Genomic DNA, 227,467 nt, shown 5'->3' on the forward strand with positions numbered 1-227,467 from the left:
CGATCGTGGGCGGCCCCCAGAAGGAGCTGGACTACGAGGAGAACGGCGAGAAGACCACCAGCTACCGGGGCAAGAGCGGCGTCAGCCTGGAGAACGCCTTCAACCGCGCCGCGTACGCGGTGGCCTTCAGCGAGCCGCAGATCCTCTACTCCGGAGCCATCGGCGACGGGTCGCGGATCCTGTACAACCGCACGCCCAAGCAGCGCGTCGAGGCCGTCGCCCCCTGGCTGACGATCGACGGGGACGCCTACCCGGCCGTCGTCGACGGACGGATCCAGTGGATCGTCGACGCGTACACGACCAGCAACGGCTACCCGTACGCCTCGCGGACCACGCTCGGCGACACCACGGCCGACTCGCTGACCGTCGGCAACCAGCAGCGCGCGGTCGTCGCCCAGCAGAACCAGGTCAACTACATCCGCAACTCGGTGAAGGCCACCGTCGACGCGTACGACGGCACGGTCAACCTCTACCAGTGGGACACCGAGGACCCGGTCCTCAAGACCTGGATGAAGGCCTTCCCCGGCACGGTCAAGGCCAAGTCGGACATCAAGGCGGACCTCCTGGAGCACCTGCGCTACCCGCAGGACATGTTCAAGGTCCAGCGCGAGCTGCTGACCCGCTACCACGTCACCGACCCGGCCCAGTTCTACAGCGGCTCGGACGCCTGGCAGGTGCCGGACGACCCGACCAACAAGGACAACGTGGCCGTGCCGCCGTACTACCTGAGCATGAAGATGCCCGGGGACACGGAGCAGCGCTTCTCGCTGACCACGACGTTCACCCCCAACGGGCGGCCCAACCTGGGCGGCTTCATGGCGGTCGACGCCGACGCCACCAGCAAGGAGTACGGCCGGCTGAGACTGCTCAGGGTCACCGAGGACGTGCCCGGACCGGCGCAGGTGCAGAGCAAGCTCAACGGTCTGCCCGACGTCGCCACCTTCGTCCGCGACATGAAGGGCGCCGACTCGGACATCCAGTACGGCAACCTGCTCACGGTGCCGCTCGACGGCGGCTTCCTGTACGTCGAGCCGGTCTACGCCCAGGGACGGAACGCGCTCTACCCGCTCCTGAAGAAGGTCGCGGTGTCGTACGTGGACGCCGACCAGCCGGACGGCGACACCACCAAGGACACCACGGTGTTCGAGAACAACCTCACGGACGCCCTCAACGCGGTCTTCGGGGTGGAGGGCGCGACCCCGCCGACGACCCCGCCGGGCACCGACCAGCCGCCGACCACCCCGCAGCCGCCGGCCTCGGCGGACGCGGCGCTGAAGCAGGCGATCTCCGACGCCCAGAAGGCCTACGACGCGGGCGAGGCCGCCCTCGCCAAGGGCGACTGGGCGGCCTACGGCAAGGCCCAGGAGGACCTCCAGACCGCCCTGGAGAAGGCCGCCGAGGCGGGCGCCAGGATCCAGCCCCAGGGAGGATCGGGCAGCTGACCTGCGAGCTTCACCCCGCGTCGTGATAGTGTGACATCACCGACGCGGGGTGGAGCAGCTCGGTAGCTCGCTGGGCTCATAACCCAGAGGTCGCAGGTTCAAATCCTGTCCCCGCTACTGACACGAGGGCTCGGATCCATAAGGATCCGGGCCCTCGTCGCGTGTCGGGGTGACGAGGGGGCTCGAAGAGCGGTACGGAAGGGGCGAGTTGAGGCGTCTCGTGTTTGACTTGTCTCTCTGTGGGCATGTCGACAAAACGCTGAGGTGACCTCAAGGGCTGCGGTATACCGGGTGTGCGCGGGTTGCGGGTGGTGCGACGATGGTATTTATGGGGGACAGGGCAACTCTGTTGGAGACAGGGCGGTTTGTGCAGCGGCACGCCAGAAATGCCGCGGACGAGATCATCGAGGCAGTGCCGGCCGTCGATGCGGTCGTCGACACCGCCCCCAGGACCGGTGCCCTCCCGGACGCCGGAGCCGAGACCGAGGCCGAGACCGAGGCCGAGAGCGAAGGCAGGCACCGGAAGGCCGCCGAGCGCGGTGACACCGACGCGATGAGCGCCCTCGGAGCCCTGCTGCTGCGCCGCGGCGACCTCGACGGCGCCGAGCCCTTCCTGCGCGGCGCCACCGCCGAGGGCGACCGCGCCGCCGCCAACAACCTCGGCGTCCTGCTCCACCAGCGCGGCTACCCGGACGAGGCGGCCGGCTGGTGGCGGGTCGCCGCCGTCGCCGGCTCCGCACCCGCCGCGCACGCGCTGGGCCGCCACCACCGCGAGCGCGGCGACGAGCCCGCCGCCGAGTACTGGCTCCGCCAGGCCGCCGAGCAGGGCCACGCCCTGGGCGCCTACGCCCTCGCCGACCTCCTGGAGCACCGCAGCGACGTCGGCGCCGAGCGCTGGCTGCGCGCCGCCGCCGAACAGGGCCACCGCGAGGCCGCCTACCGGCTCGCCCTCGCCCTGGAGCGGCGCGCCACCGACACCCTCCGCGGCCCGCACGCCTACGGCCCCGCGGCCGCCGCGGGCCGCGCCGGCCACGCCTACGACACGGCCGGCCGCCTCCGCGCGGCCGACCCCCTGCGGGGCACCGACGCTCCGCCCGTCCTAGCTCCCGCGCGCCCCGAGACCGCCGCGCCCCGAGCCGGGCAGGCCGCCGGCACCGGACTGCTCGGCGAGGCCGAGCAGTGGTTCCGGCAGGCGGCCGCCCGCGGACACCGGCGGGCCGCCCTGCACCTCGGGGCCATCCTGGAGCAGCGCGGCGAGCTGAAGGAGGCCGGGCGCTGGTACCTCAGCTCCGCCAAGGAGGGCGAGGCCAAGGCCGCCTGCGCCCTCGGCTTCCTGCTGCGCGACGCGGGCGACGAGGAGAGCGCCGCCGTCTGGTGGCTGCGCGCCGCCCAGGACGGCGACGGCAACGCCGCCAACGCCCTGGGCGCCCTGCACGCGGCCCGCGGCGAGCAGCAGACCGCCGAGCGCTGGTACCGCGCCGCCATGGACGCCGGGGACGTCAACGGCGCCTACAACCTCGGCCTGCTCTGCGCCGCCCAGGACCGCCTCCCGCAGGCCGAGCAGTGGTACCGCCGGGCCGCCTACGCGGGCCACCGCGAGGCCGCCAACGCGCTCGCCGTGCTGCTCCTCCAGGCCGGCGACGCGGGCGGCGCCGAGCCGTGGTTCTCCAAGGCCGCCGAGGCGGGGTCGGTCGACGCCGCCTTCAACCTCGGCATCCTGCACGCCGGCCGGGACGAGGACCGCGCCGCCCTCGCCTGGTACGAGCGGGCGGCCGCCGCCGGACACACCGAGGCCGCCCTCCAGGTCGGCATCGCCGCCCTGCGGGACGGCGACGAGCAGACCGCCGAGCGGCACCTGCGCTGCGCCGCGGGCGGCGGCAGCGCCGAGGCCGCCTTCCGGCTGGCGACGGTCCTGGACGCCCGCCGGCCCGACCCCGGTCCGGTGGTCCTCGGCGCGCCCGTGGACCAGAAGACCGAGTGCGAGGAGTGGTACGAGCGGGCCGCCCAGCAGGGCCACCGGCGCGCCCAGGTGCGGGTCGGCATGCTCGCCGCCGGGCGCGGCGACCTCGCCGAGGCCGACCGCTGGTACCGGGAGGCCGCCGAGGCCGGCAGCCGCAACGGCGCCTTCAACCTCGGGCTGCTCCTGGCCCGCGAGGGCAGCGAGCGCGAGGCGGCCCTCTGGTGGACCCGGGCCGCCCGGGCCGGGCACGGCCGCGCGGCGCTCCGGCTCGCCCTGCTCGCCGCCCGCCGCGGCGAGCTGTCCGAGGGCCGCAAGTGGTGTGCCCGCGCGGTGGAGCTCGGCCCGGCCGAGGTGGCCGAGCGGGCGGCGCGGCTCAGCGAGGCGCTCCACCAGGAGCTCACGGCGTAATGCGATTTGCTCCTGTCACGGACGTCCCGTAAGGTTGTGTTCACCGACGCGGGGTGGAGCAGCTCGGTAGCTCGCTGGGCTCATAACCCAGAGGTCGCAGGTTCAAATCCTGTCCCCGCTACTCAGTAGCACGAAGGCCCGGACCATCTGGTCCGGGCCTTCGGCGTTCCCCGGGCGGAGGGGCGGCCGCACGGGGGCGGCGCCCGGGAACGCGAGAGGGGCACCCCCCGGGGGGCGCCCCTCTCGCGTTCCCGGCGGTCAGGCCGTCGCGCAGTTCGGGCAGAGGCCCCGGTAGGTGACCTCGACGTTCGAGATCGTGAAGCCGAAGCGCTCCGCGTCCGGCAGGTCCCGCAGCGGATCGCCCGCCGGGTGGACGTCCCGGATCGCGCCGCAGCCGGCGCAGACCAGGTGCTGGTGCGGCCGGTGGGCGTTGGGGTCGTACCGCTTGGCCCGCCCGTCGGTGGCGACCTCGATGACCTCGCCGAGGGTGACCATCTCGCCGAGCGTGTTGTAGACGGTCGCGCGGGAGATCTCGGGCAGGCGCTCGGCGGCGAGGGCGTGCACCTCGTCGGCGGTGAGGTGCACGTGGTCGCCGTCGAGGACCTCGGCGACGACACGGCGCTGCGCGGTCATCCGCCAGCCGCGGCCGCGCAGTCGTTCCAACAGGTCGCTCATGAGAGTCAGCGTAACAGCGGGCGGAAACGGGGCGGACCGGTCTTCCGGCCAGGGGGATACCGGCCAGGCCGGGGGTCAGTCCGCCACGCTGTGGGCGGGGAGCCAGCAGCGGATGATGTCGCGGACCGAGACCATGCCGACCGGTCCGAGGTGGTCCAGGACCACCAGGTGGCGGAAGCCGCCCCGGGTCATCGCCTCGGCCGCCTCCTCCAGCGTCCATCCGGGGGCGGCGAAGACGACCTCGTGGGTGGTGTGGGAGCCGGCCGTCTCGTGGTCCGGATCCTCGCCCCGGCCGAGCGAGTTCAGGATGTCGCGCTCGGTCAGGATGCCGATTCCGGCGTCGGCGTCGAGGACGACGGCCGCGCCGACCCGGCGGACGGACATCAGCCGGGCGGCCTGGCGGAGGGTGTGGGTGGGGCCGACGGTGAGGACCACCGTGCTCATGGCGTCGCGGACGAGCATGGAAGGAGCCACCTCCTCGGCGAACCGCCGCACCGGGCGGTTCACAAATGCACAAGTGGGGGGCTCTCAGAGTCGCACCGGTGGCGGGGGCCGACAAGGGGGCGCGGGGGCGCCTCCGGGGGCGGTCGGGGGCGCGTTCAGGCGCCGGGCGTTCCCTCGTGCCCCAGGTACCCCAGCAGCTCCTCGTGCAGCAGCCCGTTCGAGGCCGCCGCGTTGCCGCCGTGCGGGCCGGGACGGCCGTCGAGACCGGTGTACGAGCCGCCGGCCTCCTGCACCACGACCGCCACCGCCGCCATGTCCCACAGCGACAGCTCCGGCTCCGCGCACAGGTCCACCGTGCCCTCGGCGACCATCATGTACGGCCAGAAGTCGCCGTACGCCCGGGTCCGCCAGCACGCGCGCGTGAGGTCGAGGAACGCGTCGAGGCGCCCCCGCTCCTCCCAGCCGCTCAGCGAGGAGTACGCGAACGAGGCGTCGGCCAGCGAGGCCACCCGGGACACGCCGATCCGGGTGCCCGACTCCGGGTCCGCGCCGGAGAAGGCGCCCAGGCCCTTCGCGGCCCACCAGCGGCGGCCGAGGGCGGGCGCCGACACCACGCCGACCACCGGCTGGAAGCCGTCCTCGCCCTCCTCCATCAGGGCGATCAGGGTCGCCCAGACCGGCACCCCGCGCACGTAGTTCTTGGTGCCGTCGATCGGGTCGATCACCCAGCGGCGCGGGCCGGAGCCCTCCACGCCGTACTCCTCGCCCAGGATCGCGTCCGCGGGCCGCTCCTTCTGGAGCCCCGCGCGGATCAGCTCCTCGGCGGCCCGGTCCGCCTCGCTCACCGGGGTCATGTCCGGCTTCGTCTCGACCTGGAGGTCGAGAGCCCGGAAGCGGGCCATGGTGGCCGCGTCGGCGGCGTCCGCGAGGGCATGGGCAAGGCGCAGGTCATCGTGGTAATCGGCCATGCCCGGCACTCTAGCGCCGCGGGCCGGAGCGCCGGTGAAGCGTCCATGGACGGCATCCGGCGGGGGCACCGCCGCCACGTGCCCGCGCCCTTGACAGGGCCCGCGCGGCTGCCGACCCTGGGGGGCCCACCGTCCGGCCCGGAGGCGCCCATGCCGACCGCCCGCGAGGCCCTCCTCGTCGCCGCCCGCACCGCCCTGGCGCGGGACTCCTGGTCCGCCGTCCGGATGGCCGACCTCGCCGTCGCCGCCCGGGTCTCCCGGCAGACCCTCTACAACGAGTTCGGGAGCAAGGAGGGGCTGGCCCGGGCCCTCGTCCGGCACGAGGCCGACGCCTACCTCGAAGGGGTGCGGCGGCTGCTCGCCGCCCCGGACCCGTCCGCGCGGACGCTGGCGGCCGTCGCCGAGTGGACCGTCGCCCGCGCCGCCGACCGGCCGATACTCCGCGCGCTGCTCACCGGCGCCTGGACCGAGGGCCTGCCCCGGCCCCGTCCGGCCCGGCCGGGCGCCCGTCCCGCCCCCGTACCGGCCCAGCGGCGGGCCGACGCGGGGCCGCCCGCGCCGGGCGAGCTGCTCGCCACCACCGCGCGCTGCGCGGGGGAGCGCTGGGCCGCCGGCTGCGAGCTGGCCCTGCGGCTCGCCGTCAGCCACGTGGTCGCCCCGGAGCTCCCGCCGGAGGGTCAGTGCGCGGAGCCGGACAGCTGGAGGCCGATGACGCCCACGATGACGAAGGTGATCGAGACGATCTTGAGCGTGGAGACCAGGTCGCCGAGGAACACCATGCCGTAGATGGCGGTGCCGGCCGCCCCGATGCCCGTCCACACCGCGTAGGCGGGGCCCACGTCGAGCTTCTTCAGGGCGAGCGTCAGCAGTCCGAAGCTGCCGAGGGCGAAGCAGGCGAAGGCGATCGTCGGCCAGAGCCGGGTGAATCCGTGCGAGAGCTTCAGGCAGACCGCGAACCCCGTCTCCAGGATCCCGGCGACCACCACCAGCAGCCACGCCATCGTTCCCGCCTCCCGCCCGCTCGGATTCATCGCACTTGTGCGGTTATGTCCATACCGGTCTGGGGGGAGGCGTAAACACCGGTACGGATCCGGAGGCGGGGCTCAGTCGCCCTCGCGGCGCTCCCGGGTGGCGAGCAGCCGCCGCAGCGAGAACAGCCGGGCCGGATCGGCGTGGCCCTCGGCCACCCAGGCGTCCAGGGCGCACTCCGGCTCGTCGTGGCTGCACGCGCGCGGGCAGTTCTCGGTGCCCGGCTCCAGGTCGGGGAAGGCGTGGATGACCCGGGACGGGTCGACGTGGTGCAGGCCGAAGGAGCGCACGCCGGGCGTGTCGATGACCCAGCCCTCCACCACGTCCAGCGGCAGCGCGAGCGCCGAGGTCGTGGTGTGCCGGCCGCGTCCCGTCACCGCGTTCACGTGCCCGGTGATCCGCCGCCGCTCCTGCGGCACCAGGGCGTTCACCAGCGTCGTCTTGCCGACGCCGGAGTGCCCGACGAAGGCCGTCACCCGGCCGTCCAGGTACTCCCGCACCCGGTCGGCGGCCCCGCCGTCGTACAGCTCCTCGCGGTTCACCACCACGTGGGGGATGTCCAGGTCGCCGTAGAGCTCCAGCAGCTTCTCCGGCGGCGCCAGGTCCGACTTGGTCAGCACCAGGAAGGGCTCCAGGCCGCCGTCGTAGGCGGCCACCAGGCAGCGGTCGATCAGCCGGGGGCGCGGCTCCGGGTCGGCGAGCGCGGTGACGATCGCGAGCTGGTCGGCGTTGGCCACCACCACCCGCTCGTACGGGTCGTCGTCGTCGGCCGTGCGGCGCAGCAGCGAGTCCCGCTCGCCGATCCGCACGATCCGGGCCAGCGTGTCCTTCTCGCCGGAGAGGTCGCCCACCAGGGAGACCCGGTCGCCGACCACGGCCGCCTTGCGGCCCAGCTCGCGGGCCTTCATCGCGATCACGGTCCGGTCCTCGACCAGGCAGGTCAGCCGGCCGCGGTCGACGGTGAGGACCATGCCCTCGACGGCGTCCTCGTGCTTCGGCCGGATGCTGGTCCGCGGCCGGGTGCCCTTGCGGTTGGGCCGCTGGCGGATGTCGTCCTCGTCGGTGTGCTTGCCGTAGCGCCGCATGGTCAGGCTCCGAGCATTTCGGTCCACATCCCCGGGAAGTCCGGCAAGGTCTTGGCGGTCGTCGCCACGTCCTCGATCTCCACGCCCGGCACGGCGAGTCCGATGATCGCGCCCGCGGTCGCCATCCGGTGGTCGTGGTACGTGTGGAAGACGCCGCCGCGCAGCGGGCGCGGGCGGATGTGCAGACCGTCCTCGGTCTCGGTGACGTCGCCGCCGAGGCCGTTGATCTCCTTGGTCAGCGCCGCCAGCCGGTCGGTCTCGTGCAGCCGCAGGTGGGCCACCCCGCGCAGGGTGGAGGGGGAGTCCGCGAGGGCGGCGACCGCCGCGATGCCGGGGGTCAGCTCGCCGACCTCGCCCAGGTCCACGTCGATGCCGTGGATCCGGCCGGTGCCGGTGAAGGTCAGACCGGCGTCGGTGAGCTCGCAGGCACCACCCATCTCGGTGAAGATCCGGCGCAGCTCGTCGCCCGGCTGGGTGGTGCGGGCCGGCCAGTCCGGGACCGTCACCCGGCCGCCGGTGACCAGCGCGGCCGCCAGGAAGGGCTGCGCGTTCGACAGGTCGGGCTCGATGACCAGGTCCCGGCCGCGCAGCGCCGACGGGGTGACCCGCCAGACGTCCGGCTCGCCGCCGTGCTCCGGCTCGTCGACCTTCGCGCCCACCGCGCGCAGCATGTCCACGGTCATCCGGATGTGCGGCATCGACGGCAGCCGGCCGCCGACGTGCCGGACCTCGACGCCCTGGTTGAAGCGGGCGCCGGAGAGCAGCAGGGCGCTGACGAACTGCGAGGACGAGGAGGCGTCGATCTCGACGACCCCGCCGTCCAGGCCGCCGGCGCCGTGCACGGTCATCGGGAGGGCGCCGCGGCCCTCGTCGTCGATGCGGGCGCCGAGCGCGCGCAGCGCGTCGATCACGCCGTGCAGCGGGCGCTCGTGGGAGCGGGGGTCGCCGTCGAAGCGGACCGGGCCGTCGGCGAGCGCGGCGACCGGAGGAAGGAAGCGCATGACCGTGCCCGCGTTGCCGACGTCGACGGCGGCGGGGCCGCGCAGCGGGGCGGGCAGGACCCGCCAGGCCTCGCCGGTGCCGTCGGGGCCCACGCCCTCCTCGATCCGCACGCCCAGGGTGCGCAGCCCCTCGGCCATCAGGAGGGTGTCGCGGGAGCGCAGCGGGCGGCGCACCCACCCCGGCTCGGCGGCGAGCGCGGCGAGGACCAGCGCGCGGTTGGTGACCGACTTCGAGCCCGGCACGGTCACGGTCGCGTCGACGGGGCCGCTCGCGTACGGGGCGGGCCAGAGGTCCGGGCCGGCGGGGGCGGGCTGCGACGGATCGGGGTGCGCGGGGGAGGCTGCGGTCATGCCCTCACTGTACGGGGGTGTCAGAAGCCGAGAAGCCAGCGACCGCCGCCGATCAGGCAGCAGAGGGACACTGTGTGGAAGAAGGCCAGCCACACCCCGGCGGGCACGTGGGTGAGCCGGGAGAGCTGGTCGGCGTCCGAGTCGGGAGCCCCGCCGTGCCGGCGCTTCGCCTGGAGCTCGAAGGGGGGCCGCACCCCGCCGAGGAGCAGGAACCACACGACCGCGTACGCGAAGACCGCCTGCACCTCCGGGGCCGTCAGCCAGGACACCAGGACGAAGAGCGTGCCGGTGAGGAGGACGGAGAGGATCCCGTACGCGTTGCGGACCATCACCAGCATGGCGAGGAGCAGTCCGGTCGCCGCCCAGAGCAGCACGGCGACCAGGCCCGCGCCGAGCAGCGCCGCCCCGCCGAGGCCGAGCAGCGGGGCCGCCGTGTAGCCGGCGGCCAGGGTGAGGACGACGCCGGGACCGGTCGGGCGGCCGCGGGTGACGGTGAGGCCGCTGGTGTCCGAGTGCAGCCGTATGGCCTCCAGCCGGCGGCGGCAGGCGAGCGCGACCAGGGCGTGACCACCCTCATGGGCGATGGTGATCGCGTTGCGCGCGAGCAGCCAGAGGCGGCGGGGCACGGTGAGGGCGAGCGCGGCGACGCCGGTGGCGATCACCAGCCATTCGTCCGGGGCGGCCTGCGGGCTGAAGAGGTCCATCCTTCGGTCCGCTCCTCTCGGGCTCGGGGATCGTGGCAGTGTGGCACGTATGTGCGGACGTTATGCGGCGAGCCGGCGGCCCGAGGACCTCGTCGGCCTCTTCGGGATCGAGAAGTGGGAGCCGGAGGAGACCCTGGACCAGGACTGGAACGTGGCCCCCACCAAGGCGGTCCACGCGGTCCTCGAACGCCCTCTGAAGGACGCGGAGACGCGCCGGCCGGTTCGCCAGCTGCGCGTGCTGAGGTGGGGACTGGTCCCCTCCTGGTCCAAGTCGCCGGAGGGCGCCGCCCGGATGATCAACGCCCGGGCCGAGACCCTCCACGAGAAGCCCTCCTTCAAGCGCGCCTTCCAGGCCCGCCGCTGCATCCTGCCCGCCGACGGCTATTACGAGTGGGTGACCGGCGCCGCCGAGCGCGACCTGGAGGTCGAGGGGAAGCGGAAGCGGCCCCGGAAGCAGCCGTACTTCGTGACCCCGGCGGACGGCTCGGTCTTCGCCATGGCGGGCCTCTACGAGTTCTGGCGCGACCCCACGCTGCCGCCCGAGCACCCGAACGCCTGGTGGGCCACCTGCTCGGTGATCACCACCGAGGCGGAGACCGGACCGCTCGGCGTGGCGCCCGCCGAGGGCCCCGGCACCCTCGCCGAGATCCACCCCCGGATGCCGCTGATGCTCACCGAGGACCGCTGGGACGCCTGGCTCGACCCGGCCACCACCGCCCCGGACGAGCTGCGCGCGCTGCTCGCCCCGCCGCCGGAGGGCCTCATGCGGGCCTATCCGGTCTCCACCGCGGTCAGCAACGTCCGGAACAACGGCCCCGAACTTCTGGCCGAACTGGACGGCCCCGAGGCCGGCACGCTGTTCTGAGGTCCCTCGGCTCCGGCCCCGGGCGGCAGGATGGGGACGTGACGAAGATCGAGACCGCATCCACCGACGCCGGTGAGGCGCGCATCACCTGGCACACCGCCCCCGGAGCCCGCCTCGTCCTCGCCCTCGGCCACGGCGCCGGCGGCGGCGTCGAGGCCCGGGACCTGGCCGCCCTCGCCGCCGGACTGCCCGCCCGGGGCGTCACCGTGGCCCTGGTCGAGCAGCCCTGGCGGGTCGCGGGGAAGAAGGTCGCGCCCGCGCCGAAGACCCTCGACGCCGGCTGGCGCGGCCTCTGGCCGGCCCTCGCGGCGCCCGGCCTGCCGGTGGTCGCGGGCGGCCGCAGCGCCGGGGCCCGGGTGGCCTGCCGGACCGGCGCGGAGCTCGGTGCCGCCGCCGTCCTCGCACTGGCCTTCCCGCTCCACCCGCCGGGGAGGCCGGAGCGCTCCCGGGCCGCCGAACTCCTGGCCACCGGGCTGCCCACGCTCGTCGTCCAGGGCGGCGGCGACCCCTTCGGCAGGCCGGAGGAGTTCCCGGACACGGGCGCGTACGAGCTCGTCGGGATCGCCCACGGCGACCATGGCTTCGCCGTCCCCAAGCGGGCCCCGGTCGACCAGGACGCGACCGTCGGGCGGATCGTCGAGGCCGTCGGCGACTGGCTCGACGGGCTGCGCTGAGACCCGCCGCGGGCCCGGGAATGCGGGGGTCGGGGCCGCTGTTGTGGAGAGCGTCGGTGAGAGAAGCGAGAGAGGGAGTCCGTCGCATGGGTTCGACCATCTGCCCGGAGCGGGTCAGGTCCGCGGAGCTCGACTGGACCGTGCTGACCGCCCCCAAGGCCGCCCCGATTCGGGCGGCGGGCGGAGCCGTTCCTCGTCTATCCTCCGAGACGAGCGGGTCCGGCACCGGCCCCGTCAGCACGCTGGAGGAGGTGGGTCCGGTCACTGGGACCGACACAGGGACCGACGACGGCCCCGAGGAGACGACCGAGGAGCGCAACGCGCGCTTCGAGCGGGACGCCCTCGGCTACCTCGACCAGATGTACTCGGCCGCGCTGCGGATGACGCGCAACCCCGCGGACGCCGAGGACCTGGTGCAGGAGACCTACGCGAAGGCGTACGGCTCCTTCCACCAGTTCCGCGAGGGCACCAACCTCAAGGCGTGGCTGTACCGCATCCTCACCAACACCTTCATCAACTCGTACCGCAAGAAGCAGCGCGAGCCCCAGCGCAGCGCCGCCGAGGAGATCGAGGACTGGCAGCTCGCCCGCGCCGAGTCGCACATGTCGACCGGTCTGCGCTCCGCCGAGTCGCAGGCGCTCGACCACCTCCCCGACTCGGACGTGAAGGAAGCGCTCCAGGCGATCCCCGAGGAGTTCCGCATCGCGGTCTACCTCGCCGATGTCGAGGGCTTTGCCTACAAGGAGATCGCCGACATCATGGGGACCCCCATCGGTACGGTGATGTCCCGCCTGCACCGGGGCCGCCGCCAGCTCCGCGGCATGCTCGAGGACTACGCCCGCGAGCGCGGCCTCGTCCCCGCCGGCGCCGGAGAGTCGTCCAAGGATCTGAAAGGCGCGGACTCATGAGCTGCGGAGACCCGCACGAGACGGATTGCGCGGAAGTCCTGGACCACCTCTACGAGTTCCTCGACCGCGAGATGCCGGACAGCGACTGCACCAAGTTCGAGGTGCACTTCGAGGAGTGCTCCCCCTGCCTGGAGAAGTACGGCCTTGAGCAGGCGGTGAAGAAGCTCGTGAAGCGCTGCTGCGGCAGCGACGAGGTCCCCACCGACCTGCGCTCCAAGGTGATGGGCCGGATCGACCTGATCCGCGCCGGGCACCTGGTGCCCGAACAGGACGTCGTCGCCCCCGAGAGCCCGGCCCCGCAGACCCCGGCCGCCGCCCAGGAGTGACCGCACGGATGTGCGGGCCCTCCCCGCCCGTCCGTCAGCTTGTATCACCCGATGGTAGGAATCGACGGCGGTCCGCTCTCCGCGGCCGCCGTCCTCGCTAGCGTGACCGCGTGACGGTCGTGAAGCCCCTCCCGCGAACGGCCCGCGCGTACATCGTCTGCGCCGCCCTCGGCGCCGGAGCGTGCGCCCTGCCCGCGCTCCTCCCCCCGTCGCCCACCCCCTGGGCGACCGCCGGTCTCCTCGCCGCCCTGTACGCGCTCTGCGAGCTGCCCGCCCGCTGCCGCCTCCTCGGCCGCGGCCCCGGCGGCTCCGTCGCCCTGGGCGCCGGCTCCTTCTTCCCGGTCCTCCTCGCCGCAGCCCTGCTGCTGCCCCCGGCCGCCGCCGCGCTCACCGCCCTGCCCGGCGGCCTGCTCGCCCGGGTCGAGGAGCCCCCGGCCGGCTGGCGCCGCGCCTGGCGCGCCTCCGCCACCGCCCTGGCCGCCTGGGCCGCCGCCCGCACCGCCGCCGCCCTCGGCGCCCCCGCCGCCCTCGGCGCCCCCGCCGCCCTCGGCGCCGGCCCGGCCGGCCCCGGCCTGCCCCGCGCGCTGCTCCCCGCCCTCGCGGCCGCCCTCGTCTTCTGCCTCGTCCTCACCGCCCTCGACGGCGGCATCCGCGCCACCGCCGACGCCCTCCCGCTCCGCGCCGCCTGGCGCGGACTCCTCGGCCGCGCCCTCGCCCCCCATCTCGTGCACGGCCTCGCCGGCCTCATGATGGGCGTCCTCTGGCGCAGCGCCCACGGCCCCGCCGCCGCCCTGCTGGTGCTGCTGCCCATGTACATCTCCTGCTGGGTCTTCGCCCAGTACCACCACGAGCGCGCCGCCCACCAGGCCACCATCCGGGCCCTCGTCCAGGCCGTCGACATCAAGGACAGCTACACCCGCGGCCACAGCGAACGCGTCGGCGACGCCTCCGCCCTGATCGCCCGTGAACTCGGCATGGACGGCGACCGGCTCGACACCATCCGCTTCGCCGGCATCCTCCACGACGTCGGCAAGCTCGGCGTCCCCACCCGCGTCCTGCGCAAGGACGGCCCGCTCACCCCCGAGGAGCGCCGGATCATCGAGCTCCACCCCGAGTACGGCCACGAGATGATCCGCGGCATCGGCTTCCTCGGCGAGGCCCGCGACGCCGTCCTCCACCACCACGAACGGATCGACGGCAGCGGCTACCCCTACGGGCTCCGCGGCGAGGAGATCCCCGAATGCGCCCGCGTCGTCGCCGTCGCCGACGCCTTCGACGCCATGACCTCCACCCGCTCCTACAGCCGCGCCCGGCCCGTCGCCACCGCCCTGGCCGAACTGGAGCGGTGCGCCGGCAGCCACTTCGACCCCCGGATGGTCGCCGCCCTCGTCCGGGCCCTCGGCCGCCGGGGCCACCCCCACGCCGGCGAGGCCGGGAGCGGGGGCGACCGACAGGCCGACGCCGCCACCGCCGACGGGACCGGCGGGCAGGTCCCCGCGCCCCGCGCCCCCGGCCCGCCCGCCCGCCAGGACCGAGGAGCCCGCACGAGCCCCCGGGGGCCCGCGTGAGACCGGGAGCGGCCACCGTCGGCACCGTCCACGCCGCCGCCCTCCTCCTCGGCCTCGCCGGCCTCGCCGACACCCTCTGGCACGGGATCGCTCAGCCCGGGAACGCCCTCGCCTTCGGCACCCTCATCGCCCTCGGCGAGCTGGCCCGCCCGGGCGCCCACCCGGAGGCGGGGACCTCCCCCGCGCCCGCCGGACCGCGGGGGAGCGCACCGGCCCCGCTCGCCGCCGCCGGAGCCCTCGCGTACGCCCTGCTCGGCGACGCCGCCGGAGCCGCCACCACCCACGGCGTCCTCCAGATCGTCGCCGTCGTCTGCGCCGGCGGGCTCGCCGGGATCGTGCCCCACATCGCCCGGGGCCGCGGCCCCGACCTCGACCAGCTCGCCCGCCAGGTCCTCACCGTCGGCTTCGCCGCGCTCTGCTTCCAGCCGCTCTACAACTCCGGCGCCGTCACCGGGCACCTGGGCACCGGCGCCGCCCACACCCTCTTCCTCCTCCTCGTCCTCGGCCTGACCGGCCTCTGTGACGCCGTCCTCGCCGCCCTGCTGCTCCGCGCCCGCACCGCGTACCCGTACGGCCCCCTCCTCCGCGACGAGCTGCGCGCCCTCCTCGGCATCGGCTCCGCCGTCTGCGCCACCGGCGTCGTCATGGCCCTCGGCGTCTCCGCCGCCGGGCTCTGGGCGCTCCCCGTCCTCGCCGTGCCGCTGCTGCTCACCCAGGTCTCCCACCGGCGGTACGCGGCCGTCCGGACCGTCAACCGGCAGACCATCGCCTCCCTCGCCCGGGCGACCGAGATCGCCGGCTGCACCCCGCCGGGCCACGCCCGCCGGGTCGCCGCCCTCTCCACCGCCGTCGGCCGCGAGCTGGGCCTGGGCGGCGCCGAGCTGACCCTCCTGGAGTACGCCGCCCTCATGCACGACATCGGACAGCTCTCCCTCGTCGACCCCGTACCCGGCGGCGCCACCGCCCGCCTCCCCGCCGAGGAGCAGCGCCGGATCGCCCTCCTCGGCGGCGAGGTGGTCCGGATGACCGGCGTCCCCCCGGCCGTCGCCCGGATCGTCGAGCGGCAGGCCGACCCGTACCGCGAGCAGCCGAGGGCCGCCCGGATCGTCCGCGCCGTGAACGCCTACGACGACCTCGCCGGGGAGGACGCCGCCGCGGCCCTGGACGCCCTGGAGCTGCTCCGGCTCGGCACCGCCCGCGACTACCACCCGGAGGTCGTCGCCTGTCTGGCCAGGGTCCTGGCCCGCGGCGGGGCCCCGGGGGTGACCTCCGTCCCCACGGGGTAACCCATGGGTAATGAGCGCGCGTCCGACCCGGCATGGTTGGATGCGAACAAGAGGGTGAAGCGACCGGGCAGGCGGGAATCGTGAGGATCTTCGGGAAGGTACGGCATCGGCCCTCCGCCTCGTGGCGGCAGGCCACCGACCGCGCGTTCACGCTGATCGGCGACGGACGGTACGAGGACGCGGGAGCGCTGCTCACCCGGGCGGCCGATCTGGAGCCCTGGCTCTCCGAGTCCTGGTTCAACCTGGCGCTGCTCCACAAGTTCCGGCACGACTGGGAGCAGGCGCGCGCCGCGGGACTGCGGGCCGTCGCCCTGCTCGACAAGGAGACCGGCGCCCCCGACTGGTGGAACGTGGGCATCGCCGCCACCGCCCTCCAGGACTGGCCGCTGGCCCGCCGTGCCTGGCAGGCGTACGGCCTGAAGGTCCCCGGCGCCTCCTCCGCCACCGGCGAGCCCGTCGGCATGGAGCTCGGCAGCGCCGCCGTGCGGCTCTCGCCGGAGGGCGAGGCCGAGGTGGTGTGGGGCCGCCGGCTCGACCCGGCCCGGATCGAGGTGCTCTCCATCCCGCTGCCGTCCTCCGGCCGCCGCTGGGGCGAGGTCGTCCTCCACGACGGCGTGCCGAACGGCGAGCGCACCACCAGCGCCGGCCCCTCCTACCCGGTCTTCGACGAGATCGAGCTGTGGGCGCCCTCCCCGGTGCCCACCTGGGTCGTCCTCCTGGAGGCCGCTACCGAGGCCGACCGGGACGCCCTGGAGCTGCTCGCCGCCGAGGCGGGCTTCGCCGCCGAGGACTGGTCCTCCTCGGTACGGCTCCTCTGCCGGGCCTGTTCGGAGTCGACCATGCCCAGCGCCGAGGGCGAGGGCGACCACGTCGACCCGCACGACCACAGCGAGCCCGGCCACCCCGGACCGCTCGGCCACCGCTCGCCCGGCGAGCTGTGGGTGCCCGAGCGCGAGTGCGGGATCGCCGCGCCGGCGGACCTGGTGCGGGGGCTCCTCGACGGCTGGGTCGCCGACAGCCCGGACAGCCGTGAGTGGCGCGATCTCGAAGAGGTCTGCTGAGGCCCCGCCCCGGGGCCCGTAGGCTGTCCCCGACGGAATCGGGTTTTCAGGAAGGCGCGGCGGCACATGGCGCAGCAGGAGACGGGCGAGCAGATCTTCACGGGCTACGCCCTGGACGACGACGGCTACATCGTGGACACGGAGGAGTGCGAGGAGCGCGAGCTCGCCCACCGAGAGCGGGGCACCTCCCGCCCGATCACGGTCGTCGGCAATCCGGTGCTGCACCACGAGTGCAAGGACGTCACCGAGTTCGGGCCGGAGCTCGCGGCCCTGGTCGACGACATGTTCGCCAGCCAGAGGACGGCGGAGGGCGTCGGCCTCGCCGCCAACCAGATCGGCGTCGGCCTCAAGGTCTTCGTCTACGACTGCCCCGACGACGAGGGCGTCCGCCACACCGGCCACGTGGTCAACCCGGTGCTCCAGGAGCTCCCGGCCGACCGCCGCCACCTCGACGACTCCAACGAGGGCTGCCTGTCGGTCCCCACCGCCTACGCCGCGCTGGCCCGCCCGGACTTCGCCGAGGTCCACGGCCAGGACCTCCTCGGCAACCCCATCAAGGTCCGCGGCACGGGCTACTTCGCCCGCGCGCTCCAGCACGAGACGGACCACCTGTACGGCTTCCTGTACATCGACAAGCTCTCCAAGCGCGACCGCAAGGACGCCCTGCGCCAGATGGACGAGGGCACCCCGCGCTACCCGGTCGTCGCCAACGACTGACCTCCGCGCCCACGCCGAAGGGCCCCGCACCGTGTGGTGCGGGGCCCTTCGGCGTACGTCCTGCGGCCGGCCCATGCCGTCGCCGAGGACGGTGACGGACTACAAGATCAACTCCAGGTCAGTCCCCGCACCCCCGGCCGAAACCTCCGCATCCGGAGGTCAGAAGTCCTCGTCCAGGTCGACCGTTCCCTCGACCGCCACCTGGTAGGCGGAGGGGCGGCGCTCGAAGAAGTTGGTCAGTTCCTGGACGCCCTGGAGCTCCATGAAGGCGAAGGGGTTCTCGGAGCCGAAGACCGGCGGGAAGCCGAGGCGGACCAGACGCTGGTCGGCGACGCACTGGAGGTACTCGCGCATCGACTCGGTGTTCATGCCGGGCAGCCCGTCGCCGCACAGGTCGCGGCCGAACTGGAGCTCCGCCTCGACGGCCTCCCGCAGCATGTCCGTGACCTGCTGCTGGAGCGCGGCGTCGAAGAGCTCCGGCTCCTCCTTGCGGACCGTGTCCACGACCTCGAAGGCGAAGTTCATGTGCATGGTCTCGTCGCGGAAGACCCAGTTGGTGCCGGTCGCCAGGCCGTGCAGCAGGCCGCGGGAGCGGAACCAGTACACGTAGGCGAAGGCCCCGTAGAAGAACAGGCCCTCGATGCAGGCGGCGAAGCAGATCAGGTTCAGCAGGAAGCGGCGGCGGTCGGCCGCCGTCTCCAGCCGGTCGATCTTCTCGACCGAGTCCATCCAGCGGAAGCAGAACTGCGCCTTCTCGCGGATGGAGGGGATGTTCTCGACCGCCGCGAAGGCCGCCGCCCGGTCGTCCGGGTCGGGCAGGTAGGTGTCCAGGAGGGTCAGGTAGAACTGGACGTGCACCGCCTCCTCGAAGAGCTGACGGCTCAGGTAGAGCCGCGCCTCGGGGGAGTTGATGTGCTTGTAGAGCGTCAGGACCAGGTTGTTCGCCACGATCGAGTCGCCCGTCGCGAAGAACGCGACCAGCCGGCCGATCATGTGCTGCTCGCCCGGGGTGAGCTTGGCGAGGTCGGCGACGTCCGAGTGGAGGTCGACCTCCTCCACCGTCCAGGTGTTCTTGATGGCGTCCCGGTAGCGCTCGTAGAAGTCCGGGTAGCGCATCGGACGCAGGGTCAGTTCGAAGCCCGGGTCGAGCAGGTTCTTGTTCTCGGTGGTGCTCACTGGCAGGCCTCGCAGGACTCGGGGTTTTCGAGGGAGCAGGCGACCGCGTCGGGGTCGGCGGCCTGCTGGACGGGGATCGGGGCGGACGCCTGGGCCGCGCGGGCGATCCGGGTCGCCGGGCGCGAGCGCAGGTAGTACGTCGTCTTCAGGCCGCGCTTCCAGGCGTACGCGTACATCGACGACAGCTTGCCGATGGTCGGCGTCTCCAGGAACAGGTTCAGGGACTGCGACTGGTCGAGGAAGGGGGTGCGGTCCGCCGCCATGTCGATCAGGCCGCGCTGCGGGATCTCCCACGCCGTGCGGTACAGGTCGCGGACCTCGGCCGGCACCCAGGTGAAGTCCTGCACCGAGCCGTTGGACTCGCGCAGCGCCTCCCGGGTCTGCGCGTCCCACACGCCGAGCTCCTTCAGCTCGGCCACCAGGTACGAGTTGACCTGGAGGAACTCGCCGGAGAGCGTCTCGCGCTTGAAGAGGTTGGAGACCTGCGGCTCGATGCACTCGTACACACCGGCGATCGAGGCGATCGTCGCGGTCGGCGCGATGGCGAGGAGCAGGCTGTTGCGCATGCCGACGGCGGCGATCCGCTCGCGCAGGGCCGCCCAGCGCTCCGGCCAGTTCAGCTCGACGTCGTAGTGGTCGGGGTGGAGGACGCCCCGGGCGGTGCGGGTCCGCTCCCACGCCGGCAGCGGTCCGCTGCGCTCGGCGAGGTCGGCGGAGGCCTCGTAGGCGGCGAGCATGATCCGCTCGGCGATCCGGGTGGACAGGGCGCGCGCCTCGGCGGAGTCGAAGGGCAGCCGCAGCTTGAAGAAGACGTCCTGGAGGCCCATCGCGCCCAGGCCGACCGGGCGCCAGCGGGCGTTGGAGTTCCCGGCCTGCTCGGTCGGGTAGAAGTTGATGTCCACGACCCGGTCGAGGAAGGTCACGGCGGTGCGGACGGTCTCGTCCAGGCGGTCCCAGTCGAGGTCCGAACCGGTCACGAACGCGCCGAGGTTGACCGAGCCGAGGTTGCAGACGGCCGTCTCGCCGTCGTCGGTGACCTCGATGATCTCGGTGCAGAGGTTCGAGGAGTGGACGACGGAGCCGGGCTCGGCGGTCTGGTTCGCGGTCCGGTTGGAGGCGTCCTTGAAGGTCATCCAGCCGTTGCCGGTCTGGGCCAGCGTCCGCATCATCCGGCCGTACAGGTCGCGGGCCGGCATCGTGCGGCGGGCCAGGCCCTTCGCCTCGGCGGCGCGGTAGGCGGCGTCGAACTCCTCGCCCCACAGGTCGACCAGCCCGGGCACGTCGGCGGGGGAGAAGAGCGACCACTCGGCGTCGGCGTTCACCCGGCGCATGAACTCGTCCGGGATCCAGTGGGCGAGGTTCAGGTTGTGGGTGCGGCGGGCGTCCTCGCCGGTGTTGTCGCGGAGCTCCAGGAACTCCTCGATGTCCGCGTGCCAGGTCTCCAGGTAGACCGCGGCGGCGCCCTTGCGGCGACCGCCCTGGTTCACGGCGGCGACCGAGGCGTCCAGCGTCTTCAGGAAGGGCACGATGCCGTTGGAGTGCCCGTTGGTGCCGCGGATCAGCGAACCGCGCGAGCGGATCCGCGAGTAGGACAGGCCGATGCCGCCCGCGTGCTTCGACAGGCGCGCCACCTGGTGGTAGCGGTCGTAGATCGAGTCCAGCTCGTCCAGCGGGGAGTCCAGCAGGTAGCAGGAGGACATCTGCGGGTGGCGGGTGCCGGAGTTGAAGAGCGTGGGGGAGGAGGGCAGGTAGTCGAGCCGGCTCATCAGCCCGTACAGCGCCGCCACCTCGTCCAGCGCGCGGACCGAGTCGTCCTCGGCCAGACCGGACGCCACCCGGAGCATGAAGTGCTGCGGGGTCTCGATCACCTTGCGGGTGATCGGGTGGCGCAGCAGGTAGCGCGAGTAGAGGGTCCGCAGGCCGAAGTAGCCGAAGCGGTCGTCGGCGGCGGGGTCGACCAGGGCGTCCAGGCGGTCCGCGTGCAGGGCGACGAAGGCGGCGGTGCGGTCGGCGATCAGGCCCTCGCGGTGCCCGGTGGCGACCGAGGCGGAGAAGCGGACCGCGCCCTGCGAGGCCGCCTCCTCGGCGATGGTGAGGGTGAGCAGACGGGCGGCGAGGCGGGAGTAGGCGGGGTCCTCGGAGATGAGTCCGGCGGCGGCCTCGGTGGCCAGTTCGCGCAGCTCCGCCTCGTCCGAACCGGCGTGCCGGCCGCGCAGCGCGGCGGCGGCGACCCGGCCGGGGTCGGTGTCGGTGAGGTCGGCGGTGAGGTCGGTCAGGGTCCGCAGCAGTACGGTCCCGGGGCCGTCGCTCTCGATCGCGGCGGCCTCGGCGGCTGACGGACCCGCAGGCGCGATGGTCACGTGGGGGCTCTCCCTCGCTCGGCCCGGGGCCACGGCGGGGGGAGGGGCGGGACGGGCATCCGTACGCGCGGATGCGCCCGCGTCCACCGGCCCATTCCGCGAGGCCCGGACGTCGTCGGCACCCGGAACGGACGGACCGGGCGCACTGCCGGCAGGTGCTCGGACTGACTTCGTGGACAGAGGCGCACGAAGCACACCGTTGCGGGACAGTTCCGGATTCGCACCGGATTCCCCTGCGGCGACAGCGAGGACGAGCATACATGTGGGGGGCGCCGATCTCGGCACCCCCCACATGTTGTGTCCCGTCGCTCAGATCTCCAGGGAGAAGGCGAGCAGCGGCGACAGGCCCGGTACCGGGCTCCAGTCCCGCTCGGGCAACCGGGTGAAGCCCAGGCGCTCGTAGATCCGGTGCGCGGACGCCATCCGGTCCTGGGTGGACAGCACCAGCCGCGCGCACCCGTCGAGGGAGTGCGCCCGCTCGACGCAGGCCCGGACGAGCGCCTCCCCGACGCCCCGGCCGCGCGCCGCGCGCGCCACGGCCAGCAGCCGGAACTCGGCCTCGCCGGGGACCGCGATGTCCGCCCACTCGCCGCCGCCGGGGGTGAAGGTCACGCCGCCGAGCAGCGCCCCCGAGGCGTCCACGGCGACCAGCACCTCCGCCTCGGCGACCCGCCGGGTCACGTCCTTCATCACCGGCAGGTAGGCGTCGTCCTCGCCGAAGGTGAGGTGTCCGTCGTCGAGGTAGGCGCGCGCGGTGATCTCGCCCAGCTCCTCGTGCTCCTCGGGCCGTACGGCCCTGATCGTGAAGTCCATGCCGGAAGTCTGCCGGGCGGGCACGGCGAAGGCCCGGGGTTTTCTCCGCCCCGGGCCCTCGCGTCGTACGGACGTGCCGGTCAGTGGGTGGAGGCGCCGAGCTTCGGGAGCTCGGTGTCGACCCCGCGGTCGCCGGCGTCGGCCGTGTAGTCCGACGGGGAGGTCTCGTCGACGCCCTCGGGGGCCTTCAGGGCCTTGAGGACGAAGGTGAGGACCACCGTGACGACGACGTTGAGGACGAAGGCGGTGAGGCCGATGTAGCCGATCTCACCGATGCCCGGGATCTCCGCCGAGGAGCCGCCGAAGTGCTTCTGGGTCGGGCTGGCGACGCCGTACGCGGCGGCGGTGCCGTAGACCATGCCGACGGCCCAGCCGGCGAGCAGCGCCCAGCGGTGGAACCAGCGGGTGAAGAGACCGCCGACCAGGGCCGGGAAGGTCTGCAGGATCCAGATGCCGCCGAGCAGCTGGAAGTTGATCGCGACGGTCTTGTCCATGGTGAGGACGAAGGCGAGCGCGCCGACCTTGACCAGCAGCGAGACCAGCTTGGAGACCTTGGTCTCCTGCTCCGGGGTGGCGTCCTTCTTGATGAAGTCCTTGTAGATGTTGCGGGTGAAGAGGTTGGCCGCGGCGATCGACATGATCGCGGCGGGGACGAGCGCGCCGATGCCGATCGCGGCGAACGCGACGCCCGCGAACCAGTCCGGGAACATGTTCTCGAAGAGCTGCGGGATGGCGAGCTGGCCGTTGGCCACCTTGACCCCCGCGGCGATGGCCATGAAGCCGAGCAGCGCGAGCAGGCCGAGCATCAGCGAGTAGAGCGGCAGGATCGTGGTGTTGCGGCGGATGACCTCGCGGCTCCGGGACGAGAGCGTCGCCGTGATCGAGTGCGGGTACATGAAGAGCGCCAGCGCCGAGCCGAGCGCGAGCGTGGCGTAGGTCCACTGGCCGGCCTCGCCGGGCACCAGGGCGCCGCGCGGTTTCTCGGTCGCCGGGTTGACCGTCGCGTAGGCCTCGCCGGCCTTGGCGAAGATCTCGTCGAAGCCGCCGAGCTTGATCGGGATGTAGATGATCGCCACCGCGATGACGACGTAGATCAGGGTGTCCTTGACGAAGGCGATGAGCGCCGGGGCGCGCAGGCCCGAGGAGTACGTGTACGCCGCGAGGACGCCGAAGGCGATGAGCAGCGGCAGGTCCTTGATGAACCAGTGGGTGTCCTCGCCGCCGCCGACGCCCATCACGTCCAGGACGGCCTGGATGCCGACGAGCTGGAGCGCGATGTACGGCATGGTGGCGAGGATGCCGGTGAGCGCGACCGCCAGCGACAGGCCCTTGGAGCCGAAGCGGCCGCGGACGAAGTCCGAGGTGGTCACGTAGCCGTGCTTGTGCGAGACCGACCAGAGCCGCGGCAGGAAGGTGAAGATCAGGGGGTACACCAGGATCGTGTACGGCACGGCGAAGAAGCCCGCCGCGCCCGCCGCGTAGATGGCCGCCGGGACGGCGACGAAGGTGTACGCGGTGTACAGGTCGCCGCCGAGCAGGAACCAGGTGACCCAGGTGCCGAACGACCGGCCGCCCAGGCCCCATTCGTCGAGGCTGTTCTCGTTCTCGGCCTTGCGCCACTTGGAGGCGAGGAAGCCCATGACCGTGACGGCCAGGAAGAAGAAGATGAAGACGGCGAGCGCCACGCCGTTGACGCCGTCCTTCATCGCGCGTCACCTCCCTTGCGGGCGCGCTGGTCGCGCTGCCACAGCTTGTAGGCGACCATCGTGAGCACGGTCGACACCAGGACCCAGAGCATCTGGTACCAGTAGAAGAACGGGATGCCGGCGAAGAGCGGTTCGACCTTCGCGTAGGAGCTCACCCAGAGCATCGCCACGAACGGGGCTGCCAGGCACAGTGCGATGACGATCCTGGTCGGTGTGATGACCGGTTGTTTCCCGGTTGTGGCTTCTGACATGGTGAGAGCGTCCCCTTGTTGATCAGCGTCCGATGCCGAGGAAATGTAGGGGACTGCTTTCCCGAACGGAACCCCTCACCGTTGCACGGCTCGGCGGGGCGATCGGTTCAGACGGGATTCCGACGGGTCAGAGCCAACCCTCCTTCACCGCCCGGACACCCGCCTCGAAGCGGCTGCGGGCGCCGAGCCGGGACATCAGCTCCGAGCTCATCCGGCGCACCGTGCGCAGCGAGACGCCGAGTCGGCGGGCGGCGATGTCGTCGGTGCAGCCGATGGCGAGGAGCATGATCAGCTCGCGCTCCTGGGGGGAGAGGTCGTGGGCGTCACGGCGGGGCGCCTCGCCGAAGGGGGTGCCGGCCTCCCACAGGTGGTCGAAGAGGACGCCGAGCGCGTGGACCAGCCCGGGGCTGCGCACCTCCAGGGCGCCGGCGCGGCCGTCGCCGGGGTCGACGGGGACGAGGGCGGCCTCCCGGTCGACGATGACCATGAGGAGCGGGACGACGGGCACGGTCCGGGCCTCGCCGCCGAGTTCGCAGTACCAGCGGACGTAGTCGACGGTGGGCTGGTCGTTGCGGAAGCTCTCCTGGTAGATGGAGCGGATCCGGACGCCGCGCTCCAGCGCGAGCTGGTCGAGGGGCTGGCTGGCGTCCATGGTGTCGGGCAGCTGTGCCCCGCCGACCAGGAGGGAGAGGCATTCCTCCCGGGCTCCGGCGGCGAGGGATGCGAGCCGTCGGCGCACGGCGTCCAGACCCGTCACGCGCTCCACGACGTCATGGGCGGGGCCCGGTCCGCCGGCGGACGCGGCGAGGATGTCGGCCACCGCCCGCTCGGCCCGCTCGACCTCGCGGCGACGGCGGCTCAGCTCGGCCTCGGCGCGGGCGAGGAGGAAGGAGAAGCTGACCTCGGGGTTGAACGCCACCGGGGTGCCGGATTCGTCCTCCATGGCGACGAGCCGGGCCTCGGCGAGCAGGCCGAGCGCTTCGCGGACCTGCTCCTGGGGCCAGTCGAGCCGGGCGGCCAGGCCGGCCACGCCCTCCTCGGGATGGTCGAGCATGAGTCGGTACACGGTCTCGGCCGACCGCTGGATCCCCAGCGCCTCCAACAAGGCGTATCCCCCCGGTCAGAACCCTGTGTGCGTCCGTGCGTCCGTGCCCCTGGGCACGTCGGGCGTGCGCGGCGATCGTATGACGTCACCACGCTCAGGTATAGACCAATGGGACTTCTCGCGCGAGTACGTCAGGTCGAGGGGGCGCGGTGCAACAAACGCCTGCGGGGCGGGAGTTCGTGCTCCAGGATGGACGAGGGTTGGTCTAGTCCAACCTCCCGTCCGTCTTCCGCCGCCCCATCGAAAAGGACCGCACCCCATGGCGATCCCGCAGCGCACCGTCGTCCTCGGCGCCCTCCCCTTCGGCACCAGCGTCGACGAGGCCACCTCGTTCGCGATCCTCGACCGCTTCACCGAACTCGGCGGCACCGTCATCGACACCGCCAACAACTACGCGTACTGGCTCGACGGCGCCACCGGCGACGAGTCCGAGGCCACCATCGGGCGCTGGCTCGCCGCCCGGGGCAACCGCGACTCCGTCGTCCTGTCCACCAAGTGCGGAGCCCGCCCCCGTCCCGGCACCGACGAGTGGGAGGGACTCTCCGAGAAGGTCGTGAAGGCCGCCCTCGACGACAGCCTCGTCCGTCTCGGGACCGACCGCGTCGAGGTCTTCTGGGCCCACGTCGAGGACCGCGCCGTCCCGCTCGCGGAGACCGTCGGCGCCCTCGCCGACCTGGTCGACGACGGCAAGGCGGGCGAGCTCGGCGCCAGCAACCACGCCACCTGGCGCGTCGAGCGCGCCCGCGCCCTGGCCGGCGACCGCCCCCGCTACACCCACCTCCAGAACCGCCACTCCTACCTGCTGCCCCGCTTCGACAAGGCCCTGCCCTCCACGGCGCACGTCCACGTCACCCGCGAGCACCTCGACTACGCCCGCGCGGAGCAGCTGCCCGTCTGGGCCTACAGCTCCCTGCTCTCCGGCGGCTACACCCGCCCCGAGATCGGCATCCCCGAGGCGTACGACCACCCCGGCACCCCGCCCCGGCTCGCCGCCCTCGCCGAGACCGCCCGCGAGCTCGGCGCCACCGTCAACCAGGTCGTCCTGGCCTGGCTGCTCGGCGGCGAGCAGCGGATCCTGCCGATCGTCGGCGCCAGCCGCGTCGAGCAGATCGAGGAGGTCATGGGAGCCCTCGCCCTGACGCTCGACCCCGAGCAGCGCCGCCGCCTCGACGAGGCCGGCGCCTGACGGTCAGCCCCGGTCCGCCCGGAGCGCCACGGGGGCGGGGGAGACCAGCAGCTCCTGCCCCCGGTGGTCGGACAGGCCGCCGGGGTCGGTCAGCGCGTACCGGTGCACGCGCAGCCCGCCGCCGGTGAACGTCCAGTCCAGCCGCCACAGCGGCAGCGGTCCCGGCCCCCAGCTCACCGGAAGCGCCGAGGACGAGGCCGCCACCGCGTCGGAGAAGGCGCCCCGCAGCCCGTCCAGATCGCCCATCGCCGGGGTGGTGTTGAAGTCCCCCGAGATCAGCAGCGGGCGCGGGTTCGCCCGGGCGTCCGCGAGCAGCGCCGCGAAGTGCTCCTTCCGCACCGCGTCGGTCTCCCGGACCACCCGGTAGAAGCCCCGGCTCAGCGGCGACCGCTCGATGTCCAGCTGCACCGGGACGTGCACGTTGTAGAACGACACCACCCGCCCCGCCACGTCGACGTCGGTGCGCAGCACCTTGTTCCGCTCGAACCGCTCCCGCCACGGCACCGACCGGTCCTCCGTCGCCTGCCCCGGGCCGACGGCCGGAGTGGCCACCACCGGGAAGCGCGAGAGCGTCACCAGCTCGCCCCGCACCACCACCCGGTAGCCGGGAAAGGCGGCGCGCAGCGCGGCCAGCCGGTCGATCTCCGCGTGCGTCCCGCCCCGCCACGCCAGGTACTCCTGGAGCAGGTACACGTCCGCGTCCTTCGACCGCAGGAAGCGGTGGAAGGCGGCCGGGTCGTCGGTGGTGTCCCAGTACAGGGTGTTCCAGGAGAACACCCGCAGCGCGTCCGCCGGCGCCGGCGGCGGACCGCCCCCCGGCACCAGCGCGCCCCAGTGCAGCCCGGCCCGGCCGGCCCCGGCGAGCAGCAGCACCGCCAGCGCCCCCGCCAGCCACCGGCGCCGCGCCCGGTCCCGTACGCCCGCGCACAGCGCGAGCAGCGCCAGCGGCACCGCGAGGAAGGCGATCGGGGGAGCGAGGTCCGGCAGCAGCCACGGCCACCACGCCCCGCTGAGGAACAGGCCCGGCACGGCGAGCAGCGCCCACCCCGCCACGGCCACCGCGAGCACCCGCGGGAAGGTCGTCCGAAGATTCACGACCGGGAACGCTAGCAGTCCCCAAGTCGACTGATCCGCAGCACAGTTGACCGTCTCGAACTGCGAGAAGAGGCGATACGGGAACGATACGCGACCCATACGCGGACCCGGTGTGCTCCTCCCATGACGCAAACCGTGTCGGTCGTCATACCGGCCTACAACTCCGCACGCACGCTGGACGCCTGCCTCGACTCCGTGTTCGCCCAGACCCACCCCGTCCACGAGGTCATCGTCGTCGACGACGGCTCCACGGACACCACCGCCGAGATCGCCCGCCGCCGCCCCTGCACCCTCCTCGGCGGCGGCGCCAACCGGGGCGTGTCCGCCGCCCGCAACACGGGCATCGCCGCCGCCACCGGGGACGTCCTCTTCTTCCTCGACTCCGACGAGGCCCTCACTCCCGGCTCCGTCGAAGCGGCCCTGGAGATCCTCCGCGCGGACCCCGCCGTCGGCTGCGTGCACGGTGTCATCGCCCCCGAACCGCTCGTCGACGACGGCCCCGTCGAGTGGTACAAGACCCTCCACGCCTACTGGTGGCGGGCCCGCGGCGCCGGAGTCGTCGAGACCGCCTTCTTCGCCCAGGCGGCCGTCCCCCGCGAGGTCTTCGACCGCGTCGGCGGCTTCGACGAGTCCCTGCGGGACTCCGAGGACCTGGAGTTCAGCGACCGGCTCGCCCCGCACTACCGGATCGTCCTCACCGAGCGGGTGATGGCCCACCACGACGAGGAGCACCGGCTCGGCCCGCTCCTCGCCGAGACCTACCGGCGGGCCCTCCTCCTCGTCCCCGCCCTGCGCTCCGCGAAGGCCGGCGGCCGCACCAACCTCACCGCCAACACCCCCGCCTCCGTCCTCGCCGCCGCCCTCCTCCTCGGCTCCCCGGTCCTCGGCGCGCTCCTCGCCCTCCTCGGCGCGCCCGGCGCCTGGCCCGCCCTCCCGGCCGCCGCCGGACTCCTCGCCTTCTGCGCCGCCAACGCCGGGCTCGTCCGCTTCGCCGCCCGCCGCCGGGGCCTCGCCTTCGCCCCCTTCTTCACCGCCGTCCACCTCGCCTGCCACACCGCCCTCCTCGCCGGGGCCGCGGTGGGAGCCGTCCGGGGGGCACCCGCCCCCACCACCCCGGCGACCCCCTCCGCCGCGAAGGCGGGCACCCCGTGATGGACCGCGTCCGCCGCTGGCTCACCCCCGTCGTGGTGGTCGCCGCCCTCGTCGGCGTCTTCCTCCTCGTCAAGGACCAGGGCGCCGAGGCCGCCCGCGCCTTCGCCCGCGCCGACGCCGCCCCGCTGCTCGCCGCCTCCGTCCTCGCCAACATCGCCGGACTCGTCCTCGCCGTCCACGCCTGGCGCGTCCTCATCCCCGGCGACCACCCGATCCGGGGGCTGCTCGCCGCCAAGATCTACTTCCTCGGGCAGCTCAGCAAGTACGTGCCCGGCCGCGTCTGGGGCGTCCTCACCCACATCGCCCACGGCCGCGCGGCCGGCGTGCCCGGCGCCCGCATGACCTCGGCGTACGTGCTCAGCCTCGCCCTCACCCTGCTCACCGGAGCCGCCGTCGGTCTCGCCGCCGCGCCCGCCGCGCTGCCCGGCCACTGGTACTGGCTCTGCCCGCCGGCCCTGGTCTTCCTCGCCGGCGTCGTCCGGCCCGCGATCATCACCCGGCCGGTCACCTGGCTCACCCGGCTCGCCCGCAGGCCCGTCGACCCGCCGCCGGACACCGCCGTCCGCCGGGCCGTCCTCCTCGCGCTCGCCTCCTGGACCGCCTCCGGCCTCCACCTGTGGTTCCTGCTCCTCGCGATCGGCGCGCCCCCGTGGTCCGGGCTCGGCGCCGCCGTCGGCGGCTTCGCCCTGGCCACCGTGGTCAGCAGCCTCGCCGTGATCGTCCCCGACGGCTGGGGCGTGCGGGAGCTCACCCTCACCGCCGCCCTCGCCACCGTCCTGCCCGGCGGCCTCGCCGCCGCCGCGGCCCTCGCCAGCCGCCTGGTCTGCGTCCTCGCCGAACTCGGCAGCTCGGCGGTGGTCCTGGCCTGGTCCCGGCTCCGCGGAGCCGGCGACGTCCCGTCCGCCGAGCACCCGACGAAGCCGCCCCACCGGCCCGACACCCCCCACCGTCCGGGCCCCCACGCCGGCCCGCCCCCACGCCCCGAGTACGCCGACATCCCCCACGCCCACCCGTACCGCCTCACCCTCCCGATCGGAGAGAACGCCCGTGTACACCCTTGACGAAGCCGAGCGGTTCGACGTCGACCAGGTCCACTCCCTCTACCGCCGCTACGTGAACAAGAGCCAGGTCTCCCTCATGACCTCCTTCGGCTTCGGCCGTGAGCTGGTCAGGAGCGCCGAGGGGTCCCACCTCACCCTCACCGACGGCCGCCGCGTCCTCGACCTCACCGGCGGGGTCGGCGTCCTCAACCACGGCCACAACCACCCCCGCATCCTCGCCGCCCGCGAACGCTTCGCCCGCGACAGGCGGATGGAGGTCCACAAGACCTACTTCTCGCCCTACCTCGCCGCCCTCGGCCACAACCTCGCCGAGATCCTCCCCGGCGACCTCGACATGGCCTTCCTGCCCAACTCCGGCGCCGAGGCCGTCGAAGGCGCCGTCAAGCTCGCCCACAAGTTCCACAACGGCAAGCGCCACACCGTCCTGCGCGCCGACTGCGCCTTCCACGGCAAGCTCCTCGGCTCCGGCGGACTCACCGGCCAGGCCCAGTTCGGCTTCCCCACCATCCCCGGCATCGACACCTTCCGCTACAACGACCTCGACTCCGTCCGCCGCGCCGTCGCCGCCCACAAGGGCGACGTCTACGCCCTGCTCATCGAACCCTTCAGCGCCTCCACCATCCAGGAGTGCTCCGAGGAGTTCCTGCGCGGACTGCGCGAGATCTGCGACCGCGAGAAGATCATCCTGATCTTCGACGAGATCTACACCGGCTGGGGCAAGACCGGCTCCCTCTTCCACTTCATGCGCTACCCCGGCCTCGTCCCGGACGTCCTCACCACCTCCAAGTCCTTCGGCGGCGGCAAGTCCTCCATCTCCGCCTACATCGCCCGCGAGCCGGTCTTCCGCAAGGTGTACGACAACCTCGGCGACGCCCTGATGAACTCCACCTCCACCACCTACTACGGCTTCGGCGAGGAGTGCGCCACCGCCCTCGAAGCCGTCAACATCGCCGTCGAGGACGACTACCCGGCCCGCGCCCGCGCCCTCGGCGCCGTCCTCCGGCCCGGCCTGGAGCGGCTCGCCAAGCAGTACCCCGACGAGATCGGCCGCGTCGCCGGAGCCGGCGCCCTCTGGGGCGTCTTCATCGAGGGCGGCCCGAAGATCCTCGACCTGGTCGCCAAGCTCGCCCCCGGCGGCATGGCCCGCGACCCCCGCTTCAAGACCAAGCTCGTGACCTGCGCCGTCATCAACGCGCTCTACCAGGACCACGACATCTACACGTACTACACGCTCAACGGGCTCAACCCGCTGATCATCGGCCCCTCCCTCGTCACCGAACCCGAGGAGGCCGAGCGCGTGGTCGACGCCCTCGACGACGTCCTCTCCCGCGGCCTCACCGGCCTCGTCGCCCGTTTCATCAAGCAGAAGGTGAGCTCCCAGTGGTGATCACGATCACCGGCGCGGCCGGCATGCTCGGCTCCCGGCTGGCCGAACGACTCCTCGCCGAAGGCCACGAGGTGCGCGGGGTCGACCTGCGCCCCGGCCCCGGTGTCGCCCTCACCGGCGACATCCGCGACCGCGAGCTGATGGACCGGGCGCTCGACGGCGCCGACGTGCTCGTCCACGCCGCCGCCGCCCTGCCCAGCTACCCCGACGAGCAGATCCGCTCGATCATCGTCGGCGGCACCCGGAACGTCTTCGCGGCCGCCGCCGCGGCCGGCACCCCCCGGGTCGTCCACATCTCCTCGACGGCCGTCTACGGCCTGCCGACCATCGTGCCGACCCCCGAGGAGTACCCGCGCGAACCCGTCGACACCTACAGCCGCGCCAAGGCCGCCGCCGAGGAGATCGCCGAGCGGTACCGGGCCGAGGGCATGTGCGTGCCGATCCTCCGCCCCAAGACCTTCGTCGGCCCCGGCCGCATGGGCCTCTTCTCGATGCTCTTCGAATGGGCCGAGGAGGGCCGCAACTTCCCCGTCCTCGGCAAGGGGAACGTCAAGATCCAGATGTTCGCCGTCGACGACCTCGTCGACGCCGTCGTCACCGTCATCCACGCCGACGACGACGTCGCCAACGACACCTACAACCTCGCCGCCGCCGAGTTCGGCACCCTCCGCGAGGACTTCCAGGCCGTCCTCGACGCCGCCGGCCACGGCAAGCGGGTCGTCGGCCTGCCCGCCCGGCCCGCGCTCGCCCTGCTCAGCGTCCTCCAGCGGCTCAAGCTCTCCCCGGTGTACGGGCGCCTGCTGCACAAGCTCATGGACGACTCGTACGTGAGCATCGACAAGGCCAAGGCCCGCCTCGGCTTCACCCCGCGCCACTCCAACGCCGACGCCGTGCTGCGCACCTACGACTGGTGGCGGACCGCCCGGCACACCGCCCCGGCGGCGGGCGCGACCGGGCGCACCAGCCGAGACCCGTGGAAGCAGGGCCTGCTGTCCACCGCGAAGATCTTCTTCTGAAGGGCCGTGCGATGAACCAGCTCACCCGCACCACACCGCACCCGCCGAACCGCCCCGTCCCGCACCCGACGGGGGCGGCCGTCCCCCAGCCCCCCGCCCTCCCGCAGTCCGGCGCCACGGACCCGGCGCCCCCTCCCGCCCCGGCGCCCGGCCCCGCATCCGCCACCGAATCCCGGTCGGACCCCGGACCGGCCGTCCCGCCCACCCCGACCGCCCCGCCCGATCCCCCGCTCCGCGGGCGGCGCGGCCTGCCCGCCCCGCTCGCCCTCCTCCGCCCCGGCCAGTGGCCGAAGAACCTCCTGGTCGTCCCGCTCGCCCTGCTCGACGGCGGCTGGGGCGGCGGTGGCGCGGGCCGCGTCGGCCTCGCCCTCGGCGCCTTCATCCTCGCCTCCTCGCTCGTCTACGTCCTCAACGACATCGCGGACGTCGAACGCGACAAGCGGCACCCGGTCAAGCGCCACCGCCCGCTCGCCTCCGGCCGGATGAGCATCCCGGCGGCCTGGGCGACGGCCGCCGCCCTCGCCGCCCTGCTCGTCCCCGCCCTCTACCCGCTCGGTCCCGGCGGCGCCCTCGTCGTCGGCGCCTACCTCGCGGTGAACGGCGCCTACAGCTGGAAGCTCAAGCACGTCCCGCTCATCGACGTCTTCGTCGTCGCCACCGGCTTCGTGCTCCGCCTCCTCGGCGGCTACGAGGCCACCGGCCGGCCCGCCGGGATGTGGCTCGTCCTCACCGTCCTCGCCTTCTGCCTGGTCCTCATCCTCGGCAAACGCCGCCACGAGCTGAGCGTCTCCGGCACCGGCCACCGCCCCGCCCTCGTCGGCTACTCGGCGCACTTCCTCGACCTCGTCCTGGTCCTGTGCTCCGCCCTCGCCGTCGTCGGCTACCTGCTCTACCTGCGCACCGAGTCCGGCTTCGGCCCCTACGCCCTGCTCACCGTGGTCTGCGCGCTGCTCGCCCTCTTCCGCTACCTCCAGGTCGTGGTCGTCGACGGCGGCGGCGGCGAACCGGTCAAGACCCTGCTGCGGGACCGCGTGATGCTCGTCAACGCGGGCGTGTGGGGCGCCCTGCTCCTGCCCCGGCTCGCCGTCTGACCCCGCACGCCGCGCCTTCAGCGAACCCCTCCCGCCCACGAACCGCCGAGGAACCCCGATGACCGCACCCCTCGTCTCCGTCGTCGTCCCCATGTACAACGACCGCCGCACGGTCGACCTCTGCCTGCGCTCCGTCCTCGCCCAGACCCACCCGAACGTCGAGGTGATCGTCGTCGACGACGCCAGCACCGACGGCTGCGCCGAGATCGCCGCCACCCACCCCGTCCAGCTGGTCCGCGTCACCGAGAACGGCGGACCCGGCGCCTCCCGCAACGAGGGCGTCCGCCGCGCCCGCGGCGAGATCGTCTTCTTCCTGGACGCCGACCTCACCATGCACCCCGAGGCGGTCGCCGAGGCCGTCGCGCTCTTCGACGAGCATCCCGAGTACGGGGCCGTGTTCGGAGTCCCCGACAAGGAACCCCTCTTCCCCGAGCCGCTCGTCGGCCAGTACCGCATCCTCCAGTACCACTACTGGCGCAAGAGCGCCGAGGGCGACGTCAGCGGCGGCTTCTACGCGCTCGGCGCGGTCCGCAGACCGGCGTTCATGGAGGCCGGCTGGTTCAACACGGCGCTGCGCCAGACCGAGGAGATCGACCACGCGGAGCGGCTCGCCGCCCGGTGGCCCATGCTGCTCACCTCGCGGATACGGGGACGGCTCTCCGACGAGAGCCGGATGAAGCCGCTGTTGCGCAAGGCGTTCGTCCGCAGCCGGCTGCGGGTGCCGTTCTACTTCGACCGGGGCCGGGCCATGCAGGGCATGGAGACCGGCGGCCGGGCCGCCGCCTCCGCCCTCGGCGGGCTCGCCGTCGCCGCCCTGCCGCTCGCGGCCGTCTGGCCCGCCGCCGCCCTGCCGGTCGCGGCGGCGGCCCTCGCGGGCTCGGTCCTGGCCGACTTCGGCCAGTACCGCTTCGTCGCCGAGGAGCGCGGCCTCGCCTTCACCGCCTTCTTCACCGGCGCCCACCTGCTGGTCAACACCGCCGTGGTCGCCGGTCTGGCCACCGGACTCGCCCAGTACGCGACCAGCGGCCGCTTCCGCCGCATGTACCAGCCGGGCGAGGCGCTGGCATGAGCGTCACGCCCACCCCGCTCCGCACGTCCGGGGCGTCCGGCGGCCCGAGGGGGACCGAACCGTCCGGAGGGGGCGAGCCGTCCGGAGGAGCCGAGCCGTACGGGGAGGCGGGGAAGTCCGGAGCGGCCGGGAAACCGGTGGCCGCCGGCCCGGACCGGGCCGAGCCGTCCGCCGCGCACCCGGATCCGGCCCGGCCCGGCCGGGTCCGGCGGATCGCCCGGGGGACACGCCTCTGGTACGGGCGGGCCGTCGTCGCCGCCTCGGCCGTCTGGCTCGCCTACGCCGTCGTGCGGTGGCTGGTCAGCGGTCGCTGGCACTGGTCGATCATGCTCGACGTCGTCCCCCCGCTGATCCTCCTCGGCACCCCGCTCCTGCTGCTGGTCGCCTCCGCCGCCGCCTGCGGGCGCCGCCGCCCGGTCGCCGCCGCCGTCTCCGGCACGGCCCTCGCCCTCGCCCTGGTCACCGGGTCCGGGCTCAACTGGTCCGCGCTCCGGCACGAGCCGGGCCCGGTCCCGGCGGGCGCCCTGCGGGTGGTCTCCCTCAACACCCAGTACTGGGCGATGGCGACCGGATCCGACCGCCTGATCGCCCTGCTCAAGAGCCGGAACGCCGACGTGTACCTGCTCCAGGAACACGTCGGCTGGACCCCCGGCCTCGGCGAGGACGGCTACTGGCGGCTGGAGGACGACGCCGCACTGCGCCGCGCCTTCCCCGGATACCACATGGCCCGCCGGGGCGAGCTGCTCACCCTCTCCCGCTACCCGATCGTCGCGCAGCACCCGGTGGGACCCGGCCCGGCGCTCACCTTCGGCGAGCGTCCCGACTTCGGCCAGGTGTTCGCGCGGGAGAAGGTGCTCCGCACCGACCTCGCCGTCGGCGGCCGGGTGCTGAGCGCGTACAACGTGCACATCACCGTGCCGCTCGCCCTCGACAACCTCAACCCCTTCACGGACTTCGACCACGACGGCTATCTGCGCCGCAAGCACGCCTGGCGGCAGGCGGAGTTCGCGGCCCTGAAGCGGGACGTGGCCGCCAACACCCACCCGACCGTGATCGCGGGGGACTTCAACGCCACCGCCGCCATGCGCTCGCTCGACGAGCTGCGGCGGGTGGCCCGGGACGCCACCCCCGCGAACCCCTCCTTCCTGCCGCTGAGCTGGAAGTTCGCCTCGCTGGGGGAGTTCGGGGAGGACGAGCTGTTCAACCGTGACCTGCCGTTCTTCCGGGTCGACTGGGCCTTCACCAAGGGCTCCACGACCCTCCACCGCTACGACTTCCTGCCCACCGACGGGATCTCGGAGCACCGGATGCAGGAGCTGCGGCTCTCGCTGTGACGGCCCCGGCCGGTCCGGTCACGCCGAGAGGCACTCCACCCGCTCGCCCAGCAGGATCGACCGCTCCAGGGCGCTGAGCCGCGGGCCCGGTTCGATGCCCAGTTCGTCGACGAGCGTCAGCCGGATCCGCCGGTAGGCGGCGAGCGCCTCGGCGGTCCGCCCGGACCGGTGCAGGGCGAGCATCAGCTGGCCGTGCAGCTGCTCCCGGAAGGGATGGGCGACGGTCAGCGCCATCAGCTCCCCGACCACGTCCGCGTGCCGGCCGAGTGCCAGCTCCAGGCGCAGCTTCTCCTCGGTGGCCCGGATCCGCAGCTCCTCCAGGCGCAGCACTCCCGGTTCGAGGGCGGGGGTGCTCTCGCCGGCGAGGACCGGGCCCGTCCACAGGGCGAGCGCGTTGCGCAGTTCCAGGACGGCCTCGGCGCGCCGGCCGTTCTCGGCGAGGTCCCGGGCGCGGGCGGTGCGGGACTCGAAGACCGAGGAGTCGAGCTGGTCGGGGCCGATCCGCAGGCGGTAGCCGTACGACAGGGTCTCGATGGCTTCGGGCGAGCCGAGGGAGGCCAGGGCGCGGCGCAGCGCGGAGACACAGATGCGGATCTGGGTGCGGGCGCTGGCCGGGGGCCGCGGCCCCCAGACGGTCTCGACCAGGGTCTCGGGGGAGACGGCCCAGTCGGGTTCGAGGGCGAGGGCGGCCAGGACGGTCCGGGCTCGCCGGCCGCCGAGCGGCACCGCTCGGTCGTCGACGGTGGCCCGCAGCGGGCCGAGCACATGGAGGAACACGACGAAGTCTCCCCGTTCGTTTCTCGGTCAGGTGGTCGGGGTGGCCCCGGCGGGGGCGCTCACAGGAGGCGGCAGTCGGCCACCGTGTAGCCGCGGAGTTCGGGCGGGTCGGCGGCGAGCATCCGCAGGCAGATGTCGAGGGCCCGTCCGATGGCGTCGAGTTCGTCGGGACAGTCGACGCAGAGCGCGATCCGGACGGAACCGCCGGCGACGAGGGCGCGGGTGGTCTCGACGGGGTCGGTGGGGCGCACGGCCTGCCGCAGGGTGTGCAGGACGTCGCCGGAGGTGGGGTGGGCGGTGTCCGCCACGGCGGGTGCGGACAGCGAGACGCCGATGAGGTAGATGGCCGGATCCGAGCGGTGCGGGCCGGTCAGCCCCAGGAGAAGCCGTCGCCGGAGGCGGTGGGGGTCGGCGTGGGGACGGCGGCCGGGGCGGGCGCCGTGGCCGGTGCCGTGGCGGCGGTGGGCGCGGTGGCGGCCGGGGGAGCGGTCTCGGCGGCGGCGAGCAGGGCGCCGGCGACGGCGAGCGGGGCGAGGGCGGTGACGAGGGCGCGGCGGGCGGACGCGGGCATGGCGGAGTACCTCCGGTGGGAGCGGTTCGCGGGATCGGTGTCGTCACGCCCCTCGGAGGGGCTCTCTCGACGTGTTCCAGCTTGCTCGGCCGGGGCCGGGTCTGTCAGTGCCTCCGGGGTGGCATCAACCGACCGGGCGCTTGGCGCCAGCTCCGTACCGCCGCGTCCGTACGGCTCCGACCTGCTGTTTCGCGGGTGGTGTCACGTTCCTGCCGGACTGAAGGTGCAAGGCGGTACCCGGCCTTCCGCGGGGCGGCCGCGGAAAGCGGAGGAGGGGCCCGCCGATCCGGCGGGCCCCTCCTCGTATGGCGGTGTCGTCCTTCGGCGCTCAGCCGTTGGGCCGCTGGAGGCGCGCGACGAACTTGTAGCGGTCGCCGCGGTAGACCGAGCGCACCCATTCGACCGGTTCGCCCTGCGCGTCCAGGGAATGACGGGAGAGCATCAGCATCGGCAGGCCGACGTCGGTGCCGAGCAGTCCGGCCTCGCGCGGGGTGGCGAGCGAGGTCTCGATGGTCTCCTCCGCCTCGGCGAGGTGCACGTCGTAGACCTCGGCCAGGGCGGTGTAGAGGGAGGTGTACTTGACCAGCGAACGGCGCAGCGCCGGGAAGCGCTTGGCCGAAAGATGGGTGGTCTCGATCGCCATCGGCTCGCCGTTCGCCAGGCGGAGGCGCTCGATGCGGAGCACCCGGCCGCCGGCCGAGATGTCCAGCAGGCCGGCGAGGGTGTCGTCGGCGGTCACGTACCCGATGTCGAGGAGCTGCGAGGTGGGTTCGAGTCCCTGGGCGCGCATGTCCTCGGTGTACGAGGTGAGTTGCAGGGACTGGGAGACCTTCGGCTTCGCCACGAAGGTGCCCTTGCCCTGGATGCGCTCCAGACGGCCCTCGACGACCAGCTCCTGGAGCGCCTGGCGCACGGTGGTGCGCGAGGTGTCGAACTCGGCGGCGAGCGTCCGCTCGGGCGGCACCGGGGTGCCGGGCGGAAGGGTCTCCGTCATGTCGAGGAGGTGCCTTTTCAGCCGGTAGTACTTGGGCACGCGCGCGGTGCGGGTCGCCGCCCCGCCCTCTGTCTCCGTGCTGCCCGCCTCCGTGGCCATGGCCTGCCTTCCCGACTGTGCTGCTGCCGTCACCGGCTCCTCCGTCTGTCGCGGCTCACATGGTGGCACGGACCGGTCACGGGTCGTCGGCCTCCCTCAGGTGTCGGTCCGATAACGGACGCGACTGCCCTTCTTATACACCCTTGACACCCCCAAAGGTCTAGGCCAAGCTCCGGGTACTGGTCTAAACCATTAAAGACCAGGTCCCAGCCCCACGAGCACTATCCGACGTATGTCTTCGCGCGGTGGGCAGGGGTTGCAGGCATCCCTGAGGAGGGTGGCGTGAAGCGCAAGCTCATCGCGGCGATCGGCGTCGCGGGCATGATGGTCTCTATCGCTGCGTGTGGCACCGACAACGGTGGCGACAAGGGCGACGCGGGCAAGAAGTCCGAGGGTGGCAACAAGACCCTGACCGTCTGGGTCATGGACGGTTCCGCGCCCGACGCCTGGATGGAGGGCGTCAACAAGGAGTTCGAGGCCAAGCACCCGGGCGTCAAGGTCAAGGTCGAGAAGCAGGTCTGGAACGGCATCCAGGAGAAGGTCACCACCGCCCTCTCCGAGGACACCCCGCCGGACGTCCTCGAGCTCGGCAACACCCAGACCGCGGGCTACGCCGTCACCGGTGGCCTCGCCGACCTGACCGGCGACAAGGACAAGCTCGGCTACGCCGACTGGAACAAGGGCATGGTCGCGTCGTCCGAGCTGGACGGCAAGCTCTACTCCGCCCCCTGGTACGCCGCCAACCGCGTCGTGATCTACGACAAGGCCGCGTTCAAGAAGGCCGGCGTCACCCCGCCGAAGACCCGCACCGAGTGGATCGACGGCCTGAAGAAGCTCAAGGCGTCCGACCCCAAGTCCCAGGCCATCTACCTGCCGGGCCAGAGCTGGTACGTCCTCGCCGGCTTCATCTGGGACGAGGGCAGCGACCTCGCGGTCAAGGACGGCGACAAGTGGAAGGGCAACCTGTCCTCCCCCGAGGCCGTCAACGCCATGAACTTCTACAAGGAGCTGGCGTCCTACTCCACCGCTCCGAAGGACAAGGACGAGGCGACCCCGCAGCAGTCCACCGACATCGTCCCCAAGGGCGGCGTGTCGTCCTGGATCGGTCTCGGCTGGGAGGCCGGCGGCGCGATCGACGCGATCAAGAAGGCCGGCAAGACCGCCGACTTCGGCTACTTCCCGATCCCGGGCAAGACGGCCGACAAGCCGGGCTCCGTCTTCTTCGGCGGCTCCAACCTCGCCATCTCCGAGCGCTCCCAGAACAAGGACCTCGCCAAGGAGTGGCTGGCCCTCGCCGCCGGCAAGGACCAGATGACGAAGTACGCCCAGGCCACCGAGGGCGGTCTGCTCCCGAACAGCGACGCCGCGCAGTTCAAGCCCGCCGCCGGCTCCTTCGCCGAGGCCATGGCCGCGTCGTCCGTCTCCGGCAAGATCACCCCGGTCACCCCGGGCTGGGCCAACGTCGAGACCGCCCCGAACCCGATCAAGGACTACATGACCAAGGTCCTGAAGGGCGAGGACGCCAAGGCCGCGGCCGAGGCCGCCGACAAGGTCATCAACGAGCGCATCAACCAGCAGTAAGACGCACAGCCCGGCGGTGCGGCCCGGACGCACCGGACCGCACCGCCGGCTCCGCAGTTTTCAGCGGCCCGCTCCCCCGGGCCGCGCCCCGGTGGGCGCGGGAGCCCCAGAACCGCGAGGAAGAAGACCATGACCGTGGACTCCCAGGGGACGGCGAACGCCGCTCCTCAGGACGCGCCCGGGAGGGCGGCAGGGAAGTCTCAGACCCCCCCGCCAGCTCCTTCCGGCTCGAAGGAAGTCCTTCAGCCCTCGCGCGGCAGACGCTCCCTGCCCAGCGGGCTGCTGCCGTACCTGCTCGTCGCACCCGCCCTGCTCTCGATGGCGGTGCTGCTCCTCTACCCGCTGATCCGCAATGTGATCCTCTCCTTCCAGGAACTGAACCGGAAGGAGTTCATCACCCGCGAGACGGTGTGGACGGGCTTCGACAACTACACCGAGCTCCTCGGTGACTCGGAGTTCTGGACCGTCGTCGTCCGCTCCGTCGTCTTCACCGCCGTCAACGTCTTCCTGATCATGGTCATCGGCGCCGGCATCGGCCTGCTGCTCGACCGCCTGGGCAAGAAGATGCGGCTGCTCCTCTCGCTGGCCCTCGTCTTCGCCTGGGCCATGCCGATCGTCGCCTCCGTGACCGTCTTCCGGTGGCTCTTCGACGAGCAGTTCGGCGTCGTCAACTGGCTGATGCGCACCCTGGGCTTCTCCGGATACGAGCAGCACAACTGGTTCGAGACCGGCTTCTCGACCCTCGTCATCTGCCTCATCCTGCTGGTCTGGGGCTCCGTCCCCTTCGTGGCGCTCAACATGTACGCCGGCCTGACCACCATCGGCACCGAGCTGTACGAGGCCGCCAAGATGGACGGCGCGAGCGGCTGGCGCACCTTCTGGGCCGTGGTCTTCCCGAACCTGAAGCCCTTCTTCATGATCACGACGTTCCTGGAGATCATCTGGATCTTCAAGGCGTTCACCCAGGTCTACGCGATGAACCTCGGCGGCCCCGACCGCGCCTCGGAGACCCTCCCGGTCTTCGCCTACATCGAGGGCGTCGGCCAGTTCCACTACGGCGTCGCCGCGGCCATCTCGGTCCTCACGATCCTGATGCTCGTCGCGCTCATGTCCTTCTACTTCCGCCTGATCCTGAAGCAGGAGGATGAGCTGTGAGCAGCACCATCGCGCCCGCTCCGCAGAAGCTGCGCACCCGCAAGAAGATCACCGCCGGTTCCGTCGCCAAGAACGTCTCGGCGCTCCTCATCGCGGCCGTGTTCATCTTCCCGGTCTACTGGATGTTCTCGTCCTCGCTGAAGCCGCAGCACGAGATCATGACGAAGGACCCGGTCTTCTTCTTCGAGCCGACCTTCGAGAACTACACGACCGCCACGGGCGTCGACCTGTTCTGGACCTACGTCCGCAACAGCCTCACGGTCACCGTCTGCGCGGTCCTCCTCGCCCTGCTGATCGCCCTCGCGGCGAGCTTCGCGCTCGCCCGGATCCGGTTCAAGGGCCGCAAGGGGATCCTGCTCGTCGTGATGATGGCGCAGATGGCCCCCTGGGAGGTCATGGTCATCGCGATGTACATGATCTCGCGCGACAACGACATGCTGAACAGCATCCCGATGCTCACCGCGATCTACTTCGTGATGGTCCTCCCCTTCACCATCTGGACCCTGCGCGGCTTCATCGCCGCCGTCCCGGTGGAGCTGGAGGAGGCCGCCCAGATCGACGGCTGCACCCGCGGCCAGGCGTTCCGCAAGGTCATCTTCCCGCTGCTCGCCCCGGGCCTGATGTCGACCTCGATCTTCGGCTTCATCACCGCCTGGAACGAGTTCGCGATGATCCTCATGCTCAACAAGGAGCGGGAGTCGCAGACCCTGACCGTCTGGCTGACCCAGTTCCAGACCGCCTTCGGCAACGACTGGGGCGCCACCATGGCCGCCTCGACCCTCTTCGCACTCCCCGTGCTGATCGTCTTCATCTTCGTCCAGCGCAAGGCTGTCGGCGGCATGACCGCCGGCGCGGTGAAGGGATAACGGCGCCCCATGACCACACTCGTACGCGGCTCGGACACCCTGACCCGTGACGCGCTCACGGTCCTCCAGCCCGGCTTCGTCGGCACCACCGCTCCCGACTGGCTGCTCCGCCGGATCGGCGAGGGCCTGTCGTCCGTCGGCCTCTTCGGCCGGAACGTCGAGAGCCCCGGACAGCTCGCCCGCCTCACCGCCCAGCTCCGCGCCGAGCGCGAGGACGTCCTCGTCGCCATCGACGAGGAGGGCGGCGACGTCACCCGCCTGGAGGTCAACGAGGGCTCGTCCTTCCCGGGCAACTACGCCCTGGGCCGGGTCGACGACGTCGAGCTGACCCGGGCCGTCGCCCGCGAGCTCGGCCGCCGGCTCGTCGCCTGCGGCATCGACCTCAACTGGGCCCCCTCGGCCGACGTGAACTCCAACGCCGAGAACCCGGTCATCGGCGTCCGCTCCTTCGGACCGGACCCGGACCTGGTCGCCCGGCACACCGTGGCGTACGTCGACGGCCTCCAGGCCGTCGGGGTCGCGGCGTGCACCAAGCACTTCCCCGGACACGGCGACACCAACGTCGACTCGCACGACGCGCTGCCCCGGATCGATGTGGACCTCGCCACACTGCACACCCGTGAGCTGGTGCCTTTCCGCGCGGCCGTCGCCGCGGGTACCAAAGCGGTCATGAGTGCGCATATTCTGCTCTCCGCGCTCGACGCCGAACGTCCGGCCACCCTGAGCCCGCAGATCCTCACCGGTCTGCTCCGCCAGGAGCTGGGCTTCGACGGGCTGATCGTCACCGACGGCATGGAGATGCAGGCCGTCGCGGCGACGTACGGCATCGAGCGCGGATCCGTCCTCGCGATCGCCGCGGGCGCCGACGCCATCTGCGTCGGCGGCGGGCTGTGCGACGAGGACACCGTACTGCGGCTGCGCGACGCGCTGGTCGGAGCGGTACGGACCGGTGAACTGTCCGAGGAGCGGCTGGCCGACGCCGCGGCGCGCGTGCGCGCCCTGGCGGCCTGGACCCAGGCGCACCGGGCGAGGGGGGCTGGGTCGGTGCCGGGCGCGGCAGTGCAGGAGGGGACCGCGCCCGGCGCCGACATCGGACTCGTGGCGGCCCGCCGCGCCCTGCGGATCACCAAGGGGGACGGGCTCTACACCCCCGTGTCGAGCGCTCCCTTCGTCGCCTCCTTCACCCCGGTGGCCAACTTCGCCGTCGGCGACGAGACCCCGTGGGGCGTCGCCGCCGAGCTGGCCCGGCTCCTGCCGGGCACCGGGGCCGGCTCCTTCGGCGCCGACGCCACCGTCGACTCCGTGCTCGCGGAGGCGGGGGAGCGGCGGATCGTCGCGGTCGTCCGCGACCTCCACCGGCACCCGTGGATGACCGCGGCCCTGGACGGCCTGGTCGCCGCCCGCCCGGACACCGTGGTCGTCGAGATGGGCCTCAACGAGGCGGAGCCGCGCGGTGCCCTGCACATCGCCACGCACGGCGCCGCCCGGGTCTGCGGCCGCGCCGCGGCGGAGGCCGTGGTCGGCACCGGCGCCTGACGCCGGTACGGGCGGTACGCGAAGGGGCCCGGCACCTGGGATCAGGTGCCGGGCCCCTTCCGCGCGTCCCCGAGGGGGATCAGATGCCCTGCCAGGAGGGCTTGCTCGCGTAGGTCTGGCGGAAGTAGTCGGCGAGCTTCAGCTTGGAGGCGGCGGCCTCGTCCACGACCACGGTGGCGTGCGGGTGGAGCTGGAGCGCGGAGGCCGGCACGAGCGCGGCGACGGGGCCCTCGACGGTCTGCGCGACGGCCTCGGCCTTGCCCTCGCCGGTGGCGAGCAGCACCAGGTGGCGGGCCTCCAGGATGGTGCCGATGCCCTGGGTGATCACGTGGTGCGGGACCTGGTCGATGTCGTTGTCGAAGAAGCGCGCGTTGTCCACCCGGGTCTGCTCGGTGAGCGTCTTGATCCGGGTGCGGGAGGCGAGCGAGGAGCACGGCTCGTTGAAGCCGATGTGCCCGTCGGTGCCGATGCCGAGGATCTGGAGGTCCACGCCGCCGGCGTCGACCAGCGCCTTGTCGTACGCCTCGCAGGCCGCCTGGACGTCCTCGGCGGAGCCGTCGGGGCCCATGAAGTGGTCCGCGGGGAGCCCGAGCGGCTCCACGACCTGGCGCAGGACGGTCGAGCGGTACGACTCCGGGTGCCCGGCGGGAAGGCCCACGTACTCGTCCAGCTGGGCGATGCGCGCCCGGGAGGCGTCCACGGAGCCGGCCCGCACCCGGTCGATCAGGGCGTCGTAGATCGGGATCGGGGTCGAGCCCGTGGCCACGCCGAGCAGCGCGTCGGGCTTGCGGCGCAGGAGGCCGGCGATGCCGTCCGCGATGAGCTCTCCGCCCGCCTTGGCGTCCTTGACGATGACAACTTCCACGCTGTGCCTGCCGATCTGGTGAGGGGCTGGGGAGGGGCCATGTGGTATAGACCAATCAAAGTCCAAATCTAGCAGAATGAGGCCCGTCTCCTCATGCCGTTCCGCACCCCGGACGGCCCGCGCCCGCCGGTCCCTCTCCATGGTCGGCCGCCCCCGTACCACCGGCCACTCGGCCCGGCCCCCTCCGCTCAGGTCAGCGAGCCCCCCGTGGCGTCGATCCAGGCCCCCGTCACCCAGCGCGCGTCGTCCGAGACGAGGAAGGCCACCACGTCGGCTATGTCGGCCGTGCCCCCGATCCCGCCCAGGGCCGAGTACCCCGCGGCCCGCGCGCGGGCCTGCTCGTCGCCCTCCAGCCAGGCCGTGTTGTCCGTGGCCACGATCCCGGGCGCCACCGAGTTGACCGTGATCCCGCGCGGACCCAGCAGCTTCGACAGGTCGCGGCTGAAGACGTCCAGGGCGGCCTTCGACATCGAGTAGGCGATCAGGTCCGGCATCAGCGCCGTCCGGCTCAGCCCCGTCGACACGTTGACGATCCGGCCCCCGTCCCGCAGTCGCTCCGCCCCCAGTCGCGCGAGGAAGAACGGCGCCTTCGTGTTCACCGCGAAGATCCGCTCGAACTCCTCCTCGCCGATCCCCGTGAAGGGGCTCGACGCGCCGATCCCCGCGTTGTTCACCAGGATGTCCAGCCCGTCCGCCCGTGCGTCGAAGGCCGCCCACAGCGCCGCCGCGTCCCCCGGCACCCCCAGCTCCTGTCCGATCGCGAACGCCTCACCGCCCGCGGCCTCGATCGCCGCGACGGTCTCCTCCGCCGCCGCCCCGTTCGTCCCGTAGTGCACCGCGACCCGCGCGCCGTCCCGGCCCAGCCGCTCGGCGATCCCCCGTCCGATGCCCCGGCTCGCGCCCGTCACCAGTGCCGTCTTCCCCGTGAGCACGCCCATGGTGACGCCCCCCATTCCCTAGTGGTCGTTACAGAAAGACCGTACCCCACGATCCGTAACGCGCGCTATAGAATTCACCCCATGGCGACGAAACAGCGCGGCCGCCCCCGCTCCTTCGACCGGCCCACGGCCCTGGAGCAGGCGACGATGGCCTTCTGGGAGCGGGGCTACGAGACCACCTCCGTCTCCGATCTGACGCGGGTCATGGGCATCAGCGCCCCGAGCCTCTACGCGGCCTTCGGCGACAAGCGGACGCTCTTCGAGGAGGTCGTGGCGGAGTACGTGCTCTCGCACGGCGCCTTCGGCGTCCGCGCCTTCCTGGAGGAGCCGACGGCCCGCGCCGGCGTCGCGCGGATGCTCCGCGAGGCCGCCCTCCACTACACGGAGCCCGGGCACCCCCGCGGCTGCCTGGTGATCTCGGCGGCGGTCAACTGCTCCACCCCCGAGGTGGAGGAGGCCCTGCGCGCCCGGCGGAACGCCAACCTGGCCTCCATCGAGGACCGGATCCGCCGGGACGTGGAGTCCGGCGAGCTGCCCGCCGCCACCGACCCCCGCGTGCTGGCCCGTCTCGGCGGAGCCGTGCTCCAGGGCATGTCCCAGCAGGCCCGCGACGGGGCGACGGCCGAGGAGCTGGCGGCGGTGGCGGAGGCGGCGATGCTCGCCTGGCCGCCGGCCTGATCGCGGGACCCGTGCCCGCCCGGGGGAAGGGCCCCGCAGGGGGAGTGCGGGCCGGTCCCCGGAGGGGGGCGCGGAACGGCCCGGAAACGACCGCGGGCCGCGGCGCCCGGCGGGACCCTCAACCCGCCCGGCACCGCAGCCCGGGTGTGCCCGGCCGGGGGTGTGCGGACCCTCGGCCGTGAAGGGAGGTCTCGGCGCAGTCAGGGCAGAGAGCGCCGGGTACCTCGTCCATCCTCCTGTGCGGGGAGGATGGAGGCTGTGTGGAGTTCGATGCGTTCATTGTGGACTAGACCATTCTTGTCTGTCCATCCACCTGAACGCGGTGTTTCCGGGCCCATCCTCCAACACGCAGCCCTGGAGATCCAGGTTCACCAGCCGTTAATTCCGCGGGTACGCTCGCACCGTGCCCTCCATGAACGACCTCGTCCGCCAGCACACCGCCCTGAGCGACTCCGACCTGGAGTGGCTCCACCTGCTGGTGTCGGAGTGGCAGCTGCTCTCCGACCTCTCCTTCGCCGACCTCGTGCTGTGGGTCCCCACCCTCGACGGCACCCGGTACGTCTCGGTCGCCCAGATGCGGCCCAACACGGGCCCCACCTCCTACCAGGACGACATGGTCGGCCACCTGGTCCCGCGCGGCCGCCGCCCGCTCCTGGACGCCGCCCTCGACGAGGGACGGATCGTGCGCGAGGGCGACCCCGAGTGGCGCGAGGAGGTCCCGGTGCGGGTCGAGTCCATCCCCGTCCGCCGGGAGGGCCGCGTCCTCGGCGTGATCGCCCGCAACACCAACCTGCTGACCGTCCGCACCCCCTCCCGGCTGGAGCTCACCTACCTCCAGTCGGCCTCCGACCTCGCCCAGATGATCGCGGCCGGCACCTTCCCCTACCCCGGCGAGCAGTCCGACATGGACTCGCTGCCGCGGGCCGGCGACGGTCTGGTCCGTCTGGACGCCGACGGCATGGTCCAGTACGCCTCGCCCAACGCCCTCTCCGCCTACCACCGGCTCGGCCTCGCCGCCGACCTGGTCGGCCAGCACCTCGGCCAGATCACCGCCGACCTGGCCCCCTCCCGCGGGCCCGTCGACGAGGCCCTGGTCAAGCTGGCCTCCGGCTACGCCCCCCGGAACTTCGAGGTGGAGGGCAGCGGCGGGGTCATCCAGCTGCGGGCCATCCCGCTCAAGCCCAAGGGCACCCGGATCGGCTCCCTGGTCCTGCTCCGCGACGTCACCGAACTGCGTCGCCGGGAGCGCGAGTTGATCACCAAGGACGCCACCATCCGGGAGATCCACCACCGGGTGAAGAACAACCTCCAGACGGTGGCCGCCCTGTTGCGGCTCCAGTCCCGCCGGATGGACTCCGTGCGGGGCCGCGAGGCGCTCAACGAGGCGGTCCGGCGCGTCGGTTCGATCGCCATCGTCCACGAGACGCTGTCCCAGAACCTGGACGAGCGGGTCGAGTTCGACGAGATCGCCGACCGGGTCATCGCGATGGTCGCCGAGATCTCCCCGGGCAAGGTGACCTGCCGGCGCAACGGCCGCTTCGGCATCCTGGACGCGGAGGTGGCCACCCCGCTCTCCATGGTCCTCACGGAGATCCTGCAGAACGCCCTGGAGCACGCCTTCGCCCCCGGCGAGCACGGCACGGTCGAGGTCAGCGCGGTCCGCGGCGAACCCCGCCCGGACGCCCGGCTCCTCATCACCGTCCGGGACGACGGCCGCGGCCTGCCCGAGGGCTTCGACCCGCAGAAGGCCGGCAACCTGGGGCTCCAGATCGTACGGACCCTGGTGGAAGGGGAGTTGGGCGGCACCTTCGACATGCGGCCCGGCAGCGAGCGCGGCACCAAGGTGGTCCTGGACATCCCGGTGCGCCCGCAGAAGTGACCTCGCGTCACCGCCCGCGGGCGGTGACGCACAGCAGCGAGCCCCGGACCGAAGGGATCGGTCCGGGGCTCGAATGCTGTGGAGTACTGCTTACTTCTGCGCGCTGCGGCTCGGGGGCGGTGAATGCGTACACGGTGTACGCGCCGCGTGCCTCAGGCTGTGCAGGTGGCTCAGGCGCTGGCGTTGCGCGCCCGGTTGCGGGCGGCGCGGCGCTTCATCGCACGACGCTCGTCCTCGCTGAGGCCACCCCAGACGCCGGAGTCCTGGCCGGACTCGAGCGCCCACTGCAGGCACTGCTCCATGACGGGGCAGCGGCGGCAGACGGCCTTGGCTTCCTCGATCTGCAGCAGCGCAGGACCGGTGTTGCCGATGGGGAAGAACAGCTCGGGGTCTTCCTCACGACAAACGGCGTTGTGACGCCAGTCCATGGCTGCTACCTCTCTTGGTTATTACGTGCAAGTTGCTTGTGAATGTGAACGCTTTCACGAATCCCTCAACAAGTGAAGGGCCGACTGCCGGATGAACCGGTGTGGTCCTGGGTTTGAGGAGGGGTTCTGGCTCTCAGTGGAGGCCGGTCTTGCGGGCCGTCCCGATCGCCAAGAAGAGACTCGCAAACCTCGGCAGCGGATACAACCCCTTCCGGAAAGTTTTTTTTGATTCCTCGGTGTCGGCTAGGTCACAGCCGTACTTCTAAGGGGTGGATGCGCGCCTAAACGTTCGAGTGCAAGGACTTTCGGCCCTTCCACTCACACAATCACACGCAGTGCATGGCGTACGCCTGTGAACGTCACGCTCGTACGCAGTCCCAGGTGGTCTCCGTCCATCTGGAGAGGGAGGGGCACCTTCGAATGCAAGGTGAAGTCGGTGAGGTCGTGCAGGGTCACGGCGTGCTTGCCGCGAGGGCCCCGTTCGGGGCTGGAAGTGAGCAGCTGAGTGGCGTACCGGGCCACCGCCGGAGTGGAGAGCCGGCTCAGTCCGAGCACGTCGAGCGCGGTCTCGAAGGACGCCTCCGGGGACGCGTACACCGGACGATTGCCCAGGTAGGTCCAGGGGGAGGTGTTGCAGATTATGGAGAGGACCAGGTCCTCGACCGGCTCCGCGCCGGGCCGCTCCAGGGTGATCGTCCCGTGCCGGCGGTTCGGCTCCTCCAGGAACTGGCGGAACACCTGGCGCAGATAGAGCGCGTGCGTGGACCGCTTCCCGCGCTCGCGCTGCTGTTCGACCCGGCCGATCACGCTGGCGTCGAAGCCGAGCCCGGCGCAGAAGGTGAACCAGCGGGCCGGCACCTCCTCGTCCGCGGTGCCCGGCGTCCCCGACGCGAGCCCGAGGCTCACCGTCCGGCCGCTCTGCTCCCGCAGCGCGTCCAGCAGGGCCCCGGTCGCCTCCACGGCGTCGTTCGGCAGCCCCAGCGCGCGGGCGAAGACGTTGGTCGAGCCGCCCGGCACCACCGCGAGGGCCGGCAGCCGGTCCGGATCGGGCCCGCCGTGCAGCAGGCCGTTCACGACCTCGTTGACCGTGCCGTCGCCGCCGAGGGCCACGACCAGGTCGGTCTCGCCCGACTCGGCCGCCCTCCGGGCGAGGTCCCGCGCGTGCCCCCGGTACTCGGTGCTGACGGCCTCCAGCTTCATCTCGCTCGCCAGCGCGTGGATCAGCACGTCACGGGTGCGGGCACTGGTGGTGGTGGCTGCCGGGTTGACCACGAGAAGTGCGCGCATGACCGCCAGCGTACCTACCCGGCGGTACCGATCCCAGTCCCGCCCGTTCCGCGGACACCGCCCCGCGGGCCCCCGCGCCGGTCCGGCCCGGGGCCGCGCCGAGGAGCGCCCGGGCCCCGGCGCGCGGCACCGGGTCCCCGCCCCGGCTCCCCGGGGCGCCCCGTTACGCTGCCCTCCATGAGCAGTACGGAGCAGACCCCCCGCCCCACCCGCCTGGCCGCCGCCGCGGGCGTGGCCCTCGTCGAGGCGCTCGGGCTCCTCGCCGGCGGCGCCTACCTGCTGGTGCGGACCCTCCTCGACGACGGCGGGGACCTGGTCGGCGGGGTGACCGGCGGGGCGACCCTGATCGCCCTCGGGCTGATCCCGCTCGCCGCCGCCCGCGGGCTGTGGCGGATGCGCTCCTGGAGCCGCGGCCCGGCCGTGATCACCCAGATCCTCGCCCTGCCGGTCGCCTGGCAGATGCTCCGGACGGACGGGGTGATCCCCTTCGGGATCGTCCTCGCCGTCCTCGCCGTGACCGGGCTCGTGCTCCTGGTGAACCCGGCCACGACCGAGGCGCTCGGCATCCGGCGCCCCGGCCAGGAGAGCTGACCCTCACTCCTCCACGAGGAGCTTCTCCCGGAGCTGCGCCAGGGTCCTGGCGAGCAGCCGGGAGACGTGCATCTGGGAGATGCCGACCTCCTGCGCGATCTGCGACTGGGTCATGTTCCCGAAGAACCGCAGCAGCAGGATCCGCTTCTCCCGCGGCGGCAGGTCCTCCAGGAGCGGCTTGAGCGACTCCCGGTACTCGACCCCCTCCAGGGCCTCGTCCTCGGCGCCCAGCGTGTCCGCGACGGCCGGCGACTCGTCGTCGGTGTCCGGCACGTCCAGCGAGAGCGTCGAGTAGGCGTTCGCCGACTCCAGCCCCTCCAGGACCTCCTCCTCGGAGATCCCGAGGCGCTCCGCCAGCTCGTGCACGGTCGGCGACCGGCCGTGCTGCTGGGACAGCTCCGCCGTCGCCGTCGTCAGCGACAGGCGCAGCTCCTGGAGCCGGCGCGGCACCCGGACCGCCCAGCCCTTGTCGCGGAAGTGCCGCTTGATCTCGCCGACCACCGTCGGCGTCGCGTACGTGGAGAACTCCACGCCCCGCTCGGGGTCGAAGCGGTCGACCGACTTGATCAGGCCGATCGTCGCCACCTGCGTCAGGTCGTCCAGCGGCTCGCCGCGGTTGCGGAAGCGCCGCGCCAGGTGCTCCACCAGCGGCAGGTGCATCCGGACCAGCCGGTTGCGCAGCTCCGCCTTCTCGGGGGAGCCCTCCGGCAGCGACCGCAGCTCCACGAAGAGCGCGCGGGCGCCGCTGCGGTCCTGCGGATGGTGGCCGCGCGCCCCGCCGTCGCCCCCCGCGCCGTCCGCCGCACCGCCGTCGTGCGTCACGCCCTCGCCGGCCTCGGCCAGGACCCCGCCGGCTTCGGCCAGCACCTCGACGGCCTCGGCCAGGACCTCGGCGTCGGCCGCGGTCCCGTCGGCCGGTGCCGGGGGAGCCTCGTCGTGCTGCTGCTCGTGCTCGCTCATCTGGTCCGCCTGCTGCTCCGTAGCGACCTCATGCGGCCGTGCCTGCTGCCCAGGGATGCCGGCCGTCGCGTCCCCGCTCCTCACGCCGGGCCTGGCCCCGCGCCGCGCTGTTTGTACAGGCTGATCGAGACCGTGTTGTCCTCCGCGACCGAGGACTCCACCTTCCCGGCCAGCGCCGACAGCACCGTCCAGGCGAAGGTGTCCCGCTCGGGGGCCCGGCCGTCCGTGGTCGGCGCGGACACGGTCACGTCGAGGGAATCGTCCACCAGCCGGAAGACGCAGCTCAGGACCGAGCCGGGCACCGCCTGCTGGAGCAGGATCGCGCAGGCCTCGTCGACCGCGATCCGCAAGTCCTCGATCTCGTCGAGGGTGAAGTCCAAGCGCGCCGCGAGACCGGCCGTGGCCGTACGCAGCACGGACAGATAGGCACCCGCAGCGGGCAGCCGGACTTCCACGAAGTCCTGGGTCCCGGGCTCGCCTGCGATCTGGGACACCCTCACCTCCAAGGTGGCACAAGCTCATTCGGGGCCCGGGGGAAGGCCCCCGGACCGGGCGGTCACGCAGGGGCTGCGCGGTCCGCCGTGACGCTATCGCGATCCATCCTGCCGTGTCGCCGCAAGCCCCCGGGCCCCCGAGTCCGGTCCGTCACTCATGGTAGGCCCATGGGCGCGGACCGTGGCCAGGGGTGTGCGGGGGAAAAAGCGGCGGACGGCGGAGGGGTGACGTACCCAGCGGTCCGGCCGTCGAACCGCCCCGGGCCCCGCGGACCGCCCCGGCTCAGACCAGCGCCTCGTCCACGAAGCACCAGCGCCAGGCCTCGCCCGGCTCGAAGGTCCGCATCACCGGGTGCCCGGTCGCCCCGAAGTGGCCCGTCGCGTGCCGTCCCTGCGAGGAGTCGCAGCAGCCGACGTGGCCGCAGGTCAGGCAGAGCCGCAGCTGCACCGGGCTGGTCCCGTCGGCCAGGCACTCGGGACAGGTCTCGTGGAGCGGGACAGGCTCGGGGCGCGGCATTTCTGCTACGTGCGGGCACTCGATCATGATGGCCAGGGTACGTGGCGGACGCCCCGGACCGGAGGGCTCGCGACGGGCCTTCCGGCGGGGGGCCGCGACCGGGCGTTCCCGGCCGGAACGATCCGGCACGATCCGGAACGATCCCTCGCTCACCGAGGGACGGAACGGCGAGACGAAACGGTGGAGGGGCGGCATGGACGCACTGCGGCTGGTGGCACTGGTGGCGGCGAGCGCGGCGGTGGCGGGGCTCGCCCGCCGCACCCCCGTACCGGCCCCGCTCCTCCTCGTCGCGGTCGGCCTGGCCGCCTCGTACGCCCCCGGCGTCCCCGACTACACCCTCGACCCGCACGTCGTGCTGCCGCTGATCCTGCCGCCGCTGCTCTACACGGCCGCCGTCGAGTCCTCCTACCTGGACCTGCGGGCCAACATCCGGCCGGTCGCGCTGCTCTCCGTCGGGTACGTCCTCTTCGCCACCGTGGCCGTCGGCTGGCTCGCGTACGTCCTCGTCCCCGACCTGCCGCTCACCGCCGCCCTCGTCCTCGGCGCGGTGATCGCCCCGCCGGACGCGGTGGCCGCCACCGCCATCGCCCGCCGCCTCGGCCTGCCGCACCGGATCACCACGATCCTCCAGGGCGAGTCGCTGGTGAACGACGCCACCGCGATCACCGCCTACAAGGTCGCCCTCGCCGCCGCGGTCGGCGAGGGCATCAGCTGGGCGGGCGGCCTCGGCGAGTTCGCCCTCGCCGCGGTCGGCGGCATCGGCGTCGGCCTGGTCCTCATGGTGCCCATCCACTGGATGCGGACCCGGCTCACCGAGCCCCTGCTCCAGAACACCCTCTCCCTCCTCATCCCCTTCGTCGCCTACGCGGCGGCCGAGGAGGTCCACGCCTCCGGGGTGCTGGCGGTCGTCGTGGTCGGCCTCTTCCTCGGCCACAAGGCGTGGAAGGTCGACTTCGCCACCCGCCTCCAGGAGGAGGCCGTGTGGAAGATGGTCGCCTTCGTCCTGGAGTCCGCCGTCTTCGCCCTGATCGGCCTCCAGCTGCCCTACGTCGTCCAGGGCCTCGGCCAGTACGGGATCGGGGAGGCGCTCTGGTACGCCTTCGGGGTCTTCGTCTTCGTCGTCGTGGTCCGCTTCGTCTGGGTCTTCCCGGCCACCTTCCTGCCCCGCCGGCTCTCCGCCCGCGTCCGGGAGCGCGAACCGGGCGTCGACTGGAAGGCGCCCCTGGTCGTCGGCTGGGCCGGCATGCGCGGCGTGGTCTCCCTCGCCATCGCCTTCTCCATCCCGGTCGTCACCGACGGCGTCGAGTTCCCCGCCCGCAACCTGGTCCTCTTCCTCACCTTCACCACCGTCATCGGCACCCTCGTCGTCCAGGGGCTCACGCTGCCCCCGCTGATCCGGGCCCTGAAGCTCCCCGGCCGCGACCGCTACCAGGAGACCCTCGCCGAGGCGCAGGCCCAGAGCGAGGCGTCCCGGGCCGCCGAGGCCCTCCTGGACGAGCTCCTCGCCGACGAGCGCAACGCCCTGCCCGGCCCCCTCGCCGACCGCCTCCGCACGGTCCTGGAGCGCCGCCGCAACAGCGTCTGGGAGCGGCTCGGCGCGGTCAACGACCTCACCGGCGAGACCGCCGACGACACCTACCGGCGCCTCTCGCGCGCGATGATCGAGGCCGAGCGCGAGGTCTTCGTCCGGCTGCGCGACGAGCGCCGGATCGACGACGAGATGATGCGCAGCCTGCTGCGCCGCCTCGACTTGGAGGAGGCCGCCGCCTACCGCGAGGAGACGGCCTGACTCTCGCCGGAGCCGGTGATCACCGCGGCGATCCGGCTCCCCGGCGGGAAGGCGCCCTCCTCGGCGAGGGACACCAGTGCGAAGAGCATTTTGGCCACATACAGCCGCTCGATGGCGAGTCCATGCCGCGCCTCGAAGTCCTGTGCGAACGCGTCGAGCGCCGGCGTCGTCCGGCCGTAGCCGCCGCCGTGGAAGCGCTCGTCGAGCCACCAGTCGCCGCGGGGGCCGCCGAAGGCCGCCTCCTGGAGCGCCCGCGCCTCGGCGCCCAGGAAACCGCCCCTCAGTACCGGAACCCCCAGCGTCCGGCCCCCGAAGCCGGCCGCGAGGCCCGCCAGGGTGCCGCCCGTGCCGCAGGCCACCGCGGCCACGTCGGCGCGCCCGGACAGCTCCCGCCCGAGTTCCGCGCACCCCTCCACGGCGAGCGCGTTGCTGCCGCCCTCGGGCACCACGTAGGTGCCCTCCGGCGCCCGGCCGAGGAGCGCCGCGAGCACCACGGGCTCGTGCTTCGCCCGGTACGTGGAGCGGTCGACGAACTCCAGCCGCATCCCGTCCGCCGCGCACCGCGCCAGCGAGGGGTTCAGCGGCCGTCCGGCCAGCTCGTCGCCGCGCACGATCCCGATCGTGGGGAAGCCCAGCAGCCGGCCGGCGGCCGCGGTGGCCCGCAGGTGGTTGGAGTAGGCGCCGCCGAAGGTCAGCACCGGCCGTCCGCCCGCCGCCCGCAGGTTGAGGACGAGCTTGCGCCACTTGTTGCCCGGCAGGTCGGGGTGGATGAGGTCGTCCCGCTTCAGCAGCAGCGTCAGCCCGCGCCGGGCGAAGCGCTCGTCCGCCGCCGGCTCCAGGGGCGAGGGGAGCCGGGGCCGCAGGCCGGCGAGCTCGTACGTGTCCACGCGCCCATTCTCGCGGGCGGCGGGCGGCGGGCGGGCGCCGGTGGGGGTCCGCGCGCGGGCGCGGGCGGGTGGGGACGACGGCCGGCCGGGTGCCCGCCCCGGAGGCGGTCCGCCGTACGCGCGTGCGCGGGGAAGGGCGCACGCGCGCGGGGCGGCGCGGGGTCAGCGCAGCAGGTCGGCGATGCGCTCCCGCATCGACGCCATGGTGAAGCCGCGCGGGTCCACCTTCCCCGGCTGCCACTCCCGGTGGCCGATCACCGAGCGGTGGGTCCAGCCGTGCGCCCGGCAGAGCGCCGCCGAGGCCTTCGCGATCGCCTCCAGCTGCACCTTGGGCCAGGGGTCCTCGCCGTCGCCGAGGTTCTCGCACTCGAAGCCGTAGAAGTGCCGGTTGCCGTCGGTGGTGGCCTCGTCGTCCGGCGGCAGGCGCCGTTCGGCGATCACCGCCCGCAGCACCTCGTCGTCGCCGAGCCCGGCGTGGTTGGCCCGCCCGTGGCCGACCAGGTGGACGGTGCCGTCCTTGGCGATCACGCCGTGGCAGAGCGGGCCCGGCAGTCCCGCGTAGCCGTCGCGGCAGACGCGGACGGTGTGCGCGGTGCCCCGGGTGACGGTGTGGTGGATCATCACCCCGTGCACGGGCCCCCAGGGGCCCTTGTGGTTCCTGTTGTGGGTGGACCAGTCGCCGACCTCGACGACCGACAGCCCCTCGCCGCGCAGTGCGCCGAGGATCCTGCTCGCGGACAGCGGAACCGCCATGGCGTGCTCCTTCCAACGGAACGGACCGAGCTTCCGGAGTACCGGAGTCCGGCCCTCCGCTGCCATCCGTTCGGCCGGTGTGCGAGCCGATCCGGACAGTCCGGCGGGGCTCCGCGCTCCGCCGTCCGGCGGGAAATCGCACGACATGCCCCGGAGAGCGCCGAACAGTCCCACCCGATTGTGTAATGGCGCCGCCACGCTCCGTGCTGAAAGGCTTCCGGTCGAAAGCCAGACGTACGAGAGGGAGTTCCATGTCCGTTGGTTCGGTTGGCGACGAGGTCCTCGCGGAGCGGCAGGCCCCGCAGCAGAGTCTCGGCACCGCTGCCGCGCGGAACCTCGCCTCGACCACCAAGTCGGCCCCGCAGATGCAGGAGATCTCCTCCCGCTGGCTGCTGCGGTCGCTGCCCTGGGTCGAGACGAAGGGCGGTGCCTACCGGGTCAACCGGCGGCTGAGCCACTCCGTCGGGGACGGCCGCGTCACCTTCGTCCAGACCGGCGAGCGGGTCGCCGTGATCCCCGCGGAGCTGGGCGAGCTGCCGGCCCTGCGCGGATACGGGGACGAGGACGCGCTCGCCGAGCTCGCCTCCCGCTGCACCCAGCGCGACGTCGCCGCCGGCGAGATCATCGCCGTCGCCGGAGCCCCCGCCGACCGCGTCCACCTCCTCGCCCACGGCCGCGTCGAGCAGGTCGGCGAGGGGCCGTACGGCGACGAGGCGGTGCTCGGCGTCCTCGCCGACGGCTCCTACTTCGGCGAGGACTCCCTCCTCTCCGAGGGCGCCACCTGGGCGTGGACCGCCCGCGCCGCGACCGCCTGCACGGTCCTGGAGCTGACCCGCGCCGACGTGCTCGCGCTCGCCGCCCGCGCCGGCTCCCTCGCCTCCCACCTCGCCGGGGTCGCCGGACGCCCGGAGCGGTCCACCAACAGCTACGGCGAGGCCGCCATCGACCTCTCCGCCGGCCACGTCGGCGAGGCCGTCGTCCCGCACGCCTTCGTGGACTACGAGCCCGCCCCGCGCGAGTACGAGCTGAGCCTCGCCCAGACCGTGCTCAAGGTCCACACGCGCGTGGCGGACCTCTACAACCACCCGATGAACCAGACCGAGCACCAGCTGCGGCTCACGGTGGAGGCGCTGCGCGAGCGCCAGGAGCACGAGCTCGTCAATAACAAGGAGTTCGGCCTCCTCGCCAACTGCGACTACGGGCAGCGGATCCAGCCGCACGACGGCGTCCCCGGCCCCGACGACCTCGACGAGCTGCTCTCCCGCCGCCGCGACTCGAAGCTCTTCCTCGCCCACCCGAAGGCCATCGCCGCCCTCGGCCGCGAGCTCAACCGGCGGGGCCTCGTCCCGGAGACGGTCGACGTGGCCGGCACCCGGATCCCGACCTGGCGCGGGGTCCCGATCTTCCCCTGCGACAAGATCCCGGTGACCGCGGCCGGCACCAGCTCGATCATCTGCATGCGGACCGGCGAGTCCGACCAGGGCGTCATCGGCCTGCACCAGACCGGCCTGCCGGACGAGGTGGAGCCCGGCCTCTCCGTCCGCTTCATGGGCATCGACGAGCAGGCGATCACCTCCTACCTCGTCACGACGTACTACTCCGCGGCGGTCCTCGTGCCCGACGCGCTCGGCGTCCTGGAGAACGTCGAGATCGGCCGCCGGCGCTGAGCCCCGGCCGGGCCGGGGCCCCACCCCCGCCCGGCCGGCCCGCCGCTCCCGAAGCCATCACCCCACCGCCCGTCCGCGCGCCCCCGGCGCGCGGGCCGGGCCGTCGAGAAGGACGACCGAGAACGTGACGCTCACGAGCGCGGATCCCGTCACCGACGGGCCGGGCGCCGTGGCGCTCCTCGACCGGACGAGGACCGCCGTGGACCCCCAGATCCGCTCCACCGTCGAGACCCTGCCGGGCTCGATACGCCGCGTGGCCATGTACCACTTCGGCTGGGAGGAGGCCGACGGCACGCCCGCCTCCGGCCAGGCCGGCAAGGCCATCCGCCCCGCCCTGGTCCTCGCCGCCGCCCGCGCGCTGGGCGCCGAGGAGGCCCGGGCCGTGAAGGCCGCCGCCGCCGTCGAGCTGGCCCACAACTTCACCCTGCTCCACGACGACATCGTCGACGAGGACCCGACCCGCCGTCACCGCCCCACCGCCTGGACCGTCTTCGGCATCCCGGACGCCCTGATGGCCGGCGACGCGATGAACGCGCTGGCCCTGCGGCTGCTCGCCGAGGACCCGCACCCCGCCTCCGCCGCGGCCACCGCCCGCCTCGCCGCCTGCGTCATCGAGCTCTGCGCCGGACAGCAGGCCGACTGCGCCTTCGAGTCGCGGGGCCCCCGCGAGGTCTCCCTCGACGAGTGCCTCGCCATGGCCACCGCGAAGACCGGGGCCCTGCTGGGCTGTTCCTGCGCCCTCGGCGCGCTCTACGCGGGCGCGGGGGAGGAGGAGGTCGCGGCGCTCGACTCCTTCGGCCGCGAGGCCGGGCTCGCCTTCCAGCTGATCGACGACCTCATCGGCATCTGGGGCGACCCGGAGCGCACCGGGAAGCCGGCCGGCGCCGACCTGGCCGCCCGGAAGAAGTCGCTGCCCGTCGTCGCGGCGCTCACCTCCGGCACCGCCGCCGGTGAGGAGCTGGCCGCGCTCTACTCCCGTACCGAACTGGACGCGCGGGCGGTGCGGGCCGCGGCCGACGCCGTGGAGCGGGCCGGCGGCCGGGACTGGGCGCAGGCCCAGGCGGCCGACCGGATGGGCCGGGCCGTCGAGCACCTGGCACGGGCGGTGCCGGACCTCTCGGCGGCCGGGGACCTGCTGGCGCTCGCGGAGTTCGTGACCCGCAGGACGCGCTGACGGCGGCCGGACGTACCGGCCCGGAGTTCGGGGTTGCGCGACCACTACAGATGAAGCACTATGTCTGTCGTGGTCGCGCTCGCGACCGCGCCCCCAACGGAACAGGACCCGGTTTGCGCAAGCTCACCTACTTCGTCGCCTGCACCATCGACGGCTTCATCGGCGATCCCGAGGGCGACGCCACCTCCACGTACGCCTACGTCACGGGCGAGTTCCTCGACCACCTCAAGGCCGAGTACCCCGAGACGATCGCGGCCCCCGCCCGGCCCCACGTCGGCGTCGACCCCGACGCCCCCAACCGCCGCTTCGACACCGTGGTCCAGGGCCTCGGCTCGTACCGGGTCGGCCTCGACGTCGGCGTCACCAGCCCCTACGCCCACCTCCGCGAGTACGTCGCCACCCGCTCGCTCACCGAGTCGCCCGACCCGCACGTCGAGCTGATCGCCGACGACCTCGTCGGCCGGATCCGGGAGCTCAAGGCCGAGGAGGGCGGGCTCGACATCTGGCTCTGCGGCGGCTCCACCGTCGCCGGCGAGCTCATCGAGGAGATCGACGAGCTGATCGTCAAGACCTACCCGCAGGTGTACGGCTCCGGCATGCCGATGTTCGGCGCCGGCTTCGCGCCCCGGGACTTCGACCTGGGCGCCGTCCGCGCCTTCGACAACGGCGTGCTGGTCCGCACCTACACCAGGAAGCGGTAGCGGGCGGCCCCGTCGCGCACCGGGCGCCGCCGACGAGAGGCCGGCGGCCCGGAAGCCGGTGGTACGGAAGCCACTACCCCGCAGGTCACCGGCAAGAGCGGCGAGAACGGGAGAAGTCCGGCCACGGGGTGACCGGCCGAGCGCCGGAGCCGGTCATACCGCTACAGTCCGCCGCATGTCATCGGAGTCGACAGAAGTCTGGACCGGTTGGTACCGGGACCGCCGTGGTGCGGAAGCGATCGTCATCACGGCCGACCGCGGGCACGTCACCGCCCGCGTCAGGGGAATCGAGTACACGGGCGCGAGCTTCGCCGCGCTGACCGCCGCCGGCGAGGGCGGGGAGCCCCTCACCGGGTGCGTCCTCGAGTGGGATCTGCCGCTCCCCGTCGTCATCGGGGGCATCTCCCAACAGGCCACGCTGGGCTGCCTGCTCACCCTCGGGGAGCGCGCCGACCTCAGCCTGACCCTGCACTACGGCGGCACCGCCTTCGAGGCGGTCGTCGCCGGCGGCGACTTCGAGGGGGCGCTGGCCCGGCTGCGCGGCCAGCTCCCCGAAGGCGCCGACTTCGGACGGAGGGTCCTGTCCGGAGTGTGACGACGGCGCCCCGGGGAGGGGGCGCCGCCGCCGTGCCGAAGGCCGTCCGCCGGGGTCAGCCCTTGAAGGCCGTGGCGAGCCCGTAGCGCCACAACTGGTCGACGCGGGCCCGCTCCTGGGCGTTCGGGGTGGCGTTCTGGCAGGACGTGCCGGGCCCGCCGCCCGACATCAGCTCGCTGCACGGGCCGCTGTAGTGGTCCGGGAGTCCGAGCACGTGGCCGGTCTCGTGCGCCGTCACCCGGGTGGAGTTGTACTGCTGGTTCTGCCGGTAGTCCAGGAAGATGTAGCCGCCGCCGTGCCCGTCGGTGCTCGCGTACGAGCCCCGGGAGTCGTTCCCCTCGTAGTAGCGGAAGTCGGGGTTGCTCCCCTCGACGAGCCGCACGTTGACCACCGAGCTGTTCCATATCTGCGTGGAACGGGCGATCTGGGTGCGGAAGCTGGGGGCGTTGGCGGCGCTGTAGACGACGGTGACGGCCGCGGCGGCGGTCGGAGCCGCCGCCCGCTTCTTCGCCACCGACCGCATGACGGCGTCGAAGAAGGCCTTGTTGGCCTTCTCGTTCTCGGCGGAACCGGCGTAGGCGGCGTACGAGGGGACCGCCTCGGCCCCGCGGACGTCGGGCGCGGCGGCGGCCGGCGCGGCGGCGCCGAGCGAGACCGCCAGACCGAGGCCGAGGGCGGCGGTGAGGGTGCGGGTGAGGACCTTGGGGTGTCGCATGGGGGGCTCCTCCTGATCGGTGTCGGGAGTGAGTCTCGGGGCGGACGGGACCGCGCGGAAGGATGTCAAACCCCGATAGCGCGCTCACATCATCACGCTCTTCTGCCTCCAATTGACCTGGATTTAAGGGCAGTTGAGGGGATCCGGACGTCTGGTGCGGGAGCGGAACCCCGCCCTACGCTCACTCCATGGAGCTGGAGGTGAGACACCTGCGCGCGCTCTGCGCCATCGCGGACGCCGGCAGCCTGCACAAGGCCGCGCGACAACTCGGCATGAGCCAGCCCTCGCTGACCACCCAGCTGCGGCGCATCGAGAACGCGCTCGGCGCCGAACTCTTCTCCCGGGGCCGCACCGGCTGCCGTCCCACCGCGCTCGGCCGCTCGGTGCTCAGCCGGGCCCGCCCCCTGGTCGCCGACATGGCCGCGCTCGTCACCGAGACCCTCGCGGAGGCGGCCCGCGTCGAAGGGCCCGAACTCCGCGTCGGCTCCACCGCGAGCCGGGCGCTGCCGGGCTGGCTGCGCCGCCTGAGGGAACGGTTCCCCGGCACCGACGTGGGCCTCCGCGTGGACGTCTCCGCCAACGCGCTGCTCCGGGAGGTCGCCGGCGGCCGGCTCGACGTGGCCTTCGTCCACGAGGTGGAGGGCTGCCCCCTCCGCGTGCCCGACGGGCTCGTCCGGCGCGTCCTCGTCTCCCGCGAGCCCCAGTTCATCTCCCTGGCCCCCGCCCACCCGGCCGCCGCCCGCCCCGTGGTGGACCTCGCCGACCTCGCCCGCGACCACTGGATGGTCGACCCCAGCGTGGACGGCGAGTGGGACGGGCTGCGCCGGGTGCTGACGGCGGCCGGCATCGACCCCCCGGTCCTCCACGGCGACTACCACACCGCGGCCTCGCTCATCGCGCTCGGCGAGGCGGTCGCCCCCTGCCAGCCGACCTCGGTGCCCCGGGAGGACCTCGCCGTCCGCCCCCTCCGCGGCGACCCCCTCGCCGTCCGCCTGACCCTCTACGCCCGCCCCACGACCCCCCTGGCGCCCCTCCACGCCACCCTCACGGACGCCTACCGGGAAGCCGCCCGCCGTTCACCCGCCTACCGCTCCTGGCTCCGCGACGGCGGCACGGCGGGCCCCTGCCTCCTGCCGGACAGGCCCTAGGGGTGTCCCCCCACGCGCGGACGGGGCCCGGACCGCGCGTCGCGGTCCGGGCCCCGTCCGTGGGGTGCCGCCCCGGGGAGGCGGCGGGTCAGCCCTGCGCGGGCTTGTCGCCCGGCCGTCCGGCTCCCTCGGCGGTGTCCGTCTTCTCGCGCATCTTGCGCACCAGCTCGGCCTTCCTGTCCGCAGCGTTCCGGCGGTCGAGGTTGCGGTGCGGACCGTTCTCCTGCCGCTCGGCGCGGGACTGCCGCTTGCGCTGGCCGCCGCCCTGGCCCACGGGGTTGTTGATGTTCTTGCTGTCGGGCACGGATTCTCCCGGTGGTGAGGTGGAATGATCTGCGGACCCACCGGTGGAACGGCGTCCCGGAGAACAGGGCGCCAGTCTCCCACGGGATCCCGGAAACGGGAGCGGCCCGCCCCGGGGTCGCCGGGCGGGCCGTTCCACGCGCATTCCGACCCGCTGCCGGGCAGGGGGCGGAGGAGTCGAAGGTCAGGCCTTCTTGGTCTCCTAGTAATGGGCCGGGTCGGTGACCTGCGGGGATCCTCCCTGTGGGGCGCTGACCTGGCCTTTTGCTGTTGGCTGGCGATGGGGTACGACGGTCCTGATCGGGTGTTCTGCGGACTGTGTGCGGACTCGTTCCGACTCAGAGCGCGAGAGCTGCGTGCCGGAGAGGGAGCCCCGGATGCAGGCGCTGAGTCCGGCTTCCGGGGCCTTGGAGCGGCGGCGGTTGGATTCCTTACGCGCGGCGAAGCGACCTTTTCCGCGAGAGTTCCCCTGTGCTGCTGCCCCGGCCACCAGCAGCATTCCGACGGATGTGCCCTCATCGGCTGCCGACCCGGTCGTTGTTGGCGGCCGTCAGGGGCATGCAGTGGCAGCGACCCAAGGATGACCCTGGGTCTGGCGACGCGGCGCCCTTCTGCGGCTCTGGAGCCGAAGCGATGTCAGAGCCATCAAGTACATTGCTGGACAGGCGCCTTGACTGTGCGGACCCCACTAGTGACAGCTACGGGGCGCCACGCAGCCCCTTGGATGGAGTTGCGGACCGTGATGGGGTTTGCACTCCAAGTAGTAGAATGATCTGGTCATGGCGGACGGTTGGCCAAAGGAGTCGCAGACGTGCCAAATACGGTACCGAACAGGCCAATTTATCACATCACGCATATTCGTAACTTGCCAAGGATTCTCGCTCAAGGCGGGCTGTTCAGTGATAATTCCGCTGCCCGGCAGAACCTTACCGACACGGATATCGGAATGCCCGGCATCAAGCAGCGTCGGCGCACCACATCGGTTGATTGCGGACCTGGGGGCACGCCTGCAGACTATGTCCCATTTTATTTCTGTAATCGATCCCCCATGCTTGCCTCTATTAATTACGGCAACGTGCCGACCTATCGCGAGGGGCAAGAGCCGGTCGTCTACTTGACCTCAAGTCTAGCTGCAGTGAGAAACTCTGGCCTCCCTGCCGTATTCACTGAAGGGAACGCGGGAGCTACGTTCGTTGATTTCCACTCCGACGATGTCGAACTCTGCGAGAAGCTCATCGACTGGCAGCTGATGACTCAGAAGTGGTGGAATGACATACCTGAAGATCCGAACCGGGCGAGTCGACGTCAGGCTGAGTATCTGGTGCATAATTTCTTCCCAATCTCTCTCGTGGCTTCAATAGTTGTTCATAATGAACGTCGAGCCAATGAAGCTCGGGCTATTCTCACCGAACGCGGTGCTTCAATTCCCGTGATGGTGTATCCTGAGTGGTACTACTAATGAGTGGAGGGGTGGCGACGGTGATCCAGGAATCGCAAGGCAACCTGCTTGAAGCGGACGCGGAAGCCATCGTTAACACTGTCAATACTGTTGGTGTCATGGGGAAGGGCATTGCCCTGCAGTTCAAGCAGGCTTTCCCTGAGAACTTCAAGCAGTATAAAGCTGCCTGTGATCGAGGTGAGGTACGGGTCGGAGAAATTTTTGTCCATGACGCCCACCATCTAGGCCCCCGTCGGTACGTTCTGAACTTCCCGACGAAGCGTCACTGGCGCAGTAAGTCGCGCATCGAGGATATCCAAGCAGGTCTCGATGCGCTGGTTGAAGTGATAAAGAAATACGATATTGAATCCATCGCGCTTCCCGCTTTGGGGTGCGGGAATGGTGGGCTGGATTGGGGTGATGTCCGCCCCATGATTCACGCCGCTTTCGAGCCCCTGCCAGCGGTTAAGGTGCTGCTGTTCCCGCCAGTGGGTGCACCGGCGCCTGATTTGATGCCGGTCCGTACCGATGCACCGAATATGACCCGGGGAAGGGCCGCTCTAGTAGCTCTGCTGAGTGGCTACGTCGAGCAGGCGAGATCAGAGCGCGTTGAGGCTCCTGGTGGGGCATCGCTGCTCGAACTCCAGAAACTCATGTATCTGCTTCAGGCTGTCGGAACGCCTATGCGTCTGCGCTATGAGAAAGCGCAATACGGACCTTACGCTGAGAATTTGAATCATCAGCTTCAGCGTATGGAAGGTCATTTGGTCCGAGGGTACGGGGACCGAACTCAGCGCGTGCTCGATTTTCATCCCATCACGCTTACGCGGGACGCAAAGGCGTCTGCGGATTCCTGGATCGAAGAGAATCGCGATGTGCAGCTCAAGGAATCTGTCGATAAGGTCCTTGAGGTGATCGATGGATTTGCTTCCCCATACGGCCTTGAGCTGCTGTGCACGACACACTGGGTCATTCACGAGCTAGGGGCTGACGCGCCGCAAAGTGCCGTAATTGATGCACTCCAGAAGTGGAGTCGCCGGAAGGCGGAGATTTTTACTGAACGGCACGTTTCGATTGCTCGGAAGCGCTTGCAAGAAAAGCGGCTGGGTGCACTCTCTGCCTGATTCGCCCCAGAGGGGCCGGGGCGGAAGCTGAGTGGTCAACCAAGCGACCGATGGCCATCGTTCGGGGCATCGCCTTCATGGCGAAGGGCCACCCTGGCAGCCAGTCGGGCCGCAGTTGACGTTTCTATTGCCAGCCGTCGAGGGAGACCTCTGGGCCTCCCGCGAAGTAGCGGTGAAGGGCACTGGCCGTGGTGTCGACGAAATTCTCGGGTACTGCGTCGGCGTCGACCCAGCAGACCTGGGTGTGCTTGCGGGGTTCGCGGTTCTCGGGTTCGCCGGTCCATTCGTGGGCGGCGAAGACGACTGTGAGGAAGCCGTTGGGAGCTTCGACGCCCCAGGCGCCGTGGATGATGTGGGCGACCTTGAGGGACTCGGGTTTCACGGTGAGGCCGGTCTCCTCGTAGAGCTCGCGGACCGCGGTTTCCGTGATGGGTTCGCCCGGTTCGCTCTTGCCGACGGGCAGGTCCCACATGCCTTGGGCGAACTTTGCGTTTTCGCTGCGCTGGAGGAGGACGACTCGGTTGGTGGGCTTGTCATGGACGATGACGGCCGCGACCAGCAAGGTCATTGATTCGAGCGCCGGCTTGAGGGCCTTCGGCTGGTCATCGGTCCGCTGGGTCACGGTGTTCCCTTCGTCGGGCGGGTTGTTGGGCATGTTAGGCGAGGGCCTCGCGGGCGCGGCGGGCGAGATCGGCGGCACCGGGAACGCGGCGACGCTGGTAGACCGCGAGGGTGGAGCGGATTGAGGTGATCGCCTTCCGGGTCCGGTCGGAGGTCATGCCCTCCATGAGGACCAGGGCCTGGGTCCAGGCTGCGACGGCTTCGTCGGCGCGGGCCTGGGCGGCGAGGCTGTCGCCGAGGTCGGCGTGGGTGAGGGCGTGGACGCGCTTGTACTTCTCTGGGTCCCAGCGGGTGAGGGCGTCTCGGTGCTGCTGTTCGGTGCCGATGTGGTCGGCGAGGTCGGTCAGGGTGCGGGCGGTGTGGCTGGCCACGGTGCCAGCGGCGGGGCCGCTCACGCGGGAGTAGCTGGGCTGGGGGCCGTCGTCACGGAGGAGGGCGTCCTCGGCGGCGAGTAGGGCGCGTGCGGCCGACGGGTGCTCGTTGGTGGCTGCGTAGGCACGGGCGTGGGTGATGTGGAGCAGGGCCTCGGTCTGGCCGTCGACGTGGCCGAGACCCGTGCGTAGGGCGCCTTCGACGAGGTCGACGCAGTGGTGGGGCTGCTTGAGGCTCAGGGCCTGGTGGGCGAGGGCGCGCATCATCCAGGCTGCGTGGCCGTGGGGGTCGGCTTCGCAGGCGAGCTTGTAGCCGACCTGGTAGTAGCGCTGGGCGGCGCCTTCCTGGCCGAGGTCGTGGTGTTTCCAGCCTGCGAGGTAGGTGAGTTCGGCTACGGCGCCGAAGGCGGTCCGGCGTAAGGCTTCGCGGGGGAAGCGTCCGCGCAGCATGGGGGCTGCGGTGTCGGCGAGGTACGCGGTGACGGTGGTCAGGCCGTGCCCGCCGCCAAGTCGTTCGTCGGCGGCGCTGAAGGCCGTGGTGATCTGGCGTACGACGTCCACGTCCTCTGCGCCGACGAGGGACGTGCCGGTGCGGGCACGGAGCATGCGGGCGGTGGCTTCGTGGTCGTAGCCGAGCGGCATGGCGACGCCGGCGGTGGTGAAGGCCGCGATGGCGAGGAAGCGGCGGCGCTCGACGTCGGCGCGGCCCAGGTCGGTGGCGGCGAGGACGGGGTCGGCTTCCGCTGGCGCTTCGTCATCGCTGGTCTGGAGGCCGATCTCGGTCTGGGTGATCGTGCGCCCCGCTCGTCGGGACAGGGCCTCGGCCAGGTACTGGCCTACCCGGCCCGACGGGGCGCGGGCGCCGTTCACCCAGTGCGAGACGGCCGACTTGTTGGTCTGGAGAATCTCGCCGTTCTCGGCGGCGATGCGCCGCACGTCTCTGGCAAGGGCCTCGTAGGTGCAGCCGGCCGCGCCGATGACGTCGCGCAGAGGGAAGTTGGGTTCTCGCTGCGCCGCCACGACCGCCTCCGCCCTGGAGCTGTAAACCGCGTATACCGCTTCAACTGCCTTCCACCGTACCCACTGAGCGTGACCATCGGTTCACTTATCAGCAGCCGCCCGGAACGGCGCGACCGTGATCCAGGCTCCCCCCTGGTCCGGGCGGCACCCCGAAGTTCCGTACGCCCACACCGGGCTCGGGCATTCCTGTGCCCGCGTCCGGCCAATCAGAGACGGAGACACGGTGACCACCATCGACACCACGGCCATCACGGTCGAGCTGCCCGAGGCGTTCGACCCGCGCTGGAGCCGCCTGACCGGCATCCAGGTCGACGGCCGGCGCATCACCCTCGACCCGGCCGAGTACTTCTTCCGCTTCGAGTCGAACACCTGGCTCGTCGCCGACTGGGAACTGGTCAAGTCCCAGCTCCTGGAAGTGGACGAGACGACCGAGAGCGCGGTCGAGCAGCTCGCGCTCGACTTCATCAAGCAGCACAGCGAGTCCACGTCCGACGCGGCCCGCGTCCTGGCCACCGCGTACGAGGTGTACGCCTACCTCTTCCGCGACGAGCACCTGGCCGGCCTCGGCCTCCCGCAGATCACCGCCGACCACCTGAGGATGCTCCGCGAGGCCGCCACGCTCATGGCTCTCAACAAGGTCGAGCTCGACGGGCACATCTCCAACGTCGGCCCGTGCTGGTTCTTCCCCGCAGCCACCTCCGTCGTCTTCGACCTGGACGACGAGACGGGCGGGATGCTCGACGAGGTCTACCACGGCGGCTGGTTCAACGAGCACCGTCGGATCGAGTCCATCAAGGCCCACGCCGCGCTCGGCGGCCGGCTCGTGCACGGCTGCCAGTCCGTGCCGGACCAGTCCGGCGGCGTGGTCGCGCCCTACGGTGCCTCGATGGCGAACTTCCGTGACGACCTCGCCGCGTTCAAGGCGGGCTGGATCGAGCAGGTCTACGCCCATCGTGTGAACCCCGCCGCGTAACCCCACCCGATCAGGCTCCGGGGCGGGCCGGCATCCCCGCCCGCCCCGGACGCCACCACCCATCCCCGGAGCCCTCCCATGATCACGAACCCCAGCGCCGAACTCCTCGACAACCTGCTCACCGCGACCGGCCAGACCACCGCCGCACGGAAGGAGGTACGCGTGTGGTCCATGTCCGGCGTCGAGCGCGTGGCCTTCCCCGACGGCTCCACGGCCATCTTCAAGTACGCCAAGAAGCCCTTCGACAGCGAGGACCAGGCCCTCCGCCTGGCCCACACCCTCGGCGTACCCGTCCCCCAGGTCCACGCCTCCGCCGTCCTGAACGGCTGGCTCGGCATGCTCATGGAGGACCTCGGACCGTCCGTTCGCGAGGCCGACGACCTCGACGGCGTCGCCGCGGCCGTGATCCTGCACGGCACCCGTACGGCTCCGCCCTTGCCTATCCTCGACCAGGAGCGACTGCGGACGCTGCCGGCCAGGGCGCTGGAGCATCTCGAACGGCTGCGCAAGGCCGACCGGTGGCAGGACGCCGACGACGTCGAGGACGCGCTCGACCGGATCGCCCAGGCCGCCGAGGCCCGCTCGGCCGGAGCGACGCTGGAACCGTTCGGCTGGGTGCACTCCGAGTTCCACCCCACCAGCCTCCACATCGGGGAGCGCGGCTGGCGGCTGCTCGACTTCGCCCGCGCCTTCACCGGCCCCGGCCTGCTCGACCTCGCCAGCTGGCACGGCACCATCGAACCCCCGCACCCCGTGCGCCTGCGCGTCTTCCTGGAGCAGTACGTCACCGCAGGCGGCACCCCTGACGCCCTCGCCCCGCGCGGCGGGCTCACCGCCGAGAACTGGGCCCTGGGCTGGCACCGCATGTGGGCCGTCGAGTGGTTCATGGAGCAGTCGGTCCGCTGGATCAACGACCCGGCCACCGACCCCGCCTACATCAAGGCCGTCCGCCGCCACCTCACCGACGTCCTCCACCTCCTGGAGATCTGACGTGCTCGCCCAGGCATCCCCCTGGCACGCCCACGCCCTCCAACGCACCGCCGCCGGACTCGCCGAGCCCCTCTCCGTACCCGCCCGGATGGAATGGACCACGAGACCCGGCCAAGGGCCCGGAGCCGACGTCCTCGGCCCCGACCTGCGCGGCAAGCGACTCCTGGAACTCGGCTGCGGCCCCGGCCACAACGCCGCCCACCTTGCCACCCGCCACGGCGCCCGCGTCACCGGCGTCGACCTGGTCGGCCTTCAGGTCCGCCGCGCTCGCTCCCACTACGGACGGCTGAACAACCTCACCTTCGTCGCCGGCCACGCCCTGCACTACCTGCACGCCTCCGAAGAGCAGTTCGACGCGATCTACTCCGTCTTCGGCGCCGTCGGGCTCGTCGCGCCCGAGCTCCTGCTCCCGGCCATCGCCCAGCGCCTCACGCCCGGCCGGGTGCTCGCCTTCTCCGTCCCCCACCCGCAGCGCGGCGGCCGCAGCTCCTCGGGCGACGACCGGCCCCGCCGCGACCACGTCACCCTCCCTGACCGCACCCGCCTCCCCATCGCCCGCTGGGAGTTCTCCACGGACCGGTGGGAGAAGCACCTCAGCCAGGCGGGCTTCTGGCTCACCTCGGCCCAGGAGTTCCACGACCCCCGCATGGGCCACTGGCCCACCACCCTGCTGATCCGCGCTCGCAAGCTCTGACCAGCTATTCGCCCGGCTTCCCCTGGAGGACCCGATGCGCCCGCCCTACCTGCTCCTCGACATCGACGGCGTCCTCATACCCTTCCCCGACGCAGAGGGCTCGACCCCGGCCACCCACGCCCGCCACGACGTCGTCCCCACCGGCCGCAGCGCCGCCAACCCGGTCACCGTCTGGCTCAACCCCGACCACGGCCGCCTGCTCATGGACGTGATCCGCACCGGCCTGGTCACCCCCGTCTGGTGCACCAGCTGGCGGCAGGACGCCACCACCCTCATCGGCCCGCTTCTGGGCCTCCCTGACCTGCCGTACGTCGACCTGCCGCGCCCCCAGATCACCACCAGCCACCCCAACGGCTACCTCTGGAAGCGCGACCACGTCGACGCCTGGCTGGACGACGCCCCCGCCGTCTGGATCGACGACGACTTCACCGGCCTCGACCATGAATGGGCGGTGGAGCGCACTGTCAAGGGAACGGCGACCCTCCTCATTCAGCCCGACCCGCACCTCGGTCTACAGCCCGAGCACCTGACCGAGGTCACGAGGTGGGTTGCGCAGTTACACACAGCCCACGCCGCCTGACGACTGCTGCCCTCACTGCCACGAGCAGCGAGGGCAGCAGCCTGATGAGCATGGTGCCCCACTCGACCAAGACGTGCGGAAGGTCGACTGAGTACGGACCGACATGACGCCTGAGCTTGTTGGTTGAGACTTCGAGATCTCCGCCAACGGCACGGGAGCCTTGTGCGTTGCGGGTATCGAGCTCGTCACTCAATCAAGTGGTCGCGGTGAAAGAGCTCACCTTGCCGTGGGGCTCCCGCTCGCTGGTGCTGCTGAGGCAGACTTGCTGGGATTGCTGGGAGCATACCCAGTGACCTCAGGATGCGTCCGGTGTCAGCCCCGTCGATGATCATGTAGGAGCGCGGGCGTCGGGCGTCGTGGGCGTAAGCGTCCATCATGCCAACCACGCTCGGCTTGATCTGATGACAGTGCTGCAGAACGAGTAGCTCTGCGGGCTCGGTGAACAGTCGATCAATTTGGTCGCCGTTCTTGCCCAGGGCCTTGACGTCCATGGCGCGCGGGTAGCCGGGTCCCTTGAACAGCCAGGCGGCCGAAACCTGGCGCCCGCGGACGAACACTCGTGATGTGTAGAGGTCGGAGCGCTCGCCACCCCAGTCCTTCGGAACGTACGACTCGCCGATCAGTCCGGCGAAGGCGTGTTTCACCACATCCTCTGGCACGCGCAGGACCACTTCACCCTCAGCCTCAGTGAAGGGAGATGTGAAGTCGATCCCGTTGAATTGGCTGATATCGCTGGGGTACACCCGTGCTCCCGGGGTCAGTCCCCCGGCGGCGAGGTCGTCATCGATGAACGACCTGATTCCGATGAAGACCGGCCTGAGCTCAATTTGCGCTGCTCTGAGATCGGTGACCGTTCCGACCAAGTAGGCCCGCCTGGTACCAGCAAGGCTGCCGGCCGCAGACGAGCTGGCGGTTCTTGCCGAGTTGAACGTGCCGGTGACGTGCACCTGCTCACCCGCGTCGAGCGTCGCTGCAAAGCTGATCGGCTTAAAGCCTGGGGTGTCCCGTTCTCGGTCCCGCTGGAACGCAAAATCCAACTCAGCGCCGACGACCTGCCCCGTGCGCAGGTCCTGCTCCAGGACGCACCGCGCCAGCTCGCTGACTCCCAGCGAGGAAAGCGCCTCGGCCAGTTCTGCGGCAAGCGCGTAAGGCAACGCTGCCTCTGGCTCGCTCCTGCGGGCAGCCCGTGCCCGCGCGGACTCTGTCCGCCGCTCGCCAAGGAGAGACTGAACCTGATCCTGGTGCAGGAAGTACGGCTCTAGCGCGATGCGCGTCATCGGAAACGTGATCCTTTTGGCTGGGCGGACCAGGCTCAGCGCCTGGCAATGCTGGGACGGCGTGGGAACGGTCACGGGATGTTCTTGAGCAGGTCAAGGAACTCGTCCACGTCCTGCGGTCGGTCAGTGGGCTTGTGGCGAGTCGCCTCTGCTACTACTGCTCGCCATGGTCCGCGTGCGGGCAGCAGTGGGAGGTTCTGCTCCGGACGCTCCCTGGTCAGGATGGCCGCGATGAGCCGTCCAATGCTGTAGATATCGGCAGCAGCCGTCACGTTATGGGGATTCCCGGACGACAGCTCCGGCGCGGCGAATCCCTCGGACCCGAAACCGGTGCCGGTCCGAGTTCGTCGCGGAACACTAGTCTCCCCTCGGGGCTGACGACCAAGCCCCCAATCTGCCACGACCCAATTACCGTTGAGGAGCAGAACGTTTGCTGGTTTGATGTCACGGTGGATCCGGTCGTCGGCGTGTGGACGGCGCAGTCCTTCGCAGATCGCCGTGACGAGGCTCCGGAGGGCTCCTGTCTCCCGCTGCAAACGTTCTGCGTGGCTGGCGGCACTGCCGTTCGCAAGTGGCATGACGAACCACCGCCCGTCTGGGTCAGAGTCAAGCACTGGCATGACGTTCGGGTGTTCTCCGTAGAGGTGCCCGATGGAGATCTCGCGGCCCATGCGGTGTATAGAGTCCTCATCGTTGTAGCGGAGCTGCTTCACAGCGACAGCGATACGGGTATGCCTGTGCACGCCGCCGTAGACCGCTCCCTGGCCGCCCTCAGCGAGCGGCTCCTGATCCCTGTCGTAGTCCGCCTTCGTTCCGCGCTTAAGCCACCTCACAGCAGCCCACGGCGCGGCCTCGCCAGTGCCGGTCATTATCTCGTCGGTGAGAAGGGCACGGGCGGCCTCGATGACGTGGTCACGATAGGCCCCGTCCCGTTGCGCTAGGAGGATGGCCACCAGTGGACCGGCAGCCGGGAAGGGAGCAAGCTCGACGGCAAGACGGCGTGCCTCGTCGCCCTGAGCGGACCTTCGAGCGGCGCGCTGGCTGGTGTGCTCTTGCCGGGCCGCGTGCAGGTCAGGATGAGGAACCCAGCCGCGGGGTGGCAGGACCACACGGGCGTCGCGGAAGTCGCATTCGAGGACGATGCACCCGTTGCGCGCGAGCTCTGCGGCTATGGCCTCGGCGCGGACGCCGAACGTGGTCACGGCGGATTGCCATCGGCGGGGACCGTTGGTGGCGAAGGCCCACTGGCTGTCGGTCAGGCCATGCGGGCGCTGCGGTGCCGGAAGGCCTTCCGGCTCCAGGGTGACGCGCGTGATCTTCGGATTGCCGTTGCGGTCGGTGCTGTAATTGCCGTCGGGCAGGGGGACTGCGTAGGTGGTAAGGCCGGGGTAGACGTTGAGGTGGCGCATCGCGAAGCCGCGCGGGCGGGAGCGGGCGGTCATGCCGGCTCGCGGTACTCATTGCCGGTCAGCCAGGCACGGAGTAGTTCGACACGTGGGGCGTGCTCGTCATAACCGACGACGACGGGCTGCTCGTTGTACGGGCTGGAGTCTGAGCTGCGGCGCAGCTTGACGTACTCGCCACAGGCATCGATGGCATAGGACTCCATGTCGTCTTGCAGTGCCCCGACGACAGTGATGCCGCTCTCCCTGCCGATCTGCCCGAGCAGGGCGACCGCCTCGCGGCGGTGCTGCTTACCGAGGTTGCGGCCGAGTTCGTCCAGAACAAGGACCAGCGGGCGGCCCGTGCCGCTTGCGGCTGCGGCGGCGCACACAAGCTTGATCGCCCGATCATCGATCTGCGCAGTGTTGGCCCGCCGGTCGTAGGGGATGTGCCGCCGCCCCTCGGCGCGCCGCCACGTCGGTACAACATTCCAGCCCCAGTCCTCGGTGGGATCGACCGGCGGTGGAGGTTCGTCGTACTGCAGCGAGGCCCCGTACCCACCGTAGGCCCTGTCGAGCCGGTCGAACTGGGCTGCAACGTCAGCCAGCTTCTTCTTGATGGCGGAGCTGAGCGCCCCTCGGTAGGCCCGGCTGGCCTGGACCGCCTCCTCGTGACCGATTCGTGCGGCGCCGAGGCTCTCGTGGCGTTCCCTGCGCTGAGTGGCGATCTGCTGGCGCTCGTACCGGTCAGTACCTTCCAGGTGGCGCAAGTAGACGTGGAGTGCGTGGCGCAGCGGGGCGAAGGCGGCCTGTGCCCGCTGGCTGCTGCCGGGTCCCCGCTGGTTGAACTCTTCCAGCAGTCCAGTGATCTCCGTCGACATGCTGTCAGAAGCGGTGCGAGGGAAGCACTCGGATATCGCGGTACGAATCAGGTCCCTGGCTTCCTCCCACCAGTCACCAGCCGTCCAGGACTGCTGGTTTTCTGGCAGATCGAGCAGGTGCTTGCTGGCAGAGTCGAGGGTGCCATCCCATTGGGCGGTCAGTTCCGGAAGACCGAGCTGCAATTGTTCCTTCTTGAGGTTCTCGAGCTTCTCTCGGCGAGTCTTGTTTGCCTCGTCAAGGGTGGTCTTCTGACGCTGCAGAGACTCGATTTGCTTCTGACGGACACCCTCCAGTCGGAGCACCTCGTCCCGCTCGACGACTGCAGCGCCGAGCGCCGGAGAGAGTTTTGCGCACTCATTCCGGATGGCCTGATCTCTCTTCCGCAGGCTGCCAATCCGCACGTCCAGTTGAGTTGCCTCAACTGCGGCTCTCGCACCCTTCTGCCGGCGCTCAGCAGCAGTGACCCGCCGACCGGCAGATTTCCATCGCTCTTCGGCCAACTGATGACCTTCGGATTCTTGGCGAACGCGTTCCCGTGCGGCAGCAATGCGGGCGGCACGGCCGGTCACGGGGCTGGGGAACCCGCCGATGATCACAACACCCGCGTCGTCATGCACCCGGTCGGGGTTAGCGCGAGCAGTAACTCGCGTGTCAAGGGTCGCGAGGAATCCGCTCAAGTCATATTGCGGGTCGGCATTTCTCGGGAGGTCAATGCGCCCCGCGCTTTTTGTGAGATTGGCGGCGATCAAGGTCGAGCCGGGTACGCCCGCCAAAAGCACGCTGGCCCTGTCGAGGTCGCCGGAGTCTACGACAGCCGCCTCACGGTACGGCCAGAGGGCTGACTCCCACTTTGACCTCTGTTGGGCGTTGAGGACAACTGCGTCGAGCAGGCAGATTCCCCTAATTCCCTCGGCTGCAAGAACGTCGATCTGCTGCCGGGCCAGGTCCCTGCCGCTTTCCGTGTCCTGCAGGCTTGTTTCGGCGTCGGAGAGCGCCTTCTCCGCCACTCCAAGTGCCTTGACTGCCCCTTCCAGGTTAATGTCCGCATCGGTGCGTTCCCGGTTAGCGGTTGGCTCGTCACGGCCGTCAGCATCACGTGCTGTTTCCCTGGCTGCGCGCAGCTGACGGTCGGTCTCCTCAATCTGCTGTTCCAGCGCTGCAATCTGGTTGCTCAGCTCGCGGTCAGCACCATCGAGCCTGTCGAACGTGCTCATCGCGGCCTGCTGCCGTCGTGTGAATGCCTCGTCATCGGCCAGCTCCGCCACCTGTCCGACCAGCTCTTGTGCCATGCGACTGGTCTTCTCAATCTCGATATCGATCCCAGCAACCTCGGCTTGGATTTCGGCGTTGCGCTGGAGGGCATCGCACAGCAACCGTGCCGTGCGCGACCGCCAGCGGTCGGCGGCATCCGCGACGCGCCCACGCGCCCGGTCCCGTGCGTCGATACCGTCCTCGATGACCTGGGCGCTTTCCTCCCAGGCGGCAAGGTCGGACTCGGCGTTGTTGGCCTTCTGGAGGAGGTCGTACTCGTGGCGGCGTGCCTGGCGTTCCGTCTCTAGCTCGCGGTCGATACCGGTGAGTGCAGCGATCGCTTCGAAGATCCGCCGCTTGGAGATCTCGTTCAGCGGTTGGGCGAGCAGGTTCGGTGCGGCGCTGGCCCTCACTGATGTCGACAGGAACGACACGCACCGCACGTGCTCCCCGTAGAGGGTGCGTGGGAGATCACGGGCCGCCACGTCCTGCCGCCTTGCCCGCGGGGGCAGGGCCTGCCAAACCGAGTCAGCGGCCTGCTCCCGTTCGGCCTCGTTGTCCCCAGTGGGTAGATGCAGCCCGTCCTGCCAGCGTAACTTCAGTCGGGGCCCCTTTTGGCTGCTGCGGTCGATCCGGATCCACACGGTCAGGGCGCTGGCTTGAAGCTGATCAAGGGTCCCGGCAGCGGGAGCGAACACGCCGATGACGTACCCATGGTCGGCGTTACCCCAACGGTCTTCACCGCCGGCGTCCTCGGAGTTGAACAGCAGGTCGACCGCGGCGGGCGCGCCGGAACCGAATCGCCACTGCTCATCGGCATGCAGCAAGCTGATCTGGGCTAAGGGCTGTCCCGTAAATGATCTCCGGGTCGCCTCGGCCATGGTTGATCATGGTGAAGCCCGTTGGTCTATCCGGCGAGAGCGAGGTTGTGCATCCGGGCGATGCCGAGCATCGCGTGGTGGACACCGTCTCCCTTGAGGCGGCAGTCGCGGAGGATCTTCCAGGCCTTCATGCGGGCGAAGACGTGCTCGACCCGGGCCCGAACCTGCTTGTGGGACCTGTTGTGCTCTTCTTTCCAGCCCGGCAGTTCGGTCTGACCGCGCTCGCGACGGTGTGGGATGACGAGGCCGGTGCCCGGGTAGCCGCCGTCGGCGATCACGAGGGTCTTGCCGACAGCGGCCTTGGCGCCGGATTCCTCCCAGGCCCTGCAGTCGTTGCGGTTCCCGGCGAGCGGTCGGCCGACCACGACGACGCGCCTTGTGTCGGCGTCGATGACGACCTGGTGGTTGGTGGAGTACCGGTAGTTCTTCGACCGCTCGGCAATGCTGTGGTCCCGGGTGGGTACCAATGTCCCGTCCACGATGAGCACCGTGTTCTTGGCGAAACGCTGACGGGGCTGGAGCGCGAGCATCGGCCCGAGGTGGTCGATGATCCGGTCCGCGGCAGACTTGGACACCCCGAACAGCGGGGCGAGCTGGCGCATGGTCAGGTTCGTGCGCCAGTACGCGGCCACCAACAGGGCCCGGTCCTCCAGTGGAAGGCTCCACGGCCGGCCCTTGCGGATCACATCCGCACCCTCGCGTCGAAGCACGGTCACCAACTTCGCGAAGGCGCGAGGGCTCAGCCCGGAGAAAGGGGCTATCCAGGACGGCTCCGACGCCGTGATCACACCAGCCACACCGTGATCGTTCCACCCAAGGGAGGTCGAGCGAGTGCTCTTCCGCCCAAGCGCCAGCGGCCATCGGGCCTGTGCCTGCAGATATGGCCGGTCCAGAATGCTGCCGTGACCGAAGACGAGCGGAGCGGCATAGAACCGCGTTCATTCCTGACATGCGTGACAGAGGTGGCCCGGCTGCTGGGCATCGGAGACGTCAGCATGGAGCCGAAGGATCGGCATGCCCGCCGCCTTGCCCATGCGGTGCGTAAGCCCCTGCTCGAACGTGCGAGTCTGCCCGAGGAGTGGTTCGCCCCGCTGATGGCGGCAGCCGTGTACGACCCGGATCCCAGCTTCTGCCGCTGGTTCGTCGAGCCGGCGGTCTACGCATTCGGACGCCGCCGTGTGATGGCGGCATTGGTCGACTACTTGCGGATCGGCACGCACGCCGAGCGGGCTGGTGCCGTGCGCGCCTGGTACAGCGCCCATGTGCCCTTGCGTGCAGATCGGACTCCAGCGTACGGACCCGGCGGGGTACGTGATCCCGCTCTGGACGAGTCACAGGACATCAAGGCCGCCTGGCTGGAGACATCCCTGCGGGTGTTCGCCGAAGCCACCGACCTGCAGATGCGCCACCGTGTCCTGCTGGGCCTGCCTACCTCCCGCGCGGCATACCCGCCACCCCTGCACGAACTACTTGAAAGCACACTCGCATCCGCCCGCGTCCATCCCGACCCACACATCCGTCGCTGGGCCGCAGCAGCAGACCAGCCCGACTCTTACCCCTCCCGACAGTTGCGGGACAGCCCTTAGCAGTGACGACTTCCCCGCCCCATTGGAGTCCTTCGGCCCCTGCCCAGCCACGGCGATGAGGGTGCCAGCGGCAATCGGAACGGGATGCGTGGACAGCCGGGAGACTCGCACGCTCTGCAGGCCGACCAGGACACGGTCACCGACTATGTCCTCTTCTTGCGGCGTGCTGATGCTCATGAACCGCTCCTCGGGGAGATTGTCACTTCTAGGGGCGGGCCAGGCTCCGGCGGACCATGATCGCCGTTGCGAGCGCGGTATCCGGGCCTACGGCCAGGATTAGGTTCTCCTGCAAACGCTGGCGCGCGGCGGGAGTGAGCCGACGTAGCGCTGGCCCAGGGACGTAGGAGGCGCCAGCTGTCTCGGGATCGGAGCCGCGCACCGCACGGACCAACCCGGCCGCGCGCAGCCACTGCAGGGCATCGGAAAGGCGCCGCTGCCCGTGGACCTGCGATAGCTTCCGCAGGCGGGTTGGTGTGGTCGGATGGGGTGACTGCCAGTCGTCCCCGACCAGGCGCCCCTCTGCCCGGGGGATGGCGACCGAGTGAATCAGCACCAATATCAGCGCGGCCCGTTCCAGCGGCGGCAATATCCCCCAGCCCTTCGCTACGAGTTCCGCGGCGATGTCGTCGCGGTACCCCGATGTCCACAGGTAGGCGCCCGCATGGACGAGCGTGCGGCCGGTCCTGTGCAGCATCTGGTCAAGCAGGTGGCGCAGCGCCGCGTCTCGAAGCGCGGGAAGCGCGGCCTCACTGGCGGGCTCGCTGCCGTACTCAAGCGCGGCCCAGGCCGAGACCAGCGCGTCACGGTGCTTATCGCCGAGCGGCTGGAGCAGATCATCGAACAAGCCGCTCATCGACCCGGCTCCCGGTCAGGCCGCGGGAGCGGCAGCTCCCGGTGCAACTCCCTCAGCGCCGGAAGGTCCTGCTCCGGCCAGGTAGCCACTCGCGGGCCGAGGCAGACCCTCTGTGCCTCATCATTGATATCCAGCCACCGGCTAGCATGCAGACGCCGGAGCGCTCCCGTTCCAAGGCGGTGCAGCACTTCTTCCCCGCGTCCGGGAATGAGCTGGTCTACTACATCCAGCACCTCGCGCGTCGTCGACGACTGTCCCGGCCACGGGATTGTCTGGACGTCGACCCAGCAGCAGCGCAGCGCCGCGGCCAGGACTCGGCTGGTCTCGTTTGGGAACTCCGCTGGGACCACCTGCATCCGCAGCTCGCGCAGCACGGCCGGCGTCGCATCATCGGGTGGGCGGGGCAGTAGCCAGCAGCGCTCACCCCCTCGCTCCACTAGTCGCGACATGCCTACCGGGGTTCTGGTCGCTGACGGCATGCGCAGCGGGCCTTCGGCTCGCGCCCTCGCCCACCAGAGCGCCGCCTCCTCACTAGTCACATGTGCCTCCGCTCTCGCTCGAACACGCCAGGAGTAAGCCAGGACGGCACGCTGCCCGCCCGTACCTGGACCGGGCCAGACCATGCCAGCCGATAGCCGAGCCGGTCGTTGTTGCTCGCAGCAACTAAGTCGGCCAGCACCCGGCGCGCCGTCACCCAGTCCATGCCCGACAGCAATTGCTCGACCGCAATAGAGTCCCGGCCGCTGAGCACCTCTTCGGCAACTCCCGCCAGTCGCTCGGCCTCTGCGTCTGACCATTCCTGGGAGGGTTGCTCATCGCCATCGGAAATCCGGGAACGCGGCGGCGTCGAGCGGCTGCCGTTTGGCTGCGACCTGCCAGCAACAGCCACTACCAGGTCGGCGACATCGTGCCATGGGGAAGGCGCGTCGAAGACTTGATCAGCCAGGACCGCCGCGAGCTCACCCACGGTTGCCCGCCGCGCGAAGCGCTGCCACATCTCGGGGGGCAGCAGGTTCAGCGCCCTCGTGGTCCCCGCCGCGGTCATCAGGCGCGCCGACGCGTTCGTCGAAGCATCTTCGTAGGCTGCGATCGCCGACCGCAGCTCCCCGCACATGCGGCTGAGCTCCGGCCAGAACTCCAGCAAGATCTCATGCACCGCAGATGCCTGGTCAATGAGCGTCTTCGCGTTCCACAGCAGCGGCGCGCGCTCCCGCAGCGCCTCCACGCTGCCGCCGACGGTCAGCGCCACGAGCTCGGCGACGAGGAGCCGGAGCGCCGTGGTTACTCCGACGACAACCTCAAGGGCTTCCTCGGGTGTACCCTGACCTCCCTCCAGCCTGATCTTCTCCATCGTCAGAAGCTGGTGCAATTCCGACTGGCCCCCACGGGCCAGCATCCGCTGAACGAACAGCATCGACACGTAGCTAGTGAACGAGGCCCGGTACTCGCGCTGGTAGGGCTTATCAAACGCGGGCTGGATCGCTCCAAGCTTCCGCAGGACACCCAGCCGGTTGTCGATCACCTCTTCCGGGAAGGCGGAACATGCCGCCCGGATCTGTTCAGCTGTCAGCCCGTCCTCACCCGCGCGGGCAAACGCAGCGAACAGCGTGTCCGCCAGTCGGAACAGAGCCGCGTCATCGATCGCCGCGTTCGCCTGGCGCGCAAGGACGGCGACTATCTGCTCGAACACAGAAACAACGGCCTGCTCGGCCGCCACTGCTTCCAGTCCAAACTGCTCGTCCACCACTGAACCGTTCCTGGTTGTGTCCTGGCTCTAGGGTTGAGGTTCCAGCTGCGATATTGCAGGGGTGGGTAGAGCCCTGTCTCCCGTTTGACGGGCAGGTTCTTGTAACAGGAAAGGGCAACGCTCCCGCCGACCTCATCACCCCCAGTCCCACCCGCAGCACGTAGGGTAGCTGATCTGGTGGAAAGGTCGCAGGCAGATGACGGCGCCCAGAGGTGCGGTCAACGCCGAGACTATGGTGCTCAATCCGGGCAAAGTCTGTGTACGCAAGAGGCCCGGTGGCTGGGGCGATATCCGTGCCTCCGCTCAATATCGAGCGGAGGTACGGCTCCTTAAGCGGGCTTGCCGGCCTCCGCCTCACCGTCCCCTTCGCAGGGATTGTGGCTGGAAGCGATCGGCCACCGGTGTGGCTGGCGGGTTGGCCATGGCGGAGACGAAAGACGTGCCGTAGACCGTGCTTCGCTGGCAAGCCGCTTGTGCTCGTCGGTTCGGCTGAGCCGTGATGCGCCAGTTAAGGACCTCGGCGGGGCGCTCGGCGCTGTCGAGCTCTCGCTGGGTGCCCACCTCGGCCAGGAGGCGTCGGGGGTTGTGGCCGGCGGTTTCGGCTTGGGCGAGGGTGGTGGTCAGGGCGGTCCAAGTGGGGTCGGCGAGGATCCGGTCGGCGTGGTCGGGGAGGGCCGCGCGAACGTCCTGCTCGTAGCGGCGGGCGGTCGCGGCTCGTGGTGCTCGGCGGGCCAGGTCCGCCAGGACGGGTGCGGCGGCCTGCTGGTAGCCCGCCTGGAGGTGGCGGAGGGCTTCTTCGGCTGCGGCGGCCTGCTGTTCGTGGCCGCGCTGTTCGTGCCACTTGGCGGCGGCGCGGGCCAGGTGCACGGTGGCGAAGAGCAGGGCGATGGCGAGTCCGCCCGGCTCGTTGGAGGCGTAGGCGAGTTCCTTGGCTGCCTTGCGCAGGGCGGTGGCGGATTGGTGGTCGGCGCGGGTGGCGGAGCGGCGGGCGCGGTTGAACGCCATTGCCGCCGCTCGTAGTTCCGCCCGGTGGGGGCCGGTCGTGGCGCTGGCGATGTTGTACAGGGTGTCGCCGAAGGCGGCCAGGTGGCCCTGGGCGGCGGCATCGTCATCAGAGTCGAGGACGGTGTGCGCCGTGTGGATGGCGGTGGTGGTGTGCCGCCATGGGTCGGCGGGGTCCGCCACGTGCCGGGGGCGGTCCCATTCCTCCTGGTCGGGGAGGCGTTCGCGTAGGCGGTTGATGGAGAGGTCGGGGGCGAGTTTGGAGCCGCCGTACCAGACGGGTTCGCCGACCGCGTTGGTGTCGCCGGTGGCGGCAAGGCTGTAGCCGATCACGTCGCCGGTCTCCGGGCCGAGGCGGGTTTTGACCTTGATGCCCAGGGAGTCCAACACGGTGAAGTAGTCGGCTTCGGTTCGTACCGCGGCGGCTACCGCGTACGCCTGCTCGCGCAGCCACTGCCGTGCCGTGACCGTCTGGCCCTGGCGCTCGGCCTTGGCGCGTTCGGCACCGGTGGGGGTGCGGGGCGCGGTGAGGTCGCCGGACTTCAGGCGGCGCAGGCCGAATTCCGCTTCGATCTTGCGGCACTCGGCCTGGGCGCGCCGTCCGTCGCGGTGGGTGCGCGGGCGGCGTCCGTCGGCGCGGACGGTGGTGGCCATGAGGTGGATGTGGTCGTCGGCGTGGCGCACCGCGATCCACCGGCATGCCTTCTCGTCGCCTTCGGGGGCGATGCCGGCGGCGTGCACGATGCGGCGGGCGACCTCGGCCCACTCGGCGTCGGTGAGGTAGCGGTCGCCGGGCGCGGTGCGGACCGGGCAGTGCCAGACGTGCTGAGGTGGCTTTTTGCCGCCCAGTTCGCGGGTGCGCAGGTCGACGTGGTGGTCGAGGCGCTGGGCGAGCTGGGTGTAGGTGGCTGCCGGGTTGCGGCCGGGGTCGGGGGCGCCGGCCATGTCCCAGGCGGCGACGATGTGTGGGTCGGTGTGCTCGTCGCGGCGGCCGGGGCCGAAGAGGTAGACGATCAGTCCGCGGGTGTCGGAGCCGGTGGAGACGTCAGGAACCATGCGCGGTGCCTTCCGCCAGGAGCTGGTCGATCAGCCGGTAGCTGCTCTCGGCCGCTTGCTCGACGCGGTCCAGCACCGCCTCGGCATGCTCGGGCACCGTTCCTCGGTGGATGGCTACGGTGATCTGGTTGAGGTTGCCGCCGATGCGGTTCAGCGCGACCGTGTGTGCCTCGACGGCCTCGATCAGCGGGCGGACCGGGTCGTCCTCCGGGCTGCCGACCAGCCCCGCCTTGCCCAGGGCGACGGCGAGGGCGGCGTCGCCGACGAATCCGGCGAACTTCTGACCGCGCTGGTGAGCTGCGGCGCTGATCACGCCGACCGCGGTCTGGGTGAAGCGGATGGTCTTCTCCTGGTCGCGCTTCTCCACGGTGGGCTTGCGGTTCATCAGTGCGGGCAGGACGGGGGCGTCGAGGTCCCGCCAGGAGGGCTGCTCGGCGGGCGGCGGGACATCGGCCGGCGGCTGAGTGCTGGGGGCGACGGAGTCGGCTGCGGGCGGGCAGCCGGTCTCGGCTGTGCCCTCTTCCGGCTCGGGCGCCCCCTGGCGCTCGGCCTTCTCCTCCGCCACCCCTGGGGCGGGGGCAAGCGCGGACGAAGCCTCGTTAGAGGCTCGTTCGCTCCAGCTTGCTGCTGACCGGAGGGTCAGGTCGAAGAATCCCTTGCGGCGGCGGGTGGAGGCGTTGTTGGTGCTCGTTTCGGGCATGGTGGTGCTCCGGCGGTCGTGTGGGGGTGGGGATTCGTCACGTCCGTTGCATCCGTCCCGTAGCTGGTCAGCACAGGTACGGAGACGGTCGCAGGTACGGAGTGATCCGTATCGGCGAGGAATTCCGTCCCCGCGCTGACCTGCGCGGGGACGGATGCGACGGATTGATACGGAGCTGGGGTCAGCGAGTGGGCCTGGGGCCGGCAGGCCCGCCGGGCGGGCCGATGGGCAGCGTCCCCGAGGGAGAGGCCGGCGGCTTGCCCGGGGCTCGACGTGCGACCACGGTCTCCGCTGCTGCGGGGGCCGGTGGGGCGGGGTCGGGGCAGTAGCGGGCCCAGGCGTCGAGGAACTGGTTGCGGGCGTACGCCTTGGCCTGCCTGCCGTTCTCGAAGCGGTGGTTGGCCGGGCTGATGCCGAAGTCACGCAGCAGGTTGGCCAGGTGGTAGGCGTTCAGCCCCTTCGTTCCGTACTCGGCCCACGGCGCCTCGGCGTCCTGGAGGAGGGCGGCGAGCAGGTCCTGGCTGCGCAGCGCCTCCTGGTCGCCGTGTTGCTCGAACACGCGGCGGATGTCCCGGAGCAGTCGCGTCTTCAGGGTCGTCTGCTCGTCCTGGACCACCTCGTTGCGGGTCATCGCCAGGCAGGCGGTGCGGGCCTGGGCGGGCCAGTGGCCGCCAGCCAGGTCGGCGACGATGACCAGGGGCTCCCAGGTGTCGGCGGCCCGGTCTTCGACCGGCATCGGTGGCACCAGTCGGTGCGCTGTCCCGCGTAGTGGGGTCAGCCATGCGGCCAGTCGGTCGCGCAGCGCGTTCAGTTCCGGGACGGAGTGCCGGGACCGGAAAGGGGCGACCTTCTCGCCGGGCTTGCGCTTCTGCATGCGGAGCACGATGGCGCGGTCCATGATCGTGTCCGGCAGGTCACCGATGCCTGCCAGCGCGGCCATGGCGAAGGTGGGGAACGCGGTGGGTTTGTGTTCCGGGCCGGAGATCCGCCAGGCGGGGCGGTTGCGCTGGTGCCCGGCGTTCAGCAGACCCCGGAGGTCCTCCTTGTCGCCGGCCTTAGGGCCGAAGATGGTGTCGGCCTCGTCCACCAGCAGCGTCGGCGGGTCCTCGCCGATGATCCGGAAGACCACCGCCGGTGAGGTGTTCACGGTCATCATCGGCCGGGACACGGTCTCGTGGAGCACGTCCAGGACGCGGGACTTGCCGCATCCCTTGGTCGGCCCGACCACCGCCAGGCGCGGCGCGTGCTGGAGGGCGGGCTGGATGTGGGAGGCCGCCACCCACAGGGTGACCGCGGTCAGGGCCTCCTCGCTCGGCAGCACGACGTACCGGCCGATCGCGGCGCGCAGCTCGTCCAGTACGACGGTCCCGTCCTGGTCCCGGTCCGCTGTGAGGCTGGCACGTTCGCGGTCCCGAGTCCCCGGTCCGGGTTCGGGGACCGTCCCCGCAGCACCGTGGTCAACCCGGACCGGCGGTCCGGGTTCGCCAGCCGACTGACCGTAACTCTCCGCCCGGTCCTCGGCTTCCGGACCGGGTCCACGGTCCGGGTTCCCGGCCAGGCTCGGCAGGCCGCTGAGCTGCGCGCTCTCCGTCGGTCCGAGTTCCTGGTCCGGGTTGTCCGGAACTCCGGTCCGGGTTTCGGTCGCCGGTCGGTCCCGTTCTGGACCGACCGGATCAGCGGCACGATCCGGTCGAGCGCCGGTCCCCGGAGAGGGGGACTGGCCGTCCGCTCGGTCCGGACGGTGCCACGGGATGCCCTGGCCGGGGACGGCAGCGGCAGGCCAGACGACCTTGCGGGATGTGTTCGAGGTGGCGGGGGACGTAGAGTCCTCCATCGGCGTTCCTCTCAGGTGAGGGACGGGACGTGCAAGGTCCCGCCCTTCACCGGTTCGTTCAGGGATGGGCGATGTGCAGGGGAATCTCCGGCCCTCGGCGTTGGCGCGCCGGGGGCCGTTGCTGTGTCCGGGGCTGCCGGCGGCTCACGAGGCCAGGCCCCATTCCTCCTGGCCGGCGATCAGAGTGCGCTCGTAGCGCAGCAGCTCGGCCTCGGGGTACAGCACCCGCTTGCCGACCTTGATGCCGCGCGGCCCCTTCTTGATCTGGCGCCAGTAGCGGACGGTGCTTTCGGCTGTGCGGTAGCGCTCGGCGACCTCGGCGGTGGTCAGGTATCGCATGCATTCCCATTCGGTTAGGTGGCGATTCGATCTGCATAGAGTTGTATCCGACGATCCCCGATTACCCAAATCGGGAAGCCCGTGTTTCAATTTGGATAGCGACGGTGACGATGGAGGTTCGATGGCAGGCGACAGGCCCGAAGGCGGCGAAGTGCCGCTGCTTTACAGCGAGGGAAACGTGGCCGCACGCGTGGCCCTGGAGCGCGAGGTCAGAGGGTGGAGCACGACCGAGCTGGCAGAGCGGGTGACCAGAGCCGGCGTCAAGATGAACCAGACGGCGGTCTGGCGCATCGAGAACGGAACCCCTCGCCGGCGCATCAACCTCGACGAGGCCCTCGCCTTCACCCGCGTCTTCGAGCTCCCCCTCGAAGAGCTGATGTCCCCGCCCCTGGAGGGGCTCGACATCGACAGCCGGCGCCTCGTTCAAGAGGCCGTCGAGGCGTTCTACGAGGCCCGAGACGCGCGCGACCGTCTCCATCACGCCGTGGTCGCCATCGCCGACCACATCAAGGCCCACCCAGACAGCTCGCGGGCCATCCACGAGCAGTGCCTCCGCCTCATGGGCAACGAGCGCGACGCTCGCACGCTCAGCAACGACATCGCGGACGGCGGCCACTACTGACAACCGACACGAAGGAGAGGCCACTTGGCCAACATTCAGAAGCGCCCCAACGGCAAATGGCGGGCCCGCTACCGCGACCTCGACGGCAAGGAGCACGCCCGCCACTTCGAGCGGAAACTCGACGCCCAGCGATGGCTCGACGAGGTCACGGCCAGCATGGTCACCGGCCAGTACGTCGACCCGCGCGCCGGCCGCGTCACCTTCGAGAAGTACGCCGAGACGTGGGAGGGCTCGCTCATCGCCAGCGAGGCGGGCGAGCGCATCACCGACAACGCGCTACGGCTCCACCTCGTACCGGCACTGGGTGCCCGCTCCATGGCGGCGATACGCCGCAACGACATCCAGGTGCTCTTCAAGAACCTGTCCGACCAGCTTGGCCCCGGCAGCGTACGGAACGTCTACGACGTCCTCGTACGCCTCATGACGGCGGCCGTGGACGACAAGGTCATCGCCTCCAGCCCGTGCCGCCGGATCACCCTCCCGGCCATGCCGGACGAGGAGGTCACCCCGCCCACGGTCGAGCAGGTCGAGGCGATGGCACGGGTGATGCCGCCGTACATCCGCGCGGTGATCGTCACCCTCGCCGGATCAGGGCTGCGCATCGGTGAACTGCTCGGCCTGAAGGTGTCGGACGTCGACTTCAAGGCCGGCACCATCCGCGTCGAGCGGCAGCGGCTCCAGTCCGGGAAGATCGGCCCGCCGAAGACCGCCAAGTCCCGGCGTACGGTCCCGGTCGGCGAGGTCGTCACCGACGCGCTCCTCGCGCATCTCGCCGCGCGGCCCTCCAAGGAGTGGCTGTTCACCATGGAGGAGGGGGAGCCGCTCAACTACCGGCAGTGGAAGACCGAGTGGAATGGCGCCCGCAAGGCGCTCCAGGCGGCCGAGAACGGGGCCGCCGAGCAGGAAGGCCGTAAGGCCGTCGAGCTGCCGCACATGGTCACCCACGACCTGCGGCACTTCTACGCCTCCGCGCTCATCGCCGGCGGCGCGAGCGTCAAGCAGGTGCAGCTGGTCCTCGGGCACGCGTCCGCCGTCATCACGCTGCGGATCTACGCGCACTTGTGGCCGGGGGAAGAAGACCGCACCCGGGCCGTCATGGACGCCGTGCTCGGCGGCCTGCGGACCGGGTGCGGACAGCTAAGCGGCGCGACCCGCGAAAGTGCAGGTCAGGCCGCCTAGGTGAAGATCAAGCCTTCTTCGTCTCCCAGAAGATGCGGTCGATCTCGGCGATGAGCTCCAGGGCCTTCTCGCCGGTCTTCGGGTCGGTGGACGCCTTGGCGGCCGAGAGGGCCTTCAGGGTGTCGTTGACCAGCTGGTTGAGCTCGGGGTACTTCTCGAAGTGCGGGGCCTTGAAGTAGTCGCTCCAGAGCACCGAGACGTGGTGCTTGGCGAGCTCCGCGCGCTGCTCCTTGATGACCGTGGCGCGGGCCCGGAAGTGCGGGTCCTCGTTCGCCTGGTACTTCTCCTGGACAGCCTTGACGGACTCGGCCTCGATGCGGGCCTGGGCCGGGTCGTACACGCCGCAGGGGAGGTCGCAGTGGGCGCTGACCTTGACCTTGGGGGCAAACAGGCGGGAGAGCATTGAGCCGTCCTTCCTCGTGATCGTCTTCTCAAGTGGGAGATTACTCGGTGAGAGGGGCGTTTTCGCGAGCGCCCCCTGGGGCTTAGGTCAAAAGTCCGGGGTTCGGCCGGGACTCGTGTACGAGTCGACGAGGGGAGCAGGAGTGGAGCGGGAGGCAACCGCGGCGGCCGAGGCGCCGTTCGGAATCGCCGAGGTGACGGGGGTGTCGATGGTGCCCACGCTGCTGCACGGCGACCGGCTGCTGGTGCGGTACGGGGGGCGCGTGGGGCCCGGGGACGTGGCCGTGCTGCGCCATCCGCTCCAGCAGGATCTGCTCGTGGTGAAGCGTCTGGTCGAGCGACGGGACGCCGGGTGGTGGGTGCTCGGGGACAATCCGGGCGCCGAGGGTGACAGCCGGGTCTTCGGGGCCGTACCGCCCGAGCTGGTGCTCGGGCGGGTGCTGGTCCGGTACCGGCCGGTGACGCCGGGGCGTCAGCGTTCGGCCGGGGTGGTGCTCTCCTGGCTGTTCTCGGCGGTGCGGCCGGTGAGGTCGGTCCGCTCGGCCTCCAGGCGCTTGCGGGCCCGGTAGGCGGCCACGTTGGCGCGGGTGGCGCAGCGGTCGGAGCAGTACCGCCGGGAGCGGTTGGTGGAGGTGTCGAGGTAGGCGTTGCGGCAGGGCGGGGCCTGGCAGAGGCCGAGCCGGTCGGCGCCGAACTCCGTGAGGTGGAAGGCGAGTCCCATCGCGGAGATGGCCGCGTAGCCGGTGGTCGCGTTGGACGAGTGGTCGGCGAGGTGCATGTGCCAGCGGGGCCGGCCCTCGTCGTCGAGGTGGTCGTGGCCCGAGATCTGCGGGCTGACCGGGAACTCCAGGAGGAGCGAGTTCAGCAGGTCGACCGCGCCCGTGTGGTCGCCCTCGTCGGCCGCGGTGAAGACGGCCCGCAGCCGGGTGCGGATGGTGCGGAAGCGGGGCAGGTCGGCCTCGGTGACCCGGCGGGCCATCTGCCCGGCGGGGCCGAAGAGCTCCTTGACCGCCTCGACGGAGCCGAGGCCGTCCCTGCCGCGGGCCGGCTCCTCGGTGTTGACGAGACGCACGGCGAAATCCGAGTAATGGGCCAGCTCCACTTGTAGTCCTTACTCCGGAGGGCTAGGGTCGGCGTCGAGGGGGTAACCGGTGTTTCCCCTTCGAGGGTATTACGTTCTCTGGTGTTCCGCGGTGAAGACGACGGAGGGTACGGACATGGGCGACACCGACTGGGCGGGCTGGCAGCAGAGCTGGGACCGTCAGCAGGAGTGGTACATGCCGGACCGCGAGGAGCGGTTCCGCGTCATGCTCGACATGGTCGAGGCGCTGGTGGGACCGGAGCCCCGCGTCCTCGACCTCGCGTGCGGTACGGGAAGTATCACGGACAGGCTCCTCCGGAGGTTCCCGGACGCGGTTTCCACCGGGGTGGATCTCGACCCCGCGCTGCTGGCCATCGCCCGCGGCACCTTCGAGGGTGACGGACGGGTCGCCTTCGTGACGGCCGACCTCAAGGACCCGGAGTGGACGAAGGCGCTGCCGTACGACACGTACGACGCCGTCCTCACCGCCACCGCCCTGCACTGGCTCCACAGCGAGCCCCTCACCGCCCTGTACGGGCAGGTCGCCGGGCTCGTCCGGGACGGTGGGGTCTTCATGAACGCCGACCACATGATCGACACGGCCACCCCGCGGATCAACGCCGCCGAACGGGCCCGGCGGCACGCCCGGATGGACGAGGAGAAGGCCGCCGGCGTCCTCGACTGGGCGGAGTGGTGGGCGCTCGCCGCGAAGGACCCGCTCCTCGCCGAGCCCACCGCCCGCCGCTTCGAGATCTACGGCGAGCACGCCGACGGTGACATGCCCTCGGCCGGCTGGCACGCCGACACCCTGCGCGCCGCGGGCTTCGGCGAGGCCCGCCCGGTCTGGTGCTCGCCCTCGGACACGCTGCTGCTGGCCGTCAAGTAGCCGGGAACGCCGGAAGGGGCGGTACGGGTCCACGCCCGTACCGCCCCTTCCCGCACGCCTTACAGCACCTTGGACAGGAACGCCTTCGTCCGGTCGTGCTGCGGGTTGCCCAGGACCTCGCGCGGGTGGCCGGACTCGACCACCACGCCGCCGTCCATGAAGACCAGCGAGTCGCCGACCTCCCGGGCGAAGCCCATCTCGTGGGTGACGACGATCATCGTCATGCCCGACTCGGCCAGGTCCCGCATGACGTCCAGGACGTCGCCGACGAGCTCCGGGTCGAGCGCCGAGGTCGGCTCGTCGAAGAGCATCAGCTTCGGCTCCATCGCCAGCGCGCGGGCGATGGCGACGCGCTGCTGCTGGCCGCCGGAGAGCTGGGAGGGGTAGTTCCCCATCTTGTCGCCGAGGCCGACCCGGTCGAGCAGGCGCTCGGCCCGCTCGCGGGCGACGGCCTTGGACTCGCCCTTCACCTGGAGGGGCGCCTCCATCACGTTGGCCAGGGCCGTCATGTGGGGGAACAGGTTGAAGCGCTGGAAGACCATGCCGATGTCCCGGCGCTGGGCCGCGACCTCGCTGTCCTTCAGCTCGTACAGCTTGTCGCCCTTCTGGCGGTAGCCGACGAGCTGCCCGTCGACCGAGAGCCGGCCGCCGTCGATGCGCTCCAGGTGGTTGATGCAGCGCAGGAAGGTCGACTTGCCGGAGCCGGACGGGCCGACCAGGCAGAAGACCTCTCCGCTGCGGACCTCCAGGTCGATGCCCCGGAGGATGTGGGCGGCGCCGTAGGACTTGTGGACGCCCTCCGCCTTGACCATGGGCTGACCGGTCATCGCGTCGCCTCCGGGGAGCGCTTGAAGGTGGTGAGGTTCGCCTTGACCCGCTGCCACGGGGTGGGCGGCAGGCTGCGGAGCGAACCCCGGGCGAAACGACGCTCCAGGTAGTACTGGCCGACACTGAACACGCTGGTCAGCGCCAGGTACCAGATGGAGGCCACGAAGAGCATCTCCATCACGGCGCTGGACGTGCTGCCGATGTTCGAGGAGGCGCGGAGCAGTTCGGTGTACTGCACGGCCGAGACCAGCGACGAGGTCTTCAGCATGTTGATGAACTCGTTGCCCGTCGGCGGCACGATGACCCGCATCGCCTGCGGCAGCACGATCCGGCGCATCGTCTTCGTCTGGGACATGCCGAGCGCGTGCGCCGCCTCGGTCTGGCCCTCGTCGACCGACTGGATGCCGGCGCGGACGATCTCCGCCATGTACGCGCCCTCGTTGAGGCCGAGGCCGAGGAGGGCGACCATGAACGGCGTCATGACGTCCACGGTCTCGTTCTTGTAGATCGGACCGAGGTTGATGTACTCGAAGATCAGCGACAGGTTGAACCAGACCAGCAGCTGGACGTAGACCGGCGTGCCGCGGAAGAACCAGATGTAGAGCCACGCCACCGCGCCCGTGACCGGGTTCTTCGACAGGCGCATGACGGCGAAGAGGATGCCGAGCACCAGGCCGAGCGCCATCGAGGCGACGCTGATGACGATCGTGTTCCACAGGCCGTCGATGATCGACGAGTCGAACAGCTTGTCCCACACCGTGTCCCAGATGATGTTGCCCTGGGAGAAGGCGTAGACGAGCCATCCGAGGAGGACCACGACCACCACGGCGCTGATCCAGCGCCCGTAGTGGCGTACGGGCACGGCTTTGATGGCCTCGTACGGCGTGGCGGGGGAGCCGGACCCGGACGGCGTGGGGGCCGGGTCCTTGCTGAGCTTGTCAGTCATGACGACTGCCCTTCAGTGGTGCGAGGGGGAAAGCGGGCAGGTCACTTGCCGGCGTTGACGGTGGCCGACTTGACCGCGCTGCCCTCGACGTCCCACTTCTTCAGGGCCTCGGCGTAGGTGCCGTCCTTGATGATCGCGTCGAGCGCTTCCTTGACGGCGTCGCGCAGCTGGGTGTCGTCCTTCGAGACGGCGATGCCCATGAGGCCGACGTCGGTCTGGTTGCCGACGACCTCGAAGTCGTTGCCGCCGCCCGAGGTCTTCGCGATGTACGCGGCGACCGGGTAGTCGTTCAGGTCGGCGACGGCGCCGCCGGCCTTCACGCGGGTCTGGGCCTCGGCGTCGGTGTCGAACGCCTGGATCGTGAGCTTGTTCGCGCCGCACTTCGTGGCCTGGGCCTTGAAGGTGTCCTCGTAGATCGTGCCGCGCTGGACGGCCACGGTCTTGCCGCAGAGGTCGTCGAGCGAGTTCACGCCCTGCGGGTTGCCCTTCTTGACCAGCAGGGAGACGCCGGAGGAGAAGTAGTCGACGAAGTCGACGCCCTTGCCGATCTTCTTCCCGTCGTCGTCCAGGCCCTCCTGGCGCTTCTTGTTGTCCGTCATGGAGGACATGACGAGGCTGTGGCGGCCGGACTCCAGGCCGGTGATCAGGCCGTCGAAGGTGCCCGAGGTGAACTCGAGCTTCACGCCGAGCTGCTTGCCGAGGGCGGCGGCGATGTCGGGGTCGACACCGACGATCTTGCCGTTCTCGGTGAACTCCATCGGGGCGTACGAGGCGTCCGTGCCGACCTTGATGACGCCGGCCTTCTGGATGTCGGCGGGCAGCTTGGAGAAGAGCGGGGCGGAGTTGGCGGCGGTGCCGCCCTCCTTGGTGGACCCGCCCTCGGTCTGGTCACCGCAGGCGGTCAGCAGCATGGAGCCGGCGACCGCGATGGCGGCGACCGCGGCAAGACGGGAGGTGCGGGTCTTGGCGGCGGTCGTACAGCGCGTGGAGCGTGCGGTCATGGTCGGGATCCTCCGGCGTATGAGGGAGTTGCCATAGGCGTTGCCAAGGGGCCGCGTACGCGTCTTCGAGTGCCGCGACCTCGTGTGATTACGGCATCTTGCCATTCGGACTGCCTCAAACCGACGGCCACGGATGTCAAAATCGGGTAACGGGTGGGGCCCGAATCCCGACAGGCCGGTACATCAAGGCCGCACCATCTTTTGCGAGCCACTGCCTTCACCGAAGAATCTACGGTCGATCTCGGTATTCGGACGACACGAAGGACGCCAAACGGGTTCTTTGACCATCTGTCCTGATATCGGGTGACGAGTGGTTCTCCGTCCGCGTCCGGAAGCACTCGGTATGAGTCGCGTCACCGAGTGGATACGGACTCGTCTGCGGTGCCGTCCGTCCGGTAAGAAGGATCCTTACACCCCTCATCCGGGGCTCAGGGCGCGTTGTGCGGCGCGCCCGCGCGGTTGCCCGACACGGCGACCGCGGGACCCGCCCACCGCTCCACACCAGGAGCGGCAACCCTCGACAACAGACATATAAGGGGTCTCACCCACATGGCAGCGGAGATCGTCAATCCTCGCAGCGAGAGCGGCACGGAAGGAGCTCCCGAGGAGCCCTTCGACCCGGCTTTCGCCCTCCACCGCGGCGGCAAGATGGCCATTCAGGCCACCGTCCCCGTCCGCAACAAGGACGACCTGTCCCTCGCGTACACCCCTGGCGTCGCCAAGGTGTGCACCGCCATCGCCGAACGGCCCGAGCTGGTCCACGACTACACGTGGAAGTCCCAGGTCGTCGCCGTCGTCACGGACGGCACCGCCGTCCTCGGCCTCGGCGACATCGGCCCGGAGGCCTCCCTCCCGGTCATGGAGGGCAAGGCGATCCTCTTCAAGCAGTTCGGCGGCGTGGACGCCGTCCCGATCGCCCTCGCGACCACCGACACCGACGAGATCGTCGACACCGTCGTCCGGCTCGCCCCGTCCTTCGGCGGCGTGAACCTGGAGGACATCTCGGCCCCGCGGTGCTTCGAGATCGAGCGCAAGCTCCAGGAGCGCCTCGACATCCCGGTCTTCCACGACGACCAGCACGGCACCGCCATCGTCACCCTCGCCGCCCTGCGGAACGCGGCGAAGCTGACCGGCCGGACCCTCGGCGACCTGCGCGCCGTCATCTCCGGCGCGGGCGCGGCCGGCGTGGCCATCGCCAAGTTCCTGCTGGAGGCCGGCATCGGCGACGTCTGCGTCGCCGACCGCAAGGGCGTCGTCAGCAGCGACCGCGAGGACCTCACGGACGTCAAGCGCGAGATCGCCGGCCTCACCAACAAGGCGGGCCTGTCCGGCTCCCTGGAGACCGCCCTCGCCGGCGCCGACGTCTTCATCGGCGTCTCCGGCGGCACGGTCCCCGAGGCGGCCGTCGCCTCCATGGCCGAGGACGCCTTCGTCTTCGCCATGGCCAACCCGAACCCCGAGGTCCACCCCGACGTCGCGCACAAGTACGCGGCGGTCGTGGCCACCGGCCGTTCGGACTACCCCAACCAGATCAACAACGTCCTCGCGTTCCCCGGCATCTTCGCCGGTGCGCTCCAGGTCCGGGCCTCCCGGATCACCGAGGGCATGAAGATCGCCGCCGCCGACGCCATCGCCGGCGTCGTCGGTGACGCGCTCGCCGCCGACTGCGTCATCCCGTCGCCGTTCGACGACCGGGTCGCCCCGGCCGTCGCGGCCGCGGTCGCCGCAGCCGCGCGCGCCGAGGGCGTCGCCCGCCGCTGACACCGGCACGCGGGAAGCCACGAGAGGCCCCGCCCGGTCCGCCGCAACGGACCGGGCGGGGCTTTTTCGTGCGCCCGGGCGCGGGCGCGGCGGGTAGGGCGCGGAGGGTGGGGCGCGGAGGGGCGGGGGTGCGGCGCGCCGGAGGCTTCGGGCGGGCCGCTTCCGTCCGGCGTACCGGGTGGGTGTGCCGGTGGTACGCACGGGTGGTGCGTGCCTTGGGCGCAGGAGTCCCCTGCCGCTGAGCCCTCTGCCGCGCTTCCACCGCCTTCCCGCCGAGCGCCGGCACGCGATCCTGGGCGCCGCCCGCGCGCACTTCGCCGCCGACGGGCCCGGGACCGCCTCGTACCACCGGATCATCGAGGCCTCCGGCATCCGGAAGACCGCCGCCCATCCGTACGTCGACGGGCGCGGCGACCTCCTCGCCGCCGTCCTCGCCGACGTGCTCGAACGCCTCCCGGCCGCCCTCGGCCCGTGGACGCCGGCCGCGGACCCCGCGGGCCTCCGGGCCCGCCCGGAGGCCGGCACGGGCGCGCTGGGCGCCCCTCTGCGGGACCACCCCGACGGCCTCGCCCTCGCCGCCCGCGCGGTGCGGGGGACCGAGGGGGCGCGGGGCGCCTGGACCGGCTGGTTCGACGCGCTCGTCGCGGACGGGCAGTGCCTCGGCGTCATTTGCGCCGGCATCGACCGGGAGCCCCTGGCGGGGCCACCGAGGCCGCCCTGCGCGTCGCCGGCGTCCGGGCCCTCGGCCGGGCCTCCGAGGTCCCGGACGGCCCCGACACGGGCCAGGTGCGGCGGCTCCTCGCCGGGCTGTGGGGAGGCGGGCGGGCGGGAGCGGCGACGGCACGGGGCCGGGGTGCGCGGGCCTCCACGTCGACCGGCGGACACCGCCGACGCCCCCCGGCCTCCTCGGCCGGCTCGAACGCCTCACGGGCCCGGCAAGACCCGCGGCGAGTCCGCCGTGGAGGCGGCCGGCGTCGGGGCGCGCGCGGCCCTCCTCGCCGCCGGGACGCGGTCCGGGGCGACCCGAGGGGCCGGCCGGGACCCCCGCTCGCCGTCACCGCCCTGATCGCCCCCGACCTCCTCGGCGGCATCCTCACCACCGCCACGAACGCGGCCGAGCGCTGCTGCCACCGCCCCCGGCCCGGCGCCCGGCGCGCCCGCCTGCTCCTCGCCGCCGCCCTCCTCCCGCACCTCGCCGTCGCCGCCCTCCTCCCCGACGGCGCCGCCGGCTGGTTCCCGGGCAACGCCGGGCTCCTCCTCGCCGGCGCCCTCCTCGTCGAGTTCTCGCCCGTCCCGCTGCGCCGTCCGGTGGCGATGGGCGCCTGCACCGCCGCCGTCCTCACCGGCTTCCTCCGGCTGACCGTGTCGCCCGGCCTCGTCTGGTCCGGCCCCCCGTTCTTCCCGAAGCCCCTCGTCTGCCACCTCGTACCGGAGGCTCCGCTCGCCGGACACCCGGCCGGGGGCGGCGGGTCCGCCCCGGCGCGTCCGGGCGCAGGCGAAGGCGGCGGCCCGGTGCCCCCGTCCGGGAGTGGGGGCGGCGGCCCGGGCTCCCGACCGGGAGCGGGGGCGACCGGCGAGCGGGGCCCACGTCCTCGACGACCGGCCCGGCGCGGGGGCGTGCGCCCGGGGGCTCGCCGGCGCCTTCGTCCGGGGCCCGCCGCGGGGTGGATCGCCGGCGGGTCCGGGCGGGTCCGGATCGGGCCCCTGGGGGTCGCCGCCATGGGGCGGCCGGGCGGCGCGGGCGGCGGATGAGGGCTCCGGCCAGGGGATGTGCGTCACACCGGCGTGTGGTTCCGCGCGCTCCCCGTCGCCGCCTAGGGTCGAGGTCATGTTCGCTGCCTACGCCGCCCGAATCGACCGCGACCAGCCCCTGAACGGACTCGAGTTGGGTGAACGCCCCGAGCCCGTGGAGCGCCCCGGCTGGACCACCGTCACCGTCAAGGCCGCCTCCCTCAACCACCACGACCTGTGGTCGCTGCGCGGGGTGGGACTGCCCGAGGAGAAGCTTCCGATGATCCTCGGCTGCGACGCCGCCGGGATCGACGAGGACGGCAACGAGGTCGTCCTGCACTCCGTCATCGGCCAGACCGGCCACGGCGTCGGTCCGGACGAGCCCCGTTCCATCCTCACCGAGCACTACCAGGGCACCTTCGCCGAGCGGGTCGCCGTCCCCCGCTGGAACGTGCTGCCCAAGCCGAAGGAGCTCTCCTTCGCCGAGGCCGCCTGCCTCCCCACCGCCTGGCTGACCGCCTACCGGATGCTGTTCACCAACGCCGGTGTCCGCCCCGGCGACTCGATCCTCGTCCAGGGCGCCGGCGGCGGCGTCGCCACCGCCGCGATCGTCCTCGGCAAGGCGGCCGGCCTGCGGGTCTTCGCCACCAGCCGGGACGAGGCGAAGCGGAAGCGGGCCGTCGAGCTCGGCGCCGTCGAGGCGTACGAGCCCGGCGCGCGCCTGCCGCGGCGGGTGGACGCCGTCATCGAGACCGTCGGCGCCGCCACCTGGTCGCACTCGGTCAAGTCCCTGCGCCCCGGCGGCACGCTGGTGATCTCCGGCGCCACCAGCGGCGACCGCCCCTCACACGCCGAACTGACCCGGATCTTCTTCCTGGAGCTGAAGGTGGTCGGCTCCACCATGGGCTCGAAGGACGAGCTGGAGGACCTGCTCTCCTTCTGCGCGGCCACGGGTGTCCGCCCGGTGATCGACGAGGTGCTGCCGCTGGACCGGGCCCGCGAGGGCTTCGAGAAGATGGCCGCCGGCGACCTCTTCGGAAAGATCGTGCTGACGAACCCTTGATACGGGTCGGTCGACCTGATGAGATCTCCGGCACGTGAAACGTGAACAACGCTCACTTCTTCGTGCCGGAGGTCCTCCGTGTCCCGCTTGTCGCGCACCACGCTCCCGGCGACCGCCGTCGCCCTCTCCCTGCTCGCCGCGCTCGCCCCCTCCGCCGGTGCCGCCGTCCGCGCGGACCGCGGCACCGGCGGGGACCGCATCCCCGCCCTCACCGACTCCCGGGGCCGCGTCCTCACGCTGCGCGGCTGGAACGTCGGGGACAAGGCGCACAGCGGTGACGCCGCCCTCTCCTCCGTCACCGAGAAGCACTTCCGGGACATGCGGGCCAAGGGCTTCAACACGGCCCGTCTGCTGGTCTTCTGGGACGACCTGGAGCCCCGCCCCGGGCAGTACAGCCACCGCTACCTCCGCACGGTCGAGCGGGTCCTGGACTGGGCGGCCGCACACGACGTCAAGGTGATCCTCGACGCCCACCAGGACGTCTTCGGTCCCGCCTTCGACCACCGGGGCATTCCCGCCTGGGCCACCAGGACCGACGGACTGCCCTTCACCCCGCACCCCGAGGACTGGTTCTCCGAGTACTTCGAGCCCGCCGTCCAGCGCGCCTTCACCCACCTCTACGAGGACGAGGACCTGCGGCGCGCCCAGGCCCGCATGTGGCGGGTGCTCGCCGACCGCTTCGAGGACCACCCGGCCGTGCTCGGCTACGACCTGATCAACGAGCCGATGGGCGAACTGCGCGAGGGGGAGGATCTGGCGACCGCCGCCCGGCGCATCGAGCGGGAGCAGATCACGCCGATGTACAACCGGATCGCGGACGCGATCCGGTCGGTCGACCGGGACTCCTGGATCTTCGTCGAGCCGACCCCGATCGTGGGCGAGGGCGTACCGACCGGCCTCGGCCGGATCGACGACCCGAAGGTCGTCTACGCCCCGCACTTCTACAACAGCGCCATGGAGGTCGGCGGCGACTACGACCCCGCGGCCCGCTGGATCGAGAACTACGAGGCGGCGGTCACCCGCTACCCCGAGGAGTACAAGGTCCCGGTGGTCGTCGGGGAGTGGGGGCCGCTCAACAACTCCCTCCCGAACATGAACCGCTTCTACCGCGAGGCGATGGCCTCGCTCGGCCGGTACGGCTCCGGCTGGACCGGCTGGGAGTGGTGCTACGGCGGCGGCTACTGCGCCGTCGACGCCACCGGCGCCTTCCGCGCCAACAAGGAGCTGACCGCCGAGCCGTACGCGGAGGCCGTCGCCGGCCGGGTGCGCTCCGCCGCGTACGACCCGGCCGCCGGCGTCTACCGCCTGGAGTACGAGGCCGCCGGGCGCCGCGGCTCCCGCGTCACCGAACTGGCGCTGCCCTCCGGCGACTGGAAGGTCACGGCCCGAGGGGCCCTCGTGCTGCGCGACCGGGACCGCGGCAGGGCCCGCGTCCTCGCAGCGCCGGACGCCCGGGTCACCGTCACGGTGACCCGGGCGTCCGGCGCGCGTCCCTGACGCGGCGGCGGGCGCCGCTCAGACGTCCGAACGGCGGTGCAGCAGACCGGTGATGCGGGTCGCCGCCGCGGCCAGGTGGTGGCGGGCCTCCGCGAGCTGGGCGTCCGTCACCCCGTGGTCGCGGGCCGCGTCCCGGACCTCGTCCCGGAAGCGGTCGAGGAGCCGGTCCAGATCCCGGGCCGGCTCGCCCGACCCGGTCGTCTCCCGCGCCCAGGCGGGCGCCTCGGCCGCCGGCCCCGCGGTGGTCTCCGCCCCGGAGGCGGCCGGATCGGCGCCCGCTCCGGCGCGGGCCTTGGGGTGGCCCGAGACGAGGTCGCCCAGCTGGGCGGTGATCCCGGACAGGCCCTCCCAGACGGTCTGCGGCCACTCGCCCTTGGCGAAGCGGCTCTGGACCTCGTCCTGCACCTGCTGGGCGATCCGCTGGAACTCCTTCGCCTGGAGCTTCGCCGAGCGGGCCTCCTCCTTCGCCTGCCGGGCCTGCTCCTTCCACTCCCGCCTGGCCCTGCCCAGCTCCTCCTTGGCGTCGGCGAAGGGTCCGGCGCCCGTGGTCCGCGTCCGGTTCGCCGCCGCCCGCATCTCGCTGCGCACCCGGCCCGCCGCGCCCCGCACGTCCTCGCGGATCTCGGCGGCCAGCTCCGAGACGGAGTCCCGGATCTCCCGCTCCAGGGCGTCGAGTTCGGCCTCGCGCCCCGCCAGCTCGGCGCGGCCCGCGTCGGTGAGCGAGTAGACCTTCCGGCCGCCCTCGCTGGTGTGGGTGACGAGCCCCTCGGCCTCCAGCTTGGCCAGCCGGGGGTAGACGGTGCCGGCGGAGGGGGCGTACAGCCCCTGGAAACGCTCCTCCAGGAGACGGATCACCTCGTAGCCGTGGCGGGGGGCCTCGTCGAGCAGCTTGAGCAGGTAGAGGCGGAGACGGCCGTGCGCGAAGACGGGGGACATGTCAGAGCACCTTTCCGGACGCGGGGGCGGAGGGGTCGGCGGGGCCGGTCGAGGGCCCGGTGGCGCCGGTCGTGCCGGAGCCGGCGTCCGTGCCGGAGTCCGGGGACGGGCCGGAGTCCGGGGACGGGCCGGAGGGCCCGGTGGCGGACCCGGACTCCGGGGCCTCGGCGGGCTCGGGACGGCGGAGGAGGGCGATCGAGCCGGAGACCGTGGTCGCCTTGAGGGTGCCGCTGCCGGCGCCGAGCGTCCCGGTGATGGACTTGGTGCCCCACTCGCCGCCCACCCGCAGGTCCTCGAAGGCGTTCGACACCGCGCCGCTGGTGGTGCTCGCCTCGACCCGGGCGTCCGCCGGGTGCGGCAGCCGGACGGCGACCTCGCCGGAGACGCTGGTGAGGCGGATGTCGGCCGGCGGGGCCCCGGCCGGTGCCGGGTCCAGGTCCAGGACCATGTCCCCGCTGACCGTCTCCGCCCGTACCGCCGAGCCGGAGCCCTCGATCACCGTCACGTCACCGGTCACCGAGCCGACCCGCAGCGCGCCGGTCACCGACTGCGCCTCCACGGCCCCCGAGACGGTCTCGGCGCGGACCGGGCCGGAGAGTCCCACGAGCGTGGTCGAGCCGGTCACCCCGCGCACCTCGGCGCGGCCCCGCAGGCCGGAGACCACCGTGTCCGCGGAGACCGCCCCCACCTCGACCTCGGCGCCGGCCGGGACGGCGACCGAGACGACCGCCCGCCGCCGCCGCTGGGCCCTGCCGTCGATCCACCCGAGGATGCCCTTCCAGTGCAGGTCCTCGTAGGTCACGGTCAGGGTGGAGCCCTCCTGGGTGACGATCAGGGGCGGGCCCTCGATCTCCGTGATCTCCACCCGGGCCGTGCTCTCGTCGGTGCCCACCACGTTCACCGCGCCGCCCACGACGCGGATGCGCAGCCGTGTCACGGGATCGGCGGGCGCGAGTTTCACCGGCTCGGTGACGGACCACTCGGTCATGGTGCTGACCTCCCGTTTCTCGAAGCTCTCGTCGAGCGGCGCCTGATGACGCAACATATCGCGACTTCGGAACTCACGATATATCGCGGTGGGGCGGAGTCAACCCTGATTCCTCCCTGACAGGGTCGGAGCGAAAAACCCTTTACGCGGACAAACTGGCCTAGCGTAGGGCCCATGAACGCGACATCCGGACCGAGCCCCGCCGGGGCGCTGCTGCTGTGCCGAGCCGACCCGTCCGCGGTCCGTCCGCCCGCCCAGCTCCTCCGGGAGCCCCTGCTCCTCGCCCCCGCCGGGGCCGGGTGGAGCGTCCTCGTACCGGAGGGGAAGCCCTGGCAGGACGGCGGGGAGCCGGTCGAGCGGGTCGTCACCGGCTGGGCCACCGCCCTCGCCGTCTCGGCCGCCACCTGGCCCGTCCTCGCCCTCTGGTGGGACGGCGACCGCGCCGGCACCACCCTGGCCGCCGGCTTCCGCCGCACCGTCGGCTACACCTGGCTCGCGGACGGCACCCCGGCCGGCGAGGACGAGGCCGTCCGGACCCTCGCCGACCGCCTCGCCCTCGACCCCGTCCTCGACGTGCAGGCCCTGGAGCCGCTCACCCTGCCCGACCCCGAGGCCGACGCCCGCACCCGGCTCCTCGGCCTCGTCGCCGTCCTCACCCGCACCGGCCTCGGCCTGCCCGCCGGCATCGAACCCGGCGAGACCCCCGACCGGCTCCGGGCGGCGGCCCTCGGCGCCGGCGCCGAGCAGCTCGCGTGGCCGGGGTGGCGCGACGCCGTCAGGGCCGAGCTCGACGCCGTGGAGGAGGGACCCGTCGGGCCGTACGTACGCGGTCCCCGGGCCCGCCTCCTGGGCGGCGCCCAGCTCGCCGCGGGCGTCCCCGTGCTGCTGTGGGGCATCGGCCGCCGCAGCGGCGGCTGGACGGCGGCGGGAGCCCTCCTCGTCGCCCACGGCGCCCTCGGCCTCGCCTACGACCGGCTGCGCGCGCACTGACCCGCGACGGGAACGCCCGAGGCCCCCTCCCGCACGGGAGGGGGCCTCGGGCGTCGCGGCCGGTGCCGCTCGGCGCCACTCGGCGCTACTCGTCTTCGTCGTCGTCGAGGCGGGCCAGCCAGGTCGCGAGGCGCTCGACCGGCACCTCGAAGTCGGGGTTGAGATCGACGAAGGTCCGCAGCTGCTCGGCGAGCCACTCGAAGGTGACCTCCTCCTCGCCGCGCCGCTTCTCCAGTTCCTCGATGCCACGGTCGGTGAAGTACATGCCGTCCAGGATAGGCCCGCCCGGACACGCCGGAGGCCCGGCACCCCACCTGGGGTGCCGGGCCTCCGGACGGGGTTCCGGCGCCGTCAGGCGTCGAAGACCTCGTTGACCAGCTGCTGTTGCTCCGCCTGGTGGCGCTTGGCCGAGCCGACCGCCGGGGACGAGGAGTGCGGACGGGAGATCCGGCGCAGGCGCTCGCCCGCCGGGATGTCCGCGCCGACCGCCAGGTCGAGGTGGTCGATCAGGTTGAGCGCGATGAACGGCCACGCACCCTGGTTCGCCGGCTCCTCCTGCGCCCAGATGTACTTCGCCGCGTTCGGGTACTTGGCGATCTCGGCCTGGAGCTCGGCACCCGGCACCGGGTACAGGCGCTCCAGACGGATGATCGCGGTCTCCGTGTCGCCGCGCTTCTGACGCTCGGCCTCCAGGTCGTAGTAGACCTTGCCGGCGCAGAAGACGACCTTGCGGACGGCGGCCGGGTCGGCGGTCGAGTCGCCGATCACCGGGCGGAAGCCGCCGGTGGTGAACTCCTCCACCTTGGACGCCGCGGCCTTCAGGCGCAGCATCGACTTCGGGGTGAAGACGATGAGCGGCTTGTGGTGCGGGTTGTGCACCTGCCAGCGCAGGAGGTGGAAGTAGTTCGACGGCAGCGTGGGCATGGCCACCGTCATGTTGTCCTGGGCGCACATCTGGAGGAAGCGCTCCGGGCGGGCGGACGAGTGGTCCGGGCCCTGGCCCTCGTAGCCGTGCGGCAGGAGCAGCGTGACGCCGGAGGTCTGGCCCCACTTCTGCTCGGCCGAGGAGATGAACTCGTCGACGACGGTCTGGGCGCCGTTGACGAAGTCGCCGAACTGCGCCTCCCAGACCACCAGGGAGCTCGGGCGGGCCAGCGAGTAGCCGTACTCGAAGCCCATCGCCGCGTACTCGCTGAGGAGCGAGTCGTAGACGTTGAAGTGGGCCTGGTCCTCGGCCAGGTAGAGCAGCGGGGTGTAGTCCTCGCCGGTCTCCTGGTCGACCAGGACCGCGTGGCGCTGGCCGAAGGTGCCGCGGCGCGTGTCCTGGCCCGACAGGCGGACCGGGGTGCCCTCCATCAGCAGGGAGCCGATGGCGAGGGTCTCGCCGAAGCCCCAGTCGATGGTGCCGTCGTCGATCGAGGCCGCGCGGCGCTGGAGCTGCGGCAGCAGACGCGAGTGGACCGTGATCCGCTCGGGGATGTTGGTCTGCGAGTCGGCGATCCGCTTCACGACCTCCTGGGAGACCGCGGTGGTGACGGCGACCGGGAACTCGGCCCGGGCGTCCGGGACGGTCGTCGCCGCCGGGGCGGCGGTGGCCTCGCGGACCTCCGCGAAGACCTTCTCCAGCTGGCCCTGGAAGTCCTGGAGCGACTGCTCCGCCTCTTCCAGGGTGATGTCGCCGCGACCGATGAGCGACTCGGTGTACAGCTTGCGCACCGAACGCTTCTTGTCGATCAGGTTGTACATCTGCGGGTTGGTGAACGACGGGTTGTCGCCCTCGTTGTGACCGCGGCGGCGGTAGCAGATGAGGTCGATCACGACGTCCTTGTTGAACGTCTGGCGGAACTCGAAGGCGAGCCGCGCCACGCGGACCACGGCCTCCGGGTCGTCGCCGTTCACGTGGAAGATCGGCGCCTCGATCATGCGGGCCACGTCGGTGGCGTACATGGAGGAGCGGGACGACTCGGGAGCCGCCGTGAAGCCGACCTGGTTGTTGATGACGATGTGGACCGTGCCGCCGGTGCGGTAGCCGCGCAGCTGCGACATGTTCAGGGTCTCGGCCACCACGCCCTGGCCCGCGAAGGCCGCGTCGCCGTGGAGGGCGACCGGCAGGACGGTGAAGTCCGTGCCGCCCTTGTTGATGACGTCCTGCTTGGCGCGGACGACACCCTCCAGGACCGGGTCGACCGCCTCCAGGTGGGAGGGGTTGGCGACCAGGGAGACCTTGATCTCCTCGCCGTCGAGACCGGTGAAGGTGCCCTCGGCGCCCAGGTGGTACTTGACGTCGCCGGAGCCGTGCATCGACTTCGGGTCGAGGTTGCCCTCGAACTCGCGGAAGATCTGCGCGTACGACTTGCCCACGATGTTCGCGAGGACGTTGAGGCGGCCGCGGTGGGCCATGCCGATGACGACCTCGTCCAGGCGGGACTCGGCGGCGGAGTCGATGACCGCGTCGAGCAGCGGGATGACGGACTCGCCGCCCTCCAGGGAGAAGCGCTTCTGGCCGACGTACTTCGTCTGCAGGAAGGTCTCGAAGGCCTCGGCCGCGTTCAGGCGGCGGAGGATGCGGAGCTGCTCCTCGCGCTCCACGCGCGCGTGGGGACGCTCGACGCGGTCCTGGATCCACTTGCGCTGCTTCGGGTCCTGGATGTGCATGAACTCGATGCCGGTGGTGCGGCAGTACGAGTCGCGCAGGACGCCGAGGATGTCGCGGAGCTTCATCATCGACTTGCCGGCGAAGCCGCCGACCGCGAACTCCCGCTCCAGGTCCCACAGGGTGAGGCCGTGCTCGGTGATGTCCAGGTCGGGGTGCTTGCGCTGCTTGTACTCCAGCGGGTCGGTGTCGGCCATGACGTGGCCGCGGACCCGGTAGGAGTGGATGAGCTCGAAGACGCGGGCGGCCTTGGTGACGTCGTCGTCGTGCGAGGCGTCGATGTCCTTGAGCCAGCGGACCGGCTCGTAGGGGATCCGCAGCGACTTGAAGATCTCGTCGTAGAACTCGCCCTCGCCGAGGAGGAGGTTCGCGACGATCCGCAGGAACTCGCCGGAGGCGGCGCCCTGGATGACCCGGTGGTCGTAGGTCGAGGTCAGGGTCATGACCTTGGAGATGCCCAGCTTGTTCAGGGTGTCCTGGGAGGTGCCCTGGAACTCGGCCGGGTAGTCCATCGAGCCGACGCCCATGATGACCGACTGTCCGGGCATCAGACGCGGCACGGAGTGGACCGTGCCGAGGCCGCCGGGGTTGGTCAGGGAGACGGTGACGCCGGAGAAGTCCTCCATCGTCAGCTTGCCCACGCGGGCGCGCTTGACGATGTCCTCGTACGCCTGCCAGAACTCGAAGAAGTTGAGCGTCTCGGCCTTCTTGATGCCCGCGACGACGAGCTGGCGGTCGCCGTTCGGCTTCACCAGGTCGATGGCGAGGCCGAAGTTCACGTGCTCCGGCTTGACCAGGGTCGGCTTGCCGTCCTTCTCCGCGAAGGAGTAGTTCATCGACGGCATGGCCTTGATCGCCTGCACCATGGCGTAGCCGATGAGGTGGGTGAAGGAGATCTTCCCGCCCCGGGCGCGCTTCAGGTGGTTGTTGATGACGATCCGGTTGTCGAAGAGCAGCTTCACCGGGACGGCGCGGACGGACGTGGCCGTCGGCACCTCCAGCGAGGCGTTCATGTTCTTCGCGACGGCGGCGGCCGGGCCGCGGAGCGTGATCAGCTCGGGGCCGGCGGGCGCCTCGGCGGCCTTGGCGGGCGCCGGGGCGGCGGCGGCCGGGGCCGGCTTCACGGCGGCCGGAGCGGCCGCGGCGGGCTTCGCCGGAGCCGCGGCGGGCGCGGGGGCCGGGGCGGCGGGGGCCTGGGCCGGAGCCGGGACGGCGGCGGTCGGAGCGGCAGGCGCGGCCTGTGCGGGGCCCGCCTGCGGCGCCGGGGGCGCGGTCGTGGTGGTGGCGGCCGGGGCGGACGGGGTCTCCGCCGCACCCGGCTTGTAGTCGGCGAAGAAGTCCCACCAGGCACGATCGACCGAATTCGGGTCCTGGAGGTACTGCTGGTAGATCTCGTCGACGAGCCACTCGTTGGCACCGAAGGCGGCTGCGGGGCTCACGCCACGCCCGTCTTGGTCGGCCGGGGAGCTCGGGGTACTGGGGGACTGAGACGACACGGCGGCAACCGCCCTCTTCCGCTTCGCAAGGTGATGGACAGCGGAAATAAAGGCTACGCCTGTCCGGCCGGGACGTGCAGGCCAGGTACTCCAACGTCGCGCAAGTCACACTTGACGAGGTGTTTCGACGCCGTGAATGGCGGGAAACAAGCCAGGTTCCCCAGGTGTGAGGGTACGGAAAAGCACGGCTACGGCCGTCTTCGGCCGCATCCCTGACCACGTCCTGCCCTTGTTCACGCAGAACGTTCGCTTCCGGTTCGAACCCTACGTCAATCGCGCAGGGGAAGGCTGCCCGGAAGGGTGACGCGGATGCGGCATCCGCGTGAGGATTCGGCCACGCCGATTCCGCCACCGTGGAGATCCACCGCCCAGCGGGCGATGGCGAGCCCCAGACCGGTGCCGCCGTCGCTCCCCGGCCCCTGCCGGTCCGGGGCCGTACCCCGGTTGAAGCGCTCGAAGACCTTGTGCCGCTCCTGCTCGGGGATGCCGGGACCCTCGTCCTGGACCACCAGCTCCAGCGACTCCGGGTACGGACCGCGCCGGGCCCGCACCGTCACGCGCCCGTGCGGCGGGGAGTGCTTCACGGCGTTGTCGATCAGGTTCGCCATCACCTGGTGCAGCCGCTCCACGTCCGCGTGGGCCGTCAGGTCGGACGGCGACACGTCCAGGTGCAGGTGCACGTCCGTCCGCCGGTGCAGGCCCGAGGTGGACGGCAGCCCGCGCTGCGCGGCGGCCAGGTTCGCCTCCCGCAGCACCCCGGAGAGGTAGGGCCACACCTCGAAACGGCGCGCCCGGAGCTGTACGACACCGTTGTCGAGCCGCGACAGGTCGAGGAGCGTCTCCACCAGCCGGCCCAGTCGCTCGGTCTGCTTCAGCGCCGAGCGCATCGTCTCCGGATCGGCCTCCGAGACCCCGTCGACCACGTTCTCCAGCACCGCCCGCAGCGCCGCGATCGGCGTGCGCAGCTCGTGCGAGACGTTGGCGACCAGCTCCTTGCGGTGCCGGTCCACGGCCTCCAGGTCGTCCGCCATGCGGTTGATCGTCGAGGCCAGGTCGCCCAGCTCGTCGCGCCGGTCCGCGCCCCGCACCCGCCGCGAGAAGTCGCCGCGCGAGATCGACCCCGCCACCGTGTTCATCTCGTCCAGCGGCGCCGTCAGCGACTGCGCCACGAACTGCGTGATCAGCAGCGTCGCGATCATCGCGAAGATCGTGATGTAACGGAACTCGGTGGAGGTGCGGATCGCCACCAGCGCCAGGCACGAGGTCAGCAGCACCGCGCCGACGACCAGCGCGCCCAGCTTCGTCTTGATCGAGATCACGATCCGGCGCCGGGCCCGTCCGGTGCGCCGCCCCGGCCGGTTCACGACGCCGGGCTCTCCAGCGCGTAGCCGACCCCGTGCACCGTGCGGATCCGCTCGGCTCCGATCTTCCGGCGCAGCGCCTTGATGTGGCTGTCCACGGTCCGGGTGCCCGAGGCGTCCGCCCAGTCCCACACTTCGGCCAGCAGCTGCTCCCGGGAGAGCACCGCGCGCGGGGTGTTGGCCAGACAGACCAGCAGGTCGAACTCGGTCGGCGTCAGGTGCACGTCCTCGGTCCGCACCCGGACCCGGCGCTGGGCGTGGTCGATCTCCAGCTCGCCCAGGCGCAGGATCCCGCTGCGCGGGGTCACGGCGGCGAGCGCGGCCCGCTCCACCCGGCGCAGCAGCACGTGCACCCGGGCGGCCAGCTCGCGCATGGAGAAGGGCTTCGTCATGTAGTCGTCGGCGCCGACGCCCAGACCGACCAGCATGTCCGTCTCGTCGTCCCGGGCGGTGAGCATGAGCACCGGCACCGGCCGCTGCGCCTGCACCCGGCGGCAGACCTCCAGGCCGTCGAAGCCGGGCAGCATCACGTCGAGGATCATGAGGTCCGGCTGCCAGGCGTCGGCCGCCTCCACGGCCGCCGGGCCGTCGGTGGCGGTCTGGACGAGGAAGCCCTCCGCGCGCAGCCGGGCGGAGATCGCCTCCACGATCGTCGCGTCGTCCTCGACGACCAGGACGCGCCGCTGGGCCCCCGGAGTGGCCGCACCCTGGTGAGTGGTGTGTGTCTGCTCCATTGCCCCGCCTCGCGTCGCCGATGTCGGTGCAGCAGCCTAGAGGTACCGGTGGCGTCCCGGCTACGCAGGCCGGATGCCGAGGTGGACCACGTCGGGGACGCCCCGGGCAACCGGGATCTCTTCCGTCCGTACCCCGCTGAATCCGGCATTCCGCAAGGACTCTTCGAAATCGCCGGACGGACGCGCCGACCACACGGCCAGCACCCCGCCGGGCTTCAGCCGAGCCGCGCAGGACGCCAAACCCCTTGCCCCGTAAAGGGATTCGTTGTCCTCGGTGACCGTCCAGCCCGGGCCGTTGTCGATGTCCAGGCAGAGCGCGTCGTACGTGTCGGTGGAGGTCTCCAGGTACGCCACCAGGTCCGTGTGCAGGATCACGGTCCTCTCGTCGGCGAGGGCGGCGCCGGAGAGCCGGGCGAGCGGGCCGCTCCGGTGCCAGTCGATGATGGCGTCCTCCCGCTCGACCACCGCGATCCGCCCCCAGCGGGGGTCGGCGGCGGCGTGCGCCAGGGAGAAGCCGACGCCGAGCCCCCCGATCAGGACGGCGGCGCCGGCCCGGGCCCGCTCGGGCAGTGCGCCCATGGCCACGTCCACGAGCAGCCGCTCGGAGCGCCCGTCGGAGGTGTCCATCAGGAAGGTGCCGTTGGCGATGATCTCGAAGTCGGTGCGGTCCCCGGCGTCCCGGCGCCGCAGGACGACCTCGCCGTGGGGCCCCTCGCGGCGGTCGAGGGTGACGGGACTGTTCATGGTCGGTCGCTCCGTGTCTCGTCGGCCGGCATCGGCGTCGTCGGAGGCGTCGGCGGCGTCGGTGGTGTCCGGCGGCTGTCGTCCCGGCCATCCTCGCCGAGCGCGGGCGGCCGGGACAACACGTCATGGAGTCACGGGGTCACCCTGAGGCCCCGGCGGTCGTCACGGACGCGGAGCCTCGCGCTCCACGTACCGCCGCACCGCCTTCAGCTCGCGCGCGGCCTCGACCGGCGTGCCGTAGGTGCGGTCCCAGGTGATCGGGGCGATGGTCACGTGGCCCTTGCCCAGCAGCCAGGTGGAGTCGGCGTCCTTCCTGCTCTCGGCGCACTCGCCCTCGCTCTCGCCCCCCTCGCACAGGCCGAGGACGATGTCGAAGGCGTCGCCCGACCCCCGCCGCTCGTACGCGTGGTAGGCGACCGCCCCGTCCCCGACCCTGGTCCACACCGGGGCCTTCGCCGCCCGGCCGGCGCTGACGTCCGGGTAGTCGACCTTGAGGGCGAAGGCGGAGGTCAGCAGCCCGCGCTCCCTGAGGCCCGCGACGAGGCGCGCGCCGAACTCGGCGTGCGCCCGGTAGTTCCCGCGCGGGAAGGACAGCCGGCTCTCGTCGCCCGAGGACGAGAAGGCGATCGCCGGGACCTCCTGGTCGATCGCGGCGACGGCCGCGCCGACGGTGCCCGAGTCGTTGACGCTCGCGGCGATGTTCGGGCCCGAGTTGATGCCGGTCAGGACCAGGTCGGGGGCGCCCTTCCAGCCCGCCTTCGCCGCCAGGCCGCCGCGCAGGGCCAGCTTCACCGTGTCCGCGGGGGTCGCGCTCGGGGAGTCGGGCGCGCAGCCTCCCTCGCCGAGGCACACGCCGAAGACGGCGCCGCCGGACGGGGCGTCCGCGCAGTCGGCCTCGTACCCGGCGGGCAGCGCGGTGCGGCGCTGGGCGTTCAGGACGCCGCCGTTGGTCACGGCCGTGCCCTTGCCGGACTGCACCTGCCAGGGGGCCATCACGACGACGTCCGCGCCCGCGGCGCACATCGCCCGGCGGAGCTCGTACAGCCCGAGACCGTCGGAGTTGTTCGCCCGGGCGGCCTGCATGGAGTCGTCGTTGGAGAGGAGGATCCGCAGGCCGGCGAGCGGGCGCGACGCGGGGTGCGCCCGCTCCGCGGCGGGCGTGGGCGCGGGGGCGGCGGCGAAGGCGGTGGCGCCCAGGCCGGCGAGTGCGGCCGCTGCTGCGGTCAGCGCGAGGGTGTGGCGCATGGCGGTACGTCCTTTCATGAGCATGACAGGCAGGGAGGAGGTCCGGGGCCAGGCCCCCCACGGGCGGGCCCCGGATCGCGCGGGGTCGTCAGGATCCCCGCGGTCCGGGGGACGGGCACCGGATCCGACGGCGTGGCCCGGGGGCCCGTCATCGGGGCCCCGGCACGCCGGCCGGAGCCCGGACTCCGTCATGTCGGCCGAAGCTCCGGGGTGGAGGGCGGAGGGCGGAGGTCCGGGGTGGAGGGCGGTGGCCCGGGTGGGGGGTCGGTGGTCCGGGGTGGAGGGCGGTGGCCCGGGTGGGGGGTCGGTGGTCCGGGGTGGAGGGCGGTGGCCCGGGTGGGAGGTCGGTGGCCCGGCGCGCGGAGCGGTGGCCCGGTGGTCAGAGCTCCAGGCCGTGGCCGTGCGGGAAGACCGGGTCCGCCGTGTCGTTCGGCACGTCCGGCCGGGCCGCGCGGACCGCTTCCATCGAGCGGGGCAGCTCGAAGGGGAGGCGCCCCTGGGGACGGGCGCGGCCGAAGACGGCGTCGAGGACGGCCTCGTCGGACGCGCCGTAGTCGGCGAGGAGGGCGGCGGCGTGCTCCGCGATCTCCGGGAGGACGGCGGGGCGTTCGAGGTGGACGCAGACCACCGTGGGCACGGTGGCGAGCGGGCCGAGGATCCGGCCGAGCTCCGGCTCCGCGAAGGCGAGCGAACCGGAGTGGAAGAGGGACTCGAAGCGGTTGGGGCGCTCCTCGTGCGGGGCGCGGGGTGCGGGGTGCGGAGGCGGAGGACCGCGAGGTCGGCCCCGGCCGGTGCGGCGACGACCTCGCCGTAGGCCGCGGCCGCCGCCGGGTCGACCCCGTCGGCGTACGGCCGGGGGGCGCCGGCGAGCGGCAGGGGGCCGCGGGTGGGGATGGTGAGGGAGCGGCGCCGGGCGGCGGCTCCGGCGGCGGCGAAGTCGGCGCGGCCGACGGTCTCGGCGGCCTCGTCGGGGTCCGCGTACCGGCGCTCGTCGAAGAGGCCGAGCAGGAACTTCTCGCGCAGCAGGCGCCGCACGGAGGCGTCGATCCTGGCCTCGGGGACCCGGCCGGAGGCCATCAGCTCCACGATCACCCCGGGGCACTGCTCGCCGCCGGACTGGTCCACGCCGGCGTCGAGCGCCTTCGCGGCCCGCTCGGCGACGCCCGGGTGCTCGACGCCCCAGGCGCGGGCCTCGTGCGGCTCGCCGAGGATCACCGAGTCGGTGAGCAGGCCCCGGTCGGTGCAGACGATGCCGTCGAAGCCCGGCTCCTCGCGGAGCAGGCCGGTGACGACGCCCTTGTCGAAGCCGAAGCCGACCTCCTCCCGGTCGGTCCCGACCGGCTGCCCGTAGTACGGCATCATCTGCGAGCAGCCGGCGGCGATCGCGGCCCGGGAGGGCTCCAGGTGGTGGTCGCGCATGCCGCCCGGGTGGACCTGCTCCTTGCCGTGCGGGAAGTGCGGGTCCTCGCCGTCCTCCTGCGGGCCGCCGCCGGGGAAGTGCTCGACCATCGCGGCCACCGAGTCCGGGCCGAGCCTCTCGCCCTGGAGGCCGCGCGCGTACGCCTCCACCGGTTCGCCGGTCGGCTTCGCGTCGGAGCCGAAGGTGCCGGACCGGCGGGACCGGCGGGGTTCGGTCGCGAGGTCGATCTGCGGGTGGAGCGCGGTCCGGAAGCCGGCGGAGAGGTACTCGCGGCGGACCGTGTCGGCGAAGCGGAACACCAGCTCCGGGTCGCGCACCGCGGCGAGTCCGAGCGCCTCGGGCCAGGCGGAGAAGGGGCCCGCGCCGAAGGACGCGCCGATGTTGTCGGTGAAGGCGTGGCGCGGGTCGGTGGAGAGGCTGACCGGGATCCCGAGGCGGGTGTCCGCCGCGATCTCCTGGACCGCGTCGTGCCACCGGGCCGTGGCGCGGGCGTCGTGGCCGCCGAGGAGGTCGAAGGGGGTGAGGCCCCGGCCGGCGATCAGCTCCGGGGCGGTGGGCCGGACCGTGTCGCCGGGTTCGGTGACCGGCGTGCCGTCCGCGTTCATCGTCAGGATCGCGGGGAAGAGGTGCCCGGCCTTCTCCTCCGGGGGCATCCGGGCGAGGAGGTCCTCGACCCGCTCGTCCACGGGGCGGCCGGCGTCCTGAGAGGGGTGCATCGCGTCCGTACCTGCCTTTCGTGACCCGGCGGCCGAGGGCCGCGCGGACGGGTCTCCGGGAGCGCCGCCGTCGTCGACGGGCACAGGCTAAGCGCGAAAACCGAGTGGGTAGTAGGTTTGTTGCATGTGAGCCGGATCACAGGCCGGAGGGTGGGTTCCCGGGCGGGACTAAGGTGGCCGCATGCCGGAGAAGAAGGTCACCGCGACCGCCAAAACCGCAGGTCGCGGCAGCTATGCCGTGGGGGAGGCCCGCCGTCGGCTGATCCTGGACACCGCCGTCGACCACTTCGGGAAGTGGGGGTTCCACGCCTCCTCCCTCGCCCGCATCGCCCATGACTGCGGCATCACCCAGGGCGGCCTGCTGCACCACTTCCGCAGCAAGGAGGACCTGCTCCTGTCCGTCCTGGCACAGAGCGAGGAACACGACGTCGCACGGCTCCTCGGCGTCGAACAGGAGACGTACGCGGCCTACCTCGACGCCCTGGTGGAGCTGATCGAGGAGAACACCCGGCGCCCCGGCATCGTCCGCATGTTCAACGTCCTCGTCGGCGAGTCCGGGAACGTCGGCCACCCCGCCCACGAGTACTTCAGGCGGCGGTACGCGCGCGTGCTCGCGCACGGCGTCGAGCGCCTGGAGGACGCGGTCCGGCGCGGCGAGCTCCGCCCCGACGTCGACTGTCCGGCCGTCGCCCGGGAGTACCTGGCCGTCATGGACGGCCTCCAGATCCAGTGGGCCCTGGACCCCGACTCCCTGGACATGCCCGCACGGGTACGGGACTTCCTCCGGCGCCAGTACGAGGCGATCCGCGCGACGGAGGGCGGGACCCCGGCCGGGGGCCGGGCCGCCCCTTTCCCCGCCGGTCCGGCCTAGCCCTTTTCGGCCGGGGGCCGCGCAGGGCGGACGGGCCGTCCCCGCGCGCGAGCGCGGGCAGGGCCTCACGGGACGGGCGCCTCGCCGGGACGGCGGCCGTTCGCCGCGGGGTACCGGGCGAGGCGGGCGCGCCGCTCGGCCGGCGGTTTCGCCCGCAGCCGCTCCAGGCGCGCCCGGGCGCCGGGGCCTCGTGGCAGTAGCCGGGCGGGGCGGGGACGAGCCGTTCGGCGACCGCGGGGCCGGTGTCCGTCGTCCGCTCCGCGTGGGGCGCCGTCGGCCGCCACCGCACCACCACGTGCCCGACGCGACCCGTCGTGTCCCCCCGCCTCCACCGCCTCCGCGAGCGGCGGGGCGAGCGCGGGCCGGCCCCGGGAGGCGTACGGCCGCGCGGCCGGCGGCACCCCCGTGGCGCCGAGCGGCAGCGCGTCGCCGTCGGCCGGATCGTCCCCTCGGGGCGTGGCGGTCCCACGCCCTCTCCCTCGCGTGGCGGGCCCCGCGCGGTTCACGGCGGCGCGGACGGGGTCACGGGGAGGTCGGCGGGCCGCCCTCGGGGAGGGCGTCGAAGACGCGCTGGAGGGCGGCCGGCCGGTCGCCGTCGCCCGCGACGACGAGCCGGTGGTCGTGGGTCACGAAGTACCGGAACCCGTCGGCGACCGGCCGGCCGGACGGACGCTCCGGCACGCGCGCGTAGGCGGGGTCCTCCAGCGCGGCGCGCAGCCCGGCCAGTCCGGCGGCGGTCATCCGTCCGCCGCGCGACTCCTGGTCCCGGGACCGCACGGTCCAGCTCCCGTCCTCGTGCACCACGAGCCGGTTGGTCACCCCGGCGTAGCCGCCGTTCACCACGACCTCGACGAGCACGGCCCCCGACCGGGGTGCCCCGGTCGCCCCTTCGGAAGGGGTGGCGGTCGTCGCCGGCGTGGCCGGTGACGGGGTGGCGGTCGTCGCCGGCGCCGGCTCCGTGGCGGGTCCCGGGTCCGCGCCGGGCGCGGCCGGGCCGCTCGCCGTGCCGCCGCCCCGGGGTCCGTCCGGCGCGGCCGGGGCGTCGGCGTCGGCGCACCCGCCCACCCCGACGACCAGCGCCGCCACCACCGCGGGGACCGCGCCCCACGCCCGCCCGCTCCGCCGCTCCGCACGCCTCTCCATGCGCCGAAGCATGCCCGCCCCCGCGCCCCGGCGCAGCCGGAACGCGACACTCGCCGCCGGGTGCGGCGATCCCGCCCCCGCACCCGGCGTCCGCCCCTGATCGCTCAGAGCGAACACACCCCGGGGAACATTCACGCGCTCAGGTGCATTGAGTCGGCATAGCTCAACTTGACTGCCGAAGGGGAGATCATGGCTTCTGAGTCCAAGCCGTCCGTGCCGCTCACTCTGCCCGTGCTGCCGCTCGACGACGAGGTCGTACTGCCCGGGATGGTCGTGCCGCTGGACCTGTCGGACAACGACGTGCGGGCCGCCGTGGAGGCGGCCCAGGCCGCCGCACGGGGCGCGGGCGGGAAGCCGCGGGTGCTGCTGGTGCCGCGGGTGGACGGGACGTACGCCGGGACCGGTGTGCTCGGGATCGTCGAGCAGGTCGGGCGGCTGGCGGACGGGGACCCGGGCGCGCTGATCCGGGGGATCGGGCGGGTGCGGATCGGGGCCGGCACCACCGGTCCCGGCGGGGCGCTCTGGGTCGAGGGGACCGTGGTCGAGGAGACCGTGCCCGACCCGCTGCCCGGATCCGTCGCCGAGCTGGTCAAGGAGTACAAGGCGCTCGCCACCAGCTGGCTGAAGAAGCGCGGCGCCTGGCAGGTCGTCGACCGGGTGCAGCAGATCGACGGGGTCGGCGCGCTCGCCGACAACTCCGGCTACTCGCCCTTCCTCACCGTCGAGCAGAAGGTCGCGCTCCTGGAGACCGCCGACCCGGTCGCCCGCCTCAGGCTCGCCGCCGCCCAGCTCCGCGAGCACCTCGCCGAGCAGGACGTCGCCGAGACCATCGCCAAGGACGTCCAGGAAGGCGTCGACAAGCAGCAGCGCGAGTTCCTCCTGCGCCGCCAGCTCGAAGCGGTCCGCAAGGAGCTGCGCGAGCTCAACGGCGAGAAGGACGGCGAGGAGTCCGACGACTACCGCGCCCGCGTGGAGGCCGCCGACCTGCCCGGGTCCGTCCGCGAGGCCGCGCTCAAGGAGGTCGACAAGCTGGAGCGGTCCAGCGACCAGTCGCCCGAGGGCTCCTGGATCAGGACCTGGCTCGACACCGTCCTCGAACTGCCGTGGAACGAGCGGACCGAGGACCGGTACGACATCCAGGGCGCCAAGTCCGTCCTGGACGCCGAGCACGCCGGCCTGGAGGACGTGAAGGAGCGCATCACCGAGTACCTGGCCGTGCGCAAGCGGCGCTCCGAGCGAGGGCTCGGGGTCGTCGGCGGACGGCGCGGCGGCGCCGTGCTCGCCCTCGTCGGCCCGCCCGGCGTCGGCAAGACCTCCCTCGGCGAGTCCGTCGCCCACGCGATGGGCCGGAAGTTCGTGCGCGTCGCCCTCGGCGGCGTCCGGGACGAGGCCGAGATCCGCGGCCACCGCCGGACCTACGTGGGCGCGCTGCCCGGCCGGATCGTCCGCGCGATCAAGGAGGCCGGTTCGATGAACCCGGTCGTCCTCCTCGACGAGATCGACAAGGTCGGCTCCGACTTCCGCGGCGACCCCGCCGCGGCCCTCCTCGAAGTCCTCGACCCGGCGCAGAACCACACCTTCCGCGACCACTACCTGGAGGTCGAACTCGACCTCAGCGACGTGGTGTTCCTCGCCACCGCCAACGTGCTCGAAGCCATCCCCGAGGCGCTCCTGGACCGCATGGAGCTGGTCCGCCTCGACGGCTACACCGAGGACGAGAAGGTCGTCATCGCCCGGGACCACCTGCTGCCCCGGCAGCTGGAGCGGGCCGGCCTGGGCGCCGACGAGGTGACCCTCGACGAGGCCGCCCTGCGCAAGCTGGCCGGCGAGTACACCCGGGAGGCCGGCGTCCGCACCCTGGAGCGGGCCGTCGCCCGGCTGCTCCGCAAGGTCGCGGCCCAGCACGAACTCGGCGACCGCGAGCTGCCGTTCACCATCACGCCCGAGGACCTGCGGGGCCTCATCGGACGTCCGCACCACGTGCCCGAGTCCGCCCAGGACCCGGCCGAGCGGCGCACCGCGGTCCCCGGCGTGGCCACCGGCCTCGCGGTGACCGGCGCGGGCGGCGACGTCCTCTTCGTCGAGGCCTCCCTCGCCGACCCCGAGACGGGCGCCGCCGGTCTGACCCTCACCGGCCAGCTGGGCGACGTGATGAAGGAGTCCGCGCAGATCGCGCTCTCCTTCCTCCGCTCGCACGGCGCGGAGCTGGAGCTGCCCGTCACCGGCCTGAAGGACCGGGGCGTGCACATCCACTTCCCGGCGGGCGCGGTCCCGAAGGACGGCCCGAGCGCGGGCATCACCATGACGACCGCGCTGGCCTCGCTGCTCAGCGGCCGTCTCGTCCGCACCGACGTGGCCATGACCGGCGAGGTCTCCCTCACCGGCCGGGTGCTGCCCATCGGCGGGGTGAAGCAGAAGCTGCTCGCCGCGCACCGGGCCGGGATCACCACGGTGGTCATCCCCAAGCGGAACGAGGCCGACCTGGACGACGTCCCGGCCGAGGTCCTGGAGAAGCTGGAGGTCCACCCGGTGACCGACGTCCGCCAGGTGCTGGAGATCGCCCTGGCCCCGGCGCAGGTCCCGGTGGCGGCGGCCGCCTGACCCGGACCCGAGCGGTCCCGCCCGCTTCGCCCGTGGGCCGAAGCCCCCGGTACGCACGCGTACCGGGGGCTTCGGCGTCGGACCGGCCGGGTCCCTCAGGCCGGGGTCGTCCGCCTCACGGCCTCGACGATCACCGAGGCGAGGGACGGGTCGCCGGCGTGGGCGGCGCGCTGGAGGTCCGCTCCGGTGCCCCGGGCGAGCAGCCGCTCCACCCCCGCCTCGGCGCGCTCCCGGTCGCCCGCGTCCTCCAGGGCGGGGCGCACGTGGCCGAGCAGGGCGAACAGCACCTCGCCGGCGGGGGCGGGCCGCCAGCTCCGCGGGTCGAGCAGCTCCCCGCCGAGCCCGTACCGGCTGGCCCGCCAGGCGGCGAGCCGCAGCACCACCGTCGACACCGGGTCGGGCAGCCCCCCGCGGCGCCACTCCCGGGCCGCGGTCTCCACCAGGGCGCGGCTCAGCACCGCGAGCAGGACGGTGTCCTCCACGTCGAGGCAGACGTCGCCGACCCGGATCTCCACCGTCGGATAGCTGGGGGAGAGGCGGGCGTCGAAGTAGACCATGTGGCCGTCGAGCGGCACCTCGCTGGCGAGCATCTCGCTGGTGGTCCGTTCGTACGCCGCCACGTCCCCGTACAGCTCGCTGGGACCCGACATCGGCCAGCGCTGCCAGAGCTGGTGGCGCCAGCTCGCGTAGCCGGTGTCGACGCCCTGGAAGTAGGGGGAGTTGGCGCTGAGGGCGAGGAGCGGGGCGAGCCACGGCCGGATCCGGTCGAGCACGCCCACGCCCTCCTCGGGCGAGGTGAGGTGGACGTGGACGTGGCAGGCGCAGGCGAACTCCTCGTCGACCAGGTGCGCGTACCGGTCCTGGATCCGCCGGTAGCGGTCGTCCGGGGTGAGCAGCGGCGGGCCGAAGTCCACGGGCGCGGTCGCGAGCGCCGCGACCGCCACGCCGGCCTCCGCCGCGGCCGCAGAGGCGGCGAGCCGGGCCCGGCGCAGCTGGTCGGCGAGCTGCGGGGTGGTGGTGCAGGGGGCGGTGCCGATCTCCAGCTGCTCTGCGTACAACTCGGGCTTCGCCGGCTCCGGGCCCTCGGTCCGCGGCCCGGCGCCGGCGTGCCAGGCGGCGATCTCGGTGACGGTGCCGGCGAGGGGTTGGGGGTGTCCTGTCTCGGGGTCGACCAGGAGGAGCTCCTCCTCCACCCCGAACGTGCGCGGCCCTTCCCCGCGGTGGTAGACCCACCGCTGCTGGTTCCGCATGGAGCGCTCTCCTTCACGGGCGGACGGTGGTGCGCTGACGGCCGTGCGAACGAGCTTTCTCCAAGGCTGTCCACGAACGTCCCGGCTTCCACCCGTCCCCGGGGGGATGGCGCGAAATCGCCCCCCGGAGCGAGGTCCGGGGGGCGAGGCGGGCGGGAGGGGAGGGGCGGGTTCCCAGGGGGCCGCCGGAGGGGTGGGCGGGGCCCCCGCCCGGCCCTCCTCCTCCCGCCGTCCTCCGGCCCTAGGGGGCGGCCCTAGGAGGCGGAGGAGTCGCGGCGGCGGCCCAGGAGCAGGCTGCCCGCGCCGAAGACGGCGAGCGCGCCCGCGCCGGCCAGGGCCATCGGCAGCGGGGAGTCCGGGGCCGCGGCGGCCTCGGCGGAGAGCGCCGGCGGCTGCTCGTCGCCGCCGTGGCCCGCGTGGCTCACCGTGGACAGCTCGGCACCGGCGGCGAGTTCGGCCTCGGTGGGCGCCTCGGCCTTGGCGGCCGTGGCCGCGGCGGCGGTGCCGAAGGTGACGTCCGAGCAGCTGTAGAACGCCTCGGGGCTGTCGTTGCGCTGCCACACCATGTAGACGACGTGGCGGCCGGAGCGGGCCGGCAGGTTGCCGGTGAAGGCGTAGTAGCCGTCGGTGGCGGTGCGGGTGGTGTTGTACACCGCGACCGGGGTGGCGTCGAGGTCGGACCACTTCAGCGGCTGGGTGGGGTCGAAGCCGGCCTTGGTGACGTACATCGTCATGGTGCCGGAGTGGGCGGCCGTGGCGCGGATCCTGAAGTCGAAGGCGCCGGCGGAGACGGCGGTGGCGGGCCAGTCGGTGCGCGCCCAGTCGAGGGCCCGGTACTTCGCGCGGTTGGCCGAGCAGAGCTTGCCGTCGGGGATGAGGGCCTTGTGGTTGCCGTCCGCGTTGGCGATGTTCACCTCGTTCCAGTCGTAGAGCGGCTGGGTGCCGGAGTCGGCGACGAGGTCCTTGCAGACCTGCGAGTCGGGGCTCTCGGGGCCTTCGGCGTAACAGGCCGCCACGCGGCTCACGGGGTTGAAGACGGCTCCGTGGGCGGCGGCGGTGGTCGGGGTGAGGCCGACGAGGGCGGCGGCTGCGGACAGGGCGGCGACGCCGGCGGCGGTACGGCGGGTGGACGGCATGCGGGGGCTCTCTCTCGTGCGTGGGGGAGTACGGAACGAGCAACGCGCGCGGGGCACCCGGAAGTTGAACCCCGGGCGACCGGGGTAGAGACTCGCATTGGTCCATACCAATGGGCAAGGGGGTGGGCGGAAAAAGCCGCCGACCACGCGAAACGGCGGTCCCGGGGGTGCCGCCGCACCCCCGGGACCGCCGTCCTCCGCGCCGGCGTCAGCCGTTCGCGAGCGCCTGGACCCGCGAGAGGTCGCCGTTGAAGTGGTTGTGGTCGCCGACCGTCGGGCCGGTCGAGGTGTACTGCCACATCGTGTAGTACGGCCAGCCGGAGGGGAGTTCACCGACCTCGGCGGCGTACCGCGCGATCCACAGCGGGTTGGTGGAGGCGAAGCCGGAGTAGTTGCCGGTGCACTGCTTCCACCAGCTGGTCGCCGTGTAGATGACGGCGTCGCGGCCGGTGCGGGCCTTGTAGCGGCTGAGGAAGTCGCGGATCCAGGTGACCATCCCGGACTGCGTCTTGCCGTAGCAGGTGGCGCCGTACGGGTTCCACTCGACGTCGAGGACGCCGGGCAGGGTCCTGCCGTCCTTCGACCAGCCGCCGCCGTTGTTGACGAAGTAGTCGGCCTGGGCGGTGCCGGTGGTCGTGTCCGGGGTGGCGAAGTGGTACGTGCCCCGGATCATGCCGACGTTGTACGAGCCGTTGTACTGCTGCGTGAAGGAGGTGTTCTTGTAGTACGTGCCCTCCGTGGCCTTCACGTAGGCCCACTTCACGCCGCTGTTCCACAGCGTGGACCAGGCGACGTTTCCCTGGTGGCTGGAGACGTCCACGCCCTCCGTCCAGGTGGCGAGGGCCGAGGCGCCGCCGGAGGGGGCCGCGCCCCTCCCGTCGTGCTTCAGGACGCCCATGCCCATGTGGGCGGAGCCGCGGGCGGGGGCGGCGGCGCGGGCGTCCGGGTCGGCGGCGCCGGCCTGGCCCGCCAGGGGCAGGACGAGGGCGGTGGCGGCGAGGGTGGCGAGCAGGGGGGTGGAGACGGATCTGCGCACACGCATGGCGTGACTCCCGAGGGGTCGTGGGGGTGGTGTGGACATGTCAGTCACGTGCTCGACGGCGACTCTACGCACGTAGACCGACGGCGTGGAAGAGGGACCGGGTTCCGTCGTTGGTCTACTCCTGCGAAATACTGAAGGAGCTGCGGCGACGCCCGCCGGAGCGGGAAACTTTCAGTCGACGAAACACGTGTGGGAGGTGCGGCGTGCGCGCAGGCGGCACGGCCGGCGAGGGCGGCGCGGACGGCCCCGGGCCCGGGGAGACCCCCGGCGGCACCGGATCCGGACGCGCCCCCGCCGAGCGGGAGTTCCTCGCCCTGGAGCGGGAGCTCGCCGTCTTCCTGCGCCGGGCGCGCGCCCAGTCCGGCGAGATGGCCCGCGAGGTCCACCCGGAGCTGGAGCCCGCCGCGTACGGCCTCTTCGTCCGCCTCGACGACGCCGGCCCCCAGCGCGCCACCGAGCTCTCCGCCTACTTCGGCGTCGGCAAGGCCACCATGAGCCGCCAGCTCCGCGCCCTCGAACAGCTCGGCCTGGTCGCCCGCGACCCCGACCCCGCCGACGGGCGCGCCTCCCTGGTCCGGCTCACCGACGAGGGCCGCGACCGCTTCCGGCACGTCCGCGACGCCCGCCGCGAGCGGTACGTCCGCAAGCTCGCCGACTGGGACCGCGCCGAGGTCGCCGAACTGGCCCGCCTGCTCCACCACTTCAACCAGCGCTCGGAGGGCTGACCCGCCCGCAGGGCCCCGGCGCGGACCCGGCGGGTCCCGGTACGGACCCGCGGGACGGCTCCCGGTCCGCCGCCGCGGCCCGCTCACGGCCCGCGGCTTCCGGCTCGCGGACCCGGTTCACTGCCCAAGGCCCGCGGCTTCCGGCCCGCTGTCCCGGTTCACTGCCCGCGGCTTCCGGCTTCCGGCTTCCGGCTTCCGGCTCGCGGTCCCGGCTCACAGCTCCACGTACACGCACGTCGCGTCGTCGTGGACCTTCCCGCGCCGCCCGCCGCCCGCCGCGGCGTCCGCCGTCTCCAGGGCCCGCACCCTCCGGAGCAGTGCCGACGCGCCCTCCCGCGCCAGGAGCTCCGCGCACTCCGTCCAGTCGCCCGCGCCGAACCGCTCCACCCAGCGGCTCGCCCCGTCCGTGAGCGCCGCCAGGGCCGCGACCCCCGCCCGCGGGGTCGTGCCGGTCACGGCCCGCTCCGCGACCGACGGATCCGCGGCCGCCGTGAAGAAGCCGCCCTCCCGGTTCCGCAGCCGGTCGGCCGCCGCGTGCGAGCGGAGCGCCTCGCGGGGGATCCGGTCCAGCCGGTCGTCCCGCACCGCCCGGACCGACCCGTCCGGTGCCCGGAGCAGCAGCACCGAGTCGGAGAGGACGAGGTGGTCGACGGAGGAGGCGTCCCACCGCGCGAGGACCACGGTTGCCTGAGGAGTACGTACGTGAGAAAGGTCACAGGTGTCCGCATGGAGCCCGGCGGTGCGCCGGATTGCCAGGGACAGGATCTCGGACAGCGTCAGATCGGGCCGGGAAGCGGACAGTTCGGTCAAAGCGCCGCCGAGTCGCGCGGTGAACCACGGCACCGCGTGCACACAACCCACCTCACCCGCGGGAGGGGTGACCCCGTCCAGGAGGACGAGCGCCCCCCCGGCGCCCGAGGCGGGCAGGACTGCGGCCGCCCAGTCCTCGTTGGGGCGTTCGGGGTTGCCGGGGAGGCCGGCGACTTCGCTGCGCATGATGTCCAGTGTGCCCGGCTCGCGCGGACCCTTCACAACACCTGCAAAGGGCCGAAAATGGCCTGTACCAACCGGCCGTGGCCGCCGGAGGAGACGGAATCGGCACCTCCGGCGAGCTGCGGGCGGGCATCCTGCCAAAGCCCGCCCCGAAGATCCAGCCGGGCCCCCTCGGAGGCCCTCCGCGGCGACCGCCGGAAGTTGTTCGCCAACTCAGGAGTGTTGTTCACTCGTTCGGGTGGCGGAGCGGCCGATGCCCGCCCCCTGCCGAGAAGCGCTGGAATGGTCGGAAGCCGTACCAGGGGTGGGGGCGGAACCTCGTGACCGGCCGTCACCTCTGCTGTGTGGGCGGACGAGTCAAGAATGCGAGCACCGGTGCAGAAGAAGCGGCCTCGGAGCATGAACGGCGCGCGGAGCCAGACCCCCGGTGAGCCGCAGGCCCCCGGCACTCCGCCGACCCCGGGAAGCGCGTCCCCCGCAGCCCCCGGTGCTCCCCTCGCCGGCCCCGGCACGCCCCCCGCGGGCCCCGTCGCCGGCGCCCCCGCGCCGACCCCCGGCGGCCGCTCCAGGCGCGTCCGGAACCGCCTCGTCGCCGGAGTCGCCCTCGTCGGCGTCATCGTCCTCGGCGCCGGCGCCCCCGCCGTCCTCACCGCCTCCGCCGAACTGAACGAGTCCCGGCGCCTGGTCACCCTCGCCGGCCTCGACCGGCAGGCCGTCACCCTCGCGCACTCCCTCGCCGACGAGCGCGACGAGGTCGTCGCCTACGTCGCCGCGGGCCGCGACGCGCAGACCGGCCCCAAGAAGAACCGGCGGACCCTCACCCCCGCCAAGTCGGCCCGCGTCGACCGCCAGATCGAGGAGATCCGGCCCGACGCCTCCGAGGCGCTCCGCCGCGAGCTCGCCGGCGTCGCCGGCGTCCGCCGCGCCGCCGTCTCCGGCAAGGGGACGCCCCTGGAGGCCCACAAGGCCTACGGCGACGTCATCGCCACGCTCCAGGACCTCGCCGAGGAGCTCGCCGAGCGGACCCCGCCGCGCGCCTCCGACCCGGCCCTCACCGGCACCGGCCGGGCCCCCGCCGACCTCGGCCGCGCCGTCGAGCAGGCCTCCGCCGCCCGCGGCCTCCTGCTCGCCGCGCTCGCCGTCCCGCAGCCCGAGCCCAGCGGCGAGCTCCGCTACGACCCCGCCACCAACAGCTACGTCGCCGAGGAGCCCGAGGGCGCCGAGGAGGCCGCCCGCGCCCGCGACCTGCTGAGCGCCGCCGCCCAGCAGGCCCGGGTCCGCGAACTCGCCGCCCTCGGCGACTTCGACCGGTCCGCCGGCCCCGCCGCCCGCGACTCGCTCGCCGCGACCGTCGCCGGCCCCGAGGTCAAGACCGCCGAGCAGGCCCTCGCCCGGCTCACCGACCGGCCCACCCTCTCCGAGGCCGAGACCCGCACCTCCCCGTCCGGCCTGGAGTCGGCGCTCTCCGCCCGCATCGAGCAGATGCGCGGCGTCGAGTCCACCCTCGCCGCCAAGCGGGTCGAGCGGCTCACCGCCCTGCGCGACGACGACGTCACCGCCCTCGAGCTCCGCCTCGCCTTCCTCGGCGGCTGCCTCCTGCTCGCCGTCGGCGTCTCCACCTACGTCGCCCGCAGCCTCACCCGGCCGCTCGCCGTGCTCCGCATCGGCGCCGCCCGGCTCGCCGCCGCACCGGAGCCGGCCGCCGAGGAAGCCGTCCGCTTCACCGGCCGCAACGACGAGTTCGCCCAGGTCGTCCGCTCCCTCAACACCCTCCACGGACAGCTCGCCGCCCTCGCCGCCCACACCGGCCGGCTCACCGGCGAGCGGGCCGGCCTCGTCGCCGACCGGCAGACCGCCGAGTCCGAGCTCGCCTCCCAGCGCGCCGAGCTCCAGGGCCGGATCGCCGTGCTCACCGCCGACCTCGAACGGCTCCGGGGCACCGTCCAGCACACCTTCGTCAACCTCTCGCTGCGCAGCCTCGGCCTCGTCGACCGGCAGCTCGCCGTCATCGAGAAGCTGGAGGAGCGCGAGCAGGACCCGGACCGCCTCGCCACCCTCTTCAAGCTCGACCACATGGCGACCGTCATGCGCCGCCACAGCGAGAACCTGCTGGTCCTCGCCGGCCACGAGCACGTCCACGGCCACGCGGGCCCCGTCCCCCTCGTCGACGTGCTGCGCGCCGCCGTCAGCGAGATCGAGCGGTACGAGCGCGTCACCATCCAGTCGCTGCCCCCGCACGCCCAGCTGGCGGGCTTCGCCGCCGACGACCTCAGCCACCTCGTCGCCGAACTCCTGGAGAACGCCACCGCCTTCTCCCCGCCGGACGCCGAGGTCCAGCTCTCCGGCTGGCTCCTGGAGACCGGCGAGGTCATGCTCTCCGTGCAGGACTCCGGCATAGGGATCCCCGACCACCGGCGCGCCGACCTCAACGCCCGCCTCGCCGCCGCCGACCCGGACGGCTTCGAGGGCGAGGGCCTCGGCATGCGCGTGGTCTGTCTGCTCGCCGCCCGCCACGGCGTCGGCGTCGAGCTGCGCGAGCAGAAGCCGGGCGGCACGGCCGCCGTCGTGGTGCTGCCGCTGCCGCTGCTGCCGACCGCGCTCCCGGCCGCCGTGCCCGAGCCGGTGCGGAGCCCGGGCGCCGGCCCCGTCACCCTGCTCCACCTCCCCGGCTCGGAGGCCGAGGCCAACTCCAACGCCCTCCCGTCCCGCACCCGCGACCCGCTCGTGGAGGCCGCGGAGCGCGCCTTCCAGGCCCAGGCCCCGGCCCAGGACGCGGAGCCGGCGCCCGCCGCGCCGGCGGAGCCCGAGGCGGAGCCGGCGGAGCCGGTGGCCGGGGACGCGTACGACGCCCTCCCCGCGGAGGCGTACGGCTCCGGGCCCGACGCCCGCGTCGAGCCCGCCCCGCACCCGGCACCCGTCGAGTCCGTCTCCGAGACCACCCTCCAGGTGCGGCTCCCCGACCCGCCGGCCGAGCCGGACAGCCACGAGCGCGCCGCCGAGCCGCCGCTCTCGGCCGTGCCCGAGCGGACCGCACCCGAGCAGGCCGCCCCGGAGCAGACCACTACCGGGCAGGCCGCACCGGCGCAGCCCGTACCGGCGCAGCCCGTACCGGAGCGGACCACTTCCGGGCAGGCCGCACCCGAGCACACCGCTCCCGACCGGACCGCGCCGGAGCACACCGTGCCCGAGCAGGCCGGGCCGGTCGACGAGGGGCAGGTGCCCGGACCGCGACCCGCCCAGTGGGAGCGCGTGACCGACAAGGGCCTGCCCAAGCGGACCCCCCAGGTGGTCCGCGCCCCCGCGGCGCCCACCGCCCCCCGCCGGGGCTCGGTCGACGCCGAGGCACTCCGCCGCCGTCTGGGCGGCTTCCAGCAGGGCGCCGTGGCCGGGCGCCGGGACGTCGAGGCGGAGATAGCCGCCGGGAGCACCGCGCGTACAGAGGAGATGACGGGGGACACAGTCGAGGAGGCACGCAGTTGACCGCCACGGGAACGACCAGCACCACGAGTACGACCGCATCGACCGGCGCCACCGGGACGTACGGACTGAGCACGGAGGCCCGCAACCTGCAATGGCTGCTGGGCAACCTCGTGGAGGAGGTGCCGGGGGTCCGCTCGGTCGCCGTCGTCTCCTCCGACGGGCTCCTGCTGCTCTCCTCCGACCCCGACGAGCGGCCCGGACCGGCCGACGACCTGGGCGCCCGCCCCCGGGGCCCGCGCGGCTCCAGCGCCGACCTGGCCACCATCGTCTCCGGCATCGGCAGCCTCACCATCGGGGCCGCGCGGCTCATGGACGGCGGCGGCGTGAAGCAGACCATGGTCGCCATGGAGGACGGCAGCGTCTTCGTCATGTCGATCAGCGACGGTTCGCTGCTCGGCGTGCACGCCACCCCCGACTGCGACATGAGCGTCATCGCCTACCACATGGCGCTCTTCGTGGGCCGCGCCGGACACGTCCTCACCCCCGAAGTCCGCAGCGAACTGCGCAAGTCGATGGAGGGCCCCCGGTGACCTCGCTGACCGCCGCCGCCCACCGGCTGCCCGTCCGGGGCGAGGGGCGGCGCCCCGCGCGCGTGCGGCCGTACTCGCTGACCGGCGGACGCACCCGCTTCGGGCACGTGCTCCTCGTCGAGACCTTCGTGGCCGCCCTGGAGGCGCCCCTCGCCCGCAAGGTCCTCACGGACGGCGGTCCCGGCGCGCGCGGTCTCATGCCCGAGATGCGGGCCATCGTCGAGATCTGCCGCCGGATGCGGACGGTGGCGGAGATCTCGGCCCTCCTCAAGATGCCGTTGGGTGTCGTCCGGGTGCTCCTCAGCGACCTGGCCGACCAGGGAAAGATCCGTGTGTACGGGACCGGTCACGGCACCGGCCAGCCCGACCGCGCGCTCCTCGAAAGGGTGCTGAGTGGACTCCGTCGTCTCTGACGCCACCGCCGTCGACACGGCCGACACCGCCGTCGACCGTCCCGCCGCCTCCCGGGCGGAGACCGTCCCCACCGCCGCCATCCCCGCCCAGCCCGGGCCCTCCGCGGCGGAGCCCGATCCCGAGGACGGCGCCCGGGACTGGCAGCTCGACCACTCCCGCGCCCCGATCGCGACGAAGATCGTGGTCGCGGGCGGCTTCGGCGTCGGCAAGACCACCTTCGTCCGCGCGGTCTCCGAGATCACCCCCCTCCAGACCGAGGCGCTGATGACCCGGGCGAGCGAGGAGACCGACGACCTCACCGCCACCCCGGACAAGATCACCACCACCGTGGCGATGGACTTCGGCCGGATCACGCTCGACAACGACCTGGTCCTGTACGTCTTCGGCACCCCCGGCCAGCAGCGCTTCTGGTTCATGTGGGACGACCTCGTGCGCGGCGCCATCGGCGCGATCGTGCTCGCGGACACCCGCCGCCTCACCGACTGCTTCCCGGCGCTCGACTACTTCGAGAGCTGCGGCCTGCCGTACGTGGTCGCCGTCAACCACTTCGAGGGCACCGCGAAGTTCGAGCCGGAGGACGTCAGGGAGGCCCTGACGATCACCCCCGAGGTCCCCGTGGTGATCATGGACGCGCGCAAGCGCTACAGCGTGGTCGAGACGCTGCTCGCCATGGTCGAGCACGCGCTCTCCACCACGCCCGAGTAGCCGCGCACCGCCAGTCGCCCCCCGCACCACCTTCGCCTTCGCCAGGAGCCCGCCCATGCGGAAGATACTCATAGTCGGGGCCGGACAGTCCGGTCTCCAGCTCGCCCTCGGCCTCCAGTCCCAGGGGTACGAGGTCACCCTGATGTCGAACCGGACCGCGGACGAGATCCGCTCCGGGCGCGTCATGTCCACCCAGTGCATGTTCGCCACCGCGCTCGGGCACGAGCGCGACCTCGGCCTGAACTTCTGGGAGTCCCAGGCCCCGAGGATCGAGGGCCTCGGCGTCTCCGTCGCCGGCCCCGACGCCTCCCGCCTCGTCGACTGGGTCGGCCGGCTCGACGGCCACGCCCAGTCCGTCGACCAGCGCGTGAAGATGGCCGGCTGGATGGAGACCTTCGCCCAGCGCGGCGGGCAGCTCGTCATCCACGGCGTGGCCGTCGGCGACCTCGACTTCTTCGCCCGCCGCTACGACCTCGTGCTCGTCGCCGCGGGCAAGGGCGAGCTGGTCTCCATGTTCGGCCGGGACGCCGACCGCTCCCCGCACACCGAGCCGCAGCGCGCGCTCGCCGTCGCGTACGTGCACGGGCTCGGCCCGCGCCCCGAGCACCCCGACTTCGACGCCGTCCGCTGCAACCTCGTGCCGGGCGTCGGCGAGCTCTTCGTCATGCCGACCCTCACCCACGGCGGCCGCGCCGACATCCTCTTCTGGGAGGGCGTCCCCGGCGGTCCCGTCGACGCCTTCCGGGGCGTCAAGGACCCCTCCGAGCACCTGGCGCTGACGCTGGAGCTCATGGAGAGGTTCCTGCCCTGGGAGTACGCGCGCGCGACCAAGGTCGAGCTCACCGACGCCGGCGGCACCCTCGCCGGCCGGTACGCGCCGACCGTCCGCAACCCGATCGGCCGGCTCCCCGGCGGCGGTCTCGTCCTCGGCGTCGCCGACGTCGTCGTCGCCAACGACCCCATCACCGGCCAGGGCTCCAACTCGGCGTCCAAGTGCGCCGCCGCCTACCTCGCCGCCATCGTCGAGCACGGCGACCGGCCCTTCGACGAGGAGTGGATGCGGTCCGCCTTCGACCGCTACTGGAAGACCGCCGAGCCGGTCACCAAGTGGACCAACGCGATGCTGGCGCCGCCGCCGGAGCACGTCCTGAACCTGATCGGCGCGGCCGGACAGCTCCAGCCGGTCGCCGACCGCTTCGCCAACGGCTTCGACGACCCGGCGGACTTCGAGGACTTCTTCTTCGACCCGGAGAAGGCCGCCGCCTACCTCGCCTCGGTCGCCGGCGCCTGACCGCCCCCGTCGTACCCCTCGTCCGAACCCTCCCGGGCGCCCTCCGGGAGCACGGGCGGGGCGTACGACTCCAGGGCCGTGCCGCCCGGGTCCGGCCGGACCGCCCCGAGCAGCGGGTTCGCCGCGAGCGGGGAGACCTTGACCCGGCCGCCGGGGCGCGGGGCCTGCACCACCAGGCCCTCGCCCAGGTAGAGGGCGACATGGGTGGCGCCCGGGAAGTACACCACCAGGTCCCCGGGGCGCAGTTCGCCCAGCGGCACCCGGGGCAGCCGCGCCCACTGCTCCTGGCTGGTGCGCGGGAGCTCCCGGCCGGCCGCCGCCCAGGCCCGCTGGGTGAGCCCCGAACAGTCGTAGGAGTCCGGGCCCTCGGCGCCCCACTCGTACGGCTTCCCGAGCTCGCCGACCGCGAAGCGCAGCGCCTCCGCCCCCGCCCGTGAGGGCGTGCGGGCCGGGCCGAGGGCACCGGAGCCGAGCAGCTCCCGCTGGGCGCCGGCGGTCTCGGCCCGCTCCAGCTCGGTCAGGCGCGCCAGCCGCTCGGCGGAGAGCGAGGCGAGCAGCGCCTCCACCTCGGCGAGCTTCCGGCGCACCTCGTCCCGGTGCGTCCGCTGTCGCGCGGCCAGCGTCCGCTGCCGCTCCAGGGCGGCGCGGGAAGCGGTGGCGAGGCGGGCCGCCCGGCGTTCGGCGGCCCGCAGCCGGGGGACGGCGGAGGCACGGTCGCGGGCCGTGCGGTCCATCAGGCGGCGTGCGTCCAGGGCCGACTGGGGGTCGGGGGAGAAGAGCAGCCGCAGCGGCGAGGCGTATCCGGTCCGGCCCTGGTACTGCTCCCGGGCGAGCCGCCCGGCCTCGGACCGGCCGAGGGCCAGGGCGCTGCGGGCGTCGGCCAGGTCCGCGGTGACCCGCCGGGTGGCGGCGTCCTGGAGCCGCACCGCCTCCTCGCCGGCGTTGAACCGCTCCGTCGCCTCCTCCGCCTGGCGGTAGAGCGTCCGGAGCCGGCCGAGCAGCGTCGCCACCGAGTCCCCGCCGGAGGGCGCGAGCGCGCCCGCGTCGACCGCGCCGGCGTCCGCGCCCGCTCCCGCGTCCGGATCCGCCGCCGGCCCGGCCCCGGAGTCCGAGTCCGTGCCCGTGCCTGCGCCCGGGTCCGAGTCCGTGGCCGTGCCCACGCCCGTGCCCGAGTCCGAGCCCGCACCGGGGTCCGCGGATGCGGACGCGGACGCGGAGTCGGGGTCCACCGGCCCGACCGGTTCCGCCGCCGGGTCGGCCCAGGCGACGGGGGCGGAGCCGGCGGGCGGGTCCGCCGGGTCGGACGGGGGCGGCGCGGCCACCGCCGGGCCGGTCAGGGCCGCCAGCGCGGCCAGGGCTCCCGTACAGACCGCGCGCAGCCACCTTCGCGACACGTCACCACCACCTCCAGAGCGGGCTCCGGAGGCATCATGGCGCGACAATTCATCCGATTAACGTACGAAAGGGGGCGCGTCCTCCCGGCTCACCCGTTCGGCTCCGCCCCCGGGCTCTCCTCGGGCCTCCCCCCGGGCCGGACGGCCGGCTTGGACCACGGCCACTTGAGCTCGCGCCGCTCGCGCCCCTCGGGGGCGTACGCGTAGACCCAGCCCCGCTGGAGCCCGAGCCGCCGGGTGTGGCCCGCGGGCTCGCGCCGGTACGCGTACAGCATGGGCGGCCGGCCGTCGTGGGCCGGGACCGGCACCTCGTACCACTTCGGCGGGTGGCCGGTGGGGCCGAGCAGGATCGGCAGGACCCGCCCGTCGAGCGGGCCGCCTCGGAAGGGGGTGTTCTCGCTTCTCACCCCACCAGTCTCCCCCGGCCGCTCCCGGCGCGGCGGGTCACAGCAGGTGCGCCGCCTCGCCGACGAGCGGCACCAGGCGCCGGGCGAGGCCGGCGACCGGACCCCCGGCGGTCTCCCGGGCGAGCAGCCGCCGCACCACCTCCGCGGTCTCCGGGTCGCTCGCGGCACTCGCGGCCAGCAGGGCGACGAGGTGGTCGACCAGCCAGTCGCGCAGCTCGCCGGCGGGCGGCCGCTTGCCCTCGTCGAGCCAGATGAGGGAGGCCGCCTCCACGGCCGCGATCCAGGTGCGGACCAGCATCCCGAGCCGCCCGCCCGGCCGCTCGGCGCCCAGGTGGAGGAAGATCTGCCCGGCCGCGTCCCGCCGCACCTCGTCCACGATCGCCGCGGTGTGGGAGGTCTCGACGACGCTCCCGCCGCGCAGCAGCGCGCTGAAGCCGGCGTCGTGGCCGTCGACGAAGGCCAGATAGCGGTCGAGGACCCGGCCGAGCCGCTCGGTGGGCGGGCCCTCGGCGGGCTCGGCGAAGCAGCGGCTCAGGGCGTCGGCGGAGGAGCGCAGCGCGGCCTCGTACAGCTGCTGCTTGCCGCCGGGGAAGTAGCGGTAGACCAGCGGCCGGGAGACCCCGGCGGCCTCGGCGACGTCGTCGAGCGACACGTCCTCGGGGGCCCGGTGGGCGAAGAGCACCAGCGCGGCCTCCAGGAGCTGGCCGCGCCGCTCCTCGACGCTGAGCCGGCGGTACGCGGGGGAGGCGGCGCTCGTCATGTCCGCAGCGTAACCCCGGTACCGCCGGCTCCGGGGCCCGCCGCGAAAGCCCGGCGCCACCCTCAGGCCAGCAGGCCCGACGACCGCCACAGGCGGCGCCCCGGGCCCCGGAGCACGCCGATGTCGTCGAGGAAGTCGGTCAGCCGCTTGGCGCCGGCCTGCATGACCTCCCGCCGGTGCCCGCTCGCCCGCACCTCGGCGACGGCCTGCCGCCGGTCCAGGCCCACGGCGTCGTACACCGCGGGGCTGACGAAGCAGGTGGAGAAGACCCGGGCGGCCTCGCCGCAGCTCAGCCGGGTGAACTGCCGCTCCCAGCGCGGCGCCGTCACCATCTGGCGGCGCAGCTCCTCGCGGGCGTACCGCACGTGCCGGGCCTCCTCCACCACGTGGATCCGGGTGACCCCGCGCACCAGCGGCTGGACCCGCTCGTCCGGGAAGGTCAGCCGCTGCATCCAGTCGAGGACCTCCTCGCCGAGGAGGGTGGCGGCGAAGGAGCCGGGGGTGGTGGAGACGGTCTTCAGGACGCGGGCGAGGTGGTGGTAGACCCGCGGCACCGGGTAGGCGCCGGTGCCGCCCTTGCGGATCAGGCGGGCGAACATCATCGAGTGCCGGCACTCGTCCGCGATCTCGGTGAGCGCGTACCCCACGTGATGGCTGGTCAGGGACTTGTCGTAGATGTGCCGGACGAGCAGCTGCATCAGGATGATCTCGAACCAGACGCCCAGCGAGGCGAGTGCGGCGGCCTCGTGGCGGGAGAGGTCGATCCGCTGCTCCTCGGACATCCGGCGCCACAGCGGGGTGCCGTAGAGGGAGACCAGCTCCGGCGGCCAGTACCAGGCGCCGGGCTCGAAGGGCGCGTCCCAGTCGAGCTCGGCGTCGGGGTCGTGGGAGTGCTTGCGGGAGGCCTCCAGGAGCCGCTCGGCGAGCCGCTCGCGGTCGCGGAGCGGGCCGAGCGCGTCCCGCAGGAGGGTGAGGTCGGGCTCGGTGAAGGGACTCATGGCGGAGGCACCTCGCTGGCTTCGCACTCGGGTTACCGTCGGTCACTCGCTATCAGACTGCCCGTCAGCAAGACCGTCAATCCCTCCTGCGCGACTTGTTGACGCTTCGTCCAGCAACGTGTGAGCCTGCTGGCGGCGGCGTGACACGCCGGAGGCGGAAGGAGTGGTCGATGTCGACGCACGAGCTCTACGTGAACCCCCCGTCCGGACCCGGCCGGGAGGTCCCGGCCACCGGACAGGCCCGCTTCTCCTGGGAGTACGACATGGCCGGCGCCGGCCGTGACCGGCTCCTCGCCCTCTACCAGAAGGGCAAGGACAAGCAGTGGGACGGCGCCCGCCGCATCGCCTGGGAGCTGGAGGTCGACCCGTACGACCCGCTCGGCACCCCCGACGAGGCGCTCGCCCTGTACGGCACCCGCCACTGGGCCAAGCTCACCGAGAAGGACAAGGGCGAGCTGCGCCGCCACTACGCCTCCTGGAACTTCAGCCAGTTCCTCCACGGCGAGCAGGGCGCGATGGTCTGCGCCGCCCGGATCGTCGAGTCCGCGCCCGACCTCGACGCCAAGTTCTACTCCGCCACCCAGACCATGGACGAGGCCCGGCACGCCGAGATCTACGGCCGCTTCCTCCACGAGAAGATCGGGATGCTCTACCCGATCAACGACGACCTCCAGAGCCTCCTCGACGACACCCTCCGCGACTCCCGCTGGGACATGCCCTACCTCGGCATGCAGGTGCTCATCGAGGGCCTGGCCCTCGCCGCCTTCGGCATGATCCGCGACACCACCGACAAGCCGCTGCCGCAGCAGATCCTCGCGTACGTCATGCAGGACGAGGCCCGGCACGTGGCCTTCGGCCGGATGGCCCTGCGCGACCACTACAAGCAGCTCACCGACGCCGAACTGCGCGAGCGCGAGGAGTTCGTCATCGAGGGCTGTCATCTGATGCGCGACCGGCTGCGCGGGGTCGAGGTGCTGGAGAACTTCGGCATCGGCCGGAAGGAGGCGGAGGAGTTCAGCGAGCAGAGCGAGTTCCTGCACCTCTTCCGCAAGCTGCTCTTCAGCCGGATCGTGCCCTGCGTCAAGGACATCGGCCTCTGGGGCGAACGGCTCCAGAAGGCCTACCTCGACATGGGCGTCTTCGACCTCGGCGACTCCAACCTCGACCTCCTCATGACCCAGGACGAGGAGATCGCGGAGCGGCTGGACGCGGAGCGCTTCGCGGCGGAGGAGCGGGAGCGGGTCGCCGAGGTCGCGCGGGCCGTCGCGGAGGGCGCCGCGGGGTAGCGGGGAGCGCCGGTCGGCCCCGCAGCGCCGTGCGGGACCGCCCCGCCGGCCGCCGCCTTGTCGGCCCGTCGCCTCCTGCCCGCCGCCTGCCGTCCGCCGCCCGCCGACCGTCAGTCCTCGGCGCGGGTCCGCTCCCGCCCGCCGGGCGCGCCGCGCGGGACGGCGGGCGCGCCGCGCGAGGCGGCGGGGGCCGGGGCGGCCGACGGGCGGGTGCCCGGGGCGCCGCGCGGGACCGCCGGCACCGGGGGGGACGCCGTCGCCGCCGGCCCGCCGCGCGGTCCCGGCGCGCCGCGGGACTCCGCCTCCAGGCGCAGCGCCTCCCGCATCACGTCCCGCGCGATCGGCGCCGCGCTGCCACCGCCGCTGATGTCCGTGCGGGACGCTTCCGCGTCCTCCACGACCACCGCCACCGCCACCGCCGGCCGCCCCGAGTCCTCCGCCTGGGCCCAGGCGATGAACCAGGCGTACGGGGTCCCCGTGTTGCCGAGGCCGTGCTGCGCGGTGCCCGTCTTGCCGCCGACCCGAGCCCCCGGGATCGCCGCGTTCGCGCCCGTGCCCTCCTCCACCGCCTTCACCATCAGCCGCTGGAGCTGGAGGGCCGTCGACGGGCTCATCGCCTGCCGGTGGCTGCGGCGCGGGGTGCGGTCCACGGTCGTCCCGCCGGAGGTCGTCGTCCGGTCCACGAGGTACGGCCGCGCGATCTCGCCGGTGTTGGCGACCGCCGCCGCCACCATGGCCATCTGGAGCGGCGTGGCGGTGGTGTTGAACTGCCCGATCGACGACAGCGCCAGCTGGTCCGGGCTCATGTCGTGGTCGAAGTTGGACCTCGCCACCCAGGACGGCACCCGCAGGGTCGTGTCGTCGAAGCCGAAGCGCTCCGCCGTCTCCGCCATCACCTCCAGCCCGACGTCCACGCCGAGCCCGGCCATCACCGTGTTGCAGGACCACTGGAGGGCGTAGGCGAGCGAGGCGTCCTCGCAGCCCCGGGCCGCGTTCGGCAGCACCTGCCGGGTGCCGGGCAGCACGAAGGGGTCCGGGGTGTCGGTCGGCGCGTCCACGTCCCGCACCACGCCCGCGTCCAGCGCCGCCGCCGCGGTCACGATCTTGAAGGTGGAGCCGGGGGGATAGGTCTGCCGCAGCGCCCGGTTGAGCATCGGCTGGTTCGGCGAGGTGGTCAGCCGGGTCCAGGCGTCCTTCACGTCAGGGCCGGTCCCGGAGAGCACCCCCGGCTCGTACGAGGGGGAGGAGACCAGCGTCAGGATCCGGCCGCTCGACGGTTCCAGCGCCACCACCGCGCCGCGCTTGCCGTCGAGCCCCCGGTAGGCCGCCTCCTGCATCGGGGCGCGGATCGTCGTCACCACGTCGCCGCCGGGGGAGCGGCCCCGGGTGAGGTCGTTCCACAGCGGCAGCGGGGCCAGCATCGGATCGGCGCCGGAGAGCAGCGGGTCCTCCGCGTGCTCGATCATCGTGGTGCCGTAGGTCTGGGAGGCGTAGCCGGTCACCGGCGCGTAGAGCGGGCCCCGGCGGTAGGTCCGTTCCCAGCGCAGCTGCTGCCCGCTGTCGCGGGAGCCGGTCACCGGCTTCCCGTCCACGACGACGTCGCCGCGCGGCTCGGACCAGCGGGCGATCGCGGTCCGCCGGTTGGCCGGGTTCGCGTCCAGCTCCCCGGCCTCCACCAGCATCACCCGGGCGGCGTTGACCAGCAGCGCCACCAGCAGCAGCAGGCAGAGCGCGGCGGCCCGCCGGATGTACCGGATCACCGGCCCGCCTCCACCCGGGCGGGCTCGCCGGTGTCCGAGGCCTCCGGCTGCGGCGCCCGCGCCGAGTCGCTCACCCGCACCAGGAGCGCGACGATCACCCAGTTGGTCACCACCGAGGAGCCGCCCTGCGCCAGGAACGGCATCGCCATGCCGGTCAGCGGGATCAGCCCCATCACCCCGCCCGCGATCACGAAGACCTGGAGCGCCACGATGGACGCGAGCCCGACCGCGAGCAGCCGCCCGAAGGGGTCCCGCAGCGAGAGCCCGGCCCGGTAGCCGCGCGCCACGAAGAGCGCGTACAGCAGGAAGAGCGCGGTGAGGCCGACGAGCCCCAGCTCCTCGCCGGCCGTGGCCAGGATGAAGTCCGACTTGGCGGCGAAGCCGATGAGGACCGAGTGGCCCATCCCGAGCCCGGCGCCGAGCATCCCGCCGGCGGCGAAGGCGAAGAGCGACTGGGCGAGCTGTCCGGGCCCGTCGCCGGCCCGGATGGAGGCGTAGGGGTCGAGCCAGTCCTCCACCCGGCTGTGCACGTGCGGCTCGACCGAGCCGATGAGGAAGGCCCCGGCGGCGGCGAGCAGCAGGCCGATCGCGATCCAGCCCGTGCGGCCGGTCGCCACGTACAGCATGATCACGAAGAGGCCGAAGAAGAGCAGCGAGGTGCCGAGGTCCCGTTCCAGGACGAGGACGCCGACGCTCAGCAGCCAGATCGCCACGATCGGCCCGAGCACCCGCCAGGTGGGGAACTGGAACCTCCAGATCCGGCGGCCGGCGTAGGCGAGCGCGCTGAGGTTGGCGGAGAGGTACGCGGCGAAGAAGACCGCGAGCAGGATCTTCGCGAACTCGCCCGGCTGGAAGGAGAGGCCGCCGATCCGGATCCAGATCCTGGCCCCGTTCACCGCCGGGAAGAAGATCGGCAGGATCATCAGGGCGAGCGCGGCGGCGACCGAGACGTACGCGTACCCCCGGAGCGCCCGGTGGTCGCGCAGCAGCACCACGACCACGATGAAGAGCGCGACCCCGAGCGTCGACCACACGAGCTGGGTGGTCGCCGCCTGGTCGCGGGGGGTCTCCAGGTCCAGGCGGTAGATCAGCACCAGCCCGAGTCCGTTGAGCAGCAGGGCGATCGGCAGCAGGAGCGGATCGGCGTAGGGGGCCCGGAACCGCACGGCGAGGTGCGCCAGCAGCGCGAGCAGGCCCAGTCCCGCCCCGTACCGGGCGGCGTCCGGCGGCACGGCCCCGTCGTGGGCCAGGCCCACCTCGGCGTAGCCGCAGACGGAGATGAGGACGGCCCCGAGGAGCAGCACCAGTTCCACCCCGCGCCGCTTCGGGACCCGGACGCCGGGCGGCGGCGCGTCCGGGGGCGCGTCCGTGCCCCGAGGTGCGGTCATGGTCGGCAACGTAGCAAGCCGTATGCCGTATGTCCCTTTTGTGTGACGGTGTGCCGTGGCGGCTCTTCACCCCTCCGGCAGCTCGTCCCCGAACCGCACGTACTCGGGAAGCCGGATCCGCGCCTCGGCGCCGCCGCCCTCCGCCGCGCCGCCGAAGGCCAGCTCGGCGCCGATCACCTCGGCCTGCCCGACCGCGATGGTCAGGCCCAGGCCGTGCCCCTTGCCGCCGCTCTCCGTGCGGAAGCGCTGCGGACCCGAGGCGAGCAGGTACGCCGGATAGCCGGGCCCGTGGTCCCGCACCGCCACCGTCGGCCCGTCCACGGTCACCACCACCGGCGGCCGGCCGTGCCGGTGGGCGTTGGCGACCAGGTTCCCCAGCACGCGTTCGAGCCGCCGCCGGTCCGTCTCCACCGCCGCGTCCCGGACGATCCGCACCTCCGTCTCCGTGCCCGAGGCCCGCACCGCCCGCTCGACCAGCGGGCCGAGGTCGTGCACGGCCAGGTCGACGGTCTCGTTGCGGGCGTCCAGCCGGGAGATCTCCAGCAGGTCCTCGGTCAGTCCCCGCATGGCCCGCACCCGGTCCCGCACGAGCTCCGCGGGCCGCCCCTCCGGCAGCAGCTCGGCGGCGGCCGACAGGCCGGTCAGCGGGGTGCGCAGCTCGTGGGCCACGTCCGCGGTGAACCGCTGCTCGCTCTGGAGCTTGCGCTGGAGCGAGGAGGCCATCGTGTCGAGCGCCCCGGCGACCGCCGCCACCTCGTCCTCGGGGCGCCGGGGGTCCTTCGTCCGGGGGTCGTCCACGCGCGCGTCCAGGTCCCCGGCGGTGATCCGCCGGGCCACCTGCGCGGTCGCGTGCAGACGCCGGGTGACCCGGGTGACGGCCACGAGGCCGACCGCCAGGGTCGCCGCGATCGCCAGGATCGAGGAGCCGACGATCGACCGGTCCAGGGCGTCGATGGCCCCCGCGCCCAGGCTGTGGTCGAGGCGCACCGCGAGGGCGTGCCCGTCCGCCGGGCCCGCCGCCCACATGGTCGACCGGCCGCCCCGGTCGGCGACCATGGTGCCGCGCTCGCCCCGCCCGGCCAGCCGCCGCAGCGGCTCCGGCAGGCCCTCCGGGTCGAGTCCGGCGAAGGGCGGCAGCGGCTCGCCCGCCTCGTACAGCCGGGTGACGTCGGTCAGCCGGGACAGCGCCTTCTCCCGGGCGTCCCGCACGGTCTGCCCCGTCACGGAGACGTGCACCAGCGTGCCGAGCAGCGCGGCCAGCGCGCAGCACATCACCCCGATGAAGAGCGCGGCCTTCCAGGTCAGCGTCGCGGTCCAGGCGGGCGCCCGGGGCCGGCGGGCGCGGCGCCGGCTCACGGGGCGGTCTCCGGGGGCGGGGCGGTCTCCGGGGGAGGGGCGGGGGAGAGCGGGCGGACGGCGGCCGGCGCGGACGCCGCCGGGGCGGTCGGGCCGGCCGTGGACGGGGCGGCCGCGGGGGAGGGGGCGGAGCGGGAGACCGAGGGGGAGACCGAGGGGCCGGGGCCGGTGGGCGGGGAGGCCCCGGGGGTCCGTACCGGCACGATCTCGTCCCGCGCCGGCAGCATGCTGTGCTGCCGCTCGTCCCACGACCAGGCCGTGCGGTACTCGTACCCCGGGATCCCCGCCGAGGCCGCCCGCACGATCAGGTCGCGCCCGGCCAGCTCCACGCTGATCACCTGGTCGACGGTGGACATGACCCGGGTCAGCCCGCCCCCCTCGGCGAGGTACACCCGGAGGGCGACCTGCTGCTCGGGCATCCGGATCCCGACGATCAGCTCGTCCTTGCCGTTCCCGGTGAGGTCCCGGTAGTACGGCGAGAGCACCGGGCACCGCGCCGGCGCGGTGTCGCAGGCGAGGACCGCCCGGGCGGTCTCCTCGTACACCGCGTCGCCGCCGCTGTACGTCTCGGGATGGGCCGCGACCTCGGCCCGGACCACCGCGACCGGGTCCACGGTCCGCACGTCGCCCCCCTTCACCGCGATCCCCGGCACCCGCTCCGTGTCGGTCTCCCCGTAGTCCGCCGGCGGATCGGAGGCGGGCGGCAGGTCGGGCCAGAGCCGCACCGGTCCCACCGCCGCGGCCGTCGGCCCGTCGCTCTCCGGGCCGCCGCCGGTCCCGCAGCCCGCCACCGCCACCAGCGCGGCGGCGGCGAGGAGGGCGGTGCGGGCTCTCACGGGGCTCCCAGGTCGAACGGGCGGTCTCGTGAAGACCATATGTCCAAATAAGGAAGGAAATCCCCTTCGGGGTGTCCCCTCCGTCGCCGAGGGCGGTCCCGTTCGCCCCCGAGGGCGGTCCCGTTCGCCCCCGAGGGCGATCCCGTTCGCCCCCCGGGGGCGGTCCCGTTCGCCCCCCGGGGGCGGTCCCGGCCCGTGGCCCGGGGGGTGGTCCCGACCCGTGGCGCCGCCCGTGTCGGAGGGGCCACGGCGGCCGTCCGCGCGTGTCGCAGGAGCCGCGGCGGCCGTCCGCGCGCGGGGCGCCGATGCCTCCCCGCCCCCCGCGGGAGAGCGGCCCGCTCAGGGGCCGTCCGCGCGCGGCCCCCGCGCCGCTCCCCGGGCCTCCAGCAGGCGCAGCGCGTCCGCGACGGCGGGGGAGAGCGGGACGTCCGCGAGATCGGGCAGCGGGACCCAGGCGACGGCGTCGGTGGAACCGCCGCTCTCGGAGACCACCGGCGTCCTCGTCGACGCCAGGTCGACGGCGTAGAAGAGCGCGATCAGGTGGCGGTCGGCACCGTCCCGCCGGACCGCGTAGGCGCGCGCGTCGAGCAGCTCGGCGCCGGCCGTCTCCAGACCGGTCTCCTCCCTCACCTCCCGGGCCAGCGCCTCGACGGGCTGCTCGCCCGGCTCCACGCCTCCGCCGGGCAGGTGCCACACCCCCGGGGCGAACACCGGCGAGGCCTCCGACAGGCGGGTCAGCAGCATCCGGCCCTCGCGCACCGCGAGGGCGTACGCCGACACCCGCGGCCTCCCGGTCACGTCGGCCTCCCGGTCACGCCGGGCCCGCCCGGTCACGCCGGCCCCCCGGTCGCGCCGGGCCGCCCGGTCACGCCAGGCCTCCCGTCGAGCCGGGGCCCCCGCCCGCCGCGCCGTGGCCCTCGCCCGCCGCGCCGTGTCCCCCGTCCGCCGCGCCGTGTCCCCCGTCCGTCGAGCCGTGGTCCCCGCCCGCGGAGCCGTGGCCCCCGCCCGCCGCCCCGCCCCCCTGCCGCGGCCCGCACCGCTCCATCCGGGCCAGCGCCGCCCGGCACAGGGTCAGCAGCTTCTCGTCCTGGTGCACGTCGTGGCTGCCGGAGGCGCCCTCGCGGGCGTTGTGCCGGCGGCGGCGGGTCAGCTCGGCGAGGATCGGCAGCTCCGCCACCGGCGCCGCCGCCGGACCCATCTCGGCCAGGCACTCGGCGATGTCCACGCGCGCGTGCCGGTTCTCCTCCCAGGCCGCCAGCAGCACCGGCAGCGTCCGCTCCGTCTCCCCGGCCACCCGCCACAGCGCCGCCGCGCACCGCACCCGCTCCCACAGGTCCCGCGAGGTCAGCCCCGGCCGCAGCGCCCGGGCGGCCCCGGCCGCAGCCGGGCCGATCGCGCCCAGCGCCTGGGCCGCCGCACACCGCTCGGCACCCGAGGAGCCCGGCCGCAGCCACCGCACCAGGACCGGCACCACCGCGTCCGCGTCGCCCTCGACCGCCCACAGGGCGCGCGCCGCCGCCGTGGCGACCGCCGCCGAGTCCGCGCCGAGCAGCTCCCGCAGCTCCGGCACGGCCTCCCGGGCGGCCGGACCGAACGCGGCCAGCGTCCGCGCCACGGCCTCCCGCACCCACTCGCGCCGGTGCTCCGGCGCCCCGCGCAGCACCCGCAGCACCTCGGGCAGCGCCTGCGCGCCCCGCACCGCCGCCAGGGCGTACAGCAGCGGCGCCGCCCGGTCGTACACCTCCTCGTCCAGCTCCACCGCCGCCAGCCGCCGCCGCAGCAGCGGCGCGAGCCCCGCCGCCGAGGGGCCGAGCCCCTCGACCGCGTACAGCAGCTCCCGCCGCACCTCGCCCGGCCCCTCCAGGACCCGCGCGAGCAGCGGCACGGCCCGGGCGTCACCGCTCCGCGCCAGCGCCAGGAGCGCCCCGTCCCGCCCGGTCCTGCCGGTGAGCTCCGACGGCCCGCCGCCCGGCCCCTCGGCGAGCACCCCCGCCAGCGCGTCGGCGGCCGGCCCCGCCAGCTCGAAGAGCCGCTCCAGGAAGGAGGTGGCCGCCTCGCGGAGCCGGGCGTCGGGATCGGCGAGCTGCGCGCCGACGAGCCGGACGACCTCCTCGTACCGCCCCCGCCAGAGCCGGGTCAGCCCGCCGCACAGCCAGACCGCGTCCGACCGCTGCCCCGGGTCCGGGCTGCGCAGCTGCGCCAGGATCAGTGCGATCCGGTCGTCGACCCGGTCGTCCAGCGCGCCGTGCAGGGTCCGCAGCAGCTCCTCCGTCCACGGCGTCCGGCGCCCCGCCGCGTGCTCCTCCAGCAGCTCGCGCACCTGCCCCACGAGCGTCACCGGGAACCGCGCGGCTCCGGACTCGCCGCCCCCGGCGTCCGGCTCCGGCCGCGGCACCGTCCGGATCTCCTCCAGGAGCCCCGTCACCCACCGCACGATGTCGTCCGGGATCCGTCCCGGCGCGCACCGCGCGAGCTGCGCCAGCGCCGCGAGGCGCAGCCCCGGGTCCTGCGCCGCCCGCGCCAGCCACCCCAGCCAGTCCACCGTCTCGGCGCGCAGCGCGGCGTGCCGCAGCGCGATCCGCCCCACCGCCGCGACCAGCGCCAGCCGCGCCTCGGTGTCCGGCTCCACGGTCAGCCGCTCCCGCAGCAGGCGCAGCACGCGCGCGGGGTCCGGGTGCAGCGAGGCGAGCGCCACCGGCGCGGCGAGCCGCACCTCCGGGTCGGCGTCGTCGACCAGGCAGAGGAAGACGTCGGCGCCCGCGGCGATCGCGGCGGCCGCCATCGCGAAGTTCGCGGCCGGCACGAAGTCGGCGTCGTCCGGACAGGACCCGGCCGGGCAGTCCAGGTCGCCGTCCTCGTCGTCCAGCTCGATCCCGCCGATGCTGGTGAGCAGCTCGACGATGCCGCCGCGGTCCTGGACGCCGGGGTCGGCGACGAGCTCCAGCAGGAAGGGGATGCAGGCGAGGGTGGAGTCGTACACGTCGCCCTGGTGGTGCACCGCGCCGTACATGCCGTCGAGGGCGGTCTCCCGCTCGGCGGGGTCGGCCGAGGCGAGACCGCGCAGCAGCGCCGGCACGTCGTCCGCGGGGCCGTACGCGTGCCCCAGCGAGGCCCAGTCGACCTCCTCGATCCCCGTCAGCATTGCCAGGCCGCCTTCCCCGTGAGCCCTCCACCAGGCAGCAAGTGTGCACCACAGGAGGCACATCGACGCCGAACCGGCGCCACCCGCCGCGCGACCGCGGAACGTTGCGCTCGGTTTGCGCCATGTACGGTGCGCGGCGCGGCCGTTGCACACGGTGAGACCCGGCGGGGAGGCGCCCGCGCGGGGGGTGCGCCGGGGCCGGGACCGCCGTCGCGCCCCCGCGCCCCGCGGCCGTGCGAACGAGGCGGAGCCGTGCCGTCCGGCGACCCGCCGCGGCCCCGCCACGGGCACCCGCGCGCTCCGCGGCACCGGCCCGCGCACGAGGCCCGTCCCCGCCGTCACCCCGCCCCCGCTCCCCGCGCTCCGGTCCGCCGGGGCCGCGCCGGGGTGGGCCGGGGCGGTGGCCGGGGGAACCCGCCCGGCGACCCGGCCGGCCGCGCCAGCGGCCGGCCCGCCGGGCCGGCGTCCCCGACCGGTGCCGCGTCCACGGTCACGGAGCGCCGGACCTCCCGCCGGGCCAGGGTGGCGCCGGTGCGAGGGGCGGGGGCCGCCGGCCCCAGGTGGTGCCGGTGCGACGGGCCCAGGTGGCGCCGGGGCGACGGGCCGGGTCCGCCCCCGGCCGCGTCCCCGCCGCACACGCCTCCCGGAACCGCACCCGCCTCCCGGAACCGCGCGCGCCACTCCTCGCTCCTCGCGACCGGCCCCCGCCGGACCGCCGGTCCCGCCCGACACCGTGCCGGGCCGCTCCCATCGGTCCCCGGCGGCGGCGTCCGCGCGTCCCGGCGGGGCGGGGCGGGGCGCGGCGGGCGACCCGAAGGCGCCGGAGACGGGACCGGCGGCCCGGCCCGTGCCCGCCCGGCGCGCGACCCGCGGCGGGCGGCGAAGCCGGGCCGCCCGCCGCGGCACGCGCACGGCCCGCCGCCGGGCCCGGCCCTCGGTGCCGCCTCCCGGCTCCCCGCGCCGACCGGCCGCTCATGGCGCCTCCCCAACCCGCCCGGGACCGGACAGGGACCCCGGCCGTTCCCCGTACCGCTCCAGACGTGGCGCGATGTCGCCCCTCGGGAAGGCGGCACCGACGGCGTTCCCGGCGCCGGCGCGGTGGTGCGGCGGCTCCTCCCCGACGGGCACCGGCCGGGAGGGAAAGGCCTCCCCGGTCCTGCCGAGCGCGATGCGCACCCCGTCACCCCGCCGCCTCCAGGGGAGGCGTCATACGATGAGATGCCCACGTTTCACGCCAAAACGATGCGAAGGGAAGGAACCGCGCGATCGATCGGGAACGGCGCCACGTCCCTCGGCCCGGCCGGCATCCCGATTCCCCCATGAGGCCCGGGCGCCACCACGCCAGGAGCCGATCCGCCGGAGCGACCGATGTCCCGCAAGCACCACCCGGGGGAGGGCGACGAGCTGCTCGCCCGCCTGGGCTCGCTGACCGCCCAGGCGCGCCGTCACGCGGAGCTCCAGCGTTCCCAGGTGGAGCTGGCGCTCGCCCTCCAGCGCGACATGCTGCCCGCGGAGCTGCCCGCCATCCCGGGGTTCCGCCTGGCCGTCGCCTACGCGCCCGCCTGCACCGGACTCAACGTGGGCGGCGACTGGTACGACGCCTTCGCCATGCCCGGCGGGCGCCTCGGGCTGTCCATCGGCGACGTCCAGGGCCACAACACCGAGGCCGCCGCCCTGATGGGACAGGTCCGGGTCGCCCTGCGCGCGCTCGCCTCGGTCGCCGCCGACCCGGGCGAGCTGCTCGCCCGCACCAACGACCTCCTGCTCTCCCTCGGCACCGATCTCTTCGCCACCTGCACCTTCATGCAGCTCGATCCCTCCACCGGGCTGCTGGAGAGCGCGCGGGCCGGCCACCTCCCCTGCGTCTGGGCGACGGCCGACGGCAGGTCCGGCACGTCCGAGGACGACGGGGGCCCGCCCCTCGGCGTCGCGGCGGGCGCCGAGTACCCCGTGACCCGGTACCACCTCACCCAGGGCGGCGTGTTCGTCCTGCTCACGGACGGCGTGGTGGAGGGCCCCTCGCTGCCCGTCGAGGAAGGCCTCGACCAGATCGTCCGGCTCGCCGGCATCGCCGCCGTGGCGGGCCTCTCGCCGGACTCCCTCGCGGCCGCGGTGATCAAGGGCGCCGAGCGGGTGGGGCACGACGACGACGCCGCGGTGCTGGTCGTGCGCCACGACGACCGCGGCATGGACGCCGTCCGGGCGAGGGCCGCCCGCGACCCGGCCGGACCGCCCGGACCCGCCGGACCGGGGGGCCGGGGTCACCCGTGAAGCGGGGGTGGGAGGCCTCTCCCCTCGCCGCGGGGCCCGGGCCGGTGTCTGATGGCTGGTGTGCCGGTTATCCAGGACCTCGATCCGCGCCGGGCGGCCGTACTGGTCGCCCAGTCCCTCGCGGTCGCGATCGGCTACTTCGCCGCGGGCCGCCTGGGGCTCACCCGGCAGCTGGTCGTCGAGGGCGCGATCTACACGCCCATCTGGCCCCCCACGGGCGTGGCGGTCGCCGCCTTCCTCGTCCTCGGGCTCCGGGTCTTCGGCGGCGTCGCCCTCGGCGCCCTCCTGGTGATCGCGTCGATCGCCACCCTCCGGCCCCTGGCGCTGGTCAACGTGGCCGGCAACACCCTCGCCCCGGTCTGCGCCTACCTCATGCTGCGCCGGGTCGGCTTCAGCGCCCGCCTGGACCGGCTGCGCGACGGCCTCGCCCTGGTCTTCCTCGGGGCCTTCGCCGCCATGACGATCAGCGCGACGACCGGCGTGGGCGTCCTCGTCCTGACCGACCGGCTCCCCACCCACGACTTCTGGACGGTCTGGCTGGCCTGGTGGGTCGGCGACGCGATGGGCGTCCTGATCGTCACCCCGGTCCTGCTGATGCTGGAGGACCTGCGGCCGCCCTTCCGGCCCCGCCGCTGGAAGGAGGCCCTCGGCCTCGCGGTCACCACCGTCGCGACGGTCACGCTCGCCGTCCACGGGCGGATGAGCCTGCTCTTCCTCGTCTACCCCCTCCTCGTCTGGGCCGCGCTCCGCTTCCAGCTCGCGGGCAGCGCGCTGTGCGCCCTGTACGCCTCCGTCATGGTCACGATCGCGGCGACGGACGGGAGCGGCCCGTTCGCCGGGCTGACCCAGACCGAGGTGATGATCAACCTCCAGGCCTTCAACGCGACCATGGCCCTCACCGCGCTCCTCCTCTCCGCGGTGGTCACCGAGCAGCTCAACACCCGCCGCTCGGTCGAACACGCCTGCCAGGAACTGACGGAGGTCCTGGAACACCTCACCGCGGGCGAGTCCCGCCCCCTCACCCCCGACCCGCCCCGCCCGGCCCCCAGCGGCCGCCCGCCCGACGGCCCGGATCCCCCCGGCTGAACCGCGCCCGGCAGCCCGCTCACCCGCCCGGCCGCACATACGACAAGACCCCGCTCTCAGCGTTTCCGCTGATCACGGGGTCTGTGTGGCACTTCTTCGAAGTGCCCCCGGCAGGATTCGAACCTGCGCACACGGCTCCGGAGGCCGTTGCTCTATCCCCTGAGCTACGGGGGCTTCGTCGCTGCTCGGCGGCGACGGGTGAAACCTTACCAGCTCTCGCGGGGTGCCTGTGAACAGGTATTTCCGGGGCGTCACCAGGGGGGTGTTCGCTCGCACGGGTCGGAAGTGGGCAAAACCCGGACGCAGCCCCTCGGGGCGTCCTACTCTCGTTCACGTGTCAGGCGTGTCCGGGCGGGTGCTCGTTGTCGACGACAACAAGGTCATCCGGCAGTTGATCAGGGTCAATCTCGAACTAGAGGGGTTCGAGGTCGTGACCGCGGCTGATGGTGCCGAGTGTCTGGACGTCGTGCATCACGTCCGGCCCGACGTCGTCACCCTCGACGTCGTCATGCCGCGCCTCGACGGCATCAAGACCGCCCAGCGGCTCCGGGAGGACCCGCGGACCCGGCACCTCCCCGTGGCGATCATCAGCGCCTGCGGAGAGGGCGAGGGGGCTCCGGGAGCGGACGCCTTCCTCGCCAAGCCCTTCGAGCCGGCGGAGCTCGTACGGGTCGTCCGGCAGCTGCTGCACCGGGAACCCCGGGAGCGGCGTCAGGCCGGCACGCCCGACGCGGGAGAGGAGCCGTCCGCAGGCGACGGGAGCCCGGGGAGACCGGCCGCCGGGAGCATCCTGCCCGGGTGGTGAACGACCGGCCGGGCCGAGGGCGAGAGATCCGCTCCCACCTGCGGATTCGTCGTGAGCGGTGACGCGGGTGCCCGGATGGCGAAACCGGTTCGCGTTCCGCCCCCCCTCCTCCCCTAGGCTGGGACCGTGACCCCCGCGGACCTCTCCCTCACCGTGCAGCACGCCGTGCGCCGTGCGGTCGACGACGGTGCGCTGCGGGTCGACGTCCCCTCGCGCGTCGCGGTGGAGAAGGCCCGGCCCGGAGGGGTGGGGGAGTACGCCAGCAGCGTCGCCCTCTCGCTCGCGCGGCCCGCCGGCCGCCCCGCGCTGGACGTCGCCTCCGTCCTGAAGGAGCGGCTCGACGGCGCCGCCGGCATCCTCGCCGTGGACATCACCGGCCCCGGCTTCCTCAACTTCACCCTGTGCGACGACGGCGCCGCCGGCCTCGTCCGCGCCGTCCTCGCCGCCGGCACCTCCTACGGACACGGCGACGCCCTCGCCGGAGAGTCCGTGCGCTTTGAGCCCCCGGTCGAAGCCCGCGCCTCGATCGTCGTGGGCTGCCTCACCGGGCTGCTGCGCGGGCAGGGCGCCGAGGTCTCCACCGGTACCGGCGGGGAGCGGCCCCACGTCCACCCCGGCACCGACGACACCGCGCGGCTCGGCACCGACGCCGCCCGGTGGCGGCTGCTGCGGGCCGCCCCGCACGACCGGCCCCTCGACGGGGCCCCGCTCCTCGTCCCGCACGAGCGCAACCCGCTCTTCCGCGTCCGGTACGCCCACTCCCGCGCCCGGCGGCTCGTCGTCAACGGCGCGCAGCTCGGCGTCCTCCCCGCGTACACGACCGAGGTCGCGGACCCGCTCGTCGGACTGCTCCGCGACCACCCCGGCGTCCTGCTCGCCGCCGCCCGCCACCGCGCCCCCGACCGGGTCGCGCGGCACCTCGAAGCCGTCGCCGACGCGCTGCTCGGCTTCCAGCACGGCGTGCTGCCGCTCGGCGACGAGAAACCCTCGGCCGCCCACCGCTCCCGGCTCGCGCTCGCCGAAGCCGCCGGGACGGTGCTCGCCGGCGGCCTCTCCGTGCTCGGCATCAGCGCACCCGACCGGATCTGAAAGAGCTGACCAGACATGAGCCGTTCCGCCCACCCCGCAGGCCCCCGCCACGCCGACGTCCTCCCCGAGGGCCACTACACCGCGCCGCCCGCCGACCTGAACACGCTCGACCCCAAGGTGTGGTCGCGGACCGTCGAGCGCGACGAGCAGGGCATCGCGACCGTCGCGGGACTGCGCGTCACCGACCTCGCCGAGGAGTTCGGGACCCCCGCCTACTTCCTCGACGAGAGCGACTTCCGGGCCCGCTGCCGCGCCTGGGCCGAGGCCTTCGGCGCCGACGCCGACGTCTTCTACGCGGGCAAGGCCTTCCTCTCCCGCGCCGTCGTCCGCTGGCTGCACGAGGAGGGGCTCAACCTCGACGTCTGCTCCGGCGGCGAGCTGAGCACCGCCCTCTCCGCCGGGATGCCCGCCGAACGGATCGCCTTCCACGGCAACAACAAGAGCGAGGACGAGATCCGGCGGGCCGTCGAGGCCGGCGTCGGGCGGATCGTCCTCGACTCCTTCCAGGAGATCGTCCGGGTCGCCCACATCGCCCAGTCGCTCGGCAGGCGCCAGCGCGTCCAGATCCGCGTCACCGTCGGCGTCGAGGCGCACACCCACGAGTTCATCGCCACCGCCCACGAGGACCAGAAGTTCGGCATCGCGCTCGCCGGCGGGCAGGCCGCCGAGGCCGTGCGCCGGGCGCTGAAGCTCGACGGCCTCGAGCTGATCGGGATCCACTCGCACATCGGGTCGCAGATCTTCGACATGGCCGGCTTCGAGGTCTCCGCGCGGCGCGTCGTCCAGCTCCTCGCCGAGGTGCGCGACGAGCACGGGGTCGAGCTGCCCGAGATCGACCTCGGCGGCGGCCTCGGCATCGCCTACACCTCCGAGGACGACCCGCGCGAGCCGCACGAGATCGCCAAGGCGCTCGGCGAGATCGTCACCCGGGAGTGCGAGGCCGCCGGGCTGCGGACCCCGCGGATCTCCGTCGAGCCGGGCCGGGCCATCGTCGGCCCGACCGCCTTCACCCTCTACCGGGTCGGCACGATCAAGCCCCTCGACGGGCTGCGCACCTACGTGAGCGTCGACGGCGGCATGTCGGACAACATCCGCACCGCCCTGTACGACGCCGAGTACAGCGTCGCCCTCGTCTCCCGCACCAGCGACGCCGAGCCGGTGCTCTCCCGCGTCGTGGGCAAGCACTGCGAGAGCGGCGACATCATCGTCCGCGACGCCTTCCTCCCCGCCGACCTCGCCCCCGGCGACCTCCTCGCCGTCCCCGCCACCGGCGCCTACTGCCGCTCCATGGCGAGCAACTACAACCACGCCCTCCGCCCGCCCGTCGTGGCGGTCAGGGACGGCGAAGCAAGGGTCATCGTCCGCCGGGAGACGGAGGAAGATCTCCTGCGTCTCGACGTCGGCTGATGAAATAGTCGGGTGATGGAATCGATGTCTCAGGATCCGGACGGTGGGCTGAATCCTCCGTCCGGTGAGTGAGACTTGTCCCCATCCCCGTCATAACCGTAGAGATACGAGAAGTACGAGAAACGAGGTCGGATGATGCGTACGCGTCCGCTGAAGGTGGCGCTGCTGGGCTGTGGAGTTGTCGGCTCCGAGGTGGCGCGCATCATGACGACGCACGCCGACGACCTCGCCGCGCGCATCGGCGCGCCGGTCGAGCTCGCCGGCGTCGCCGTCCGCCGGCCCGACAAGGTCCGCGGCGGCATCGACCCCTCGCTGATCACCACCGACGCGACCGCCCTGGTCAAACGCGGGGACATCGACGTCGTCGTCGAGGTCATCGGCGGCATCGAGCCGGCCCGGGCCCTCATCACCACCGCCTTCGAGCACGGCGCCTCCGTGGTCTCCGCCAACAAGGCGCTGCTCGCCCAGGACGGCGCGACCCTGTACGCCGCCGCCGAGCGGCACGGCCAGGACCTCTACTACGAGGCCGCCGTCGCCGGCGCCATCCCGCTGATCCGCCCGCTGCGCGAGTCCCTCGCCGGCGACAAGATCAACCGCGTCATGGGCATCGTCAACGGCACCACGAACTTCATCCTCGACAAGATGGACTCGACCGGAGCCGGCTACCAGGAGGCCCTGGACGAGGCCACCGCCCTCGGTTACGCCGAGGCCGACCCGACCGCCGACGTGGAGGGCTTCGACGCCGCCGCCAAGGCCGCCATCCTCGCCGGGATCGCCTTCCACACGCGCGTGCGCCTGGACGACGTCTACCGCGAGGGCATGACCGAGGTCACCGCCGCCGACTTCGCCTCCGCCCGGCAGATGGGCTGCACCATCAAGCTGCTCGCGATCTGCGAGCGGGCCGCCGACGGCGAGTCCGTCACCGCGCGCGTGCACCCGGCGATGATCCCGCTCAGCCACCCGCTGGCCTCCGTCCGCGAGGCGTACAACGCGGTCTTCGTCGAGGCGGAGGCCGCCGGCCGGCTCATGTTCTACGGCCCCGGCGCGGGCGGTTCGCCGACCGCCTCGGCCGTCCTCGGCGACGTCGTCGCCGTCTGCCGCAACCGTCTCAACGAGGCGACGGGCCCCGGCGAGTCCGCGTACACCCAGCTGCCCGTGAGCCCCATGGGCGACGTGGTGACGCGGTACCACATCAGTCTCGACGTGGCCGACAAGCCGGGCGTCCTCGCCCAGGTCGCGACGGTCTTCGCCGAGCACGGGGTGTCGATCGACACCGTCCGACAGCAGGGCAAGGACGGCGAGGCCTCCCTCGTCGTCGTCACCCACCGCGCGGCCGACGCCGCCCTTTCCGGGACCGTCGAGGCGCTGCGCAAGCTCGACACCGTGCGCGGTGTCGCCAGCATCATGCGTGTTGAAGGGGAGTAAGGACCCATGACCAACCAGGGCACCCACCAGTGGCGCGGCATCATCGAGGAGTACCGGGACCGCCTTCCGGTCACGGACACGACGCCGGTCGTCACGCTCCGTGAGGGCGGCACGCCGCTCGTTCCCGCTCAGGTCCTCTCCGAGCGCACGGGCTGCGAGGTGCACCTCAAGGTCGAGGGCGCCAACCCCACCGGCTCCTTCAAGGACCGGGGCATGACCATGGCCATCACCCGGGCGAAGGAGGAGGGCGCCAAGGCGGTCATCTGCGCCTCCACCGGCAACACCTCCGCCTCCGCCGCCGCGTACGCGGTGCGGGCCGGGATGGTCTCCGCGGTGCTGGTGCCCCGGGGCAAGATCGCGCTGGGCAAGATGGGCCAGGCCCTCGTGCACGGCGCGAAGATCCTCCAGGTCGACGGCAACTTCGACGACTGCCTGACGCTGGCCCGGTCGCTCTCCGAGAACTACCCTGTGGCGCTGGTCAATTCGGTCAACCCGGTCCGCATCGAGGGCCAGAAGACCGCCGCGTTCGAGATCGTGGACATGCTGGGCGACGCGCCCGACATCCACGTGCTGCCCGTCGGGAACGCCGGCAACATCACGGCCTACTGGAAGGGCTACACCGAGTACGCCGCCGACGGCCTGGCGACCCACCGGCCGCGCATGTGGGGCTTCCAGGCCTCCGGTTCGGCCCCGCTGGTGCGCGGCGAGGTCGTCAAGGACCCGTCGACCATCGCCACCGCGATCCGCATCGGCAACCCGGCCTCCTGGCAGTACGCGATCGCCGCGCGCGACGAGTCGGGCGGCTTCATCGACGAGGTGACGGACCGTGAGATCCTGCGCGCCTACCGCCTGTTGGCCGCGCAGGAGGGCGTCTTCGTGGAGCCCGCCTCGGCCGCCTCGGTCGCCGGTCTGCTGAAGGCCGCCGAGCAGGGCAAGGTCGACCCGGGCCAGCGGATCGTCTGCACGGTCACCGGGAACGGCCTGAAGGACCCCGACTGGGCCGTCGCCGGCGCGCCGCAGCCGGTCACCGTCCCGGTCGACGCCGCGGCCGCCGCCGAACGGCTCGGACTGGCCTGATCCCGACGCCCCGGACGGGGGAGCGGATGCTCGGGAACGAGCGGAGACTCCCCCCGACGGAGTGAGGGACCTGGTCGAAACCCGATCAGGAACGTACATAGGCGCACAGGTTGGCGCGCGACACGCATCGTGCGCCTCCCGTGCGCCCTATGTCGCCGCAGAACCTTCCTTCGATAGGCTGTACCGAACCCGCCCCGGCGCATATGCGCGGTGTCGTTGCCGTTGTCGCCTCCTCGCGACCGAACGGCCGAAACGGTCCCCCGGGTTCTCCAGCACTTCTCTTGAACACCCCGTTGCCGCAGTCAAGGAGAGTCATCGAGCGATGGCCGGTCCCGCGTTCCGCGCCGCCGCCGTACGGGTGCGCGTCCCCGCCACCAGCGCCAACCTCGGCCCGGGCTTCGACGCCTTCGGCCTGTCGCTGGGCCTCTACGACGACGTGGTCGTCCGGGTCGCCGACTCCGGGCTGCACGTCGACATCGCCGGAGAGGGCGCCGAGACGCTCCCGCGCGACGAGCGCCACCTGCTCGTACGCTCCCTGCGCACGGCCTTCGACCTGCTCGGCGGGCAGCCGCGCGGCCTGGAGGTCGTCTGTGCCAACCGCATCCCGCACGGCCGCGGCCTCGGCTCCTCCTCCGCCGCCATCTGCGCCGGCATCGTCGCCGCCCGCGCCGTGACCATAGGCGGGGACGCCAAGCTCGACGAGGCCGCCCTGCTGGAGCTGGCCACCGAGATCGAGGGCCACCCCGACAACGTCGCCGCCTGTCTGCTCGGCGGCTTCACCCTCGCGTGGACCGAGTCCGGCGCCGCGCGGGCGATCAGGATGGAGCCCTCGGATTCCATCGTTCCGGTGGTTTTCGTCCCCGGCAAGCCGGTGCTGACCGAGACCGCCCGGGGCCTGCTGCCGCGCACCGTCCCGCACGTGGACGCCGCAGCCAACGCCGGCCGCGCCGCCCTCCTCGTCGAGGCCCTGACCCGCCGCCCCGAGCTGCTGCTCGCGGCCACCGAGGACCGGCTGCACCAGGAGTACCGGGCCCCCGCGATGCCGGAGAGCATCGCGCTGGTGAACCGGCTGCGGGCCGACGGCGTGCCGGCCGTCATCTCCGGCGCGGGCCCCACGGTCCTGGCGCTGGCCGACCGGGGGACGGCCGACAAGGTCGCCCGGCTCGCGGGCGAGGGCTGGGCCGCCAACCGGCTCGACCTCGACGCCCCCGGAGCGAGCGTGCTGCCGCTGGCGCCCTGACGGGCGGCGGCGCACGCCGTACGGGGCGCCGGGCAGCGTCCCGAACACGCGACAGCCGGTCGAGAGAGGGGGAATGTTTGTTGGAGCCGGTAGTGTTAACCTCAAGTCTGCACCCGACCTCTTTGTGGAGCGGTGCGGAGTGTCCCCTCAGGGACCACCCATTCTTCCGGGAGCCTCCCCAACTGCCTGAGCAGCCTGCCTGAGCAGTTTCGAGCACGCTCCGGAACCGGCACGACACCCCTCGCTCTTCCGGATGCGAGGGCCGAGCAGGGGGCGCTCGGGCCGGACCCACAGCACGTTTCACTCCTCTCGCCGCATCCCGGCGGGACCACCGCCCCGGACACGGTCCGCCAACCAGGACCGCTGCCGGACAGCACAACCGGTCGCCGAGCCACAGGGCCGACGTCCGCTCCAGGGAAGGACCCTTCGTGAGCGACACCACCGATCTGATGGGCGTGACTGCCGACGGCACCGCCGACGCCGCCGCGCCCGCCGCAGGTGCTGCCAGTGGCGGCACCGCACGGCGCCGCCGCTCCGGCACCGGCCTCGAGGGCATGGTCCTGGCCGAGCTGCAGCAGGTCGCGTCCGGCCTCGGCATCAGGGGCACCGCGCGGATGCGCAAGAGCCAGCTGATCGAGGTCATCAAGGAGGCGCAGGCCGGAGGGGGCTCCGCCGCCCCCGCCAAGGCCGAGGCCGCCGCCGAGACCAAGCCGAAGCGCCGTGCCACCTCCAAGGCCCGCACGGGCGAGACCGCCGAGGCCGTCGAGCCGAAGGCGGAGAAGGCCGAGCCGGCCCCCGCCCAGCAGCAGATCGACATCCCGGGCCAGCCGTCGAAGTCGCCCGCCGCCGATCAGGGCGACGAGCAGCCGGCCGCCGAGCGCCGCCGCCGCCGCGCCACCGCCCCCGCCGGTTCGCCGGAGGGTGCCGAGGCGCCCCAGGCGGTCAAGACCGAGGCCCGCGCCGAGACCCGTACCGAGGTCAAGGGCGAGCCGCAGGGCGACAAGGCCGAGGCCGCCGTGGACGGCGCCGAGGGCCGCACCCGCCGTGACCGCCGTGACCGCCGCGACCGCCAGCGCGAGCGCGGCAAGGGCGACGACCAGCAGCAGGGCGGCGGCCAGCGCAAGGACCAGCAGCGCCAGGGCCAGGGCCAGGGCCAGGGCCAGAGCCCGCAGGGCGGTCAGGGCCAGCGCCCGCAGAGCGCCCCGCAGGACGACGACGACGACTTCGAGGGCGGCCGCCGCGGCCGTCGCGGCCGCTACCGCGACCGCCGCGGGCGTCGCGGGCGCGACGAGTTCGTCGCCGGCGAGCCGCAGGTCTCCGACGACGACGTCCTGATCCCGGTCGCGGGCATCCTCGACATCCTCGACAACTACGCGTTCATCCGGACCTCCGGCTACCTGCCCGGTCCGAACGACGTGTACGTCTCCCTCGCCCAGGTCCGCAAGAGCGGCCTGCGCAAGGGCGACCACCTCACCGGCGCGGTCCGCCAGCCGAAGGAGGGCGAGCGCCGCGAGAAGTTCAACGCGCTGGTCCGCCTCGACTCGACCAACGGCATGGCGCCGGACTCCGGCCGCGGCCGCCCCGAGTTCAACAAGCTGACGCCGCTCTACCCGCAGGACCGGCTCCGTCTGGAGACCGACCCGGGCGTGCTGACCACGCGGATCATCGACCTCGTGTCGCCGATCGGCAAGGGCCAGCGCGGTCTGATCGTGGCCCCGCCGAAGACCGGCAAGACCATGATCATGCAGGCGATCGCCAACGCGATCACCCACAACAACCCCGAGTGCCACCTGATGGTCGTCCTGGTCGACGAGCGTCCGGAAGAGGTCACCGACATGCAGCGGTCGGTGAAGGGCGAGGTCATCTCCTCGACCTTCGACCGCCCGGCCGAGGACCACACCACCGTCGCCGAGCTGGCCATCGAGCGCGCCAAGCGCCTCGTCGAGCTGGGTCACGACGTGGTCGTCCTGCTGGACTCCATCACCCGCCTGGGCCGCGCGTACAACCTCGCGGCGCCCGCCTCCGGCCGCATCCTGTCCGGTGGTGTCGACTCGACCGCGCTCTACCCGCCGAAGCGCTTCTTCGGTGCCGCGCGCAACATCGAGGACGGCGGCTCGCTGACCATCCTGGCCACCGCGCTGGTCGACACCGGCTCGCGGATGGACGAGGTGATCTTCGAGGAGTTCAAGGGCACCGGCAACATGGAGCTCAAGCTCGACCGGAAGCTCGCCGACAAGCGGATCTTCCCGGCCGTCGACGTCGACGCCTCGGGCACCCGCAAGGAGGAGATCCTCCTCGGCAGCGACGAGCTCGCGGTCACCTGGAAGCTCCGTCGCGTGCTGCACGCGCTCGACCAGCAGCAGGCCATCGAGCTGCTCCTGGACAAGCTCAAGCAGACGAAGTCGAACGGCGAGTTCCTGCTGCAGATCCAGAAGACCACTCCGGGTGGCAGCAACGACTGACGTCGCCGGTGACGCGGGGAGACCCGCGTCACACCACGGAGGACGGCCTTCGGGGCCGTAACCCCTTCGTGACCTGCGTGAACACCGTGCCCACCGCTCCCCGAGCGGTGGGCACGGTGCGTTGCGGAGGGCTCGCTCACCGAAACCCCACAGGTCCTTGTGCAACCCTTTCGGATGCTTTGCCGTCACACCAGGTGAACCATGGGCCAGAGGGAAGACGATGACCGAGCAGAACCAGAACGGCCGCATACGGGGCGGCGCCACCGGCCGACGCCGGAAGGCGCCCGCCCGGCGCGGCCGCGCCGGCAGGCTCGTGGCGGGCGGTGCCGCGGTGCTCGTGCTGGCCGGCGCCGGCCTCGGCTACGTGTACCTCAAGCTCGACGGGAACATCCAGGCCGTCGACATCAACGCCCAGCTGGGCACCGACCGCCCCAAGAACGTCGACAACGGCTCGATGGACGTCCTCGTCCTCGGCTCCGACTCCCGCTCCGGCGACAACGGCGCCTACGGCAAGGACGAGGGCGGCGCCCGCTCCGACACCGCGATGGTCGTCCACGTCTACGAGGGCCACAGGAAGGCGAGCGTCGTCTCCATCCCGCGCGACACCCTCGTCGACCGCCCCGCCTGCACCGACGAGCGGGGCGCCGAGGCCCCCGGCGAGAGCCGCGCCATGTTCAACACCGCGTACGAGGTCGGCGGCCCCGCCTGCGCCGTCAAGACCGTCGAGGCCATGTCCGGCATCCGCATGGACCACTACATCGAGGTCGACTTCACCGGCTTCAAGAAGCTCATCGACACCCTCGGCGGCGTCGAGATCACCACCACGCGGGCCATCGAGGACCCCAAGAGCCACCTCGACCTGGAGCCCGGCACCCACACCCTCGACGGCGAGCAGTCCCTCGGCCTCGTCCGCACCCGCAAGAGCGTGGGCGACGGCAGCGACCTCGGCCGCATCCAGCTCCAGCAGGCCTTCATGAAGGCCTTCATCGAGCAGGTCAAGGACGTCGGCGTGCTCGGCAACCCCAAGAAGCTCCTCGACCTCGCCGACGCCGCCACCAAGGCCGTCACCCCGGACTCCGAGCTCGACTCCGTCCAGGAGCTCATGGGCTTCGCCCAGGGCCTCGCCGGCATCTCGGCCGAGAACGTCCACATGGTGACCCTGCCCGTCCGCTACGACCCCCGGGACCCCAACAGGGTCGTCCCCCTGGAGAAGCAGGCCGCGCAGGTCTGGAAGGCCCTGGAGGGCGACCTGCCGATCCCCGCCTCCGCCACCGAGGCCACCGCCACCGGCAAGGCCGACGGGGTCGTGCGGTAGGGCGCGCGCCCCACCGGGAATACCGGCGGACCCACCCCGGTTTGGGGAGATGCGGCCGGTCCTGGCAGACTGGTACGTCGGCCCCGGTTCACGTCCGCCGCAACCCGCGGCGACGACCCGGCGCCCTCCCGGAACTAGGAGACACCTTGAAGCGCGAGATCCACCCCGAGTACGTCGAGACCCAGGTCAGCTGCACCTGTGGCGCGTCGTTCACCACCCGTAGCACCCTCACCGAGGGCACCATCCGTGCCGAGGTCTGCTCCGAGTGCCACCCGTTCTACACGGGCAAGCAGAAGATCCTCGACACGGGTGGCCGCGTCGCCCGCTTCGAGGCCCGCTTCGGCAAGGCCGCCGGCTCCGCCAACAAGTAGCGAGCCCACGCGCCGGTCACCGGCCGCCCCTGCCCGGGCGGCCGGGACCGGCGCTTTGGCGTCCCCGTAGCACACTGACGAAACCAGGAGCCCGAAGATGTTCGAGGCGGTCGAGGAACTGGTCGGCGAGCACGCCGACCTCGAGACGAAGCTCGCAGACCCGTCGGTCCACGCCGACCAGGCCAACGCGCGCAAGCTGAACAAGCGCTACGCCGAGCTGACCCCGATCGTCGGCACGTACCGCTCCTGGAGGCAGACCGGGGACGACATCGAGACCGCGCGCGAGTTCGCGCACGACGATCCCGATTTCGCGGCCGAGGTCAAGGAGCTGGAGAAGCAGCGCGAGGAGCTCACCGAGAAGCTCCGCCTCCTGCTGATCCCGCGCGACCCCAGCGACGACAAGGACGTCATCCTGGAGATCAAGGCCGGCGCCGGCGGCGACGAGTCCGCCCTCTTCGCCGGTGACCTCCTGCGCATGTACCTCCGCTACGCCGAGCGCGTCGGCTGGAAGACCGAGATCATCGACGCCACCGAGTCCGAGCTCGGCGGCTACAAGGACGTCCAGGTCGCGGTGAAGACCAAGGGCGGCAACGGCGCCACCGAGCCCGGCCAGGGCGTCTGGGCCCGGCTCAAGTACGAGGGCGGCGTCCACCGCGTCCAGCGCGTGCCCGCCACCGAGTCCGCCGGCCGCATCCACACCTCCGCCGCCGGCGTGCTCGTCACGCCCGAGGCCGAGGAGGTCGACGTCGAGATCCACGCCAACGACCTGCGCATCGACGTCTACCGCTCCTCCGGCCCCGGCGGCCAGTCGGTCAACACCACCGACTCCGCGGTCCGCATCACCCACCTGCCGACCGGCATCGTCGCCTCCTGCCAGAACGAGAAGAGCCAGCTCCAGAACAAGGAGCAGGCCATGCGCATCCTGCGCTCCCGGCTCCTCGCCGCCGCCCAGGAGAAGGCCGAGGCCGAGGCCGCCGACGCCCGCCGCAGCCAGGTCCGCACGGTCGACCGCTCCGAGAAGATCCGGACGTACAACTTCCCGGAGAACCGCCTCTCGGACCACCGCGTCGGCTTCAAGGCGTACAACCTCGACCAGGTCCTCGACGGCGAGCTCGACGCCGTCATCCAGGCCTGCGTCGACGCCGACTCGGCGGCGAAGCTCGCCGCGACCTGAGCCGCCCGTCCGCCGGCCCCCGCCCGAACCCGGGGCCGGCGCCCCGGCTCCCGCGTAAGGCCCCTCTCCAGCCCCACCCCGCACCACGGAGGACCAGCGTGAACCTGCTGCTTGCCGAGGTGGCCCAGGCCACCCAGCGGCTGGCCGACGCCGGCGTTCCCTCACCGCGTTTCGACGCCGAGGAGCTCGCCGCGTTCGTGCACGGCGTCAAGCGGGGGGAGCTGCACAACGTCAAGGACGCCGACTTCGACGCCCGCTACTGGGAGGCCATCGCCCGCCGCGAGGCGCGCGAACCGCTCCAGCACATCACCGGCCGGGCGTTCTTCCGCTACCTGGAGCTCCAGGTCGGCCCCGGCGTCTTCGTGCCCCGGCCGGAGACCGAGTCCGTGGTCGGCTGGGCCATAGACGCCGTCCGCGCGATGGACGTCGTCGAGCCGCTCATCGTGGACCTCTGCACCGGCTCCGGCGCCATCGCCCTCGCCATGGCGCAGGAGGTGCCGCGCTCGCGCGTGCACGCCGTCGAGCTCTCCGACGACGCCCTCGTCTGGACCCGGAAGAACGCCGAGGGCTCCCGCGTCACCGTCCACCAGGGCGACGCCCTCACCGCGCTCCCCGAGCTCAACGGCCAGGTCGACCTGGTCATCTCCAACCCGCCGTACATCCCCCTCACCGAGTGGGAGTACGTCGCCCCGGAGGCCCGCGACCACGACCCCGAGATGGCGCTCTTCTCCGGCGAGGACGGCCTCGACACCATCCGCGGCATCGAGCGCACCGCGCACCGGCTGCTGCGCCCGGGCGGCCTCGTCGTGATCGAGCACGCCGACACCCAGGGCGGCCAGGTGCCGTGGATCTTCAACGAGGAGGCCGGCTGGGCGGACGCCGCCGACCACCCCGACCTGAACAACCGGCCGCGCTTCGCGACCGCCCGCAAGGCGATGCCATGAGCCGGCACCGCACCACCACCGAGGAGGAGCGCGACTGATGGCACGCCGATACGACTGCAACGAGTCGACCGACCGCGCGACCGGTCTGCGCGAAGCCGCGTCGGCCGTCCGCCGCGGCGAGCTCGTCGTGCTCCCCACCGACACCGTGTACGGGCTCGGCGCGGACGCCTTCTCCGGCGAGGCCGTCGCGGACCTGCTCACCGCCAAGGGCCGGGGGCGCACCATGCCCACGCCCGTCCTCATCGGCTCCCCGAACACCCTGCACGGACTCGTCACCGACTTCTCCGAGCACGCGTGGGAGCTCGTCGACGCCTTCTGGCCCGGCCCGCTCACCCTGGTCGCCCGCCACCAGCCGTCCCTCCAGTGGGACCTCGGCGACACCCGCGGCACCGTCGCCATCCGCATGCCGCTGCACCCGGTCGCCATCGAGCTGCTCACCGAGGTCGGCCCGATGGCCGTCTCCTCGGCCAACCTCATCGGGCACCCCGCGCCGGAGGACTGCGACGCCGCCCAGCAGATGCTCGGCGACTCCGTCTCCGTCTACCTCGACGGCGGTCCGACGCCCGGCATCGTCCCCTCCTCCATCGTCGACGTCACGGGCAAGGTCCCGGTGCTGCTGCGCGAGGGCGCGCTGTCGCCGGAGGACCTCCGCAAGGTCGTACCCGACCTCGAGGTGGCCAGTTGACCGCCCCTGAGGGGCGTGGCATAGCGGGGTACGAGCACATCGGCACCTTCCGCATCCTCCACGTCAGCACCGGCAACGTCTGCCGCTCGCCCATCACCGAGCGGCTGACCCGCCATGCCCTGGGCCAGCGGCTCGACGACGGGCTCGGCCGGGGCCTCATCGTGGAGAGCGCCGGCACCTGGGGGCACGAGGGCGCCCCCATGGAGACCAACGCGGAACTGGTCCTCGCCGACTTCGGCGCCGACCACAGCGGCTTCGTCGGGCGCGAGCTCCTCGACGAGCACGTCATCCGCGCCGACCTCGTCCTCACCGCGACCCGCGACCACCGCGCGCAGGTCATCTCGATGGGTCACTCGGCCGGCCTGCGCACCTTCACCCTGAAGGAGTTCACCCGGCTGGTCCGCGCCATCGACCCCGCCACCCTCCCGGACCCGCGCGACGGCGTCGTCGAGCGCGCACGCGCCCTGGTCCGCGCGGCCGCCGCCCTCCGCGGGTGGCTCCTGGCCCCCTCCGCCGAGGCGGACGAGGTCAACGACCCCTACGGCGCCCCCATCACCGTCTTCCGCTCCATCGGCGACGAGATCCAGGAAGCGCTGGACCCGGTCGTCACGGCCCTGACGGGCGTCTCGACACCGCGCTGACGGGCCGCCGGGCGCGGCGCGGACTCCGGGGGCGCGCGGGGACGGCCGCGCCTACATTGGTGCTACGTCCCTCCAGGCACGGAGTCAGCCATGTCGGTCAGCGCGCCCCCCGAAGAGGTCCTCGACGTCCTGCGGCGGCAGGATCCGGAGATCGCCGACGTGCTGCTCGGGGAGGCCCGCCGGCAGGCCGAGACGCTCCAGCTGATCGCGGCCGAGAACTTCACCTCGCCGGCGGTGCTCGCGACGCTCGGCTCGCCGCTCGCCAACAAGTACGCCGAGGGGTATCCGGGCGCCCGGCACCACGGCGGCTGCGAGTACGCCGACGCGGCGGAGCGGATCGCCGTCGAACGGGCCACCGCGCTCTTCGGAGCCGATCATGCGAACCTGCAGCCGCACTCGGGCTCCTCGGCCGTCCTGGCGGCGTACGCGGCCCTTCTCAGGCCCGGTGACACGGTCCTCGCGATGGGCCTCGGCCACGGCGGGCACCTCACCCACGGTTCCCCGGCCAACTTCTCCGGCCGCTGGTTCGACTTCGTCCCCTACGGCGTCGACGCCGAGACCGGGCTGATCGACTACGAGCAGCTCGCCGCGCTCGCCCGCCACCACCGCCCGAAGGCGATCGTCTGCGGCTCGATCTCCTACCCCCGCCATCCCGACTACGCCCTCTTCCGGGCCGTCGCGGACGAGGTGGGCGCCTATCTGATCGCCGACGCCGCCCACCCCATCGGGCTGGTCGCCGGGGGAGCGGCGCCGAACCCGGTCCCGTACGCCGACGTCGTCTGCGCCACCACCCACAAGGTGCTGCGCGGCCCGCGCGGCGGGATGGTGCTGTGCACGGCGGAGCTGGCCGAGCGGGTGGACCGGGCGGTCTTCCCCTTCACGCAGGGCGGCGCCCAGATGCACACCATCGCCGCGAAGGCGGTCGCCCTGGGGGAGGCGTCCACCCCGGTCTTCACCGCGTACGCCCATCGTGTGGTGGAACACGCGCGGGTGCTCGCGGCCGCGCTCTCCGCCGAGGGCCTCGCCCTCACCACCGGCGGCACCGACACCCACCTGATCACCGCCGACCCCTCGCCGCTGGGCGTCGACGGGCGCACCGCGCGCGCCCGCCTCTCCGCCGCCGGGCTGGTCCTGGACACCTGCGCCCTCCCCCACGGGGACGGGCGGGGGCTCCGGCTCGGCACCGCGGCGGTCACCACCCAGGGGATGGGTGCCCCGGAGATGGCCACGATCGCCGCGCTGTTCACCGCGGCGCTGCGCGGAGAACCGGAGGAGACGGCTCGGGTACGGGCCGAGGTACAGGAGCTGACCAGGAGTTTTCCCCCGTATGGACGGTGAACGGAAGGCGGTCGCGGGGCGACCGGAACCGTTCCGGGACCCCTGGTGTCTCCAACCACGGTGACGGCCCGGCTAGGGTGTGGGGCTGAGATGGCCAGCGATTCCTGTGGGGACAGCCCGTGCGTGATTACCTGCTGACGCTCTGTGTCACGGCCGCGGTGACCTATCTGCTGACCGGTCCGGTGCGGAAGTTCGCCATCGCGACCGGCGCGATGCCCGAGATCCGCGCGCGCGACGTGCACCGAGAACCGACTCCGCGGCTCGGTGGCATCGCCATGTTCTTCGGGCTGTGCGCGGGGCTGCTCGTCGCCGACCACCTCCAGAACCTCAACAGCGTCTTCGACCAGTCGAACGAGCCGCGGGCACTGCTCTCCGGCGCCGCGCTGATCTGGCTGATCGGCGTCCTGGACGACAAGTTCGAGCTGGACGCGCTGATCAAGCTGGGCGCCCAGATGATCTCGGCGGGCGTGATGGTGGCGCAGGGTCTGACGATCCTCTGGCTGCCGATCCCCGGCGTCGGCACGGTCGCGCTGACCCAGTGGCAGGGCACCCTGCTCACGGTCGCCCTGGTCGTCCTGACGATCAACGCGGTCAACTTCGTCGACGGCCTCGACGGCCTCGCCGCGGGCATGGTCTGCATCGCCACCGGCGCCTTCTTCCTGTACGCGTACCGGCTCTGGTACGGCTACACGATCGAGGCGGCGGCCCCCGCGACCCTCTTCGCCGCGATCCTCATGGGCATGTGCCTGGGCTTCCTGCCGCACAACATGCACCCCGCGCGGATCTTCATGGGCGACTCCGGCTCGATGCTGATCGGCCTGATCCTGGCGGCGTCCGCCATCTCCATCACCGGTCAGGTCGACCCCGACACCCTGAAGATCTTCGAGGGCTCGACCCGTGAGGCGACCCACGCGGCCCTGCCGGTCTTCATCCCGCTGATCCTGCCGCTGACCATCATCGCGATCCCGATGACCGACCTGGTCCTGGCGATCGTGCGGCGCACCTGGAAGGGCCAGTCGCCCTTCGCCGCCGACCGCGGCCACCTGCACCACCGGCTCCTGGAGATCGGCCACTCGCACAGCCGGGCGGTGCTGATCATGTACTTCTGGTCGGCGCTGATCGCCTTCGGCACGCTCGCGTACTCGGTCCACTCGACGTCGATGTGGATCGTGCTGGCCGTCACGGCGCTGAGCGCCCTCGGGCTCGTCCTGCTCCTGCTGCCGCGCTTCTCGCCGCGGGCGCCCCGCTGGGCCGAGGCCGTCGTCCCGCCGCGCTACCGGCGCCGCGGAGCGGCCTCCGTGCCGGAGCCGGAGCCGGAGCACGCCGCGGTGGCGGACGAGGGGGAGCGGGTGCCGGTGCCGGCCGGTCTGCACGGCTCGACGGCCATCGGTCACCGCTCGCGCTTCTCCGACCGGAGGAAGGCCGGCACGCGCGGTTGACGGTCCGTCGAGGACGGTCGTGAAATGCCTCAGCGGAGCCCAATACCAGACAAGGCGCCCCGCTGTCGCGCACAACCGCGCGTTGTAACCCTCATGTGTGACAGTTGGCACACCCCCTGAGTAAAGACCTATTCAAATAGTTTGTGATACGGTTCACGAGACCCGGCGCCAGTGCCGAAAGACCGTAGTGCGACGGTCTGTTGGCCCCGAGACCCACCTCGGACCGGGCTTACGCTCGTCCCTGACGACACCATCGCCCCCTCCAGCAAGCGGAGACACCGCCATGCCTTCCACCGACGCACGCCTTCTTCTCTCGGCCGTCGTACCCACTGCAGCCGTCGGCGCCATCGCCACGGTGATCAGCGGAGTCGTCGCCGGCGGGAAGGGGGCGATCGGCGCCGTGCTCGGCACCCTGGTCGTGCTCCTCTTCATGGGCATCGGGATGCTGGTGCTCCAGCGGACGGCAAAGAAACTTCCGCAGCTGTTCCAGGCCATGGGGCTCTTGCTCTACACGACCCAGCTGCTGGTTCTCTTCGTGTTCCTGGCCTTGCTGAAGGGCACCACGGTGTTCGACTTCAAGGCCTTCGCCTTCACGCTGCTCGCGGCGACCGTGGTGTGGGTCGCGGCCCAGGCCCGTGCCTACATGAAGGCCAAGATCGCGTACGTCGAGCCCGAGAAAACGGGTTCGAAGTCGTGAAGGGTAGGGCCGGGATAAAGGCGCGTTCGGCTTCCTGCTATCGTCCGGTGCCAACTGCGGCATTGCGGGCGCGGGCATCCGAAGCGGCGCCTGTCCCAGCGCGAGGCTCGATGCCGAACCGCCGCCCCCTTATCCGTAAGACCAGTCCAGTGCCGACCCGCGGCTGTGCGCCGCGCCGACACAACGAGGTTGCCGTACCTATGCGCCACGCTGAAGGAGCCCGCGGTGAGTGCTGACCAGACGCTTGCCTTCGACCCGGATTGCCACATCTTCACCGGATGCGGCTTCCCGGCTCCGGGCCTGCACACGTTCATCTACGAGCCGATCGCGACGTGGGGCAGCTTCGAGCTGACCAAGCCCATGCTGCTCGCGGTTCTCAGCTCCATCGTGGTGGTCGGTTTCTTCTGGGCGGCCTTCCGCAAGCCCCAGCTGGTTCCGGGCAAGATGCAGATGGTCGGCGAGGCCGGTTACGACTTCGTGCGCCGCGGCATCGTCTACGAGATCATCGGCAAGAAGGACGGCGAGAAGTACGTCCCCTTCATGGTGTCGATGTTCTTCCTCGTCTGGATGATGAACCTCTGGTCGATCATCCCGCTGGCCCAGTTCCCGGTCACCTCGCTGATCGCCTTCCCGGCGGCCCTCGCGCTGATCGTGTACGTGCTCTGGGTGTCGCTGACCTTCAAGAAGCACGGCTTCGTCGGCGGATGGAAGAACATCGTCGGCTGGGACAAGTCCCTCGGCCCGATCCTGCCGCTGGTCGTCGTCCTCGAGTTCTTCTCGAACCTGATCATCCGGCCCTTCACGCACGCGGTCCGACTGTTCGCGAACATGTTCGCCGGTCACCTGCTGATCGTGATGTTCTCGCTGGCCTCCTGGTACCTGCTCAACGGCATCGGTGTCGTCTACGCGGCCACGTCCTTCGTGATGGTCCTCGTGATGACCGCCTTCGAGCTCTTCATCCAGGCCGTCCAGGCGTACGTCTTCGTCCTCCTGGCCTGCAGCTACGTCCAGGGCGCGCTCTCCGAGCACCACTGAGCCCCCTGCCACGGACCAGCTCCACCACCCACCCCGCAGTCTCCGGTGGCCAACCCCCACCGGGTCCTTGAAAGAGAAGGAAGAACCGGCATGTCCGCTCTCCAGACCCTTGCTGCTGTCGAAGGCAACGTCGCCGCCATCGGTTACGGCCTCGCCGCGATCGGCCCCGGCGTCGGCGTCGGCATCATCTTCGGTAACGGCACCCAGGCCCTCGCCCGCCAGCCCGAGGCGGCCGGCCTGATCCGTACCAACCAGATCATGGGTTTCGCCTTCTGTGAGGCGCTCGCCCTCATCGGCATCGTCATGGGCTTCGTCTACTAAGCCTGCTTCTCGACGACAGCCACATTTTCACGGAAGGCACTGATGTGAACGCTCTGCTTCTTGCGGCCGAGGGGGAGCCCCAGCCCCCCCTCCTCCCGCATCTTGACGAGCTCGTCATCGGCCTGATCGCCTTCGTCATCGTCTTCGGCTTCCTCGCCAAGAAGCTCCTCCCGAACATCAACAAGGTTCTGGTCGAGCGCCGCGAGGCCATCGAGGGTGGCATCGAGAAGGCCGAGTCGGCCCAGATCGAGGCTAAGAGTGTGCTGGAGCAGTACAAGGCACAGCTTGCCGAGGCCCGCCACGAGGCCGCGCGTCTCCGCCAGGAGGCGACGGAGCAGGGCACCGCGATCATCCAGGAGATGAAGGCGGAGGGTCAGCGTCAGCGCGAGGAGATCATCGCCGCCGGTCACTCGCAGATCGAGGCCGACCGCAAGGCCGCGGCCGCCTCGCTGCGCCAGGACGTCGGCAAGCTCGCCACCGACCTGGCCGGCAAGCTGGTCGGCGAGTCCCTCGAGGACGCCGCCCGCCAGAGCCGCACGATCGACCGCTTCCTCGATGAGCTCGAGGAGAAGGCTGAGGCCGTCCGATGAACGGAGCGAGCCGTGAGGCACTGGCTGCCGCCCGCGAGTCCCTCGACGCACTGACCGACAACACCTCGGTCGACGCGACGAAGCTGGCGGACGAGCTGGCCGCAGTCACCGTCCTGCTGGACCGCGAGGTGTCGCTGCGCCGGGTTCTGACCGACCCCGCGCAGTCGGGTGAGGCCAAGGCCGAGCTCGCGCAGCGACTCCTGACCGGCCAGGTGGGCGGGGAGACCGTCGATCTGGTCTCGGGCATGGTCCGCTCCCGCTGGTCGCGCTCGCGCGACCTGGTCGACTCGGTCGAGGAGCTGGCGAACACCGCCGACCTCACCGCGGCCCAGAAGGCGGGCGCCCTCGACGGCGTCGAGGACGAGCTTTTCCGGTTCGGCCGGATCGTGTCCTCCAGCACCGAGCTCCGCTCCGCGCTGACGGACAAGTCCGCCAAGGCCGCCGCCAAGGGCGAGCTGCTCCGCAGCCTGCTCGGCGGAAAGGCCCACACCACCACCGAGCGCCTGGTCGTCCGTCTGGTGACCCAGCCCCGGGGACGTAGCCTGGAAGCGGGACTCGAGTCCCTGTCCAAGCTCGCCGCGGCGCGCCGGGACCGGATGGTCGCGGTCGTCACCTCGGCAGTGCCGCTCACCGACCAGCAGAAGCAGCGCCTCGGCGCCGCGCTGGCGAAGCTGTACGGCCGTGCGATGCACCTGAACCTGGACGTGGACCCCGCGGTCCTCGGCGGGATCACGGTGCGGGTCGGCGACGAGGTCATCGACGGCACGGTCGCCGAGCGCCTCGACGAGGCCAAGCGGCGGCTGGCCGGCTGACGGCAGCAGCCGCCGGCAACACAACACGCATCACAGCGGCCCGGTTGGGCCGTGCAGAGATTGCAGAAGATTCCTGGGGGTCGGCCCCCAGACCCCTTAAGAAACTTCGGGCCCAACAAGGAGAGCAGGGAACCCAGATGGCGGAGCTCACGATCCGGCCGGAGGAGATCCGGGACGCACTGGAGACCTTCGTCCAGTCGTACCAGCCGGACGCGGCCTCGCGCGAGGAGGTCGGCACGGTCAGCCTGGCCGGCGACGGCATCGCGAAGGTCGAGGGTCTTCCCTCGGCCATGGCGAACGAGCTGCTGAAGTTCGAGGACGGCACCCTCGGTCTCGCGCTGAACCTCGAAGAGCGCGAGATCGGTGCGATCGTTCTCGGCGAGTTCAGCGGCATCGAGGAGGGGCAGTCGGTGCAGCGCACCGGCGAGGTCCTCTCCGTCGGCGTCGGTGAGGGATACCTGGGTCGCGTCGTCGACCCGCTCGGCAACCCGATCGACGGTCTCGGCGAGATCGCGACCGAGGGCCGCCGCGCCCTCGAGCTGCAGGCCCCGGGCGTCATGGCCCGTAAGTCGGTGCACGAGCCGATGGAGACCGGCTACAAGGCCGTCGACGCCATGACCCCGGTCGGCCGCGGCCAGCGCCAGCTGATCATCGGCGACCGCCAGACGGGCAAGACCGCCCTGGCCGTCGACACGATCATCAACCAGCGCGACAACTGGCGCTCGGGCGACGTGAACAAGCAGGTCCGCTGCATCTACGTCGCCATCGGCCAGAAGGGCTCCACCATCGCGTCCGTGCGCGGCGCCCTGGAGGAGGCCGGCGCGCTCGAGTACACGACGATCGTCGCCGCCCCCGCGTCCGACCCGGCCGGCTTCAAGTACCTCGCCCCGTACACCGGCTCGGCCATCGGCCAGCACTGGATGTACGACGGCAAGCACGTCCTGATCATCTTCGACGACCTGTCGAAGCAGGCCGACGCCTACCGCGCCGTGTCGCTGCTGCTGCGCCGTCCGCCGGGCCGCGAGGCCTACCCGGGCGACGTCTTCTACCTGCACTCCCGTCTGCTCGAGCGCTGCGCCAAGCTCTCGGACGACCTGGGTGCCGGCTCGATGACCGGTCTGCCGATCGTCGAGACCAAGGCGAACGACGTCTCGGCGTTCATCCCGACCAACGTCATCTCCATCACCGACGGCCAGTGCTTCCTGGAGTCCGACCTGTTCAACGCCGGCCAGCGCCCGGCCCTGAACGTCGGTATCTCGGTCTCCCGCGTCGGTGGCTCCGCCCAGCACCCGGCCATGAAGCAGATCGCCGGTCGCCTCCGCGTGGACCTCGCCCAGTTCCGTGAGCTGGAGGCCTTCGCGGCCTTCGGTTCCGACCTGGACGCGGCCTCGAAGGCGCAGCTGGAGCGCGGTCAGCGGATGGTCGAGCTGCTCAAGCAGGCTCAGTACCAGCCGATGCCCACGGAGAACCAGGTCGTCTCGGTCTGGGCCGGCACCACCGGCAAGATGGACGACGTTCCGGTCGCCGACATCCGTCGCTTCGAGGCCGAGCTCCTGGCGTACCTCCGCCAGAACCACTCGGGTCTCATGACCTCCATCCGTGAGGGCAAGAAGATGTCGGACGACACCCTGACGTCCGTCGCCGACGCCATCGCGGAGTTCAAGAAGCAGTTCGAGACCTCTGACGGCAAGCTGCTCGGCGAGGACGCCCCTGCCGCCGTCAACGTCTCGAAGTGACGACGGAAGGGACCTGACTCATGGGAGCGCAGCTCCGGGTCTACAAGCGTCGCATCAAATCCGTCACCGCGACGAAGAAGATCACCAAGGCGATGGAGATGATCGCCGCCTCGCGCGTGGTCAAGGCTCAGCGCAAGGTGCAGGCGTCGACCCCGTACGCCACCGAGCTCACCCGCGCGGTGACCGCGGTGGCCACGGGCGCCAACGACAAGCACCCGCTGACCACCGAGGCCGAGAACCCGACCCGCGCCGCGGTCCTGCTCCTCTCGAGCGACCGCGGTCTGGCCGGCGCCTTCAACTCCAACGCCATCAAGGCGGCGGAGCAGCTCATCAAGCGGCTTGAGGGCGAGGGCAAGGAGGCCGACGTGTACGTCGTCGGCCGCCGTGGCATCGCGCACTTCAACTTCCGTGAGCGCAAGCTGGCCGGCACGTGGGCCGGCTTCACGGACGAGCCGTCGTACGCGGACGCCAAGAAGGTCGGCGAGCCGCTGATCGAGGCGATCGAGAAGGCCACGGCCGAGGGCGGCGTGGACGAGCTCCACATCGTCTACACCGAGTTCGTCTCGATGATGACGCAGACGGCGGTCGAGGCCCGGCTGCTGCCCCTCAGCCTCGACGAGGTGGCGAAGGAGGCCGGCGAGTCGGACACGCTCCGCCCGCTGTACGACTTCGAGCCGTCGGCGGAGGACGTCCTGGACGCCCTCCTGCCGCGCTACGTCGAGAGCCGCATCTACAACGCGCTGCTCCAGTCGTCGGCGTCGAAGCACGCCGCGACGCGGCGCGCGATGAAGTCGGCGACCGACAACGCGGGAGACTTGATCAACAACCTCTCCCGACTTGCCAACGCGGCCCGCCAGGCCGAAATCACCCAGGAAATCAGCGAGATCGTCGGTGGCACCGCAGCCCTGGCCGACGCGACCGCGGGGAGTGACAAGTAATGACGACCACTGTTGAGACGGCCGCCGCCACGGGCCGCGTCGCCCGGGTCATCGGCCCGGTCGTCGACGTGGAGTTCCCCGTCGACGCGATGCCGGAGATCTACAACGCCCTGCACGTCCAGGTCGCCGACCCGGCCGAGGAGGGCGCGCTCAAGACGCTGACCCTCGAGGTCGCGCAGCACCTGGGTGACGGCGTCGTCCGCACCATCTCGATGCAGCCCACCGACGGCCTGGTCCGCCAGGCCCCCGTGGTCGACACCGGCGACGGCATCACGGTGCCCGTCGGCGACGTCACCAAGGGTCGCGTGTTCAACACGCTGGGCCAGATCCTGAACGAGCCCGAGGCGGAGTCGGAGGTCGGCGAGCGCTGGTCCATCCACCGCAAGGCCCCGGCGTTCGCGGACCTCGAGTCGAAGACCGAGATGTTCGAGACCGGCCTGAAGGTCGTCGACCTTCTCACCCCGTACGTCAAGGGTGGAAAGATCGGTCTGTTCGGTGGCGCCGGTGTCGGCAAGACCGTTCTGATCCAGGAAATGATCATGCGTGTGGCCAAGCTGCACGAGGGCGTTTCCGTCTTCGCCGGCGTCGGCGAGCGCACCCGTGAGGGCAACGACCTCATCGCGGAAATGGAAGAGTCCGGCGTTCTGGACAAGACCGCGCTGGTCTTCGGCCAGATGGACGAGCCCCCGGGCACCCGTCTCCGCGTGGCCCTCGCCGGTCTGACCATGGCGGAGTACTTCCGCGATGTGCAGAAGCAGGACGTGCTGTTCTTCATCGACAACATCTTCCGCTTCACCCAGGCCGGTTCCGAGGTGTCGACCCTGCTCGGCCGTATGCCCTCCGCGGTGGGCTACCAGCCGAACCTGGCCGACGAGATGGGTCTCCTCCAGGAGCGCATCACCTCGACCCGTGGTCACTCGATCACCTCGATGCAGGCGATCTACGTCCCCGCCGACGACCTCACCGACCCGGCGCCGGCGACCACCTTCGCCCACCTCGACGCGACGACGGTTCTCTCCCGTCCGATCTCCGAGAAGGGCATCTACCCGGCCGTGGACCCGCTGGACTCCACGTCCCGGATCCTGGACCCGCGCTACATCGCGCAGGACCACTACGACGCCGCCATGCGCGTCAAGGGCATCCTGCAGAAGTACAAGGACCTCCAGGACATCATCGCGATCCTCGGTATCGACGAGCTCAGCGAGGAGGACAAGCTCGTCGTGCACCGTGCGCGTCGTGTCGAGCGCTTCCTGTCGCAGAACACCCACGCCGCCAAGCAGTTCACCGGTGTGGACGGTTCGGACGTCCCGCTCGACGAGTCGATCGCCGCGTTCAACGCGATCTGCGACGGAGAGTTCGACCACTTCCCGGAGCAGGCCTTCTTCATGTGTGGTGGTCTCGAGGACCTCAAGAAGAACGCCAAGGAGCTCGGCGTCTCCTGAGCCCCGTGCTCACCCGAGGGGGGCGGGAGCCGTTCCCGCCCTCCTCTCCACGCCCCTTAGAATTGATCCCAACACCCGGCAGCACCGCCGGGTGGTGACCCGAGGAGCCACCCTTGGCTGCTGAGCTGCACGTCGAGCTGGTCGCCGCGGACCGGAGTGTCTGGTCCGGCGAGGCCACCCTGGTCATCGCGCGTACCACCTCCGGCGACATCGGCGTCATGCCCGGTCACCAGCCGCTGCTCGGTGTGCTGGAGTCGGGCCCGGTGACCATCCGCACGAGCGAGGGCGACACGGTCGTGGCCGCCGTCCACGGCGGTTTCATCTCCTTCGCCGACGACAAGCTGTCGCTGCTGGCGGAGATCGCCGAGCTGGCGGACGAGATCGACGCCCAGCGCGCCGAGCGCGCGCTGGAGCGTGCGAAGTCGGGCGAGGACGCCGCCGCCGAGCGGCGCGCCGAGGTCCGGTTGCGCGCGGTAGCGGTCCGCTAGCGGACCCGCGACCGAAGAGTAGTGCCCTCAGCCGCGGCACGATCCGGAATGTTCCGGACCGTGCCGCGGCTGAGGCGATGCAGATGCAGGTTGTATTCGGTTCGGCCGGCGGCGCCGGTCACGGGACGCAGCGAGGAGGTCGGTGGAGATGTTCCTCGCGCTGTTCGTGTGCGGCCTGGTCGTCGCACTGGTGGTGATCGGACTCTTCGTCTTCGGCTTGCGCCGCAGGCTGATCCAGCGGGCCGGCGGCACCTTCGACTGTTCGCTGCGCTGGGACGTCCCGGAGGAACCGGACCTGTCCGGCAAGGGCTGGGTGTACGGAGTGGCCCGGTACAGCGGTGACGAGATCGCCTGGTTCCGGGTCTTCTCGTACGCGCCCCGCCCGCGCCGTTTCCTGGAGCGCTCGGCCATCGTGGCCCTGGAGCGCCGGATGCCGGAGGGCGAGGAGGAGCTGGCGCTCCTGTCGGACTCGGTGATCCAGCCCTGCATGTACAACGGCGTCCGCCTGGAGCTCGCGATGAGCGAGGACGCCCGGACCGGCTTCATGGCCTGGCTGGAGGCGGCACCTCCCGGCCAACGGGTGAACGTGGCCTGATCGGCCCCTGTGGGATGGGGGTCCCCCCCCGGGCGGAGTCCGGGGGAGGGTGAACGCGGCCCGAGTCTTCGCGTACGTACGAGAGCGGGGGACGGTGTGCTGCACCGTCCCCCGCTCCGTCGTGCCGGGGGCGCTAGCTCAGGCCGCCGTTGATCGCGGAGACCAGCTCGCCGTTGGTGGTGTCACCGCTGAACTCCCAGAAGAAGGCTCCGCCGAGGCCCTGGTTCTTGGCCCAGCTCATCTTGGAGTTGACGGTGGCGGGGGTGTCGTAGCTCCACCAGTTGGTGCCGCAGTGCGCGTAGGCGGTGCCGGCGATGGTGCCGTTGGCCGGGCAGGTGGCCTTGAGGACCTTGTAGTCCTCGATGCCCTGCTCGTAGGTGCCGGTCGCCGGGCCGGTCGCCGTGCCGCCGGGGGCGGACTGGGTGACGCCGGTCCAGCCGCGGCCGTAGAAGCCGATGCCGAGCAGCAGCTTGTTGGCCGGGACGCCCTTGGCCTTGAACTTGGCGATCGCCTCGGCGGAGTTGAAGCCCGCCTGCGGGATGCCGGGGTACGCCGTCAGCGGGGAGTGCGGGGCCGTCGGGCCCTTCGCCGCCCAGGCGCCGAAGAAGTCGTACGTCATCACGTTGAGCCAGTCGTAGTACGGCGCGGCGCCCGCGTAGTCGGCGGCGTCGATCTTGCCGCCGGTGGAGGCGTCGGCCGTGACGGCCGCGGTGACCAGGTTGTTGGCGCCGAACTTGGCGCGCATGGCCTGCATCATGTTCTTGAAGGACGCGGCGCCGCTGGTGTCACAGGTGAGACCGCAGGCGTTCGGGTACTCCCAGTCCAGGTCGATGCCGTCGAAGACGTCGGCCCAGCGCGGGTCCTCGACCAGGTCGTAGCAGGACTGCGCGAAGGCGGCGGGGTTCTGGACGGCCTGGCCGAAGCCGCCGGACCAGGTCCAGCCGCCGAAGGACCAGAGGACCTTGATGTTCGGGTAGGCCTTCTTCAGCTTGCGGAGCTGGTTGAAGTTGCCGCGCAGCGGCTGGTCCCAGGTGTCGGCGACGCCGTCGACGGACTGGTCGGCGGTGTAGGCCTTGTCGTAGTCGGCGTAGGCGTCGCCGATGGTGCACTTGCCGCCCTGGACGTTGCCGAAGGCGTAGTTGATGTGCGTGATCTTGGACGCGGAGCCCGAGGTCACGATGTTCTTCACGTGGTAGTTGCGCCCGTAGACGCCCCAGTTGGTGAAGTAGCCCAGCTTGACGGCCTTCGGCGGCGGCGGGGTGTCGCCGCCGGTGGTGCGGACCGGCGTCGGGCCGGCGGCGGGGCCGGTCTGGTCGATGCTGTCGCGGGCGACCACGGTGTAGGTGTAGTCGGTGCCGGCGGTGAGGCCCTGGTCGGTGTAGGTCAGGGCGGTGGTGGTGGTGACCTTGGTACCGTCGCGCAGCACGTCGTAGTTCTTGACGGCGACGTCGTCCTGGGCCGCGCCCCACGTGAGCTTCACCGAGGTGTTGGTGATGTCCGAGGCGATCGGGGTGCCGGGGGCGGAGGGCGGGTTGTCTCCGGGCGGCGTGGAGCCGTCGCAGGAGGCGCCGTTGATCTTGCACCCGGTGGGGGCGCCGGATCCGGCGCCGTTGTAGCCGAAGGAGACGGAGGCGCCGGGGGCGAGGGTGCCGTTCCAGCCGACGTTCTTGGCGGTCCAGTGGTTGCCGCTGCTGGTGACGGTGGCGTCCCACGCGGAGGTGACCCGGGTCCCGGTGGGGTAGTCCCACTCGAGGGTCCAGGCGCTGATGGTGGTGGTGCCGGTGTTCTTGATGGTCCAGCTGGCCCCGAAGCCGGAGCCCCAGTCCTGGGTCTTGGTGTAGGTCGCGGTCGCCGAGGTGGCGGCTTCCGCGGGGGAGGCGAGACCGACCATGGCGGCGAGCGGGAGGGCCAGGGCGGTCAGGGCAGCGGCGGCCCGTGCCCGGAAACCTCTTCGGCGCGTCGGTGCTTGAGTGCTCAACGGTGCTCCTCAAGTTGCGGACGTTCTGGGTGGGGGTGGTCCGAGAGAGTTGCGCGCGCCCCGCGAGCGTAGGAAGGTCTGGACCAATCGTCAAGAGGTCCAGACCAACGTCGGTAGCAGTTAGTGAAGTCCCAACTCCTTTGCGAGTACTGCCGCTTGGACCCGACTGCGCAGACCGAGCTTCCCCAGCACCTTGCTGACGTGCGTCTTCACCGTCGCCTCCGCCATGTCCAGGCGCACCGCGACCTCCGCGTTGGACAGCCCGGCCCCCAGCGCCGACAGCACCTCCCGTTCCCGCGGCGTCAGCGCGTCGAGGACCGCGGGATCCCTGCGTACCGGAGGGGACGGGGAGGCGAACTCCGCGATCAGCCGGCGGGTGACGGCCGGCGCGATCAGCCCCTCGCCCCGGGCCACCGTCCGCACCGCCTCGATCAGCTCCCGCGCCTCGGCGTTCTTCAGCAGGAAGCCCGACGCCCCCGCCCGGAGCGCCCCGAAGACGTACTCGTCCAGATCGAAGGTGGTCAGCACGAGCACGTCCGCCAGCCCCTCCGCCACCACGAGCCCGGTCGCCGTCACCCCGTCCATCCGGGGCATCTGCACGTCCATCAGCACCAGGTCCGGCCGCAGCTCCCGGGCCAGCTCCACCGCCCGCTCCCCGTCCTCGGCCTCGCCCACCACCTCGATGTCCGGCGCACTGCCCAGGATCAGCACCAGCCCGGCCCGCACCGCGCTCTGGTCCTCGGCCACCACCACCCGCACCGTCATGCCCGCTCCTCCTCGCTCGCTCCCACGGGCAGCTCCGCCCGCACCCGCCACACCTCGGCGCCCCCGCCGGCCGCCACCGGACCGGCCTCCAGGGACCCGTCGAGCAGCGCCACCCGCTCCCGCATCCCCACGAGCCCCGCCCCCGATCCCGGCGCCCGCGGCCCCGGCCGCTGCCCGAACGGGCTCGTCACCGTCACCCGCAGCGCCCCGCCCTCGCGCGCCAGCACCACCCGCACCTCGCCCGGCGCCGCGTGCTTGAGCGCGTTCGTCAGCGACTCCTGCACGATCCGGTACGCGGCCAGCTCCACCGGAGCCGGCAGCCCGGGGCCGTCCCGCCGGGCGTCCTCCAGGACGAAGCGCAGCCCGCTCCCCGCACCGTTCGTCCGCGCCTGGTCCACCAGCGCGTCCAGCCCCGCCAGGGTCGCCGTCGCGGCCGGCTCGGTCTCCGCCCCGCTCTCCCGCAGCAGCCCGATCAGCCGCCGCATCTCCCCGAGCCCCGCCACGCTGTTCTCCCGGATCACCGTGAGCGCCTGCCGGGTGGTGCCGGGGTCGTCGAGGGAGAGCGCCGCCGTCGAGTGGATCGCGATCGCGGACAGGTGGTTGGCCACCACGTCGTGCAGCTCCCGCGCCATCCGCGCCCGCTCCGCCGCCACCGCCTGCGCCCGGTCCATCTCGGCGAGCAGCGCGATCTGTTCGGCGCGCAGCCGCGCGGACTCCGCCGCCTCCCGGTGGTTGCGCACGATCGAACCGGTGATGGCGGGGAGGAAGGAGATCATGCCGGTGATGACGCCGACGAGCAGCGCGATGGCGTTCTGCCACCAGACCAGGAAGGCCACCGTGGTGCCGACGGTGACCAGCGCGGTCGTGTAGGGGATCCGGCGGGCCTGGGCCGGGGTGCCGTAGACGACCGCCGCGTAGACGACGTCCGTGAACATCAGCACGGTGGCCAGGTTCCCGTGGGTGAACTGGTCGCCCACGATCGCCAGCGTGCCCACGACCAGGGCCGTCTGCGGCGCCACCCGGCGCAGCGCCTCCGCCGCGGCCATCGCCGTCAGCGGCACCAGCGCCGCCCAGCGCTGGTCGAAGAGCCGGTCGCCGGTGGTGTACAGGCCGTACGACCACAGCAGCACGCCGACGGAGAAGCCGGCGAAGGCGATGAGCAGGTCGTGGCGGTGCGGGCGGGGGAGGGTCACGTCCCCATCCAACACGCCCTCCGGCCCACCGGCCTCGACGTCCGGGCCGATCCGGTACCGCCCCCGCCTCCGTCGAACGATGTAGGCGCGTTTCCTCACCGGCGACGACGAACCGGCCGCGCCCGCGCGGGAGGCTGGGAGGGTCCCGCCGGGGGAAGCGAAAGGGGAACCGCTGTGATCGTCACGATGATCGTGGTCTGCGAGGTGGGCTTCTGGGTCCTGCTGGCCGCCGGGCTCACCGCCCGCTACGTGCTCCGGATGCCGAGACTGGGCATGGGGCTGCTGCTCTGCGAGCCGCTCCTGGAGGTGCTCCTCCTCGTCGTCACCGCGATCGACCTCAAGAGCGGCGCGGAGCCCGCCTGGCGCCACGGCCTCGCCGCGATCTACATCGGCTACACCGTCGGCCACGGCCACCGCACCGTGAAGTGGCTCGACGGACACGCCGCCCACCGCTTCGGCGGCGCCCCGCCGCCCGTGAGGCCGCCCCGCTACGGCATGGGCCGCGCCCGGCACGAGGCGCAGATCTGGCTCGGCTCCGTCGTGGCCGCCGCCGTCGCCGCCGCCCTGCTGCTCGCCGCCGTGTGGTACGTCGGCGACGCCGGCGACACCTCGAAGCTGGAGGCCACGATCGGCGGCGTCTGGCGGATCGTCGGCATCCACGGGCTGATCGTCCTCAGCTACGCGGTCTGGCCCAAGAAGGCCCCCGAGGGCGCCTCCGACGCGTCCGAGGCGACCGCCGCCCGGGACCCGGAGCACGCCCCCGGCCTCGCGGCGCGCGGCGCGCACCGGGACGCCGGGTCCGCCGGGGAAGGCACCCGGCCCCCCCGGCGCGATCCCGAGGACGCGGCCTAGCGCTCGCCGCCCGGCACCCAGAGCACGTCTCCGACCTCCTTGTTGGCCACCCTGGCCAGGATGAACAGGAGGTCGGACAGCCGGTTGAGGTAGGTCGCCGCGAGCGGGTTCATCGTCTCGCCGTGCGCCTCCAGGGCCGCCCAGGTGGAGCGCTCGGCCCGCCGGACCACCGTGCACGCCTGGTGCAGCAGGGCCGCGCCGGGCGTGCCGCCGGGCAGGATGAAGGAGCGCAGCTTCTCCAGCTGCTCCAGGAAGCGGTCGCAGTCCGCCTCCAGCTTGTCGACGTACGCCTGCTCCACCCGCAGCGGCGGGTACTCCGGGTTCTCCACCACCGGGGTGGCGAGGTCGGCGCCCACGTCGAAGAGGTCGTTCTGCACCCGGGTGAGGACCGCGGCGACCTCCCCGTCCAGAGCGCCCAGCGCGAGCGCGGTGCCGATGACCGCGTTGGCCTCGTTGGCGTCCGCGTAGGCCGCGATCCGGAGGTCGGTCTTGGCGGTGCGGCTCATGTCGCCCAGGGCCGTCGTGCCCTTGTCGCCGGTGCGGGTGTAGATGCGCGTCAGATTGACCATGGACCCAGCCTAGTGACGCCGCCATCCGCCGCGCCTGTCGTGAGTGTGACGTCCGTCAAAGAGAGCGTGACGCGCATTACTTCACGGTCACACGGCGCCCCCGGCCCGCTAATCTCCGCCGGAGAGAGCCAGAAGTGAACAGGTGTTAAAGGGGTGGAATTCGTGGCCGGTAAGCTCGCCGTCATCGGTGCCGGACTCATGGGGGCCGGCATCGCCCAGGTCTCCGCTCAGGCCGGCTGGGACGTCGTCCTGCGGGACGTCACCGACGAGGCGCTGACCCGCGGTACCGACGGCATCAGGGCCTCGTACGAGAAGTTCGTCGCCAAGGGCAAGCTGGCCGCCGCCGACGCGGAGGCCGCGCTCGGCCGCATCACCGCCACCACCGACCTCGACGCCGTCGCCGACGCCGACGTCGTCGTCGAGGCCGTCTTCGAGAAGATCGAGGTCAAGCACGAGATCTTCCGCGCCCTCGACAAGATCGCCAAGGACGGCGCGGTCCTCGCCTCCAACACCTCCGCCATCCCGATCACCAAGATCGCCGCGGTGACGGAGCGCCCCGAGGCCGTCGTCGGCGTCCACTTCTTCTCGCCGGTCCCGATGATGCAGCTGGTCGAGCTCGTCCGCGGCCACAAGACGAGCGACGCCGCCCTCGCCACCGCCCGCTCCTTCGCCGAGTCCGTCGGCAAGACCTGCATCGTGGTCAACCGCGACGTCGCCGGCTTCGTCACCACCCGCCTGATCTCCGCCCTCGTCGTCGAGGCCGCCAAGCTGTACGAGTCGGGCGTCGCCACCGCCGAGGACATCGACCTCGCCTGCCGGCTGGGCTTCGGCCACGCCATGGGTCCGCTCGCCACCACCGACCTCACCGGCGTCGACATCCTCGTCAACGCCACCGGCAACATCTACGCCGAGACCCAGGACGAGAAGTTCGCGCCGCCGGAGCTCATGCGCCGGATGGTGGACGCGGGTGACATCGGCCGCAAGAGCGGGCAGGGCTTCTACACGTACTGAGCTCCGCCCGCCACATCACCTCACTCCATGGAGTGAATTCAGGTATCGGTTCGTGAACAAGGCGCAACGTATCTGCCGAGGCAGCAGTCAGTTGTTGCGAAGACGGAGCATTTCCCGGGGAGCGACTATGCACATCAGGGGCGACCACGCCGAGCTGGTCGTCGGGGGCCGCCTCGACGTCCGCAGCGCGGCGGACGCCCGTACGGTCCTGCACACGGCCGTCGACGACGGAGTCGGCGACCTGGTGCTCGACCTGACCGGCCTCGACTCCTGGGACGCGACCGGACTCGGCGTGATCATGGGCGCGCACCGACGGGCCGGCCGCTGCGGCCGCCGGCTCGTCCTGCGCGGGGTGCCGCCCCAGATGCAGAGACTCCTCGTCGCGACCCGCCTCCACCGCATCCTCGCCATCGAGGGCGGCCTCGTGGTGGAGTCCCTGCCCCGGGTCTGACCGGGCGCCCGCCCCCCCCCGGGGGGGCAGGTCTCCGTCCGGACCCCGGGACGCGCCGTCCCCCGGCCTTCCGGGGCGGGCCTCCCTCCGGTCCCCGGGGCGCGCCGCCGCCCGGTCCCCGGGGTGAACCGTCTGTGAAGCCCCTGTGCGAACCAGGCGTCACGCTCAATCCTCACAAGACCGTGACGTCTTGGTCTCCACGGCACCCCGCCTGTTCCCGGAGCCCCCGCGACCGTCTAGGGTTCGGTCGCCCGCACCCGACGACGGACCCACCCGGCGGGCTCCGCACCACCGCTCTTGGGGGCTTTGACCATGGACCCGATACACCGGGGGCCGGACGAGTCCGGTCACGACACCGCGGCCGAGGACGCCCGCCCCGCACAGCCCGCCGCCCTGCCCGAGCGCGCCGCCGCGACGCCCGCCCGCGCCCGCGTCACCCGGATCGTCTCCGGAGAGCTGCTGCTGACCGTCAACCCCGTCGACGGCAGTGAGATCGAGCCCTGCCCACCCGGCGAGGAACCCCCGGCGGTCCGCCGCCGCACCGCCGAGGAACGCGCCGGGGCCACCGCCGCCTCGACGCCCGTGCCCCCCGGCCCCGCCGCCCCCGAGCTGCCCCTCCTGGAACGCGACGAGCAGCGCGCCCGGCTCACCGAGACCCTGACCCGCGGCCGCTGCGCCCGCCTCACCGGCCCCGACGGCTCCGGCCGCACCGCCCTCCTCGACGCCGTCGCCGACGACTGCGCCTCCCTCGCCCCCGACGGCGTCGTCCGCCTCTCCGGCCACCACCGCACCACCGGCGAGCTCCTCCACGAGCTGCGCGCCGCGGTCCTGCACACCCCCCGCCACCGGCCCGGCCCCGAGGCCCTCCGCACCGACCTCGCCTCCATCGGGGCCGTCGTCGTCGTCGACGACCTGGAGTTCGGCGGCGCCGCCCTCGACGAACTCCTCGCCGCCGCCCCCGAGTGCGCCTTCCTCCTCGCCGCCGCCCCCGGCGTCCCCGCCCCCTCGGCCGAGGCCCCGATCGAGGAGGTGGCCCTCCCCGGCCTCGGCCGCGCCGCCTCCCTCGCCCTCCTGGAGGCCGCCGTCGGACGCCGCCTCACCGAGGAGGAGGCCAACTGGGCCGGCGACCTCTGGTTCGAGTCCGAGGGCCTGCCGCTCCGCTTCGTCCAGGCCGGCGCCCTGCTCCGGCAGCGCGACCGGCTGCGCGTCACCCCCGCCGAGTTCGACGCCTTCGGCGCCCTGGAGGAGGCCTTCGGCCCGTCCGGTACGGGACCCGGGAGCGGCTCGGGCGCTGCCGGGCCCGCCGTCGACCCGTACGAGGACCCCGACGTCGAGCTCCACGAGGTCCCGCTGCCCAGCCTCGGCGAGGGCGCCGCGCCCGCCGCGCTGCTCGCCTCCCGGCTCAGCCGCGCCGCCCAGACCACCCTCCGCTTCGCCGTCGCCCTCGGCGGCGAGGTCCCGCACCACGCCCACCTCCCCGCGCTCGTCGGCGACACCCACGCCGACGCCGCCCTCGGCGAGCTCCGCGCCTGCGGGCTCCTCACCTCCGCCGGCACCCGCCACCGGCTCGCCGGCGGCGTCCTCACCCAGCTCCTCGCCCACGGCTACGGCCACGACGCCGCCGACCGCGTCCACGCCGCGGCCCAGCACTACGCCTGGTGGGCCGGGCACCCCTCGGTCGGCCCCGAGCGGGCCGCCGCCGAGTCCGACGCCCTGCTCGCCGCCCTCGGCGCCCTCGTCGGCGCGGAGAGCGGCGGGGACCGCACCGGGGCGGACGCCGGACCGCACGGCGGCCCGGCCGGGGGAGCGCACGGCGGCACGACCGCGGGCGCGGCCGGCGGCGAGCACGCCGGAGAGAGCGGGGCCGGTCCCCGGGAGACCGCCGTCGCCCTCGCCCGGGCCGCCGCCCCCGCCTTCGCCGCGGGCCTCCACTGGGGAGCCTGGGAGCGCGCCCTGCGCTCCGGCCAGGAGGCCGCCCGGCTCGCCGGGGACGTCGCCGAGGAGGCGTACTTCCACCACGAGCTCGGCGTCCTCGCCATCTGCGCCGGGAACCTCGCCCGCGCCCGCGCCGAACTGGAGGCCTCCATCGGCCTGCGCGGCGCCCTCGCCGACAAGCGCGGCACGGTCGCCGGCCGCCGGGCCCTCGCCCTCGTCGCCGACCTCGGCCGCGACCAGGAGTCCGAGCGGACCCCGCCGCCGGCCCGCGCCGACTCCCCGCCGCGCGGCCTGCCCGCCCTCCGGGCCGCCGCCCCGGCCCCCGCCGAGCCGCCCACCGCACTGCTGCCGCCGGTCACCGCGACCCGCCCGGCCGCCCTCGCGCCGCCCGGCTTCCCGTCCTTCCCGGACTTCGACGAGCGGGCCCCCGCGCCCGTCACCCGCGCCGACCCCGCCCCGGCGGACGGCCCGCGCAAGGGCCTCGCGGCCGGCATCCTCGCCGGCACCCGCCGCAACCTCGCCGCCGTCGGCGCCGGGGCGCTCCTCGTCGCCGTCCTCGGCACCGTCGTCACCCTCGGCGCCACCTCCGGCACCGACGACGCGCCCGCCTCCGGCACCGTCTCCACCGACAGCACCGCCGACCAGGGCGGCGCCGACGAGCCCGGCACCGACGACGGGGCGCCCGCCGACGGCGAGCCCGGCGGCGACCCGACCGGGACCGGCGCCCCGGCCTCCTCCGGCACGCCCGGGCCGACCACCTCCGGAGCCACCCCGTCGTCCTCCGCCGCGGACCCGACGGCGACGGGCTCTCCGTCGGCCACCGCCTCCGGCGAGCCCGACCCGTCGGAGACGAGCGCTCCGGGGACCACCGGCGCGCCGACGACGACCCCGGGCCGCCCGGCGAACACGCGGCCGGTGCCGACCCGGACCACGACGAGGCCGCCGACGTCCCCGACGACCACGTCCGGGCCCCCGACGGCGGAGCCGTCCGAGACGGCGCCCCCGACCACCCCGCCCGCCTCCACGACGGCCCCCACGCCGGGGGAGACGCCCACCAGCGAGGCCCCGGGCTCCAGCAGCGCCTCCGCCCCGCTCGACGGCGCCCCCAGCGCCTCCGAGAGCCCCACGGTGAGCTGAGCACGCGGAAGAAAGGGGACGGCCCCGGACGCTCTGCGCGCCCGGGGCCGTCCCCTTCGCCGTCGGTCCTAGAAGAGCCGCAGCTTGTCGTCCTCGATGCCGCGCAGGGCGTCGTAGTCGAGCACCACGCAGCCGATCCCGCGGTCCGTCGCGAGGACCCGCGCCTGCGGCTTGATCTCCTGGGCCGCGAAGATGCCCTTCACCGGGGCGAGGAGCGGGTCGCGGTTGAGCAGCTCCAGGTAGCGGGTCAGCTGCTCGACGCCGTCGATCTCGCCGCGCCGCTTGATCTCGACGGCGACCGTGGCGCCGTCGGAGTCGCGGCAGAGGATGTCGACGGGGCCGATGGCCGTCGGGTACTCGCGGCGGACCAGCGTCCAGCCCTCGCCCAGCGTCTCGATGCGGTCGGCGAGCAGCTCCTGGAGGTGGGCCTCCACGCCGTCCTTGATGAGGCCCGGGTCCACACCCAGTTCGTGGGACGAGTCGTGGAGGATCTCCTCCATCGTGATGATCAGTTTCTCGCCCGCTTTGTTGACGACGGTCCAGACGCCCGCCTCGCCGTCGGCACCTTCCTTCAGGGTGCACGGCGGCGACATCCAGTTGAGCGGTTTGTACGCCCGGTCGTCGGCGTGGATCGAGACGCTTCCGTCTGCCTTGATCAGGATCAGACGGGGTGCGGAGGGCAGATGGGCCGTGAGCCGGCCCGCGTAGTCCACGGAGCAACGGGCAATGACGAGACGCATGGTCGGCAACGCTACAAGAGGAGCGCCCTTCTACGCGATTCGGGCACCGGCGTGAGCCGAACACCCGTCGGTTATCGGCCTGTTGTGTGCCCAATCGCCTGGTGCGGGCCGGACCGCGCGCTTACCGTGGAAGCTGGAGGTCGTCGTCCGTGCACGCTGCGTGGCGTACGTCGGCCCTCGTCCCTGCCCGCACAGACCCCGTCCGCGGGGTCGCGAGAGGAGAACCCATGTCGCTCGACGTCTCACCGGCACTGTTGGAACAGGCCGAGCGAGGCGAGGTCGACGAAGCCGCCTTCGTCGACTGCGTCCGGACCTCCCTGCCCTTCGCGTGGGAGATGATCAGTTCTCTGGTGGCCCAGCTGGAGGTCGAAGGCGGAGAGTTCGCCGACAACCAGACGCCCCCGCCGAACGAGCAGGCACGCGGTCAGCTGCTGCGCGCGCTGGCGAGCGACGCGATCCGCGGTGCGCTCCAGCGCCACTTCGGAGTGCGTCTCGCCTTCCAGAACTGCCACCGGGTGGCGGTCTTCCCGCTGGACCCGGCGGTGGACGAGCGCCTCGCCCGCTTCACCTCGATCCGGGGCCAGCTGCTCAACCAGTCGCCGGAACTCCGCGACTGCTGAGGCCCGGCCGTCGTCACCGGGATCCGTCGGGTACCGATGGCCGCCGCTCCGCGTCGCGGGAGCCGCTGCCGGTGCGTGTCGACGCGCACCGACAGCGGGGACGCGGAGCGGCGGCGGCCCCCGCCCCTCAGACCAGCCGGGGAAGGACCTCGGCGCCGAGCCGCCGCAGGTTCTCCTCGGTGCCGGCGAGATCCCCGGAGCCCTCGGCGAGCAGGGCGAAGCGGGTGATGCCGGTGCGCTCGGCGGTCGCCGCCAGCCGGTCCGCCGCCAGCTCCGGGGTGCCGACCGGGTGCAGGGAGCAGAGCAGCTCGGTGTACGCCACCGGGTCCCGCATCGCCCGGTGCCGGCCGTCCACCGTCACATGCGCGTCCAGCCCCTGCTTCAGCCAGCCCGGCATCGCCTTCACCAGGGTCTCCGCCGCCTCGGGGGTGCGGTCCGCGAGCTGCACCACGCCCGCGGAGACGTGCCCGGAGCCGATCCGCGCGACCTCGTCGGGATCCCGTCCGGCCTCCCGCGCCCAGCGGGCCCAGGCCGCGACCGCCTCCGCCTTCTCCTCGTCGCCGCAGTGCATGCCGAGGAGCATCGGCAGGCCGCGCCCGGCCGCCAGCCGCACGCTCTTCGGCGAGGTGCACGCCACGATCACCTCCGGCGAGGGCTCGCCGCCGATCAGCTCGCCGGCCCGCGGCACCACCGGCACCTCGCGGAAGGAGAAGCGCTCGCCCGCGGCACCGACCCGGGGCTCGGAGAGCCAGCGCAGCAGCAGGTCCAGCGCCTCCGGGAAGCCGTGCTCGTACGCGTCGAGACCGGCGCCGAAGACCTCCAGGTCCACCCAGGGACCGCCACGCCCCACCCCGAGGGTGAATCTGCCGCCCGAGGCGACGTGCAGCAGCGCCGCCTGCTCGCCGAGGGCGACCGGGTGGACGCTCGGCAGCACGCTCACCGCCGTCCCCACCCGCAGCCGCCGGGTGCGGCCGAGCAGCAGTGCCGCGAGCGTCACCGCCGACGGACACACGCCGTACGGCACGAAATGGTGCTCGGCCAGCCAGACCGAGTCCAGGCCCGCCTCCTCGGCGACCTCGGCGGTCCGCACCGCCCGGTGCAGCGCCTCTCCCTGCCCCTGGCCCGGAAACTGGGCCGCGAGCACGAACGTTCCTACGCGCATCGCCTTCTGCCTCCTCGCGACCGACGCGTCCATTCCCCCTCGTACCGGCAACAACGTCTGACACGTGCCAAAGGCAACGGGCGAACATGAAGTTCTTGCGATTTTCGGTCCGGGCGTCCTGATCGGGGCCCCGGCCACCACGTCGCGGCCCGTACGCTGGAGGGAACGGTCCGTATTCCCCGACCCCGTGAGGTGTGCTGTGTCCCCGCGTCACCACCGCTCCCGCCGCGGCGCAAAGCCCGACGCGCAGGAGGAGCGCGACGACCGGTACGGCGGCTCGCAGCGCACCGAGAGCTGGCAGGGCGAGGAGTGGTACGTCCGCCTCGTCGCCGGCGCCAGCTCGCCGGGCAAGCGGTACCGCTGCCCCGGCTGCGACCAGGAGATCCCGGCCGGCGCCCCGCACGTCGTCGCCTGGCCCGAGTACGGCGGCGTCGACGACCGCCGCCACTGGCACAAGGCCTGCTGGAACGCGAAGGACCGCCGCACCTCCAGGGTGCAGCGGTCCCGCAACGCGCCGAAGTACTGAGGTACCGGGGGCCGTCGGCTCAGACGTCCCGGCTGTTCAGCAGCGCGTACGCGCCGCCCAGGGCCACCGCGGCGATCCCCGTGAGGATGAAGAGGGCCTCCCAGCCCGCCGGACCGCCCTCACCGAACGGCGGCTGCGCGCTGTACAGCGCGATCATCTGCGAAGGCACCGAGTAGGTGAAGAGGACCTCCTGGAGCCCCTTCAGCGCCGGCGCGAACATGAACAGCGCGGCCACCAGCGGCAGCAGCAGCACGCCGATCATCACCGTGATCGCGCCGGCCGAGTGGCGCACCAGCGCCCCGACCGCCATCGACAGCAGGCCCAGCACCGCCATGAAGCCGGCCGCGCCGACCGTGGCCCGCGCCCACTCCGCGCCCGTCGGCTCCGCCGCGTCCACCATCGCCACCTGCGCGGTCGCCACCACGAAGGCGACCACCAGCGTCACCGTGAAGACCAGCAGGAAGAAGACGATCGCCTTCGCCGTCAGCACCCGCGACCGGCTCGGGCACGCCGTCAGCGTGGTCCGGATCATCCCGGTGCCGTACTCGGACGAGATCGTCAGCACGCCCAGCGTGATCACGCAGATCGAGGCCGGCAGCATCCCGAAGAAGCCCAGCGGCAGCGCCGACTCCTCGCTCATGCCCCCGCCCTCGCCGGCGGCGATCGCGGCCACGCTCAGACCGATCCCCAGCATCAGCAGGATCATCGTCCCCAGCGTCCACATCGTCGCCCGCACCGAGCGGATCTTCGTCCACTCGGAGGCGAGCGCGTCGCCGAGGTGCGCCCGGCGGACCGGGATGGGGGAGACGTAGCCGTACGGCGGGGGAGGCACCGGGGTCGGCGTCGGGGCGGTCATCGGGCGTCCTCGGTGGTGTCGCTCGGCTTCTGGATGCTCGGCCGAGGGGGACTCGGCTGCGGCGCGGCCGCGGGAGGCTGCGGGGCGGGGGCGGGAGGCTGCGGGGCGGCGTACGGGTTCTCGCCGGGCGGCGGCGGGGCGTACCAGCCCTGCTGCGGCACGTCCGCCGGCAGCGGCGGCTGCGGCTGCGGCGGGAGCCCGTACCCCGGTTGGCCGGGTTGCGGCGGGGCCTGGAGGTGGGCCAGCTTGTCGTCGGTCGAGCGGTAGTCCACCGCGCCCTGGGTGAGGCGCATGTACGCCTCCTCCAGGGAGGCCTGGTGCGGGGAGAGCTCCCAGAGCCGCACGTCCGCCCCGTGCGCCAGGTCGCTGATCCTCGGCAGCGGCAGACCGGTGACGCGCAGCGCCCCGTCCGGCTCGGGGAGGACCTGGCCGCCGGCCTCGACCAGCACGCCCGACAGCTTGTCGCGCTGCGCGGCCTCGCCCTCCGGCGTGCGGACCCGGGCGAAGTCCGCCGAGTTCGCCGAGATGAACTGCTTCACCGGCATGTCGGAGAGCAGCTGCCCCCGGCCGATCACGATGAGGTGGTCCGCCGTCAGCGCCATCTCGCTCATGAGGTGGCTGGAGACGAAGACCGTGCGGCCCTCGGAGGCCAGCTTCTTCATCAGGTTGCGCACCCAGAGGATGCCCTCCGGGTCCAGGCCGTTGACCGGCTCGTCGAAGAGCAGCACCTGCGGGTCGCCGAGGAGCGCCGCCGCGATGCCGAGCCGCTGGCCCATGCCGAGCGAGAAGCCCTTCGAGCGCCGCCGCGCCACGTCCTGGAGTCCCACCACGCCCAGCACCTCGTCCACCCGGCGGGCCGGGATGCCGGCCAGCTGGGCCAGCGAGAGGAGGTGGTTGCGGGCGCTGCGGCCGCCGTGCACGGCCTTGGCGTCCAGGAGGGCGCCGACCTGTCGGGGCGCGTTCGGCAGCTGCCGGAACGGGTGGCCGCCGATCGTCACCCGGCCGGCCGTCGGCTGGTCCAGGCCCAGGATCATGCGCATGGTGGTCGACTTGCCGGAGCCGTTCGGGCCCAGGAAGCCGGTGACGACACCCGGCCTCACCTGGAAGGAAAGGTTGTACACGGCCGTCTTCGCGCCGTAGCGCTTGGTCAGGCCGACTGCCTCGATCATTCTCCAGCCCCATCGACAGGTCGGTGGTGTGCGATCGGGGCATGGCGGCGCCTGGCCGAAAGGCCCCCGTACGAGTCAGGAGCTTATCCAGCCGTTGACGGTTCCCGCTCGGGCGAAGCGAGACCGAAGCGAAACCTCCGGGGAAAATCCGGGACGCCCCGGACCCCGCTTCAGGGGCCCGGGGCGTCCGGGGCGTCCGGGGAGGCCGGACGGGGGCTCAGGCGTCGCGCCGCTTCAGCACCAGGTAGCCGCCGAGCAGCGAGGCCGCCACCCACACCAGCATGATCGCGAGCCCGCCCCAGGGCCCGTAGGGCGCCTTCTCCGAGCCCAGCGCGTCCGGCACCACCTGCATGATCTTGGAGCCGGCCTGGTCGGGGAAGTACTTGGCGACCTCCTTCGCCTTCGGCACCGCCGACAGGATCTGCGAGATCAGGAAGAAGAACGGCACCAGGATGCCGAGCGACAGCATCGAGGAGCGGAGCATCGCCGCCACGCCCATCGAGAAGACCGCGATCAGCCCCATGTAGATCCCGCCGCCGACCACCGCCCGCAGCACGTTGTCCGCGCCGATCGTGGTCCGGTGCTCGCCGAGCAGCGCCTGCCCGAGGAAGAAGGACAGGAAGCTCGTCACCAGGCCGACCAGCAGGGCCAGCGCCCCCGCCACCGCGATCTTGGAGAAGAGGAAGGTGGCCCGCTGGGGGACGGCGGCGAGCGAGGTGCGGATCATGCCCGAGGAGTACTCGGTCCCCACCACGAGCACGCCGAAGACCACCATCGCCAGCTGCCCCAGCACCATCCCGGAGAAGCTGACGAAGGTCGGGTCGAAGGTCGCCCGCTCCAGGTCGGAGAGGTCGTCGAAGCTCGACTTCAGCAGTGCCGAGAGCGCGGCGCCCATCGCCACCGTGACGATCACCGCGCTCGCCAGGGTCCAGACCGTCGACGAGACCGTCCGGATCTTGGTCCACTCGGACTGGAGGACCGCCGGTACCGCTGCCATCTCTCAGACCCCCTCGCCGGTCGGGCCGGACCCGGGACCCGGCGCGGCGCCCCAGCCGGAGTTCGCGCCCCACGCGGGGCCCGGTGCGGCCGGTGCGCCGCCGTGCACATCGGTGCCGGTGCCGTGCGCGTGGTACTCCACCGCGCCCGCCGTCATCTGCATGAAGGCCTCCTCCAGGGAGGCGCGCTGGGCGCTCAGCTCGTGCAGCGTCAGCTGGTGCGCCGCCGCCAGCTCGCCCAGCCGGTCGGTCGAGGCCCCGTCGACCTCCAGCGTTCCGTTTCCGGCCTCGACCACCACGAATCCGTCGGCGTGGAGCACGTCCCGCAGACGTTCCTGCTGCGGGGAGCGCAGCCGTACGAAACTCCGCGAATTCTGCTGGATGAAATCGGCCATCGAAGTGTCGGCGAGAAGTTTCCCCTGCCCGATGACGATCAGATGATCAGCCGTCAGCGCCATTTCACTCATCAGATGACTGGAGACGAAGATCGTCCTGCCTTCCGACGCCAGCGACTTCATCAGATTGCGGATCCAGTGAATTCCCTCGGGGTCCAGACCATTGACGGGTTCGTCGAACATCAGGATCTCGGGATCCCCGAGCAGGGCCGACGCGATGCCGAGCCGCTGCCCCATGCCGAGCGAGAAACCCTTCGACTTCTTCCGCGCCACCGCCGTCAGGCCCACGAGGTCGAGCACCTCGCCGACCCGGCTCCGGGGGATCCGGTTCGACTGCGCCAGGCAGAGCAGGTTGTTGTGGGCCGACCGGCCCCCGTGCATCGCCTTGGCGTCGAGGAGCGCCCCGATGTACTTCAGCGGCTCGTCAAGCTCCCGGTAGTGCCGGCCGTCGATCCGCACCGTCCCGCTCGTCGGGTTGTCCAGATCGAGCATCATCCGCATCGTGGTCGACTTCCCCGCCCCGTTGGGCCCCAGGAAGCCGGTGATCATGCCCGGCCGCACCCGGAAGGAGAGATGATCGACCGCCGTCTTCGTCCCGTACCGCTTCGTCAGCCCGTCAAGCTCGATCATGCGTACCAAGCTAAGGGCGCGCGAAACCCCCCGCCACCGGAGTGACGGGGGGTCCGGAACGCACGCGCAACCGGCTCCGCCGGGGGCTACCGGGTCTGCTGGGCGGGAACGCCGGTGGTGCGCTCCTCGTCGAGCGGGGAGCCCGCGGCGGCCACCGCGGCACCGGTCAGCGTCGCCAGCATCTCGCGGACGTTGGTCAGCTGCGCGTTGATGGAGTCGCGACGGTTCGTCAGCGCGGCGAGCTCCCGCTCCGATTCCGAGCGGATCCGGTCGGCCTTGGCGTTGGCGTCGGCCACGATGTCCTCGGCCTGGCGCTGCGCGGTCTCCACCGTCTGGCGGGCCCGGCGCTCGGCGTCCGTGCGGAGCTTCTCGGCCTCCAGGCGGAGCTGCTCGGCGCGGTGCTCGATCTCGGCGAGGCGCTTCTCGGCCTTGGCCTGGCGCGAGGCCAGGTCGCGCTCGGACTGCTCGCGGCGCTTGGCCAGGTTGGTCTCGAAGTCCGCGGCGGCCTGGGCGGCCTTGGCGCGGGTCTCCTCGAAGAGGGCGTCCGCCTCCTCGCGCTTCGACTGCGCGTCCTTCTGCGCCTCGGCGCGCAGCGAGTTGGCCTCGCCCTGCGCCTTCTCGACGATCCGGACGCCCTCGTCCTCGGCCTTCGACTTGCGGTCCGCCGCGAAGGACTCCGCGTCGTTGCGCACCTGCTGGGCGGCCGACTCGGCCAGCTCGCGGTGCTGCTCGGCGGCGCGACGGGCCTCCTCGCGCAGGTCCTTCGCCTCCTCCTCGGCGAGACGGAGGATCTTCTCGACGCGGGCGCCGAGACCGGCGTACGACGGCTCGGCGTCGCTCACCTGCGCCTGGGCGTTCTGCGTCTCGAGGTGGAGCTCCTCGATGCGCTTCTCCAGGGAGGTGATGCGGCCCAGTGCGCTGTCACGGTCGGCGACGAGCTTGGTAATGCGGTCGTCCACCTGACCGCGGTCGTAACCACGCCGCACGAGCTCGAAGCCGAAGGGGGAGGATGTGTCGCTCATGGGGTTCCTGTCGAATGAGACCGGTGAGGTGTTAGAGGGAATCCTAGGGGCCGAAGCGGCGTGTCATCGAGCGTATGCCCGTTTGCTCTGGAGAATGTCCAGCCTTTTGAGTGGCTAGCCGTCCTGGGACTTGCCACTCGAACGGGTGGAACCCGAGGAAGCACCCGCCTTGAGCCCGTCCTTCGTCCCCGCCGACGGCGTCTCGAAAGACTCCAACGCCTCCAGAACGTCCTGGACACGGGAGATCTCGGCATTGATGTCGGTACGACGGCGGGTCAGGAGCTCCAGCTCGCGCCGGCCCTCCTCGACCAGGCGCTCGGCCTCGGCCTCCGCATCCGCCTTGATCCGCTCGGCCTCGGCCACCAGCGAACTCTTCTTCTGCTCCGCCTCCTTGAGGAGCGTGTCCGCCTTCCGCACGGCCGCGATCCGGACCTTGCTCGCCTCGGAGCTCGCCTCCGAGACCATCTCCCTGGCCTTCTCCTCGGCCTCGGCGCGCTGCTCCTCGGCGGCCTTCACCAGCTTGTCGACGCGCTCGCCGGCCGTCTTCATCTGCTCGGCCGACTCGCGCCGCGCCCGCTCGTGCAGCTCCTCGATCTCGCCCTCGACCCGGCCCCGCAGCTCCTCGGCCCGCTCCCTTATGTCGGTCGCGTCCTTCCGCGCCCCGACCAGCAGCTCGTCCGCGTCGGTGCGCGCCTTCTCCACCAGTCCGTTGCCCTCGACGGTCGCCTCGGCGACGATCCGGTCGGCCTCCTTGCGGGCCGCGCCCACCATCGTGTCCGCCTGCGCCTCGGCCTCGGCGGTGACGCGCAGCGCCTCCTCCCGGGCCTTGGCGACCAGCTGGTCGGCCTGCCCGGCCGCGTCGGCGCGCTTCTTCGCGCCGGCCTCGCGGGCCTCGTCCAGGGTCCGGTCGGCCTCCGCTCGGGCCTCCGCGCGCATCTGCTCGGCCGCCGCGGCGGACTCCTCCCGCGCCCGGGCCGACTCCTCGCGGATCCGCCCGGCGTCCCGACGGGCCGACTCCAGCTCCTCGGCGCCCTCGGTCCGCAGCCGCTCGGCCTCGGCCGCGGCGTCCGCGAGGGTCCGCTCCGCCTCGGTCCGGGCGTCGGCGGTCAGCGACTCGGCCAGCTCGCCGGCCTCGTCGGTGATCCGGACGGCCTCGGCGGTCGCCTCGCCGACCAGGGCGTCGGCCTGTTCGGCGGCGTCCTGGCGGCGCTTGTCGGCGGCCTGACGGGCCTCGTCCAGGATCTGCTCGGCGTCGGCCAGGGCCGCCGTCCGCAGCGCCTGGGCGTGCGCCTCGCCGTCCGTCTTGACCTGCTCGGCCTCGGTCCGCAGCCGGGTCGTCTCGCGCGCGGTGGTCTCGCGCAGCTCGGCCGCCTCGGCGGCGATCCGGCCGGCTTCGGTGGTCGCTTCGCCGATCAGGGTGTCGGCCTGTTCGGCGGCGTCCTGGCGGCGCTTGTCGGCGGCCTGGCGGGCTTCGTCGAGGACCTGTTCGGCCTCGGCGGCGATCCGCTCGGCTTCGGTGGTCGCTTCGCCGATCAGGGTGTCGGCCTGTTCGGCGGCGTCCTGGCGGCGCTTGTCGGCGGCCTGGCGGGCCTCGTCGAGGACCTGTTCGGCCTCGGCGGCGATCCGCTCGGCTTCGGTGGTCGCCTCGCCGATCAGGGTGTCGGCCTTCTCGGCCGCCTCCGACCGGATCCGGTTGGCGTCGTCCCGGGCGTCGGCCCGGGTGCGGGCCGCGTCCTGCTCGGCCGAGGCCAGCGCGTCCGTCACCTCGGTGCGCACCCGCTGCGCGTACTCGGCGGTGTCCGTGCGGAGCTTCTCCGCCTCCGCGATCGCGTCCCCGACCGTCCGCTCGGCCAGCGCCTTCGCCGCCTCGGACTCCTCCTGGGCACGCGCGCGCGTGCGGGCCGCGTCCTCCGAGGCCCGCTCCCGCTCCCCGTGCGCGTCGGCGCGGACCCGGTCCGCCTCCTCCTGCGCCTCGGTGCGGGTCCGCTCCGCGGCGTGCTCCGCGGCCGAGCGCAGCCCGGCGATCTCCTCCTCGGCCTGCTCGCGCAGCCCGGCGACCGAGTCGCGGACCTCCTGCGCGGTCTGCTCGGCGGCACCGACCATCTCGGTGGCCCGGGTGTCCGCCTCCTCGACCAGGCGCTGGGCCTCGGCCTGCGCCTCCTCCACCCGCTTGCGGGCGGCGGCGAGGAGCTCCTCGGACCGCTCACGGGCGTGCTCGCGCTCCCGGCCGGCCTCGGAACGGGCCGACTCCAGCGTCTCCTCGGCCTCCCGGCGGCGGCGGACGGCCTCCTCCTGGGCGGCGGCCAGCGCCTCGGCGGCCTCGGCGGCGACCCGCTCGGCGGCGGCCGCGGCCTCGGCCCGCACCCGGCCGGCGGTCTCCTGGGCCTCCGACCGGAGCCGCTCGGACTCGGTCTCGGCCTCGGAGGTCAGCCGCTGGGCGGTCGCCTCGGCCTCGGCGCGGGCCGCGGACGCGTCCGACGCGGCCTCGGTCCGGAGCCGCTCGGCCTCCTCCTCGGCCTGCTCCCGCAGGGCCCTGATGCGCTCGGCGCCCTCGGTCCGGAGCCGCTCGGTCTCCTCGGCGGCCTCGCGGCGGATCCGCTCGCCCTCGGCGCGGGCGTCGGTCAGCTCCTGCCCGGCCGCGGTCACCTTCGCCTCGGCGTCGGCGTGCAGCCGGGTCAGCTCCTCGGCGGCCTCGGCCCGGCGGGCCTCGGCGGCCCGTTCGGCGTCCGCGCGCAGCCCCTCGGCGGCCTTCTCGGCGGCCTCCCGGACGGACTCCGCCTGTTCCTCGGACTCCACGCGCAGCCGCTCGGCCTCGGCGCGGGTCCGCTCCAGGGTCTCCTCGGCCTGGGTCCGGAGCGTCTGGGCGCGCTCCATCGCCTCCGAGCGGACCCGCTCGCTCTCCGCGCCGGCGTTGCCGCGCAGCTCGTCGGCGTCGGCCTTCGCCTTGGTCAGCAGCGCCTCGGCGGTCTTGGCCGCCTCCTCGATCTGCTGGACGGCCTCGCGGCGGGCCTCGCCGCGGATCCGCTCGCCCTCGGCGATGGCCTCGGCGCGCAGCTGCTCGGCCTCGCCGCGCAGCCGCCGCGCCTCCTCCTGGAGCTCGACGGTCTTGGCCCGGTACTCCTTGGTGTCGTCCTTCGCCGAGCCGAGCAGCTCGTCGGCCTGCTCCTCGGCGCGGGAGCGCAGCCGGTCGGCCTCGGTCTCGGCCTCGCGGCGGATCCGCTCGGCCTCCTCGGAGGCCTTGCGGGTGGTCTCGGCGGCGTCCTCGGAGGCCTTGCTGAGGACCTCCTCGGCGCTGCGGGCGGCCTTGGCGAGCGCGGCGGCCGAGTCCTCGGCGGCGGCGGTGCGGGCGTTCTCGGTGGCCTCGGCGACCAGCTTCTCGGAGCGGGCGGTCGCCTCGCGCAGCTTCTCCTCGGCCTCGGCCTTGAGCTGCTCGGCCTTCTCGGTGGCCTCGCCGACCAGCCGGGCGATCTCCGACTTGGCGGTGCGGGTGCGCTGCTCGTTGACGGAGTCGGCGGAGGAGAGGGTCCGCGCGGCGGCGTCCTTGGCCTCCGCGAGCGCCTTGTCGGCCTCGGCGCGGGCCTGCCGGAGCTTCTCGTCGGCCTCCTGCATCCGCTGCTCGGCGGCGCGGGACAGCTCGGTGGCCTGGCGGCGGGCCTGGTCGGTCTCGGCGACGGCGGCGGTCCGCAGCTGCTCGGCGTGGCCGGTGGCCTCCTGGGCCTGGGTGGAGGCGGCCGTCATGAGCCGCTCGGCGTCCTTGCGGGCGCGCAGCAGAATCGCTTCGGCCTCGGCGCGGGCGGCCTCCGCCTCGGCGCCGACGCGGCGGCCGGTCTCCTCGGAGAGGCGGGTGGCCTCGGCCCGGGCGGTGGTGAGGGACTGCTCGGCCTCGGCGCGGGCCTCGTCCATCAGGCGGCGGGCCTGGGCCTCGGTGCGGGCGCGGAGCTGCTCGGCCCAGGCCACGTTCTCGTTGACGTGGGCCTCGACGGTCTGGCGGCGCTCGTTCAGCTCCTGGTCGAGCTGCTGGCGGCGCTGCACGGCCTCGTTGTGCAGTTCGGCCTGGAGCCTGGCCTGGTGCTCGGCGTGCTCCTGGAGGATCCGCTGGGTCTGCGCACGGGCCTCGCGCAGCTCCCGCTCGGCGTCCTGGCGGAGCTGTTCGGCCTGGGCCTGTGCGTTCCGCAGCAGCTGCTCGGCCTGGTAGCCGATGTCCGCGCTGTCGTAGGCGGGCCGGGACGCGATGGTGCGCCGCGCCTCGTGGAGCTTGGCACGCAAGACCTCGACCTGGTAGCCCAGGTCCTCGGCGTGCTGGACGGCCTTCTCTCGCTCCTTCTTCAGCCGCTCCATCTCGGCTTCGAACCGCGAGAGATGGTCGTCTTCAGCTCGGTGGCTCTCCTGGCGTTCGTAGCCCCGCACTGCGCGGTCCATCCTTCCCCGAGCTCTCCGAGCAGGGGAGACCCCAACCCTGGTCGCAACCTTCCGACGAGCACCGTTCACCGGAAGAACGGCCCCCCGGGGAATCGTGGCAGATCGGACGACCCCGACATCCCGACTACGGAGCCGTGCGAAGCGGCCCCGACCGGCCCCGGCCCGGAGCCGCCCACTCTACCGGGCCGGGAATACGGAGGTCAGTGCTCCACTGAGGAGTGGTCGGCCGAAGGCGGTGCGGAGGTGACGAGTTCGGTCAGGACGCCGTGGCAGTCCTTGGGGTGGAGGAAGGTGATCCGGGAGCCCATGGAGCCGGTGCGGGGCTCGTCGTAGAGGACCCGGACGCCCTTGCCGCGGATGGCCTCGGCGTCCCCGTCGACGTCCGCGGTGCCGAAGGCGATGTGGTGGACGCCCTCGCCGTTCCTGGCCAGCCACTTGCCCACCGCGGAGTCCTCGCGGGTGGGCTCCAGGAGCTGGAGATAGGAGGCGCCGCCGTCGTCGGTGGCGTTGATCCTCAGCATGGCCTCGCGGACGCCCTGCTCCTCGTTGACCTCGGAGTGGTAGACCTCGAAGCCGTAGGTGGCACGGTAGAACTCGACGGTCCTGTCCAGGTCGAAGCAGGCGATCCCGATGTGGTCGATACGCGTCAGCATGGCTCCAGTGCACCGCCGCCGGGATGGTTACGCAACGTGCGCGCCGTCACACCGGCAGGCCGGTGACCTCGCGCCGCACCGCTCAGTACATTGGCGGTAAACCCTCGTTCACTCCTCATCCCAAGGGGCCGTGCCTCATGTCTGGAACGACCGGTACCACCTCAGTGATCGTCGCGGGCGCCCGCACGCCCATGGGTCGCCTGCTCGGCTCGCTCAAGTCCTTCTCCGGCGCCGACCTGGGCGGGTTCGCCATCAAGGCCGCCCTGGACCGGGCCGGCATCGGCGGCGACCAGGTGCAGTACGTGATCATGGGCCAGGTGCTCCAGGCGGGTGCCGGGCAGATCCCCGCCCGCCAGGCCGCCGTCAAGGCCGGCATCCCGATGAACGTCCCCGCCCTGACCATCAACAAGGTGTGTCTGTCGGGTCTGGACGCCATCGCGCTGGCCGACCAGCTGATCCGCGCCGGCGAGTTCGACGTGGTCGTCGCCGGCGGCCAGGAGTCGATGACCAACGCCCCGCACCTGCTGCCCAAGTCCCGCGAGGGCTTCAAGTACGGCGCGATCGAGATGCTCGACGCGATGGCGTACGACGGTCTGACCGACGCCTTCGAGAACATCGCGATGGGCGAGTCGACCGAGAAGCACAACACCCGCCTGGGCATCGACCGCGCCTCGCAGGACGAGATCGCCGCGCTGTCGCACCAGCGCGCCGCCGCCGCCCAGAAGAACGGCCTGTTCGAGGCCGAGATCACCCCGGTCGAGATCCCGCAGCGCAAGGGCGACCCGGTGATCTTCGCCCAGGACGAGGGCGTCCGCGCCGAGACCACCGTGGAGTCCCTCGGCAAGCTCCGCCCGGCCTTCGCCAAGGACGGCACGATCACCGCCGGCACCTCCTCGCAGATCTCGGACGGCGCCGCCGCCGTCGTCGTGATGAGCAAGGCCAGGGCGGAGGAGCTCGGCCTGGAGTGGATCGCCGAGATCGGCGCCCACGGCAACGTGGCCGGCCCGGACAACTCGCTCCAGTCGCAGCCGTCCAACGCCATCCGGCACGCCCTGGAGAAGGACGGCCTGACCGTCGACGACCTCGACCTGATCGAGATCAACGAGGCCTTCGCCGCGGTCGCCGTGCAGTCCATGAAGGACCTCGGGGTGTCCCCGGAAAAGGTGAACGTCAACGGCGGCGCCATCGCGCTCGGCCACCCGATCGGCATGTCCGGCGCCCGCGTGGTGCTCCACCTCGCGCTGGAGCTCAAGCGGCGCGGCGGCGGCGTCGGCGCGGCCGCGCTCTGCGGCGGCGGCGGCCAGGGCGACGCCCTGATCATCCGCGTGGCCGGCAAGTAAGACCCCAGCCAGCAGAACCAGGAGAACGCAGCATGGTGGACGTCCCCGCACTGGTCGCCCAGGCACGGGAGGGCCGGCCGCGGGCCGTGGCCCGGCTCATCTCGCTCGTGGAGGGGGCGTCCCCGCAGCTGCGCGAGGTGATGGCGGCGCTGGCCCCGCTCACCGGCAACGCCTACGTGGTGGGCCTGACCGGTTCGCCCGGTGTCGGCAAGTCCACGTCGACCTCGGCGCTGGTGACCGCGTACCGCCGGGCCGGCAAGCGGGTCGGCGTGCTCGCCGTCGACCCGTCCTCGCCGTTCAGCGGCGGCGCGCTCCTGGGCGACCGGGTGCGGATGTCGGAGCACGCCTCCGACCCCGGCGTCTACATCCGCTCGATGGCCACCCGCGGGCACCTGGGCGGCCTGGCCTGGTCGGCCCCGCAGGCCATCCGGGTCCTCGACGCGGCCGGCTGCGACGTGATCCTGGTGGAGACCGTCGGCGTCGGGCAGTCCGAGGTGGAGATCGCCGGGCAGGCGGACACCTCGGTGGTGCTGCTGGCCCCGGGCATGGGCGACGGCATCCAGGCCGCCAAGGCGGGCATCCTGGAGATCGGCGACGTCTACGTGGTCAACAAGGCGGACCGGGACGGGGCCGACGCCACCGCCCGCGAGCTCCACCACATGCTGGGCCTCGGCGAGGCGCGCGGGCCCGGCGACTGGCGGCCGCCGATCGTGAAGACGGTCGCGGCGCGCGGCGAGGGCGTCGAGGAGGTCGTGGAGGCCCTGGAGAAGCACCGGGCCTGGATGGAGGAGCGCGGGGTCCTCGCGGAGCGCCGGAAGGCCCGGGCGGCCCGCGAGGTGGAGACCATCACCATCACGGCGCTGCGCGAGCGGATCGGCGACCTGCACGGGGACCGGCGGCTCGACGCGCTGGCCGAGCGGATCGCGACCGGCGCGCTCGACCCGTACGCGGCCTCCGACGAGCTCCTGGCGAGCCTGACCGGCAACTGACGGCCGGAAAGCGCCGGAGGGCCTCCCCGGTTCCCGGGGAGGCCCTCCGGCGCTCTTCTCTGTCAGGTCACGGCTTGCCGCGCTTGCCGCGCAGCCGCTCGGCGACCGGCTTGAGCGACTCGTGGAGGTCGCCGAGCGCCTCGGGGGAGAGCCGGTCGATGAAGTGGTCGCGGACCGACTCCACGTGGTGCGGGGCGACCTTGCGCATGGTCTCCATGCCCTGGTCGGTGAGGACCGCGTAGAGGCCGCGCCGGTCGGACTCGCAGTTCACCCGCTGGACCAGGCCGGCGTTCTCCATCCGGGTGATCTGGTGGGAGAGGCGGCTCTTGGACTGGAGGGTGGCGGCCGCGAGGTCGCTCATGCGGAGCCGGTGCTCGGCGGACTCCGAGAGGTTGACGAGGATCTCGTAGTCGTTCATCGTCAGACCGAAGGGCTGGAGGTCTCGCTCCAGCTGGTGCGTCAGCATTCGCTGGACGTCGAGGAAGGTGCGCCACGCGCACTGCTCGGCGTCGGTGAGCCAGGGTGTGGCCGTCTCGGTGTCCATGAGTGGATTCTACCTAAGAAGTTGAATACTTGACGAAATCTGCGGAGTGACGCGCGGCACCCGCCGGACCGGCCGCGGTCCCCGCGCGGCCGTTCGAAGCGTCACGCTCCGCAGACTACCGCTCACAGCCCGAAGCGCCGCTGCAGGTCACCGAGCTGGCCGGGAAGGCGCGGTACCGCCCCCTGCGCCGCCTGGCCGGAACCGTGCGGACCATGCCCGCCCGGCACTCCGGCCTGGGCCGGCGGTGCCCCGGTGTTCCGCTCCGCCATCAGCAGCTCCGTCGACTGGAGCAGCACCGTCCCCGCGCCGACGAACTCGAACTGGTGCTCCTCGCCGGAGGAGCCGCCGATGCCGGTCAGGGCCCGCACCCCGCCCATCACGCCCGTCAGGTAGGCGTGGTCGTAATGGTGACAGGGGGAGGGGCAGTCCGCCCAGCCCACCAGCGCCTGCGGGTCCACCCGCAGCGGCGGCTCCATGAAGACCACCGGCCCGTTCGACGCGGCCACGAACTTACCGGTGCCGATCAGCGTCACGAAGCCCGGCACGATCGACTGCTTCAGCGCCAGCGTCGGCTGGTAGGCCAGCAGGTTCCCGGAACGGATCGTCAGGTTGCCCTCGTCCAGGTCGTACGAGTTCACGTCGAAGGCCCGGTCCGCGAGGAGCATCTTCCCCGAGCCCTCGGCCACCACCCAGTCGCTCGCGTGCAGCGGCGAGTGGAAGGCGGTCCGCACCAGCCGGTCGAGCCGCCCGTGCCCGATCCCGTTGAACTCGATCCGCCCGTAGTAGGCGATCATCTTGCCCTTCTGCAGGAACCAGGGGGCGCCCTTGAGCTCCACGCAGAAGGTGTACGCGTTGACGTTGTCGTCCGACGGCAGGGTCTGCGGATCGTGGATGACAGGGGTGCTCACAGCTTCTCCTCCGACGCCTGGACGTACACCGCACCGCTGCCGCTCAGCTCCAGCTGGAAGGCCTCGCCCGAGCCGCGCCCCACCATGTCCCGCCAGCCCAGCGCGGTGGAGAGCTTGTTGCGGACGTCGCCGTGGTGGGCCACGTACGCCTGCGGGTCGACGTGGACCGGACGGCCCGGGGAGATCGGCAGCTCGATCACCCCGCCGTGCGCCATGACCGCCACCGAGCCGTGGCCCCTCAGGGTCGTGGTGAAGAGGCCCTGGCCGGTCACCTGGCCGCGCACCATGCCCATGACGCCGCCCTGCGAGCCCATGAACATGGTGCCCTGCTCCAGGGTGCCGTCGAAGGCGAGCAGCCGGTCCGCCTCCACGTAGAGGGTGTCGCCGGTCAGCGCGACCACCTGGATGTGGTGGCCGCCGTGCCCGAACATCACCGTGCCGCTGCCCTCGACGGTCATCAGCGGCGTCGCCTCGCCGGCCACCCGGCGGCCGATCATCGACATCAGGCCGCCCTGGCCGCCCGTCGTGTTCGGCGTGAACGTGACGTCCCCGCGGTACGCGAGCATGGCGCCGCGCTGGCTGAAGAGCCGCTGTCCCGGGACCACGGTCGCCTCGATCATCTTCGAGTTCACCTCGCGGAACGGCATCAGACGTCACCCCCGATGGTGTTGCGCTCGCTCGGCTGCACGTAGACCAGCCCGTCGCCCTCGAAGCGGATCTGGAAGGCCTCGCCGCCGCCCTCGCCGAGCAGGGTGCGGAAGGTCACACCCGACTGGAAGTGCTGCTGGAGGTTCCCCTGGTGGGCGACGTACGCGCCCGGGTCGACCGAGAGCGGGTACTGCGGGGTCACCCGGAGCACCGTCGCCGGGCCGTCGGACAGGATCGCCGCCTGCCCGGTCCCCTCCACCGTGGTGGTGAAGAGGCCGTTGCCGGTCGCGCCGCCGCGCATCCCGGTGAAGGTGGTGCCGGTGCGCAGCCCGGCGTCGGCGCAGAGCAGGTTGCTCGCCTCCACCCACAGCTTGTCGCCGTGCAGCTGGACGAGGTTGATCTCGGAGGCCCGGTCGGCGAACCAGCAGGTCCCCTGCCCCCTGACCTCCATCACCTCCATCTGTTCGCCCGTCAGGCGGCGGGTGACCATGCCGCGCAGGCCCTCCCCGCCGCCGCTCATCTTCTTGAACGCCATCTGCCCGTCGTAGGCGACCATCGAGCCGTTCTTCGCCTTGACGGCGTCGCCGGTCATCGTCACGGCGAGCACCTTGCTGCCCTGGAGTCGGAACGTAGCCACGCGCCGAAGGTAGCGGGGACCCGGTTAAAGGGACTGCAAAGTCGGCGTGCACAATGGAGCCCGCCCCCCTTGTGCATCCGTTCACAAGATCGCGCCAGGCAGCCGCTCCCGTCGGCTCGAATCGAAGGTGACCCCCTCCGTGGACCTCAAGACCGCTTCCTCGCTCCACCGGCTCCGGCTCGTCTCCGCGCCCGAGGCCGTCTCGTTCCTGCTCCTGCTGGTCTGCTCGGTGCTCAAGCGGACCACGGACTTCAACGCGGTGCCGGTCATGGGCGCCGTCCACGGCGTGCTCTTCGTGCTGTACGTGCTCTTCTGGCTGGACGCCTGGAACCGCGCCAAGTGGAGCCTCGTCACCGCCGCGGTCTACTTCGCCCTCTCCGTGATCCCCTTCGGCGGCTTCTACGCCGACCGCAAGCTGAAGGCCGAGGCCGAGGCGGCCGTCGCCACCTCCCGCGCGCAGGCCGCCGAGGGCGCGGTGAAGGCATGATCGTCGCCTTCTCGGTCACCCCGCTCGGCGTGGGCGAGGAGGTCGGCGAGTACGTCGCCGACGCCGTCCGCGTGGTCCGCGAGTCCGGCCTCCCGAACCGCACCGACGCCATGTTCACGTCCATCGAGGGGGAGTGGGACGAGGTCATGGACGTGGTGAAGCGGGCCGTCGCCGCGGTCGAGGCGCGCGCCCCGCGGGTCTCCCTCGTCCTCAAGGCGGACGTGCGGCCCGGGGTCACCGACGGCCTCACCGCCAAGGTCGAGACGGTCGAGCGCCACCTGGCCGGCTGAGCCGGCGCCCCGAGACCCGGCACCCTGGAGCCCCCGGCAGCGGCCGGGGGCTCCTCGCGTCGTCCACCAGCGCTTTGAGCGAATGATCGACATCGGTTAACGTCCTCCTTGAGCAGTTGCTCAAGACGGGGGAGCGGCCGGGACACGTCCACGGCCCGTTCCCGAACCGGCCGCCGCCGGCACCGGTGTCTCCGCGGGGGAGCGCCACCGGGCCGGCGGCGGCCGTCGTCGCGCCGGGGCGGGGCCGCGCGCGGAGAAGGGGCCGGGGCGGGGCCCGTACGCGAGGAGGGGGCGGGGTGTGAGCCGGGACCAGCAGGCACCGGAGGCGGGGAACGAGCGCGCGGACGGGAGCGGGCGCGCGGGCGGGGAGCGGCCGCGGGGCGCCCGGGGCCGGGAGGCGCGCCCGCGCGACGCGCAGGGACGGGAGACCCGCGAGAAGCTGCTCGACGGGGCGCTGCGGTCGCTCGCCGAGCACGGGATCGCCGGGACCTCCGCCCGGTCCGTCGCCGCCGCCGCCGGGGTCAACCAGGCGCTGGTCTTCTACCACTTCGGCTCCGTCGACGACCTCCTCGCCACCGCCTGCCGCCGCGGGGCCGAGCAGCGGGTGGCCCGCCACCGCGACCGGCTCCGGGCGGTCGGCGGCCTCGACGAACTGCTCGCCTTCGGCCGCCGGATGCACGAAGAGGAGCGGGACGCCGGACACGTCGCCGTCCTCGCCCAGCTGCTCGCCGGCGCCCAGACCCACCCGCGGCTCGCCCCGGCCACCGCCGCCGGGCTCGACCTGTGGATCGAGGAGATCGAGCCGGTGCTCCGGCGGGTGCTCGCCGGCACCCCCCTGGACGGCGTCGCCGACCCCGCCGGACTGGCCCGGGCCGGCGCCGCCTCCTTCGTCGGGCTCGAACTCTACGAGGGCGTCGACCCGGCCGGGGCCGGGGCGGCCCTCGCCGCGCTGGAACAGCTCGGCGCGCTGCTCGCCGCCGTGCAGGAGCTGAACCCGGTGGCGCGGAAGGCGCTCGCGTACACGCTGCGTCGATCGGGTGGACGCGGGCGGTAGGGCACCCTCACTCGGAGCACTCCAGTCGACACGCCGGACGAACTCCCCTTACGTGGGGATATCGACCCGATCGACCCCAGCTGGAGGCACCGTGCGGCCGGGAGACTACGACTACGACACCTACAGCCGGCTCGCGGGCCCCCTCACGGAACCGGGCACGGCGGAGTACAAGGTGCAGTACACGAGTCTGCTCTCCAAGGAGCCGCACCGAATACGAGCCGTCCTGCTGATGGCCCTCGCGCCGCTGCTCTCCGCGGTGCTGCTGGCCTACCTGGTCTGGCCCACCCACTGGACCGTCCGCGAGGGGGACGACACCTGGCGGGTGCCGTACGACACGGTGATGCTCGTGTCGATCGGCCTCATCTGCCTCTTCATGCTGGTGAACGTCACCTCGATCGCCCACGCCACCATGGTCGCCCGCGACCCCGTCCCGGTCCGTCCCGCGCGGGGCACCCGGGTCGCCTTCCTCACCACCCACGTGCCCGGCAAGGAACCGCTGGCCATGGTGCGCGGCACCCTGGAGGCCGCCGTCCGCGTACGCCACGACGGCACCCTCCACGTCTGGCTCCTCGACGAGGGGGACTCCGAGGAGGCCAAGGCCCTCTGCGCCGAGCTCGGCGTCCACCACTTCACCCGGGCCGGCGTCCCCGAGTGGAACCGCGGGAAGGGCCCGCACCGGGCCAGGACCAAGCACGGCAACTACAACGCCTGGCTCGCCCGGCACGGCGGCGCGTACGACTACTTCGCCTCGGTCGACACCGACCACGTGCCGCTCCCCGACTTCCTGGAGCGGATGCTCGGCTACTTCCGCGACCCCGACGTCGCCTTCGTCGTCGGCCCGCAGGTCTACGGCAACTACTCCGGCGCGGTCACCAAGGCCGCCGAGTCCCAGCAGTTCCTCTTCCACGCCCTCATCCAGCGCGCCGGGAACCGCTACCGCGCCCCCATGTTCGTCGGCACCAACAACGCCGTCCGGATCGCCGCCCTCCGGCAGATCGGGGGCCTGTACGACTCCGTCACCGAGGACATGGCCACCGGCTTCGAGCTGCACCGCCGCAAGAACCCGGTCACCGGCCGCCGCTGGCGCTCCGTCTACACCCCCGACGTCCTCGCCGTCGGCGAGGGCCCGGAGTCCTGGACCGACTTCTTCACCCAGCAGCTCCGCTGGTCCCGGGGCACCTACGAGACGATCGTCAGGCAGTACTGGAAGGCGCCGTTCAGCATGCCGCCCGGCCGCCTCCTCAACTACACGCTCATGCTCGTCTACTACCCCATGACGGCCGTCAACTGGCTGCTCGGCATCCTCAGCTGCGTCCTCTACCTGTGGCTCGGCGCCTCCGGCACCCAGGTCTCCTCCCAGGTCTGGCTCATGATCTACAGCGACGCCGTCGCCCTCCAGATCGGCCTCTACCTCTGGAACCGCCGCCACAACGTCTCCCCGCACGAACCCGAGGGCTCCGGCGGCCTCGCCGGCATGGCGATGTCCGCGCTCTCCGCGCCCATCTACCTCACCTCCCTCGGCTCCGCGCTGCTGCGCACCCGCGGCCGCTTCGTCGTCACCCCCAAGGGCGGCGCCACCAGCCCCGACCGGGTCCTCACCTTCCGGATCCACCTCTTCTGGGCGGCCGTCCTCGTCGCCTCCCTGGTGGCCTCGGTCCGCTTCGACCACACCCACGCGGCCATGCGCACCTGGGCGGTCCTCGCCCTCCTCGTCGCGCTCGCGCCGATCGGCGTGTGGGCCTGGACCTCGCTGCGCGCCCGGCGGGGCCGCACGGTCCGCGACCGGGCCCGCGCCCGCACCCGGGACCGCCGTCTCGCCCTCGCCCGGCAGGGCATCGAACTGCGCGCCGTACCACCGCTGCCGCAGCTCCCGCCGCCGCCCCCGCACCCGCCCGCGACCACCGCGCCCACGACGACCGGAGGGAACTGAGCCATGGCCTACCGGCCGTCCAGGAAGTTCAAGAAGACCCTGCTCGGCAGCGGCGCCGTCCTCGTCCTCGCGGCGCTCAACGCGCCCGCCGCCGTCTCCTTCGCCTCGGCGAAGTACCACGCCTACAAGATCGCTCAGCCCGGCTACAAGAAGAAGTACGGCTCCTGGGGCGCCGTCTCCGTCCCCGACGGGGCCCGGATCAACGCCATCCACGCGGCCCTGCTGCGCACCGGCAAGGTGCTGCTGATCGCCGGCTCCGGCAACGACCAGGAGAACTTCGACGCCGGCACCTTCGACACCGTCCTGTGGGACCCGGTGAAGAACACCTTCAAGAAGATCCCCACCCCCGAGGACTTCTTCTGCGCCGGGCACAGCCAGCTCCCCGACGGACGGCTCCTGGTGGCCGGCGGCACCGCCCGCTACGAGGTCCTCGACGGCGGGGTGAAGAAGGCCGGCGGTGGGATGCGGGTCAAGAACGAGAGCCCCGACAAGGCCGTGACGCTGAAGAAGGGCACCCTCTTCCGCTCCCCGTCCGGGGTCGAGTACGTCACCACCACCGACGTCACCGTCCCCAAGGCGAAGCGCGAGTTCGAGATCTCGTACTTCAAGAGCGGCCAGATGAAGCCGTGGAAGACGAAGGTGACCGCGGCCGAGGCCCGGGTCTTCGTCGAGGCCGTCGAGGAGGGGCCGCAGGGCCTCACGACCGAGGCCGCGCAGTACGAGGTCGTCGGCCTCGAGGGCGAGCAGGCCGACAACGTCTACGGCCTCGCCCAGAAGCTCACCACCGAGAAGCAGGACTTCCAGGGCATCAGGGCCGCCTACGAGTTCGACCCCGTGGCGGAGAGGTACATCCCGGTTGCCCCCATGAAGGACGCCCGCTGGTACCCCACCCTGGTCGGCCTCCAGGACGGCAAGGTCCTCGCCGTCTCCGGGCTCAACGACGTCGGCGACGTCGTCCCCGGCGACAACGAGATCTACGACCCCGAGACCAAGAAGTGGACCAAGGGCCCCTTCCGCTACTTCCCCACCTACCCCTCGCTCTTCCTCACCAAGGGCGGCAAGCTCCTCTACACCGGCTCCAACGCCGGCTACGGCCCCGCCGACAAGGGCCGCGTCCCGGGCCTGTGGGACCTGAAGACCAACCGGTTCACCGCCCTGCCCGGCCTCAGCGACCCCGACCAGCTGGAGACCTCCGCCTCCCTGATCCTGCCGCCGGCGCAGGCCCAGAAGGTGATGGTCCTCGGCGGCGGCGGCGTCGGCGAGTCCGCCAAGTCCACCGCCCGCACCTCCATCGTCGACCTGAACGCCGACAGCCCGACCTTCGAGGACGGCCCCGCCCTCCCGCAGGGCACCCGCTACCTCAGCAGCGTCCTGCTCCCCGACGACACCGTCTTCACCACCGGCGGCTCCCGCGACTACCGCGGCCGCAGCGGCAGCGACATCCTGAAGGCGCAGTTCTACGACCCCGCCGCCAACGCCTTCGCGGCCGCCGCCGACCCCACCGTCGGCCGCAACTACCACTCGGAGGCGCTGCTGCTGCCCGACGGCCGGGTCGCCACCTTCGGCTCCGACCCGCTCTTCGACGACAAGGACAACACCAAGCTCGGCACCTTCGAGCAGAGCATCGAGGTCTTCACCCCGCCCTACCTCCACAGGGCCGGCGCCGACCGTCCGGCCCTCGGCGAGGGTCCGCGCGAGCTCGACCGGAACGGCCGCGCCACCTTCAGGACCAAGGACGCCGGCCGGATCGCCAAGGCCCGCCTGATGCGGCCCAGCGCCGTCACCCACACCACCGACGTCGAACAGCGCTCGGTGGAGCTGGGGCTGACGAAGAGCCGGGACGGGCTCACCGTCACCGTCGACGCCCCCGGGGACCGCACCCTGGTCCCGCCGGGCTGGTACATGCTCTTCGTCACCGACGACGCCGGCATCCCCTCCGAGGCCACGTGGATCCAGGTGAAGGGGGAGGAGGGGCGGCCGGCGGGCGGCACGGAGTGAGACGGAGCGGGGCGGGCCGGGTGGACCGGGCCGGGGCGGGCCGGCGGGAGGTCAGGACTCCGCGCGGCGGGCCAGTCCCAGCGCGTACTCCGGCCACCAGGTCCCCGCGGACGGGCCGCCCCGGCACTGCCCGTCCGAGTCCCCCGGCCGCTTGATCCACAGGTACGCGTCCACCAGCGCGTCCCCGGTCCGGTCCGTCGGCGGCACGCCGAGCGACCGGCCCGGCGGATTGCACCAGGCCTCCGCCCGGTCCCCCGGGAGGGGGCCGGCGCCGTTCCGGCTCGTGTCGACGGTGAAGTGCATCCCGCCGAGCAGCCCCGACAGCGTCGCCCCGAAGTCCCGCACCGTCGCGGTGGTCTGGAAGTTCGACACGTTCAGCGAGAAGCCGTCCGCGCGGGCGACCCCCGCCCGCCGCAGCGGCTCCACCAGCTTCCCCGGGTCGTCGATCCACGCCGGGTTCCCCGCGTCCAGGTAGACCCGGGTCCTCGGCTGCCGCTTCAGCCGCTCGATCGCCTCCGCGAGCAGCGCCGAACGCTCCTCGTGGTACTGCGCCGGGGTGCAGCCGTCCGCCATGTGCGGCACCGCGTCCGGCTCCAGCACCACCACCGCCGAGGCGTCCCCGATCGCCGAGGCGAAGGAGTCCACCCACGCCCGGTACGCCTGCGCGTCGTGCGCCCCGCCCGCCGAGTACATGCCGCAGTCCCGGTGCGGGATGTTGTACGCCACGAAGACCGCCGTCCGGTCCTCGGCCGTCGCCCCGCGCACCGCCCGCAGGATCTCCGGCACCGGGTCGTCCCCGGCGGGCCACTCCGCGACCGGCCGCTCCGAGATCCGCTTCAGCACCCGGGCGTCCTCGGTGCGGCCCTGCGCCTCGTACCGCCGCACCTGCTTCGCCGCGTCGCTCTCCGGGTCCACCCAGAACGGCGAGCCGCCGGTCGGCGCGGGGGGCCCGCCCGTCGTCCCGGCGGGCGGGCCGACCGGGGAGGGCGCGGGCCCGCCGGAGGAACAGCCGCCCGCGGTCAGCAGCAGCGCGCCGAGCAGGGCGATCGTGGCGGTGGCGGTGGTACGGCGGGACATCCGGCCCCCAGGGTCGGCGACGAGGGGAGTGCGGGCGTGGGTCCGCCCGCGGAACGGGACGGACCGCGCCATCGTGACATGACGGTCATCCGGCGTCCGGCTGCGACACCGCGATCCCCAGCGGCGTCCGCTCGTAGAGCACCTGGTGGCCGTAGCGCCGCGAGGTCAGCAGCCCCGCCTCCCGCAGCACCGACAGGTGCGAGGAGACGGACGACGGCGCCCGGCCGAGGAGATGGGCCAGCGCCGTCGTCCCCATCGGCTCGGCGAGCGCGCACAGGACGTCCGCCCGCACGGGGCCGAGGAGCCGGGCGAGCGCCTCGGGCGTCCGCTCCCGGGGCTCCGTCCACAGCCCGCCGATCCCGCGCACCGGGTACACCACCGTCGGCTGCCACGGCTCCTCGAAGCCGCTCACCACCTCCGGCCAGATGAACACCGACGGCATCAGCACCAGGCCCCGGCCGCCCAGCGCCCGCACGTGCTCCCCGCGATAGCCCCGCACCTCCAGCACCGCCGCCTCCGGGTCCCAGGAGAACGACGGGTGCAGCTCGCCCAGCAGCCGCTCCAGCCCGCCGTCCGCGAGCCGCCGCGAGTGGTGGGCCACGTCCGCTTCGAGCAGCGCCCGCAGCCGCGGCCACTCCGGCGCGACCAGCGCCTCCCAGGCCGCTTCGAGCAGATCGGCCAGCCGCGCCACCGCGGCGGCGGGATCGGCCAGCAGCCGGCGCCCCCCGGCGCTCCGCGCCGCCCCCGGCGTGCAGGCCAGCGCCCGCGCGATGTCCGGCGCCGCGACCGCCGGGTCGACCGCCCGCACGGCCGCCAGCTCGTCCTCGAAGGACGCGGCGGGCCCCAGCGGGGGCGGGTACAGGAAGTCCGGCGAATGCCCCCGCTCCGGCATCAGCAGCCGGAGCGGCGCCAGCTCCAGCTCCCGCGCCGCCGTGGCGATCCGCCGCAGCCACGGCAGGTGGTACCCCTGCTGCCGGGGCCGCGCCAGCACCCGCACCGCCGCCTGCGTCTCCCACAGCGGCGACACCGCGAACCGGATCCGCAGCGCGTCGGCCTCCCCGAAGAGCAGGTGGTACGGCACAGGACCCCCGGTCGGCGGCGAGAGATTCGGCTGGAGCCGAAAGTCTAGGGCCGGCCGCGGCCCCGCCCGCACGCTGCCGCCATGCCCCCGACCGACACCCCCGGGACCACCGACACCACCGACACCGCCGAACCGCCCTCCGCCCCCGCACCCCGGCCCCCCGCCGCCGTCCCCGCACCCCCGGCCGCGCCCACGCCTCCGGCCTCCGCCGTACCCGGACCCCCGGCCTTCTCTGCCGTCCCTCCAGCCCCTCCGGTCTCCAAGCTCCCTCCGGTCTCCGAGGTCTTTCCGGCCCCCGCGGCCCCTCAGGTCTCCGAGGTCCCGGCGGCCCCGGCGGCCCCGGCGGCCCCGGCGGCCCCGGCGATCCCCGCGGCCCCCGCCGGTTACCTCGACGTCCTGCGGGTCCGGGAGTTCCGGTGGGTCTTCGCGGCGCACCTCCTCTCGATCCTCGGCCTCGTCGTCAGCGAGATCGCGCTCACCGTGCTCGTGTACGACCTGACCCGCTCCCCGCTGCTCTCCTCCCTCACCTTCGCCGTCGGCTTCGTCCCCCACCTCCTCGGCGGGACCCTGCTCGCCGGGCTCGCCGACCGGTATCCGCCCCGCCGGGTCCTCGTCGTCTGCGACCTCGTCTGCGCGGGCTGCGTCGCGCTCATGGTGGTGCCCGCGACCCCGGTCGCCGCGCTGCTCGCCCTGCGCTGCGCCGTCGCCGCCGTCGCGCCCGTCTTCCAGGGCACCCGGATGGCGACCCTCGCCGACGTCCTCGGCGAGGGCGACCTCTTCGTCCTCGGCCGCTCGCTCCTGCGGATCGTCGCCCAGTCCTCCCTCCTCGCCGGCTTCGGCCTCGGCGGCGTCCTCCTCACCCTCGTCCCCGCGCGCGGCGCCATCGCCCTCACCGCCGGCACCTTCCTCCTCTCCGCCCTCCTCCTGCGCCTCGGCACCGCCGCCCGCCCCGCCCGCGCCCCCGAGGCGCGCGAGGGGCTCGGGGCGACCTGGGGCGTGCTCCGCGACCGCCGGGTGCGGGCCCTGATGCTGCTCTTCTGGGTGCCGCCGTTCTTCGTCGTCGTCCCCGAGGCCCTCGCCACCCCGTACGCGGGCGACCTGGGCGCCTCCACCGCCGCGCTCGGCCTCCTCATGTGCGCCATGCCCCTGGGCACCGTCGCCGGCGAGCTGCTGGCCGGTTCCCTCCTCGGCCCCGCCGTCCGCTCCCGGCTCGTCGCCCCGCTCCTCCTCGCCGGCTTCCTGCCCTTCCTCCTCTACGCCCTGCGCCCCGGCGTCGCCCCCGCCGCGCTCGCGCTGGTCCTGGCCGGCGCGGCCGGGGCGTACACCCTGGGCCTCGACGCCTGGTTCGTCGCCGCCGTCCCGGAAGGGCGCCGGGGGAGGGCGATGACCCTGATGACGGCGGGCATGATGACCGTCCAGGGCCTCGGCATGGCCGGCGCCGGGCTCGCGGCCGAGTTCCTCCCCGTCCACGCGGTGGTGGCCGGCGCGGGCGTCCTGGCCGTGCTCTGCGTCGCCCTGCTCCTGGCCGAGCTCCGGGCGAGCGGCTTCCGGCCGAAAGGTGAGACGGAGCTGACCGGCATATGACCAGTCGGTAAGGTCGACGCGTGCCGAAGCCGCTCAGTCTCCCCTTCGACCCCATCGCCCGCGCCGACGAACTCTGGCAGAAGCGCTGGGGCCCGGTCCCCTCGATGGCCGCGATCACCTCGATCATGCGCGCCCACCAGATCCTCCTGGCCGAGGTCGACGCCGTGGTCAAGCCGTACGGCCTGACCTTCGCCCGCTACGAGGCCCTGGTGCTGCTCACCTTCTCCAAGGCGGGCGAGCTGCCGATGTCGAAGATCGGCGAGCGGCTGATGGTCCACCCCACTTCGGTGACGAACACGGTGGACCGCCTGGTGAGGTCCGGCCTCGTCGACAAGCGCCCCAACCCCAACGACGGGCGCGGCACCCTCGCCTCCATCACCGACAAGGGCCGCGAGGTGGTCGAGTCCGCCACCCGCGACCTGATGGAGATGGACTTCGGCCTGGGCGCCTACGACTCCGAGGAGTGCGCGGAGATCTTCGCCCTGCTGCGCCCGCTGCGGGTCTCCGCGCACGATTTCGACGAGGGCTGACCCCGGCGAAGATCGCCCCGGAACGGGCGGTTACGCTCGGCGGCATGAAATCCAGCGTGCTGACCCGCTACCGCGTCATGGCGTACGTGACCGCCGTCATGCTCCTGATTCTCTGCGGGTGCATGGTCGCCAAGTACGGCTTCGACACCGGCGAGGACCTGACCTTCGCGGTCTCCCAGACCCACGGTGTCCTGTACATCATCTACCTCGTCTTCGCCTTCGACCTGGGTTCCAAGGCCCGCTGGTCCTTCGGCAAGATCGTGTGGATCCTGCTCTCCGGCACGATTCCCCTCGCCGCCTTCTTCGTCGAGCGCAAGGTCGCCGCCGAGGTGAAGCCGCTGCTCAGCGGCGCGCAGCCGGTTCCCGCCCGGGCCTGACCCCCGCCCCCGCGCAGATGTGCGGGGGTTTGTCATCGACATTTACTAGGACGTCCTAGTAAATTCGAAGGCATGGACGCTGACGCCATCGAGGAAGGCCGCCGTCGCTGGCAGGCCCGTTACGACAAGGCCCGCAAGCGCGACGCCGACTTCACCACGCTCTCCGGGGACCCGGTCGAGCCCGTCTACGGGCCCCGGCCCGGCGACTCCTACGAGGGGTTCGAGCGCATCGGCTGGCCGGGCGAGTACCCCTTCACCCGGGGACTGCACCCCACCGGCTACCGGGGCCGCACCTGGACCATCCGCCAGTTCGCCGGCTTCGGCAACGCCGAGCAGACCAACGAGCGGTACAAGATGATCCTCGCCGCCGGCGGCGGCGGGCTCTCGGTCGCCTTCGACATGCCGACCCTCATGGGCCGCGACTCCGACGACCCCCGCTCGCTGGGCGAGGTCGGCCACTGCGGCGTCGCCATCGACTCCGCCGCCGACATGGAGGTCCTCTTCAAGGACATCCCGCTCGGCGACGTCACCACGTCGATGACGATCTCCGGCCCCGCCGTCCCCGTCTTCTGCATGTACCTGGTCGCCGCCGAGCGCCAGGGCGTCGATCCGGCGGTGCTCAACGGCACGCTCCAGACCGACATCTTCAAGGAGTACATCGCGCAGAAGGAGTGGCTCTTCCCGCCCGAGCCGCACCTGCGCCTCATCGGCGACCTGATGGAGCACTGCGCCGCCGGCATCCCCGCGTACAAGCCGCTCTCCGTCTCCGGCTACCACATCCGCGAGGCCGGGGCGACGGCCGCGCAGGAGCTGGCGTACACCCTCGCCGACGGCTTCGGCTACGTCGAGCTGGGACTGAGCCGCGGCCTCGACGTGGACGTCTTCGCGCCCGGCCTCTCCTTCTTCTTCGACGCCCACCTCGACTTCTTCGAGGAGATCGCCAAGTTCCGCGCCGCCCGCCGGATCTGGGCCCGCTGGATGAAGGAGGTGTACGGGGCGAAGACCGACAAGGCGCAGTGGCTCCGCTTCCACACCCAGACCGCCGGCGTCTCGCTCACCGCCCAGCAGCCCTACAACAACGTGGTCCGCACGGCCGTGGAGGCCCTCTCCGCCGTCCTCGGCGGCACCAACTCCCTCCACACCAACGCCCTCGACGAGACCCTCGCCCTCCCCAGCGAGCAGGCCGCCGAGATCGCGCTGCGCACCCAGCAGGTGCTCATGGAGGAGACCGGCGTCGCCAACGTCGCCGACCCGCTGGGCGGTTCCTGGTACGTCGAGCAGCTCACCGACCGGATCGAGGCCGACGCCGAGAAGATCTTCGACCAGATCAAGGAGCGCGGTCTGCGCGCCCACCCGGACGGGAAGCACCCGATCGGCCCGATCACCTCCGGCATCCTGCGCGGCATCGAGGACGGCTGGTTCACCGGCGAGATCGCCGAGTCCGCCTTCCGCTACCAGCAGTCCCTGGAGAAGGGCGAGAAGCGGGTCGTCGGCGTCAACGTCCACCACGGCTCGGTCACCGGCGACCTGGAGATCCTGCGGGTCAGCCACGAGGTCGAGTGGGAGCAGGTCCGGGTCCTCGGCGAGCGCAAGGGGCGGCGCGACGAGGCGAAGGTCCGCGCCTCCCTCGACGCCATGCTGGCCGCCGCCCGGGACGGCTCCAACATGATCCCGCCGATGCTCGACGCGGTCCGCGCCGAGGCCACCCTCGGCGAGATCTGCGACGTGCTCCGCGAGGAGTGGGGCGTCTACGTGGAGCCCGCGGGCTTCTGAGCCGCCGCGGGACGCGCGCGGGGGCCGGTACGGACGTCCGTACCGGCCCCCGCGCCGTGTCCGTGCCGTCAGCCGAGCGAGGCGAGGCCCCCCAGGCCGCCGACCAGCAGCGCCGAGAGGCGGCCGACCCAGGCGGCGTCGACCGGCTCGGCGCTCACCAGCGCGCGGTGCACCACGGCGCCCGCGACCACGTCGAAGATGAGGTCGTCGACGGCGTCCACGGCGACCGGGTCGCGCTCCGCGGGCAGTTCGCCGCGCTCCTGCGCCCGCCGCCGGCCGTCGAGCACCAGCCGCTTCTGGCGCTCCACGATCGAGGTGCGGATCCGCTCGCGCAGCGGGGCGTCCCGGGTCGACTCGGCGACCACGGCCATCAGCGCGGTCTTGGTCTCGGGCCGCTCCAGGAGGGCCGCGAACTGCAGGACGACGTGCTCGATGTCGGCCTGGAGGGAACCCAGGTCGGGCAGTTCGAGTTCGTCGAAGAGGACCGCGACGGCGTCGACGACCAGTTCGTTCTTGTTGCCCCAGCGGCGGTACAGGGTGGTCTTGGCGACTCCGGCCCGGGTGGCGACGTCGCCCATGGTGAGCTTGGACCAGCCCAGTTCCACCAGGGCCGCGCGGGTCGCCTCCAGGATGGCCTCGTCGGCCTCGGTGGAGCGGGGGCGGCCGGCGCGGGGGGCGCGGGGGGTGGGGTGGCCGGACTTGCATGACATGGACGACGACCATACCCGCCGGTAGGTACGGCGCCAGAGGAGCGCGATGTGAGGCAGTTCACGGGATGGAGCCCCCTCCGGCCGGGCCGGGGCCATTACGCTACGACCCGTAGCGAAAGGCTTTGAGCGGCCCGAGCGACAACCACGCAGGAACGCCGGGTGGGGACCCGGCGCAGGGAGAGCGCCCTCGGCGGAGGGCGCTGTTCGGCCACGGCTTACCGGATCGGTGCGCGGAGGGGGGAGGATGTACTCATGCAGCCCCGAAACATGTCCATGAGCGGCGTCGTCGACCTCGCCGCGGTGAAGGCGGCCGGAGAGGCCAAGGCGAAGGCGGAGCAGGCGCGCGCCGAGGCCGCCCGGCACGGCGGCCCCGCGGCGGTGCCGCCCTCCGCCCTCGTGATCGACGTCGACGAGGCGGGCTTCGAGCGCGACGTGCTCCAGCGTTCCGCCGAGGTCCCGGTCGTCCTCGACTTCTGGGCCGAGTGGTGCGAGCCCTGCAAGCAGCTGGGCCCGCTCCTGGAGCGGTTGGCCGTGGAGTACGACGGCCGCTTCCTGCTCGCGAAGATCGACGTCGACGCCAACCAGATGCTGATGCAGCAGTTCGGCATCCAGGGAATTCCGGCCGTTTTCGCGGTCGTCGCCGGTCAGGCGCTCCCCCTCTTCCAGGGGGCGGTGCCGGAGGCGCAGATCCGCGAGACCCTCGACCAGCTGATCCAGGTGGGCGAGGAGCGCTTCGGCCTCACCGGTCTCGCCGTCGACCGGGACGCGGACGGCTCCGCGCCCGCGCGGCCGGCCGCCGGTCCGTACGACGCGCTCCTGGAGGCGGCCATGTCCGCGCTGGACGCGGGCGACCTGGCCGGTGCGGTGCAGGCGTACAGGAACGTGCTGGCCGACGACCCCGAGCATCCCGAGGCGAAGCTGGGCCTCGCCCAGGCCGATCTGCTCAGCCGGGTGCAGGGCATGGACCCGCAGGCGGTGCGCAAGAGCGCGGCGGACGACCCGGCGGACGTCGCCGCGCAGATCGCCGCCGCCGATCTGGACCTGGTGGGCGGTCACGTGCAGGACGCCTTCGGGCGGCTCGTGGAGACCGTGCGCCGGACCTTCGGCGAGGACCGGGACGCCGCGCGGCTGCGGCTCCTGGAGCTGTTCGAGGTGATCGGCCCGGAGGACCCGCGGGTGATCGCGGGCCGGCAGGCGCTGGCGCGCGTGCTGTTCTGAGCCCCGTGTTCCCGCTCGCGGGCTAAGCGCCTGCTCAGGGCGGTGTGCCCCGCCGTACCGCCCGGCTCTTTGGCGACAGAGTGACAAGTGGCGGCCGCGCTTTACCAAATCTTGATAAACGCGGCCGCTGTTACTTGCAGTAAATCGAACCCGTGAGTCTGTCCGGGTTCACCCTCACATAAGCGGATTTCCCGCACCACGTGCCTCCACCCTGCGTACCCGGGCGGCGGCATCACGCCATGGCGTGGTCACGCATCCGTTACTAGCGAGTAATGAACCCCTTGTGCGGGCGCCGTGAATGGACCACGATCGGCCACGCTCGGTCCGAACCGCACGCCCCGGCAACCGCCTGGGAGCGCGGCGAGGGTCCCCACCGGGCGGACCGGCGCCACAGGCGGCCGGTCATCGGACAGGGGGGTTCCTGCTCCCACCGGGCAGGACCTGTCCACCGGGCCGTGCGCACGCGCGGCACATGGTTGTCGCTCGGGGGTGATCGCCGGTGATTCGGACGCGCTTCGCGCCTCCTGACGCCTCGGCGCTCTCCTTCCCGAGGACGTAGCTCTTCTCCCATCCCAGGACGGGCCCCGGGCCCTTCTTGGAGATGTACGTCCGAGAAGGAGGATTCTCATGAAGTCCCAGGTTCGTGGCGGGACCAGATGGAAGCGGTTCGCCGTCGTCATGGTCCCGAGCATGGCCGCCACGGCCGCGATCGGTGTCGGCCTGGCGCAGGGCGCGCTCGCCGCGTCCTTCGCGATCTCCGGCCAGGAGTTCAAGGTCACGACGGACAAGCTCGAGGGCACCGAGTTCGTCCAGTACGGCAGCATCGCGAACGGCAAGAATCTGGACGGCTCGCCGCTCCACGCCCCGGTCGCGGTCTCCGGCTTCGACACGGCCAAGATCACCAACATGTGCCAGTCCGTCGTGACCCCGGTCCCGGGTCTCGGTGACATCACCCTCCGCCTGGAGGCGGGTGGCGCCGCGGCCAAGTCCGGCAAGGACTCGGACAAGGTGCAGGCGAAGGACATCTACCTCGATGTCTCCTACCTGGAGGCCGACGCCGAGTTCGAGAAGATCGACATCGGTGTCGCCGCCGGCTCGCTCCCGAGGTACGAAGGCGGCCAGGGCATCCAGCCCAACACCCAGGCCAACCCGAACGGCTTCTCCCAGCGCGCCGACGTCGCCACGCTGAGCAACGTGAAGCAGAAGGCGTGGGCCACCACGGCCGCCACCTTCAAGCTCCCCGACCTGAAGCTGTCCCTGCACCGGGGCACCTCCAAGGAGTGCTTCGCGGGCTGACGCGACCCCTCAGGGTGCGGGCCGTTCCGGCGGCCCGCACCCGCTCCGGGGCCCGGCCCCGCCCTCTCCACCTTTCTCAGCAACACCGCTTCCAGGGAGCTGTTTCCATGAGCGCCGAGACCCCTGCCTCCCGCGAAGTCCCCAAGAAGGAGAACCGGTTCAAGGTCTGGCGGCAGACCCGGCCCTTCTGGGCGGGACTGTTCACCATCATCGCCAGCGTGCCGATCGCCTACCTCCCCTACGGGGACGTGCGGCTCGGCAACATCACCCTGGCCATGGCCACGACCGCCGGCGCCGGCGCCCTGATCATCGGCGTCCTGCTCTTCACGCTCGGCCTGACGATGTGGTTCCAGCCCGTCGTCCGGGTCTTCGCCGGCATCGCGGCGATCGTGCTGGGCCTGGTCTCCATCCCCGTGTCGAACTTCGGCGGTCTCGTCATCGGGTTCTTGTTCGCCCTCGTCGGCGGCGGCATGTCCGCGGCCTGGGCACCCGCCCCGCCGGTCGAGGAGACCGACGACGCGGAGCACCACGGTGAGCCGGTGACCTTCGAGAAGACCGTGGACGCCTCCGAGGCCCAGACCGTGATGGCGGCCGGTGTCCCCGAGCAGGCGCACGGACCGGCCACCGACACGACGACCGACGCCAACGGCGGGAGGAACAGTGCGGGGTGACGACACCCAGCCGACTGTCGCGAGGAGCGGGCCGCGGCACGCGGCCCCTCGCAAGACGCTGCTGAACAGGATCCAGGGTCCCGCGGGCAAGGCGATGGCGCTCGCCGCCATGCCGACCGCGGTGCTCATGGGCATGGGCCTCGCGCCCAGTCCCGCGCTGGCCGACGAGAAGGACATCCCCTTCGCGCCCGGCCCCTGTGTGACCCGCTCCGACGAGCCGGTGGCGGAGGAGACGACGGCCACGCCCACGGCGAAGGCCACCGAGACCGCGAAGCCGGAGCCCACGGCGACGGCCACGAAGCCGGCCGAGCCGACCGGAGAGCCGACGGCGACCCCGTCCGCGACCGCCACGCCCGGCGCCACGGCGACCCCGGAGCCGACCGCGACCACCGCCCGGGGCGGGGCGCAGGCCGTGGAGCAGCAGGCGGCGCCCGCCGCCGCGCCGACGGCCACCCCCACCCCCACGAAGTCGGTCGACCCGCTCGACCCGCTGGGCGTCGGCGACGCGCTCAAGGACTTCTTCGACGGGCTCGCCCCGAAGCAGGAGGCCACGGCGACCCCGTCGGCCACCGCGACCCCGGCGCCGACCCCGTCGGCGACGACGGCCGCCCCGAGGCAGGAGGCGGCCACGGCCGACGACGCCCCGGCGACCCGGGCGCCGGCCACCGAGGCGCCCGCCGGGACGGGCGGGACCGCGGACGAGAAGGCCGACGAGAAGGCCGACGAGACCAAGGCCGCCATCAAGGAGGCCGCGGAGAAGGCCGGCGTCGAGGTCCAGGAGCTCCCCGAGAGCGCCCAGGGCCTGGAGGCCAAGCCGGACACCGACATACCCGACGGCGCCAAGCCCCGCTTCCCGTGCCCCGAGCGCGACGACGCGGCCCTCGCCGCCGCCGAGGTCGAGCCCGGCATCCCGCTGCTGCCGGACGAGCCGTGGCGCCTGGAGTCCTCGCGGCTCACGCTCAGCGGCCTGGAGTACCACGGCATCGTCGAGGTGAAGACCTACGGCGGCAAGGTCAAGAAGGTCCTCAAGTTCACGGCGACCTACGTCGGGATCAAGGACCTGCACCAGATCACGGAGCACTCCGAGGGGTACGAGGGCCACGTCCGCTCCGACAAGGGCTCGACGTCGACCATCACCGGCGGCACGGTGACGATGTACACGGAGGAGCTGAAGGGCAACCTCCTCGGCATCATCCCGATCACCTTCGGTCCCGAGTCGCCCCCGCCGCTGGACCTCCCGGCGGTCTTCTTCACCCAGGTGAAGCTCAAGCAGGCCGGCCAGTTCGGCGGCACCCTCGCGGTCGAGGGCCTGCGCAACACCATCGAGCCGGTCTGATCCCGCCCCGCGTGGCGAAGCCCCCGTCCGATCCGGACGGGGGCTTCGTCATGGTGCCGTGCGGGCGGGTCAGGCGTGCTCGCCGCCGCCGAGGTGGTGGACGCGGACCATGTTGGTGGTGCCGGGGACGCCGGGGGGCGATCCGGCGGTGATGACCATGGTGTCGCCCGCGTTGTGGCGCTGGAGCTTGAGCAGCTCGGCGTCGACGAGGTCGACCATCGCGTCGGTGTTGTCGACGAAGGGGACCAGGAAGGACTCGACGCCCCAGCTCAGGGTGAGCTGGTTGCGGGTGCCCTCGTCCGTGGTGAAGGCGAGGATCGGCTGCTGGGTGCGGTAGCGCGAGAGGCGCCGGGCGGTGTCCCCGGACTGGGTGAAGGCGATCAGCGCCTTGCCGTCGAGGAAGTCGGCGATCTCGCAGGCCGCGCGGGCGACGGAGCCGCCCTGGGTGCGCGGCTTCTTGCCGGGGACGAGGGGCTGGAGGCCCTTGGAGAGGAGCTCCTCCTCGGCCGCGGCGACGATCTTCGACATCGTCTTGACGGTCTCGATCGGGTAGGCGCCGACCGAGGACTCGGCGGAGAGCATGACCGCGTCCGCGCCGTCCAGGATGGCGTTGGCGACGTCGCTCGCCTCGGCGCGGGTCGGCCGGGAGTTGGTGATCATCGACTCCATCATCTGGGTGGCGACGATGACCGGCTTGGCGTTGCGGCGGCACATCTCGACGAGGCGCTTCTGCACCATCGGCACCCGCTCCAGCGGGTACTCGACGGCGAGGTCGCCGCGGGCCACCATGACGGCGTCGAAGGCGGCGACGACCTCCGCCATGTTCTCGACGGCCTGCGGCTTCTCGACCTTGGCGATGACGGGGACCCGGCGGCCCTCCTCGTCCATCACCTTGTGGACGTCCTTGACGTCGGCGGCGTCGCGGACGAAGGAGAGGGCGACCATGTCGCAGCCCATCCGGAGGGCGAAGCGGAGGTCCTCGACGTCCTTCTCGGAGAGGGCCGGGACGTTGACCGCCGCACCGGGCAGGTTGATGCCCTTGTGGTCGGAGATCACGCCGCCCTCGATGACGACGGTCTTGACCCGGGGGCCCTCGACCTCGACGACCCGCAGCTCGACGTTGCCGTCGTTGATGAGGACCTGGTCGCCCTTGGAGACGTCGCCCGGGAGGCCCTTGTAGGTGGTGCCGCAGATGGACTTGTCACCGGGGACGTCGTCGGTGGTGATGACGAACTCGTCCCCGCGGACCAGTTCGACCGGACCCTCGGCGAAGGTCTCCAGACGGATCTTGGGACCCTGGAGGTCGGCCAGCACGCCGACGGCGCGGCCGGTGTCGGCGGAGGCCTTGCGGAGACGGTCGTACCGCTCCTGGTGCTCTGCCTGGGTCCCGTGGCTCATGTTGAAACGGGCCACGTTCATACCGGCCTCGATGAGAGCCTTCAGCTGCTCGTACGAGTCGACGGCGGGGCCCAGTGTGCAGACGATTTTGGAACGGCGCATGAGGCGGATCCTATCGGTTTGTTTCACTGCGGAATATTCCGGCTGGTGGAAAGTACAAATGGGCGCGGGCTCGCTCAGGCGTTCACTTCTCCGGCCGTCAGGGCGAAGGTCTGACGGGCGATCTCCAGCTCCTCGTCGGTGGGCACGACGGCCACCGCCACCCGGGCGTAGTCGGGCGAGATCACCCGCGGTTCGCCGGACCGCACGGCGTTGAGGTCGGCGTCCACGGCGAGCCCCAGCTCCTCCAGTCCGGCGATCGCCGCCTCCCGCACCGGCGCCGCGTTCTCGCCCACGCCGGCGGTGAAGACGACCGCGTCGACCCGGCCGAGGACCGCGTAGTAGGCGCCGATGTACTTCTTCAGGCGGTGGATGTAGACGTCGAAGGCGAGCGCGGCCCGCTCGTCGCCCTCGTCGACCCGGCGCCGGATCTCCCGCATGTCGTTGTCGCCGCAGAGCCCGACCAGTCCCGACCGCTTGTTCAGCAGCACGTCGATCTCGTCGGCGGACATGCCCGCCACCCGCTTGAGGTGGAAGGTGACCGCGGGGTCGACGTCGCCGGAGCGGGTGCCCATGACCAGGCCCTCCAGCGGGGTGAGGCCCATGGAGGTGTCCACGCAGCGGCCGCCGCGCACCGCCGAGGCGGAGGCGCCGTTGCCGAGGTGGAGCACGATCACGTTCACCTCCTCGGGCTCCTTGCCGAGCAGCCGCGCCGTCTCGCGGGAGACGTACGCGTGCGAGGTGCCGTGGAAGCCGTAGCGGCGGATCCGGTGCGCGTCGGCGGTCTCCACGTCGATGGCGTAACGGGCGGCCGCCTCCGGCATCGTGGTGTGGAAGGCGGTGTCGAAGACCGCGACCTGCGGCAGGTCGGGGCGGAGCGCCTGCGCGGTGCGGATGCCGAGCAGGTTCGCCGGGTTGTGCAGCGGCGCCACCGGCACCAGGCGCTCGATCTCGGCGAGCACCTCGTCGTCGACGACGGTCGGCCGGGTGAAGCGCAGCCCGCCGTGGACCACCCGGTGCCCGATCGCGGCCAGTTCGGGGGAGTCCAGGCCGAGCCCGTCGACCGCCAGCTCCTCGGCGACCGCCTTCAGGGCCGCCGCGTGGTCGGGGATCGGGCCGGTCCGCTCGCGGGTCTCGCCCCCGCCGCCGTGGAGCGGGCTGTGGGCGAGCCGCGAGGTGTCCTCGCCGATCCGCTCGACCAGCCCCTGGGCGAGCCGGCTGCCGTCGGCCATGTCGAGCAGCTGGTACTTCACCGACGAGGAGCCGGAGTTGAGGACGAGGACGCGGGTCGGGGTGGTGCTCATGCGGTGGGCTCCTGGGCGTCGGCGGCCCCGGCCGGGACCTGGGACTGGATCGCGGTGATGGCGACCGTGTTGACGATGTCGCTGACGAGGGCGCCGCGCGAGAGGTCGTTCACCGGCTTGCGCAGGCCCTGGAGGACCGGGCCGACGGCGACGGCGCCGGCCGAGCGCTGGACCGCCTTGTAGGTGTTGTTGCCGGTGTTGAGGTCCGGGAAGATCAGCACGGTGGCCTGGCCGGCCACCTCCGATTCCGGCAGCTTGGTCGCCGCCACGGAGGGCTCCACGGCCGCGTCGTACTGGATCGGGCCCTCGATGCGCAGCCCCGGGTGGGCCTCGCGGACCAGCTTGGTGGCCTCGCGGACCTTGTCGACGTCGGCGCCGGAGCCGGAGGTGCCGGTGGAGTACGAGAGCATCGCGATCCGCGGCTCGACGCCGAAGCGGGCCGCGGTGGCCGCCGACTGCACGGCGATGTCCGCGAGCTGCTCGGCGTTCGGGTCCGGGTTGACCGCGCAGTCGCCGTAGACCAGCACCTTGTCGGCGAGGCACATGAAGAAGACCGAGGAGACGATCGAGGCGTCCGGCTTGGTCTTGATGATCTCGAAGGCGGGGCGGATGGTCGCGGCGGTGGAGTGGACGGAGCCGGAGACCATGCCGTCGGCGAGGCCCTCCTGGACCATCAGGGTGCCGAAGTAGTTCACGTCGGCGACCACGTCGTAGGCGAGCTCCACGGTGACGCCCTTGTGGGCGCGCAGCGCCGCGTACTTCTCGGCGAAGGCGTCCCGCAGCTCGGAGGTCTGCGGGTCGATCAGCTGGGTCCCGCGCAGGTCGACGCTCAGGTCGGCGGCCTTCTTGCGGATGGCCTCGACGTCGCCCAGCAGGGTGAGGTCGCAGACGTCCCGGCGGAGCAGCACGTCGGCGGCGCGCAGCACCCGCTCCTCGGCGCCCTCGGGCAGCACCACCCGGCGCCGGTCGGCCCGGGCCTGTTCGAGCAGCTCGTGCTCGAACATCATCGGGGTGACCCGTCCGCTGGGCGCCACCGAGATCCGCCCCAGCAGGCCGGCGGTGTCCACGTGCCGCTCGAAGAGGCCGAGCGCGGTCTCCGCCTTGCGCGGGGTGGCCGCGTTCAGCTTGCCCTCCAGGGCGAAGAGTTCGGCGGCGGTGGGGAAGCTGTTGCCGGGGACGGAGATCACCGGGGTGCCGGGGGCGAGCCGGGCCGCCAGGGTGAGGACCGCGTCGCTGGGCCGCTCGTCCAGGGTGAGCAGGACGCCCGCGATCGGGGGCGTACCGGCCGAGTGGGCGGCGAGCGCGCCGACGACCAGGTCGGCGCGGTCCCCGGGGGTGACGACCAGGCAGCCGGGGGTCAGCGCGTCGAGGAAGTTCGGCAGCATCGCGCCGCCGAAGACGAAGTCCAGGGCGTCGCGGGCGAGCCCGGCGTCGTCGCCGAGGACGACGGTGGCGCCGAGGGCGTGGGTGATCTGGGCGACGGTCGGCGCGGCGAGCGCGGGCTCGTCCGGGAGGACGTAGCAGGGGACGGGCAGCCGGGCGGCCAGCCGGTCGGCGATGACCTCGCGGTCCTCGGCCGCGACCCGGTTGACGACCATCGCGAGGACGTCGCAGCCGAGGCCGTCGTAGGCGCGGAAGGCGTTGCGGGCCTCGGACCGGACGGACTCGGCCGACTGGCCCTTGCCGCCGACCACCGGGATGACGGAGGCGCCGAACTCGTTGGCCAGGCGGGCGTTGAGGGCGAGCTCGTCGGGGACCTGGGTGCCGGCGAAGTCGGTGCCCAGGACGAGGACGACCTCGTAGTCGCGGGCGACGGCGTGGAAGCGGTCGACCAGCCGGGAGAGGAGTTCGTCGGTGCCCTGCTCGGCCTGGAGCGCGGAGGCCTCGTGGTAGTCCATGCCGTAGACCGTCGAGGGGTCCTGCGTCAGCCGGTAGCGGGCGCGCAGCAGGTCGAAGAGGCGGTCGGGACCGTCGTGCACCAGCGGCCGGAACACCCCCACCCGGTCCACCTGTCGGGTGAGGAGTTCCATGACTCCCAGCTCGACGACCTGGCGGCCGTCCCCGCGGTCGATCCCGGTCACGTACACACTGCGCGTCACGCCGTGGTCTCCTGTCCAGTCCTGCGGAAGGGGCCCGTCCCGTGGAAGGGCCGTCCTGCGTGAGGGCCCGGCCCTTCCTCGGGCCCGGCCCTCGCCCTGCGTCAACCCCCCGGCCTCGAAAAGAAGCCGATAGGGCGGCATTACCCCCTTGACAATACCCTCGCACCTGGGTAGGTCGCCCGCTGTACGAAGGGCCTGCCCCACGGGACGAAAGACCCCCGGACGGACCCGCTCCCGGCACGCGCGGAGCAGTGGCGAACGCCCCGGACGCACCGGGCGTGTGAGAATCGAAACGGCTCAAACGGACCGCGACCGAGCAGGAGACACAGCACGATGCGTATCGGAGTTCTCACCGCAGGCGGCGACTGCCCCGGCCTGAACGCAGTGATCCGGTCGGTCGTCCACCGGGCCGTGACCAATTACGGGGACGAGGTGATCGGCTTCGAGGACGGCTACGCCGGGCTCCTCGACGGGCGCTACCGCCCCCTCGACCTCAACGCCGTCAGCGGCATCCTGGCCCGCGGCGGCACCATCCTCGGCTCCTCCCGCCTGGAGCGCGCCCGCTTCGCCGCCGCCTGCGACAACGCCAAGGCGCTCGTCGAGAAGAGCGGCTTCGACGCCCTCATCCCGATCGGCGGAGAGGGCACCCTGACGGCCGCCCGGATGCTCTCCGACGCGGGCGTGCCCGTCGTCGGCGTCCCCAAGACCATCGACAACGACATCTCCTCCACCGACCGCACCTTCGGTTTCGACACCGCCGTCGGCGTCGCCACCGAGGCCATGGACCGGCTGAAGACCACCGCCGAGTCCCACCAGCGCGTCATGGTCGTCGAGGTGATGGGCCGTCACGCCGGCTGGATCGCCCTGGAGTCCGGCATGGCCGGCGGCGCCCACGGCATCTGCCTGCCCGAGCGGCCCTTCGACCCGGCCCAGCTGGTCAAGATGGTCGAGGAGCGCTTCGCCCGGGGCAAGAAGTTCGCCGTCATCTGCGTCGCCGAGGGCGCCCACCCCCTCGCCGGCACCATGGACTACGGCAAGGGCGAGATCGACCAGTTCGGCCACGAGCGCTTCCAGGGCATCGGCACCGCCCTCGCCTACGAGCTGGAGCGGCGCCTCGGCAAGGAGGCCCGCCCGGTCATCCTCGGCCACGTCCAGCGCGGCGGCACCCCCACCGCGTACGACCGCGTCCTCGCCACCCGCTTCGGCTGGCACGCGGTGGAGGCCGTGCACCGCGGCGAGTTCGGCAACATGACCGCGCTGCGCGGCACCGACGTGAAGATGGTCCCGCTGGCCGAGGCCGTCACCCGGCTCAAGACGGTCCCCGAGGACCGGATGCGGGAGGCCGAGTCGGTCTTCTGACCCTCGCGCGCCCCAGGACGGAGGTCCCGCCCGGCGGGACCTCCGTCCTTTCCTTCCGGGCGACCCACGTCCCGCCCGGAGGGCCGGGTCCAGGCCGTCCCTTCCGGATCCCGCCGGGCCCGCGCCGACCGGCACCGCACCTCGCCGCGTCGCCGGGACACCCGGGTGCGTCCCGTACGGGGGCGCCCCCACCGCCTGTCGACGCACGGCACCGGGCGACGCGGGCCCGACCGGCGCGATCCGAAAGGGGCGGCCTAGTGCCCGACCGCCGCCCAGAAGTGGTCGTCGACCGTCTCCAGGTACGCCCGGCCCTCGTCGCCCGTCGCCCCCGACGCGCCCCAGCTGGACGTCGCCGCCATGTGGGAGTGGTACTCGGCGTGCAGCCGGGCGAGCGCCGGCTCCACCACCCGCTTGGACAGCGGCAGCATCCGGACGACCGGCTTCACGTACGCCTGCCAGCGGGTCGTCGCCGCGTCCCGCAGCAGCTCCGTCAGCCGTTCGCTCCCGCCGGTCGCGGTGACGAGGGCGCGCGGGCCGAGCCCCAGGGCCTCGGCGAGCGCGGCGGTCTGCCGCTCGGTGCCCTTCCAGCTGCCCTCGTCCTCCATCCGGCGGTACGCCTGCGCGGCGACGCCCACCCGCCGGGCGAGCTCCTCCGCCGCCAGCCCGCGCGCCACCCGGTGCTCCCGCAGGGTGGAGGCGGCGGCGATCAGGTCGGAGGGCGAGCACCACAGGACGCCCGCGAGCGCGGTCAGCTCCTGTTCGCTCGGCGCGAGGGTGCCGCGCTCCCAGGCGGCGACCGTGTCGGGCGTGACGGAGAGGCCGTACTGGGCGCGCAGGCCGTACGCGACGTGGCCCGGCGCCATGCCGAGCGCCTGGCGCAGGCGGCGGGCGGCCGGGGCGTCGAAGGGAGGAGAAGGATGGTGCACCCGGCCACGGTAGGCGTCTGGGAGGATCCGTGGCTACGGTGTGTTCGGCCGAGGCCACAGTCTGTAGGAACATGGGAACCGGCCGGTAATCGGGGCGTGACGTCCGGTGAGCGGGGGCCGGCGGGCCCCGGGCTCAGCGCCCGCCGCGCCACCGGTACTGGAGCTCCGGCCGGCCGATCTGCCCGTACTGCGGGGCCCGGACCGCCCGCCCCTCGGCGACCAGGTGCTCCAGATAGCGGCGCGCGGTGATCCGCGAGATCCCCACCGCCGTGCCGGCCTCCGCGGCGGTCAGCCCGGCCGGCGCCTCGCGCAGGGTGCGGGTGACCGACTCCAGGGTCGGACCGCTCAGCCCCTTCGGCAGGGCGGCGGCGTGCGGGACGCGCAGCGCGGCGAGCGCCCGGTCCACCTCGTCCTGCCCGGACGCCTCCCCGGCCGCGCCCCGGAACTCGGCGTACCGCGTCAGCCGGTCCCGCAGCGTGCCGAAGGCGAAGGGCTTCAGGACGTACTGGACCACCCCGAGGGACACCCCCTCGCGGACCACCGCCAGGTCGCGCGCGGAGGTCACCGCGATCACGTCCGCCCCGTGGCCGGCGGCCCGCAGCGCCCGCAGCAGGGCGAGTCCGTGCCCGTCCGGCAGGTAGAGGTCGAGCAGGATCAGGTCGACGGGGAGCCGGTCGAGCAGCCGCACCGCCGCCGCCCGCGAGTGCGCGACCCCGACCACCCGGAAGCCCTCCACCCGGCCGGCGTACAGGGCGTGCGCGTCGGCGGCGACGGGATCGTCCTCCACCACGAGCACCCGGATCTCCTGAGGCCCGCTCACGCGGCGCCTCCCCGCACCGGGGCGGCCGTCTCCGCGGCGGCGGCCGTCTCCGCGGCGCCGCGCGGGAGGGGGACGCGGACCGTGAAGCGGGCGCCGCCCTCCGGGGTCTCGTCCAGGGTGAGGGTCCCGGCGGCACGGGTGACCGCCTGGCGGACCAGCGCCAGGCCCAGGCCGCGCCCCGGCCCCCGGGTGGACCAGCCCCGGCCGAGCACCGCGTCCCGGTCGGCGGGGCGGACGCCGGGCCCGCTGTCGTCGACCCGGAGCAGCAGCTCGCCGTCGCCGGAACGGGCCGCGACCGTCACGGTCACCCGCGCCTGCGGAGTGCCGCCCGCCGCCTCCACCGCGTTGTCGACGAGGTTGCCGAGGACCGTGACGAGGTCCCTCGGCGCCAGGGACGGCGGGAGCAGCCCGTCGTCGATCCGGCTGCCCTCGGTGAGGACCAGCTCCACGCCCCGCTCGTTGGCCTGCGCCGCCTTGCCGAGCAGCAGCGCCGCCAGGACCGGCTCGCCGACCGCGTCCACCACCCGGTCGGTGAGCGCCTGCGCCAGCTCCAGCTCGGCCGTCGCGAAGTCCACCGCCTCGGCCACCCGGCCGAGTTCGATCAGCGACACCACGGTGTGGAGCCGGTTCGCCGCCTCGTGCGCCTGCGAGCGCAGCGCCTCCGTGAAGCCGCGCTCCGAGTCCAGCTCGCCGGAGAGCGCCTGGAGTTCGGTGCGGTCCCGGAGGGTCACCACGGTGCCGCGCCGCTCACCGCCCACCACCGGGCGGGTGCTGACGACGAGGACCCGGTCGTCGGTCAGGTGGGTCTCGTCGACCCGGGGCTCCGAGGAGAGCAGCGCCCCGGTCAGCGGCGCCGGCAGCCCGAGCTCGGCGGCCGGCCGGCCGACCACCGCCCCGTCCAGGCCCAGCAGTTCGCGCGCCCCGTCGTTGATGAGCGCGATCCTGCGCCGCCCGTCGAGCATGACCAGGCCCTCCCGCACCGCGTGCAGCGCGGCCTCGTGGTAGTCGTGCATCCGGCTCAGCTCGCCGGCGTTCATCCCGTGGGTGTGCCGCCGCAGCCGGGCGTTGATCACGTACGTGCCGGCGCCGCCGAGCGCGAGCGCCAGACCGGCCATCCCGAGCAGCGCGGTCACCTGCTCCCGCACCTGCGCGCTGATCCGCTCGATCGTGATGCCCGCGCTGACCAGCGCGACCACCCGCCCGCCGGAGACGACCGGGGTGATCGTCCGCACCGAGGGGCCGAGGATCCCGAGGTGGGTCTCGGAGAAGGTCTCGCCGCGCAGGGCCGGCTCGATGTGCCCGAGGTAGTGGCGGCCGATCTGGGCGGGCTCCGGATGGGTCCACCGCGTCCCGTCCGGTGCCATGACCACCACGAAGGCCACGTCCGCCCGGCGCCGCAGCTCCTCCGCGTACGGCTGGAGCGCGGCGGACGGGTCGGCCGAGCGGGCCGCCGCCACCACGGACGGGGAGCCGGCGACGGCGGTCGCCGTCGCCGTGGACTGGCGGCGCGCGGTCTCCTCGGCCTGCTCCAGGTCCGTGAGGTACGCGAAGACCGCGCATCCGGCCACGACCGCGGCCATCAGCACGACCTGCATCGCGAAGAGCTGGCCGGCCAGGCTGCGGGGCCGGGGGAGGGAGCGGAGGAGCGGGAGACGCATGCGAGCAAGTGTGCACGCCGGGATTTGCTCCGGTGCGTTGCGTTCCCGAATCGTTCCCTTCCCGACAGCCCCCGCCGCGCGGGCCCGGCCGGACGGATGACGTTTCGGCCATGAACGAAAGGAACGCAACGGTGACCCCGGTCACAGGCTGGTGGATAGTCGCGGAGTCCACCGGGACGTGGACACCCATCAGCGCGAGGAGGACCCCGTGGCCGCACGCCGGGACCGTACCCACTATCTGTATCTGGCCGTCATCGGCGCCGTCCTGCTCGGCATCGGCGTCGGCTTCCTGGCCCCGGGCGTGGCCGTCGAGCTGAAGCCGCTGGGCACCGGCTTCGTGAACCTGATCAAGATGATGATCTCGCCGATCATCTTCTGCACGATCGTCCTGGGCGTCGGTTCGGTCCGCAAGGCGGCCAAGGTCGGCGCCGTCGGCGGCCTCGCGCTCGGCTACTTCATGGTGATGTCGACCGTCGCACTCGCGATCGGCCTCGTCGTCGGCAACCTCCTGGAGCCCGGTTCCGGCCTCCACCTCACCAAGGAGCTGGCCGAGGCCGGCGCCCGGCAGGCGGAGGGCGCGAGCGAGGGCACCGCCGACTTCGTGCTCGGGATCATCCCGACGACCCTGGTCTCCGCCTTCACCGAGGGCGAGGTCCTCCAGACCCTGCTCGTCGCCCTCCTCGCGGGCTTCGCGCTCCAGGCCATGGGCCCGGCCGGCGAGCCGGTGCTGCGCGGCATCGGCCACATCCAGCGGCTGGTCTTCCGCATCCTCTCGATGATCATGTGGGCGGCCCCGGTGGGCGCCTTCGGCGCCATCGCCGCCGTCGTCGGCGCGACCGGCCTCGACGCCCTGAAGTCGCTCGCCGTCATCATGATCGGCTTCTATCTGACCTGCGCCCTCTTCGTCTTCGTCGTCCTCGGCGCGCTGCTCCGGCTGGTCGCCGGGATCCACATCTGGTCGCTCCTGAGGTACCTGGGACGCGAGTTCCTGCTGATCCTCTCGACCTCCTCCTCCGAGTCCGCGCTGCCCCGCCTGATCGCCAAGATGGAGCACCTGGGCGTCTCCAAGCCGGTCGTCGGCATCACCGTCCCCACCGGCTACTCCTTCAACCTCGACGGCACCGCCATCTACCTCACGATGGCCTCGCTCTTCGTCGCCGAGGCGATGGGCGACCCGCTCTCCGTCGGCGAGCAGATCTCCCTCCTCGTCTTCATGATCATCGCCTCCAAGGGCGCCGCCGGCGTCACCGGCGCCGGCCTCGCCACCCTGGCCGGCGGCCTCCAGTCGCACCGCCCCGACCTGGTCGACGGCGTCGGCCTGATCGTCGGCATCGACCGCTTCATGAGCGAGGCCCGCGCCCTCACCAACTTCGCGGGCAACGCCGTCGCCACCGTCCTCGTCGGCACCTGGACGAAGGAGATCGACCGGACGCGGGTGACCGAGGTCCTGGCGGGGAAGTTCCCCTTCGACGAGAAGACGTTCGTCGACGACCACGCCCCGGCCGACGACCCCGCGGCCGTACCGGACCAGCGCGACCAGGGCGAGGAGCGCGCCCGCGCCGGGGTGTGACGCCGTGAACCTCCTCCCGGGACCCGGGCCTTGAGCCGGATCCGGGCACCGGGAGGAACCCGTCCCGTGCGGAAGGCCCTTGACGGCGTCAAGGGCCTTCGCGTGAGAATGGGCCCACTCGCGTCGCGTGTCGGTCCGCGCTCGAAAGCGGAGACATGGAGGCAAGAGGACGGTAGGGACGGCAGTTGCCTCTCGACTTCAACGCCCCGATCACCGAAGAGTTCCGCACCGACGCCGGACGCCTCGGCGGCCCCTTCGAGGGATGGGTGCTCCTTCTCCTCGCCACCGCCGGCGCCGGGCCCGGACCGGCCGGACGCCCTCGCCGACGAGCCGGTGAGGACCCACGACCGGCTGCGCGCCGGACCCACCACCTGCCCGCGAGTCCCGCACGGCCTGCGCGCGCAGCCCGCCCGGGTCGACGGGACCGGGCCGGAGGAGCCGCGCCCGGAGTCCGGCCGGCCGCGGGTGGAGCCGGAGGCGCACCTCCCGTACCGGGAGGCGGAGGGCGTGCCGCCGCTCCGGCCGGCCGGCTGACCTTCCGCCGTTCCTTCCCCTTGCCCTGACGCCGACGTCAACGCGTACGTTCGTCGCCATGCGCATCGGAGAGCTGGCCGAGCGGGCCGGGACGACCACGCGGACCCTGCGGTACTACGAGTCCCGTGGTCTCCTGCCCGCCCGGCGCACGGAACAGGGCCACCGCGTCTACGACGAGGGCGACCTGCGGCTGCTGCGGGAGATCCGGACCCTCCAGGACTTCGGGTTCGGGCTGGAGGAGACCCGGCCGTTCGTGGACTGCCTGCGGGCCGGCCACCCGGCCGGGGACTCCTGCCCGGCGTCGGTCGCGGTCTACCGCCGCAAGCTCGGCGAGCTGGACGCGCTGCTCGGCCGCCTCCAGGAGGCACGCGACCAGGTGGCCGTCCAGCTGCTGCGGGCCGAGGCGGAGCTGCCCTCGGGTCCGGCCCCCCGGTGCGAGCTCGGCACGGAGACGACAGCGAGCACGGAGGAGTGACGGAGATGACGACGAACCCCGCCCCGGCGAGGAACCCGGCCCCGACGGACCCGGCCCCGACGGTCCCGGCCCCGGCGGGGAACCCCGCGCCGGTGGCCGCGGCGACGGTGAAGGTGACCTCGGACGCGGACTTCGCGGCGGACGCCCTGTCGCCGGGGCCGCCGGTCCTGGTGCAGTTCACGGCCGCCTGGTGCGGCCCCTGCCGCCGGCTGAAGCCGGTGCTCGCCGCGCTCGCGGCGGAGGAGGAGGGCCGGCTGCGCGTGGTCGAGATCGACGTGGACCACAACCCCGCGACCACCGTCCGCCACGGCGTCCTGGCCACCCCCACCCTGCTCGTCCTCAAGGACGGCGAGCCGGTGAAGTCGCTGGTCGGGGCCCGCTCGAAGCGGAAGCTCCGACAGGAGCTGGCGGACGTCCTGGACTGAGCGCCCGGGCGCCGGGCCGTGTCAGACTCGGCCCATGAACCATGATCACGACGCCGTGGGGCTGACCGTCGGGGGCCGCGACCCGGACCTCGCCAAGCTCCTGGACCGCGGCCTCGACGCGTACAACTTTGCGGCCACCGGGACCACCGCCGAGGACCAGGGCGAGCTGTCGGTGCGGGCCGTCGACCCGGCGACGGGCGAGACCGTCGG

General features: G+C 72.7%; 207 protein-coding genes, 3 tRNA genes, 1 pseudogene and 1 riboswitch (2 of these 212 only partly in view). Of the genes and pseudogenes, 113 read left to right on the forward strand and 98 right to left on the reverse strand.

All coding sequences use genetic code 11. From position 1 onward, the window contains the following. From IE287_RS05850 to IE287_RS05865, 4 genes are all read left to right on the forward strand, one after another. Positions 1 to 1,442: the end of a UPF0182 family membrane protein gene (locus IE287_RS05850; RefSeq protein ID WP_189847825.1), read on the forward strand. Its footprint begins 1,465 nt before the window's first position; 1,442 of the gene's 2,907 nt are visible here — the last part of the coding sequence; its start codon lies beyond the left edge, outside the window; the stop codon is at positions 1,440 to 1,442. A gap of 43 nt (positions 1,443 to 1,485) precedes the next feature. Further along, positions 1,486 to 1,559 (forward strand) — tRNA-Met (locus IE287_RS05855). A 202-nt stretch (positions 1,560 to 1,761) separates the two neighbouring features. Then, entirely contained in the window at positions 1,762 to 3,810 is a 2,049-nt protein-coding gene (locus IE287_RS05860) for an SEL1-like repeat protein (RefSeq protein ID WP_189847826.1), read from the forward strand. A gap of 47 nt (positions 3,811 to 3,857) precedes the next feature. Then, a tRNA-Met gene (locus tag IE287_RS05865) sits at positions 3,858 to 3,931 on the forward strand. 137 nt (positions 3,932 to 4,068) lie between these two features. Here the strand turns inward: IE287_RS05865 and IE287_RS05870 are convergent. From IE287_RS05870 to hisN, 3 genes are all read right to left on the reverse strand, one after another. Next, positions 4,069 to 4,485, reverse strand: coding sequence for a Fur family transcriptional regulator (locus tag IE287_RS05870; RefSeq protein WP_189847827.1), 417 nt, complete (start codon positions 4,483 to 4,485; stop codon positions 4,069 to 4,071). A 75-nt stretch (positions 4,486 to 4,560) separates the two neighbouring features. Further along, complete coding sequence (locus tag IE287_RS05875; RefSeq protein ID WP_189847828.1) at positions 4,561 to 4,947, reverse strand: CBS domain-containing protein; 387 nt, start codon at positions 4,945 to 4,947, stop codon at positions 4,561 to 4,563. A gap of 137 nt (positions 4,948 to 5,084) precedes the next feature. Continuing rightward, on the reverse strand, positions 5,085 to 5,897 hold the full coding sequence (gene hisN, locus IE287_RS05880; protein WP_189847829.1) for a histidinol-phosphatase: 813 nt from the start codon (positions 5,895 to 5,897) through the stop codon (positions 5,085 to 5,087). 150 nt (positions 5,898 to 6,047) lie between these two features. On the opposite strand from hisN, the gene IE287_RS05885 reads away from it, so the two are divergent. Continuing rightward, positions 6,048 to 6,683, forward strand: coding sequence for a TetR/AcrR family transcriptional regulator (locus IE287_RS05885; protein ID WP_189847830.1), 636 nt, complete (start codon positions 6,048 to 6,050; stop codon positions 6,681 to 6,683). Here the strand turns inward: IE287_RS05885 and IE287_RS05890 are convergent. The 4 genes from IE287_RS05890 to IE287_RS05905 all read right to left on the reverse strand — a co-directional run bounded on the left by IE287_RS05890 (position 6,575) and on the right by IE287_RS05905 (position 10,067). After that, positions 6,575 to 6,898 (reverse strand): DMT family transporter, encoded by a 324-nt coding sequence (locus IE287_RS05890; protein ID WP_189847831.1) that lies wholly within the window; start codon positions 6,896 to 6,898, stop codon positions 6,575 to 6,577. The genes IE287_RS05885 and IE287_RS05890 overlap by 109 nt on opposite strands. 102 nt (positions 6,899 to 7,000) lie before the next feature. Beyond that, positions 7,001 to 8,011: a ribosome small subunit-dependent GTPase A gene (gene rsgA, locus IE287_RS05895; RefSeq protein WP_189847832.1), complete on the reverse strand. Its 1,011-nt coding sequence runs from the start codon at positions 8,009 to 8,011 to the stop codon at positions 7,001 to 7,003. 2 nt (positions 8,012 to 8,013) lie between these two features. After that, positions 8,014 to 9,363, reverse strand: coding sequence for a 3-phosphoshikimate 1-carboxyvinyltransferase (gene aroA, locus IE287_RS05900; RefSeq protein ID WP_189847833.1), 1,350 nt, complete (start codon positions 9,361 to 9,363; stop codon positions 8,014 to 8,016). A gap of 20 nt (positions 9,364 to 9,383) precedes the next feature. After that, entirely contained in the window at positions 9,384 to 10,067 is a 684-nt protein-coding gene (locus IE287_RS05905) for a M50 family metallopeptidase (protein ID WP_189847834.1), read from the reverse strand. 49 nt (positions 10,068 to 10,116) lie between these two features. Here IE287_RS05905 and IE287_RS05910 point away from each other — a divergent pair, with 49 nt between their 5' ends. The 8 genes from IE287_RS05910 (at position 10,117) to def (ending at position 17,472) form a co-directional block, all read left to right on the forward strand. Beyond that, complete coding sequence (locus IE287_RS05910) at positions 10,117 to 10,932, forward strand: SOS response-associated peptidase (RefSeq protein ID WP_189847835.1); 816 nt, start codon at positions 10,117 to 10,119, stop codon at positions 10,930 to 10,932. 38 nt (positions 10,933 to 10,970) lie between these two features. Further along, positions 10,971 to 11,606, forward strand: a complete 636-nt coding sequence (locus IE287_RS05915; RefSeq protein WP_189847836.1) for an alpha/beta hydrolase family protein — start codon at positions 10,971 to 10,973, stop codon at positions 11,604 to 11,606. Positions 11,607 to 11,857: 251 nt separating this feature from the next. Beyond that, positions 11,858 to 12,514, forward strand: a complete 657-nt coding sequence (locus tag IE287_RS05920; RefSeq protein ID WP_030492724.1) for a sigma-70 family RNA polymerase sigma factor — start codon at positions 11,858 to 11,860, stop codon at positions 12,512 to 12,514. After that, positions 12,511 to 12,840 (forward strand): mycothiol system anti-sigma-R factor, encoded by a 330-nt coding sequence (gene rsrA, locus IE287_RS05925; protein WP_189847837.1) that lies wholly within the window; start codon positions 12,511 to 12,513, stop codon positions 12,838 to 12,840. The genes IE287_RS05920 and rsrA overlap by 4 nt, the downstream gene beginning before the upstream one ends. 119 nt (positions 12,841 to 12,959) lie before the next feature. Beyond that, entirely contained in the window at positions 12,960 to 14,408 is a 1,449-nt protein-coding gene (locus tag IE287_RS05930) for an HD-GYP domain-containing protein (RefSeq protein WP_189848220.1), read from the forward strand. Further along, the gene (locus IE287_RS05935; protein ID WP_189847838.1) at positions 14,405 to 15,694 is read left to right on the forward strand and encodes an HD-GYP domain-containing protein; all 1,290 of its coding nucleotides are present in this window, start codon (positions 14,405 to 14,407) and stop codon (positions 15,692 to 15,694) included. The genes IE287_RS05930 and IE287_RS05935 overlap by 4 nt, the downstream gene beginning before the upstream one ends. Positions 15,695 to 15,774: 80 nt before the next feature. Further along, complete coding sequence (locus tag IE287_RS05940; protein ID WP_189847839.1) at positions 15,775 to 16,755, forward strand: tetratricopeptide repeat protein; 981 nt, start codon at positions 15,775 to 15,777, stop codon at positions 16,753 to 16,755. 66 nt (positions 16,756 to 16,821) lie between these two features. Next, entirely contained in the window at positions 16,822 to 17,472 is a 651-nt protein-coding gene (gene def / locus IE287_RS05945) for a peptide deformylase (RefSeq protein WP_189847840.1), read from the forward strand. 159 nt (positions 17,473 to 17,631) lie between these two features. Here def and IE287_RS05950 read toward each other — a convergent pair whose 3' ends face one another. From IE287_RS05950 to IE287_RS05975, 6 genes are all read right to left on the reverse strand, one after another. Next, the gene (locus IE287_RS05950) at positions 17,632 to 18,648 is read right to left on the reverse strand and encodes a ribonucleotide-diphosphate reductase subunit beta (RefSeq protein ID WP_189847841.1); all 1,017 of its coding nucleotides are present in this window, start codon (positions 18,646 to 18,648) and stop codon (positions 17,632 to 17,634) included. Beyond that, a complete protein-coding gene (locus IE287_RS05955) occupies positions 18,645 to 21,008 on the reverse strand; it encodes a ribonucleoside-diphosphate reductase subunit alpha (RefSeq protein ID WP_189847842.1) in 2,364 nt (787 codons plus the stop codon). Before IE287_RS05955 ends, IE287_RS05950 begins: the two co-directional genes overlap by 4 nt. 145 nt (positions 21,009 to 21,153) lie before the next feature. Continuing rightward, a riboswitch (adenosylcobalamin-variant (AdoCbl-variant) riboswitch) is annotated at positions 21,154 to 21,253 on the reverse strand. 64 nt (positions 21,254 to 21,317) lie between these two features. Then, a complete protein-coding gene (locus IE287_RS05960; RefSeq protein WP_189847843.1) occupies positions 21,318 to 21,821 on the reverse strand; it encodes a GNAT family N-acetyltransferase in 504 nt (167 codons plus the stop codon). A gap of 80 nt (positions 21,822 to 21,901) precedes the next feature. Further along, complete coding sequence (gene mctP, locus IE287_RS05965) at positions 21,902 to 23,527, reverse strand: monocarboxylate uptake permease MctP (RefSeq protein WP_189847844.1); 1,626 nt, start codon at positions 23,525 to 23,527, stop codon at positions 21,902 to 21,904. Next, positions 23,524 to 23,778 carry a DUF3311 domain-containing protein gene (locus IE287_RS05970; protein WP_189847845.1) on the reverse strand — a complete coding sequence of 85 codons (255 nt, stop codon included), beginning with the start codon at positions 23,776 to 23,778 and terminating at the stop codon, positions 23,524 to 23,526. Before IE287_RS05970 ends, mctP begins: the two co-directional genes overlap by 4 nt. A gap of 127 nt (positions 23,779 to 23,905) precedes the next feature. Beyond that, on the reverse strand, positions 23,906 to 24,883 hold the full coding sequence (locus IE287_RS05975) for a LuxR C-terminal-related transcriptional regulator (protein WP_189847846.1): 978 nt from the start codon (positions 24,881 to 24,883) through the stop codon (positions 23,906 to 23,908). A gap of 259 nt (positions 24,884 to 25,142) precedes the next feature. Here IE287_RS05975 and IE287_RS05980 point away from each other — a divergent pair, with 259 nt between their 5' ends. Beyond that, positions 25,143 to 26,069, forward strand: coding sequence for an aldo/keto reductase (locus IE287_RS05980; protein ID WP_189847847.1), 927 nt, complete (start codon positions 25,143 to 25,145; stop codon positions 26,067 to 26,069). Positions 26,070 to 26,072: 3 nt separating this feature from the next. Here IE287_RS05980 and IE287_RS05985 read toward each other — a convergent pair whose 3' ends face one another. Further along, the gene (locus IE287_RS05985) at positions 26,073 to 27,164 is read right to left on the reverse strand and encodes an endonuclease/exonuclease/phosphatase family protein (RefSeq protein ID WP_189847848.1); all 1,092 of its coding nucleotides are present in this window, start codon (positions 27,162 to 27,164) and stop codon (positions 26,073 to 26,075) included. Between the two features lie 123 nt (positions 27,165 to 27,287). Between IE287_RS05985 and IE287_RS05990 the strand changes: the two genes are divergently transcribed. From IE287_RS05990 to IE287_RS06020, 7 genes are read left to right on the forward strand one after another with little or no spacing between them, the layout of a single operon-like run. Further along, the gene (locus IE287_RS05990; RefSeq protein WP_189847849.1) at positions 27,288 to 28,316 is read left to right on the forward strand and encodes a glycosyltransferase family 2 protein; all 1,029 of its coding nucleotides are present in this window, start codon (positions 27,288 to 27,290) and stop codon (positions 28,314 to 28,316) included. Then, a complete protein-coding gene (locus tag IE287_RS05995) occupies positions 28,316 to 29,377 on the forward strand; it encodes a lysylphosphatidylglycerol synthase domain-containing protein (RefSeq protein WP_229883330.1) in 1,062 nt (353 codons plus the stop codon). Before IE287_RS05990 ends, IE287_RS05995 begins: the two co-directional genes overlap by 1 nt. Further along, on the forward strand, positions 29,364 to 30,764 hold the full coding sequence (locus tag IE287_RS06000) for an aspartate aminotransferase family protein (RefSeq protein WP_189847851.1): 1,401 nt from the start codon (positions 29,364 to 29,366) through the stop codon (positions 30,762 to 30,764). The genes IE287_RS05995 and IE287_RS06000 overlap by 14 nt, the downstream gene beginning before the upstream one ends. Continuing rightward, a complete protein-coding gene (locus tag IE287_RS06005; RefSeq protein WP_189847852.1) occupies positions 30,758 to 31,780 on the forward strand; it encodes an NAD-dependent epimerase/dehydratase family protein in 1,023 nt (340 codons plus the stop codon). Before IE287_RS06000 ends, IE287_RS06005 begins: the two co-directional genes overlap by 7 nt. Before the next feature lie 11 nt (positions 31,781 to 31,791). Continuing rightward, complete coding sequence (locus IE287_RS06010) at positions 31,792 to 32,871, forward strand: UbiA prenyltransferase family protein (protein ID WP_189847853.1); 1,080 nt, start codon at positions 31,792 to 31,794, stop codon at positions 32,869 to 32,871. A 58-nt stretch (positions 32,872 to 32,929) separates the two neighbouring features. Then, on the forward strand, positions 32,930 to 33,940 hold the full coding sequence (locus tag IE287_RS06015) for a glycosyltransferase family 2 protein (RefSeq protein WP_189847854.1): 1,011 nt from the start codon (positions 32,930 to 32,932) through the stop codon (positions 33,938 to 33,940). Continuing rightward, positions 33,937 to 35,274 (forward strand): endonuclease/exonuclease/phosphatase family protein, encoded by a 1,338-nt coding sequence (locus tag IE287_RS06020; RefSeq protein WP_189847855.1) that lies wholly within the window; start codon positions 33,937 to 33,939, stop codon positions 35,272 to 35,274. The genes IE287_RS06015 and IE287_RS06020 overlap by 4 nt, the downstream gene beginning before the upstream one ends. 18 nt (positions 35,275 to 35,292) lie before the next feature. On the opposite strand, the gene IE287_RS06025 is transcribed toward IE287_RS06020, so the two are convergent. The 4 genes from IE287_RS06025 to IE287_RS06040 all read right to left on the reverse strand — a co-directional run bounded on the left by IE287_RS06025 (position 35,293) and on the right by IE287_RS06040 (position 37,715). Beyond that, positions 35,293 to 36,051, reverse strand: coding sequence for an AfsR/SARP family transcriptional regulator (locus IE287_RS06025; RefSeq protein WP_189847856.1), 759 nt, complete (start codon positions 36,049 to 36,051; stop codon positions 35,293 to 35,295). 59 nt (positions 36,052 to 36,110) lie between these two features. Beyond that, positions 36,111 to 36,359, reverse strand: a complete 249-nt coding sequence (locus IE287_RS06030; RefSeq protein ID WP_189847857.1) for a hypothetical protein — start codon at positions 36,357 to 36,359, stop codon at positions 36,111 to 36,113. Between the two features lie 62 nt (positions 36,360 to 36,421). Next, entirely contained in the window at positions 36,422 to 36,622 is a 201-nt protein-coding gene (locus IE287_RS06035; protein WP_189847858.1) for a hypothetical protein, read from the reverse strand. A gap of 328 nt (positions 36,623 to 36,950) precedes the next feature. Further along, a complete protein-coding gene (locus IE287_RS06040) occupies positions 36,951 to 37,715 on the reverse strand; it encodes a GntR family transcriptional regulator (protein WP_189848221.1) in 765 nt (254 codons plus the stop codon). A 282-nt stretch (positions 37,716 to 37,997) separates the two neighbouring features. On the opposite strand from IE287_RS06040, the gene IE287_RS06045 reads away from it, so the two are divergent. From IE287_RS06045 to IE287_RS06060, 4 genes are all read left to right on the forward strand, one after another. Next, positions 37,998 to 39,296, forward strand: a complete 1,299-nt coding sequence (locus tag IE287_RS06045) for an extracellular solute-binding protein (RefSeq protein WP_189847859.1) — start codon at positions 37,998 to 38,000, stop codon at positions 39,294 to 39,296. Between the two features lie 129 nt (positions 39,297 to 39,425). Continuing rightward, complete coding sequence (locus IE287_RS06050) at positions 39,426 to 40,451, forward strand: carbohydrate ABC transporter permease (protein ID WP_189847860.1); 1,026 nt, start codon at positions 39,426 to 39,428, stop codon at positions 40,449 to 40,451. Continuing rightward, positions 40,448 to 41,317 carry a carbohydrate ABC transporter permease gene (locus IE287_RS06055; RefSeq protein ID WP_373307813.1) on the forward strand — a complete coding sequence of 290 codons (870 nt, stop codon included), beginning with the start codon at positions 40,448 to 40,450 and terminating at the stop codon, positions 41,315 to 41,317. Before IE287_RS06050 ends, IE287_RS06055 begins: the two co-directional genes overlap by 4 nt. A 9-nt stretch (positions 41,318 to 41,326) precedes the next feature. Continuing rightward, positions 41,327 to 42,853, forward strand: a complete 1,527-nt coding sequence (locus tag IE287_RS06060) for a glycoside hydrolase family 3 protein (protein ID WP_189847861.1) — start codon at positions 41,327 to 41,329, stop codon at positions 42,851 to 42,853. Between the two features lie 79 nt (positions 42,854 to 42,932). Here the strand turns inward: IE287_RS06060 and nagB are convergent, their stop codons facing one another. Both nagB and IE287_RS06070 read right to left on the reverse strand, forming a co-directional pair. Next, the gene (gene nagB, locus IE287_RS06065; protein ID WP_189847862.1) at positions 42,933 to 43,718 is read right to left on the reverse strand and encodes a glucosamine-6-phosphate deaminase; all 786 of its coding nucleotides are present in this window, start codon (positions 43,716 to 43,718) and stop codon (positions 42,933 to 42,935) included. 188 nt (positions 43,719 to 43,906) lie between these two features. Further along, a complete protein-coding gene (locus tag IE287_RS06070; protein ID WP_189847863.1) occupies positions 43,907 to 44,656 on the reverse strand; it encodes an SDR family oxidoreductase in 750 nt (249 codons plus the stop codon). Positions 44,657 to 44,737: 81 nt separating this feature from the next. On the opposite strand from IE287_RS06070, the gene IE287_RS06075 reads away from it, so the two are divergent. Next, positions 44,738 to 45,334 carry a TetR/AcrR family transcriptional regulator gene (locus tag IE287_RS06075; protein ID WP_189847864.1) on the forward strand — a complete coding sequence of 199 codons (597 nt, stop codon included), beginning with the start codon at positions 44,738 to 44,740 and terminating at the stop codon, positions 45,332 to 45,334. 412 nt (positions 45,335 to 45,746) lie between these two features. Continuing rightward, positions 45,747 to 47,213 (forward strand): sensor histidine kinase, encoded by a 1,467-nt coding sequence (locus IE287_RS06080; protein ID WP_189848223.1) that lies wholly within the window; start codon positions 45,747 to 45,749, stop codon positions 47,211 to 47,213. A gap of 170 nt (positions 47,214 to 47,383) precedes the next feature. On the opposite strand, the gene IE287_RS06085 is transcribed toward IE287_RS06080, so the two are convergent. Both IE287_RS06085 and IE287_RS06090 read right to left on the reverse strand, forming a co-directional pair. Beyond that, positions 47,384 to 47,641, reverse strand: coding sequence for a WhiB family transcriptional regulator (locus IE287_RS06085; protein WP_003953983.1), 258 nt, complete (start codon positions 47,639 to 47,641; stop codon positions 47,384 to 47,386). A gap of 318 nt (positions 47,642 to 47,959) precedes the next feature. Beyond that, the gene (locus tag IE287_RS06090) at positions 47,960 to 48,928 is read right to left on the reverse strand and encodes a diacylglycerol/lipid kinase family protein (protein ID WP_189847865.1); all 969 of its coding nucleotides are present in this window, start codon (positions 48,926 to 48,928) and stop codon (positions 47,960 to 47,962) included. 177 nt (positions 48,929 to 49,105) lie between these two features. Between IE287_RS06090 and IE287_RS06095 the strand changes: the two genes are divergently transcribed. Further along, positions 49,106 to 49,519 carry a hypothetical protein gene (locus IE287_RS06095; RefSeq protein WP_189847866.1) on the forward strand — a complete coding sequence of 138 codons (414 nt, stop codon included), beginning with the start codon at positions 49,106 to 49,108 and terminating at the stop codon, positions 49,517 to 49,519. Between the two features lie 3 nt (positions 49,520 to 49,522). Here IE287_RS06095 and IE287_RS06100 read toward each other — a convergent pair whose 3' ends face one another. From IE287_RS06100 to IE287_RS06110, 3 genes are all read right to left on the reverse strand, one after another. Then, positions 49,523 to 50,479, reverse strand: a complete 957-nt coding sequence (locus tag IE287_RS06100; protein ID WP_373307814.1) for an RNA polymerase sigma factor SigF — start codon at positions 50,477 to 50,479, stop codon at positions 49,523 to 49,525. 80 nt (positions 50,480 to 50,559) lie between these two features. Then, positions 50,560 to 50,973, reverse strand: a complete 414-nt coding sequence (locus IE287_RS06105; RefSeq protein ID WP_030492700.1) for an ATP-binding protein — start codon at positions 50,971 to 50,973, stop codon at positions 50,560 to 50,562. Between the two features lie 283 nt (positions 50,974 to 51,256). Next, positions 51,257 to 51,517, reverse strand: coding sequence for a UBP-type zinc finger domain-containing protein (locus IE287_RS06110; protein ID WP_189847867.1), 261 nt, complete (start codon positions 51,515 to 51,517; stop codon positions 51,257 to 51,259). Positions 51,518 to 51,683: 166 nt separating this feature from the next. On the opposite strand from IE287_RS06110, the gene IE287_RS06115 reads away from it, so the two are divergent. After that, positions 51,684 to 53,279, forward strand: a complete 1,596-nt coding sequence (locus IE287_RS06115; RefSeq protein ID WP_189847868.1) for a Na+/H+ antiporter — start codon at positions 51,684 to 51,686, stop codon at positions 53,277 to 53,279. Here IE287_RS06115 and IE287_RS06120 read toward each other — a convergent pair. After that, entirely contained in the window at positions 53,258 to 54,166 is a 909-nt protein-coding gene (locus IE287_RS06120; RefSeq protein ID WP_189847869.1) for a 1-aminocyclopropane-1-carboxylate deaminase/D-cysteine desulfhydrase, read from the reverse strand. The two genes, IE287_RS06115 and IE287_RS06120, sit on opposite strands and share 22 nt — an antisense overlap. A gap of 162 nt (positions 54,167 to 54,328) precedes the next feature. Further along, on the reverse strand, positions 54,329 to 54,919 hold the full coding sequence (locus IE287_RS06125) for an N-acetylmuramoyl-L-alanine amidase (protein WP_189847870.1): 591 nt from the start codon (positions 54,917 to 54,919) through the stop codon (positions 54,329 to 54,331). A gap of 251 nt (positions 54,920 to 55,170) precedes the next feature. Between IE287_RS06125 and IE287_RS06130 the strand changes: the two genes are divergently transcribed. The 4 genes from IE287_RS06130 (at position 55,171) to IE287_RS06145 (ending at position 59,056) form a co-directional block, all read left to right on the forward strand. Next, a complete protein-coding gene (locus tag IE287_RS06130) occupies positions 55,171 to 56,586 on the forward strand; it encodes a family 2B encapsulin nanocompartment shell protein (protein ID WP_189847871.1) in 1,416 nt (471 codons plus the stop codon). A gap of 124 nt (positions 56,587 to 56,710) precedes the next feature. Next, positions 56,711 to 57,760, forward strand: coding sequence for a family 2 encapsulin nanocompartment cargo protein polyprenyl transferase (locus tag IE287_RS06135; protein WP_189847872.1), 1,050 nt, complete (start codon positions 56,711 to 56,713; stop codon positions 57,758 to 57,760). Between the two features lie 113 nt (positions 57,761 to 57,873). Continuing rightward, positions 57,874 to 58,461: a dihydrofolate reductase family protein gene (locus tag IE287_RS06140; RefSeq protein WP_189847873.1), complete on the forward strand. Its 588-nt coding sequence runs from the start codon at positions 57,874 to 57,876 to the stop codon at positions 58,459 to 58,461. Positions 58,462 to 58,636: 175 nt separating this feature from the next. Continuing rightward, positions 58,637 to 59,056, forward strand: coding sequence for a DUF6304 family protein (locus IE287_RS06145; protein ID WP_189847874.1), 420 nt, complete (start codon positions 58,637 to 58,639; stop codon positions 59,054 to 59,056). 55 nt (positions 59,057 to 59,111) lie between these two features. On the opposite strand, the gene snpA is transcribed toward IE287_RS06145, so the two are convergent. Then, positions 59,112 to 59,771: a snapalysin gene (gene snpA, locus IE287_RS06150; RefSeq protein ID WP_189847875.1), complete on the reverse strand. Its 660-nt coding sequence runs from the start codon at positions 59,769 to 59,771 to the stop codon at positions 59,112 to 59,114. A 188-nt stretch (positions 59,772 to 59,959) separates the two neighbouring features. Between snpA and IE287_RS06155 the strand changes: the two genes are divergently transcribed. Continuing rightward, the gene (locus tag IE287_RS06155) at positions 59,960 to 60,919 is read left to right on the forward strand and encodes a LysR family transcriptional regulator (RefSeq protein ID WP_189847876.1); all 960 of its coding nucleotides are present in this window, start codon (positions 59,960 to 59,962) and stop codon (positions 60,917 to 60,919) included. An 88-nt stretch (positions 60,920 to 61,007) separates the two neighbouring features. Here the strand turns inward: IE287_RS06155 and IE287_RS06160 are convergent, their stop codons facing one another. Then, positions 61,008 to 61,223, reverse strand: coding sequence for a DUF6243 family protein (locus IE287_RS06160; RefSeq protein WP_189847877.1), 216 nt, complete (start codon positions 61,221 to 61,223; stop codon positions 61,008 to 61,010). Between the two features lie 810 nt (positions 61,224 to 62,033). On the opposite strand from IE287_RS06160, the gene darT reads away from it, so the two are divergent. Beyond that, positions 62,034 to 62,681 carry a type II toxin-antitoxin system toxin DNA ADP-ribosyl transferase DarT gene (gene darT / locus IE287_RS06165; protein WP_189847878.1) on the forward strand — a complete coding sequence of 216 codons (648 nt, stop codon included), beginning with the start codon at positions 62,034 to 62,036 and terminating at the stop codon, positions 62,679 to 62,681. An 11-nt stretch (positions 62,682 to 62,692) separates the two neighbouring features. Continuing rightward, complete coding sequence (gene darG, locus IE287_RS06170; protein ID WP_229883306.1) at positions 62,693 to 63,784, forward strand: type II toxin-antitoxin system antitoxin DNA ADP-ribosyl glycohydrolase DarG; 1,092 nt, start codon at positions 62,693 to 62,695, stop codon at positions 63,782 to 63,784. Between the two features lie 124 nt (positions 63,785 to 63,908). Here the strand turns inward: darG and IE287_RS06175 are convergent, their stop codons facing one another. Then, positions 63,909 to 64,439 carry an NUDIX domain-containing protein gene (locus IE287_RS06175; RefSeq protein WP_189847879.1) on the reverse strand — a complete coding sequence of 177 codons (531 nt, stop codon included), beginning with the start codon at positions 64,437 to 64,439 and terminating at the stop codon, positions 63,909 to 63,911. 1 nt (position 64,440) lies between these two features. Beyond that, complete coding sequence (locus IE287_RS06180) at positions 64,441 to 65,796, reverse strand: NsdA family TPR-like regulatory protein (RefSeq protein ID WP_189847880.1); 1,356 nt, start codon at positions 65,794 to 65,796, stop codon at positions 64,441 to 64,443. Positions 65,797 to 66,019: 223 nt separating this feature from the next. Here IE287_RS06180 and IE287_RS06185 point away from each other — a divergent pair, with 223 nt between their 5' ends. From IE287_RS06185 to IE287_RS06200, 4 genes are all read left to right on the forward strand, one after another. Next, positions 66,020 to 66,769 (forward strand): hypothetical protein, encoded by a 750-nt coding sequence (locus IE287_RS06185; RefSeq protein WP_189847881.1) that lies wholly within the window; start codon positions 66,020 to 66,022, stop codon positions 66,767 to 66,769. Between the two features lie 78 nt (positions 66,770 to 66,847). Then, positions 66,848 to 67,759, forward strand: a complete 912-nt coding sequence (locus IE287_RS06190) for an aminoglycoside phosphotransferase family protein (RefSeq protein ID WP_189847882.1) — start codon at positions 66,848 to 66,850, stop codon at positions 67,757 to 67,759. Position 67,760: 1 nt separating this feature from the next. Continuing rightward, positions 67,761 to 68,453 (forward strand): class I SAM-dependent methyltransferase, encoded by a 693-nt coding sequence (locus IE287_RS06195; protein WP_189847883.1) that lies wholly within the window; start codon positions 67,761 to 67,763, stop codon positions 68,451 to 68,453. Between the two features lie 34 nt (positions 68,454 to 68,487). After that, positions 68,488 to 69,033: an HAD domain-containing protein gene (locus tag IE287_RS06200; protein ID WP_189847884.1), complete on the forward strand. Its 546-nt coding sequence runs from the start codon at positions 68,488 to 68,490 to the stop codon at positions 69,031 to 69,033. A 185-nt stretch (positions 69,034 to 69,218) separates the two neighbouring features. On the opposite strand, the gene IE287_RS06205 is transcribed toward IE287_RS06200, so the two are convergent. From IE287_RS06205 to IE287_RS06220, 4 genes are all read right to left on the reverse strand, one after another. Next, entirely contained in the window at positions 69,219 to 70,310 is a 1,092-nt protein-coding gene (locus tag IE287_RS06205; RefSeq protein WP_189847885.1) for a hypothetical protein, read from the reverse strand. Positions 70,311 to 70,381: 71 nt separating this feature from the next. After that, complete coding sequence (locus IE287_RS06210; protein WP_189847886.1) at positions 70,382 to 71,752, reverse strand: protein kinase domain-containing protein; 1,371 nt, start codon at positions 71,750 to 71,752, stop codon at positions 70,382 to 70,384. Next, a complete protein-coding gene (locus IE287_RS06215) occupies positions 71,749 to 74,706 on the reverse strand; it encodes a coiled-coil domain-containing protein (RefSeq protein WP_189847887.1) in 2,958 nt (985 codons plus the stop codon). Before IE287_RS06215 ends, IE287_RS06210 begins: the two co-directional genes overlap by 4 nt. Positions 74,707 to 74,732: 26 nt before the next feature. Continuing rightward, positions 74,733 to 75,503, reverse strand: coding sequence for a transposase (locus IE287_RS06220; RefSeq protein ID WP_189847888.1), 771 nt, complete (start codon positions 75,501 to 75,503; stop codon positions 74,733 to 74,735). Positions 75,504 to 75,608: 105 nt separating this feature from the next. Between IE287_RS06220 and IE287_RS06225 the strand changes: the two genes are divergently transcribed. Then, positions 75,609 to 76,292 carry a hypothetical protein gene (locus IE287_RS06225; RefSeq protein WP_229883307.1) on the forward strand — a complete coding sequence of 228 codons (684 nt, stop codon included), beginning with the start codon at positions 75,609 to 75,611 and terminating at the stop codon, positions 76,290 to 76,292. A gap of 205 nt (positions 76,293 to 76,497) precedes the next feature. Here the strand turns inward: IE287_RS06225 and IE287_RS06230 are convergent, their stop codons facing one another. The 6 genes from IE287_RS06230 to IE287_RS06255 form a co-directional block, all read right to left on the reverse strand. Beyond that, complete coding sequence (locus IE287_RS06230; protein WP_189847889.1) at positions 76,498 to 77,145, reverse strand: hypothetical protein; 648 nt, start codon at positions 77,143 to 77,145, stop codon at positions 76,498 to 76,500. Between the two features lie 535 nt (positions 77,146 to 77,680). Beyond that, positions 77,681 to 78,892 (reverse strand): hypothetical protein, encoded by a 1,212-nt coding sequence (locus IE287_RS06235; RefSeq protein WP_189847890.1) that lies wholly within the window; start codon positions 78,890 to 78,892, stop codon positions 77,681 to 77,683. 354 nt (positions 78,893 to 79,246) lie between these two features. After that, positions 79,247 to 80,950 carry a relaxase/mobilization nuclease domain-containing protein gene (locus IE287_RS06240; RefSeq protein WP_189847891.1) on the reverse strand — a complete coding sequence of 568 codons (1,704 nt, stop codon included), beginning with the start codon at positions 80,948 to 80,950 and terminating at the stop codon, positions 79,247 to 79,249. Then, positions 80,940 to 81,515, reverse strand: a complete 576-nt coding sequence (locus IE287_RS06245; RefSeq protein ID WP_189848227.1) for a MobC domain-containing protein — start codon at positions 81,513 to 81,515, stop codon at positions 80,940 to 80,942. Before IE287_RS06245 ends, IE287_RS06240 begins: the two co-directional genes overlap by 11 nt. A 316-nt stretch (positions 81,516 to 81,831) precedes the next feature. Further along, positions 81,832 to 82,971, reverse strand: coding sequence for a DUF3631 domain-containing protein (locus IE287_RS06250; RefSeq protein ID WP_373307815.1), 1,140 nt, complete (start codon positions 82,969 to 82,971; stop codon positions 81,832 to 81,834). A 657-nt stretch (positions 82,972 to 83,628) separates the two neighbouring features. After that, positions 83,629 to 83,823, reverse strand: coding sequence for a helix-turn-helix transcriptional regulator (locus IE287_RS06255; protein WP_116158880.1), 195 nt, complete (start codon positions 83,821 to 83,823; stop codon positions 83,629 to 83,631). Positions 83,824 to 83,944: 121 nt separating this feature from the next. Here IE287_RS06255 and IE287_RS06260 point away from each other — a divergent pair, with 121 nt between their 5' ends. Continuing rightward, the gene (locus tag IE287_RS06260; RefSeq protein WP_189847893.1) at positions 83,945 to 84,445 is read left to right on the forward strand and encodes a helix-turn-helix transcriptional regulator; all 501 of its coding nucleotides are present in this window, start codon (positions 83,945 to 83,947) and stop codon (positions 84,443 to 84,445) included. Between the two features lie 24 nt (positions 84,446 to 84,469). After that, positions 84,470 to 85,624 carry a tyrosine-type recombinase/integrase gene (locus tag IE287_RS06265; protein ID WP_189847894.1) on the forward strand — a complete coding sequence of 385 codons (1,155 nt, stop codon included), beginning with the start codon at positions 84,470 to 84,472 and terminating at the stop codon, positions 85,622 to 85,624. Positions 85,625 to 85,631: 7 nt separating this feature from the next. Here IE287_RS06265 and sodN read toward each other — a convergent pair whose 3' ends face one another. Continuing rightward, positions 85,632 to 86,027 carry a superoxide dismutase, Ni gene (gene sodN / locus IE287_RS06270; protein ID WP_030207400.1) on the reverse strand — a complete coding sequence of 132 codons (396 nt, stop codon included), beginning with the start codon at positions 86,025 to 86,027 and terminating at the stop codon, positions 85,632 to 85,634. A 142-nt stretch (positions 86,028 to 86,169) separates the two neighbouring features. Here sodN and sodX point away from each other — a divergent pair, with 142 nt between their 5' ends. Next, positions 86,170 to 86,595: a nickel-type superoxide dismutase maturation protease gene (gene sodX, locus IE287_RS38335; protein ID WP_229883308.1), complete on the forward strand. Its 426-nt coding sequence runs from the start codon at positions 86,170 to 86,172 to the stop codon at positions 86,593 to 86,595. Here sodX and IE287_RS06280 read toward each other — a convergent pair. Then, positions 86,499 to 87,128 carry a CGNR zinc finger domain-containing protein gene (locus IE287_RS06280; RefSeq protein ID WP_189847896.1) on the reverse strand — a complete coding sequence of 210 codons (630 nt, stop codon included), beginning with the start codon at positions 87,126 to 87,128 and terminating at the stop codon, positions 86,499 to 86,501. The two genes, sodX and IE287_RS06280, sit on opposite strands and share 97 nt — an antisense overlap. Positions 87,129 to 87,243: 115 nt before the next feature. Here IE287_RS06280 and IE287_RS06285 point away from each other — a divergent pair, with 115 nt between their 5' ends. After that, positions 87,244 to 87,993 carry a class I SAM-dependent methyltransferase gene (locus tag IE287_RS06285; RefSeq protein ID WP_189847897.1) on the forward strand — a complete coding sequence of 250 codons (750 nt, stop codon included), beginning with the start codon at positions 87,244 to 87,246 and terminating at the stop codon, positions 87,991 to 87,993. A 59-nt stretch (positions 87,994 to 88,052) separates the two neighbouring features. Here IE287_RS06285 and IE287_RS06290 read toward each other — a convergent pair whose 3' ends face one another. From IE287_RS06290 to IE287_RS06300, 3 genes are read right to left on the reverse strand one after another with little or no spacing between them, the layout of a single operon-like run. Beyond that, positions 88,053 to 88,820 (reverse strand): amino acid ABC transporter ATP-binding protein, encoded by a 768-nt coding sequence (locus IE287_RS06290; protein WP_308436851.1) that lies wholly within the window; start codon positions 88,818 to 88,820, stop codon positions 88,053 to 88,055. After that, complete coding sequence (locus IE287_RS06295; protein ID WP_189847898.1) at positions 88,817 to 89,767, reverse strand: amino acid ABC transporter permease; 951 nt, start codon at positions 89,765 to 89,767, stop codon at positions 88,817 to 88,819. The genes IE287_RS06290 and IE287_RS06295 overlap by 4 nt, the downstream gene beginning before the upstream one ends. 41 nt (positions 89,768 to 89,808) lie before the next feature. After that, positions 89,809 to 90,768, reverse strand: a complete 960-nt coding sequence (locus tag IE287_RS06300) for an ABC transporter substrate-binding protein (protein ID WP_189847899.1) — start codon at positions 90,766 to 90,768, stop codon at positions 89,809 to 89,811. Positions 90,769 to 91,317: 549 nt separating this feature from the next. Between IE287_RS06300 and IE287_RS06305 the strand changes: the two genes are divergently transcribed. The 4 genes from IE287_RS06305 to IE287_RS06320 all read left to right on the forward strand — a co-directional run bounded on the left by IE287_RS06305 (position 91,318) and on the right by IE287_RS06320 (position 96,820). Then, entirely contained in the window at positions 91,318 to 92,529 is a 1,212-nt protein-coding gene (locus IE287_RS06305; protein ID WP_189847900.1) for an NAD(P)-dependent malic enzyme, read from the forward strand. A 669-nt stretch (positions 92,530 to 93,198) separates the two neighbouring features. Then, positions 93,199 to 94,281 carry a hypothetical protein gene (locus tag IE287_RS38340; RefSeq protein ID WP_229883309.1) on the forward strand — a complete coding sequence of 361 codons (1,083 nt, stop codon included), beginning with the start codon at positions 93,199 to 93,201 and terminating at the stop codon, positions 94,279 to 94,281. Between the two features lie 76 nt (positions 94,282 to 94,357). Continuing rightward, entirely contained in the window at positions 94,358 to 95,323 is a 966-nt protein-coding gene (locus IE287_RS06315; protein ID WP_189847902.1) for a zinc-binding dehydrogenase, read from the forward strand. Between the two features lie 87 nt (positions 95,324 to 95,410). Then, a complete protein-coding gene (locus IE287_RS06320; protein WP_189848229.1) occupies positions 95,411 to 96,820 on the forward strand; it encodes a cellulase family glycosylhydrolase in 1,410 nt (469 codons plus the stop codon). An 18-nt stretch (positions 96,821 to 96,838) separates the two neighbouring features. Here IE287_RS06320 and IE287_RS06325 read toward each other — a convergent pair whose 3' ends face one another. Further along, complete coding sequence (locus tag IE287_RS06325) at positions 96,839 to 97,756, reverse strand: PadR family transcriptional regulator (protein WP_189847903.1); 918 nt, start codon at positions 97,754 to 97,756, stop codon at positions 96,839 to 96,841. A 1-nt stretch (position 97,757) separates the two neighbouring features. After that, the gene (locus IE287_RS06330; RefSeq protein WP_189848230.1) at positions 97,758 to 98,744 is read right to left on the reverse strand and encodes a DUF4097 family beta strand repeat-containing protein; all 987 of its coding nucleotides are present in this window, start codon (positions 98,742 to 98,744) and stop codon (positions 97,758 to 97,760) included. A gap of 174 nt (positions 98,745 to 98,918) precedes the next feature. Between IE287_RS06330 and IE287_RS06335 the strand changes: the two genes are divergently transcribed. Beyond that, a complete protein-coding gene (locus IE287_RS06335) occupies positions 98,919 to 99,734 on the forward strand; it encodes a hypothetical protein (RefSeq protein WP_189847904.1) in 816 nt (271 codons plus the stop codon). Between the two features lie 85 nt (positions 99,735 to 99,819). On the opposite strand, the gene IE287_RS06340 is transcribed toward IE287_RS06335, so the two are convergent. From IE287_RS06340 to IE287_RS38350, 8 genes and pseudogenes are all read right to left on the reverse strand, one after another. Next, a complete protein-coding gene (locus IE287_RS06340; protein WP_014048295.1) occupies positions 99,820 to 99,999 on the reverse strand; it encodes a DUF6104 family protein in 180 nt (59 codons plus the stop codon). A gap of 86 nt (positions 100,000 to 100,085) precedes the next feature. Continuing rightward, a complete protein-coding gene (locus tag IE287_RS06345) occupies positions 100,086 to 103,883 on the reverse strand; it encodes a multifunctional oxoglutarate decarboxylase/oxoglutarate dehydrogenase thiamine pyrophosphate-binding subunit/dihydrolipoyllysine-residue succinyltransferase subunit (RefSeq protein WP_189847905.1) in 3,798 nt (1,265 codons plus the stop codon). 269 nt (positions 103,884 to 104,152) lie between these two features. Then, complete coding sequence (locus IE287_RS06350; protein WP_189847906.1) at positions 104,153 to 105,247, reverse strand: HAMP domain-containing sensor histidine kinase; 1,095 nt, start codon at positions 105,245 to 105,247, stop codon at positions 104,153 to 104,155. After that, a complete protein-coding gene (locus IE287_RS06355) occupies positions 105,244 to 105,978 on the reverse strand; it encodes a response regulator transcription factor (protein WP_189847907.1) in 735 nt (244 codons plus the stop codon). The genes IE287_RS06350 and IE287_RS06355 overlap by 4 nt, the downstream gene beginning before the upstream one ends. 60 nt (positions 105,979 to 106,038) lie before the next feature. Further along, entirely contained in the window at positions 106,039 to 106,722 is a 684-nt protein-coding gene (locus tag IE287_RS06360) for a spermidine synthase family protein (RefSeq protein WP_189847908.1), read from the reverse strand. 162 nt (positions 106,723 to 106,884) lie between these two features. Continuing rightward, a complete protein-coding gene (surE, locus tag IE287_RS06365; protein ID WP_308436855.1) occupies positions 106,885 to 108,159 on the reverse strand; it encodes a 5'/3'-nucleotidase SurE in 1,275 nt (424 codons plus the stop codon). A gap of 187 nt (positions 108,160 to 108,346) precedes the next feature. Next, on the reverse strand, positions 108,347 to 109,069 hold the full coding sequence (locus IE287_RS39280) for a glycoside hydrolase family 3 C-terminal domain-containing protein (RefSeq protein WP_308436856.1): 723 nt from the start codon (positions 109,067 to 109,069) through the stop codon (positions 108,347 to 108,349). Beyond that, positions 109,045 to 110,103, reverse strand: a pseudogene (locus IE287_RS38350) (glycoside hydrolase family 3 N-terminal domain-containing protein); the annotation flags it as partial. The gene IE287_RS39280 and the pseudogene IE287_RS38350, both read right to left, overlap by 25 nt. 181 nt (positions 110,104 to 110,284) lie before the next feature. Between IE287_RS38350 and IE287_RS06375 the strand changes: the two are divergent. Continuing rightward, positions 110,285 to 110,974, forward strand: coding sequence for a TetR/AcrR family transcriptional regulator (locus IE287_RS06375; protein WP_189847910.1), 690 nt, complete (start codon positions 110,285 to 110,287; stop codon positions 110,972 to 110,974). A 522-nt stretch (positions 110,975 to 111,496) separates the two neighbouring features. Here IE287_RS06375 and IE287_RS06380 read toward each other — a convergent pair. Next, positions 111,497 to 112,117: a hypothetical protein gene (locus IE287_RS06380; protein ID WP_189847911.1), complete on the reverse strand. Its 621-nt coding sequence runs from the start codon at positions 112,115 to 112,117 to the stop codon at positions 111,497 to 111,499. 189 nt (positions 112,118 to 112,306) lie between these two features. Here IE287_RS06380 and lon point away from each other — a divergent pair, with 189 nt between their 5' ends. Then, positions 112,307 to 114,718: an endopeptidase La gene (gene lon / locus IE287_RS06385; RefSeq protein ID WP_189847912.1), complete on the forward strand. Its 2,412-nt coding sequence runs from the start codon at positions 112,307 to 112,309 to the stop codon at positions 114,716 to 114,718. Positions 114,719 to 114,813: 95 nt separating this feature from the next. Here lon and IE287_RS06390 read toward each other — a convergent pair whose 3' ends face one another. From IE287_RS06390 to IE287_RS06400, 3 genes are all read right to left on the reverse strand, one after another. Then, entirely contained in the window at positions 114,814 to 115,968 is a 1,155-nt protein-coding gene (locus IE287_RS06390) for a glutamate--cysteine ligase (RefSeq protein WP_189847913.1), read from the reverse strand. A gap of 254 nt (positions 115,969 to 116,222) precedes the next feature. Next, positions 116,223 to 117,104, reverse strand: coding sequence for a lytic polysaccharide monooxygenase auxiliary activity family 9 protein (locus IE287_RS06395; protein WP_189847914.1), 882 nt, complete (start codon positions 117,102 to 117,104; stop codon positions 116,223 to 116,225). Between the two features lie 208 nt (positions 117,105 to 117,312). Beyond that, on the reverse strand, positions 117,313 to 118,146 hold the full coding sequence (locus tag IE287_RS06400) for a lysozyme (protein ID WP_189847915.1): 834 nt from the start codon (positions 118,144 to 118,146) through the stop codon (positions 117,313 to 117,315). Between the two features lie 203 nt (positions 118,147 to 118,349). On the opposite strand from IE287_RS06400, the gene IE287_RS06405 reads away from it, so the two are divergent. Then, the gene (locus IE287_RS06405) at positions 118,350 to 118,871 is read left to right on the forward strand and encodes a MarR family winged helix-turn-helix transcriptional regulator (RefSeq protein WP_189847916.1); all 522 of its coding nucleotides are present in this window, start codon (positions 118,350 to 118,352) and stop codon (positions 118,869 to 118,871) included. A gap of 213 nt (positions 118,872 to 119,084) precedes the next feature. Here the strand turns inward: IE287_RS06405 and IE287_RS06410 are convergent, their stop codons facing one another. Continuing rightward, positions 119,085 to 119,867, reverse strand: coding sequence for a hypothetical protein (locus tag IE287_RS06410; RefSeq protein WP_189847917.1), 783 nt, complete (start codon positions 119,865 to 119,867; stop codon positions 119,085 to 119,087). 360 nt (positions 119,868 to 120,227) lie between these two features. Here IE287_RS06410 and IE287_RS06415 point away from each other — a divergent pair, with 360 nt between their 5' ends. The 5 genes from IE287_RS06415 to IE287_RS06435 all read left to right on the forward strand — a co-directional run bounded on the left by IE287_RS06415 (position 120,228) and on the right by IE287_RS06435 (position 126,284). Next, positions 120,228 to 123,344: a sensor histidine kinase gene (locus IE287_RS06415; protein ID WP_189847918.1), complete on the forward strand. Its 3,117-nt coding sequence runs from the start codon at positions 120,228 to 120,230 to the stop codon at positions 123,342 to 123,344. Continuing rightward, on the forward strand, positions 123,341 to 123,874 hold the full coding sequence (locus tag IE287_RS06420) for a roadblock/LC7 domain-containing protein (protein ID WP_189847919.1): 534 nt from the start codon (positions 123,341 to 123,343) through the stop codon (positions 123,872 to 123,874). The genes IE287_RS06415 and IE287_RS06420 overlap by 4 nt, the downstream gene beginning before the upstream one ends. 5 nt (positions 123,875 to 123,879) lie before the next feature. Further along, positions 123,880 to 124,287, forward strand: coding sequence for a DUF742 domain-containing protein (locus IE287_RS06425; RefSeq protein WP_373307818.1), 408 nt, complete (start codon positions 123,880 to 123,882; stop codon positions 124,285 to 124,287). 79 nt (positions 124,288 to 124,366) lie between these two features. Then, complete coding sequence (locus IE287_RS06430; RefSeq protein WP_229883339.1) at positions 124,367 to 124,993, forward strand: GTP-binding protein; 627 nt, start codon at positions 124,367 to 124,369, stop codon at positions 124,991 to 124,993. A gap of 55 nt (positions 124,994 to 125,048) precedes the next feature. After that, complete coding sequence (locus IE287_RS06435) at positions 125,049 to 126,284, forward strand: styrene monooxygenase/indole monooxygenase family protein (RefSeq protein ID WP_189847922.1); 1,236 nt, start codon at positions 125,049 to 125,051, stop codon at positions 126,282 to 126,284. On the opposite strand, the gene IE287_RS06440 is transcribed toward IE287_RS06435, so the two are convergent. The 4 genes from IE287_RS06440 to IE287_RS06455 form a co-directional block, all read right to left on the reverse strand. Continuing rightward, entirely contained in the window at positions 126,257 to 127,678 is a 1,422-nt protein-coding gene (locus IE287_RS06440) for a C40 family peptidase (RefSeq protein ID WP_189847923.1), read from the reverse strand. The two genes, IE287_RS06435 and IE287_RS06440, sit on opposite strands and share 28 nt — an antisense overlap. Before the next feature lie 89 nt (positions 127,679 to 127,767). After that, positions 127,768 to 128,085 carry a DUF8847 domain-containing protein gene (locus tag IE287_RS06445; RefSeq protein WP_189847924.1) on the reverse strand — a complete coding sequence of 106 codons (318 nt, stop codon included), beginning with the start codon at positions 128,083 to 128,085 and terminating at the stop codon, positions 127,768 to 127,770. Positions 128,086 to 128,122: 37 nt separating this feature from the next. Further along, positions 128,123 to 128,845, reverse strand: a complete 723-nt coding sequence (locus IE287_RS06450; protein WP_189847925.1) for a TetR/AcrR family transcriptional regulator — start codon at positions 128,843 to 128,845, stop codon at positions 128,123 to 128,125. A 62-nt stretch (positions 128,846 to 128,907) separates the two neighbouring features. Beyond that, positions 128,908 to 129,843: an AurF N-oxygenase family protein gene (locus tag IE287_RS06455; RefSeq protein WP_189847926.1), complete on the reverse strand. Its 936-nt coding sequence runs from the start codon at positions 129,841 to 129,843 to the stop codon at positions 128,908 to 128,910. 170 nt (positions 129,844 to 130,013) lie between these two features. Here IE287_RS06455 and IE287_RS06460 point away from each other — a divergent pair, with 170 nt between their 5' ends. Beyond that, entirely contained in the window at positions 130,014 to 131,129 is a 1,116-nt protein-coding gene (locus IE287_RS06460) for a ferritin-like domain-containing protein (RefSeq protein WP_189847927.1), read from the forward strand. A gap of 110 nt (positions 131,130 to 131,239) precedes the next feature. Here the strand turns inward: IE287_RS06460 and IE287_RS06465 are convergent, their stop codons facing one another. The 6 genes from IE287_RS06465 to IE287_RS06490 all read right to left on the reverse strand — a co-directional run bounded on the left by IE287_RS06465 (position 131,240) and on the right by IE287_RS06490 (position 139,611). Continuing rightward, positions 131,240 to 132,889: a penicillin-binding transpeptidase domain-containing protein gene (locus tag IE287_RS06465; protein ID WP_189847928.1), complete on the reverse strand. Its 1,650-nt coding sequence runs from the start codon at positions 132,887 to 132,889 to the stop codon at positions 131,240 to 131,242. After that, entirely contained in the window at positions 132,886 to 134,277 is a 1,392-nt protein-coding gene (locus IE287_RS06470; protein WP_189847929.1) for an FtsW/RodA/SpoVE family cell cycle protein, read from the reverse strand. The genes IE287_RS06465 and IE287_RS06470 overlap by 4 nt, the downstream gene beginning before the upstream one ends. 66 nt (positions 134,278 to 134,343) lie before the next feature. Next, positions 134,344 to 135,633: an ATP-binding protein gene (locus IE287_RS06475; RefSeq protein ID WP_229883311.1), complete on the reverse strand. Its 1,290-nt coding sequence runs from the start codon at positions 135,631 to 135,633 to the stop codon at positions 134,344 to 134,346. Beyond that, positions 135,630 to 136,508 (reverse strand): hypothetical protein, encoded by an 879-nt coding sequence (locus IE287_RS06480; protein ID WP_189847930.1) that lies wholly within the window; start codon positions 136,506 to 136,508, stop codon positions 135,630 to 135,632. The genes IE287_RS06475 and IE287_RS06480 overlap by 4 nt, the downstream gene beginning before the upstream one ends. Before the next feature lie 300 nt (positions 136,509 to 136,808). Then, complete coding sequence (locus IE287_RS06485; RefSeq protein ID WP_268254966.1) at positions 136,809 to 137,267, reverse strand: NUDIX domain-containing protein; 459 nt, start codon at positions 137,265 to 137,267, stop codon at positions 136,809 to 136,811. Between the two features lie 67 nt (positions 137,268 to 137,334). Next, entirely contained in the window at positions 137,335 to 139,611 is a 2,277-nt protein-coding gene (locus IE287_RS06490; RefSeq protein ID WP_229883312.1) for a PBS lyase, read from the reverse strand. Between the two features lie 1,368 nt (positions 139,612 to 140,979). Here IE287_RS06490 and IE287_RS06495 point away from each other — a divergent pair. Both IE287_RS06495 and IE287_RS06500 read left to right on the forward strand, forming a co-directional pair. Continuing rightward, on the forward strand, positions 140,980 to 141,882 hold the full coding sequence (locus tag IE287_RS06495; protein ID WP_189847931.1) for a PP2C family protein-serine/threonine phosphatase: 903 nt from the start codon (positions 140,980 to 140,982) through the stop codon (positions 141,880 to 141,882). 51 nt (positions 141,883 to 141,933) lie between these two features. Further along, positions 141,934 to 142,968: an MASE1 domain-containing protein gene (locus IE287_RS06500; RefSeq protein ID WP_189847932.1), complete on the forward strand. Its 1,035-nt coding sequence runs from the start codon at positions 141,934 to 141,936 to the stop codon at positions 142,966 to 142,968. Positions 142,969 to 143,070: 102 nt separating this feature from the next. Here the strand turns inward: IE287_RS06500 and IE287_RS06505 are convergent. Beyond that, positions 143,071 to 143,142: transfer RNA gene (locus IE287_RS06505), tRNA-Arg, on the reverse strand. Positions 143,143 to 143,302: 160 nt separating this feature from the next. Between IE287_RS06505 and IE287_RS06510 the strand changes: the two genes are divergently transcribed. The 25 genes from IE287_RS06510 to IE287_RS06630 all read left to right on the forward strand — a co-directional run bounded on the left by IE287_RS06510 (position 143,303) and on the right by IE287_RS06630 (position 169,034). Beyond that, positions 143,303 to 143,773 carry a response regulator gene (locus tag IE287_RS06510; RefSeq protein ID WP_189847933.1) on the forward strand — a complete coding sequence of 157 codons (471 nt, stop codon included), beginning with the start codon at positions 143,303 to 143,305 and terminating at the stop codon, positions 143,771 to 143,773. A 126-nt stretch (positions 143,774 to 143,899) separates the two neighbouring features. Next, complete coding sequence (gene nrtL / locus IE287_RS06515) at positions 143,900 to 144,862, forward strand: ArgS-related anticodon-binding protein NrtL (RefSeq protein WP_189847934.1); 963 nt, start codon at positions 143,900 to 143,902, stop codon at positions 144,860 to 144,862. 15 nt (positions 144,863 to 144,877) lie between these two features. Then, positions 144,878 to 146,269 carry a diaminopimelate decarboxylase gene (gene lysA, locus IE287_RS06520; RefSeq protein WP_189847935.1) on the forward strand — a complete coding sequence of 464 codons (1,392 nt, stop codon included), beginning with the start codon at positions 144,878 to 144,880 and terminating at the stop codon, positions 146,267 to 146,269. A gap of 135 nt (positions 146,270 to 146,404) precedes the next feature. Then, on the forward strand, positions 146,405 to 147,694 hold the full coding sequence (locus tag IE287_RS06525; RefSeq protein ID WP_189848233.1) for a homoserine dehydrogenase: 1,290 nt from the start codon (positions 146,405 to 146,407) through the stop codon (positions 147,692 to 147,694). Between the two features lie 6 nt (positions 147,695 to 147,700). Continuing rightward, entirely contained in the window at positions 147,701 to 148,771 is a 1,071-nt protein-coding gene (gene thrC / locus IE287_RS06530; RefSeq protein WP_189847936.1) for a threonine synthase, read from the forward strand. A 322-nt stretch (positions 148,772 to 149,093) separates the two neighbouring features. Then, entirely contained in the window at positions 149,094 to 150,011 is a 918-nt protein-coding gene (gene thrB / locus IE287_RS06535) for a homoserine kinase (RefSeq protein WP_189847937.1), read from the forward strand. Positions 150,012 to 150,439: 428 nt separating this feature from the next. Further along, on the forward strand, positions 150,440 to 152,473 hold the full coding sequence (gene rho / locus IE287_RS06540; protein WP_189847938.1) for a transcription termination factor Rho: 2,034 nt from the start codon (positions 150,440 to 150,442) through the stop codon (positions 152,471 to 152,473). A gap of 220 nt (positions 152,474 to 152,693) precedes the next feature. After that, positions 152,694 to 153,788 carry an LCP family protein gene (locus IE287_RS06545; RefSeq protein WP_189847939.1) on the forward strand — a complete coding sequence of 365 codons (1,095 nt, stop codon included), beginning with the start codon at positions 152,694 to 152,696 and terminating at the stop codon, positions 153,786 to 153,788. A 146-nt stretch (positions 153,789 to 153,934) separates the two neighbouring features. After that, complete coding sequence (gene rpmE / locus IE287_RS06550; RefSeq protein WP_043219680.1) at positions 153,935 to 154,159, forward strand: 50S ribosomal protein L31; 225 nt, start codon at positions 153,935 to 153,937, stop codon at positions 154,157 to 154,159. A 97-nt stretch (positions 154,160 to 154,256) separates the two neighbouring features. Then, positions 154,257 to 155,333 carry a peptide chain release factor 1 gene (gene prfA, locus IE287_RS06555; protein WP_189847940.1) on the forward strand — a complete coding sequence of 359 codons (1,077 nt, stop codon included), beginning with the start codon at positions 154,257 to 154,259 and terminating at the stop codon, positions 155,331 to 155,333. 98 nt (positions 155,334 to 155,431) lie between these two features. Further along, entirely contained in the window at positions 155,432 to 156,277 is an 846-nt protein-coding gene (prmC, locus tag IE287_RS06560; RefSeq protein ID WP_189847941.1) for a peptide chain release factor N(5)-glutamine methyltransferase, read from the forward strand. Between the two features lie 37 nt (positions 156,278 to 156,314). Continuing rightward, the gene (locus IE287_RS06565; RefSeq protein WP_189847942.1) at positions 156,315 to 156,962 is read left to right on the forward strand and encodes an L-threonylcarbamoyladenylate synthase; all 648 of its coding nucleotides are present in this window, start codon (positions 156,315 to 156,317) and stop codon (positions 156,960 to 156,962) included. Next, positions 156,959 to 157,603 (forward strand): arsenate reductase/protein-tyrosine-phosphatase family protein, encoded by a 645-nt coding sequence (locus tag IE287_RS06570; protein ID WP_189847943.1) that lies wholly within the window; start codon positions 156,959 to 156,961, stop codon positions 157,601 to 157,603. Before IE287_RS06565 ends, IE287_RS06570 begins: the two co-directional genes overlap by 4 nt. 90 nt (positions 157,604 to 157,693) lie before the next feature. Then, the gene (gene glyA, locus IE287_RS06575; protein ID WP_189847944.1) at positions 157,694 to 158,941 is read left to right on the forward strand and encodes a serine hydroxymethyltransferase; all 1,248 of its coding nucleotides are present in this window, start codon (positions 157,694 to 157,696) and stop codon (positions 158,939 to 158,941) included. Between the two features lie 119 nt (positions 158,942 to 159,060). Next, the gene (locus IE287_RS06580; RefSeq protein ID WP_189847945.1) at positions 159,061 to 160,380 is read left to right on the forward strand and encodes an MraY family glycosyltransferase; all 1,320 of its coding nucleotides are present in this window, start codon (positions 159,061 to 159,063) and stop codon (positions 160,378 to 160,380) included. A 283-nt stretch (positions 160,381 to 160,663) separates the two neighbouring features. Continuing rightward, a complete protein-coding gene (locus tag IE287_RS06585) occupies positions 160,664 to 161,077 on the forward strand; it encodes a Cg1360 family ATP-synthase-associated protein (RefSeq protein WP_189847946.1) in 414 nt (137 codons plus the stop codon). A 225-nt stretch (positions 161,078 to 161,302) separates the two neighbouring features. Then, on the forward strand, positions 161,303 to 162,112 hold the full coding sequence (gene atpB / locus IE287_RS06590) for a F0F1 ATP synthase subunit A (RefSeq protein WP_189847947.1): 810 nt from the start codon (positions 161,303 to 161,305) through the stop codon (positions 162,110 to 162,112). 90 nt (positions 162,113 to 162,202) lie between these two features. Further along, positions 162,203 to 162,433, forward strand: a complete 231-nt coding sequence (gene atpE / locus IE287_RS06595) for an ATP synthase F0 subunit C (protein WP_006346597.1) — start codon at positions 162,203 to 162,205, stop codon at positions 162,431 to 162,433. Between the two features lie 44 nt (positions 162,434 to 162,477). Next, positions 162,478 to 163,023 carry a F0F1 ATP synthase subunit B gene (locus tag IE287_RS06600; RefSeq protein ID WP_189847948.1) on the forward strand — a complete coding sequence of 182 codons (546 nt, stop codon included), beginning with the start codon at positions 162,478 to 162,480 and terminating at the stop codon, positions 163,021 to 163,023. Then, a complete protein-coding gene (locus IE287_RS06605) occupies positions 163,020 to 163,835 on the forward strand; it encodes a F0F1 ATP synthase subunit delta (RefSeq protein ID WP_189847949.1) in 816 nt (271 codons plus the stop codon). The genes IE287_RS06600 and IE287_RS06605 overlap by 4 nt, the downstream gene beginning before the upstream one ends. 137 nt (positions 163,836 to 163,972) lie before the next feature. Then, positions 163,973 to 165,571, forward strand: coding sequence for a F0F1 ATP synthase subunit alpha (atpA, locus tag IE287_RS06610; RefSeq protein ID WP_189847950.1), 1,599 nt, complete (start codon positions 163,973 to 163,975; stop codon positions 165,569 to 165,571). A gap of 20 nt (positions 165,572 to 165,591) precedes the next feature. After that, entirely contained in the window at positions 165,592 to 166,509 is a 918-nt protein-coding gene (locus tag IE287_RS06615; RefSeq protein ID WP_189847951.1) for a F0F1 ATP synthase subunit gamma, read from the forward strand. Then, positions 166,509 to 167,951 (forward strand): F0F1 ATP synthase subunit beta, encoded by a 1,443-nt coding sequence (atpD, locus tag IE287_RS06620; protein WP_189847952.1) that lies wholly within the window; start codon positions 166,509 to 166,511, stop codon positions 167,949 to 167,951. Before IE287_RS06615 ends, atpD begins: the two co-directional genes overlap by 1 nt. 113 nt (positions 167,952 to 168,064) lie before the next feature. Then, on the forward strand, positions 168,065 to 168,439 hold the full coding sequence (locus IE287_RS06625; RefSeq protein WP_189847953.1) for a F0F1 ATP synthase subunit epsilon: 375 nt from the start codon (positions 168,065 to 168,067) through the stop codon (positions 168,437 to 168,439). Positions 168,440 to 168,587: 148 nt separating this feature from the next. Next, positions 168,588 to 169,034, forward strand: coding sequence for a DUF2550 domain-containing protein (locus IE287_RS06630; protein ID WP_043219714.1), 447 nt, complete (start codon positions 168,588 to 168,590; stop codon positions 169,032 to 169,034). Between the two features lie 133 nt (positions 169,035 to 169,167). Here the strand turns inward: IE287_RS06630 and IE287_RS06635 are convergent, their stop codons facing one another. The 3 genes from IE287_RS06635 to IE287_RS06645 all read right to left on the reverse strand — a co-directional run bounded on the left by IE287_RS06635 (position 169,168) and on the right by IE287_RS06645 (position 172,970). Next, a complete protein-coding gene (locus IE287_RS06635) occupies positions 169,168 to 171,012 on the reverse strand; it encodes a glycoside hydrolase family 18 chitinase (protein WP_506004965.1) in 1,845 nt (614 codons plus the stop codon). Positions 171,013 to 171,132: 120 nt separating this feature from the next. After that, positions 171,133 to 171,777 (reverse strand): response regulator, encoded by a 645-nt coding sequence (locus tag IE287_RS06640; protein ID WP_189847955.1) that lies wholly within the window; start codon positions 171,775 to 171,777, stop codon positions 171,133 to 171,135. Then, on the reverse strand, positions 171,774 to 172,970 hold the full coding sequence (locus IE287_RS06645) for a sensor histidine kinase (RefSeq protein ID WP_189847956.1): 1,197 nt from the start codon (positions 172,968 to 172,970) through the stop codon (positions 171,774 to 171,776). Before IE287_RS06645 ends, IE287_RS06640 begins: the two co-directional genes overlap by 4 nt. Positions 172,971 to 173,144: 174 nt before the next feature. Here IE287_RS06645 and IE287_RS06650 point away from each other — a divergent pair, with 174 nt between their 5' ends. Next, entirely contained in the window at positions 173,145 to 173,822 is a 678-nt protein-coding gene (locus IE287_RS06650; RefSeq protein ID WP_229883313.1) for a hypothetical protein, read from the forward strand. On the opposite strand, the gene IE287_RS06655 is transcribed toward IE287_RS06650, so the two are convergent. Beyond that, positions 173,819 to 174,391: a cob(I)yrinic acid a,c-diamide adenosyltransferase gene (locus IE287_RS06655; RefSeq protein WP_189847957.1), complete on the reverse strand. Its 573-nt coding sequence runs from the start codon at positions 174,389 to 174,391 to the stop codon at positions 173,819 to 173,821. The two genes, IE287_RS06650 and IE287_RS06655, sit on opposite strands and share 4 nt — an antisense overlap. Before the next feature lie 162 nt (positions 174,392 to 174,553). Between IE287_RS06655 and IE287_RS06660 the strand changes: the two genes are divergently transcribed. The 3 genes from IE287_RS06660 (at position 174,554) to IE287_RS06670 (ending at position 178,925) form a co-directional block, all read left to right on the forward strand. Next, a complete protein-coding gene (locus IE287_RS06660; RefSeq protein WP_189847958.1) occupies positions 174,554 to 175,402 on the forward strand; it encodes a 3-hydroxyacyl-CoA dehydrogenase family protein in 849 nt (282 codons plus the stop codon). Between the two features lie 127 nt (positions 175,403 to 175,529). Continuing rightward, on the forward strand, positions 175,530 to 175,853 hold the full coding sequence (locus IE287_RS06665; RefSeq protein ID WP_169086744.1) for an STAS domain-containing protein: 324 nt from the start codon (positions 175,530 to 175,532) through the stop codon (positions 175,851 to 175,853). Positions 175,854 to 176,165: 312 nt separating this feature from the next. Further along, the gene (locus tag IE287_RS06670; protein WP_189847959.1) at positions 176,166 to 178,925 is read left to right on the forward strand and encodes an ATP-binding protein; all 2,760 of its coding nucleotides are present in this window, start codon (positions 176,166 to 176,168) and stop codon (positions 178,923 to 178,925) included. Between the two features lie 68 nt (positions 178,926 to 178,993). Here the strand turns inward: IE287_RS06670 and nucS are convergent, their stop codons facing one another. After that, positions 178,994 to 179,665, reverse strand: coding sequence for an endonuclease NucS (gene nucS / locus IE287_RS06675; protein WP_189847960.1), 672 nt, complete (start codon positions 179,663 to 179,665; stop codon positions 178,994 to 178,996). A gap of 227 nt (positions 179,666 to 179,892) precedes the next feature. On the opposite strand from nucS, the gene IE287_RS06680 reads away from it, so the two are divergent. Beyond that, entirely contained in the window at positions 179,893 to 180,285 is a 393-nt protein-coding gene (locus IE287_RS06680) for an SCO5389 family protein (protein ID WP_031006219.1), read from the forward strand. A gap of 127 nt (positions 180,286 to 180,412) precedes the next feature. Here the strand turns inward: IE287_RS06680 and IE287_RS06685 are convergent, their stop codons facing one another. Further along, positions 180,413 to 181,447: an LLM class flavin-dependent oxidoreductase gene (locus tag IE287_RS06685; protein WP_189847961.1), complete on the reverse strand. Its 1,035-nt coding sequence runs from the start codon at positions 181,445 to 181,447 to the stop codon at positions 180,413 to 180,415. Positions 181,448 to 181,646: 199 nt separating this feature from the next. Here IE287_RS06685 and IE287_RS06690 point away from each other — a divergent pair, with 199 nt between their 5' ends. Further along, a complete protein-coding gene (locus IE287_RS06690) occupies positions 181,647 to 181,973 on the forward strand; it encodes an Rv1322 family protein (RefSeq protein ID WP_189847962.1) in 327 nt (108 codons plus the stop codon). A gap of 19 nt (positions 181,974 to 181,992) precedes the next feature. On the opposite strand, the gene IE287_RS06695 is transcribed toward IE287_RS06690, so the two are convergent. The 7 genes from IE287_RS06695 to mce all read right to left on the reverse strand — a co-directional run bounded on the left by IE287_RS06695 (position 181,993) and on the right by mce (position 192,112). Continuing rightward, on the reverse strand, positions 181,993 to 182,829 hold the full coding sequence (locus IE287_RS06695; protein ID WP_189847963.1) for an ABC transporter permease: 837 nt from the start codon (positions 182,827 to 182,829) through the stop codon (positions 181,993 to 181,995). Then, positions 182,826 to 183,998: an ABC transporter ATP-binding protein gene (locus tag IE287_RS06700; protein ID WP_189847964.1), complete on the reverse strand. Its 1,173-nt coding sequence runs from the start codon at positions 183,996 to 183,998 to the stop codon at positions 182,826 to 182,828. The genes IE287_RS06695 and IE287_RS06700 overlap by 4 nt, the downstream gene beginning before the upstream one ends. A gap of 217 nt (positions 183,999 to 184,215) precedes the next feature. Beyond that, complete coding sequence (locus IE287_RS06705; protein WP_189847965.1) at positions 184,216 to 184,995, reverse strand: ABC transporter permease; 780 nt, start codon at positions 184,993 to 184,995, stop codon at positions 184,216 to 184,218. Positions 184,996 to 184,998: 3 nt separating this feature from the next. Next, positions 184,999 to 186,018, reverse strand: a complete 1,020-nt coding sequence (locus IE287_RS06710) for an ABC transporter ATP-binding protein (RefSeq protein WP_189847966.1) — start codon at positions 186,016 to 186,018, stop codon at positions 184,999 to 185,001. Positions 186,019 to 186,104: 86 nt separating this feature from the next. Further along, complete coding sequence (locus IE287_RS06715) at positions 186,105 to 187,040, reverse strand: coiled-coil domain-containing protein (protein WP_189847967.1); 936 nt, start codon at positions 187,038 to 187,040, stop codon at positions 186,105 to 186,107. A 114-nt stretch (positions 187,041 to 187,154) separates the two neighbouring features. Continuing rightward, entirely contained in the window at positions 187,155 to 191,447 is a 4,293-nt protein-coding gene (scy, locus tag IE287_RS06720) for a polarized growth protein Scy (RefSeq protein WP_189848234.1), read from the reverse strand. A 212-nt stretch (positions 191,448 to 191,659) separates the two neighbouring features. Beyond that, positions 191,660 to 192,112, reverse strand: coding sequence for a methylmalonyl-CoA epimerase (gene mce, locus IE287_RS06725; RefSeq protein ID WP_189847968.1), 453 nt, complete (start codon positions 192,110 to 192,112; stop codon positions 191,660 to 191,662). Between the two features lie 137 nt (positions 192,113 to 192,249). On the opposite strand from mce, the gene IE287_RS06730 reads away from it, so the two are divergent. Both IE287_RS06730 and meaB read left to right on the forward strand, forming a co-directional pair. Then, positions 192,250 to 193,452, forward strand: coding sequence for an acetyl-CoA C-acetyltransferase (locus IE287_RS06730; protein ID WP_189847969.1), 1,203 nt, complete (start codon positions 192,250 to 192,252; stop codon positions 193,450 to 193,452). Positions 193,453 to 193,484: 32 nt separating this feature from the next. Then, positions 193,485 to 194,441, forward strand: a complete 957-nt coding sequence (gene meaB, locus IE287_RS06735; protein ID WP_189847970.1) for a methylmalonyl Co-A mutase-associated GTPase MeaB — start codon at positions 193,485 to 193,487, stop codon at positions 194,439 to 194,441. A 67-nt stretch (positions 194,442 to 194,508) separates the two neighbouring features. Here the strand turns inward: meaB and IE287_RS06740 are convergent, their stop codons facing one another. From IE287_RS06740 to IE287_RS06755, 4 genes are all read right to left on the reverse strand, one after another. After that, on the reverse strand, positions 194,509 to 194,985 hold the full coding sequence (locus tag IE287_RS06740) for a MarR family winged helix-turn-helix transcriptional regulator (RefSeq protein ID WP_189847971.1): 477 nt from the start codon (positions 194,983 to 194,985) through the stop codon (positions 194,509 to 194,511). Between the two features lie 122 nt (positions 194,986 to 195,107). Next, entirely contained in the window at positions 195,108 to 195,893 is a 786-nt protein-coding gene (locus tag IE287_RS06745) for an AIM24 family protein (RefSeq protein WP_189847972.1), read from the reverse strand. Next, positions 195,890 to 196,540 carry an AIM24 family protein gene (locus IE287_RS06750; protein WP_189847973.1) on the reverse strand — a complete coding sequence of 217 codons (651 nt, stop codon included), beginning with the start codon at positions 196,538 to 196,540 and terminating at the stop codon, positions 195,890 to 195,892. Before IE287_RS06750 ends, IE287_RS06745 begins: the two co-directional genes overlap by 4 nt. Then, on the reverse strand, positions 196,540 to 197,178 hold the full coding sequence (locus IE287_RS06755) for an AIM24 family protein (protein WP_189847974.1): 639 nt from the start codon (positions 197,176 to 197,178) through the stop codon (positions 196,540 to 196,542). The genes IE287_RS06750 and IE287_RS06755 overlap by 1 nt, the downstream gene beginning before the upstream one ends. A gap of 139 nt (positions 197,179 to 197,317) precedes the next feature. On the opposite strand from IE287_RS06755, the gene IE287_RS06760 reads away from it, so the two are divergent. From IE287_RS06760 to glxA, 5 genes are all read left to right on the forward strand, one after another. Further along, positions 197,318 to 197,665, forward strand: a complete 348-nt coding sequence (locus tag IE287_RS06760; RefSeq protein ID WP_189847975.1) for a DUF3817 domain-containing protein — start codon at positions 197,318 to 197,320, stop codon at positions 197,663 to 197,665. Further along, entirely contained in the window at positions 197,662 to 197,955 is a 294-nt protein-coding gene (locus IE287_RS06765) for an MTH1187 family thiamine-binding protein (RefSeq protein WP_189847976.1), read from the forward strand. Before IE287_RS06760 ends, IE287_RS06765 begins: the two co-directional genes overlap by 4 nt. A gap of 439 nt (positions 197,956 to 198,394) precedes the next feature. Then, positions 198,395 to 199,009 carry a TetR/AcrR family transcriptional regulator gene (locus tag IE287_RS06770; protein ID WP_229883340.1) on the forward strand — a complete coding sequence of 205 codons (615 nt, stop codon included), beginning with the start codon at positions 198,395 to 198,397 and terminating at the stop codon, positions 199,007 to 199,009. A 91-nt stretch (positions 199,010 to 199,100) separates the two neighbouring features. Further along, a complete protein-coding gene (locus IE287_RS06775) occupies positions 199,101 to 200,939 on the forward strand; it encodes a glycosyltransferase family 2 protein (RefSeq protein WP_229883314.1) in 1,839 nt (612 codons plus the stop codon). A 3-nt stretch (positions 200,940 to 200,942) separates the two neighbouring features. Continuing rightward, positions 200,943 to 202,937: a radical copper oxidase GlxA gene (glxA, locus tag IE287_RS06780; protein ID WP_189847979.1), complete on the forward strand. Its 1,995-nt coding sequence runs from the start codon at positions 200,943 to 200,945 to the stop codon at positions 202,935 to 202,937. 51 nt (positions 202,938 to 202,988) lie between these two features. Here the strand turns inward: glxA and IE287_RS06785 are convergent, their stop codons facing one another. Continuing rightward, positions 202,989 to 204,014 carry a glycoside hydrolase family 6 protein gene (locus IE287_RS06785; RefSeq protein WP_189847980.1) on the reverse strand — a complete coding sequence of 342 codons (1,026 nt, stop codon included), beginning with the start codon at positions 204,012 to 204,014 and terminating at the stop codon, positions 202,989 to 202,991. Positions 204,015 to 204,099: 85 nt separating this feature from the next. Beyond that, positions 204,100 to 205,095: a DUF5937 family protein gene (locus IE287_RS06790; RefSeq protein WP_189847981.1), complete on the reverse strand. Its 996-nt coding sequence runs from the start codon at positions 205,093 to 205,095 to the stop codon at positions 204,100 to 204,102. 81 nt (positions 205,096 to 205,176) lie between these two features. Here IE287_RS06790 and IE287_RS06795 point away from each other — a divergent pair, with 81 nt between their 5' ends. From IE287_RS06795 to icmA, 4 genes are all read left to right on the forward strand, one after another. Continuing rightward, positions 205,177 to 206,679, forward strand: a complete 1,503-nt coding sequence (locus IE287_RS06795; protein WP_189847982.1) for an MFS transporter — start codon at positions 205,177 to 205,179, stop codon at positions 206,677 to 206,679. A 20-nt stretch (positions 206,680 to 206,699) separates the two neighbouring features. Then, positions 206,700 to 207,209 carry a MarR family winged helix-turn-helix transcriptional regulator gene (locus IE287_RS06800; protein WP_189847983.1) on the forward strand — a complete coding sequence of 170 codons (510 nt, stop codon included), beginning with the start codon at positions 206,700 to 206,702 and terminating at the stop codon, positions 207,207 to 207,209. A 44-nt stretch (positions 207,210 to 207,253) separates the two neighbouring features. Further along, positions 207,254 to 207,586: a DUF3817 domain-containing protein gene (locus IE287_RS06805; protein WP_189847984.1), complete on the forward strand. Its 333-nt coding sequence runs from the start codon at positions 207,254 to 207,256 to the stop codon at positions 207,584 to 207,586. A gap of 72 nt (positions 207,587 to 207,658) precedes the next feature. Further along, a complete protein-coding gene (icmA, locus tag IE287_RS06810; RefSeq protein WP_189847985.1) occupies positions 207,659 to 209,359 on the forward strand; it encodes a coenzyme B12-dependent isobutyryl-CoA mutase large subunit in 1,701 nt (566 codons plus the stop codon). A gap of 68 nt (positions 209,360 to 209,427) precedes the next feature. On the opposite strand, the gene IE287_RS06815 is transcribed toward icmA, so the two are convergent. After that, positions 209,428 to 210,069, reverse strand: coding sequence for a TetR/AcrR family transcriptional regulator (locus IE287_RS06815; RefSeq protein ID WP_189847986.1), 642 nt, complete (start codon positions 210,067 to 210,069; stop codon positions 209,428 to 209,430). A gap of 252 nt (positions 210,070 to 210,321) precedes the next feature. Here IE287_RS06815 and IE287_RS06820 point away from each other — a divergent pair, with 252 nt between their 5' ends. The 4 genes from IE287_RS06820 to IE287_RS06835 all read left to right on the forward strand — a co-directional run bounded on the left by IE287_RS06820 (position 210,322) and on the right by IE287_RS06835 (position 214,590). Further along, a complete protein-coding gene (locus tag IE287_RS06820) occupies positions 210,322 to 211,287 on the forward strand; it encodes a tetratricopeptide repeat protein (RefSeq protein WP_189847987.1) in 966 nt (321 codons plus the stop codon). A 627-nt stretch (positions 211,288 to 211,914) separates the two neighbouring features. Then, entirely contained in the window at positions 211,915 to 212,583 is a 669-nt protein-coding gene (locus IE287_RS06825; RefSeq protein WP_189847988.1) for a DUF6230 family protein, read from the forward strand. A 107-nt stretch (positions 212,584 to 212,690) separates the two neighbouring features. Further along, entirely contained in the window at positions 212,691 to 213,254 is a 564-nt protein-coding gene (locus IE287_RS06830) for a DUF6114 domain-containing protein (RefSeq protein ID WP_189847989.1), read from the forward strand. After that, a complete protein-coding gene (locus tag IE287_RS06835; RefSeq protein WP_189847990.1) occupies positions 213,244 to 214,590 on the forward strand; it encodes a hypothetical protein in 1,347 nt (448 codons plus the stop codon). Before IE287_RS06830 ends, IE287_RS06835 begins: the two co-directional genes overlap by 11 nt. 69 nt (positions 214,591 to 214,659) lie before the next feature. On the opposite strand, the gene pyk is transcribed toward IE287_RS06835, so the two are convergent. From pyk to pta, 3 genes are all read right to left on the reverse strand, one after another. Further along, positions 214,660 to 216,090, reverse strand: a complete 1,431-nt coding sequence (pyk, locus tag IE287_RS06840; protein ID WP_189847991.1) for a pyruvate kinase — start codon at positions 216,088 to 216,090, stop codon at positions 214,660 to 214,662. 74 nt (positions 216,091 to 216,164) lie between these two features. Continuing rightward, positions 216,165 to 217,391: an acetate kinase gene (locus IE287_RS06845; RefSeq protein WP_189847992.1), complete on the reverse strand. Its 1,227-nt coding sequence runs from the start codon at positions 217,389 to 217,391 to the stop codon at positions 216,165 to 216,167. Continuing rightward, positions 217,388 to 219,490, reverse strand: coding sequence for a phosphate acetyltransferase (gene pta, locus IE287_RS06850; protein WP_189847993.1), 2,103 nt, complete (start codon positions 219,488 to 219,490; stop codon positions 217,388 to 217,390). Before pta ends, IE287_RS06845 begins: the two co-directional genes overlap by 4 nt. 333 nt (positions 219,491 to 219,823) lie before the next feature. Between pta and IE287_RS06855 the strand changes: the two genes are divergently transcribed. Then, positions 219,824 to 220,849 (forward strand): 6-phosphofructokinase, encoded by a 1,026-nt coding sequence (locus tag IE287_RS06855; protein WP_189847994.1) that lies wholly within the window; start codon positions 219,824 to 219,826, stop codon positions 220,847 to 220,849. Between the two features lie 254 nt (positions 220,850 to 221,103). Here IE287_RS06855 and IE287_RS06860 read toward each other — a convergent pair whose 3' ends face one another. The 3 genes from IE287_RS06860 to IE287_RS06870 form a co-directional block, all read right to left on the reverse strand. Further along, complete coding sequence (locus IE287_RS06860) at positions 221,104 to 221,712, reverse strand: helix-turn-helix domain-containing protein (RefSeq protein ID WP_229883341.1); 609 nt, start codon at positions 221,710 to 221,712, stop codon at positions 221,104 to 221,106. Positions 221,713 to 221,908: 196 nt separating this feature from the next. Further along, positions 221,909 to 222,595 (reverse strand): response regulator, encoded by a 687-nt coding sequence (locus tag IE287_RS06865; RefSeq protein WP_189847996.1) that lies wholly within the window; start codon positions 222,593 to 222,595, stop codon positions 221,909 to 221,911. Continuing rightward, a complete protein-coding gene (locus IE287_RS06870; RefSeq protein WP_189847997.1) occupies positions 222,592 to 224,253 on the reverse strand; it encodes a sensor histidine kinase in 1,662 nt (553 codons plus the stop codon). The genes IE287_RS06865 and IE287_RS06870 overlap by 4 nt, the downstream gene beginning before the upstream one ends. Positions 224,254 to 224,431: 178 nt before the next feature. Between IE287_RS06870 and IE287_RS06875 the strand changes: the two genes are divergently transcribed. The 5 genes from IE287_RS06875 to IE287_RS06895 all read left to right on the forward strand — a co-directional run. Next, the gene (locus IE287_RS06875) at positions 224,432 to 225,823 is read left to right on the forward strand and encodes a cation:dicarboxylate symporter family transporter (protein WP_229883315.1); all 1,392 of its coding nucleotides are present in this window, start codon (positions 224,432 to 224,434) and stop codon (positions 225,821 to 225,823) included. Between the two features lie 333 nt (positions 225,824 to 226,156). Then, positions 226,157 to 226,357: a hypothetical protein gene (locus IE287_RS06880; RefSeq protein WP_189847999.1), complete on the forward strand. Its 201-nt coding sequence runs from the start codon at positions 226,157 to 226,159 to the stop codon at positions 226,355 to 226,357. A gap of 58 nt (positions 226,358 to 226,415) precedes the next feature. After that, complete coding sequence (locus IE287_RS06885) at positions 226,416 to 226,832, forward strand: MerR family transcriptional regulator (protein ID WP_189848000.1); 417 nt, start codon at positions 226,416 to 226,418, stop codon at positions 226,830 to 226,832. A 5-nt stretch (positions 226,833 to 226,837) separates the two neighbouring features. Beyond that, positions 226,838 to 227,257, forward strand: a complete 420-nt coding sequence (locus IE287_RS06890) for a thioredoxin family protein (protein ID WP_308436853.1) — start codon at positions 226,838 to 226,840, stop codon at positions 227,255 to 227,257. A 34-nt stretch (positions 227,258 to 227,291) separates the two neighbouring features. Further along, positions 227,292 to 227,467, forward strand: the 5' end (the start) of a protein-coding gene (locus IE287_RS06895; RefSeq protein ID WP_189848001.1) for a GNAT family N-acetyltransferase. It continues 274 nt past the right edge of the window; the window shows 176 of its 450 coding nt (coding positions 1–176); it begins with the start codon at positions 227,292 to 227,294; the stop codon falls past the right edge of the window.

The sequence above is a fragment of the Streptomyces omiyaensis genome (assembly GCF_014650895.1).
GTDB lineage: Bacteria > Actinomycetota > Actinomycetes > Streptomycetales > Streptomycetaceae > Streptomyces > Streptomyces omiyaensis.

Excerpts from the sequence above, each read along its gene's own strand:
- IE287_RS06710 (WP_189847966.1), bottom strand. The coding sequence starts at position 186,018 with ATGATCGAGCTTGACGGGCTGACGAAGCGGTACGGGACGAAGACGGCG.
- IE287_RS06075 (WP_189847864.1), top strand. The coding sequence starts at position 44,738 with ATGGCGACGAAACAGCGCGGCCGCCCCCGCTCCTTCGACCGGCCCACG.
- IE287_RS05870 (WP_189847827.1), bottom strand. The coding sequence starts at position 4,485 with ATGAGCGACCTGTTGGAACGACTGCGCGGCCGCGGCTGGCGGATGACC.
- lysA (WP_189847935.1), top strand. The coding sequence starts at position 144,878 with ATGAGCCGTTCCGCCCACCCCGCAGGCCCCCGCCACGCCGACGTCCTC.
- IE287_RS05980 (WP_189847847.1), top strand. The coding sequence starts at position 25,143 with ATGGCGATCCCGCAGCGCACCGTCGTCCTCGGCGCCCTCCCCTTCGGC.
- IE287_RS06525 (WP_189848233.1), top strand. The coding sequence starts at position 146,405 with ATGCGTACGCGTCCGCTGAAGGTGGCGCTGCTGGGCTGTGGAGTTGTC.
- IE287_RS06115 (WP_189847868.1), top strand. The coding sequence starts at position 51,684 with ATGGACGCACTGCGGCTGGTGGCACTGGTGGCGGCGAGCGCGGCGGTG.
- IE287_RS06860 (WP_229883341.1), bottom strand. The coding sequence starts at position 221,712 with ATGGCGCCGGGCCACGTCGCGTACGGCCTGCGCGCCCAGTACGGCCTC.
- IE287_RS06870 (WP_189847997.1), bottom strand. The coding sequence starts at position 224,253 with ATGCGTCTCCCGCTCCTCCGCTCCCTCCCCCGGCCCCGCAGCCTGGCC.
- IE287_RS06705 (WP_189847965.1), bottom strand. The coding sequence starts at position 184,995 with ATGGCAGCGGTACCGGCGGTCCTCCAGTCCGAGTGGACCAAGATCCGG.
- IE287_RS05890 (WP_189847831.1), bottom strand. The coding sequence starts at position 6,898 with ATGGCGTGGCTGCTGGTGGTGGTCGCCGGGATCCTGGAGACGGGGTTC.
- rsrA (WP_189847837.1), top strand. The coding sequence starts at position 12,511 with ATGAGCTGCGGAGACCCGCACGAGACGGATTGCGCGGAAGTCCTGGAC.
- IE287_RS06085 (WP_003953983.1), bottom strand. The coding sequence starts at position 47,641 with ATGGACTGGCGTCACAACGCCGTTTGTCGTGAGGAAGACCCCGAGCTG.
- IE287_RS06335 (WP_189847904.1), top strand. The coding sequence starts at position 98,919 with ATGAACGCGACATCCGGACCGAGCCCCGCCGGGGCGCTGCTGCTGTGC.
- IE287_RS05970 (WP_189847845.1), bottom strand. The coding sequence starts at position 23,778 with ATGTCAGAAGCCACAACCGGGAAACAACCGGTCATCACACCGACCAGG.
- IE287_RS06470 (WP_189847929.1), bottom strand. The coding sequence starts at position 134,277 with ATGACCGCACCTCGGGGCACGGACGCGCCCCCGGACGCGCCGCCGCCC.
- IE287_RS06500 (WP_189847932.1), top strand. The coding sequence starts at position 141,934 with ATGGCTGGTGTGCCGGTTATCCAGGACCTCGATCCGCGCCGGGCGGCC.
- IE287_RS06715 (WP_189847967.1), bottom strand. The coding sequence starts at position 187,040 with ATGAGCGACACATCCTCCCCCTTCGGCTTCGAGCTCGTGCGGCGTGGT.
- IE287_RS06545 (WP_189847939.1), top strand. The coding sequence starts at position 152,694 with ATGACCGAGCAGAACCAGAACGGCCGCATACGGGGCGGCGCCACCGGC.
- IE287_RS06415 (WP_189847918.1), top strand. The coding sequence starts at position 120,228 with ATGCGAGCACCGGTGCAGAAGAAGCGGCCTCGGAGCATGAACGGCGCG.
- IE287_RS06795 (WP_189847982.1), top strand. The coding sequence starts at position 205,177 with ATGCCCCCGACCGACACCCCCGGGACCACCGACACCACCGACACCGCC.
- IE287_RS06060 (WP_189847861.1), top strand. The coding sequence starts at position 41,327 with ATGACCACACTCGTACGCGGCTCGGACACCCTGACCCGTGACGCGCTC.
- IE287_RS06885 (WP_189848000.1), top strand. The coding sequence starts at position 226,416 with ATGCGCATCGGAGAGCTGGCCGAGCGGGCCGGGACGACCACGCGGACC.
- IE287_RS06565 (WP_189847942.1), top strand. The coding sequence starts at position 156,315 with ATGGCACGCCGATACGACTGCAACGAGTCGACCGACCGCGCGACCGGT.
- IE287_RS05885 (WP_189847830.1), top strand. The coding sequence starts at position 6,048 with ATGCCGACCGCCCGCGAGGCCCTCCTCGTCGCCGCCCGCACCGCCCTG.
- thrC (WP_189847936.1), top strand. The coding sequence starts at position 147,701 with ATGACCAACCAGGGCACCCACCAGTGGCGCGGCATCATCGAGGAGTAC.
- IE287_RS06670 (WP_189847959.1), top strand. The coding sequence starts at position 176,166 with ATGGACCCGATACACCGGGGGCCGGACGAGTCCGGTCACGACACCGCG.
- IE287_RS06145 (WP_189847874.1), top strand. The coding sequence starts at position 58,637 with ATGTCATCGGAGTCGACAGAAGTCTGGACCGGTTGGTACCGGGACCGC.
- sodN (WP_030207400.1), bottom strand. The coding sequence starts at position 86,027 with ATGCTCTCCCGCCTGTTTGCCCCCAAGGTCAAGGTCAGCGCCCACTGC.
- IE287_RS06665 (WP_169086744.1), top strand. The coding sequence starts at position 175,530 with ATGCACATCAGGGGCGACCACGCCGAGCTGGTCGTCGGGGGCCGCCTC.
- IE287_RS06255 (WP_116158880.1), bottom strand. The coding sequence starts at position 83,823 with ATGCGATACCTGACCACCGCCGAGGTCGCCGAGCGCTACCGCACAGCC.
- IE287_RS05875 (WP_189847828.1), bottom strand. The coding sequence starts at position 4,947 with ATGCTCGTCCGCGACGCCATGAGCACGGTGGTCCTCACCGTCGGCCCC.
- IE287_RS06460 (WP_189847927.1), top strand. The coding sequence starts at position 130,014 with ATGTCGACGCACGAGCTCTACGTGAACCCCCCGTCCGGACCCGGCCGG.
- IE287_RS05860 (WP_189847826.1), top strand. The coding sequence starts at position 1,762 with ATGGTATTTATGGGGGACAGGGCAACTCTGTTGGAGACAGGGCGGTTT.
- hisN (WP_189847829.1), bottom strand. The coding sequence starts at position 5,897 with ATGGCCGATTACCACGATGACCTGCGCCTTGCCCATGCCCTCGCGGAC.
- IE287_RS06330 (WP_189848230.1), bottom strand. The coding sequence starts at position 98,744 with ATGACCGAGTGGTCCGTCACCGAGCCGGTGAAACTCGCGCCCGCCGAT.
- IE287_RS06010 (WP_189847853.1), top strand. The coding sequence starts at position 31,792 with ATGAACCAGCTCACCCGCACCACACCGCACCCGCCGAACCGCCCCGTC.
- IE287_RS06095 (WP_189847866.1), top strand. The coding sequence starts at position 49,106 with ATGAGCAGTACGGAGCAGACCCCCCGCCCCACCCGCCTGGCCGCCGCC.
- IE287_RS06845 (WP_189847992.1), bottom strand. The coding sequence starts at position 217,391 with ATGAGCACCACCCCGACCCGCGTCCTCGTCCTCAACTCCGGCTCCTCG.
- mce (WP_189847968.1), bottom strand. The coding sequence starts at position 192,112 with ATGCTGACGCGTATCGACCACATCGGGATCGCCTGCTTCGACCTGGAC.
- IE287_RS06390 (WP_189847913.1), bottom strand. The coding sequence starts at position 115,968 with ATGCGGAACCAGCAGCGGTGGGTCTACCACCGCGGGGAAGGGCCGCGC.
- IE287_RS06680 (WP_031006219.1), top strand. The coding sequence starts at position 179,893 with ATGTCGCTCGACGTCTCACCGGCACTGTTGGAACAGGCCGAGCGAGGC.
- IE287_RS06035 (WP_189847858.1), bottom strand. The coding sequence starts at position 36,622 with ATGCCCGCGTCCGCCCGCCGCGCCCTCGTCACCGCCCTCGCCCCGCTC.
- IE287_RS06615 (WP_189847951.1), top strand. The coding sequence starts at position 165,592 with ATGGGAGCGCAGCTCCGGGTCTACAAGCGTCGCATCAAATCCGTCACC.
- IE287_RS06175 (WP_189847879.1), bottom strand. The coding sequence starts at position 64,439 with ATGCCCAACAACCCGCCCGACGAAGGGAACACCGTGACCCAGCGGACC.
- IE287_RS06110 (WP_189847867.1), bottom strand. The coding sequence starts at position 51,517 with ATGATCGAGTGCCCGCACGTAGCAGAAATGCCGCGCCCCGAGCCTGTC.
- IE287_RS06200 (WP_189847884.1), top strand. The coding sequence starts at position 68,488 with ATGCGCCCGCCCTACCTGCTCCTCGACATCGACGGCGTCCTCATACCC.
- IE287_RS06360 (WP_189847908.1), bottom strand. The coding sequence starts at position 106,722 with ATGAACAGTCCCGTCACCCTCGACCGCCGCGAGGGGCCCCACGGCGAG.
- atpA (WP_189847950.1), top strand. The coding sequence starts at position 163,973 with ATGGCGGAGCTCACGATCCGGCCGGAGGAGATCCGGGACGCACTGGAG.
- IE287_RS06480 (WP_189847930.1), bottom strand. The coding sequence starts at position 136,508 with ATGGTCTTCACGAGACCGCCCGTTCGACCTGGGAGCCCCGTGAGAGCC.
- IE287_RS06695 (WP_189847963.1), bottom strand. The coding sequence starts at position 182,829 with ATGACCGCCCCGACGCCGACCCCGGTGCCTCCCCCGCCGTACGGCTAC.
- IE287_RS06375 (WP_189847910.1), top strand. The coding sequence starts at position 110,285 with ATGCCGGAGAAGAAGGTCACCGCGACCGCCAAAACCGCAGGTCGCGGC.
- IE287_RS06585 (WP_189847946.1), top strand. The coding sequence starts at position 160,664 with ATGCCTTCCACCGACGCACGCCTTCTTCTCTCGGCCGTCGTACCCACT.
- nucS (WP_189847960.1), bottom strand. The coding sequence starts at position 179,665 with ATGCGTCTCGTCATTGCCCGTTGCTCCGTGGACTACGCGGGCCGGCTC.
- IE287_RS06070 (WP_189847863.1), bottom strand. The coding sequence starts at position 44,656 with ATGGGCGTGCTCACGGGGAAGACGGCACTGGTGACGGGCGCGAGCCGG.
- IE287_RS06215 (WP_189847887.1), bottom strand. The coding sequence starts at position 74,706 with ATGGCCGAGGCGACCCGGAGATCATTTACGGGACAGCCCTTAGCCCAG.
- IE287_RS06655 (WP_189847957.1), bottom strand. The coding sequence starts at position 174,391 with ATGGTCAATCTGACGCGCATCTACACCCGCACCGGCGACAAGGGCACG.
- IE287_RS06490 (WP_229883312.1), bottom strand. The coding sequence starts at position 139,611 with ATGCTGACGGGGATCGAGGAGGTCGACTGGGCCTCGCTGGGGCACGCG.
- IE287_RS06100 (WP_373307814.1), bottom strand. The coding sequence starts at position 50,479 with ATGAGCGAGCACGAGCAGCAGCACGACGAGGCTCCCCCGGCACCGGCC.
- IE287_RS06080 (WP_189848223.1), top strand. The coding sequence starts at position 45,747 with ATGAACGACCTCGTCCGCCAGCACACCGCCCTGAGCGACTCCGACCTG.
- aroA (WP_189847833.1), bottom strand. The coding sequence starts at position 9,363 with ATGACCGCAGCCTCCCCCGCGCACCCCGATCCGTCGCAGCCCGCCCCC.
- IE287_RS05960 (WP_189847843.1), bottom strand. The coding sequence starts at position 21,821 with ATGGACTTCACGATCAGGGCCGTACGGCCCGAGGAGCACGAGGAGCTG.
- IE287_RS06855 (WP_189847994.1), top strand. The coding sequence starts at position 219,824 with ATGCGTATCGGAGTTCTCACCGCAGGCGGCGACTGCCCCGGCCTGAAC.
- thrB (WP_189847937.1), top strand. The coding sequence starts at position 149,094 with ATGGCCGGTCCCGCGTTCCGCGCCGCCGCCGTACGGGTGCGCGTCCCC.
- IE287_RS06240 (WP_189847891.1), bottom strand. The coding sequence starts at position 80,950 with ATGGTTCCTGACGTCTCCACCGGCTCCGACACCCGCGGACTGATCGTC.
- meaB (WP_189847970.1), top strand. The coding sequence starts at position 193,485 with ATGGTGGACGTCCCCGCACTGGTCGCCCAGGCACGGGAGGGCCGGCCG.
- IE287_RS06325 (WP_189847903.1), bottom strand. The coding sequence starts at position 97,756 with ATGTCCCCCGTCTTCGCGCACGGCCGTCTCCGCCTCTACCTGCTCAAG.
- IE287_RS06700 (WP_189847964.1), bottom strand. The coding sequence starts at position 183,998 with ATGATCGAGGCAGTCGGCCTGACCAAGCGCTACGGCGCGAAGACGGCC.
- atpD (WP_189847952.1), top strand. The coding sequence starts at position 166,509 with ATGACGACCACTGTTGAGACGGCCGCCGCCACGGGCCGCGTCGCCCGG.
- IE287_RS06830 (WP_189847989.1), top strand. The coding sequence starts at position 212,691 with ATGAGCGCCGAGACCCCTGCCTCCCGCGAAGTCCCCAAGAAGGAGAAC.
- IE287_RS06315 (WP_189847902.1), top strand. The coding sequence starts at position 94,358 with ATGTTCGCTGCCTACGCCGCCCGAATCGACCGCGACCAGCCCCTGAAC.
- IE287_RS06410 (WP_189847917.1), bottom strand. The coding sequence starts at position 119,867 with ATGCGCAGCGAAGTCGCCGGCCTCCCCGGCAACCCCGAACGCCCCAAC.
- IE287_RS06210 (WP_189847886.1), bottom strand. The coding sequence starts at position 71,752 with ATGACCGCCCGCTCCCGCCCGCGCGGCTTCGCGATGCGCCACCTCAAC.
- IE287_RS06130 (WP_189847871.1), top strand. The coding sequence starts at position 55,171 with ATGTCCGTTGGTTCGGTTGGCGACGAGGTCCTCGCGGAGCGGCAGGCC.
- lon (WP_189847912.1), top strand. The coding sequence starts at position 112,307 with ATGGCTTCTGAGTCCAAGCCGTCCGTGCCGCTCACTCTGCCCGTGCTG.
- IE287_RS06815 (WP_189847986.1), bottom strand. The coding sequence starts at position 210,069 with ATGTCATGCAAGTCCGGCCACCCCACCCCCCGCGCCCCCCGCGCCGGC.
- IE287_RS05995 (WP_229883330.1), top strand. The coding sequence starts at position 28,316 with ATGGACCGCGTCCGCCGCTGGCTCACCCCCGTCGTGGTGGTCGCCGCC.
- IE287_RS06190 (WP_189847882.1), top strand. The coding sequence starts at position 66,848 with ATGATCACGAACCCCAGCGCCGAACTCCTCGACAACCTGCTCACCGCG.
- atpE (WP_006346597.1), top strand. The coding sequence starts at position 162,203 with ATGTCCGCTCTCCAGACCCTTGCTGCTGTCGAAGGCAACGTCGCCGCC.
- IE287_RS06630 (WP_043219714.1), top strand. The coding sequence starts at position 168,588 with ATGTTCCTCGCGCTGTTCGTGTGCGGCCTGGTCGTCGCACTGGTGGTG.
- def (WP_189847840.1), top strand. The coding sequence starts at position 16,822 with ATGGCGCAGCAGGAGACGGGCGAGCAGATCTTCACGGGCTACGCCCTG.
- IE287_RS06260 (WP_189847893.1), top strand. The coding sequence starts at position 83,945 with ATGGCAGGCGACAGGCCCGAAGGCGGCGAAGTGCCGCTGCTTTACAGC.
- IE287_RS06040 (WP_189848221.1), bottom strand. The coding sequence starts at position 37,715 with ATGGCCACGGAGGCGGGCAGCACGGAGACAGAGGGCGGGGCGGCGACC.
- IE287_RS06290 (WP_308436851.1), bottom strand. The coding sequence starts at position 88,820 with ATGACCGGTCAGCCCATGGTCAAGGCGGAGGGCGTCCACAAGTCCTAC.
- mctP (WP_189847844.1), bottom strand. The coding sequence starts at position 23,527 with ATGAAGGACGGCGTCAACGGCGTGGCGCTCGCCGTCTTCATCTTCTTC.
- glxA (WP_189847979.1), top strand. The coding sequence starts at position 200,943 with ATGGCCTACCGGCCGTCCAGGAAGTTCAAGAAGACCCTGCTCGGCAGC.
- IE287_RS06305 (WP_189847900.1), top strand. The coding sequence starts at position 91,318 with ATGGCAGCGGAGATCGTCAATCCTCGCAGCGAGAGCGGCACGGAAGGA.
- IE287_RS06090 (WP_189847865.1), bottom strand. The coding sequence starts at position 48,928 with ATGCGCGCACTTCTCGTGGTCAACCCGGCAGCCACCACCACCAGTGCC.
- IE287_RS06205 (WP_189847885.1), bottom strand. The coding sequence starts at position 70,310 with ATGACGCGCATCGCGCTAGAGCCGTACTTCCTGCACCAGGATCAGGTT.
- IE287_RS06285 (WP_189847897.1), top strand. The coding sequence starts at position 87,244 with ATGGGCGACACCGACTGGGCGGGCTGGCAGCAGAGCTGGGACCGTCAG.
- IE287_RS06750 (WP_189847973.1), bottom strand. The coding sequence starts at position 196,540 with ATGCCGTTCCGCGAGGTGAACTCGAAGATGATCGAGGCGACCGTGGTC.
- IE287_RS05905 (WP_189847834.1), bottom strand. The coding sequence starts at position 10,067 with ATGGACCTCTTCAGCCCGCAGGCCGCCCCGGACGAATGGCTGGTGATC.
- rsgA (WP_189847832.1), bottom strand. The coding sequence starts at position 8,011 with ATGCGGCGCTACGGCAAGCACACCGACGAGGACGACATCCGCCAGCGG.
- icmA (WP_189847985.1), top strand. The coding sequence starts at position 207,659 with ATGGACGCTGACGCCATCGAGGAAGGCCGCCGTCGCTGGCAGGCCCGT.
- prfA (WP_189847940.1), top strand. The coding sequence starts at position 154,257 with ATGTTCGAGGCGGTCGAGGAACTGGTCGGCGAGCACGCCGACCTCGAG.
- IE287_RS06300 (WP_189847899.1), bottom strand. The coding sequence starts at position 90,768 with ATGACCGCACGCTCCACGCGCTGTACGACCGCCGCCAAGACCCGCACC.
- IE287_RS06495 (WP_189847931.1), top strand. The coding sequence starts at position 140,980 with ATGTCCCGCAAGCACCACCCGGGGGAGGGCGACGAGCTGCTCGCCCGC.
- IE287_RS06020 (WP_189847855.1), top strand. The coding sequence starts at position 33,937 with ATGAGCGTCACGCCCACCCCGCTCCGCACGTCCGGGGCGTCCGGCGGC.
- IE287_RS06395 (WP_189847914.1), bottom strand. The coding sequence starts at position 117,104 with ATGCCGTCCACCCGCCGTACCGCCGCCGGCGTCGCCGCCCTGTCCGCA.
- IE287_RS06340 (WP_014048295.1), bottom strand. The coding sequence starts at position 99,999 with ATGTACTTCACCGACCGTGGCATCGAGGAACTGGAGAAGCGGCGCGGC.
- IE287_RS06400 (WP_189847915.1), bottom strand. The coding sequence starts at position 118,146 with ATGCGTGTGCGCAGATCCGTCTCCACCCCCCTGCTCGCCACCCTCGCC.
- IE287_RS06740 (WP_189847971.1), bottom strand. The coding sequence starts at position 194,985 with ATGGACACCGAGACGGCCACACCCTGGCTCACCGACGCCGAGCAGTGC.
- IE287_RS06730 (WP_189847969.1), top strand. The coding sequence starts at position 192,250 with ATGTCTGGAACGACCGGTACCACCTCAGTGATCGTCGCGGGCGCCCGC.
- IE287_RS06785 (WP_189847980.1), bottom strand. The coding sequence starts at position 204,014 with ATGTCCCGCCGTACCACCGCCACCGCCACGATCGCCCTGCTCGGCGCG.
- IE287_RS06380 (WP_189847911.1), bottom strand. The coding sequence starts at position 112,117 with ATGGAGAGGCGTGCGGAGCGGCGGAGCGGGCGGGCGTGGGGCGCGGTC.
- glyA (WP_189847944.1), top strand. The coding sequence starts at position 157,694 with ATGTCGGTCAGCGCGCCCCCCGAAGAGGTCCTCGACGTCCTGCGGCGG.
- IE287_RS06435 (WP_189847922.1), top strand. The coding sequence starts at position 125,049 with ATGCGGAAGATACTCATAGTCGGGGCCGGACAGTCCGGTCTCCAGCTC.
- IE287_RS06640 (WP_189847955.1), bottom strand. The coding sequence starts at position 171,777 with ATGACGGTGCGGGTGGTGGTGGCCGAGGACCAGAGCGCGGTGCGGGCC.
- IE287_RS06765 (WP_189847976.1), top strand. The coding sequence starts at position 197,662 with ATGATCGTCGCCTTCTCGGTCACCCCGCTCGGCGTGGGCGAGGAGGTC.
- IE287_RS06125 (WP_189847870.1), bottom strand. The coding sequence starts at position 54,919 with ATGGCGGTTCCGCTGTCCGCGAGCAGGATCCTCGGCGCACTGCGCGGC.
- IE287_RS06155 (WP_189847876.1), top strand. The coding sequence starts at position 59,960 with ATGGAGCTGGAGGTGAGACACCTGCGCGCGCTCTGCGCCATCGCGGAC.
- IE287_RS06455 (WP_189847926.1), bottom strand. The coding sequence starts at position 129,843 with ATGAGTCCCTTCACCGAGCCCGACCTCACCCTCCTGCGGGACGCGCTC.
- IE287_RS06230 (WP_189847889.1), bottom strand. The coding sequence starts at position 77,145 with ATGAGCGGCTTGTTCGATGATCTGCTCCAGCCGCTCGGCGATAAGCAC.
- IE287_RS06295 (WP_189847898.1), bottom strand. The coding sequence starts at position 89,767 with ATGACTGACAAGCTCAGCAAGGACCCGGCCCCCACGCCGTCCGGGTCC.
- pyk (WP_189847991.1), bottom strand. The coding sequence starts at position 216,090 with ATGCGCCGTTCCAAAATCGTCTGCACACTGGGCCCCGCCGTCGACTCG.
- IE287_RS05990 (WP_189847849.1), top strand. The coding sequence starts at position 27,288 with ATGACGCAAACCGTGTCGGTCGTCATACCGGCCTACAACTCCGCACGC.
- IE287_RS05910 (WP_189847835.1), top strand. The coding sequence starts at position 10,117 with ATGTGCGGACGTTATGCGGCGAGCCGGCGGCCCGAGGACCTCGTCGGC.
- surE (WP_308436855.1), bottom strand. The coding sequence starts at position 108,159 with ATGACGGAGTCCGGGCTCCGGCCGGCGTGCCGGGGCCCCGATGACGGG.
- IE287_RS06890 (WP_308436853.1), top strand. The coding sequence starts at position 226,838 with ATGACGACGAACCCCGCCCCGGCGAGGAACCCGGCCCCGACGGACCCG.
- IE287_RS06050 (WP_189847860.1), top strand. The coding sequence starts at position 39,426 with ATGACCGTGGACTCCCAGGGGACGGCGAACGCCGCTCCTCAGGACGCG.
- snpA (WP_189847875.1), bottom strand. The coding sequence starts at position 59,771 with ATGCGACACCCCAAGGTCCTCACCCGCACCCTCACCGCCGCCCTCGGC.
- IE287_RS06825 (WP_189847988.1), top strand. The coding sequence starts at position 211,915 with ATGAAGTCCCAGGTTCGTGGCGGGACCAGATGGAAGCGGTTCGCCGTC.
- IE287_RS06820 (WP_189847987.1), top strand. The coding sequence starts at position 210,322 with ATGCAGCCCCGAAACATGTCCATGAGCGGCGTCGTCGACCTCGCCGCG.
- IE287_RS06605 (WP_189847949.1), top strand. The coding sequence starts at position 163,020 with ATGAACGGAGCGAGCCGTGAGGCACTGGCTGCCGCCCGCGAGTCCCTC.
- IE287_RS06355 (WP_189847907.1), bottom strand. The coding sequence starts at position 105,978 with ATGGAGCAGACACACACCACTCACCAGGGTGCGGCCACTCCGGGGGCC.
- IE287_RS06685 (WP_189847961.1), bottom strand. The coding sequence starts at position 181,447 with ATGCGCGTAGGAACGTTCGTGCTCGCGGCCCAGTTTCCGGGCCAGGGG.
- IE287_RS06015 (WP_189847854.1), top strand. The coding sequence starts at position 32,930 with ATGACCGCACCCCTCGTCTCCGTCGTCGTCCCCATGTACAACGACCGC.
- IE287_RS06450 (WP_189847925.1), bottom strand. The coding sequence starts at position 128,845 with ATGACGAGCGCCGCCTCCCCCGCGTACCGCCGGCTCAGCGTCGAGGAG.
- IE287_RS06805 (WP_189847984.1), top strand. The coding sequence starts at position 207,254 with ATGAAATCCAGCGTGCTGACCCGCTACCGCGTCATGGCGTACGTGACC.